The organism is Micromonospora cynarisoli (assembly GCF_030518815.1).
GTDB classification, from domain to species: Bacteria; Actinomycetota; Actinomycetes; order Mycobacteriales; family Micromonosporaceae; genus Micromonospora; species Micromonospora wenchangensis.
Genome location: NZ_CP130426.1, coordinates 3831541 through 4057809, shown reverse-complemented (window position 1 = coordinate 4057809; position 226269 = coordinate 3831541). Strand labels below are relative to the sequence as shown.

The 226269-nt window shown below is 72.8% G+C and carries 218 protein-coding genes, 4 tRNA genes and 4 pseudogenes (1 of these 226 only partly in view); 152 read left to right on the top strand and 74 right to left on the bottom strand.

Annotated elements, in window-relative coordinates:
- Positions 1–1054 carry the 3' portion of a phenylacetic acid degradation protein PaaN gene (gene paaN / locus Q2K16_RS17350; RefSeq protein WP_302738642.1) on the top strand. The gene continues 620 nt to the left of window position 1, outside the view, so 1054 of the gene's 1674 nt are visible here — the last part of the coding sequence; the start codon falls outside the window, past its left edge; it ends in the stop codon at positions 1052–1054.
- Positions 1055–1234: 180 nt separating this feature from the next.
- Here paaN and Q2K16_RS17345 read toward each other — a convergent pair whose 3' ends face one another.
- Entirely contained in the window at positions 1235–1765 is a 531-nt protein-coding gene (locus tag Q2K16_RS17345; RefSeq protein ID WP_302738641.1) for a GNAT family N-acetyltransferase, read from the bottom strand.
- Between the two features lie 223 nt (positions 1766–1988).
- On the opposite strand from Q2K16_RS17345, the gene Q2K16_RS17340 reads away from it, so the two are divergent.
- The 3 genes from Q2K16_RS17340 (at position 1989) to groL (ending at position 5372) form a co-directional block, all read left to right on the top strand.
- The gene (locus Q2K16_RS17340; RefSeq protein ID WP_067305333.1) at positions 1989–2192 is read left to right on the top strand and encodes a cold-shock protein; all 204 of its coding nucleotides are present in this window, start codon (positions 1989–1991) and stop codon (positions 2190–2192) included.
- A gap of 465 nt (positions 2193–2657) precedes the next feature.
- Positions 2658–3470 (top strand): hypothetical protein, encoded by an 813-nt coding sequence (locus Q2K16_RS17335; protein ID WP_302738640.1) that lies wholly within the window; start codon positions 2658–2660, stop codon positions 3468–3470.
- Positions 3471–3749: 279 nt separating this feature from the next.
- Positions 3750–5372, top strand: coding sequence for a chaperonin GroEL (groL, locus tag Q2K16_RS17330; RefSeq protein WP_088643186.1), 1623 nt, complete (start codon positions 3750–3752; stop codon positions 5370–5372).
- Between the two features lie 132 nt (positions 5373–5504).
- Here groL and Q2K16_RS17325 read toward each other — a convergent pair whose 3' ends face one another.
- Positions 5505–8021 carry a S8 family serine peptidase gene (locus tag Q2K16_RS17325; protein WP_302738639.1) on the bottom strand — a complete coding sequence of 839 codons (2517 nt, stop codon included), beginning with the start codon at positions 8019–8021 and terminating at the stop codon, positions 5505–5507.
- A gap of 149 nt (positions 8022–8170) precedes the next feature.
- Between Q2K16_RS17325 and Q2K16_RS17320 the strand changes: the two genes are divergently transcribed.
- Complete coding sequence (locus tag Q2K16_RS17320; protein ID WP_489671776.1) at positions 8171–10012, top strand: glycerol-3-phosphate dehydrogenase/oxidase; 1842 nt, start codon at positions 8171–8173, stop codon at positions 10010–10012.
- Positions 10013–10140: 128 nt separating this feature from the next.
- Positions 10141–10590: a hypothetical protein gene (locus tag Q2K16_RS17315; RefSeq protein ID WP_302738638.1), complete on the top strand. Its 450-nt coding sequence runs from the start codon at positions 10141–10143 to the stop codon at positions 10588–10590.
- Between the two features lie 15 nt (positions 10591–10605).
- Here the strand turns inward: Q2K16_RS17315 and Q2K16_RS17310 are convergent, their stop codons facing one another.
- The gene (locus Q2K16_RS17310) at positions 10606–12006 is read right to left on the bottom strand and encodes an FAD-binding oxidoreductase (protein WP_302738637.1); all 1401 of its coding nucleotides are present in this window, start codon (positions 12004–12006) and stop codon (positions 10606–10608) included.
- 35 nt (positions 12007–12041) lie between these two features.
- Between Q2K16_RS17310 and Q2K16_RS17305 the strand changes: the two genes are divergently transcribed.
- Entirely contained in the window at positions 12042–12413 is a 372-nt protein-coding gene (locus tag Q2K16_RS17305) for a DUF4031 domain-containing protein (protein ID WP_302738636.1), read from the top strand.
- Positions 12414–12461: 48 nt separating this feature from the next.
- Here Q2K16_RS17305 and Q2K16_RS17300 read toward each other — a convergent pair whose 3' ends face one another.
- On the bottom strand, positions 12462–13097 hold the full coding sequence (locus Q2K16_RS17300; protein WP_302738635.1) for an HD domain-containing protein: 636 nt from the start codon (positions 13095–13097) through the stop codon (positions 12462–12464).
- A gap of 58 nt (positions 13098–13155) precedes the next feature.
- On the opposite strand from Q2K16_RS17300, the gene Q2K16_RS17295 reads away from it, so the two are divergent.
- Both Q2K16_RS17295 and Q2K16_RS17290 read left to right on the top strand, forming a co-directional pair.
- Complete coding sequence (locus Q2K16_RS17295; RefSeq protein ID WP_302746513.1) at positions 13156–14415, top strand: FUSC family protein; 1260 nt, start codon at positions 13156–13158, stop codon at positions 14413–14415.
- Positions 14416–14438: 23 nt separating this feature from the next.
- Positions 14439–15936, top strand: a pseudogene (locus Q2K16_RS17290) (PrsW family intramembrane metalloprotease).
- A gap of 38 nt (positions 15937–15974) precedes the next feature.
- Here Q2K16_RS17290 and Q2K16_RS17285 read toward each other — a convergent pair.
- On the bottom strand, positions 15975–16142 hold the full coding sequence (locus Q2K16_RS17285) for a hypothetical protein (protein ID WP_168222570.1): 168 nt from the start codon (positions 16140–16142) through the stop codon (positions 15975–15977).
- Positions 16143–16247: 105 nt separating this feature from the next.
- The gene (locus Q2K16_RS17280; RefSeq protein ID WP_088643178.1) at positions 16248–16595 is read right to left on the bottom strand and encodes a GroES family chaperonin; all 348 of its coding nucleotides are present in this window, start codon (positions 16593–16595) and stop codon (positions 16248–16250) included.
- Between the two features lie 126 nt (positions 16596–16721).
- Here Q2K16_RS17280 and Q2K16_RS17275 point away from each other — a divergent pair, with 126 nt between their 5' ends.
- The gene (locus Q2K16_RS17275) at positions 16722–18056 is read left to right on the top strand and encodes an AI-2E family transporter (protein ID WP_368052571.1); all 1335 of its coding nucleotides are present in this window, start codon (positions 16722–16724) and stop codon (positions 18054–18056) included.
- A gap of 67 nt (positions 18057–18123) precedes the next feature.
- On the opposite strand, the gene Q2K16_RS17270 is transcribed toward Q2K16_RS17275, so the two are convergent.
- The gene (locus Q2K16_RS17270; RefSeq protein WP_302738633.1) at positions 18124–20316 is read right to left on the bottom strand and encodes an ATP-dependent DNA helicase; all 2193 of its coding nucleotides are present in this window, start codon (positions 20314–20316) and stop codon (positions 18124–18126) included.
- Positions 20317–20457: 141 nt separating this feature from the next.
- Here Q2K16_RS17270 and Q2K16_RS17265 point away from each other — a divergent pair, with 141 nt between their 5' ends.
- Entirely contained in the window at positions 20458–20964 is a 507-nt protein-coding gene (locus Q2K16_RS17265) for a DUF402 domain-containing protein (RefSeq protein ID WP_302738632.1), read from the top strand.
- Between the two features lie 30 nt (positions 20965–20994).
- Here Q2K16_RS17265 and sigJ read toward each other — a convergent pair whose 3' ends face one another.
- The gene (gene sigJ / locus Q2K16_RS17260) at positions 20995–21951 is read right to left on the bottom strand and encodes an RNA polymerase sigma factor SigJ (RefSeq protein ID WP_302738631.1); all 957 of its coding nucleotides are present in this window, start codon (positions 21949–21951) and stop codon (positions 20995–20997) included.
- A 169-nt stretch (positions 21952–22120) separates the two neighbouring features.
- Between sigJ and Q2K16_RS17255 the strand changes: the two genes are divergently transcribed.
- The 3 genes from Q2K16_RS17255 to Q2K16_RS17245 all read left to right on the top strand — a co-directional run bounded on the left by Q2K16_RS17255 (position 22121) and on the right by Q2K16_RS17245 (position 24877).
- Positions 22121–23122 carry a PPK2 family polyphosphate kinase gene (locus Q2K16_RS17255; protein ID WP_302738630.1) on the top strand — a complete coding sequence of 334 codons (1002 nt, stop codon included), beginning with the start codon at positions 22121–22123 and terminating at the stop codon, positions 23120–23122.
- A 119-nt stretch (positions 23123–23241) separates the two neighbouring features.
- Entirely contained in the window at positions 23242–23868 is a 627-nt protein-coding gene (locus Q2K16_RS17250; protein ID WP_067311399.1) for a DUF47 domain-containing protein, read from the top strand.
- Between the two features lie 4 nt (positions 23869–23872).
- Complete coding sequence (locus Q2K16_RS17245; protein ID WP_302738629.1) at positions 23873–24877, top strand: inorganic phosphate transporter; 1005 nt, start codon at positions 23873–23875, stop codon at positions 24875–24877.
- Between the two features lie 50 nt (positions 24878–24927).
- On the opposite strand, the gene Q2K16_RS17240 is transcribed toward Q2K16_RS17245, so the two are convergent.
- On the bottom strand, positions 24928–25896 hold the full coding sequence (locus Q2K16_RS17240; RefSeq protein ID WP_302738628.1) for a Gfo/Idh/MocA family protein: 969 nt from the start codon (positions 25894–25896) through the stop codon (positions 24928–24930).
- Between the two features lie 122 nt (positions 25897–26018).
- Here Q2K16_RS17240 and Q2K16_RS17235 point away from each other — a divergent pair, with 122 nt between their 5' ends.
- Positions 26019–26882: an NUDIX hydrolase gene (locus Q2K16_RS17235; protein WP_302738627.1), complete on the top strand. Its 864-nt coding sequence runs from the start codon at positions 26019–26021 to the stop codon at positions 26880–26882.
- A gap of 34 nt (positions 26883–26916) precedes the next feature.
- Here Q2K16_RS17235 and pstB read toward each other — a convergent pair whose 3' ends face one another.
- From pstB to Q2K16_RS17200, 7 genes are all read right to left on the bottom strand, one after another.
- Positions 26917–27693, bottom strand: coding sequence for a phosphate ABC transporter ATP-binding protein PstB (gene pstB, locus Q2K16_RS17230; RefSeq protein WP_145921987.1), 777 nt, complete (start codon positions 27691–27693; stop codon positions 26917–26919).
- Positions 27694–27710: 17 nt separating this feature from the next.
- Entirely contained in the window at positions 27711–28799 is a 1089-nt protein-coding gene (pstA, locus tag Q2K16_RS17225) for a phosphate ABC transporter permease PstA (RefSeq protein ID WP_302738626.1), read from the bottom strand.
- On the bottom strand, positions 28796–29887 hold the full coding sequence (gene pstC / locus Q2K16_RS17220) for a phosphate ABC transporter permease subunit PstC (protein ID WP_302738625.1): 1092 nt from the start codon (positions 29885–29887) through the stop codon (positions 28796–28798). The genes pstA and pstC overlap by 4 nt, the downstream gene beginning before the upstream one ends.
- Before the next feature lie 42 nt (positions 29888–29929).
- The gene (gene pstS / locus Q2K16_RS17215) at positions 29930–31033 is read right to left on the bottom strand and encodes a phosphate ABC transporter substrate-binding protein PstS (protein ID WP_302738624.1); all 1104 of its coding nucleotides are present in this window, start codon (positions 31031–31033) and stop codon (positions 29930–29932) included.
- A gap of 305 nt (positions 31034–31338) precedes the next feature.
- Positions 31339–32262 carry a mycothiol synthase gene (gene mshD / locus Q2K16_RS17210; protein WP_302738623.1) on the bottom strand — a complete coding sequence of 308 codons (924 nt, stop codon included), beginning with the start codon at positions 32260–32262 and terminating at the stop codon, positions 31339–31341.
- 27 nt (positions 32263–32289) lie between these two features.
- A complete protein-coding gene (locus Q2K16_RS17205; protein ID WP_302738622.1) occupies positions 32290–33171 on the bottom strand; it encodes a polysaccharide deacetylase family protein in 882 nt (293 codons plus the stop codon).
- A 176-nt stretch (positions 33172–33347) separates the two neighbouring features.
- A complete protein-coding gene (locus tag Q2K16_RS17200; protein WP_088643167.1) occupies positions 33348–34064 on the bottom strand; it encodes a winged helix-turn-helix transcriptional regulator in 717 nt (238 codons plus the stop codon).
- A 273-nt stretch (positions 34065–34337) separates the two neighbouring features.
- Between Q2K16_RS17200 and Q2K16_RS17195 the strand changes: the two genes are divergently transcribed.
- The 5 genes from Q2K16_RS17195 (at position 34338) to Q2K16_RS17180 (ending at position 37870) form a co-directional block, all read left to right on the top strand.
- Positions 34338–35384 carry a hypothetical protein gene (locus tag Q2K16_RS17195; protein WP_302738621.1) on the top strand — a complete coding sequence of 349 codons (1047 nt, stop codon included), beginning with the start codon at positions 34338–34340 and terminating at the stop codon, positions 35382–35384.
- Between the two features lie 136 nt (positions 35385–35520).
- Positions 35521–36300, top strand: coding sequence for an LmeA family phospholipid-binding protein (locus tag Q2K16_RS17190; protein ID WP_302738620.1), 780 nt, complete (start codon positions 35521–35523; stop codon positions 36298–36300).
- Positions 36301–36365: 65 nt separating this feature from the next.
- Complete coding sequence (locus Q2K16_RS33040; RefSeq protein WP_368052481.1) at positions 36366–36494, top strand: Ms5788A family Cys-rich leader peptide; 129 nt, start codon at positions 36366–36368, stop codon at positions 36492–36494.
- 203 nt (positions 36495–36697) lie between these two features.
- On the top strand, positions 36698–37546 hold the full coding sequence (locus Q2K16_RS17185) for a sulfurtransferase (protein WP_302738619.1): 849 nt from the start codon (positions 36698–36700) through the stop codon (positions 37544–37546).
- Positions 37547–37549: 3 nt separating this feature from the next.
- Positions 37550–37870 (top strand): DUF1416 domain-containing protein, encoded by a 321-nt coding sequence (locus tag Q2K16_RS17180; protein ID WP_088643163.1) that lies wholly within the window; start codon positions 37550–37552, stop codon positions 37868–37870.
- A gap of 261 nt (positions 37871–38131) precedes the next feature.
- Here the strand turns inward: Q2K16_RS17180 and Q2K16_RS17175 are convergent, their stop codons facing one another.
- Positions 38132–42514 carry a S8 family serine peptidase gene (locus Q2K16_RS17175; protein ID WP_302738618.1) on the bottom strand — a complete coding sequence of 1461 codons (4383 nt, stop codon included), beginning with the start codon at positions 42512–42514 and terminating at the stop codon, positions 38132–38134.
- A gap of 300 nt (positions 42515–42814) precedes the next feature.
- Between Q2K16_RS17175 and Q2K16_RS17170 the strand changes: the two genes are divergently transcribed.
- A complete protein-coding gene (locus Q2K16_RS17170; protein WP_302738617.1) occupies positions 42815–43300 on the top strand; it encodes a winged helix-turn-helix domain-containing protein in 486 nt (161 codons plus the stop codon).
- A 53-nt stretch (positions 43301–43353) separates the two neighbouring features.
- Positions 43354–44193, top strand: a complete 840-nt coding sequence (locus Q2K16_RS17165; RefSeq protein WP_302738616.1) for a hypothetical protein — start codon at positions 43354–43356, stop codon at positions 44191–44193.
- Positions 44194–44206: 13 nt separating this feature from the next.
- Here the strand turns inward: Q2K16_RS17165 and Q2K16_RS17160 are convergent, their stop codons facing one another.
- The 3 genes from Q2K16_RS17160 to Q2K16_RS17150 form a co-directional block, all read right to left on the bottom strand.
- Positions 44207–46261, bottom strand: a complete 2055-nt coding sequence (locus Q2K16_RS17160; RefSeq protein ID WP_302746512.1) for an amylo-alpha-1,6-glucosidase — start codon at positions 46259–46261, stop codon at positions 44207–44209.
- Positions 46261–46638, bottom strand: coding sequence for an SCP2 sterol-binding domain-containing protein (locus tag Q2K16_RS17155; protein ID WP_302738615.1), 378 nt, complete (start codon positions 46636–46638; stop codon positions 46261–46263). Before Q2K16_RS17155 ends, Q2K16_RS17160 begins: the two co-directional genes overlap by 1 nt.
- A gap of 78 nt (positions 46639–46716) precedes the next feature.
- Positions 46717–47091, bottom strand: coding sequence for a DsrE family protein (locus tag Q2K16_RS17150; RefSeq protein WP_302738614.1), 375 nt, complete (start codon positions 47089–47091; stop codon positions 46717–46719).
- Between the two features lie 12 nt (positions 47092–47103).
- Here Q2K16_RS17150 and mtfM point away from each other — a divergent pair, with 12 nt between their 5' ends.
- Together mtfM and Q2K16_RS17140 are read left to right on the top strand one after the other, a co-directional pair.
- Positions 47104–47208, top strand: coding sequence for a small membrane protein MtfM (gene mtfM / locus Q2K16_RS17145; protein WP_067315095.1), 105 nt, complete (start codon positions 47104–47106; stop codon positions 47206–47208).
- 63 nt (positions 47209–47271) lie between these two features.
- Positions 47272–47862, top strand: coding sequence for a heme-binding beta-barrel domain-containing protein (locus tag Q2K16_RS17140; protein WP_302738613.1), 591 nt, complete (start codon positions 47272–47274; stop codon positions 47860–47862).
- Positions 47863–47873: 11 nt separating this feature from the next.
- On the opposite strand, the gene Q2K16_RS17135 is transcribed toward Q2K16_RS17140, so the two are convergent.
- Complete coding sequence (locus Q2K16_RS17135; RefSeq protein ID WP_302738612.1) at positions 47874–48716, bottom strand: aminotransferase class IV; 843 nt, start codon at positions 48714–48716, stop codon at positions 47874–47876.
- Between the two features lie 91 nt (positions 48717–48807).
- Between Q2K16_RS17135 and Q2K16_RS17130 the strand changes: the two genes are divergently transcribed.
- From Q2K16_RS17130 to Q2K16_RS17115, 4 genes are all read left to right on the top strand, one after another.
- Positions 48808–49212 (top strand): Fur family transcriptional regulator, encoded by a 405-nt coding sequence (locus Q2K16_RS17130; protein ID WP_145923066.1) that lies wholly within the window; start codon positions 48808–48810, stop codon positions 49210–49212.
- Positions 49209–50321: a CAF17-like 4Fe-4S cluster assembly/insertion protein YgfZ gene (ygfZ, locus tag Q2K16_RS17125; protein ID WP_302738611.1), complete on the top strand. Its 1113-nt coding sequence runs from the start codon at positions 49209–49211 to the stop codon at positions 50319–50321. Before Q2K16_RS17130 ends, ygfZ begins: the two co-directional genes overlap by 4 nt.
- 145 nt (positions 50322–50466) lie before the next feature.
- Entirely contained in the window at positions 50467–51294 is an 828-nt protein-coding gene (locus Q2K16_RS17120) for a beta-keto acid cleavage family enzyme (protein ID WP_302738610.1), read from the top strand.
- Positions 51295–51387: 93 nt separating this feature from the next.
- The gene (locus Q2K16_RS17115; RefSeq protein ID WP_302738609.1) at positions 51388–52347 is read left to right on the top strand and encodes an asparaginase; all 960 of its coding nucleotides are present in this window, start codon (positions 51388–51390) and stop codon (positions 52345–52347) included.
- 69 nt (positions 52348–52416) lie between these two features.
- Here the strand turns inward: Q2K16_RS17115 and Q2K16_RS17110 are convergent, their stop codons facing one another.
- On the bottom strand, positions 52417–53217 hold the full coding sequence (locus Q2K16_RS17110) for an alpha/beta fold hydrolase (protein WP_302738608.1): 801 nt from the start codon (positions 53215–53217) through the stop codon (positions 52417–52419).
- Between the two features lie 111 nt (positions 53218–53328).
- On the opposite strand from Q2K16_RS17110, the pseudogene Q2K16_RS17105 reads away from it, so the two are divergent.
- From Q2K16_RS17105 to Q2K16_RS17085, 5 genes and pseudogenes are all read left to right on the top strand, one after another.
- Positions 53329–54021 (top strand): annotated as a pseudogene (locus tag Q2K16_RS17105) (helix-turn-helix domain-containing protein); the annotation flags it as partial.
- A gap of 191 nt (positions 54022–54212) precedes the next feature.
- Positions 54213–54968 carry a hypothetical protein gene (locus Q2K16_RS17100; RefSeq protein WP_302738607.1) on the top strand — a complete coding sequence of 252 codons (756 nt, stop codon included), beginning with the start codon at positions 54213–54215 and terminating at the stop codon, positions 54966–54968.
- A gap of 69 nt (positions 54969–55037) precedes the next feature.
- Positions 55038–55352: a DUF2516 family protein gene (locus Q2K16_RS17095; protein ID WP_091242743.1), complete on the top strand. Its 315-nt coding sequence runs from the start codon at positions 55038–55040 to the stop codon at positions 55350–55352.
- Complete coding sequence (locus Q2K16_RS17090) at positions 55349–56236, top strand: alpha/beta fold hydrolase (RefSeq protein WP_302738606.1); 888 nt, start codon at positions 55349–55351, stop codon at positions 56234–56236. The genes Q2K16_RS17095 and Q2K16_RS17090 overlap by 4 nt, the downstream gene beginning before the upstream one ends.
- A gap of 170 nt (positions 56237–56406) precedes the next feature.
- Positions 56407–57324 (top strand): SDR family oxidoreductase, encoded by a 918-nt coding sequence (locus tag Q2K16_RS17085; protein ID WP_302738605.1) that lies wholly within the window; start codon positions 56407–56409, stop codon positions 57322–57324.
- Here the strand turns inward: Q2K16_RS17085 and Q2K16_RS17080 are convergent.
- Positions 57315–58310 carry a helix-turn-helix transcriptional regulator gene (locus tag Q2K16_RS17080; protein ID WP_302738604.1) on the bottom strand — a complete coding sequence of 332 codons (996 nt, stop codon included), beginning with the start codon at positions 58308–58310 and terminating at the stop codon, positions 57315–57317. The two genes, Q2K16_RS17085 and Q2K16_RS17080, sit on opposite strands and share 10 nt — an antisense overlap.
- Positions 58311–58394: 84 nt before the next feature.
- Between Q2K16_RS17080 and Q2K16_RS17075 the strand changes: the two genes are divergently transcribed.
- Positions 58395–59189: an EI24 domain-containing protein gene (locus Q2K16_RS17075; protein ID WP_302738603.1), complete on the top strand. Its 795-nt coding sequence runs from the start codon at positions 58395–58397 to the stop codon at positions 59187–59189.
- A gap of 35 nt (positions 59190–59224) precedes the next feature.
- On the opposite strand, the gene Q2K16_RS17070 is transcribed toward Q2K16_RS17075, so the two are convergent.
- From Q2K16_RS17070 to Q2K16_RS17040, 7 genes are all read right to left on the bottom strand, one after another.
- Positions 59225–60256 carry a GNAT family N-acetyltransferase gene (locus Q2K16_RS17070; protein ID WP_302738602.1) on the bottom strand — a complete coding sequence of 344 codons (1032 nt, stop codon included), beginning with the start codon at positions 60254–60256 and terminating at the stop codon, positions 59225–59227.
- Positions 60257–60445: 189 nt separating this feature from the next.
- Complete coding sequence (locus Q2K16_RS17065) at positions 60446–61453, bottom strand: LacI family DNA-binding transcriptional regulator (RefSeq protein WP_302738601.1); 1008 nt, start codon at positions 61451–61453, stop codon at positions 60446–60448.
- A 19-nt stretch (positions 61454–61472) separates the two neighbouring features.
- A complete protein-coding gene (locus Q2K16_RS17060) occupies positions 61473–62852 on the bottom strand; it encodes a GH1 family beta-glucosidase (protein WP_302738600.1) in 1380 nt (459 codons plus the stop codon).
- Positions 62849–63682 (bottom strand): carbohydrate ABC transporter permease, encoded by an 834-nt coding sequence (locus tag Q2K16_RS17055; RefSeq protein ID WP_088646087.1) that lies wholly within the window; start codon positions 63680–63682, stop codon positions 62849–62851. Before Q2K16_RS17055 ends, Q2K16_RS17060 begins: the two co-directional genes overlap by 4 nt.
- Positions 63679–64665: a carbohydrate ABC transporter permease gene (locus Q2K16_RS17050; protein ID WP_302738599.1), complete on the bottom strand. Its 987-nt coding sequence runs from the start codon at positions 64663–64665 to the stop codon at positions 63679–63681. The genes Q2K16_RS17055 and Q2K16_RS17050 overlap by 4 nt, the downstream gene beginning before the upstream one ends.
- A gap of 95 nt (positions 64666–64760) precedes the next feature.
- A complete protein-coding gene (locus Q2K16_RS17045; RefSeq protein ID WP_302738598.1) occupies positions 64761–66068 on the bottom strand; it encodes an ABC transporter substrate-binding protein in 1308 nt (435 codons plus the stop codon).
- 239 nt (positions 66069–66307) lie between these two features.
- Positions 66308–67036 (bottom strand): maleylpyruvate isomerase family mycothiol-dependent enzyme, encoded by a 729-nt coding sequence (locus Q2K16_RS17040; RefSeq protein ID WP_489671922.1) that lies wholly within the window; start codon positions 67034–67036, stop codon positions 66308–66310.
- A 103-nt stretch (positions 67037–67139) separates the two neighbouring features.
- On the opposite strand from Q2K16_RS17040, the gene Q2K16_RS17035 reads away from it, so the two are divergent.
- Positions 67140–68231: a UDP-N-acetylmuramate dehydrogenase gene (locus Q2K16_RS17035; protein WP_302738596.1), complete on the top strand. Its 1092-nt coding sequence runs from the start codon at positions 67140–67142 to the stop codon at positions 68229–68231.
- Between the two features lie 27 nt (positions 68232–68258).
- Here the strand turns inward: Q2K16_RS17035 and Q2K16_RS17030 are convergent, their stop codons facing one another.
- Together Q2K16_RS17030 and Q2K16_RS17025 are read right to left on the bottom strand one after the other, a co-directional pair.
- Positions 68259–69056, bottom strand: a complete 798-nt coding sequence (locus tag Q2K16_RS17030; RefSeq protein WP_302738595.1) for a class I SAM-dependent methyltransferase — start codon at positions 69054–69056, stop codon at positions 68259–68261.
- 6 nt (positions 69057–69062) lie between these two features.
- Positions 69063–69830 carry an SDR family oxidoreductase gene (locus Q2K16_RS17025; protein WP_302738594.1) on the bottom strand — a complete coding sequence of 256 codons (768 nt, stop codon included), beginning with the start codon at positions 69828–69830 and terminating at the stop codon, positions 69063–69065.
- A 182-nt stretch (positions 69831–70012) separates the two neighbouring features.
- Between Q2K16_RS17025 and mshA the strand changes: the two genes are divergently transcribed.
- The 3 genes from mshA (at position 70013) to Q2K16_RS17010 (ending at position 72764) form a co-directional block, all read left to right on the top strand.
- On the top strand, positions 70013–71377 hold the full coding sequence (gene mshA, locus Q2K16_RS17020; protein ID WP_302738593.1) for a D-inositol-3-phosphate glycosyltransferase: 1365 nt from the start codon (positions 70013–70015) through the stop codon (positions 71375–71377).
- A gap of 60 nt (positions 71378–71437) precedes the next feature.
- A complete protein-coding gene (locus Q2K16_RS17015) occupies positions 71438–71953 on the top strand; it encodes a type III secretion system chaperone family protein (RefSeq protein WP_302738592.1) in 516 nt (171 codons plus the stop codon).
- Between the two features lie 76 nt (positions 71954–72029).
- Complete coding sequence (locus tag Q2K16_RS17010; RefSeq protein WP_302738591.1) at positions 72030–72764, top strand: hypothetical protein; 735 nt, start codon at positions 72030–72032, stop codon at positions 72762–72764.
- 490 nt (positions 72765–73254) lie between these two features.
- Here Q2K16_RS17010 and Q2K16_RS17005 read toward each other — a convergent pair whose 3' ends face one another.
- Positions 73255–74598 (bottom strand): MDR family MFS transporter, encoded by a 1344-nt coding sequence (locus Q2K16_RS17005; RefSeq protein ID WP_302738590.1) that lies wholly within the window; start codon positions 74596–74598, stop codon positions 73255–73257.
- 151 nt (positions 74599–74749) lie between these two features.
- Here Q2K16_RS17005 and Q2K16_RS17000 point away from each other — a divergent pair, with 151 nt between their 5' ends.
- Positions 74750–75517 carry a phosphoglyceromutase gene (locus Q2K16_RS17000; RefSeq protein WP_302738589.1) on the top strand — a complete coding sequence of 256 codons (768 nt, stop codon included), beginning with the start codon at positions 74750–74752 and terminating at the stop codon, positions 75515–75517.
- 71 nt (positions 75518–75588) lie between these two features.
- On the opposite strand, the gene phoU is transcribed toward Q2K16_RS17000, so the two are convergent.
- Positions 75589–76242: a phosphate signaling complex protein PhoU gene (gene phoU / locus Q2K16_RS16995; RefSeq protein WP_302738588.1), complete on the bottom strand. Its 654-nt coding sequence runs from the start codon at positions 76240–76242 to the stop codon at positions 75589–75591.
- Positions 76243–76453: 211 nt separating this feature from the next.
- On the opposite strand from phoU, the gene Q2K16_RS16990 reads away from it, so the two are divergent.
- Entirely contained in the window at positions 76454–77764 is a 1311-nt protein-coding gene (locus Q2K16_RS16990; protein WP_302738587.1) for a sensor histidine kinase, read from the top strand.
- Positions 77761–78444 carry a response regulator transcription factor gene (locus Q2K16_RS16985; RefSeq protein ID WP_067314784.1) on the top strand — a complete coding sequence of 228 codons (684 nt, stop codon included), beginning with the start codon at positions 77761–77763 and terminating at the stop codon, positions 78442–78444. The genes Q2K16_RS16990 and Q2K16_RS16985 overlap by 4 nt, the downstream gene beginning before the upstream one ends.
- A 13-nt stretch (positions 78445–78457) precedes the next feature.
- Here the strand turns inward: Q2K16_RS16985 and Q2K16_RS16980 are convergent, their stop codons facing one another.
- Positions 78458–79270, bottom strand: a complete 813-nt coding sequence (locus Q2K16_RS16980) for a DUF3109 family protein (protein ID WP_302738586.1) — start codon at positions 79268–79270, stop codon at positions 78458–78460.
- A 73-nt stretch (positions 79271–79343) separates the two neighbouring features.
- Between Q2K16_RS16980 and Q2K16_RS16975 the strand changes: the two genes are divergently transcribed.
- Positions 79344–80288, top strand: a complete 945-nt coding sequence (locus Q2K16_RS16975; protein ID WP_302738585.1) for a Ppx/GppA phosphatase family protein — start codon at positions 79344–79346, stop codon at positions 80286–80288.
- A 76-nt stretch (positions 80289–80364) separates the two neighbouring features.
- Positions 80365–81171, top strand: coding sequence for a sugar phosphate isomerase/epimerase family protein (locus Q2K16_RS16970; protein ID WP_302738584.1), 807 nt, complete (start codon positions 80365–80367; stop codon positions 81169–81171).
- Between the two features lie 39 nt (positions 81172–81210).
- Here Q2K16_RS16970 and Q2K16_RS16965 read toward each other — a convergent pair whose 3' ends face one another.
- The 3 genes from Q2K16_RS16965 to Q2K16_RS16955 are packed head-to-tail and all read right to left on the bottom strand — an operon-like array spanning position 81211 to position 83229.
- Positions 81211–81759: a CGNR zinc finger domain-containing protein gene (locus Q2K16_RS16965; protein WP_088646103.1), complete on the bottom strand. Its 549-nt coding sequence runs from the start codon at positions 81757–81759 to the stop codon at positions 81211–81213.
- A gap of 19 nt (positions 81760–81778) precedes the next feature.
- Positions 81779–82945 carry a glutathionylspermidine synthase family protein gene (locus Q2K16_RS16960; protein ID WP_302738583.1) on the bottom strand — a complete coding sequence of 389 codons (1167 nt, stop codon included), beginning with the start codon at positions 82943–82945 and terminating at the stop codon, positions 81779–81781.
- 2 nt (positions 82946–82947) lie between these two features.
- Positions 82948–83229, bottom strand: a complete 282-nt coding sequence (locus Q2K16_RS16955; protein ID WP_232377627.1) for a hypothetical protein — start codon at positions 83227–83229, stop codon at positions 82948–82950.
- A 114-nt stretch (positions 83230–83343) separates the two neighbouring features.
- Here Q2K16_RS16955 and Q2K16_RS16950 point away from each other — a divergent pair, with 114 nt between their 5' ends.
- The 5 genes from Q2K16_RS16950 to Q2K16_RS16930 all read left to right on the top strand — a co-directional run bounded on the left by Q2K16_RS16950 (position 83344) and on the right by Q2K16_RS16930 (position 87164).
- Entirely contained in the window at positions 83344–84264 is a 921-nt protein-coding gene (locus tag Q2K16_RS16950; protein WP_302738582.1) for a proline dehydrogenase family protein, read from the top strand.
- A 190-nt stretch (positions 84265–84454) separates the two neighbouring features.
- Positions 84455–84667 (top strand): helix-turn-helix domain-containing protein, encoded by a 213-nt coding sequence (locus tag Q2K16_RS16945; protein ID WP_088646105.1) that lies wholly within the window; start codon positions 84455–84457, stop codon positions 84665–84667.
- Positions 84668–84874: 207 nt separating this feature from the next.
- Complete coding sequence (locus Q2K16_RS16940) at positions 84875–84976, top strand: 30S ribosomal protein bS22 (RefSeq protein WP_007465623.1); 102 nt, start codon at positions 84875–84877, stop codon at positions 84974–84976.
- A 119-nt stretch (positions 84977–85095) separates the two neighbouring features.
- A complete protein-coding gene (locus Q2K16_RS16935) occupies positions 85096–86169 on the top strand; it encodes an NAD-dependent epimerase/dehydratase family protein (protein WP_302738581.1) in 1074 nt (357 codons plus the stop codon).
- A 140-nt stretch (positions 86170–86309) separates the two neighbouring features.
- Positions 86310–87164: a lysophospholipid acyltransferase family protein gene (locus Q2K16_RS16930; protein ID WP_302746511.1), complete on the top strand. Its 855-nt coding sequence runs from the start codon at positions 86310–86312 to the stop codon at positions 87162–87164.
- Between the two features lie 36 nt (positions 87165–87200).
- Here Q2K16_RS16930 and Q2K16_RS16925 read toward each other — a convergent pair whose 3' ends face one another.
- The 3 genes from Q2K16_RS16925 to Q2K16_RS16915 all read right to left on the bottom strand — a co-directional run bounded on the left by Q2K16_RS16925 (position 87201) and on the right by Q2K16_RS16915 (position 90300).
- Positions 87201–88070 carry an HAD family hydrolase gene (locus Q2K16_RS16925; protein ID WP_302738580.1) on the bottom strand — a complete coding sequence of 290 codons (870 nt, stop codon included), beginning with the start codon at positions 88068–88070 and terminating at the stop codon, positions 87201–87203.
- Positions 88071–88175: 105 nt separating this feature from the next.
- A complete protein-coding gene (locus Q2K16_RS16920; RefSeq protein WP_302738579.1) occupies positions 88176–89039 on the bottom strand; it encodes a DUF5667 domain-containing protein in 864 nt (287 codons plus the stop codon).
- 229 nt (positions 89040–89268) lie between these two features.
- Positions 89269–90300 (bottom strand): ECF subfamily RNA polymerase sigma factor, BldN family, encoded by a 1032-nt coding sequence (locus Q2K16_RS16915; protein ID WP_302738578.1) that lies wholly within the window; start codon positions 90298–90300, stop codon positions 89269–89271.
- A 708-nt stretch (positions 90301–91008) separates the two neighbouring features.
- Here Q2K16_RS16915 and Q2K16_RS16910 point away from each other — a divergent pair.
- The 7 genes from Q2K16_RS16910 to Q2K16_RS16880 all read left to right on the top strand — a co-directional run bounded on the left by Q2K16_RS16910 (position 91009) and on the right by Q2K16_RS16880 (position 98537).
- Positions 91009–91263 carry a glutaredoxin family protein gene (locus Q2K16_RS16910; RefSeq protein WP_302738577.1) on the top strand — a complete coding sequence of 85 codons (255 nt, stop codon included), beginning with the start codon at positions 91009–91011 and terminating at the stop codon, positions 91261–91263.
- 293 nt (positions 91264–91556) lie between these two features.
- Positions 91557–92327 (top strand): redox-sensing transcriptional repressor Rex, encoded by a 771-nt coding sequence (locus tag Q2K16_RS16905; RefSeq protein ID WP_145921832.1) that lies wholly within the window; start codon positions 91557–91559, stop codon positions 92325–92327.
- Complete coding sequence (locus Q2K16_RS16900; protein WP_302738576.1) at positions 92324–93715, top strand: glutamyl-tRNA reductase; 1392 nt, start codon at positions 92324–92326, stop codon at positions 93713–93715. The genes Q2K16_RS16905 and Q2K16_RS16900 overlap by 4 nt, the downstream gene beginning before the upstream one ends.
- Entirely contained in the window at positions 93712–94707 is a 996-nt protein-coding gene (gene hemC, locus Q2K16_RS16895; protein WP_302738575.1) for a hydroxymethylbilane synthase, read from the top strand. Before Q2K16_RS16900 ends, hemC begins: the two co-directional genes overlap by 4 nt.
- Positions 94704–96284 (top strand): bifunctional uroporphyrinogen-III C-methyltransferase/uroporphyrinogen-III synthase, encoded by a 1581-nt coding sequence (locus Q2K16_RS16890; RefSeq protein ID WP_302738574.1) that lies wholly within the window; start codon positions 94704–94706, stop codon positions 96282–96284. Before hemC ends, Q2K16_RS16890 begins: the two co-directional genes overlap by 4 nt.
- 19 nt (positions 96285–96303) lie before the next feature.
- Positions 96304–97287: a porphobilinogen synthase gene (gene hemB, locus Q2K16_RS16885; protein WP_302738573.1), complete on the top strand. Its 984-nt coding sequence runs from the start codon at positions 96304–96306 to the stop codon at positions 97285–97287.
- Between the two features lie 590 nt (positions 97288–97877).
- Positions 97878–98537 (top strand): helix-turn-helix transcriptional regulator, encoded by a 660-nt coding sequence (locus Q2K16_RS16880; RefSeq protein ID WP_302738572.1) that lies wholly within the window; start codon positions 97878–97880, stop codon positions 98535–98537.
- 61 nt (positions 98538–98598) lie between these two features.
- Here the strand turns inward: Q2K16_RS16880 and Q2K16_RS16875 are convergent, their stop codons facing one another.
- From Q2K16_RS16875 to Q2K16_RS16865, 3 genes are all read right to left on the bottom strand, one after another.
- A complete protein-coding gene (locus Q2K16_RS16875; protein ID WP_302738571.1) occupies positions 98599–101871 on the bottom strand; it encodes a lamin tail domain-containing protein in 3273 nt (1090 codons plus the stop codon).
- Positions 101872–101984: 113 nt separating this feature from the next.
- On the bottom strand, positions 101985–103001 hold the full coding sequence (locus Q2K16_RS16870; RefSeq protein ID WP_302746510.1) for a GNAT family N-acetyltransferase: 1017 nt from the start codon (positions 102999–103001) through the stop codon (positions 101985–101987).
- 72 nt (positions 103002–103073) lie between these two features.
- Positions 103074–104348 carry a lytic transglycosylase domain-containing protein gene (locus tag Q2K16_RS16865; RefSeq protein WP_302738570.1) on the bottom strand — a complete coding sequence of 425 codons (1275 nt, stop codon included), beginning with the start codon at positions 104346–104348 and terminating at the stop codon, positions 103074–103076.
- 56 nt (positions 104349–104404) lie between these two features.
- On the opposite strand from Q2K16_RS16865, the gene Q2K16_RS16860 reads away from it, so the two are divergent.
- Positions 104405–104635 carry an FmdB family zinc ribbon protein gene (locus Q2K16_RS16860; protein WP_302738569.1) on the top strand — a complete coding sequence of 77 codons (231 nt, stop codon included), beginning with the start codon at positions 104405–104407 and terminating at the stop codon, positions 104633–104635.
- Between the two features lie 174 nt (positions 104636–104809).
- Complete coding sequence (locus Q2K16_RS16855) at positions 104810–107638, top strand: ATP-binding protein (RefSeq protein ID WP_302738568.1); 2829 nt, start codon at positions 104810–104812, stop codon at positions 107636–107638.
- Positions 107639–107653: 15 nt separating this feature from the next.
- On the opposite strand, the gene Q2K16_RS16850 is transcribed toward Q2K16_RS16855, so the two are convergent.
- Both Q2K16_RS16850 and Q2K16_RS16845 read right to left on the bottom strand, forming a co-directional pair.
- On the bottom strand, positions 107654–107791 hold the full coding sequence (locus Q2K16_RS16850) for a hypothetical protein (protein ID WP_302738567.1): 138 nt from the start codon (positions 107789–107791) through the stop codon (positions 107654–107656).
- Between the two features lie 19 nt (positions 107792–107810).
- Positions 107811–109472 (bottom strand): glycoside hydrolase family 10-like protein, encoded by a 1662-nt coding sequence (locus Q2K16_RS16845; protein WP_302746509.1) that lies wholly within the window; start codon positions 109470–109472, stop codon positions 107811–107813.
- Positions 109473–109886: 414 nt separating this feature from the next.
- On the opposite strand from Q2K16_RS16845, the gene Q2K16_RS16840 reads away from it, so the two are divergent.
- Positions 109887–111389 (top strand): amino acid permease, encoded by a 1503-nt coding sequence (locus Q2K16_RS16840; protein WP_302738566.1) that lies wholly within the window; start codon positions 109887–109889, stop codon positions 111387–111389.
- Between the two features lie 129 nt (positions 111390–111518).
- Here Q2K16_RS16840 and arfA read toward each other — a convergent pair whose 3' ends face one another.
- Complete coding sequence (gene arfA, locus Q2K16_RS16835; protein WP_302738565.1) at positions 111519–113030, bottom strand: arabinosylfuranosidase ArfA; 1512 nt, start codon at positions 113028–113030, stop codon at positions 111519–111521.
- Between the two features lie 140 nt (positions 113031–113170).
- On the opposite strand from arfA, the gene Q2K16_RS16830 reads away from it, so the two are divergent.
- A complete protein-coding gene (locus tag Q2K16_RS16830; protein WP_302738564.1) occupies positions 113171–114169 on the top strand; it encodes a LacI family DNA-binding transcriptional regulator in 999 nt (332 codons plus the stop codon).
- A gap of 39 nt (positions 114170–114208) precedes the next feature.
- Here the strand turns inward: Q2K16_RS16830 and Q2K16_RS16825 are convergent, their stop codons facing one another.
- The 3 genes from Q2K16_RS16825 to Q2K16_RS16815 all read right to left on the bottom strand — a co-directional run bounded on the left by Q2K16_RS16825 (position 114209) and on the right by Q2K16_RS16815 (position 116999).
- Entirely contained in the window at positions 114209–114934 is a 726-nt protein-coding gene (locus tag Q2K16_RS16825; RefSeq protein ID WP_302738563.1) for a methyltransferase domain-containing protein, read from the bottom strand.
- Between the two features lie 75 nt (positions 114935–115009).
- Complete coding sequence (locus Q2K16_RS16820; protein ID WP_302738562.1) at positions 115010–115324, bottom strand: hypothetical protein; 315 nt, start codon at positions 115322–115324, stop codon at positions 115010–115012.
- A gap of 37 nt (positions 115325–115361) precedes the next feature.
- Positions 115362–116999: an ABC-F family ATP-binding cassette domain-containing protein gene (locus tag Q2K16_RS16815; protein ID WP_302738561.1), complete on the bottom strand. Its 1638-nt coding sequence runs from the start codon at positions 116997–116999 to the stop codon at positions 115362–115364.
- Between the two features lie 159 nt (positions 117000–117158).
- On the opposite strand from Q2K16_RS16815, the gene Q2K16_RS16810 reads away from it, so the two are divergent.
- From Q2K16_RS16810 to Q2K16_RS16800, 3 genes are all read left to right on the top strand, one after another.
- A complete protein-coding gene (locus Q2K16_RS16810; protein WP_302738560.1) occupies positions 117159–117929 on the top strand; it encodes an ROK family protein in 771 nt (256 codons plus the stop codon).
- A gap of 92 nt (positions 117930–118021) precedes the next feature.
- Positions 118022–118390: a tetratricopeptide repeat protein gene (locus Q2K16_RS16805; protein ID WP_088644718.1), complete on the top strand. Its 369-nt coding sequence runs from the start codon at positions 118022–118024 to the stop codon at positions 118388–118390.
- 212 nt (positions 118391–118602) lie between these two features.
- Positions 118603–118857, top strand: a complete 255-nt coding sequence (locus Q2K16_RS16800; protein WP_067315484.1) for a Smr/MutS family protein — start codon at positions 118603–118605, stop codon at positions 118855–118857.
- A gap of 19 nt (positions 118858–118876) precedes the next feature.
- On the opposite strand, the gene Q2K16_RS16795 is transcribed toward Q2K16_RS16800, so the two are convergent.
- The 3 genes from Q2K16_RS16795 to Q2K16_RS16785 all read right to left on the bottom strand — a co-directional run bounded on the left by Q2K16_RS16795 (position 118877) and on the right by Q2K16_RS16785 (position 122022).
- On the bottom strand, positions 118877–119326 hold the full coding sequence (locus Q2K16_RS16795; RefSeq protein WP_302738559.1) for a GNAT family N-acetyltransferase: 450 nt from the start codon (positions 119324–119326) through the stop codon (positions 118877–118879).
- Positions 119327–119388: 62 nt separating this feature from the next.
- Positions 119389–119568: a type II toxin-antitoxin system HicB family antitoxin gene (locus Q2K16_RS16790; protein ID WP_302738558.1), complete on the bottom strand. Its 180-nt coding sequence runs from the start codon at positions 119566–119568 to the stop codon at positions 119389–119391.
- A gap of 60 nt (positions 119569–119628) precedes the next feature.
- Positions 119629–122022 (bottom strand): M28 family peptidase, encoded by a 2394-nt coding sequence (locus tag Q2K16_RS16785; protein ID WP_302738557.1) that lies wholly within the window; start codon positions 122020–122022, stop codon positions 119629–119631.
- Between the two features lie 241 nt (positions 122023–122263).
- Here Q2K16_RS16785 and Q2K16_RS16780 point away from each other — a divergent pair, with 241 nt between their 5' ends.
- The 7 genes from Q2K16_RS16780 (at position 122264) to Q2K16_RS16750 (ending at position 131149) form a co-directional block, all read left to right on the top strand.
- Entirely contained in the window at positions 122264–123508 is a 1245-nt protein-coding gene (locus Q2K16_RS16780; RefSeq protein WP_302738556.1) for a PP2C family protein-serine/threonine phosphatase, read from the top strand.
- The gene (locus Q2K16_RS16775) at positions 123505–125301 is read left to right on the top strand and encodes a sensor histidine kinase (protein ID WP_302738555.1); all 1797 of its coding nucleotides are present in this window, start codon (positions 123505–123507) and stop codon (positions 125299–125301) included. The genes Q2K16_RS16780 and Q2K16_RS16775 overlap by 4 nt, the downstream gene beginning before the upstream one ends.
- Entirely contained in the window at positions 125298–125750 is a 453-nt protein-coding gene (locus Q2K16_RS16770; protein ID WP_088644726.1) for a response regulator, read from the top strand. Before Q2K16_RS16775 ends, Q2K16_RS16770 begins: the two co-directional genes overlap by 4 nt.
- Positions 125743–126549, top strand: a complete 807-nt coding sequence (locus tag Q2K16_RS16765; RefSeq protein WP_302738554.1) for an inositol monophosphatase family protein — start codon at positions 125743–125745, stop codon at positions 126547–126549. The genes Q2K16_RS16770 and Q2K16_RS16765 overlap by 8 nt, the downstream gene beginning before the upstream one ends.
- A 275-nt stretch (positions 126550–126824) precedes the next feature.
- Positions 126825–127838: a coiled-coil domain-containing protein gene (locus tag Q2K16_RS16760; protein WP_302738553.1), complete on the top strand. Its 1014-nt coding sequence runs from the start codon at positions 126825–126827 to the stop codon at positions 127836–127838.
- A gap of 36 nt (positions 127839–127874) precedes the next feature.
- Positions 127875–129428: a fused MFS/spermidine synthase gene (locus Q2K16_RS16755; protein ID WP_302738552.1), complete on the top strand. Its 1554-nt coding sequence runs from the start codon at positions 127875–127877 to the stop codon at positions 129426–129428.
- Positions 129429–129499: 71 nt separating this feature from the next.
- On the top strand, positions 129500–131149 hold the full coding sequence (locus Q2K16_RS16750; RefSeq protein ID WP_302738551.1) for a serine/threonine-protein kinase: 1650 nt from the start codon (positions 129500–129502) through the stop codon (positions 131147–131149).
- Positions 131150–131300: 151 nt separating this feature from the next.
- Here the strand turns inward: Q2K16_RS16750 and Q2K16_RS16745 are convergent, their stop codons facing one another.
- Complete coding sequence (locus Q2K16_RS16745) at positions 131301–131969, bottom strand: potassium channel family protein (protein WP_302738550.1); 669 nt, start codon at positions 131967–131969, stop codon at positions 131301–131303.
- Positions 131959–133293, bottom strand: a complete 1335-nt coding sequence (locus Q2K16_RS16740) for a TrkH family potassium uptake protein (protein WP_302738549.1) — start codon at positions 133291–133293, stop codon at positions 131959–131961. The genes Q2K16_RS16745 and Q2K16_RS16740 overlap by 11 nt, the downstream gene beginning before the upstream one ends.
- A gap of 264 nt (positions 133294–133557) precedes the next feature.
- On the opposite strand from Q2K16_RS16740, the gene Q2K16_RS16735 reads away from it, so the two are divergent.
- Positions 133558–135798, top strand: a complete 2241-nt coding sequence (locus tag Q2K16_RS16735; RefSeq protein ID WP_302738548.1) for a RecQ family ATP-dependent DNA helicase — start codon at positions 133558–133560, stop codon at positions 135796–135798.
- A 346-nt stretch (positions 135799–136144) separates the two neighbouring features.
- The gene (locus tag Q2K16_RS16730) at positions 136145–137296 is read left to right on the top strand and encodes a DUF8832 domain-containing protein (protein ID WP_302738547.1); all 1152 of its coding nucleotides are present in this window, start codon (positions 136145–136147) and stop codon (positions 137294–137296) included.
- Positions 137297–137407: 111 nt separating this feature from the next.
- Here the strand turns inward: Q2K16_RS16730 and Q2K16_RS16725 are convergent, their stop codons facing one another.
- Complete coding sequence (locus Q2K16_RS16725) at positions 137408–137824, bottom strand: helix-turn-helix domain-containing protein (protein WP_302738546.1); 417 nt, start codon at positions 137822–137824, stop codon at positions 137408–137410.
- Positions 137825–138065: 241 nt separating this feature from the next.
- Between Q2K16_RS16725 and Q2K16_RS16720 the strand changes: the two genes are divergently transcribed.
- On the top strand, positions 138066–138503 hold the full coding sequence (locus Q2K16_RS16720; protein ID WP_302738545.1) for a hypothetical protein: 438 nt from the start codon (positions 138066–138068) through the stop codon (positions 138501–138503).
- 7 nt (positions 138504–138510) lie between these two features.
- On the opposite strand, the gene Q2K16_RS16715 is transcribed toward Q2K16_RS16720, so the two are convergent.
- The 4 genes from Q2K16_RS16715 to Q2K16_RS16700 form a co-directional block, all read right to left on the bottom strand.
- A complete protein-coding gene (locus tag Q2K16_RS16715; RefSeq protein ID WP_302738544.1) occupies positions 138511–139710 on the bottom strand; it encodes a class I SAM-dependent methyltransferase in 1200 nt (399 codons plus the stop codon).
- Between the two features lie 222 nt (positions 139711–139932).
- Positions 139933–141654: a DEAD/DEAH box helicase gene (locus tag Q2K16_RS16710; protein WP_302738543.1), complete on the bottom strand. Its 1722-nt coding sequence runs from the start codon at positions 141652–141654 to the stop codon at positions 139933–139935.
- Positions 141655–141948: 294 nt separating this feature from the next.
- On the bottom strand, positions 141949–142176 hold the full coding sequence (locus Q2K16_RS16705) for a DUF3107 domain-containing protein (RefSeq protein WP_088644741.1): 228 nt from the start codon (positions 142174–142176) through the stop codon (positions 141949–141951).
- 65 nt (positions 142177–142241) lie between these two features.
- Positions 142242–142880, bottom strand: coding sequence for a TetR/AcrR family transcriptional regulator (locus Q2K16_RS16700; RefSeq protein ID WP_091242199.1), 639 nt, complete (start codon positions 142878–142880; stop codon positions 142242–142244).
- A gap of 149 nt (positions 142881–143029) precedes the next feature.
- Here Q2K16_RS16700 and Q2K16_RS16695 point away from each other — a divergent pair, with 149 nt between their 5' ends.
- The 6 genes and pseudogenes from Q2K16_RS16695 to Q2K16_RS16670 form a co-directional block, all read left to right on the top strand.
- Positions 143030–146146, top strand: a complete 3117-nt coding sequence (locus Q2K16_RS16695; RefSeq protein ID WP_302738542.1) for a hypothetical protein — start codon at positions 143030–143032, stop codon at positions 146144–146146.
- Between the two features lie 46 nt (positions 146147–146192).
- On the top strand, positions 146193–147230 hold the full coding sequence (locus tag Q2K16_RS16690) for an alpha/beta fold hydrolase (RefSeq protein WP_302738541.1): 1038 nt from the start codon (positions 146193–146195) through the stop codon (positions 147228–147230).
- A 5-nt stretch (positions 147231–147235) separates the two neighbouring features.
- Entirely contained in the window at positions 147236–148234 is a 999-nt protein-coding gene (locus tag Q2K16_RS16685; protein WP_302738540.1) for a DUF3152 domain-containing protein, read from the top strand.
- Between the two features lie 128 nt (positions 148235–148362).
- Complete coding sequence (locus tag Q2K16_RS16680; protein WP_302738539.1) at positions 148363–149298, top strand: DUF3152 domain-containing protein; 936 nt, start codon at positions 148363–148365, stop codon at positions 149296–149298.
- A 111-nt stretch (positions 149299–149409) separates the two neighbouring features.
- Complete coding sequence (moeZ, locus tag Q2K16_RS16675; RefSeq protein WP_302738538.1) at positions 149410–150591, top strand: adenylyltransferase/sulfurtransferase MoeZ; 1182 nt, start codon at positions 149410–149412, stop codon at positions 150589–150591.
- 93 nt (positions 150592–150684) lie between these two features.
- A pseudogene (locus Q2K16_RS16670) lies at positions 150685–151503 on the top strand (hypothetical protein); the annotation flags it as partial.
- Positions 151504–151678: 175 nt separating this feature from the next.
- Here the strand turns inward: Q2K16_RS16670 and Q2K16_RS16665 are convergent.
- Together Q2K16_RS16665 and proB are read right to left on the bottom strand one after the other, a co-directional pair.
- Positions 151679–152920 carry a glutamate-5-semialdehyde dehydrogenase gene (locus Q2K16_RS16665; RefSeq protein WP_302738536.1) on the bottom strand — a complete coding sequence of 414 codons (1242 nt, stop codon included), beginning with the start codon at positions 152918–152920 and terminating at the stop codon, positions 151679–151681.
- 50 nt (positions 152921–152970) lie between these two features.
- Positions 152971–154128: a glutamate 5-kinase gene (gene proB, locus Q2K16_RS16660; RefSeq protein WP_302738535.1), complete on the bottom strand. Its 1158-nt coding sequence runs from the start codon at positions 154126–154128 to the stop codon at positions 152971–152973.
- 13 nt (positions 154129–154141) lie between these two features.
- Between proB and Q2K16_RS16655 the strand changes: the two genes are divergently transcribed.
- The 5 genes from Q2K16_RS16655 (at position 154142) to Q2K16_RS16635 (ending at position 159769) form a co-directional block, all read left to right on the top strand.
- Positions 154142–154456: an MGMT family protein gene (locus tag Q2K16_RS16655; RefSeq protein ID WP_302738534.1), complete on the top strand. Its 315-nt coding sequence runs from the start codon at positions 154142–154144 to the stop codon at positions 154454–154456.
- A 31-nt stretch (positions 154457–154487) separates the two neighbouring features.
- Positions 154488–155987 carry an MFS transporter gene (locus Q2K16_RS16650; RefSeq protein ID WP_368052480.1) on the top strand — a complete coding sequence of 500 codons (1500 nt, stop codon included), beginning with the start codon at positions 154488–154490 and terminating at the stop codon, positions 155985–155987.
- Positions 155984–157432 (top strand): pyridoxal phosphate-dependent decarboxylase family protein, encoded by a 1449-nt coding sequence (locus tag Q2K16_RS16645; RefSeq protein WP_302738533.1) that lies wholly within the window; start codon positions 155984–155986, stop codon positions 157430–157432. The genes Q2K16_RS16650 and Q2K16_RS16645 overlap by 4 nt, the downstream gene beginning before the upstream one ends.
- A 199-nt stretch (positions 157433–157631) precedes the next feature.
- Positions 157632–158195 carry an NADH-quinone oxidoreductase subunit B gene (locus tag Q2K16_RS16640; protein WP_302738532.1) on the top strand — a complete coding sequence of 188 codons (564 nt, stop codon included), beginning with the start codon at positions 157632–157634 and terminating at the stop codon, positions 158193–158195.
- A 257-nt stretch (positions 158196–158452) separates the two neighbouring features.
- On the top strand, positions 158453–159769 hold the full coding sequence (locus Q2K16_RS16635) for a DUF2252 domain-containing protein (RefSeq protein WP_302738531.1): 1317 nt from the start codon (positions 158453–158455) through the stop codon (positions 159767–159769).
- A 16-nt stretch (positions 159770–159785) separates the two neighbouring features.
- Here Q2K16_RS16635 and Q2K16_RS16630 read toward each other — a convergent pair whose 3' ends face one another.
- Positions 159786–160832 carry a glucose 1-dehydrogenase gene (locus tag Q2K16_RS16630; RefSeq protein WP_302738530.1) on the bottom strand — a complete coding sequence of 349 codons (1047 nt, stop codon included), beginning with the start codon at positions 160830–160832 and terminating at the stop codon, positions 159786–159788.
- A 209-nt stretch (positions 160833–161041) separates the two neighbouring features.
- Between Q2K16_RS16630 and Q2K16_RS16625 the strand changes: the two are divergent.
- Positions 161042–161632: pseudogene (locus tag Q2K16_RS16625) on the top strand (NADH-quinone oxidoreductase subunit C); the annotation flags it as partial.
- 155 nt (positions 161633–161787) lie between these two features.
- Positions 161788–162753, top strand: a complete 966-nt coding sequence (locus Q2K16_RS16620) for a complex I subunit 1/NuoH family protein (RefSeq protein ID WP_088644755.1) — start codon at positions 161788–161790, stop codon at positions 162751–162753.
- A gap of 51 nt (positions 162754–162804) precedes the next feature.
- On the opposite strand, the gene Q2K16_RS16615 is transcribed toward Q2K16_RS16620, so the two are convergent.
- Positions 162805–164121, bottom strand: coding sequence for a S8 family peptidase (locus tag Q2K16_RS16615; protein WP_302738528.1), 1317 nt, complete (start codon positions 164119–164121; stop codon positions 162805–162807).
- 257 nt (positions 164122–164378) lie between these two features.
- A complete protein-coding gene (locus tag Q2K16_RS16610) occupies positions 164379–165425 on the bottom strand; it encodes a glutathione S-transferase family protein (RefSeq protein WP_302738527.1) in 1047 nt (348 codons plus the stop codon).
- Positions 165426–165588: 163 nt separating this feature from the next.
- On the opposite strand from Q2K16_RS16610, the gene Q2K16_RS16605 reads away from it, so the two are divergent.
- Positions 165589–166011: an ester cyclase gene (locus tag Q2K16_RS16605; RefSeq protein ID WP_302738526.1), complete on the top strand. Its 423-nt coding sequence runs from the start codon at positions 165589–165591 to the stop codon at positions 166009–166011.
- Here Q2K16_RS16605 and Q2K16_RS16600 read toward each other — a convergent pair.
- On the bottom strand, positions 165992–166144 hold the full coding sequence (locus Q2K16_RS16600; RefSeq protein ID WP_302738525.1) for a hypothetical protein: 153 nt from the start codon (positions 166142–166144) through the stop codon (positions 165992–165994). The two genes, Q2K16_RS16605 and Q2K16_RS16600, sit on opposite strands and share 20 nt — an antisense overlap.
- A gap of 267 nt (positions 166145–166411) precedes the next feature.
- Between Q2K16_RS16600 and Q2K16_RS16595 the strand changes: the two genes are divergently transcribed.
- From Q2K16_RS16595 to htpX, 7 genes are all read left to right on the top strand, one after another.
- On the top strand, positions 166412–167095 hold the full coding sequence (locus Q2K16_RS16595; protein WP_302738524.1) for a NuoI/complex I 23 kDa subunit family protein: 684 nt from the start codon (positions 166412–166414) through the stop codon (positions 167093–167095).
- The gene (locus tag Q2K16_RS16590; protein ID WP_302738523.1) at positions 167092–167658 is read left to right on the top strand and encodes an NADH-quinone oxidoreductase subunit J family protein; all 567 of its coding nucleotides are present in this window, start codon (positions 167092–167094) and stop codon (positions 167656–167658) included. Before Q2K16_RS16595 ends, Q2K16_RS16590 begins: the two co-directional genes overlap by 4 nt.
- A complete protein-coding gene (gene nuoK / locus Q2K16_RS16585; protein WP_302738522.1) occupies positions 167655–168035 on the top strand; it encodes an NADH-quinone oxidoreductase subunit NuoK in 381 nt (126 codons plus the stop codon). The genes Q2K16_RS16590 and nuoK overlap by 4 nt, the downstream gene beginning before the upstream one ends.
- Positions 168032–169951: an NADH-quinone oxidoreductase subunit 5 family protein gene (locus Q2K16_RS16580; protein WP_302738521.1), complete on the top strand. Its 1920-nt coding sequence runs from the start codon at positions 168032–168034 to the stop codon at positions 169949–169951. Before nuoK ends, Q2K16_RS16580 begins: the two co-directional genes overlap by 4 nt.
- Positions 169952–170009: 58 nt before the next feature.
- On the top strand, positions 170010–171536 hold the full coding sequence (locus Q2K16_RS16575; protein WP_302746508.1) for a complex I subunit 4 family protein: 1527 nt from the start codon (positions 170010–170012) through the stop codon (positions 171534–171536).
- 190 nt (positions 171537–171726) lie between these two features.
- Entirely contained in the window at positions 171727–173238 is a 1512-nt protein-coding gene (locus Q2K16_RS16570) for an NADH-quinone oxidoreductase subunit N (protein ID WP_302738520.1), read from the top strand.
- A gap of 201 nt (positions 173239–173439) precedes the next feature.
- The gene (gene htpX / locus Q2K16_RS16565; protein ID WP_302738519.1) at positions 173440–174318 is read left to right on the top strand and encodes a zinc metalloprotease HtpX; all 879 of its coding nucleotides are present in this window, start codon (positions 173440–173442) and stop codon (positions 174316–174318) included.
- A 59-nt stretch (positions 174319–174377) separates the two neighbouring features.
- Here the strand turns inward: htpX and Q2K16_RS16560 are convergent, their stop codons facing one another.
- A complete protein-coding gene (locus Q2K16_RS16560) occupies positions 174378–175598 on the bottom strand; it encodes an MFS transporter (RefSeq protein WP_302738518.1) in 1221 nt (406 codons plus the stop codon).
- Entirely contained in the window at positions 175598–175735 is a 138-nt protein-coding gene (locus tag Q2K16_RS16555) for a hypothetical protein (RefSeq protein WP_302738517.1), read from the bottom strand. Before Q2K16_RS16555 ends, Q2K16_RS16560 begins: the two co-directional genes overlap by 1 nt.
- Before the next feature lie 186 nt (positions 175736–175921).
- On the opposite strand from Q2K16_RS16555, the gene Q2K16_RS16550 reads away from it, so the two are divergent.
- A complete protein-coding gene (locus tag Q2K16_RS16550; protein WP_302738516.1) occupies positions 175922–177181 on the top strand; it encodes an MFS transporter in 1260 nt (419 codons plus the stop codon).
- 72 nt (positions 177182–177253) lie between these two features.
- Here the strand turns inward: Q2K16_RS16550 and Q2K16_RS16545 are convergent, their stop codons facing one another.
- Positions 177254–177748 (bottom strand): YajQ family cyclic di-GMP-binding protein, encoded by a 495-nt coding sequence (locus Q2K16_RS16545; protein WP_302738515.1) that lies wholly within the window; start codon positions 177746–177748, stop codon positions 177254–177256.
- Positions 177749–177896: 148 nt separating this feature from the next.
- Between Q2K16_RS16545 and Q2K16_RS16540 the strand changes: the two genes are divergently transcribed.
- A tRNA-Tyr gene (locus tag Q2K16_RS16540) sits at positions 177897–177980 on the top strand.
- A gap of 163 nt (positions 177981–178143) precedes the next feature.
- Here the strand turns inward: Q2K16_RS16540 and Q2K16_RS16535 are convergent.
- Both Q2K16_RS16535 and Q2K16_RS16530 read right to left on the bottom strand, forming a co-directional pair.
- Complete coding sequence (locus Q2K16_RS16535) at positions 178144–179097, bottom strand: hypothetical protein (protein WP_302738514.1); 954 nt, start codon at positions 179095–179097, stop codon at positions 178144–178146.
- Between the two features lie 105 nt (positions 179098–179202).
- Positions 179203–180156, bottom strand: a complete 954-nt coding sequence (locus Q2K16_RS16530) for a DMT family transporter (RefSeq protein ID WP_302738513.1) — start codon at positions 180154–180156, stop codon at positions 179203–179205.
- Between the two features lie 304 nt (positions 180157–180460).
- Here Q2K16_RS16530 and Q2K16_RS16525 point away from each other — a divergent pair, with 304 nt between their 5' ends.
- The gene (locus Q2K16_RS16525) at positions 180461–181003 is read left to right on the top strand and encodes a DapH/DapD/GlmU-related protein (RefSeq protein WP_302738512.1); all 543 of its coding nucleotides are present in this window, start codon (positions 180461–180463) and stop codon (positions 181001–181003) included.
- A 123-nt stretch (positions 181004–181126) separates the two neighbouring features.
- Here the strand turns inward: Q2K16_RS16525 and Q2K16_RS16520 are convergent, their stop codons facing one another.
- Both Q2K16_RS16520 and Q2K16_RS16515 read right to left on the bottom strand, forming a co-directional pair.
- Positions 181127–181594: a hypothetical protein gene (locus Q2K16_RS16520; protein WP_302738511.1), complete on the bottom strand. Its 468-nt coding sequence runs from the start codon at positions 181592–181594 to the stop codon at positions 181127–181129.
- Complete coding sequence (locus Q2K16_RS16515; protein WP_302738510.1) at positions 181507–181920, bottom strand: GyrI-like domain-containing protein; 414 nt, start codon at positions 181918–181920, stop codon at positions 181507–181509. Before Q2K16_RS16515 ends, Q2K16_RS16520 begins: the two co-directional genes overlap by 88 nt.
- 480 nt (positions 181921–182400) lie before the next feature.
- Between Q2K16_RS16515 and Q2K16_RS16510 the strand changes: the two genes are divergently transcribed.
- The 56 genes from Q2K16_RS16510 (at position 182401) to truA (ending at position 225436) form a co-directional block, all read left to right on the top strand.
- Positions 182401–182547, top strand: coding sequence for a hypothetical protein (locus tag Q2K16_RS16510; protein WP_169733070.1), 147 nt, complete (start codon positions 182401–182403; stop codon positions 182545–182547).
- Positions 182548–182609: 62 nt separating this feature from the next.
- On the top strand, positions 182610–185129 hold the full coding sequence (locus Q2K16_RS16505; protein ID WP_302738509.1) for a putative bifunctional diguanylate cyclase/phosphodiesterase: 2520 nt from the start codon (positions 182610–182612) through the stop codon (positions 185127–185129).
- Between the two features lie 96 nt (positions 185130–185225).
- Positions 185226–185298, top strand: a tRNA-Thr gene (locus Q2K16_RS16500).
- Positions 185299–185324: 26 nt separating this feature from the next.
- Positions 185325–185397, top strand: a tRNA-Met gene (locus tag Q2K16_RS16495).
- A gap of 132 nt (positions 185398–185529) precedes the next feature.
- On the top strand, positions 185530–185697 hold the full coding sequence (rpmG, locus tag Q2K16_RS16490; RefSeq protein WP_013288652.1) for a 50S ribosomal protein L33: 168 nt from the start codon (positions 185530–185532) through the stop codon (positions 185695–185697).
- A gap of 132 nt (positions 185698–185829) precedes the next feature.
- Positions 185830–186276, top strand: coding sequence for a MaoC family dehydratase N-terminal domain-containing protein (locus tag Q2K16_RS16485; protein ID WP_088644785.1), 447 nt, complete (start codon positions 185830–185832; stop codon positions 186274–186276).
- A 1-nt stretch (position 186277) separates the two neighbouring features.
- Positions 186278–186670, top strand: coding sequence for a MaoC family dehydratase (locus Q2K16_RS16480; protein WP_302738508.1), 393 nt, complete (start codon positions 186278–186280; stop codon positions 186668–186670).
- Positions 186671–186797: 127 nt separating this feature from the next.
- Positions 186798–186870 (top strand) — tRNA-Trp (locus Q2K16_RS16475).
- A gap of 213 nt (positions 186871–187083) precedes the next feature.
- Complete coding sequence (secE, locus tag Q2K16_RS16470) at positions 187084–187503, top strand: preprotein translocase subunit SecE (protein WP_145921760.1); 420 nt, start codon at positions 187084–187086, stop codon at positions 187501–187503.
- Between the two features lie 38 nt (positions 187504–187541).
- A complete protein-coding gene (gene nusG / locus Q2K16_RS16465; RefSeq protein ID WP_088644788.1) occupies positions 187542–188264 on the top strand; it encodes a transcription termination/antitermination protein NusG in 723 nt (240 codons plus the stop codon).
- A 186-nt stretch (positions 188265–188450) separates the two neighbouring features.
- Positions 188451–188882, top strand: coding sequence for a 50S ribosomal protein L11 (gene rplK, locus Q2K16_RS16460; protein ID WP_067301374.1), 432 nt, complete (start codon positions 188451–188453; stop codon positions 188880–188882).
- Positions 188883–188962: 80 nt separating this feature from the next.
- A complete protein-coding gene (gene rplA, locus Q2K16_RS16455) occupies positions 188963–189679 on the top strand; it encodes a 50S ribosomal protein L1 (RefSeq protein ID WP_302738507.1) in 717 nt (238 codons plus the stop codon).
- 130 nt (positions 189680–189809) lie between these two features.
- On the top strand, positions 189810–190601 hold the full coding sequence (locus Q2K16_RS16450; RefSeq protein ID WP_302738506.1) for an ATP-binding cassette domain-containing protein: 792 nt from the start codon (positions 189810–189812) through the stop codon (positions 190599–190601).
- Entirely contained in the window at positions 190598–191284 is a 687-nt protein-coding gene (locus tag Q2K16_RS16445; protein ID WP_302738505.1) for a hypothetical protein, read from the top strand. Before Q2K16_RS16450 ends, Q2K16_RS16445 begins: the two co-directional genes overlap by 4 nt.
- Positions 191285–191590: 306 nt before the next feature.
- Positions 191591–192139 carry a 50S ribosomal protein L10 gene (gene rplJ / locus Q2K16_RS16440; protein ID WP_088644793.1) on the top strand — a complete coding sequence of 183 codons (549 nt, stop codon included), beginning with the start codon at positions 191591–191593 and terminating at the stop codon, positions 192137–192139.
- Between the two features lie 54 nt (positions 192140–192193).
- The gene (rplL, locus tag Q2K16_RS16435; protein WP_088644794.1) at positions 192194–192583 is read left to right on the top strand and encodes a 50S ribosomal protein L7/L12; all 390 of its coding nucleotides are present in this window, start codon (positions 192194–192196) and stop codon (positions 192581–192583) included.
- A gap of 592 nt (positions 192584–193175) precedes the next feature.
- Positions 193176–196607 carry a DNA-directed RNA polymerase subunit beta gene (gene rpoB / locus Q2K16_RS16430; RefSeq protein WP_088644795.1) on the top strand — a complete coding sequence of 1144 codons (3432 nt, stop codon included), beginning with the start codon at positions 193176–193178 and terminating at the stop codon, positions 196605–196607.
- A gap of 81 nt (positions 196608–196688) precedes the next feature.
- Positions 196689–200579: a DNA-directed RNA polymerase subunit beta' gene (locus Q2K16_RS16425; RefSeq protein WP_145921755.1), complete on the top strand. Its 3891-nt coding sequence runs from the start codon at positions 196689–196691 to the stop codon at positions 200577–200579.
- Between the two features lie 111 nt (positions 200580–200690).
- Complete coding sequence (locus Q2K16_RS16420; RefSeq protein WP_088644803.1) at positions 200691–201059, top strand: hypothetical protein; 369 nt, start codon at positions 200691–200693, stop codon at positions 201057–201059.
- A gap of 638 nt (positions 201060–201697) precedes the next feature.
- Entirely contained in the window at positions 201698–202069 is a 372-nt protein-coding gene (locus Q2K16_RS16415) for a DUF4190 domain-containing protein (protein WP_302746507.1), read from the top strand.
- A 475-nt stretch (positions 202070–202544) separates the two neighbouring features.
- Positions 202545–202919, top strand: coding sequence for a 30S ribosomal protein S12 (rpsL, locus tag Q2K16_RS16410; protein ID WP_007465318.1), 375 nt, complete (start codon positions 202545–202547; stop codon positions 202917–202919).
- A gap of 1 nt (position 202920) precedes the next feature.
- On the top strand, positions 202921–203391 hold the full coding sequence (gene rpsG / locus Q2K16_RS16405) for a 30S ribosomal protein S7 (protein WP_088647009.1): 471 nt from the start codon (positions 202921–202923) through the stop codon (positions 203389–203391).
- 75 nt (positions 203392–203466) lie between these two features.
- Positions 203467–205563 carry an elongation factor G gene (fusA, locus tag Q2K16_RS16400; protein WP_204924854.1) on the top strand — a complete coding sequence of 699 codons (2097 nt, stop codon included), beginning with the start codon at positions 203467–203469 and terminating at the stop codon, positions 205561–205563.
- A gap of 219 nt (positions 205564–205782) precedes the next feature.
- Complete coding sequence (gene tuf / locus Q2K16_RS16395) at positions 205783–206976, top strand: elongation factor Tu (RefSeq protein WP_088647007.1); 1194 nt, start codon at positions 205783–205785, stop codon at positions 206974–206976.
- Between the two features lie 354 nt (positions 206977–207330).
- Entirely contained in the window at positions 207331–207639 is a 309-nt protein-coding gene (rpsJ, locus tag Q2K16_RS16390) for a 30S ribosomal protein S10 (RefSeq protein WP_007073037.1), read from the top strand.
- A gap of 11 nt (positions 207640–207650) precedes the next feature.
- Positions 207651–208316: a 50S ribosomal protein L3 gene (gene rplC, locus Q2K16_RS16385; protein WP_088647006.1), complete on the top strand. Its 666-nt coding sequence runs from the start codon at positions 207651–207653 to the stop codon at positions 208314–208316.
- Complete coding sequence (gene rplD / locus Q2K16_RS16380; RefSeq protein ID WP_302738504.1) at positions 208313–208963, top strand: 50S ribosomal protein L4; 651 nt, start codon at positions 208313–208315, stop codon at positions 208961–208963. Before rplC ends, rplD begins: the two co-directional genes overlap by 4 nt.
- The gene (gene rplW / locus Q2K16_RS16375) at positions 208960–209262 is read left to right on the top strand and encodes a 50S ribosomal protein L23 (protein WP_067301418.1); all 303 of its coding nucleotides are present in this window, start codon (positions 208960–208962) and stop codon (positions 209260–209262) included. Before rplD ends, rplW begins: the two co-directional genes overlap by 4 nt.
- Before the next feature lie 12 nt (positions 209263–209274).
- Positions 209275–210114, top strand: coding sequence for a 50S ribosomal protein L2 (rplB, locus tag Q2K16_RS16370; RefSeq protein WP_088647004.1), 840 nt, complete (start codon positions 209275–209277; stop codon positions 210112–210114).
- 12 nt (positions 210115–210126) lie between these two features.
- Positions 210127–210408 carry a 30S ribosomal protein S19 gene (gene rpsS, locus Q2K16_RS16365; RefSeq protein ID WP_007073032.1) on the top strand — a complete coding sequence of 94 codons (282 nt, stop codon included), beginning with the start codon at positions 210127–210129 and terminating at the stop codon, positions 210406–210408.
- Between the two features lie 40 nt (positions 210409–210448).
- Positions 210449–210907, top strand: coding sequence for a 50S ribosomal protein L22 (gene rplV, locus Q2K16_RS16360; RefSeq protein ID WP_088647002.1), 459 nt, complete (start codon positions 210449–210451; stop codon positions 210905–210907).
- Positions 210907–211776, top strand: coding sequence for a 30S ribosomal protein S3 (gene rpsC / locus Q2K16_RS16355; protein WP_302738503.1), 870 nt, complete (start codon positions 210907–210909; stop codon positions 211774–211776). The genes rplV and rpsC overlap by 1 nt, the downstream gene beginning before the upstream one ends.
- Before the next feature lie 3 nt (positions 211777–211779).
- On the top strand, positions 211780–212205 hold the full coding sequence (rplP, locus tag Q2K16_RS16350) for a 50S ribosomal protein L16 (RefSeq protein WP_088647000.1): 426 nt from the start codon (positions 211780–211782) through the stop codon (positions 212203–212205).
- Positions 212205–212441, top strand: a complete 237-nt coding sequence (gene rpmC, locus Q2K16_RS16345; RefSeq protein ID WP_067301431.1) for a 50S ribosomal protein L29 — start codon at positions 212205–212207, stop codon at positions 212439–212441. The genes rplP and rpmC overlap by 1 nt, the downstream gene beginning before the upstream one ends.
- The gene (rpsQ, locus tag Q2K16_RS16340) at positions 212438–212719 is read left to right on the top strand and encodes a 30S ribosomal protein S17 (RefSeq protein WP_088646999.1); all 282 of its coding nucleotides are present in this window, start codon (positions 212438–212440) and stop codon (positions 212717–212719) included. The genes rpmC and rpsQ overlap by 4 nt, the downstream gene beginning before the upstream one ends.
- A 100-nt stretch (positions 212720–212819) precedes the next feature.
- Entirely contained in the window at positions 212820–213188 is a 369-nt protein-coding gene (gene rplN / locus Q2K16_RS16335; RefSeq protein ID WP_007073026.1) for a 50S ribosomal protein L14, read from the top strand.
- Positions 213185–213505 (top strand): 50S ribosomal protein L24, encoded by a 321-nt coding sequence (gene rplX, locus Q2K16_RS16330; RefSeq protein WP_194821781.1) that lies wholly within the window; start codon positions 213185–213187, stop codon positions 213503–213505. Before rplN ends, rplX begins: the two co-directional genes overlap by 4 nt.
- A complete protein-coding gene (gene rplE / locus Q2K16_RS16325; protein ID WP_067301437.1) occupies positions 213505–214074 on the top strand; it encodes a 50S ribosomal protein L5 in 570 nt (189 codons plus the stop codon). The genes rplX and rplE overlap by 1 nt, the downstream gene beginning before the upstream one ends.
- Before the next feature lies 1 nt (position 214075).
- Positions 214076–214261 (top strand): type Z 30S ribosomal protein S14, encoded by a 186-nt coding sequence (locus Q2K16_RS16320; RefSeq protein ID WP_007073023.1) that lies wholly within the window; start codon positions 214076–214078, stop codon positions 214259–214261.
- A 96-nt stretch (positions 214262–214357) separates the two neighbouring features.
- Positions 214358–214765 carry a 30S ribosomal protein S8 gene (gene rpsH / locus Q2K16_RS16315; RefSeq protein ID WP_067301438.1) on the top strand — a complete coding sequence of 136 codons (408 nt, stop codon included), beginning with the start codon at positions 214358–214360 and terminating at the stop codon, positions 214763–214765.
- A 16-nt stretch (positions 214766–214781) separates the two neighbouring features.
- Entirely contained in the window at positions 214782–215324 is a 543-nt protein-coding gene (rplF, locus tag Q2K16_RS16310; RefSeq protein WP_302738502.1) for a 50S ribosomal protein L6, read from the top strand.
- Positions 215321–215710, top strand: coding sequence for a 50S ribosomal protein L18 (rplR, locus tag Q2K16_RS16305; protein WP_088646997.1), 390 nt, complete (start codon positions 215321–215323; stop codon positions 215708–215710). Before rplF ends, rplR begins: the two co-directional genes overlap by 4 nt.
- A gap of 33 nt (positions 215711–215743) precedes the next feature.
- Positions 215744–216358 carry a 30S ribosomal protein S5 gene (gene rpsE, locus Q2K16_RS16300; RefSeq protein ID WP_088646996.1) on the top strand — a complete coding sequence of 205 codons (615 nt, stop codon included), beginning with the start codon at positions 215744–215746 and terminating at the stop codon, positions 216356–216358.
- Positions 216358–216540 carry a 50S ribosomal protein L30 gene (gene rpmD / locus Q2K16_RS16295; protein ID WP_088646995.1) on the top strand — a complete coding sequence of 61 codons (183 nt, stop codon included), beginning with the start codon at positions 216358–216360 and terminating at the stop codon, positions 216538–216540. Before rpsE ends, rpmD begins: the two co-directional genes overlap by 1 nt.
- A complete protein-coding gene (rplO, locus tag Q2K16_RS16290; protein ID WP_088646994.1) occupies positions 216540–216983 on the top strand; it encodes a 50S ribosomal protein L15 in 444 nt (147 codons plus the stop codon). Before rpmD ends, rplO begins: the two co-directional genes overlap by 1 nt.
- Positions 216984–217217: 234 nt before the next feature.
- Positions 217218–218546 carry a preprotein translocase subunit SecY gene (gene secY, locus Q2K16_RS16285; protein ID WP_088646993.1) on the top strand — a complete coding sequence of 443 codons (1329 nt, stop codon included), beginning with the start codon at positions 217218–217220 and terminating at the stop codon, positions 218544–218546.
- Positions 218547–219200, top strand: coding sequence for an adenylate kinase (locus Q2K16_RS16280; protein ID WP_088646992.1), 654 nt, complete (start codon positions 218547–218549; stop codon positions 219198–219200).
- 95 nt (positions 219201–219295) lie between these two features.
- The gene (map, locus tag Q2K16_RS16275) at positions 219296–220147 is read left to right on the top strand and encodes a type I methionyl aminopeptidase (RefSeq protein WP_145921748.1); all 852 of its coding nucleotides are present in this window, start codon (positions 219296–219298) and stop codon (positions 220145–220147) included.
- A 476-nt stretch (positions 220148–220623) separates the two neighbouring features.
- Positions 220624–220845 (top strand): translation initiation factor IF-1, encoded by a 222-nt coding sequence (gene infA, locus Q2K16_RS16270; RefSeq protein WP_007073013.1) that lies wholly within the window; start codon positions 220624–220626, stop codon positions 220843–220845.
- A 93-nt stretch (positions 220846–220938) separates the two neighbouring features.
- On the top strand, positions 220939–221052 hold the full coding sequence (rpmJ, locus tag Q2K16_RS16265; RefSeq protein WP_012184307.1) for a 50S ribosomal protein L36: 114 nt from the start codon (positions 220939–220941) through the stop codon (positions 221050–221052).
- Between the two features lie 263 nt (positions 221053–221315).
- Positions 221316–221696: a 30S ribosomal protein S13 gene (rpsM, locus tag Q2K16_RS16260; RefSeq protein ID WP_088646990.1), complete on the top strand. Its 381-nt coding sequence runs from the start codon at positions 221316–221318 to the stop codon at positions 221694–221696.
- 69 nt (positions 221697–221765) lie between these two features.
- Positions 221766–222173 carry a 30S ribosomal protein S11 gene (gene rpsK, locus Q2K16_RS16255; RefSeq protein ID WP_030329919.1) on the top strand — a complete coding sequence of 136 codons (408 nt, stop codon included), beginning with the start codon at positions 221766–221768 and terminating at the stop codon, positions 222171–222173.
- Positions 222174–222187: 14 nt separating this feature from the next.
- A complete protein-coding gene (gene rpsD / locus Q2K16_RS16250; RefSeq protein WP_067301470.1) occupies positions 222188–222814 on the top strand; it encodes a 30S ribosomal protein S4 in 627 nt (208 codons plus the stop codon).
- A 96-nt stretch (positions 222815–222910) separates the two neighbouring features.
- Positions 222911–223933: a DNA-directed RNA polymerase subunit alpha gene (locus tag Q2K16_RS16245; RefSeq protein ID WP_007073009.1), complete on the top strand. Its 1023-nt coding sequence runs from the start codon at positions 222911–222913 to the stop codon at positions 223931–223933.
- A 34-nt stretch (positions 223934–223967) separates the two neighbouring features.
- Positions 223968–224531 carry a 50S ribosomal protein L17 gene (gene rplQ / locus Q2K16_RS16240; RefSeq protein WP_302738391.1) on the top strand — a complete coding sequence of 188 codons (564 nt, stop codon included), beginning with the start codon at positions 223968–223970 and terminating at the stop codon, positions 224529–224531.
- A 74-nt stretch (positions 224532–224605) separates the two neighbouring features.
- Positions 224606–225436, top strand: coding sequence for a tRNA pseudouridine(38-40) synthase TruA (gene truA / locus Q2K16_RS16235; RefSeq protein WP_302738390.1), 831 nt, complete (start codon positions 224606–224608; stop codon positions 225434–225436).
- On the opposite strand, the gene Q2K16_RS16230 is transcribed toward truA, so the two are convergent.
- The gene (locus tag Q2K16_RS16230; protein WP_302738389.1) at positions 225433–226263 is read right to left on the bottom strand and encodes a TrmH family RNA methyltransferase; all 831 of its coding nucleotides are present in this window, start codon (positions 226261–226263) and stop codon (positions 225433–225435) included. The genes truA and Q2K16_RS16230 overlap by 4 nt on opposite strands.
- Positions 226264–226269 lie beyond the last annotated feature (6 nt).

Genomic DNA, 226269 nt, shown 5'->3' with positions numbered 1-226269 from the left:
CTGCAACACCTTCCCGACCTGGAACTCGTACCCCGGGCTGTTCGCCTCGCTGGTGACAGGCAACCCGGTGGTGGTCAAGCCGCACCCCCGCGCGGTGCTGCCCCTGGCGATCACCGTGAAGTACGCCCGGGAGGTGCTCGCCGAGGCCGGCTTCGACCCCGACCTGGTGCTGCTCGCCCCCGAGGCCCCCGGCGAGAAGCTGGCCTCCACCCTGGCCCTGCACCCCGCCGTGAAGATCGTCGACTTCACCGGTTCCACCGGGTACGGCGACTGGCTGGAGGCCAACGCCCGGCAGGCGACCGTCTACACCGAGAAGGCCGGCCTGAACACCGTCGTGATCGACTCCACCGACGACTTCGCCGGGATGTGCCGCAACCTCGGTTTCACGCTGACCCTCTACAGCGGGCAGATGTGCACCACCTCGCAGAACATCCTGATCCCCGCCGCCGGCATCGACACCGACCAGGGGCACAAGAGCTTCGACGAGGTGGCCGCCGGTATCGCCGCCGCCGTCGGCAAGCTCACCGCCGACCCGGCCCGGGGGGTGGAACTCACCGGGGCGATCGTCAACGACGGGGTGCTGGAACGTCTCGACGAGGTCACCAAGGTCGGCGAGGCGGTGCTGGAGTCGCGTACCGTCACGCACCCGGCGCTGCCCGACGCGGTGGTCCGGACGCCGACCATCGTCAAGCTCGCCGCCACCGACACCGAGGTCTACGGCCGGGAGTGGTTCGGGCCGATCTCGTTCGTCATCGCCACCGACTCGACCGCGCACGGGCTGGAGATCCTCCGCTCCACCGTGGGGGAGTGCGGCGCGCTGACCGCCGCCGTCTACTCCACCGACGAGGCGGTGCTGGACGCCGCCGAGGCCGCCGCGATCGACGCCGGGGTGCACCTGTCGGCCAACCTGACCGGCGGGGTCTTCGTGAACCAGTCCGCCGCCTTCTCGGACTTCCACGGCAGCGGCGCGAACCCGGCCGCCAACGCCGCCCTGACCGACGGCGCCTACGTGGCCAACCGCTTCCGCATCGTCCAGTCCCGCCGCCCCGCCTGACTCCCGCCCCCGCCCCTCGCCTCCTCTCGCCTCGCCGGCTCTCGCCTCGGTGATCAAGAGGTTCGCGTCAGCTCCGGACCTCCGGGTGACCTGAACCTCTTGATCACCGGGGCTGGGCGGGCACCGGTCGGGCGGGCGGCGGGGTGTGGGTGGGGAAGGGGAGCGGTGGGAGGGAGGGGGTCAGGCGGGGCGGCGCATCTGGAGTTCGTTGAGGGCGGGGAGCTTGGGGTGCGGGACGCGTACCCCGGTGTCGGTGAAGCCCAGGCGGTGGTAGGCCCGGCGGGCCCGGTCGTTGCCGACCACCACCTCCAGCATGAGCTGCGGCCGGCCGCAGGCGCGCGACCAGGCGGCAACCTCGTCGATCAGCGCGCCGAGCAGCCCGCTGCCCCGCCACGAGGGGGTCACGTAGACCGCGTAGACAACCGTCAGATCCGGCTCGTCGGGGGAGACGGTGCCGCCCGCGTGCCCGACCAGCCGACCGCCGGGGTCGGCCACGAACTGGGCGGTGTGGCACCCCTGGGACACGTACGCGATCCGGGCCGCGTAGTCGGCGTGCGGCCGGGCGGCGGCCTCGGCGACGGTCTCCAGGAAGGCCAGCGGCGCGTCCGCGAGCATCTCCAGCCGCAGCGCCCGCATCCGGGCCGCGTCCTGCGGACGCACCCGGTGCACGGGGGCCGTGCGGGTCGCCGGTGGGGCCGGGGCAGAGGTCATGGGGGCATGCATACCGCAGCGATGTTCACCGATGGGTGACCGGGTCGATACCCGTCTGATTTGACCATATTTGTGGTCGTGCGCTGTCGTCACTCCTCGTGTAGCGTGCGATTTCGGTCACCGATTCAGCGGTCCTCACCGACCGCCGTAACGGTGGCTCTCCGCTGTCGGCCCGCCGGCAATCCGGAGTTGGGGAACGCCGCGCAGAGTGAGGAAGTGCACCGTGGCACAGGGCACCGTCAAGTGGTTCAACTCCGAAAAGGGCTACGGCTTCATCGCCGTCGACGGCGGGCAGGACGTCTTCGTCCACTTCTCCGCCATCGAAATGGACGGCTACAAGGCGCTCGACGACGGTCAGCGGGTGGAGTTCGAGATCGCCCAGGGCCAGAAGGGCCCGCAGGCCGAACGGGTCCGCGTCATCGCCTGACCTCCTCGCCGGTCCCGCCCCGTCCCCCGGTGACGGGGCGCGCCGGGTCCCCACCGCCGGGCCGCCCCGGTGGCCGGATCGGGTTCCCACCCGCCGGATGCGTCCGGGTGACGGTTGGCGGCGGAGGCCGGCGCCGGGAAAGATCGTGAACCGTCCAGGCGTCCCCGCTGAGGAGGGTTCATGTCCGACCAGTCGCCTTCGGGTCCGCCCGACCCCGCTGCCGGGTCCCCGGGCGGCCCGTGGGGGCAACCGCCCGGGGGCATGCCCGCCGGTCAGCAGCCATGGGGCACCCCGCCCGGGCAGCCCGGCTGGGGTCAGCCCGGGGCCTGGCCGCCGGGCTGGAGCTATCCGGCTCCCGGTGGCCCGTACCCGGGCTACCCGCTGGGTGCCGGTGGCGGCTTCCCGCCGGGCGGGGGTCATCCGCCGTTCGCCGGGCCTGGTCCCTGGGGTCCGGAGGACCCGCTGGTGAACCCCCCGCACGCCGGTCTGGAGGGGTGGTTCGGCAGGTGCACCGGCGCGGTACGGCGTAGCTGGCGGCCCCTGCTGCCGCTGATGCTGCTCACCCAGGTCGTGCCGGCGGTGGCGGTGTCCCTGCTCTCGCTCGGCATGGGGCCCGACGCCACCGTGCTGCCCGCCGACGGTTCGCTGCCTGCGGACTACCTCAGCGACCTGGTGATCTACGGCGTCTCGGTGCTCCTGGTCGCGCTGGCGCTCGGGGTGGTGCAGGGCATCGGCTGGGCCGGCGGGACCTGGGTGGTCGCCCGGCAGGCCGCCGGTCAGCCCGCCGACCTGCCCGGCGCGCTGCGCTACGGCGCGCGCCGCTGCCTCGGCCTGTGGGGATGGATGCTGGTGCTGGGCGTGCTCATCGGTGTCGGGTTCTGCCTCTGCCTGCTGCCCGGCATCTACCTGGCCTTCGCCCTCGCCCTGGCCGGCCCGGTCTACCTGTTCGAGGGGCAGAACCCGGTCGGCCGCTCGTTCCGCATGTTCCACGACCGGCTGGGCATGGTGCTCGGCCGGGTGGCGCTCGTCGCCCTGGCGGTGCTCCTCGGCAGCGCGCTCGGCAGCGTGGTGGAGTCGGTGGGCACCGTGCCGTTCGGCACCGACCCGTTCACCGCGCCGGGCACCGCCGTCGGCGCGGTGGCGGTGATCCTGGTCAGCGCGGTGCTGGTCCTCCCGGTCTACCTGGTGCAGTTGGTCGGGCTCGTCGTGACGTACGCCGAGCAGCGGGCGCAGGAGGGGCCGGTGAACGTCACGCGACTGGTGGCGGAACTCGGCTGACCGGCCCCGTCGTGCTTGCACTCGGCAGGGGAGAGTGCTAAACAAGTCATTGGCACTCGCATACGATGAGTGCCAATGGTCGGGGCGGTAGGGCCACGGTCACGCAGGCGTCTCGATGGCGTCGGGGTGGCACATGGCCGGTCGTCGCGGGCTGTCCGGCCCGACCGAGGAGGACGTCGTCGTCGCCAGGTGGCGACGTCCCCAAGGTGCGTACACCAGGCGGCCCGTCCGGGGCACAACACCCGGGTGGCCCGTGAGTGTCCAGGAGGACAACGCCGTATGGCCAAGATGATCGCGTTCGACGAAGAGGCTCGCCGCGGCCTCGAGCGGGGCATGAACCAGCTCGCCGACGCCGTGAAGGTGACCCTCGGCCCCAAGGGCCGCAACGTGGTGCTCGAGAAGAAGTGGGGCGCCCCCACCATCACCAACGATGGTGTGAGCATCGCCAAGGAGATCGAGCTCGAGGACCCGTACGAGAAGATCGGCGCCGAGCTGGTCAAGGAGGTCGCCAAGAAGACCGACGACGTCGCCGGTGACGGCACGACGACGGCGACCGTCCTGGCCCAGGCCCTGGTACGTGAGGGTCTGCGCAACGTGGCCGCCGGTGCCAACCCGATGGCCCTGAAGCGGGGCATCGAGGCCGCCGTGGCCAGCGTCTCGGAGGAGCTGTCCAAGCTCGCCAAGGACGTCGAGACCAAGGAGCAGATCGCCTCCACCGCCTCCATCTCCGCCGGTGACAGCACCGTCGGTGAGATCATCGCCGAGGCGATGGACAAGGTCGGCAAGGAAGGCGTCATCACCGTCGAGGAGAGCAACACCTTCGGGCTGGAGCTGGAGCTCACCGAGGGTATGCGCTTCGACAAGGGCTACATCTCCGCGTACTTCATGACCGACCCGGAGCGTATGGAGGCCGTCTTCGACGACCCGTACCTCCTGATCGTCAACAGCAAGATCTCCTCGGTGAAGGACCTGCTCCCGATCCTGGAGAAGGTCATGCAGTCGGGCAAGCCGCTGCTGATCATCGCCGAGGACATCGAGGGCGAGGCCCTGGCGACCCTGGTCGTCAACAAGGTCCGGGGCACCTTCAAGTCGGTCGCCGTCAAGGCGCCGGGCTTCGGTGACCGCCGCAAGGCCATGCTCGCCGACATCGCCATCCTCACCGGTGGTCAGGTCATCAGCGAGGAGGTCGGCCTCAAGCTCGACGCCGTCGGCCTCGACATGCTGGGCCGCGCCCGCAAGGTCGTGGTGACCAAGGACGAGACCACCATCGTCGACGGCGCCGGCGACGCCGACCAGATCCAGGGCCGGGTCAACCAGATCCGGGCCGAGATCGACAAGAGCGACTCCGACTACGACCGCGAGAAGCTGCAGGAGCGGCTGGCCAAGCTGGCCGGCGGCGTCGCGGTGATCAAGGTCGGCGCGGCCACCGAGGTCGAGCTGAAGGAGCGCAAGCACCGCATCGAGGACGCCGTCCGCAACGCGAAGGCCGCCGTCGAGGAGGGCATCGTCCCGGGTGGTGGCGTCGCGCTGGTGCAGGCCGGCAAGACCGCCTTCGACAAGCTGGACCTGACCGGCGACGAGGCCACCGGCGCGCAGATCGTCAAGATCGCGCTGGACGCCCCGCTGCGGCAGATCGCCGTCAACGCCGGGCTGGAGGGTGGTGTGGTCGTCGAGCGCGTCCGCAACCTGGACGCCGGGCACGGCCTCAACGCCGCCAGCGGTGAGTACGTCGACCTGCTGGCCGCGGGCATCATCGACCCGGCCAAGGTGACCCGGTCGGCGCTGCAGAACGCCTCGTCGATCGCGGCGCTCTTCCTCACCACCGAGGCCGTCGTGGCGGACAAGCCGGAGAAGACCCCGGCCGCCCCGGCTGGCCCGGGTGGCGGGGACATGGACTTCTGAGTCCAGCTCCAACCCCGAACGGGGCGGGCCGCGCGAGCGGTCCGCCCCGTTCCGTGTCCGTGGCCCGTACCCACCCCGGCCAGGCCGGTTCGTCCCGGCGACGGGCCGACCCACCCCGGGGGCGGGGACCGGTCAGCGGCGGGCCGCCCGCACCGCCGCGTACGCGTCGACCAGCCCGGCCCCGCTCGACGCCGTCACCGGCCCGCAACTGAGGTCGGCGGGCCCGGCCGGTTGCGCGGTGTCCCGCAGGATGCTCCGGGTCCGCGCCAGATCGCCGACCAGCGCCGGATTCGCCGACCACATCAGCGCCACCACGCCCGCCACCTGCGGGGTGGCCATCGAGGTGCCATCAAGCGTGGCGTAGCCGCCGCCGGGCATCGCGGACCTGATCCCCGCCCCGGGCGCGACCAGATCCGGCTTGACCACCCCGCCCGCGACGGGGCCCCGGCTGGAGAACTCGGCGACCACCCGGTCCCGGTTCACCGCCCCCACCGTCAGCACGTCCGGGTACGGGGCCGGCGGGTCGACGATCGACCCGCAGTCCGGGCCGGTGTTCCCGGCGGCGGCCACCACCAGGATGCCCGCCGCCTCCAGGGCGGCGGTCGCCGGACGCAGCGCCCCCGGATCACAGCCCTCCACCGGCGGGCACCCCCACGAGTTGGTCAGCACGTCCGGGGCACGCGCCGGCCGTCCGTCGGTGAACGGGTCACCGCCGGCCGGGAACGGGGCCAGCATGAACTGGAGACAGTCCAGGTAGTGCGCCGGACTGCCCAGGTTGCGATCGAGGTTGACGCAGCCCACCCACTGCGCGCCGGGAGCCACCCCGATGCCGTCCCGCCCCACGGCGCTGCCCGCGGTGTGGGTGCCGTGGCCGCCGGAGTCGGCGGGGGAGCGGGTGTGGTTCCACGGGTCGTACCAGGAGTCGTCGCCGCCCCGGAAACCGGCGGCCAGCGCCGGGTGTGTGCCGTCGACCCCGGAGTCCGAGCTGCCGACCACCACCCCGGAGCCGGTGACGGACAGCTCCGACCAGACCCGGTCGGCCCCGATCATCCGCAGGTTCCACTCCGGCCCGGTCGGTGCCGGTTGGTCGCCCCGGCTGACCGGCGCCGGTACGGGCAGCGGGCGGAGCCGCTGGCTGACCAGCACCCGGGCCACCTCGGGGCGGCCGGAGAGCCAGGCCCGCACCGCCGGCCCGCCGTCGGTCTCGATCGCGTTGACCAGGTAGTACGGCGTCGGGTCGAGGCCCAGCCGGCTCAGGTCCCGGCGCAGCCCGCCCTGGGTGCGTTCGGCGGTCGCCACCAGCCGGCGGTAGACCTCGGCGGTCCGCGCCTCCCGGCCCGCCCGACCGGGAGTACCGGCGGGGATGCCGGAGAGGTCGGCCTGCTCGCGGAGCACCACCAGCAGCCGCTCCCCGTACAGGCCGGGCTGGCCGGCGGCCACGTCGACCACCCCGACGGTGAGCAGCAGGACGGCCGCGCCCGACGCGGCGACCAGCCGGCGCGGCGCGCGCCCGCGTGGCCGGGCGAGCAGTACCCCGTACCCGACGGCCAGCAGGACCGCGACGGCGAACCCGACGCCCGAGGCGACCGCGACCCAGTAGGGGACGTCGCGGGTGGTGGCCAGCAGGATCGAGATCTCCTCCGGGTCGGTGAGCGCCAACGGGCCGAACACCGCCAGGCCGACCAGCCAGCGCACCGGCGCGGCACCGGCGGGCCGGCCGGCCCGCCGGGCCGCCACCTGGCACGCGCCCAGCGCGAACCCGACGGGCGGGACGACGAGCAGCGCGGGGAGTTGGACGCCGGAGTGGCCGGTGCCCGCGACGACCAGCAGCAGGACCACCCCGGCGACCAGGCCGCCGACCAGCACGGCACGGGCCGACCGGGGTGGCCGGTCACCGGTGAAGGGGGCCCAGAACCGGTCGTCGAGCAGCGCCCCGGCCAGCAGGCCGACCGCCGTCGCGGCGAGCGCGGCGAGCACCGTCTCCAGCAGGCCGCCCAGCGCGCCGAACCGGACCCACGGCAGCAGCAGCGCCAGGCCGGCGGCGATCGCCAGCAGGGTGACCGCCTGCGGCCGGCCGGCCCCGCCATCCGGCCCGCGACCGTGCTCGGTCTGCTCGCTGCTCCGCCCCCGGTCGGCGGAACCTGGTGCCCCGTGCGCGGGGTCGGTGCCCCGGGGCGGGGCGGCCGGGGGATGCGTGCCGGCAGTCGGGTGGGCCGGGGCGGGCAGCCGGGTGGCCAGCAGCGCGAGCAGCGTCGCCGTCGCGGCCAGCGCGGCCAGGTACGCCTCGTGGTGCACCTGCGGCAGCGCCCGCAGCGACCCGAGGGCGACCAGGGCCAGCGCGCCGGCCAGCCAGGCCCGGCCGGTGGCCCGCACCCGGGGCGAGCGGGGGAGCAGGGCCAGCAGCAGCGCGGGCAGGCCGACCAGCAGGGCGGTGGCCAGGCTGAGCGCCGGCCACAGCCACGCCTGCCGGTCCCATCCCGCCGCCACCTGCAACTGCTCGACCGACCAGCCGACCGCCTGGAGCAGCACCACGAGGGTGACCGTCCAGCCACCGGCGAGCGCGGCGGCCACCACCGGCCACGGACTCGACGGACGGGCGGCGCTCGGCGGGAAGCCGTAGCCCGGCGGAGGGGGTGTGTCGGCCAGCATCCGGAAACAGTACGACGCGTCCCTGCTGCGACGACCCGGCCCGGGAGGCACTGCCGTGCGGCGCGTCGCACGGTCACCGTGCGGGCGGTGGGGAACCTGGCCGGTTGCGGGCCTGCTGCGGGCGGGACCGGGCGGGTTACGGTGGACGGGTGCGTGACCCCAATGTGACCCGATCCGCCGCCGGTCAACTCTCCCCGCAGCGCCGCGCCGCGGATCTGCGCCGGCTCCGGGCCGAGCGGTTCGACGTGCTGGTCATCGGAGGCGGGGCGACCGGGGCCGGTGCCGCGCTCGACGCCGCCTCGCGGGGGCTCAAGGTCGCCCTGGTCGAGGCCCGCGACTTCGCCGCCGGCACCTCCAGCCGGTCCAGCAAGCTGATCCACGGCGGGCTGCGCTACCTGGAACAGCTGGAGTTCCACCTGGTCCACGAGGCGCTGACCGAGCGGGGTCTGCTCGCCACCCGGCTCGCCCCGCACCTGGTCCGGCCGGTCCCGTTCCTGATCCCGCTCCCCGCCGGGCGGGGGCTGCGCGACCTGCCGGCCCGGCTGGTCCGCCGCTCCTACTACGGGGCCGGTGTGGCCGCCTACGACGCCTTCGCCGGGCTGTTCGGCACCGGCCGGGGGATGCCGCTGCACCGGCACCTGACCCGTGAGGGTGCCCGCCGGGTCTTCCCCAGCCTGCGGGCCGACGCGCTGGCCGGGGCCATCCGCTACTACGACGGGCAGGTCGACGACGCCCGGCTGGTGGTGACCCTGGCCCGCACCGCCGCCAGCCTCGGCGCGACGGTGGTGAGCAGCGCCCGCGCCGTCGGGCTGGTGCGGCAGGCCCGGGAGGTCACCGGGGTCCGGGTCCGTGACCTGGAGGCGCCCCCCGGCTCCCCGGACGCCGAGTTCGAGGTACGCGCCCGTACCGTCATCGCCGCCACCGGCGTGTGGAGCGACGACATGTCCCGGATGCTCAACGACGTCGGGTTGCGTCCCGGGGTTCGGGTCCGGGCCTCCAAGGGGGTGCACCTGGTGGTGCCCCGCTCGGCGATCACCGGCGAGACCGGGCTGATCGTGCGCACCGCCACCAGCGTGCTCTTCGTCATCCCGTGGGGCGGGCACTGGATCATCGGGACCACCGACACCGACTGGCGGCTCGACCGCTCCCACCCGGCCGCCTCCGCCCGCGACATCCAGTACCTGCTCGACCAGGTCAACCTGGTGCTGGACCGGCCGCTGTCCAGCGCCGACATCGAGGGCGTCTACGCCGGGCTGCGCCCGCTGCTCGCCGGTGAGGCCGACTCGACCTCCAAGCTCTCCCGGGAACACGCCGTCTTCGAGCCGATGCTCGGGCTGCTGCTGGTGGCCGGTGGCAAGTACACGACCTACCGGGTGATGGCCGCCGACGTGGTCGACCGGGCCGCCCACCGGCTCGGCGGCGTACGCCCCTCGCGCACCGCCGACCTGCCGCTGCTCGGCGCCGACGGGTACGCCGCGATGTGGCGGGACCGGGCCGACCTGGCCCGCCGGCACGGGGTGCCCGTCGGGGTGGTCGAACACCTGCTGGAGCGGTACGGCACGCTCACCCTGGAGGTGCTGGCGCTGATCGCCGCCGACCCGCTGCTCGCCTCACCGCTGGCCGGCGCACCCGAGTATCTGGCCGCCGAGGTGACCTACGCCACCCGCTCCGAGGGGGCGCTGCACCTGGAGGACGTGCTGACCCGGCGTACCCGGATCTCCTTCGAGACGACCCACCGGGGCGTCGACTCGGCCGGGCACACGGCGGAGCTGATGGGGGCGGTGCTCGGCTGGGACGCGGCCACCCGGGAACGGGAGATCGCGCACTACCGGGCCCGGGTCGAGGCCGAGCGGGAGTCGCAGCTCATGCCGGACGACGCGACCGCCGACGCGGCCCGCCTCGGTGCCCCCGACGTCCGGGGGTTCGCCGCCGACCGGGGTGTCGACGGCGTCGAGGACGACCCGCTGCACCTGCCGACGTCCTCCCGCTGACCAGCCCGGGGCCGGTTCCACCAGGCGGGGCGGGGCCGGTCGGCCGGTTCCGGACGGCAACGGGGTGGGATAGGTTCCGGCGCGTGGTTCCCCCTCAGTGGTCACGTGCGCTCCTCGTCCCCGCCGTCATGACGGTCACCCTGACCGGCTGCGCGATGGCCGACCGGGAGGGCAGGTCCACAGCGGAGGGCCGGGGCGGGACGACGGCACCGGGGGCGACCCGGGTCAGCCTGGTGCAGAAGCTCGGCGAGGACGGTCCACTGCGCTCGCTGACCGTCGAGCCGGACGGCCGGTGGGAGTGCGACGACTGTGCCGGCGACGGGGTCACCTCGGCCGGTTCCCTGGACCCGGAGCAGGTGCAGCGGTTGCACCGGCTGCTGGCCGACCCGCGGCTGGCCCAGGAGACCGACCAGGCCCGCGAGTACCGGGCGAGCTGCATCGACGCGTTGACGTCCAGCCTGCTCACCACGGCCGGCCTGATCACCTCGCAGGACTGCCCGGGTGAGGAACGACCGGCGGTGGCCGGTGAGATCCTGCTCCTGCTCACCCAGGCCACCCCGGCCGAACCGACCCGCTGAGCCGACCCGGCCCGCTCAGAGCACCTTGCCCGGGTTGAACAGCCCGGCCGGGTCGAGCGCCGCCTTGATCGCCTGGTGCACCCGGACGCCGACCGGGCCGATCTCCCGGGCCAGCCAGTCCCGCTTGAGCAGCCCGACGCCGTGCTCGCCGGTGCAGGTGCCACCGAGTTCCAGACCGAGCCGGATGATCTCGTCGAAGGCCCGCCGGCCCCGCTCCAGGCTGGCCGGGTCGGCCCGGTCCACCACGATGTTCGGGTGCAGGTTGCCGTCACCGGCGTGACCGACCACCCCGATCGGCACCCCGCACTCGGTGGCGATCCGGGCCACCCCGTCCAGCAGCGTCGCGAGCGCCCCCCGGGGCACCGCCACGTCGTCGATGATCAGGCCGCCGTTGCCGTCCGGATAGGTGTCGACGGCGAACCTCTCCATCGCCGGGTGGGCCAGCCGGCGGGCCTGGAGCAGCGCCGCCGCCTCCACCGCGTCGGTCGCCGCGTAGACCTCCTGCGCGCCGGCCGCCGTGCAGACCTCGGCGATCCGGGCCAGGTCGTCCGCCGCCCGGGGGCCGGTGTCGGCGGCGGCGAGCAGCAGCGCCTGCGCGTCGGTCCGCAACCCCATCGGCCGGTACGCCTCGATCGCCCGCAGGTGCGTCCGGTCCAGCAGCTCCAGCAGGCTCGGGGTGAGCCCCTGCGCGGCGATCCCGGCCACCGCCGTACCCGCCCCGGCGGTCGAGCCGAAGACCGCCACCATGGTCAGCGACTCCTCCGGCGCGGGCCGCAGCGCCACGGTGACCTCGGTGATCACACCGAGGGTGCCCTCCGCGCCGACGAAGAGCCGGGTGAGGTCGTACCCGGCCACACCCTTGGCGGTACGCCGGCCGGTGCGCAGCACCTCACCGGAGGCGAGCACCACCTCCAGCCCGAGGACGTACTCGGTGGTCACCCCGTACTTGACGCAGCACATCCCACCGGCGTTGGTGGAGACGTTGCCGCCGATCGTGGAGGACTCCCAGGAACCCGGGTCGGGCGGGTAGTACAGGCCCTGCTCCCGGACGGCGCGGGCCAGCGTGGCGTTCACCACGCCCGGCTGCACCACGGCGATCCGGGCCACCGGGTCGATCTCCCGGATCGCGGTCATCGCGACGGTGCTCACCACCACCGCGCCGTCCACCGCGTTCGCCGCGCCGGCCAGGCCGGTCCGTGCCCCCTGCGGCACCACGGGTACGCCGTGCCGGGCCGCCGCCCGGACCACCGCCACCACCTGTGCCGTGTCCCGGGGGCGGACGACCACCAGCGGCGTGCCGGCGGCGCACAGGTCCGCCTCGTCGCGCCGGTGCAGCCGGAGCAGGTCCGGATCGGTGAGGACGGCCTCGTCGCCGAGGGCCGCCCGCAGGTCGTCGAGGAGGGGGGAGCCAGCCATGCGGCCGAGGCTAGCCGGCGGCTAGATTGGCCGCCATGCTGTACCTGGACCGGCCCGCCTGGCCGTGGCGCGGTCGGCTCTGGTCACACCTGATCAGCGACGTGTCCGCGGCCGAGCTGCACGTGTTCGCCGAGACGCTGGGGGTGCCCCGGCGCGGCTTCGACCGGGACCACTACGACATCCCCGCCGACCGGTTCGCCGTGGCGGTGTGGCTCGGCGCCCGCGTGGTGCCCAGCCGGGAGATCGTCCGCCTGTTGTACGCCTCCGGCCTGCGCCGCCCCAAACACCTCAACCGCCCCGCCGGCCCGGCCCGGCCCGCACCGCCCGCCGGACCCGGCCACCCCGCAGGCGGCGGCCTCGCCGGCCCCGGACACCTCAGCCTGCCCGGCAACCCCGCCCGCCGCTGACGCCGACCGGTCCACACCCGGGCCGCCGGCGACGGGCGGGCGGCCTGGTCAGCGCAGGGACGCCAGCTCGCGGCGGAGGTTGGCGCGGGCGGGTGCCTCCCACCGGGCGGCCAGCGGAGGCAGCCGGAACAGGGCGGGCAGGGCGAGCAGCCCGTCGAGGACCCTCGCCCGGCCGGTACGGAAGTCCGCCTCGGGCACGTGCGCGTACTCGGCGCGGATGGCGGCGGCGTACCCGTCGTACACCTCGGGGGGTGTGGCCAGGACGGCCAGGTCGGCGTCGCAGAGCAGCGCGCCGTCGCGGTCGCCGGGCGCGGTGCGGTGCCCGGCGGTGACCAGCACCAGCCGACGGACCTCGGCCACCGTGGCGGCCGGCACCCCCAGCCCGGTGAGCAGGGTGCCGGCCAGCTCCGCGCTGGCCCGTTCGTTGGCGTCGGCGGCGGCACGCGGGTCGTAGACGGCGTCGTGCGTCCAGGCGGCGAGCGCGACCCGTTCCGGCCGGTCGGCCAGGTCGGCGTGCCGGTCGACCACGTCCAGCACCGCCCGCAGGTGGTGCGCCGTGTGGTAGCGCCGGTGCGGCTCCCGCCAGCGGGCCAGCAGGTCGGCCCCGGTGGCGGTGAGCACCGGCAAGTCGGCGGCCCCGGCGGCGAGCGCCGCCGCCACCCACCTGTCGATCAGCTCGGTCACCCGGACGATTCTGCCGCAGGGATGAACCGGTGTGGCGTGGGTAGTCCCCGCCATGGTGCTGGCCCGGGACCGACGACCGTCGCTGCTGCGTCGGGCGGGGCTGCGTGACGGCGGGAACGACGTGGACACCGCGCGGATCGCCGAGGCGGTGGCCTACCTGCGCCACCGGGGCCGGTCCACCCTGCGCGACCGGCTGCACCAGGTGCACCTGGCCTCGGGTCTGGCCGTGCAGGCGGGGCTGGCCGCCGCGCTGGCCTGGACCGTGTCGCACCACCTGCTGGGCAACCCGCAACCGGTCTTCGCGCCGATCTCGGCGGTCGGCACCCTCGCCGCCTCGGTCGGCCAGCGGCTGCGCCGGACCGTGGAACTGATCGTCGGGGTGGCGGTCGGGGTGTTCCTCGGCGACGTGCTGATCTACTTCCTGGGCACCGGGGGCTGGCAGCTCGGGTTGGTGGTCACCGCGGCCATCCTGCTCACCACCTTCTTCGGGGCCAGCGTCGCGGTGGTGATCCAGGCCGCCGCGACCGCCGTGCTGATCGTCACGCTGAGCCCGTCCACCGAGGATCTGGAGCTGCCCCGGTTCGTCGACGCCTTCGTCGGCGGCGGCATCGCCCTGCTGGTCACGGCGATCCTGCTCCCGCTCAACCCGCTCCGGGTGATCAACCGGGCCGCCCGGCCGGCGTTGGACCTGCTCGCCGACCAGCTCGACGTCTGCGCCCAGGCGTTGCGCGACCGGGACCGGGGCGCCGCCCAGCGGGCACTGGACCGGCTCCGCGAGAACAAGGAGGAGTTGGCCACCTTCACCGAGGCCATCGAGGGGGCGAAGGAGACCAGCACCCTCTCCCCGGCCCGCTGGCACCGGCGCAACGAGCTGACCCACTACGCCGAGGCGGCCGACCCGATCGACCGGGCGATGCGCAACAGCGGCACCCTGATCCGACGCTCGGTCACCATGATCGAGGACGACGAGCCGGTGCCGGAGCCGATGCCCGACGCGGTGGTCCACCTGGCCGAGTCGGTCCGCCTGCTGCGGCACGAGTTCGCCGCCGGGGACGAGCCGGAGCGGGCCCGGGAACGGTCGCTGCGCGCGGTCAGCGAGGCGGGCCGGGCGTACGACCAGGGGGTCGGGTTCTCCGGCAGTGTGGTGATCGCCCAGGTGCGTACCACCGCCAGTGACCTGCTGGTCGCCTCGGGCATCGAGCAGGAGGACGCCAACCGGCTGATCCGGCAGGCGTTCGGCGACAAGGACAAACCGGGCGGCGGTCCGGTCGAGCGGCACGCGACTCCGAAACCACCTACCGCGCCGCCCCTGGGCTGACCCGGCCGTGGACCGTGCCGCCCGTGCACCGGGAGAGCCCGGCCGAACGGGCCGGGGATGACTACGCTGATCCACATGGCCGACACCCCGCCCGGCGGGCCCCCGCCGCCGCCCGCGCCCGCCGTACCGTCGCCGGACGCCGCCGCGCCCCGGATGCCGCTGCGCCGGCTCGGCTGGCGGCGGGTCCTGGTGCTGGCCGGGGTGGTGCTGCTGATCGCGGCCTGCGCGGTCTACATGCTCTACACGCTCGGCTCCAACCTGGGTCTGGACGCGCTGCTGGTCGGGGTGACCGCGGCGATCCTGCCGGTACCCGTCCTGGTGGCCTGCTTCCTCTGGCTCGACCGGTACGAACCCGAACCGCTGAAGTACCTGATCTTCTGCTTCGCCTGGGGCGCGTTCGTCTCGACAGCCGCGTCGCTGACCGTCAACAACACCTTCGCCGCCCTGTTCAAGGACTGGGGGGTGTCGTCGTCGCTGACCGGAGTGCTGGTGGCCCCGTTCATCGAGGAGCTGACCAAGGCGCTCGGCCCGATCCTGCTGCTGATCTTCCGCCGCAGGGAGTGGTCCGGGATCACCGACGGCCTGGTCTACTGCGGGCTGTCCGCCGTCGGGTTCGCCATGGTGGAGAACATCCTCTACCTGGGCGGTCTCGGGTATGCCTCGGGCGTCGACCAGTGGGGTCCGGCGACCGGGGTGCGTAACGTCATCGTCATCTTCATCTCGCGGATCCTCTTCTTCGGCTTCGCCCACCCGCTGTTCACCTCGATGACCGGGGTGGGGCTGGGCATCGCCGCCCGCACCGCCGACCGGCGGGTACGGGTGCTCGCCCCGGTCGCCGGCCTGCTGCTGGCGATGATGCTGCACGGCACCTGGAACCTGATCCCGACGCTGGTCCAGGCCACCGGCCAGGCGGTGATCTTCTTCTACGGGATGGTCGCGGTGATGGTGCCGATCTTCTTCGGCATGGTCGGCTTCGCGGTCTGGCTGCGCGCCTGGGAGGGGCGGCTCACCGAGCGGACCCTGCCCGACTACGTGCGGGCGGGCTGGTTGAGCCCGCCCGAGGTGGCCGCCCTGGGCAGCCTGGGCCGCCGGCACGCCGCCCGGACCTGGGCACGGCGGGTCGGCGGGGACGCCGGGCTGCGCGCGATGCGCGGTTACCAGTTCGCCGCGACCCGGCTGGCGCTGCTGCGCGACGGGATGCGGCGTGGCCTGGACCGCAAGCCGGCGGAGCGGGAGAACACCCTGCGGGAGGAACGGCAGCTGCTGGAGACGATCGCGGCGTACCGGTCGTTCTTCGTCGGCCGGGACCCGCAGACTCCGGTGGGGGTCTGGGACGGGCAGCGCTACCACCTGCGGTTCCCCGACGGCACGCAGCGGGTCGTCGACGCCCCGGACTCGCCTGTGGTGCCGATCCCGGTGGTGCTGGCCCCGCCGCCGCCCCCGGCGTACCCGGCCGGCTACGGCCCGCCCGGCTGGTACGGCCCCCGCCCGGCCGCCCCCTGGCCGCCCGGCGGGCGCTGACCGGCCCGGCTCCGGGCGCTGGCCGGCCCCGGGCGGGGTCAGGTCATCAGGCTGGTGAGGAAGTCGCCGAGGCCCTGGGCCATCGCCATCAGGGCGGCCCCGATCCCCTTGAACATCTGGGCCGCCCCGTCCGGGCGGAACGCCATGAAGTAGATCAGGAAGGCGACGCTGCCCCAGAGCAGCACCTTCTTCACGAGAACCGGCATCGTCCCTCCCCAGGGCACCTGGACGTGCCTGGCTTCCCGCCGGGAAGCGGGACAAACCGGTAGGCCGCCCGGGACGACTCCCGAGGGCCCTGGGAGAAACCGGACCTACAGGTAGAGGCCGGTGCTGCCGGTGGACTCGCTCTCCACCCGTTCGGCGGCGACGGCGTGCACGTCCCGCTCGCGCAGCAGCACGTACCCCCGGCCGTGCAGTTCGACCTCGGAGCGGTCGTCCGGGTCGAAGAGCACCCGGTCGCCGGCCACGACGGCGCGTACGTGCGGACCCACCCCCACGGCGGTGGCCCAGGCCAACCGCTTGCCGACGGCGGCGGTGGCCGGGATGACGATGCCTGCGGTGGAGCGGCGTTCGCCCTCGCTGCCGTCCTGTCTGACCAGCACCCGGTCGTGCAGCAGGCGGATCGGCAGGCCGGTGTCGAGGTTCGGGTCGGCGGTCACGCCAAGACGCTACCGTGTGGGCCGGTGGGGTCCGTCCGGTGGTTGAGCCGATGCGGCGTGGGGCAATGAGTGGCGGAACTGCCCTACGGTGGCGGCGTACGGACGTACCCTGTCCGGGCCGTCGCCGTGGGGCGTCCCGGTGTCGTTTATCAGGAGGTGCGCTTGAGCCGCTTCGAGCGGGTACGCGGCCGACTCCGCCGCGCGTACGAGTCCGGACGGGAGTCGGTCCGCGCGGGACGCGCCGATCCGGCCGACGCGCCCGAGGGGGCCGGCGTGGCCACACCCGCGTCCCCCGGTCCGCCGGCCGCCCCGTCGGCGACGGTGGTCGGGGCCGAGCCACCGGCGGCCATGCACAACTCCACCTCCAGCCGCGACGACGCCGACGTGCCGCACGCGCTGCGGATCGCCGCCGCCTGGTCGTGGCGGTTGATCGTGATCGGTGTGGTCACCTGGGCGCTGCTGAAGATCGTCGGGACGATCAGCATCGTGATCATCCCGCTGGCGGTGGCGCTGCTGCTCTCCGCGCTGCTCGCCCCGGCGGTGGGCTGGCTGCTGCGGGCCCGGTTCCCCCGGTCGCTGGCCACCGCCGTGGTGATGGTCGGCGGGCTGGCCGCGGTGGTGGGCACGCTGACCCTGGTGGTCAACGAGTTCATCCAGGGCGTGCCGGAGCTGAGCGAGAAGTCGTCGCAGGGCGTACGGCAGATCCAGGACTGGCTCAAGACCGGCCCGCTGCACCTGTCGGACAGCCAGCTCAACCGCTACATCGAAGAGGCGCAGGGCTGGATCAACGGCAACACCGAGAAGTTCACCAGCGGGGCGCTGGCCACCGCCGCCACCCTGGCCGAGGTGCTCACCGGAGCGATCCTGGTGCTCTTCGCCACCTTCTTCTTCCTGCGTGACGGCAGCCGGATCTGGCGTTTCCTGGTCCGCCTGCTGCCGGTCGCCGCCCGGTGGAAGGTCGACGACGCCGGCCGGGCCTCCTGGGCCACGCTCGGCGCCTACGTGCGGGCGACCGTGCTGGTGGCGTTCATCGACGCGGTGGGCATCGGCATCTTCCTGGTCGTCTTCGACATCCCGTTCGCCTTCCCGCTGGCCGCGCTGGTCTTCCTCGGCGCTTTCATCCCGATCGTCGGGGCCACCCTCTCCGGTGGGGTGGCGGTGCTGGTGGCGCTCGTCGACAGCGGCCCGGTGACCGCCCTGATCATCCTGGGCGTGGTGATCGGCGTGCAGCAGGTCGAGGGACACCTGCTGCAACCGTTGATCATGGGTCGGGCGGTGGCCATCCACCCGCTCGCCGTGATCATCGGGATCGCCGCCGGGGTGGTGCTCGCCGGCATCACCGGCGCGTTGGTCGCGGTGCCGCTGATCGCGGTGCTCAACACCGCCGTACGCCGGCTCGCCGCCCGCAGCGTGCCCGACACCCCGCCGGACGCCGTGGTGGTCGCCTCCCAGGCACCCTGACCGGCATCCGACCGGCACCGTGAGCCGCCCGTTCCCCCGCCGGGAGCGGGCGGCTCGGCGTTGCGGGTCAGAGCTTCGCCAGCCGCTCCAGCGCGCCCCGGGCCACCTCTGGCCGGGTGGTGTACCAGAACGGGGGCAGCGAACGGCGCAGGAACGGCCCGTAGCCGCGCGCCGTCTCCAGCCGCGAGTCGAGGACCGCGACCACCCCCCGGTCACCGGTGGCCCGGATCAGCCGGCCCACCCCCTGCGCCAGCCGGACCGCCGCGATCGGCACGCTGACCGCCGAGAAGCCGGAACCACCCCCCGCGTCCACCGCCGCCGCGCGGGCCGCCGCCAGCGGCTCGTCGGGACGCGGGAACGGCAGCCGGTCGATCACCACGAGCTGGCACGAGTCGCCCGGCACGTCCACCCCCTGCCAGAGCGACATCACCCCGAACAGGCAGCTCGACCGGTCGTCGCGGAACCGCCGTACCAGCAGCGGCAGCGCCTCCTCGCCCTGGAGCAGCACGGGCAGGTCGGTGCGCGCCCGCAGCAGCTCCGCCGCCTGCTGCGCGGCCCGCCGGGAGGAGAACAACCCGAGGGTACGACCACCGAGCGCGCCGACCAGCCGCAGCAACTCCTCACCGGCCGCCTCGGGCAGCCCGGAGACGCTGGGCCGGGGCAGGTGCGCGGCGACGTACAGGATGCCCTGCCGGGCGTAGTCGAACGGTGAGCCGACGTCGAGCGACGACCAGCCCGGCCCCGACGTGGCCGGTACGACGCCGGTGGCGGCCCGGCTGCCCGGGGCGCTCGCCACCCCGCCGGCATCCGTCCCGGTGGCCCCGACCGCAGTGACGCCGACGCCTGTCGACCGGCCGGCGGTGGCGGTGGCCAGCGCAGCGGCGGCCGGGGACGGCGGGGCGGGCGGCGGCGCCTCCAGGCCGAGCGCCCGCGCCACCGTGTCGAACCGGCCGCCCAGCGCCAGGGTCGCCGAGGTGGCGACCACCGTGCGTTCGTCGTACAGGTGGGTGGCGAGGGTGCCGGCGACGGACAGCGGCGCGACCACCAGTGCCCGACGGCTGCCGTTGTCCGGTTTCTCCACCCAGGCGACGTCGTGGTCGGCCTCCTCCAGCAGCCGCTGCGCGGTGGTCGACAGCTCGTCGAGCACCGCTTTGGCCTGCTGCTTGCGGACCGGGTCCGGATCGTCGGCCTTGATGTCGCCTATCGCGTCGAGGGCGGCCCGGGTGGCCGCGTCCAGCAGCGTGCACGCCTCGCGCAGCGGGCCGGGCAGGCCGCCGGTGAGCCGGCCGGCCGGGGCCTCGGCCAGCCCGACGGCGAGCGCGTCGCCGGCCTCGGTGAGCCGGTCGGCGACGTCCGGCCGCAGCAGCGGGCGGGCCCGTCGGGCGGACCTGTCGATCTGCTCCGGCACCAGCTCGGCCTGGGCGGCCGAGGAGACCCGGTCGGCCAGCTCGTGCGCCTCGTCGACGATCAGCAGCTTGTGCGGCGGCACGATGTGCCGGCCGGCCAGCATGTCCACCGCGAGCAGGCTGTGGTTGGTGACCACCACGTCGGCCTCGCGGGCGCGGGCCCGGGACGCCTCGGCGAAACACTCCTGGCCGAACGGGCAGCGCGACGCCCCCACGCACTCGCGGGCCGGCATCGAGACCAGCCGCCACGCCTGGTCGTCGACGCCCGGGTCCAGCTCGTCCCGGTCGCCGGTGTCGGTCTTCTCGGCCCAGTCGCGCAGCCGTTGGATCTGCTTGCCCATCCGGCCGGCCTCACCGAGCCACTTCGTCCCGCCGCCGGGCCGCTCGGCGGGGGCGTCGAAGAGGGTGTCCTCCGGCTCGTCCTCGGTGGAGTTGTCCAGCCGGGCCAGGCAGAGGTAGTGGTGCCGCCCCTTGAGCACGGCGAAGGTCGGGCGGCGGCCGAGCAGCGGCTCGACCGCGTCGGCGAGCCGGGGCAGGTCGTGCTCGACCAGTTGGGACTGCAACGCCAGGGTGGCGGTGGAAACCACCACCGGCCCGTCCACGGTCAGCGCGGGGGCGAGGTAGCCCAGCGACTTGCCGGTGCCGGTGCCCGCCTGCACCAGCAGGTGCTCGCGGGCGGCGACGCTGCGTTCGATCGCCTCGGTCATCTGCTGCTGGCCCGGCCGGGTCGCGCCGCCGGGCACCGCGCCGACCGCCGCCGCCAGCAGCTCGGTGCCGCTCGGCCGGCCACCACGCCGTCGGCCGGAGCGGGCCGAGGGGGTGCTGGGGCCGGCGGCGGTACGGGGCGGAGTCACCGTGCGACGGTACCCGCCGCCGCCGACAGTGGACGCGCCCCCGCCTCCCCGCGTGGCGCGGTCACCGTCCGGATTGTCGTGACCTCGGACGGGTCAACTCGCTGCGGCGGGGAGGGGTCGGAATCGGCTAGGGTGCGACTCATGCCGAGCGACGTGGTCCGCGTGATCTACCGCAAGTACGACGGCAGCGCCCACCGCGACTACCCGGCCCGCCGGCTGGCCGAGGACGATCTCGGCGTGTGGCTGGGGGTGACCGAGGGCACCGTGTCGGTCTACCACGGCCGGCCCTCGGTGGAGCAGATCCCCTTCGTCCTGCTGGTGCCGCACCACGCCTGGTGGACGGGCATGTTCAACCCGCCGCCCCGGACCAGCGAGGTCTACTGCGACATCGCCACCCCGGCCCGCTGGGAGGGCGACGACACCGTCCACCTGGTCGACCTCGACCTGGACGTGGTGCGCCGCCGGACCACCGGCCTGGTGGAGCTGCGCGACGAGGACGAGTTCGCCGAGCACCGGGGCCGGTTCGGCTACCCGGACGAGGTGGTGGCGCAGGCGCAGGCGGCGGCGGCGAAGCTGCTCACCGCCCTCGGCGACGGCACCGAGCCGTTCGCCTCGGCGTACCGGAAGTGGCTGGCCCTGGTGGTCTGACCGGGCGTGGCCCGGCCGGCGCGGTGGGGGTCACCAGCGGGGCGGCCAGGTGGCGTCCGGGCCCAGCGGCGGCAGTCGGCGCAGCTTGTCCGGGTTGAGCTGGTGGAACAGTCCGGTGATCCGGCCGTCGTGCACGGTGAACCCGGTGACCATCCGCAGCAGCCGGCCGTCGGGTTGGACCGTCTCCAGGTGCAGGCCGAGCACCCCGTCCACCAGCACCGGCGTGGCCCGTAGGCGCTGGCCGTACCGGCCGGCCCGGGCGAAGAGGCCGAGCAGGAAGCGGGCCACCGGGTCGACGCCGACGACCGGTCGGCGGGCGGTCGGGAAGTGCCCCCCGCTGTCGCCGATCAGCACCACGTCCGGGGCGAGGACCCGGACCAGCGCGTCGAGGTCGCCGGACTCGGTCGCGGCGGCGAACGCGGCGAGCACCCGGCGCTGCTCGGCGGGGTCGGCGGTGTGCCGGGGCACGTCGGAGGCGGTGACCGCCCGGCGGGCCCGGGAGGCGTGCTGGCGGGCCGCCTCGGGCGTGCTCGCCAGCACCTCGGCGATCCGGGCGAACGGCACCGCGAAGACGTCGTGCAGGACGAAGGCGACCCGCTGTTCGGGGCTGAGCCGTTCCAGGACGACCAGCAGGGCGGTGCCGAGTTGGTCGCGCCGGACCGCCCGGTCGGCCGGGTCGGGGGCGAAACCGTCAGGCCCCGGCGCGTTGCCGCCCAGCGGGGTGACGACCGGCTCCGGCAACCACTGCCCCGGGTACGTCTCACGGCGGACCCGGGCGGAGCGCAGCACGTCGAGGCAGATCCGGGCGCAGGTGGTGGTGAGCCAGCCGCCCAGGTGCCGGATCTCGGCCCGGCGGGCCGGGTCGGCGAGCGCCCCGGCGTACCGCAGCCAGGTCTCCTGGACGGCGTCCTCCGCCTCGCTGCGGCTGCCCAGCATCCGGTACGCCACCGCGACGAGCCGCCCGCGTTCGGCCTCGAACTCCGTCACCAGGTCCACCGTCACCACTACCTCCCGGGTCCGAGCGGATTCTCTCCCACCCACCGGACGGGCCGACGTCGGAGAACGTGACACCGCACCCGCCGCCGGTGCCGCCGGTGCCGCCGGTGTCGCCGGTGCCCGGGAGGCGGTCGGTGCGGTGGTGGGCGAGGATCGGGGGATGCGCGCTGACGAGGAGACGGAGATCGTCGTACCCGAGGGGGCGACGATGCGGCAGTTGTTGCGGGTGCCCGGTGGTGGCGGCCCGGTCGATCTGGGGGCGGTCGATCCCCGGGCCACCCCCGGGCTGCCCGCCGTGGCGGGCCGGGGCGGGGACCGCAAGCCGTGGGCCCGCCGGCAGGTGGAGCTGATCGGTGCCGGACTGGCCCGGCAGCAGGAGATGCTCTTTGCCACCGCGCGGGCGGCCGGCGAACCGGGCCCGTCGGTGTCGGCTCCCGCCAGGGACGGGGCGCGGCTGGGTCGTGGCCGGCCGGGCCGGCTGCTGCTCGTGCTCCAGGCGATGGACTGCGGGGGCAAGGACGGCACGGTGAAGCGGGTGGCCGGCGCGATGAACCCGCTCGGCCTGCACATCCGCTCGTTCGGTCCGCCGACCCGGCAGGAGTTGCGGCACGACTTCCTGTGGCGGGTCCGTCGGGCGTTGCCGCCGCCCGGGTACGTCGGGGTGTTCAACCGCTCGCACTACGAGGACGTGCTGGTGGCCCGGGTGGACGCCCTGGTGCCGGAGCAGACCTGGCGGGCCCGCTACGACCAGATCAACGCCTTCGAGCGGGAGCTGACCGAGGGTGGGGTGACCCTGGTCAAGGTGATGCTGCACATCTCGCCGGACGAGCAGGCGCGGCGGTTGGCGCAGCGGCTGACCGACCCGACGAAGTACTGGAAGTACCAGCCGAGCGACCTCGACTCCCGGGCCCGCTGGGACGACTACCGGGCCGCGTACGCGGACGCGTTGGGGCGGTGCGACACGGACGCCGCGCCCTGGTTCGTGGTCCCGGCGGACCGCAAGTGGTACCGGGACTGGGCGGTGGCGCACCTGCTGCGGGAGACGTTCGAGGGTCTTGATCTGGGGTATCCGGCTGCCGGTTTCGACGTGGAACGGGAGCGCCAGCGGTTGGCCAGTGGCGGCGGTGGCGGCCGAGGTGAACAGCAGATGAACGAGCGGTGAATCGGGCCTGACCAGGGGTAGGCCGGCGGAGACCCGCTCCGGTGGGGTACCTAGCATGCATCAGCGGACGCCCCCTGGGGCGGCGGCCACCCTTCCACCGACACGACGAGGTCCGTGCTGTGAAGTTTTCCTTCCGTCCCACCGAGGGCGCCTTCTACGAGCTCTTCACCAGGGCCGCGCAGAACCTGGTGAAGGGCACCGAGCTGCTCAACGAGCTGGCCCTGCCCGGCGTCGACGTGCAGTCGGTCAGCGAGCGGTTGACCGAGGTCGAGCACGACAGCGACCAGATCACCCACGATCTCTACAAGAAGATCAACTCGACCTTCATCACCCCGTTCGACCGGGAGGACATCTACCGGCTGGGCTCGCTGCTCGACGATGTGATGGACCACCTGGAGGCGGTGGGCAACCTGCTCTACCTCTACGGGCTCACCAAGCTCCCGTCGCTGCCGCGCGAGCTGCACGAGCTGGTCAACGTGCTCGACCTCCAGGCCAAGCTGACCGCCGAGGCGATGCCCCGGCTGAAGTCGATGAAGGATCTTGAGGACTACTGGATCGAGTGCAACCGGCTGGAGAACGACGGCGACCAGGCGTACCGGATGCTGCTGGTCCGGCTCTTCTCCGGCGAGTACGACGCGCTGACCGTGCTGAAGATGAAGGAGGTCGCCGACGAGCTGGAGGCCGCCTGCGACGCCTTCGAGCACGTGGCGAACACAGTCGAGACCATCGCGGTCAAGGAGTCCTGATCCTGTGAGTCCCGAACTCATCGCCGTGCTGGCGGTGATCGCGGTGGCCCTGGCGTTCGACTACACCAACGGCTTCCACGACGCTGCCAACGCGATCGCCACCAGCGTCTCCACCCGGGCGCTGACCCCCCGGATCGCCCTGCTCCTGGCGGCGGTAGGCAACTTCGTCGGCGCGCACTTCGGCGCGGGGGTCGCCAAGACCGTCGGCGACGGCCTGGTCACCCTCCCCACCGGGGTGAGCAGTCTCGGGGTGGTCTTCGCCGGGGTGCTCGGCGCGATCGCCTGGAACCTGATCACCTGGTACTTCGGCCTGCCGTCGTCGTCCTCGCACGCGCTGTTCGGCGGGCTGGTCGGGGCGACCCTGCTCTCCACCGGCGGCGTGGTGCAGTGGATCACCATCGGCCAGAAGGTCATCCTGCCGATGGTGCTCTCCCCGATCATCGGGCTCACCCTCGGTTACCTGCTGATGCTGGCCATCCTCTGGGCGTTCCGCAAGGGGCAGCCGGGCAAGCTCAACCGGGGCTTCCGCTGGGCGCAGACCGCCTCGGCGGCGGCCATGTCGGTCGGCCACGGTATGCAGGACGCGGCCAAGACCATGGGCATCGTGGTGCTGGCCCTCTACACCGGCGGTTTCCAGGACGACAAGACGCACATCCCGGGCTGGGTCTTCTGGACCTCGGCGACCATGCTGGCGCTCGGCACGTACGCCGGCGGGTGGCGGATCATCCGGACCCTCGGCCGCAAGATCATCGACCTGGGTCCGCCGGAGGGCTTCGCGGCCGAGACGGTGGCCAGCGCGGTGCTCTACTTCAACGCCCTGGTGCTCAAGGCCCCGATCTCCACCACCCACACGATCACCTCGGCGATCATGGGGGTGGGCGCGACCAAGCGGCTCTCCGCCGTCCGCTGGAACGTGGCAGGCAACATCGTGCTCGCCTGGATCATCACGTTCCCGGCCGCCGCGCTGATCGCCTGCCTCACCTACCTGCTGGTCCGTCCGCTGTTCTGACAGTCGTCGGGAGGGCACCCCGGTCAGGGGGTGCCCTCCCGACGTCGTGCTCAGGCGTAGTCGACGCCGATCCGGGCCCGGATGTCGTCCAGCAGGCCCATCACCTCCAGGGTGACCGCATGCGGCACCAGCGGGCTCTCGGTCAGCCCGGCAGCCAGGCACCGCTGCACCTCGGCGGCCTCGTACTGGTAGCCGCCGCCGACCGGGTCGTCGGTGAGCGTCTCCGGCTCGGCACCGGCCCGGTGCAGCACCGCCGAACCGGGCCGGAAGAACGGCTCGGGCAGCTCGATCCGGCCGGCGGTGCCGGTGATCGCGGCGGTCAGCGGGGTCGCCCCCACCATGCCGCAGCCGAGCGTGGCGACCGCGCCCGAGTCGTACCCGAAGACGATGCCGGTGTTCTCGTCCACCCCCTCCGGGCTGAGCTTCGCCCAGGCCTGCACGTGCTGCGGCACACCGAGCAGCAGGTGGGCCAGGCTCACCGGGTAGACGCCCAGGTCCAGCAGGGCGCCGCCGCCCAGCGCCGGGTTGCGCATCCGGTGCTCCGGCGGGAACGGCCCGGCCACCCCGAAGTCGGCCCGCACACCCGTCACCTCACCGATCGCCCCGGCCCGGACCAGCTCGACCAGACGCAGGATCAGCGGGTTGCAGCGCATCCACATGGCCTCCATCAGGAAGACCCCCCGGGCCCGCGCCAGCTCGACCAGCTCGGTGCTGGTGGCCAGGTCCAGGGTGAACGGCTTCTCCAACAGCACCGCCCGGCCGGCCTCCAGGCAGACCCGGGCCGCCTCGTGATGAGCGGCGTGCGGGGTGGCCACGTAGATCGCGTCCAGCCCGTCGTCGGCCGCCAGTTCCGCCCACGAGCCGTACGCCCGGTCGGCCCCGTGCCGGCCGGCGAACTCCTCGGCGCTCCCGACGGTCCGCGACCCGACCGCAACCAGTTCGGCCCCCGGCACCAGCCGGAGATCCTCGGCGAACCGGCCGGCGATGTGGCCGGTGGACAGAATCCCCCAACGTGTCATGCGCCCACGCTAACCCGCCGCTCGTGGCCCGCCGGTGGCCCGTGGTCGTCGTCCCGTCCGTCGGTGCTCGCCGACCGTGGTCGTCGGCCCGGGGGTGATCCGGGCGGGACTAGGCTCGGCGCATGACGATCGACGGCACCGGTTTCCCCGCCCCGCCGGCCCTGGTCGAGCACGCCCGTCGGTTCCACGCCGGGGGCGGCACCCCGGCGACGCCCCGGGTCGCGGCCACCGTGCTGCTGCTCCGCCCGGCCGGCACCGGCTTCGAGGTGTACGTCATCCGCCGGGTCGCCGCGATGGCCTTCGGCGGCGTGTACGCCTTCCCCGGCGGCGGTGTCGACCCGTCGGACTCCGAGGCGCACCTGGACTGGGCCGGGCCGGACCCGGCAACCTGGGCGGGGCGGCTGGGCGTTACGCCGGACGCCGCCCAGGCGGTGGTGTGCGCCGCCGCGCGGGAGGTCTTCGAGGAGGCCGGGGTGCTGCTGGCCGGCCCCGACCCGGACACCGTGGTGGGTGACGTCAGCGGTGACGACTGGGAGGCCGCGCGGCAGGATCTGGAGGCACGTCGTCGGGGCTTCGCCGGGCTGCTCGCCGAGCGGCAGCTCACCCTGCGGTCCGACCTGCTGCTGCCGTGGAGCCGGTGGATCACCCCGGAGTTCGAGCCGCGCCGCTTCGACACGTACTTCTTCGTCGCTCTGCTGCCCGAGGGGCAGCGGACCCGGGACGTCTCCGGCGAGGCCGACCACACCATGTGGGTCCGCCCGGGGGACGCCCTGACCCGCGCGCGGGCCGGTGACCTGACCATGCTCCCGCCCACCCTGGTCACCCTGGCCGAGGTGGCCGCCGCCGGTGACGGTGACGGCGGCGTGGCTGCTGGCGGTGGTGTGGCTGCGGTGGCGCGTGCCTCGGCGGCCCGGGACGCGGCCACCCCGGTGACCCCCCGCCTCCACGTCCCCGAGGACGGCACCCCGCACTTCACCCTCGCCTGACAGCCGTGTCCCGCGTCGGGTGGGCGGACGAGCGTCAGCCGAAGCGGCCGGTGATGTAGTCCTCGGTCTTCTTCTGGCCCGGGTTGCTGAAGATCTTCTGGGTGTTGTCGTACTCGATGAGCCGGCCCGGGTCGCCGGTCTTCTCGATCGAGAAGAAGGCGGTACGGTCGGAGACCCGGGCCGCCTGCTGCATGTTGTGGGTGACGATGATGATGGTGAACTTGTCCTTGAGCTGGAACATCAGATCCTCGATGGCCAGCGTCGAGATGGGGTCCAGCGCCGAGCAGGGCTCGTCCATCAGCACCACCTGCGGCTCGACCGCGATGGTCCGGGCGATGCACAGCCGCTGCTGCTGACCGCCGGACAGGCCCGCGCCTGGCTTGCCGAGACGGTCCTTGACCTCGTCCCACAGGTTCGCCGCGCGCAGCGCCTTCTCGGCGGCCTCGTCCAGGATGGACTTCCGGCGGACCCCGTTGAGCCGCAGCCCGGCCACCACGTTCTCGAAGATGCTCATCGTGGGGAACGGGTTCGGGCGCTGGAACACCATGCCGATCATGCGGCGGACGGCGGTCACGTCGACGTCGCGGTGGTAGACGTCCTGGCCGTCGATGGTCAGGCTGCCCTCGACCCGGGCGCCCGGCAGCACCTCGTGCATCCGGTTGATCGACCGCAGGAAGGTCGACTTGCCGCAGCCGGACGGCCCGATCAGGGCGGTGACCGTCTTCGGCTCGACCGTCAGGTTGATGTTCTCGATCGCCTTGAAACCGCCGTAGTAGGCGGTCACGTCGGTGGCGTCGATGCGCTTGGCCATGGTGGTACCTCCGGGGTTCATCGGCCGAGCCGGTTGCGGCGGGCCAGCAGCTTCGCGGCGACGGTCAGGACGAGCACGAGGACGACCAGGGTCAACGCCGCGGTCCAGGCCCGTGCCGGGGAGTACCTCGACGCCTCGCCGGCCTGCTGGTAGACGAAGAGGGCCAGTGACGACTGGTTGTTCTCGAACGGGTTGAAGTTGATGGCCGCGCCACCACCGGCGACGAGCAGCACCGGGGCGGTCTCACCGGCGGCCCGCGCGATGGAGAGCATGATGCCGGTGACGATGCCGGGCAGCGCGGTCGGCAGCACCACCCGCAGGATGGTCTTCCACTTCGGCACGCCGAGGGCGTACGCGCCCTCCCGCAGCGGCGCGGGGACCAGCCGCAGCATCTCCTCGGTGGAACGGACCACCGTGGGCAGCATGAGCACGCTCAACGCGAGCGCGGCGGCGAAGCCGGAGAAGCCGGGCTGGCCGTCGTTGAACCACGGCGACACGATCAGCACCCAGAAGGCCAGCACGAACAGGCCGGTGACGATGGACGGGATGCCCGTCATCACGTCGACGAAGAACCGGATGGTGAAGGCGAACCGGCCCCGGCCGTACTCGACGATGTAGATCGCGCAGAGCACGCCGAGCGGGACGGTGATCGCGGTGGCGATGCCGACCTGCTCCAGCGTGCCGACGATGGCGTGGTACGCGCCGCCGTTGGCGTCCCGGGCCCCGATGTTGTTCATCGAGCTGCCGAAGAAGTCACCGTCGAGCCGGGCGGTGCCCTTGCTGACCAGCGTCCACACCACCGAGGCCAGCGGCAGCACGGCCAGCACCAGGGCGGAGTGGATCAGCGCGCTCCAGAACCGGTTGCGGGCCGAGCGCCGGCCCTCCACCGCGTTCGCGGCGACGAAGAGACCGGCCAGGTAGAGCACCGCGCCGAGCACCACGACCAGGACCGGGCCGCCGAGGTCGACGCCGTAGACGATGCCGGCGGCGACGAGCAGGGCCAGCGCCGCCAGGGCGGGGGCGGCGTACCCGGGCAGGCGGCGGGCCCGCAGGCTGTCCGGCTGGGCCGGCGGGCGGGAACGGCGGGGGGTGAGGGTGGTGGTCATGCGGCCGACTCCGTGAACTCGCGGCGGCGGTAGATGATCGCGCGCGCGGTGATGTTGACGACCAGCGTGATCGCGAAGAGCACCAGGCCGGAGGCGATGAGCGCGCCACGGCCGGTCTCGTTCGCCTCCGCGAACCGGTTGGCGATGTTCGCGGCGATGCTGTTGCCGCCGTTGGCGAGGATGTTGAACGAGATGGCGTACGTCGAGCCGAGGGTCAGCGCGAGCGCGATGGTCTCGCCGAGCGCCCGACCGAGGCCGAGCATGACGGCGGCGATGATGCCCGGCCGGCCGTACGGCAGCACCGCCGTGCGCAGCATCTCCCAGCGGGTGGCGCCCAGCGCGAGGGCGGCCTCCTCGTTGGCCCTCGGGGTCTGGAGGAACACCTCGCGGGAGAGCGAGGTGATGATCGGCAGCACCATGATCGCCAGGACCAGCGACCCGAGCAGGATCGAGTTGCCGTACGGGCCGTCGCCAAAGATCGGAATCCAGCCGAAGTACCTGTTCAGCCAGGCCGACAGGTCGGCGACCGGGCCGACCAGGTAGTCCCGCCCCCACAGGCCGAACACCACGCTCGGCACGGCGGCCAGCAGGTCGATCACGAAGCCCAGCGCGGTGCCGAGCCGACGCGGCGCGTAGTGCGACAGGTAGAGGGCGATGCCCAGCGCCACCGGCACCGCGACCAGCAGCGCCAGCAGGGCGGTGAGCACGGTGCCGAAGGCGAGCGCGCCGATGCCGAACGTGGGTGGATCGTCGTTGGGGAACCAGCCCTCGAAGGTCCAGAAGTTCGCGCTGTTGGCCCGCAACGCCGGCACGGCCCTGGCGATCAGGAAGACCGCGATGGCCGCGATGATGACCAGCACGGCGACGCCGGCGGTCAGGGTCACGCCACGGAACGCCCGTTCCGCGCCGAACGCGCGGGCCCGGGGCAGCCCGCCGCCTCCGCCGAGGCCACGGTCGTCATCGGGGGTACGGGGGCTGACTGGTGCCTCGGCCACACGCGCCGAGGCACCGGCGGACCGCTCGTGACCCAGGGTCACGGGGTGTCCGCCGGTGCCGGCGTGTGCCGAGCGGTGAGGGGCTTCACCCATCTGCTCGCTCGCTTCGACTTGAGGTGATGTCGCTCGGGATGCTCAGGCCAGGTTCTTGACCGCGGCCTCGACCTTGGTCCGGACCGAGTCGGGCAGCGGGGCGTAGCCCAGCTCGACCAGCTCGGCCTGGCCCTCGGTGCTGGCGGCGTGCCCCAGCAGGCCCTTGACCAGCGGCAGCTTGTCGGCTGCGATGCCCTTGCTGCACACGATCTCGTAGGTCACCAGGACGATCGGGTAGGCCCCGGCCTCCTTGGTGGCGTAGTCGATCGACATCTTGAGGTCGTCGCCCTGGCCCTCGATCTTGGCTCCAGCGATGGTCTTGCCGGCCGACTCGGCGGTCAGCTCGGTGTACTCGCCGGCCCCGTTCTGCACCTTGGCCTTCGTCAGGCCGGAGTTCTCGGCGTACGACCACTCGACGTAGCTGATCGTGCCCTCGGTGCTCTTGACCTTGGAGGCGACACCGTCGGACTTGGCGGCGCCGAGGCCACCGGGGGCCTTCCACGCCTTGTTGTTGCCGAAGGTCCAGTCCGTCGGCGCGGTCTTCGACAGGTACTTGGTGAAGTTGTCGGTGGTGCCCGACTCGTCGGAGCGGTGCACCGTCTGGATCGGGGCGGCCGGGAGGGTGGCGTTCGGGTTGTCGGCCTTGATCGCCGGGTCGTCCCACTTGGTGACCTTGCCGGCGAAGATCTGCGCCAGGGTGGTCGGCTTGAGCTGGAGGTCGTCCACGTCGCCGACGTTGTAGACGACCGCGACCGGGCCGATCACCATCGGCAGGTTGAGCGCCGCGCCGCCGGTGCACTTGGCGTCGGCCTGCGGCTGCTCCTCAGGCTTGAGGGCGGAGTCGGAACCGGCGAAGTCGGCGGTGCCGGCGATGAACGCCTGGATGCCCGCGCCCGAACCGGTCGACTCGTAGTTGATCGTGGTGCCGCCGCACTTCTGCTGGTACGCCTTGATCCACTCAGCCATGGCGTTCTTCTGCGCGGAGGAGCCCTGCGCGTTCAGGGTGCCCTTGCCGCAGTCGGCCGCGCTGGCCGAGCCGGAGGCGGAGGCGCCGGCCGGCTCGTTGTTGTCCGAGCCGCAGGCGCTGAGGCCGAGGACCGCGGTAAGAGCGAGGCAGGCAATGGCGCCGTGCCGCTGGAGCTTCACCTGAGGGGTTTCCCTTCACGTCTTTGGTCAGGTCGCCCGGATGGGGCCCGGGTGCCGGCGCTGACCGGCTGACACGAAAGCTAGAAGTGCCAGGTAGACGGTTCGCCGGTCGGAAGTGAACGGGGCATGAACAGCCCCGGCCGGGAAGGTGACCGCTGCCTGAGGGAGGGTTGTCCGTTAGGTGAACTGCCGTCCCGGTATCCGCATTGATGCGACATATCCGGGCAGCCGTTATCCGTGCGTGGCTCTGCCGTTACCGGGCGGAGACCACGCCGGTCCGGGCCCGGCCGGGGTGGCGGGGACAGTCAGCCCAGGTGGTAGTTGACGTGCCCGCACCAGCGGGCGAACCCGAGCCGTTCGTAGAGCGAGACGGCTGCGGTGTTCGACTCGTCGACGTAGAGCATCACCCGGTCCAGCCCGCGCCGGTCCCGCAGGTAGGCCAGGCCGGCCGTGGTGAGCGCCCGGCCCAGGCCGCCGCCGTGGGCGTCCGGGTCCACCCCCACCACGTACACCTCACCGGTACGGGCCGAGCCGGGCCGCTCGTGCACCTTGGTCCAGTGGAAGCCGAGCAGCCGCCCGGCGGCGTCGACGGCGAGCAGGAAGCCCTCCGGGTCGAACCACGGCTCGGCCAGCCGGGCCCGCAGGTCGTCGGTGGTCCACCGGCCCTGCTCGGGGTGCGTGGCGAAGGCGCGGGCGTTGAGCGCGAGCCAGGCGTCGTCGTCTGCACCGGGGCGGAAGGAACGCAGCGTCACCCCGTCCGGCAGGCGGGGCGGTGGCACCGCCCCGGTCAACGGCCGGCGCAACTGCCAGAGCACCCGGGCCCGGGTGAAGCCGAGGTCCACGGCGAGCGCCGCAGCGGACGGGTGGTCGCCGTGCGCCCAGGCCCGCAACGGGCCGGTGGCCGCCGCGAGGACGCCCCGGACCAGCGCCCGTCCGGTGCCCCGCCGCCGGAAGGCCGGATGCACCACCAACTCCACCCCGATCCCGGATTCCGGCTCGGTGGTGTCCAGGTGGGCGTACCCGGTCAGGGTGCCCTCGGGGGTACGGGCGGTCAGGTGCCCGGCCGCCGCCTGCGGGTCACGCAGCCGCAGCAGGGTGTGCTCGTCGAACGGGTCGGCCCCGTCGGCGTCGCCGCCGAGGCGGGCCAGGGCCAGCACCTCGGTCACCTCGGCCGGGGTGAGGTGGTCGGTGCGGGTCACCCGGTCGACTGTCGGTTCGACGCTGCTCATCCCGCCACCGTAGTCGGCGTCGCCGGCTCAGTTGGCCCCGCTTGTCGGTAGCGCCTCCAGCCGGAATCGGGCGGTGAGGTCGGGCAGCAGCCGACGCAGCGCGTCCACGGTGCCCTGCCGGTCGCCGCCGGCGTCGTGCATGAGCACGATCGCGCCCGGCCCGGTGTCATGGGAGACCGTCGCGGTGATCTTCGCGGCCCCGGGGACCTGCCAGTCGTTGGGGTCGACGGTCCAGTGCAGCGGGGTCATCCCCAACCCCTCGGCGACCGACACCACGGGGTACGTCCAGGCCCCTCCGGGCTGCCGGAAGTAGCTGACCGGGGCGTCCGGCACGGCGGCGTGGATGGCGTCGTTGGTGCGCAGCAGGTCGGCCCGGATCAGGGCCGGGGAACGGTTGCCGAGCAGCACGTCGTGCTGCCACGAGTGGTTGCACAGGGTGTGCCCGTCGGCCACGATCGCCCGGATCAGGTCCGGATGGTCCTGGGCGTTCTCGCCCACCACGCAGAACGTCGCCTTGACCCCGTACGTGCGCAGCAACTCCAGCACCTGCGGCGTGTACGTCGGGTCGGGGCCGTCGTCGAAGGTCAGCGCGACCTCACCGGTGCCGGTGCTGGCGTGGCTGCCGAACGGGCCGTCACCGCCGCTGGCGGGCTGCGGCGCGTCCGGGTCGGCTCCGGCGGTGGGGGTGTCGGCCGGGGCGGACGCGTCGGGGCGGGTGCCGTCAGTGGTGGCGGACGGGGCGGCGGGTTGCTCGCCGTACTCGGCACCGTCGACCTGCGCCGCCGCGCCGAGGGGCTGGCGGGGCGGGTCGGGGGTCATGCTGCGGCCGAGCGCGTACGCGGACCCGAGCAGGGCGGCCAGCACCAGCGTGACGACGCCGATGGTTCCGCCGGTCGACCGGGTACGCATCAGCGCCACCGCCGGTCCGGATCGCGGGACGGCCCTCTCGTCGCCCCCGTGGTCAGTGCACGCACCGTAGCCCCTCTCACCCCTGCTGATTACGGCACCAAGAATAGAGCCGACAACAGGAGCAAAAGGGGCGTATCGGAAATAGTCCTACCGGGGTGCGGTGCCACCGCCCCCGATCAGACCGGCAGCGGTGCGGGCTCGGACTCGGGCAGCGACCGGGACGACGGCGGGACCACGAACTTGTAGCCCACCTGGCGGACGGTGCCGATCATCGACTCGTACTCCGAGCCGAGCTTGGCCCGCAGCCGGCGGACGTGCACGTCCACCGTCCGGGTGCCGCCGAAGTAGTCGTAGCCCCAGACCTCGCGGAGCAACTGGTCCCGGGTGAACACCCGGCCCGGGTGCTGGGCGAGGAACTTGAGCAGCTCGAACTCCTTGTAGGTGAGGTCGAGCGGGCGGCCCTTCAGCTTCGCCGCGTAGGTGTCCGGGTCGATGTTCAGCTCGCCGGCGCGGATCGAACCACCGGCGCCGGAGGTGGCGTTGCTCAGCCGGCCCACGGCGAGCCGCAGCCGGGCCTCCACCTCGGCCGGGCCCGCGCCGGCCAGGATCACGTCGTCGACGCCCCAGTCGGCGTTCAGGGCGATCAGGCCGGCCTCCGTCACCACCGCGACCAGCGGCACGCCCAGGCCGGTGGCGTGCAGCATGCGGCAGGTGGCACGGGCCTCGCTCAACTCCGACCGGGCGTCGACCAGCACCGCGTCCGGGCTGGGCCCGGAAACCAGGGTGCGGACGTCACGCGGTGCGGTACGGACCGAATGCGGCAACAGGTCGAGTGCCGGCAGTACCGCCGAGGGCTCACCTGCGCGCGCGGTCACCAGCAGCAGGAGCTCCACACGATCACCTCCGTCCCGGCGGCCCTTCGGCCGCACGCGACCAGCTGCCCCACGGGTGGGTAGGGCGCTGAGAACTTGCGTGGGTCCCGGCGTCGCTGACGGGCGGGTAACAGCCTGAGCGTAACCGATTGCTCCGCTGTCACCCCGGCGTCCTTTCCTGTTTGTCGGATCTGCCCGTGATCACCGGTCAGGTTTTAACGTCGCCGAAACCGTGATCCCCGTCCGACGCCCCGTGATCCCCGCCGATCCCGGTCGGTCTGGCACGATCGGGGCGTGTTTCCCTCCACCTCGCCCGAGACCGGCCGTGACCCGTGGGCCGACGAAGCCCCCGACGGGCCCGCCGGCCCGGCCGGAGGGCCCGCACCCGGTCCCCGTCCCGCCCCCGACGACGACGCCGGGAGCCGGCGCGAGCGCGGCCCACGCCGGTTCCGCAAGGGCGGCCAGCCGCGCCGCACCGAGGACGACGAGGTCGAGCCGGACGAGGAGCCGATCGAGCCGGTCGAGGTACGCCGCCCGCTCTCGCTGACCGTCGCCGGTTTCGCCGCGCTGCTCGGCGTCGGCCTGGTGCTCGGCGCGCAGACCGCCGGCCCCGGGCACCGGCTGCCGTTCGCGATCATCGTGTTCGGCGTGCAACTGCTCTTCGTGCTGGCCTGGACGATGGCCATGCGCCCGCCCGCGCTGCTGCTGGTCGCGCTGACCAGCGGCGTGGTCGCCGCCGCGGCCGACGTCGCCGCCGTGCAGACCGACGTCGCCGGGCTGGCCCCGCTGGGGTACGTGGCGCTGGGCGGGTTCCTGGTCGGGGTGCTCGGTCAGCTCGTCCGCCGGGTCGACCGGGTCCGGGTGACCGACTCGCTCGGCACCACCCTGCTCATCGTGGTCGGCGTGGTGGCGTTCGCCACCCTGATCACGCTCAGCCGGATTCCCGCCGGCACCCAGGCGATCACCGTCTGCCTGGCCGCCACCGGCGTCGCCCTCACCGTGGCCCGGCTCACCGACGCCGTCCTGGCCTGGCCCCGGCTCGCGCCGCAGGTGCCCCGGGGGGCCGCCGGGGTGGTCGTCGGCGCGATGGTCGGCACCCTCACCAGCGCCCTGCTCGGCAGCTACCTGGTCGGCTTCACCCCGACCAGCGCCGCGGTGATCGGGCTGGTCACCGCAGCCACCGCCGTGCTCGCCGACCTCGCCGTCGGCTACGCCGAGGCGGGCCGGTTGATGGCCGGCGAGCCGCCCACCATGTGGATCGCCCGGCACATGCAGGGCCCGCTGGGCGGGTTCGCGCTCGCCGCTCCGGCGGCGTACGCCATGTGTGTGCTCTTTCTCTGACCGCCGGCTGACGGCGGCGGGGCGCGCGGCGCGATTGGGCGCGGCGGCGCTCGGGTAGTAGCGGTGCGCCGCGGGCGGCGGCACCGATGACTGGCACGTCGCGCGACCGCGGCGGTGACGACGGACGGAGACGGGCGTGGCGCAGACGTACGAGGAGCGGCCCCGGCGGCGCGGGCGCAGGTGGCTCGTCGTACTTGTCGTCCTGGTGCTGATCCTGGGCGGGTTGCTGGTGGTGGCCGACCGGGTGGCGGCCGGGCTGGCCGAGCGCGCCATCGCCGACCAGGTGCAGCAGGAGGTCGCCAAGCAGGACGCCAGCTCCGCGCCGCCCCAGGTCGACGTGGGCGGCTTCCCGTTCCTCACCCAGGTCGTCGACGGCCGGTACGAGCGGATCTCCATCGTGCTGACCGACGTGCAGGGGTCGGTGGAGGGCAACGCGGTCAGCCTGCCCCGCCTCGACGTGGACGCCCGCAACGTGCGCGCCCCGCTGGACACCATCCGCTCCGGGCAGGGCGAGGTGGTGGCCGAGACGGTGTCCGGCACCGGCACGGTCACCTACGACAGCCTGGCCAAGCTGCTGGACCGGCCGGGGCTCAAGCTCGGTGAGCAGAACGGCAAGCTCGCCGTCACCGCGCCTGTCGACATCCTCGGCCAGAAGCTCACCGTCACCGGCACCGCCGACGTGACCGTGGCCGACGACGGCAAGGTGTCGCTGAAGTTCAGCGACCTGAACGCCCAAGGGCTGCCGGCGGTGCCGCTGGCCCGGACCCTGCTGAACAACTACGCCCGGGGCATCTCGGTCGACGTGCCCCTGCCGTCGCTGCCGTTCCAGCTCAACGTGCGCAAGGTCGAGCCGCGCCCGGAGGGGCTCACGGTGACCGCCGACGCGAAGGACGTCCCGATCAACTCGCCGAGCTGAGTCACCGCTCAGTCCTGGACGCGGGGCCCGCCCGGCGCTGCCCGCCTGGTGGGCCCGCGTCCCGCATGTTGGTCGTGAGCTGGCACTCTCCGGGACGGCTGGTAGGCTCCGAGCCCATGGGGACGCACCTCACCAAACGGCGCGCGGTCGACCTGTGCCGCGTGGCCACCTGCCTGTGTCGCTCCGCCATCTGACGGCGGGGCTGTCTCCGGCCGCCCAGCGGCCACCGCGCCCAGGGTCCTCCCGACCTTCGGTGCCAACCCTCCGAAACGTCCGGCAGCGGCGCCGTCGCACGAACCCGTGATCCGTTCCTCTATGGGTCCCGCGCATGGTGCGACATCACCGATCTCCACCACCCGCGCTGGCTCACCACCCATCCTCACCAGGGAGTGATCTGATGAGTCGCGACACCGCACTCGTCTCGGCCGAATGGGCCGAGAAGAACCTCGACGCCCCGGGCGTCGTCTTCGTCGAGGTCGACGAGGACACCTCGGCCTACGACACCGGCCACATCGCCGGTGCCATCAAGCTCGACTGGAAGACCGACCTCCAGGACCCGATCCGCCGGGACTTCGTCAACAAGGCCCAGTTCGAGGCGCTGCTCTCCGAGCGGGGCATCGGCAACGACGACGTCGTGGTCCTCTACGGCGGCAACAACAACTGGTTCGCCGCGTACGCGTACTGGTACTTCAAGCTCTACGGCCACCGCGACGTCAAGCTGCTCGACGGCGGTCGCAAGAAGTGGGAGCTGGACGCCCGCCCGCTGGTCACCGACGCGGTGGAGCGGCCGAAGACGCAGTACGTCGCGAGCGAGCCGGACACCTCGATCCGGGCCTTCCGCGACGAGGTCGTCGACGCGATCGGCACCAAGAACCTGGTCGACGTGCGCAGCCCCGACGAGTTCGCCGGCCGGCTGCTGGCCCCCGCCCACCTGCCGCAGGAGCAGGCGCAGCGGGCCGGGCACATCCCCACCGCGATCAGCGTGCCGTGGTCCAAGGCGGCCAACGAGGACGGCACCTTCAAGTCCGACGACGAGCTGCGCAAGATCTACGCCGACGCGGGGCTGGACGACGGCAAGGAGACCATCGCGTACTGCCGGATCGGCGAGCGCTCCTCGCACACCTGGTTCGTCCTCCAGGAGCTGCTCGGCCACACCAACGTCAAGAACTACGACGGTTCCTGGACCGAGTACGGCTCGCTGGTCGGCGTGCCGGTGGCCCTCGGCGACGAGCCCGGGGAGGCCTGAGCCATGACCGCTCCCACCGCCGCCGGCTGCGCCGCGCCGGACCAGTCCGCGCCCCTGCCGGCCAGCCTGGACCTGGAGAAGGAAACCGTCATCACCGGCCAGGTGCTGGCCGAGTCGGGCGACGTCGTGCCCGGCGCGTACGTCCGGCTGCTCGACTCGACGGGTGAGTTCACCGCCGAGGTCGTCACCTCCCCGGCCGGGCAGTTCCGGTTCTTCGCCGCGCCGGGCAACTGGACCCTGCGGGCGCTGTCCCGGCACGGCAACGGCGACACCGCCGTGACCGCCAACCGGGGCGTCAACGAGGTCACCGTCACGGTCGCCTGACCCACGCTCACGATCGGCGCGGGGCCGGTCACCCCACCCGGGGTGACCGGCCCCGCGCCGCTGGCCGGTCCCCGGCGACCGAAGCGCGTCAGGTCGCCGTGGTCAACACGTTGTCAGTGAGGTAGCGGTATCGGAGCGGGCGGATACCGCTGCCTCGGCCCAATAGCGTCGATTCACGACGGACGCCGCCCCAAGGGCGGGGGGAGAGATGGCGGTGGCCGCCGACCCCGGGCGGGGTCGACGGCCACCACGTGGAGCCGGTCAGAGGCCGGATGCCCGGACTCCCGCGCAGGTCGACGTCGGGGTCAGCCCGAAGTTGAGCGTCCCCACGATGCCCGCTTCCACGACGGTGCGCTGGACCTGGGGCACCCAACCGTCCTTGGCCACGATCGCCTCGTACCTGCCCTTCGGCAGCCACCAGGCGTAGCGACCCTGGGCGTCGGCGGTGAGCGTGGTGCCGGTGGTCGAGCCGACCAGGTTCAGCCGGATCGTGGCCGGGACGCCGACGGTCTGGCCGCCGCAGGTCACCCCGGTCACCGTGCCCTGGATCTTGCCCCAGTTGTTCGGCGGCGAGACGTTCATCTCGACCCCGACCGACGACACCGGGTACGGCGTGTCCGAGGTGATCCCCAGCTCACCCGAGTACGCCCCGGGCTGGAGCACCCCGGCTGCCGCCGTGGCGGTCAGCGTGACGGTGACCGTCTGGGACGCCCCCGGGGCGAGCGTGAAGCTGGTCGGCGCGGTGGACAGCCACGGCAGGTCACTGGCGTCCGAGCAGCCCTCCAGCCCGCCGAGCCGTTCGCTGTCCGGCGAGCCGACGAACGAGCTGGGCGACCCACCGATCTTGTACGCCCCGCAGGCGGCGGCACCCCGATACCTGCTGAACTGGGCGTTCGGCAGGTTCCGCCAGGCCCCGGCGACCGGGTCGAAGCCGAGCGTCCGGTTGGTGACCGACGTCGAGCCGCCCGTTACCCCGCCGGCCAGCACCAGCAGGCCGCCGGCCGACGCGTACTGGGAGCCCCAGAGGTCGACCGGGAGGTTCGGCAACGCGCTCCAGGTGTCCGACGCCGGCTCGTACCGCCAGGTGTCGGTGTACTCGTCGGCGGCGACCCCGCCCGCGCAGTACACCTGGCTGCCGATCCCGCCGCAGGACACCCAGGAGACCGGGTGCGGGTAGACCGCGCCGGTGCGGAACGTGCCGGTACGCGGGTCGAACACCACCAGCTTGTTGCTCTCCGTGCAGGTGGTGTCGACGCAGCCGCCGACCAGGTACACCTTGCCCCCGGCCACGGCGGTGCCGGCCGCGGCGGCGGGTGCCGGGTTGACCGCCCCGGCCAGGGTGCTCCACGCCCCGGTGGCCGGGTCGAAGACGTCCACCGACGGCTCCATGCCGTCGCCGTCGCCCCAACCGCCGATCACGTACAGCTTGCCGCTGATCCCCACGGCGGACGGCTTGGACCGGGCGTGCGGCAGGTCGGGCAGCGCCGTCCAGACGCCGGTGGCCGGATCGAACACCCAGGCCTTGCGCTCGTTGCCGGTGTCCCCACCGCCGCCGACCGAGTAGACCTTGCCGTCCAGGTTGGCCGCCGCGTTGTCGTAGATCGCCGCGGGCAGGTTGGTGATCCGGGCCCAGGCGTCGTCGGCCTGCGGCGCGGCGTCGACCGACCCGCCGCCGTAGCGGGCACCCGTACGGCCGGTGCTGATCCCCTTGACCACCTGCTCCCGCAGCGGTGCGCCGACGGTGGACAGCACCTCGAACCCGCCACCGCGTTCCAGCAGCTCCACGGTCGCCGGGGCGGTGCCGGTGTTGCGTACCGTCACCTTGGCGTTGCGGGTGCTGCCGTACGGCTGGTGGGCCTCGATCGTGGTGGTGCTGACGGTGAGCCGCCCCGCGGCCAGGGCCAGGTCGGCCCGGCGGGTGCTGTCGGCCACCACGGTCACCTGCTGGGTGACCGCCGTGTACGGCGGCCGGGAGGCGGTGAACGGGTGGGTGCCGGTCAGCCCCGAGAAGAGGTGGTAGAAGCCGTCCGGCAGGTTCGGGTCGTCCGGGGTGGCCGCCGAGACGGCCGTGTCGGTGGGCCGGTCGACGCTGGTCACCGTCACCCCGTTGACCGCCGCGCCGGTGTTGCGGTCGGTGGTGTTGCCGACCACCAGGCCCCCCGGAACGGGGGTGCAGTCCCGGTTCACCAGCTGGACGTCGTCCACCTGCCACCACCAGGCATAGGTGCCCTTGAACCGGAAGCGCACCAGCGCACCGGCCGCGCCGGCCGCCGGGGTCAGCGGCACCTCCTCGACCCGGGGGCCGCGTCGGCTCGCCGTCTGGTGCCAGACGTTCGTCCAGCTCGCCCCGGCGTCGGTGGAGACGTCCACGTCGGCGGTGTCGCTGATCCCGACGGCCCGCCAGTCACTGCGGAAGCGCAGCAGCGGCGCGGCCGAGGCGGACAGGTCGACCGGCGGGGTGACCAGGTCGGTGTCCTGGGTGTTGCCGGTGCCGAGCTTGTCGCTGTCGACGATCGCGAACCCGCCGGTGCCGCCGGTCAGGTTGCCCCGCGCACCCGGGTCGTTGAAGACCCAGCCGCCCTTGTCGGTGCGGTTGCGCACCGTCCAGCCCTCGGGCGCGGTGGTGCCGTCGAAGCTCTGCGACAGCAGTGGCGCGCTGAGGCTGCCGGTGTAGCCGGCGGCGGCACAGGCCGCCTCGACGGGGACCGGGATGTCGGCCGTGGTGCCCGTCGACCCGACGGTCAGGTCCTTGGTCACCGTGCGGTAGCCCGGGTAGTTCGCGGTGACGGTGAGCCGGTAGTCGGTGTTGCCGGCCACGGTGAACGAGTACCGGCCGGTCACCGGGTCGGTGAAGACGGGCGCGCCGGGGCGGCCGGCGACCTCGATCCTGGCGTACAGCGGCCAGCCGTGCCCGGAGCCGTCGGTGACCCGACCGGAGACGGTGACCGTCGGCGTGGCCGTCAGGGCGAAGTCCCGGGTGGCCGTGCCGTCCTCCGGGACGGTCACGGTGCCGGTCGCGGTCCGGAAGCCGTACGCGGACACGGTCAGCGTGGTCTCGCCGGCCGGGACGGTCAGCGAGTACCTGCCGTCGGTGCCGGTGGTGACGCTGCGCGCGCCCGTGGCGACGGTGGCACCCGCCACCGGGTCGCCGGTCGCCGCGTCGGTGACCCGGCCGCCGACCTGCCCCACCGGACCACGCGGGGCCTGCAGGACCGCCTCGTACGCGTTGAGCCGCCCCTCGCCGAAGACGTTGTTGTCGGCGGCGGTGCCCCCGCAGGTGGTCGCGTCGACGTCGGTCGCGGTGCGGTCGAGCAGCGCCTCGGTGCCGGCGATGTCCCCGCGCAGGCTGGGCGCGGCCGACCAGATCAGGGCGACCGTGCCGGCGACGTGCGGGGCGGCCATCGAGGTGCCGCTGAACGACGCGTACCCGTTACCGGGGACGCTGGAGCGCACGTTGCTCCCCGGCGCGGCGATGTTCGGCTTCAGCCCGGCCGGGTCGGTGGCGTCACCCCGGCCGGAGAAGCCGGAGATGGCGTTGTTCACGTCGTACGAGCCGACCGCGTACGCGTTGGGGTTGTCGCCTGGGGAGCCGGCGCTGCCGCAGGCCGGGCCGTCGTTGCCGGCGGAGAAGACCGGGAACATCCCGGCGGCCCGCCAGGCGGCCACGGTCTGCTGGTACCACGGGTCGCCGCCGTCGCCGCCCCACGAGTTGTTGACGATGTCGGGGCGCAGGTCGGGGCGGGGGTTCTGGCCGTTGAGGTCGGTCGGGGCGAGCACCCACTGACCGGCGGCCAGCAGCGAGGCGTCCGAGCAGCTGTTGGACTCGCAGCCCTTGGCGGCGATCCACTTCGCGCCGGGGGCGACCCCCACCTGGTTGGCGGAGCCGTCGGTGCCGACCATGGTGCCCATGGTGTGGGTGCCGTGGTCGTTGTTGTCGCAGGGGGCGTCCTGCGGGCAGATGCCGGCCGGGTCGTACCAGTCGTAGTTGTGGTCGAACGTGCCGCCACCCAGGTTGCCCCGGTAGGAGCCGACGAGCGCGGGGTGGTCGAACTGCACGCCGCTGTCGATGTTGGCGACGACCAGGCCCTCGCCCCGGTCGCCGAACTCGTCCCAGACGCGGGGTGCGCCGATGTTGGTCAGCCCCCACTCGACGGCGTCGGTGCCGGCGCGGGCGGCGGTGCTGCGCACCGGACGGATCAGCGGGTAGCTGCGGGTCGGTGCGATCCGCTCGACCTCGGGCCGGGCGGCGATGGTGTCCAGTAGCGCCCGGTCCCCGGTCACCCGCAGCGCGTTGGCGATCCAGTAGGCGGTGTAGGTGGCCTTCCGGTCGTCGAGCACGGCCCGCAGGTCGCGCTGGGTCCGCTCGGCGGTGGTGGTGAGCAGCCGGTGCACCTCGTCGGCGCGGGCGTCCGGGCTGCGCAGCCGGGCCGCCTGCGCGAGCGGGGCCTGTTCGCGCAGGTACACCAGGAAGGTCTCGGTACCGTCGGCGAGCCCGTCGAGGACCTGCCGGTCCACGGTGGCCCGGGGCGCGGCCGGCGCGGCCCCGGCGGGTAGTGCGGGCTGGGCGGTGAGGCCCAGGAGTCCGGCCGCGAGCGCGGCCACCAATCGCCACCGGGACGGTCGTCCGGTCGGTCGTCTGAGCACGCTGTTCCTCCCCACGTCGTCGGGCCCGATCGGTTCGGGCCCGGCCGCGTGTGCCGGGGTCGCGGCCACGCGGAGCGGCTGAGGAGGTGGCCGGTGGTGGGTGCTGCGTGGGCCCCCACGGCCGCTGTGCATCATGCTCAGCCGGATAACCAAGCTGATCAATGGATCGGGTCGGTCAGTATTCGGTCAGTAACCGGGCGCCACGCTGACCGCTAGGCTGACGGCAGGCCGCGCCGGCCCCCGTCGTGGGCAGACGGGCCGCCGGGCAGCGGGCGGCGGGTGCGGTCCTGGGGAGGACGGGTGACCGGTGTCGACATCCCTTTCGTGGTCTGTGTCAGCGCTGACGTCTCGGTCCGGGAGCGGGTGGTCCGCCGGCTCGACGACCTCGGCCCGGTGGTGATCTGCGCCGACCTGGCCGAGCTGCGCGCCATGCTCTTCCCGGGCCCGCCGGTGCCGGCTCCCGCGTCCCCGCCGGAGCAGCTCCCGGTGCGCTGCGGCGACCTCGTCGTCGACCCGGCCCGCCACCTCGTCACCTGGCGGGGGGAGCCGCTGGCGCTGACCCGGCTGGAACGGGAACTGCTGGCCCGGCTGGCCGGCGACCCGGGGGCGGTCTGGAGCTACGAACGGATCTTCGGCTCGGTCTGGGGCGGCGCCTGGCTGGGCGACGCGGCCATCCTGCACTCGGCGGTCAAGCGGCTGCGCCGCAAACTGCGCGAGGTGGCCGGCGGCCCGCAGGTGCAGACCGTACGCGGCGTCGGCTACCGGCTCGCCGTACCGCGCGCCTGACACCCGGACCACCGGCGGGTGGGCCGGCGGCGGGGGCGTGACACGATGGCCCGGTGAACGGTGCCGTCCAGCAGGGCTACGCCCCACCGACCGGTCCGTCCGCGCCGCGCCGCCGGCTAGCCTGGCTGCTGGCCGTGACGGTGGCCTGGGCGGTGGTGGTGGGCGGGCTCACCTGGTGGTCGGCCCGGCACGACCCGCCGACGGTCAAGGAGCAGCGCACCCTCGCCGAGGCCGGCCCGGTGGTCGACCGGGCGCTCGGTGAACTGGTCGCGGCGGTCGGCGACGGCGCCTGGGCGCTGACCGGTCCGCAGGTCGAGCGCGGCTGCCGGATCACCCCGATGGCCGACGGCGCGACCCTGAGCCGGGGGCTGGACGTGCTGGTCGCCGAGGGTGGCGAGCGGGCCCTGCTGGACCGGGTCGCCGACCGGCTGCCGGCCGACTGGCGGGCCGGGGTGCGGGCCGGCGCGTCGGGTCCCCGGCTGCGCGCCGACGCCGGGAAGTTCGTCGTCGTGCAGGGCCGGGTCACCAGCGGTGGCCGGGTCCGGTTCACCGCCGACACCGGGTGCCGCCCGGTCGGTGCCGGCTATCCGCAGCCGTCGGCGGCCCCCGCCGACCCGACGCTGGACGCCGCGCTGCGGGCGTTGGGCCGCCCGGCGCGGTCCGCCCCGGAACAGGTCACCGCCCCGTGCCCGGGAGGTGGCACCGCGCGTACCGTCGCCGTCTCGGCAGGCGACGCGCCGGTCGTGCTGACCGGCCTGCGTCCGCTGGCCGCCGGCTCCCCGGTGGCCGACCTCCCCGAGGTGTACGCCTACCGCAGCGGCCCGGCCACCGTGCTGGCCGACGGCACCGGCACGCAGGTACGGCTCGCCGCCTCCACCGGCTGCCCCGGCTGACCCGCCCGACCGGTCAGCGCCGGGGTCCGTGCTCACGTGGGGTACGGCTGCGGCCCAGGGCGTCGACCCGCCCCCACCGGCCCGGGATGTCCAGCAGTTCGACCCGGCCCATCCCCTCCGGCACCAACGGATCGATGATCAGGTGCTCGCCCTGCGGTTCCAGACCGAGGATCACCCGCAACAGCAGCAGCGGGGTGCCCGCCGACCAGGCCTGCGGGCTGCACGCCGTCGGATACTGCACCGGGTAGTCGGTGAGGGTGCGCTCGTAGCCGGCGAACGCCTCCGGTAGCCGTCCGTCGAAGAACCGGGAGGCGTCGAGCATCGCCTCGCAGATCCGCCCGGCCTCGTCCCGGAAGCCGTACCGGCTCAGGCCCCAGGCGATGAACGCGTTGTCGAACGGCCACACCGTGCCGACGTGGTAGCCGATCGGGTTGTAGCGGCCCTCGTCGGTGGCCAGCGTGCGTACCCCCCAGCCGGAGTAGAGCCGGGGGCCGAGCAGGTGCTCGGCGATCCGGGCCGCCCGGGGCTCGTCGACGATGCCGCTCCACAGCAGGTGGCCGATGTTGGAGGTGAGCGAGTCGACGTGCCGGCCGTCCGGGTCCAGGGCGACGGCGAAGTACTCCTTCTCCGGAATCCAGAAGTCCCTGTTGAAGCGTTCCTTGAGCGCCGCCGCCTCCCGTTCCAGCCGGTCGGCGTACTCCGGGTCGTTCCAGAACAGCCGGGCCATCCGGGCGCCGCGCCGCTTGGCGTCGTAGGCGTACCCCTGGATCTCGCAGGTGGCCCGGGGGAAACCGGGCAGCCGGCCGTCGGCGTAGGAGATGGCGTCCCAGGAGTCCTTCCAGCACTGGTTCTCCAGGCCGGTCTCCGGGTTGCGGCTGCGGTACCAGACGTACCCGGTGCCGAGCAGGTCGCCGTAGCTGTCGATCCAGTCCAGCGCCGCGCGGGCGGCGAACTCCAGCCGTTTGACCAGCGCGGCGTCCCCGGTCCACCGCTCGTACTCGTCGAGCAGGATGAGGAACAGCGGCGTCGAGTCGGCCGCCCCGTAGTAAGGGGAGTGCGGCTGCTCCTCGAAGCCTGCGGTCTCCCCGTACCGCAGCTCGTGCAGGATCTTGCCGGGTTCCTCGTCGCGGAAGTCGTCGAGCCGGTGACCCTGGAGCCCGGCCAGCATCAGGATCGTCGGCGGCACCAGCTCCGGCAGGAACGGCAGCACCTGCAAGGAGGTGAGCATGCTGTCCCGCCCGAACAGGGTCATGAACCACGGCAGGCCGGCCGCGAGCAGCCGTACGCCCAACGTGATCGACTCGTACCGGAGGGCGGCCAGGTCGTGCAGGCTCTGCCGGTACGCCCCGGCGAGCGGCTCGCAGTCGCAGCCGAGTTGGGGCGCCCGGGCGATCAGTTCCTCCTGTTCGTCGCGGATGACCGACGGCCCGCGTGCCGCCCCGAGCGCGGTGGTCGCCCGGACGTCCTCGCCGCGAGCGCCGTGGATGATCGGCGTCACGGTCAGCCGGGTGCTCCACTCGGAGTGCGGGGCGACGGTGATCGACCAGGTCATCCCGGCCTGGTCGACGCGGGCGTCGGCGCTGCTGGTGATCGCCGCCTCGCGGTGGAACGCCTCCCGCCGGTAGGTCAGCCGGAGCGCGTTGTCCTCGGCGACGGCGCTGGTGCGGCCCTTCTTCGGCCGCTGGTGCTTGATCTCGAAGAGGTCGGCGAAGTCGGAGCCCATCTCCAGCCGCAGGTCGAAGCGCGTCTCCCGGCCCGAGTGGTTGAGCACGGTGAGTTCCTCGGTGAAGTTGCCGCCGATCGACCGGGTTCGGATCATCGACACCTTGGCGTCGAGGTAGTGCGTCGGCTCACCCGGGACGAGGAAGAACCGGGTCTGGTAGGAGTGGGCGTCGTCGATCGAGAGGGCGTGCAGCCGCTCCCCGTCGAGGGTGAGCAGCCAGGTGGACAGGAACCGGGTGTCGAACGAGAACAACCCGGTCGGGAAGTCGAACGACGGTTCGACGTCCCCGCGTCCGTCGCAGACCAGGAAGGTGTTGCCGTCGAGGATGCTGACCCGCTGCTGCATCACGCCCGTCCGGTCTGCTCGCGGGCGGTTTCCCGGGGGTCGCGTACCCCGGGCGGGGCGGGGAAGAACCGCCGGAACACCAGGAACAGCATCACGTTGCCGCTGAACGTCGACTCGTTGCGCAGCACCGCCGAGACGCCCTGGGCACGCCCGGTGACCAGCCGTTCGAAGAGGTCCGCGCTGCTGTTCCAGACCGCGTCCGCCGGGCCGCTGGCCCGTTCCACCACCGCCCGGCCGGGGCTGATCCGTACCAGCCAGTGGTCGGTGTGGTCGTCGGTGAGCAGGTCGATCTGGAGCGTCCCGGTGACCGGGGCACGCAGCACCGCCGGGGCACGTGCCGGCAGTGCCGCGAAGAACTCCTCCGTCGCCCGACTCACCTCCGCATGGTAGGCAAAATGCCTACAGACAGGGGCATTATCAGCACCGCCCGGTGGGGCCGGTGGTGGGCGGCCGGGTCAGTAGACCAGCGCCTGCGCGCCCTCGGCCATCGCCTCCTCGACGAAGACGGCCGCGCCGGCGATCCGGACGCCGGGCAGCACGTCGTCCGGGCCGATCTCCCGGCGGGCGGCGCACTGCGTGCAGGCGGTGACCTGGCCGGTGGCGAGGATGACGTCCAGCAGGTCGTCGAGCGGTGCCGAGTGCGGCAGGGTGAACTGCCCGGCCCGACCGGGCACGGCGAACCAGGTGGATTCGCCGGTCAGCCAGAGCGACACGGTCACCCCGGCGGCGGCGGCCGTGGCGGCCACCGTGAACGCCTGCGCGCACCGCTCCGGGGCGTCCGCTCCGGCGGTGGCCTTGACGACGAGAGTGCGGCCCATGGAGCCCAGCATAGGATGACCATGATGGTTACCGAGATCGGGTTCGTCAGCCTGCTGGTCGCAGGCCTGGGCGCGCTCGCCGGTGGCCTGGTCTACCTGGCCGTACGCCTGTCGAGAGGTAAGTGGTGATCCGGTGAGCGCGAGGAGTGAGCCGGGGTTGCGAGCCCCGCAGTCGCGAACGAAGGAGACCCGGTGAGCGACGAGAATCCCCTTCAGCCGCCGTGGTTGAACGCGCCGCCGGTCGAGGAGTACCCGTACCAGGAGAGTCACGACCTGCGGGTCGGTCCGAAGTTGCACCCGTCGCTGGACGGCCTGCTGCCGTACGTCGGGGTGTGGCGCGGACGGGGGCGGGGCGGGTTCCCCACCATCGAGGACTTCGACTACGCCCAGGAGATCCGGATCAGCCACGACGGCCGGCCGTTCCTGTTCTACGAGTCCCGGGCCTGGCTGCTCGACGAGGAGAGCCGTCCGGTCCGGCCGGCCGGGCGTGAGGTGGGCTGGTGGCGTCCGGTGCTGGACGGCGAGCGGGTCACCGACGAGCTGGAGGCGCTGATGACCACGCCGACGGGGATCATGGAGCTGCACATCGGCCGGCGCACGGGTACGCAGATCGAGTTCGCCACCGATGCGGTGGTGCGTACGGCCACCGCCAAGGAGGTGACGGCGGGTGCCCGGCTCTTCGGCATCGTGGAGGGGGCGCTGCTCTACGCCCAGGAGATGGCGGGCATGGGTCACAGCCTCTCGCCGCACCTGTCCGCCCGGCTGATCCGGGTGGCCGGCTGACCCGACCACCCTCACGGAAACCCGAGCAGCCCCCGGAGGCGGGGGGTGTGCGGGGCGGCCGGGCGGGGCGTGCCGTCGAGGGTCCTGACCTCGACCAGGCCGCGTACCGAGGAGGTCAGCCAGATTCCGGCGGCGGCGTGCAGCCCGGCCGGGGTGACCATCCGCTCGGCGGGGGTGAGGCCCAGCTCGGTGGCGTGGTCGAGCAGCCAGCCGCAGGTGGTGCCGGGCAGGATGCCGGTGCGCGCGGCCGGGACGGTGCACAGGGTGTCGCCGTCCAGCCAGACGACGTTCGCGGCCGGAGCTTCCAGCACGTAGCCGTCGGTCGAGACCCAGACCACGTCGTCCACGCCGCTGCGGGCGGCCCAGCGGCGGGCGGCGCTGCTGGTCGCGTACGAGATGGACTTGATGCCCGTCGGCAGCCAGGACAGTTCGGGGCGGGCCGTGGCCGGCACCCCGAGGGGCAGGGTGGCGACGGCGACCCCGGTGTGGCGCAGCCGCTTCGCGGCGGCCGGCACTTCGGCCAGGGTGGCGTAGACGGTGGGCAGCCCGCCGCCCTCCGGCCCCCGGGTGCAGACCAGGCGCAACGCGCCCTCGACCCCGCCGGGCCAGCCCTCGGCGAGGGCGTCCAGCAGGTCCACCAGCACCGTGTCGGGTGGCAGCGGGAGTTCCAGGGCAGCGGCTCCGGCGCGCAGCCGGGCCAGGTGTTCGGCCCGCAGCCAGGGGCGTCCGCCGCGCAGGTGCATGGTCTCGAACAGTCCGTCGCCGCGCAGCACACCCAGGTCGTCCCCGCGCAGCACCGGCTCCGTCGCGGGGACGACGCCCCGGCCGAGCACGGCGATCCTCGATGCCACCACGACCGCCGAGCCTAGCGGCGGCACGACGCGGCCGGGCGCGGCCCGGCGGCCGAACTATGATCGGACGGTGTCCGAATCCTCGCTGGCGGAAATGCTCCGCTCCCGCGGGTTGCGGCTGACGGCGCAGCGGCAACTGGTCCTCCAAGCCGTGCTCGACCTGGGGCACGCCACACCGGAGCAGGTGCACACCGCGGTCCGGGAGGTGGCCGCCGGGGTCAACATCACCACCATCTACCGAACACTGGAGCTGCTGGAACGGCTCGGTCTGGTGACCCACACCCACCTGTCGCACGGCTCGCCGACCTACCACGCGGCGGGTGAGCACCAGCACATCCACCTGGTCTGCCGGGAGTGCGGCGCGGTCGACGAGATCGACCCGGAGCTGATGCGTCCGCTTGCCGACCAGCTCGCCACCGAGCGGGGCTTCCGGGTGGACATCGGGCACGTGGCGCTCTTCGGCGTCTGCGACAACTGCGAGGACGGGGAACCGACATGATCGACATCGGGGGGGCGGTCGCCGTCGAGGCGATCGACGAGGCCAGCCGGGACCAGCCGGACGCCGAGCACCGGGCGGCCGGGGTACGCGGCGTCGCCGCCCACTACGGCGACCCGCTGCGGGAGCAGCGCACCCTGGCCACCGGGGTCGGTCTGGTGGACCGCTCGCACCGGGGGGTCGTCGCCGTCTCCGGCCCGGAACGGATCGGCTGGCTGCACACCCTGACCAGCCAGCACCTCGCCGCGCTCGGCCCGTGGCAGGGCACCGAGCTGCTGGTGCTCAGCCCGCACGGGCACGTCGAGCAGCACGCCATGGTCACCGAGGACGGCGAGACCACCTGGCTGGACACCGAGCCGGGGATGACCGCCGGCCTGCTGACGTACCTGGAGAAGATGCGGTTCTTCAGCCAGGTCGAGCCGCGTGACACCACCGCCGACCACGCGCTGCTGTCGCTGGTCGGGCCACAGGCCACCGACGCCGCCGCCACGCTCGGCGTGACCGGCCTGGCCGCACCCGAGGTGCTCACGGTGCCCGGTCCGAAGTTCCGCTCCGGCGAGCTGCCCCCGCGCCCCACCGTCCGGTACGATGTGCAGCCGCTGACCGGTGGCGGGTGGGCCCGCCGGGTCCCGCTCGGGGTGGACCTGCTGGTGCCCCGGCCCGCCCTGGACGGGGTCGTCGCCGGGCTGCGTGCCGGCGGGGTGCCGGCGGCCGGGCTGTGGGCGTACGAGGCGGTGCGGGTGGCCGCCCGACGGCCCCGGGTCGGGGTGGACACCGACCACCGGACGATCCCCGCCGAGGTGGGCCTGATCGCCCCGGCGGTGCACCTGGACAAGGGCTGCTACCGGGGGCAGGAGACGGTCGCCCGGGTGCACAACCTGGGCAAGCCGCCGCGTCGGCTCGTCCTGCTGCACCTGGACGGGGTGACCACCGACCAGCTTCCGGCGGCGGGCACCCCGGTCACCCTGGACGGCCGGACGGTCGGCTTCGTCGGCACCGCCGTGCACCACTTCGAGCTGGGTCAGGTCGCGCTGGCCGTGGTCAAGCGCAACCTCGCCGACGACGCCCGGCTGTCGGTGGGCGACACCGCCGCCGCCGTCGACCCGGAGTAGCCGACCCGGCCGACGCTAAGGATGCCCACCCGCTGCCACGGCGACGGGAATTTCTTCGCGCATTCCTCTTCGAGCGTGCGGTTCTTCCTGTGTCGGCCCGGCCGTGCCGTCGACCCGGGCGGCCGGGGCGGTTACCATCGCCGGCATGACGACAGGGACGTTGATCACGGTTGCCCCGACCGGCGCGGAGTCTGCCAAGGCGGAGGTGCCGGCGCTGCCGGTGACCCTCGACGAGTTGCTGCTCACCGCCAAGGAGTGCGAGGCGCTCGGCGCTTCCGTGATCCACGTCCACATCCGGGACGACGAGGCCCGTCCCACCCTCGACCGGGGGCGGCTGCGGGAGACGGTGGCGGCGCTGCGTGAGGGCACCGACCTGATCGTGCAACTCTCCTCCGGCGGCGCGGTGACCGACCCGGAGGCCGACCGGCTGGCCGTGCTGGACGCCGCCCCGGACATGGCCTCCTGCACCATGGGCACCGTCAACTTCGGCGACGACGTCTTCCTCAACCGGTGGGAGTTCATCGTCGACCTGCACACCGGGATGCAGGAACGCGGCATCCTCCCCGAGTACGAGATCTTCGACCTCGGCCAGCTCGCCGCCCTGCCCCGCCTGCTCGACCGGTACGGCCTGCCGCACGGCGGGCACGTGCACGTCGACTTCGTGATGGGGGTGCCGGGCGGGATGCCGGGCACCACGGCCACCCTGGTCGCCGCCCAGCAGATGCTGCGTGACCTGCCGGCGGGCACCACCTTCTCGGCCACCGGCATCGGCCGCAGCACGATCCCGGTGATGCTGGCTTCGCTGTCCACCGGCGGTCATCTCCGGGTCGGCATGGAGGACACCGTGACGTACGCCAAGGGCCGCCCGGTGGAGTCCAACATGCAGCTCGTCGCCCGCGCGGTCGGGTTCGCGCAGCTCGCCCAGCGCCCGCCGCTGACCACCACCGAGGCCCGCCGGCTACTCGGCCGGTAAGCCACGCCCGGCCCACCGCTCCCTACCCCGACGGCTGACGTCGCAGGTCACCCGGGTGTCGGCCGCATCGGCCCGCGTCGGTACCTTCCCAGGGTGACCAAGACGTACGAGGGTGGCGAGCCGCTCGCCGAGGTGGTCCGGTCGGGGTTCGTGGAGGGTGTGCACCGGGGTTCGGTGGTGGTGCTCGACGCCGACGGCGCACCGGTGGCCGGTGCCGGGGACGGTGCCTCGCCGATCTTTCCCCGGTCGGCCAGCAAGCCGTTGCAGACGCTCGGCATGCTCCGGGCCGGCCTGGCGGTGACCGACCCGGCCGACGTCGCGCTCGTCTCGGCGAGCCACGCCGGTGAGGAGTTCCACCTGGCCCGGGTGGCGGCGCTGCTGCGCTCCGCCGGCCTCGACCCGGACGCCCTGCACTGCCCGCCCGACCTGCCGTTCGGCGAGGCCGCCCGGGAGTCCGTGCTCCGGGCCGGCGGTGGCCCGAGCCGGCTGGCGATGAACTGCTCCGGCAAGCACGCCGGGATGCTGCTGACCTGCCTGGCCGCCGGCTGGCCGCTGGACGGCTACTGGCGACCGGAGCACCCGTTGCAGCGGCAACTGACCGCCACCGTCGAGGAGTTCACCGGTGAACGGGTGGCGGCGGTGGGCGTGGACGGCTGCGGCGCGCCGGTGCTGGCCGTCTCGCTGACCGGGCTGGCCCGGGCGTTCCTGCGGTTGGTGACCGCCGAGGCCGGCTCCCCGGAGCGCACCGTCGCGGACGCGATGCGGGCGTACCCGGAACTGGTCGGCGGCACCGGGGCGGACGACACCCGGCTGATGCGGGGCGTGCCGGGGATGCTGGCGAAGATCGGCGCGGAGGGGGTGATCGCCGCCGCGCTGCCCGGCGTCGGCGCGGTCGTCCTCAAGATCGACGACGGGGCGCCCCGGGCCCGGATGCCGGTGCTGGTCTCCGGGCTGCGCCGGCTCGGCGTGCAGGCCCCCGTCCTGACCGAGTACGCCGAACTGCCTCTGCTGGGTGGCGGCCTCCCCGTCGGCGCGGTCCGCCCCGTCTGGTGACGGGGCGGCCGGGCGCCTGTGGGTGGGTGGTCCGTCGTCGCGTGCGGGCGGGTCGGGTCGCCCGCATGGTCAGGGCAGGAAGGAGCGGAGGGCGTCGGCGACCGGGACCGGGCGTTCCAGCGGGACCAGGTGGGCCGCGTCGGGCACGTCGGGGAGGCGGCAAGCGTCCGGGGCCTCGGCGGCGATCCGGTCGGCCAGCCGGATGATGTCCGGGATGTCGACGGCGCCGGCGGTGACCAGCACCGGCATCCGCAACTCGCCGAGCCGGCCGATGGCGGGCGGGTCGAGTTCGGCGACGTCCACCGCGCTCAGCGCCTGCTCGGCGGCGAGGGCCCGGCGGTCCGACTCCTCGGCGGCGGCGATGAACGCCGGGTCCAGGTCCTCCGGGCGGCGGTGCGGCCCGACCACCCAGAACCGCACCTCACCTGCCGCGCTCGCCGCGAGATCGTCCTGGTCGACCTCGCCGACCAGGGTGTCCCACAACTCCTCGGTCTGCTCCGACCACTCGTGCCCGGACACGGCGGTGCCGAACAGCGCCAGCGCCGACACCCGCTGCGGGTACGCCAACGCGGTGTCGATCGCCACCGCCCCGCCGAACGAGCAGCCGACCAGGGCTGCCTGGGCGATGCCGAGCGCGTCCAGCACCGCCCGGACGTCGTCGTGGTGGGCGAAGGACTCCGGCGGCAGCGCGGAATCCCCGTAGCCGCGCAGGTCCAGGCAGATCACCCGGTGCCGGTCGGCGAGGGCGTCCCGTACGCCGTGCCACATGCGCCGGTCGGCGATCCCCGCGTGCAGCAGGAGCGCCGGGCTCCCGCTGCCCGCCTCGTCGTACCCCAGGGTGGTGCCGTTGACGGCGATGTTCGTGGTCACGCCGTGCAAGGTACGGACCGGGCATCAGGTGCCGCAACGGCGTTTGTTACCTCGCTAACTATGGCAAGCATTTTGCTTGCTGGAGCTAGCAGTGCGGACTACGGTTGGGGTATGGCCGCACCCAAGGATCTACCCGACGTCGGCGGATTCATCCGTGACCTGCGGCGGAACGCCAAGATCTCGCTCCGCCAACTCGCCGAGCAGGCGGGGGTGAGCAACCCCTACCTCAGCCAGATCGAGCGGGGCCTGCGCAAGCCCAGCGCCGAGGTGCTCCAGCAACTCGCCAGCGCGCTGCGGGTCTCCACCCCGGCGATGTACCTGCGGGCCGGGCTGCTCGACGACAAGGAGGGGCAGGGGGTGCTCGCCGCCATCGCGGTCGATCCCGACCTCACGATGGCCCAGAAACAGTCCCTCAGCCAGATCTACGAGACCTTCCGTCGGGAGAACACCCGCCTGGCCGAGGCCGAAGCCGCCGCCAACCCGTCCGCCGAGGACGAGCCGGTGGCCACGGCCGGGCCCACCGGCGCACCCGACGGACCGGCCACCGCCACCGCAGCGGACCCGTCCGCTGTGGGCCCGGCCGTCACCGACGTGACGGCCGCGCCGGCCGTCACGGACGGGGCCGCCGTCACGGATCAGCCGGTCGTCACCGACCGGACCGCCGCCATGGCGGACCGGCCGGCCACCCCGGCCCCGGCGACGGCCGGCCCGTCCGCGCCGACCGTGCCGACCGAGGCGGCAGCGGGTATCACCCAGGCGGCCACCGGCCCGGTCACCCGGGAGGGCACCCCGACCGAGGCCGTCCTCGAATCCGTCGCCCGCACCGAGGCGGGCACCGCCCCGGCCCCGGGCACGGCCGACGCCGCGACGGCACCGCGGTCCCCGGCCACCGGGGCGGACCCCGCGCCCACCACCGGCACCCGCGCCGACCGGGCGGATGCCGCACCCACGACCAGCACCAGCAGGGCCGCCGGAGCGGCCGAGGAGGAGTTGTCATGACCCAGCCGAAGACCAACCGCATCCCTGCCCCGCTCTACGCCGCCGCCGGTGCCGGAGAGCTGGCCTACCAGCAGCTGCGCAAGCTGCCCACCGTCGCGACCGAGCTGGGCAACCGGGTCGTCGCCGACGGCACCAAGGTCGTCGCCGAGCTGGGCGGCCGGGCCGTCGTCACCGGGGTCGAGCTGCGGCAGAAGGCCACCGAGACCTTCCGTACCGCCAACCTGACCGCCACCGGCCTGCGTGAGCGGGTCGCCCCGACCGAGCTGAACCTGGACAAGCTGCGCGCCGAGCTGGACCTGGACAAGCTCCGGGCCGAACTGGACCTCGACCGGCTGCGCGGGGCCGCCACCCGCAACGCCGCCGTCGTGGTCGCCGGGGCGCAGGCGGCCCAGGAGCGTGCGTTGGCCGCGTACGGTGCGTTGATCGCCCGGGGCGAGCGGGTGGTCGGTGCCGGGGTCCTGGAGGCCGCCGACACCGTCAACGCCGACATCGAGACGACCGAGGCCACCGTGCGCACCGGCACCACGCAGGACACCACGACCGGCCCGGCGGACGTGGCCACCGCCGACCACACCCCGACCCCGGCGGACGTGGCCGAGGTCGTCGAGGCCAAGCCGGCCGCCGCCAAGACCACCCGGACCCGGGTGACCAAGGCCGCCAAGGCCACCAAGCCGGCGGCGACCGGGTCGACCGCGACCGGCACGACGGCGAAGCCGAAGACCACGAAGCGGACCCGCCCGGCCGCCGAGTGACCGTCGTCGAACCGGCCCCGGGGGCGTCCTGACGGACGTTTCCGGGGCCGGCGGCATATGCTGGCCGACATGGCCATCGCCGCGCCGATCTTCGTGTTCCACCTCGTCTACGTGATCGACCTGATCCTGCTCGTGTTCGCACTGGCGGTGCAGGGCATCTCGCTGGTGCACGCGTTCACCCAGCGCTCGGACGCGTTTCCGGCGATCGGGACCCTCCCCAAGGGCGGCTGGATCGCGATCCTCGCCGTCTGCATGCTGCTCACCCTGCTCGGTTTCGGCGCGCTGAGCATCTTCGGGCTGATCGGCATCGCGGCCGGCCTGATCTACCTGCTCGACGTCCGGGTGGGGCTGCGCGACCTGCACGACGGCAAAGGGTTCTGGTGAGGGGTTTCCGCTGGCCGCCACCACCGGACGGCGGACCCCGCACCTGGGGCCCGGGGCCCGGGGCGCCGCGTACCGGGCGACCCGCCCTGCCGGAGCCGGAGACCGAGCTGGTCGCCACCCCGCACGACGTGCAGTTGGAACGGCTGGTCACCGGCGTCGGTGACCCGATCACCGTGTTCGCGCACGGGTTCGGCAACGGCATCGCCACCACCCGTCCGTTCGGCAGCGCGGTCGCCGGTCGCCGGGTCTTCTTTCAGTTCCGGGGGCACGGCCGCTCCGACGCGCCGCCCGGCCCGTGGAGCTACCTCGACCTGGCCCGCGACCTGCGGGCCGTGGCGGATCTCAGCGGCGCCACCCGGGCGTTCGGGGCCAGCCTCGGCGCGGGCGCGCTGTGCCGGCTGCTCGCCGAGAGCCCGGACCGGTTCGAGAAGCTGGTCTTCCTGCTCCCCGCTGTCCTCGACCGGCCGCGCGGCCCGATCGCCCAGCAGCGGCTGGCCGACCTGCTGGAGGCGGTGTCCGGCGGGGACGCCTCGGCCGTGGCGGACGTGGTCGCCCTGGAGCTGCCGCCGTCGGTCCGCAACACCCCGGCCGGTTGGGCCTACCTGCGCCAGCGGCTCGACCAGCTGCTCCGCGACGGGCTCGCCACCGGCCTGGCCGACCTGCCGGAGCAGTCCCCGCTGACCGACCTCGCCACCCTGGCGGGGGTGACCGCGCCGGCCCTGGTGATCGGCTGCGTCGGCGACGACCTGCACCCGACCCACATCGCCGCCGAGCTGGCCGACGCGCTACCGCAGGCGACGCTGCACGTCTACGACCGTCCCGGGTTCGCCTGGACCGACCGGGCCGACCTGCGGGACCGGATCTCCACCTTCCTCAACGACTAGCGTCGGCGTCCGCCGTGGGCAGGTGGCCGGCGCGGACGGCACGCAGCCAGCGTTCCACACCTGCCTCGTCCGGCCGGATGGCGATCAGGTGCCCGCCGGGAGCATGCCGGATCGGACCGTCATACGAAACCAGACTTCGGTTGTCAGGTATCACTGCCACCCTCGACGGTATGACGACGACACCGTTGGACGGAAAGGTCGCGCTGGTGGCCGGCGCGACCCGGGGCGCTGGCCGGCAGATCGCCATCCAGCTCGGCGCGGCCGGGGCGACGGTCTACACCACCGGCCGCAGCACCCGGGCCGGCCGCTCCGAGCTGGACCGTCCCGAAACGATCGAGGAGACCGCCGAGCTGGTCACGGCCGCCGGTGGCACCGGAGTCGCGGTCCGGGTCGACCACCTCGTGCCCGAGCAGGTACGCGACCTGGTGGCCCAGATCGACGCCGAACAGGGCCGGCTCGACGTGCTGGTCAACGACGTGTGGGGGGCGGACCCGCTGATCACCTGGGACAAGCCGGTCTGGGAGCAGCCGCTGGACGCCGGGTTCCACACCCTGCGGCTGGCGGTGGACACCCACATCATCACCAGCCACTTCGCGCTGCCGCTGCTGATCCGCCGCCCCGGCGGGCTGGTCGTCGAGATCGGCGACGGCACCCGGGCGTACAACGACACGCACTACCGGCTGTCGGTCTTCTACGACCTGGCGAAGGTGTCGGTGACCCGGCTCGCGTACAGCTGGGGGCACGAGCTGGCACCGCACGGGTGCACCGCCGTGGCGCTCACCCCCGGCTGGATCCGGTCCGAGGCGATGCTGGAGCACTTCGGGGTGACCGAGGAGACCTGGCGCAACGGCGCGGCGAAGGACCCGCACTTCGTCATCTCGGAGACGCCTGCCTTCGTCGGGCGCGCGGTCGTCGCCCTGGCCGCCGACGACGACCGGGGCCGCTGGAACCAGGCGTCCGTCTCGGCCGGCGAACTGGCCCGGGTGTACGGCTTCACCGACCTCGACGGCAGCCGCCCGGACGCCTTCCGCTACCTCAGCGAGGTGGTTGAGGCGGACCGGCCCGCCGACCCCACCGGCTACCGCTGATCCGGGGGTACGGTGGCGACGCCGTAGAGCGCGGCTGAGCGGGCCGCCGCGTCGACCAGGCGGGCCCGCAGCTCCGGTGGGTCGAGCACCTCGGCCTCCGGGCCGAAGCCGAGCAGCTGGGCGTACGCCACCTCGACGGACTCGACGGGCAGCCGGGTCACCACCCACCCCTGCCCGTCGGGTGCGCCGGCGGCGGCCAGCGCCTCCTCGTACGCGAAGGGGGTGTCGGCGAGGAAACGCAGCAGGCGCAGGCCGACGGGGCTGACCCGGACGGTGACCCGCTCGGCGAGCATGCCCCGCAGGAACGCCTCGGCCTGCTCCCGCCAGTAGCCGCCCAGGTCGAAGCCGTCGTCCCGGACGAACGTCGCCGGGTCGGGCACGACGTCGACCACCCGGTCCACCCGGTAGGTGCGCATCGCGTCACCGACCCGGCCGACGAGATACCAGGTGCCGCTCTTGAGCACCAGCCCGTACGGCTCGACCCGGCGGGTCACCTCCCGTTCGCCGCGCCGGTACCGCAGCACCACCACCCCGTCCCGCCACACCGCGCGGGCCAGCTCGGTCAGCCAGCGGGGCGGGGTGGAGTCCCGGAACCAGCCGGGCACGTCCAGATGGAACCGTTGCCCGGTGCGGGCCGGGGCGTCGCGCAGGCTCGGCGGCAACGCGGCGAGCACCTTCAGTTCGGCGGACGCCACCGCGTCGGCCAGTCCGAGGTCACCGGCCGGGCCGGGGAGCCCGGCGAGGAAGAGCGCCTCCGCCTCGTCGCGGGTCAGCCCGGTCAACCGGGTCCGGTACCCGCCGAGCAGCCGGTACCCGCCGGTCCGTCCCCGGTCGGCGTAGACCGGCACCCCGGCGGCGGACAACGCCAGCACGTCCCGGTAGACGGTCCGCTCGGACACCTCCAGTTCCCTGGCGAGTTCGGCGGCGGTCATCGTCTCCCGGGACTGCAACAGCAGCACCAGGGAGATCAACCGGGACGCCCGCATCCCTGCATCCTGCCGGCCCGACCCGTCTGCCGGTGCCACCGGGTGTCCGGTGGCGATGGTGCGCGGCCGATAGGCTCTGCGGTCGTGAACGGACCCCGTACGATCGCCGCGCCGGTGACCGGCGCCACCCGTCGCTTCTTCGGCGGCGTGGGCCTGCTCCTGCGTGGCCTCGGCCTGTACGTCCGCAGCCCGGGACTGATGCTGCTGGGCGTGGTGCCGGCGCTGCTGTCCGCCGCGCTCTTCGTCGCCGCGTTCGCCACCCTGGTCTATTTCGTGGACGAGCTGGCGGCGTGGGTGACGCCGTTCGCCGACGACTGGTCGGACACCCCGCGCAGCCTGGTCCGGGTGATCGCCGGGCTGGCCTTCCTCGGGCTCGGCGGGCTGCTCACCGTGGTCGGGTTCACCGCAGTCACCCTGGTCATCGGCGACCCGTTCTACGAGAAGATCTCCGAGCGGGTGGAGGACCGCCTCGGCGGCACCCCGGACGCGGTGGAGGTGCCGATCGGGGCGTCGTTGCGGCGCAGCATCGTCGACTCGCTGCGGCTGGTCGGGCTCTCGGTGCTGTTCGGCATCCCGCTGTTCCTGGCCGGGTTCATTCCGGTGGTCGGGCAGACGGTGGTGCCGGTGGTCGGGGCGGCGGTGGGCGGCTGGCTGCTCGCCGTGGAGTTGGTCGGTGCGCCGTTCTCCCGGCGGGGGCTGCGGTTGCCGGACCGTCGGGCCCGGCTGAAGGCGGACCGGGCCACCTCGCTCGGCTTCGGGGTGGCGGTCTTCCTGTGCTTCCTGATCCCGCTCGGTGCGGTGCTGGTGATGCCGGCCGCCGTGGCCGGGGCGGCGCTGCTCGCCCGCCGGTCGCTGGGCCAGCACATCGAGGAGAGCTGACCCGTCGCCGCCCGAGGGCCCGGCGGGACCTGGCGTCAGGGCAGGTCGCGCAGGCAGGACCAGGCGGAGGCCACCGGCCGGTAGCCGAGGCGGGTGTTGACCGCCAGCATCGGCGCGTTGGCCTCATCGTTGGAGGTGTAGGCCGTGCGTACCCCGCGACCGGCGGCCCGGTGCAGCGCGGCCTGTTTGGTCAGCCGGGCCAGCCCCCGGCCCCGGTACTCCGGCCGGGTCGCGGTGAAGTCGGACCACATCCGGTCGCCGTCCCGCTTGACCAGGCTCAGCGTGACCAGCGTGCCGTCGATCTCGGCGACCGTGCCGGCTTCCCGGTCCAGTCCCGGGTTGTCCCAGCACTCCGAGCGCCACAGGGAGTAGCTGGTCGCGTCCACCGGCACGTCGCCCGGCTCGCCCACCGCGGCGGCGGCGTCCAGGAGGTGGACCCGGTACGGGTCGAGCCCGGCGAGCGGGAGCAGGCGTACCCCGGCGGGCGGCTCGGGCATCGGCGGGGCCGGGCGCAGGTCGAGCGCCGAGTAGCGCAGCTCCCGGCTGGGGGTGAACCCGTGCCGACGGGCGTACGGTAGTGAGCCGGTCTGCACCCAGGTGCGCACCCGGCGGACCCGCAGCGAGGCCAGGTGGTCCAGCGCGGCGGTGAGCAGCGCGGTGCCGACGCCCCGGCCCCGGTGCTCCGGGTGCACGTGCAGGGTGGAGACGTCCCCGAAGTCCGGCACCGAGGTGTGCGTGTTCCGGTAGGCCGAGGCCCAGCCGACGATCCGGCCGTCCGCCTCGGCCACCCATGCGGTCCACTCCTCCTCGGGCGGCGGTTGGGCGATCATCTGCCGGGTCGACGCGACGCCCCGCACCAGGTACGGATGAACCAGCGACCGCAGCGCCACCACCTCCGGCGCGTCGTCCGGCCGGGCGGTGCGGATGAGCCACCCCGCCCCCGGCTGCCCGGTGGACCGCGCGGAGGGGTCGGGGGTGGGCGGCGACGGGGGCCGGCGCTGCTCGGCGGTGCCGGTCGGCTCGGCGGTGCCGGTCGGCGCGGCTGGCGGTGCGGCAGCGTCAGGCATGCCCGCGAGCGTAGGCACGGGCCGGTACCGCCGGCCACGGCTTTTCCGCACCTGCCCTGCCGTTGCTCTGAGTGTCACTGCCCTGGCTCGACGGTTCTTTACCCTCCGTGTCGACGTCGGGTGCGGCGCTCGGAACGGCGGGGCGGCAGCGCGGCGGGCAGGGAGCGCGGCGGACGGGAACGGGGCGGGTCAGGCGGACTGCCTGATCACCAGCTCCGTCGGCAGCACCACCGCCCGCTCCACCTCCGCGCCGTCGGCCAGGGCCAGCAGCAGGCGGGTCATCTGCCGGCCCAGCTCGACGATCGGCTGGCGCACGGTGGTCAGCGGCGGCTCGGTGTAGGCGGCCGTCTCGATGTCGTCGAAGCCGATCACCGCGACGTCGTCCGGCACCCGCCGGCCCGCCTCGTGCAGCGCCCGCAGGGCGGCGTGCGCCATCAGGTCGGAGGCGGCGAAGACCGCGTCCAGATCGGGGTACGCGGCGAGCAGCCGACGCATCGCCGTGGTTCCCGACTCACGGGTGAAGTCGCCGTACTCGATCAGCTCCGGCAGGCCGGCGGCGACCACGGTGTCCCGGTAGCCGGCGAGGCGTTCGATGCCGGCGACCATGTCCTGCGGGCCGGCGATGGTGGCGATCCGGCGGCGACCGTTGTCGATCAGGTAACGGGTCGCCCTGGCGACCCCGCCGATGTGATCAACGTCGATGTAGGGCACGTCGGCGTCGTCCAGCGGCCGGCCGCTGCACACCACCGGGATGCCCAGCCGGGCGAGCCGGCCGGGCAGCGGGTCCTCACCGTGCAGCGAGGCGAACAGCACCCCGTCGACGTGTCGGCCGGTGGTGTAGCGGGCGACCCGGTCGTGCCCGGCGGGCGAGCCGGCCAGCATCAGCACCAACTGCTTGTCGGCCGCCTCCAGCTCCTGGGCCGCGCCCCGGATGAGCCCGGGGAAGACCTGGTCGTCGGAGAAGACCCGGGTGGCCGCCTCCGGCAGCACCAGGGCGACCGAGTCGGTCCGCTGGGTGACCAGGCTGCGGGCGGCCAAGTTCGGCACGTACCCCAGCTCGGCCACCGCCCGGCGGACCGCCTCCTGGATCGGTTCGGCGACCGTGGTGGAGCCGTTCACCACCCGGGAGACCGTCGCCCGGGACACACCGGCCTGCCGGGCGACCGCCTCCAGAGTGGGCCGTTGTGCCGCCGTCATACCCGCTCCCACCACTTCGTCACAGCCCGTTCCGGGAGATCACCTCCTGGTACCACCGGGCGCTCGCCTTCGGGGTGCGCCGCTGGTTCAGATAGTCGACGTGGACGATCCCGAACCGCTTCCGATAGCCCTCGGCCCACTCGAAGTTGTCCAGCAACGACCATACGAGATAGCCGCGCAGGTCGACTCCGCGGGAGATGGCCTCGTGCGCGGCCCGCAGGTGCCCGTCCAGGTAGGCGATCCGGTCGGCGTCGTCGATCCGGCCCGCCGCGCCCCCGTCGGAGGTGCCGCTGTCGTCCGGGAACGCACCACCGTTCTCGGTGATCATCAGCGGGAGCCCCGGGTAGTCGGTGGCGAGCCGCACCAGCAGCCGGGACAGCCCGGCCGGCTCGATCTGCCAGCCCATGTCGGACACCGGCCCGGTGGCGGGCAAGAACTCCACCGCTCCCTCGGTGCCCGGGTAGGCGCTGCTGCCCGCCCCGTCCGGGCGGCCCGCGACGTAGGTGGGTGAGTAGTAGTTGATGCCGAGCAGGTCCAGCGGAGCGGCGATGATCTTCTCGTCGCCGTCCCGGACGAACGTGGGCTCCACCATCCGGGCGACGTGTTCGAGCACGTCGGCCGGGTATCCGGCACCGGTCAGCGGGTCCAGGAAGATCCGGTTCTGGAGGCCGTCGACGAGACGTACCGCGGCGGCGTCGGCGGCGCTTGCCGGGTCGGCCGGCGCGACGTCCGCCGGGTTGAGGGTGATCCCGACCGTCCGCGCGCCGGCCGCCCGCAGCGCCCGCGCCGCCAGCCCGTGCCCCAGCAGCAGATGGTGTACGGCCCGGAAGGCCGCCCCGGCGTCCCGCTCGCCGGGAGCGTGCACCCCGTTGCCGTAACCGAGGTACGCCGAGCACCACGGCTCGTTGAGCGTCGTCCAGGTGCGGATGCGGTCACCGAGCCGGGCGTGCACCGCCAGGGCGTAGTCGGCGAAGTGTTCGGCGGTCTCCCGGCTGGCCCAGCCGCCCCGGTCCTGCAACGTCTGCGGCAGGTCCCAGTGGTAGAGCGTGACGATCGGGTCGATGCTCCGGTCGAGCAGCGCGTCGGTCAACCGGTCGTAGAAGTCCAGGCCGCGCGGGTTGACCGGGCCGGTGCCGTCCGGCCTGATCCGGGGCCAGGCCACCGAGAACCGGTACGCGGCCAGCCCCAGCTCGGCCATCAGCGCCACGTCGTCGGCGTACCTGTGGTAGTGGTCGCAGGCGACGTCGCCGGTGTGCCCGGCGAACACCCTGCCCGGCGTACGGCTGAAGGTGTCCCAGATGGACTCGCCGCGACCGTCGTCCCGGGCCGCCCCCTCGATCTGGTACGCGGCGGTCGCCGCGCCCCACACGAAGCCCTCCGGAAATCGAACCTCATTCACGCCTTGACCGCACCTTCCATGATGCCGCCGATGATCTGGCGGCCGAACACGACGAACACCAGCAGCAATGGCAGCGTCGCGATCGCCGTGCCGGTGAACACCTGCGACATGTCCTGGTAGTAACCGTCGGAGAGGGCCCGCAGCGACAACTGCACGGTCGGGTTCTCCGGGTCGTTGAGCACAGCGTACGGCCAGAGGAAGTCGTTCCAGGTCGTCATGAACGTGAGCAGGCCGAGGACGGCGGCGGCCGGGCGCAGCGCGGGCAGCACCACGTTCCAGTAGATCCGCAGCGTGTGGCAGCCGTCGACCCGGGCCGCCTCGATCAGCTCGGTGCTGACCGCCTGGGCCGCGTACTGACGCATCATGAACACACCGAATCCGGTGACCAGGGCGGGGACGATCACCGCCGGCAGCCGGTCGTTCCAGTTCAGCTTGGTCATCAGCAGGTACAGCGGGATGACCCCGAGCTGGGTGGGCACCATCATGGTGGCGACGATGACCATGAGCAGGGCGTTGCGGCCCCGGAACCGCAGCTTGGCGAACGCGAATCCGGCGAGGGTGGAGAAGAGCACCACCGAGAAGGTGACACTGACCGCGACGATCGTCGAGTTGACCAGGCCGGTGAGGAAGTGCGCGTCGGGGTTGGCGAACAGCCGGGTGATGTTCGCGCCGAGGTTGCCACCGGGGGTGAGCGGTGGCGGCACCTGGCCCATCGCGTCGCTGCTGCGGCTGGCGACCACGAACATCCAGTAGATCGGGAAGATCGACAGCAGGGCGGTGAGCGTCAGCGCCGGGTAGGTGAGCCGGCCGGCCGACCAGATGCGGGTCATCGGTCCCCCTTGCGGGCGCCGCCGCCGAGCCGGCGCAGGATCAGTACGTTGATCGCCGCGACCACCGCGATCAGGGCGAAGAGCAGCCAGGCGACGGCCGAGCCGTAGCCGAAGTTGTAGTGCGGGGCGAAGGCGTTCTCGAACATGTACATGGTCATCGTCTGGGATTCGCGCAGCGGCCCGCCCCGGATCGCGTTGGTGCCGGAGTTGAACAGCCGGGGCTCGGTGAACAGTTGCAGTCCGCCGATGGTGGAGATGATCACTGCGAAGATGATCGTGGGTTTGAGCAGCGGCACGGTGATCGACCAGAACTGCCGCGCCCGGCCGGCCCCGTCGATCGAGGCGGACTCGTACAGGTCGCGGGGGATGGCCTGCATCGCGGCCAGGAAGATCAGCGCGTTGTAGCCGGTCCACCGCCAGTCGACCATGGCGGAGATGGCGGTCCAGGCGGCGAACCGGTTCGCCTTCCAGTCGATCGCGTCGACGCCGACCAGGTCGAGCAGCCAGTTGATCATGCCGAACTCGCGGCCGAACAGCACCGCGAAGACGATCGCCACCGCCGCCGTCGAGGTGACGTTGGGCACCAGCACCGCCATCCGCCAGGTGGTCCGCGCCCGCAGCCGGCGGTTGAGCAGGTTGGCCAGCCAGAGGGCGGCGAGCAGTTGCGGCACCGTGGAGAGGACGAAGATGCCGAGGGTGTTCACCACCGAGTTCCAGAAGTCGGCGTCGGCCATCAGCTGGGTGTAGTTCTGCGCGCCCACGAAGGCCGGGTCCACTCCCAGCAGGTCCCAGTCGTGCAGCGACACCCAGAACGTGTACGCCAGCGGATAGAGCCCGAAGATCGCGAAGAGCAGGAAGAACGGCGTCACGTACAGGTAGGGCGAGTACCTGACGTCGAGCCGGGCCAACCGGTGCTTCTGCTCCGGCCGTCTGCTCCGGGTCCGTACCGCCCCCGGCGGCGTACCGTCGACCTGAACAACCATCTCCCGTGCGTTTCCTCTCTGTCCCGGCCTGCACCCGCCCGCCCGTCGGGGGCGGGGTCGCGCTGTGGGCCCGCGACCCCGCCCCCCGGACCGGGTTACTTGGCGGCGGCCTTGCGGGCGTTGGTGGTGGCGTCGGTCCAGCCCTGGGCGGGGTTGCGCTGACCCAGTTCGACGGTGCGCACGGCGTTCTCCACCTCGGTGCGGACGGCCTGGTTCTTGGGGCCCATGTAGACCGGCTTGAGGCTCTTCGCGCCGGCGGCGAAGATCTTGCCGACCGGGGCGTCGGAGAAGTACGCGTTGGTCGAGTTGACGATCGCCGGGTCGTCCAGCGCCTGCGGGGACGACGGCAGCGGCCCCTTCTCCTGGAACGCGCCGATCTGACCCTTGGCGCTGGTCAGGAACTTGGCCAGTTCGATCGCCTCGGCCTGGTGCCGGCTCTGCTTCGGCACCGCCAGGTAGGAGCCGCCCCAGTTGCCGCCGCTGCCGGGCACCTGGGCGATGTCCCACTTGCCCTTGGCGTCCGGGCCGGCGTTGCCCTCGATCACCCCGGTCATCCAGGCCGGGCAGGCGATGGTGGCGAACTTGGCCTGCTTGAAGGCCGACACCCACTCCTCCGACCAGGCCCCGTACCGGCCGGAGAGGCCGGAGTCGATGATGTCGACGGTGGTGTCGTACGCCTGGCGTACCGCCGGGTTGCTGTCGACCACCAGCTTGTCGGCGGTGTCGTAGTAGCTGTAGCCGGTGGTGTTGCCGGCGGTCTGGAGCAGGATGGTGTTGAAGGTGTTGGTGGCGGCGTCCAGGAATGCCGCGCCGGTGTTCTTCGCCTTGAACTGCTCGCCGACCCGCACGTAGTCCTGCCAGGTGGGCCAGAGCTTGGACACGGCGTCCCGGTCGGTGGGCAGGCCGGCGGCGGCGAAGAGGTCCTTGCGGTAGCAGATCGCCATTCCGCCGACGTCGGTGCCGAGGCCGATGAGCTGCTTGCCGTCGGCGGTCAGCCCGCCGTTCCACTTCCACTCCAGGAAGTTGCCCTTGAGGTCGGCGGCCCCGTGGTCGAGCAGGTTGACGAAGTTCTGCGGGTTGGCCTTGTACTCGACCAGCAGGCCCTCCTCGATGGCGACCACGTCACCCGCGCCCTTGCCGGCGGCGAGCCACTGGGTGAGCTTGGGGGAGTACTCGTCGAGGTTGCCGCCGGTGCCCCGCTCGACGATCTTGATGCCGGGGTGGGCGGCTTCGTACTCCCGGTAGAGCTTCTCGTAGCCGAACTGGCCGAACACGTCGACGGTCAGCGTGACCGGGCCGCCGTCGGCGGCCTCGTCGTCGCCGCCGCAGGCGGTGGTGCCGAGCAACGCGGTGATGGTGACCAGGGCGATCGCCGTGAGGCGGCGGCGGGAAAAGACACCCATCTGGGTCGGACCCCTCTCAGGTCGGTGGTGGGGTGGTACGGCGTATGCGCGGGCCGCGGAGGCGGCGACCCGGACTCGATCGCGATGAGAGAGCGCTCTCACGACAGGGTGGTGGGTCGATCGACTCCTGTCAAGAGAGCGCTCTCTCGCGGATGGGGGCGGAAGCCGCACACGCGAGAGCGGCCGCCGCCGGACGGGGGACGGCCGCTCTCGGAACGCGGTCGCGGCGGCGCGGGAGGTCAGCCCACCCGCAGGCCCGCCAGCAGCGAACGGTCCCCGGCCACGCCGAGGGTGTCGAAGCTGATCCGGCCCCACAACGCCAGCAGCAGATCGCTCGCCGAACCGGTGACCTGCACCCGGGCGTGGTGGTCGTCGTGCCCGAACACCGTCGCGGTGTCCAGCAGGGCCACCCCCTCACCACGCATCCGCAGGTACCAGTCCTGCGCGGCGTCGCTGGCGGTCAGGTGCACCACCCCCTGCCACTGCCCCGAACCGCTGCGCCGGCCCGCCGGCAGCCAGGTGTCCAACACCTCGCTGACCCCGTCGGCGGCGAGCTTCGCCTCGATCGGGTCACCGGCGGCGATGGCGAGCTGGGCGTCCCACCGGTGCACCGCGGTCTCGTGCGCCATCCGCCGCGGCCAGAACCCGGCCCTCTTCGGCTGCGGCGCCCAGTTCCACGCCGGGGCCTCCGGGTCGAGCGCGTCGAAGAGGGTCATCAGCCGGTCGTACTCGTGCTGCCAGAGCTGGAGCGGCGTCAACCCGGCGGGCAGGTCGATGGTGTCGTCGCGACTGGCCGGCTGCGCCGTGTCCCCGCTGCCGGCGACCGAGTGCACCCAGTGGTAGAGGCCGGCGAGGTGCAGGGCGAGATCGGACACCGTCCACCCCGGGCAGGACAGCACGGGTGTCTCCGGCGGGGCCTCGGCGACGGCCGCGGCGAACGCCGGGCCGTCGACCCGGAGCGCTCCCATCCAGAAGTCCTTCGTGGCGTGCAGTCTGCTCATCGCAATCCTCCCCGGGGTGACCCGGCGACCAGTGGGTGCCGCGGCTACCCCTCAGCCTAGGGTGAAAGGCGTGTCAGACGTCTACGCCAAACCGACAACGGACGCCGAACCCGCCGATCCGGCCGCCCTGGCGGAATACACCACCCTGCGGCTCGGTGGTCCCGCCGCCCGCTGCGTGGCCGCCACCAGCACCGACGAGATCGTCCACCGGGTCCGCGAGGCGCACCGGCGCGACGAGCAGGTGCTGGTCCTGGCCGGCGGCAGCAACGTGGTCGTCGGGGACGCCGGCTTCCCCGGCACCGTCGTGCTGATCCGGTCGCGGGGCTACGACGTCGTCGCCGAGGACCCCGACACCGTCACCGTACGGGTCGAAGCCGGCGAACCCTGGGACGACCTCGTCGCCGCCACCGTCGGTAACGGCTGGTCCGGCCTGGAGTGCCTCTCCGGCATCCCCGGCTCGGCCGGCGCCACCCCCATCCAGAACGTCGGCGCGTACGGCCAGGAGGTCGCCGAACGGATCACCGGCGTCCAGGTGTACGACCGTGCCGAGGACCGGCTCGCCACCGTCGCCGCCGCCGACTGCGGCTTCGCGTACCGGGGGAGCATCTTCAAGTACAGCGACCGCTGGGTGGTGCTCTCGGTCGACTTCCGGCTGGACCGCTCACCACTGTCCGGGCCGGTCCGCTACGCCGAACTGGCCCGCTCGCTCGGCGTCGAGGTCGGTGACCGGGTGCCACTGGCCGCCGCCCGGGACACGGTGCTGAGCCTGCGCGCCGGCAAGGGCATGGTGCTCGACCCCGCCGACCCGGACACCTGGTCGGTCGGCTCGTTCTTCACCAACCCGGTGCTCGACCGGGCGGCGTACGACCTGCTGCGCGAGCGCGCCGCCGACATCGGCGAACCCCCCTCCTGGCCCTGCCCCGGTGACCTGGTGAAGGTCAGCGCCGCCTGGCTGATCGACAAGGCGGGCTTCGCCAAGGGGCACCCCGGGCCCGGGGGCACCGCCATCTCCGGCAAGCACACCCTGGCCCTGACCAACCACAGCGGCACCGCCCGTACCGCCGACCTGATCGCCCTCGCCCGGGAGATCCGCGACGGCGTCCACACCCGCTTCGCCGTCCCCCTCCACCCCGAACCCGTCCTCATCAACTGCACCCTCTAACCCGCCCCGCCCCCGCCCGGGTCGGGGTCAGGTGGGGGAGACGGCGGGCCAGGGGAGGGTGAGTTCGCCGTGACGCCAGCGGTGGGGGCGGTCGAGGACGGGCCAGCCGGTGGACCGGAGGGTGCCGACGGCGGTCAGCCATCGTTGGCGGGGGCCGAACGGGGCCAGCCCGGCGGCGGCGTGCCAGGCGTCGTCCAGGGCGCTGAGCAGGGCGTGGATGCGTTCGCCTGGCACGTTGCGGTGGATCAGCGCTTTCGGCAGGCGTTCGGCCAACCGGGCCGGGCTCTCCAGCGTGTTCAGTTTGGCGGCCAGGGTCAGCGTCCGGGGGCCGGTGGAGTCGATCAGCAGCCAGCCGGCGAGTCGGCCCAGCTCGTCGCAGGTGCCCTCGACCAGCACCCCGTCCGGGGCGAGCCGGTCGGTGACCGTCCGCCAGGCGTCGGTGACCTCACCCTCGTCGTACTGGCGGAGCACGTTGAACGCCCGGACCAGGGTGGGCCGCAACCCGGCCAGTTCGAAGCCGCCCCGGGCGAACGTCAATCCCGGCGGGTCGGCGGCCGGCGCGGCGGCGGCCACCCGTACCGGATCGATCTCCAGCCCGACCACCCGGACGTCGGCGCGGACCCGGGCGGCCAGCCGGTCCCGCAGTTCGACGGCGGTGACCGGGGTGGCGCCGTAACCGAGGTCCACCACCAGCGGGTCGGCGGCAGCCCGTAACCGGTCGCCGCAGCTTTCGACGATCCAGTTGTCGACCCGGCGGAGCCGGTTCGGGTTCGTCGTCCCCCGGGTCACCACGCCCACCGGCCGTTGCCGGCCCCGGTCAGCCATCCCGGGTCACTGCCCGACCCGGTGCACCTTGTGCTGGGCGGCCTGGGCCAGCGGGCGGACCACCAGACGGTCCACGTTGACGTGGTGCGGGAGGGTGGCGCACCAGGCGACGCACTCGGCGACGTCGGCGGCCACCAGGGGCTGCGCCACCCCGGCGTAGGTGGCGTCGGCCTTCGCCGCGTCCCCGCCGAAGCGGTTCAGGCTGAACTCCTCCGTCCGGACCATCCCGGGGTCGATCTCGACCACCCGGACGGGCCGGCCGCACAGCTCCAACCGCAGGGTGCCCGCCACGGCGGTCTGCGCGTGCTTGGCGGCGGTGTACCCGCCGCCGCCCTCGTACACGGTGAGACCGGCGGTGGACGAGACCACCACGATGGTCCCGGCGCCGGAGCGCTCCAGAGCCGGCAGCAGGGCCTGGGTGACCCGCAGCGTGCCGAGCACGTTCACGTCGTACATCCACTGCCAGTCGGCGACCGCGCCGGTCTCCACCGGGTCCAGTCCGCGCGCCCCGCCGGCGTTGTTGACCAGGACGGTGACCGGGCCGGGAGCGTCGTCGGCGGCGCGGGCCAGCCCGGTCACCGACTCGTCCGAGGTGACGTCGCAGGCCACGGCGGTGGCGCTGCCGCCGGCCGCCGCGATCTCGGCGACCAGACCGGCGAGCCGGTCGGTGCGGCGGGCGGCGGCGAGCACGTGGAAACCCTCGGCGGCGAGCCGGCGGGCGGTGGCCGCGCCGATCCCGCTGGACGCCCCGGTGACGATCGCGACAGAGGTCATCGGGCCATTCTCACCCTGGCGGCGTGGCCGGCCGCCCCGGGCCCCGTGATGAGGTCCGTCACGCCCGAGGCCCGGGGCGAGGCATTTCCGAAGCCCGATGGGGAAGATTGCATCCGGCGTGCAGGTTGTCCGAGGAGCGCCGGTCGTGCGTGACGGCATCAACCGTGACAGAGGGAGCGGACGTGGCGGATCAGCACACCGGTGTCGGTCGTCAGCGAGGTGCCCTGCCGTGGCCCCGGCCCCGCCGGATCGCCACCCTGTCGGTGCACACCTCGCCGTTGCACCAACCGGGCACCGGCGACGCGGGCGGCATGAACGTCTACATCCTGGAGGTCGCCCGTCGGCTCGCCGAGGCGAACGTCGAGGTGGAGATCTTCACCCGGGCCACCTCCGGTGACCTGCCCCCGGTGGTGGAGATGGCCCCCGGGGTGCACGTCCGGCACGTCACCTCAGGCCCGCTGGAGGGGCTGACCAAGGAGGAACTGCCCGGTCAGCTCTGTGCCTTCACCGCCGGGGTGCTGCGCGCCGAGGCGGCCCGCCCGCCCGGCCACTACGACCTGATCCACTCGCACTACTGGCTCTCCGGGCAGGTCGGCTGGCTGGCCAAGGAGCGCTGGGGGGTGCCGCTGGTGCACACCGCGCACACCCTGGCGAAGGTGAAGAACGCCCAGCTCGCCGCCGGTGACCGGCCGGAGCCGAAGGCCCGGGTGATCGGCGAGGAACAGGTGGTCGCCGAGGCCGACCGGCTGGTCGCGAACACCCGGGCGGAGGCCACCGACCTGATCGACAGGTACGCCGCCGACCCGGCCCGGGTGGTGGTCGTCGAGCCGGGGGTGGACCTGGCGCGGTTCCGGCCCGCCGTCGGGGACCGGGAGGTCGCCACCCGCGCCGCCCGCCGCCGGCTGGGCCTGCCCACCGACGGGTACGTCGTCGCGTTCGTCGGCCGGATCCAGCCGTTGAAGGCCCCCGACGTGCTGGTCCGCGCGGTCGCTGCGTTGCGGGAACGTGACCCGGCCCTCGCCGACCAGGTGACAGTGGTGATCTGCGGCGGCCCGAGCGGCAGCGGTCTGGACCGGCCCACCTCGCTGATCGAGCTGGCTGCTTCGTTGGGGGTCGCCGACCGGGTGCGTTTCCTGCCGCCGCGCACCGGTGACGACCTGCCCGCCCTCTACCGGGCGGCCGACCTGGTGGCGGTGCCGTCGCACAACGAGTCGTTCGGGCTGGTGGCCCTGGAGGCGCAGGCCTGCGGCACGCCGGTGGTCGCCGCCGCCGTGGGTGGCCTGGTCACCGCCGTCCGGGACCAGGTCAGCGGCGTGCTCGTGCACGGCCACGACCCGACCGACTGGGCCCGTACGCTGGCCCGGCTGCTGCCCGACCGGGCCGGTCGGGAGGCGCTGGGTCGGGGAGCCGCCCGGCACGCCCGGAGCTTCTCCTGGGAACGCACCGTCTCCGGGCTGCTCGCCGTCTACGGCGAGGCGGTCACCGGGCACCGGGAGCGGTTGGCGGCCCGGCTGGCCGACGGTCCGGCGCTCACCGGCTCCTGGTGACCCGTTGCCCCGCCCGGCGTCGTCGGGTGGGGCGGCCACGGCGGCCGTAGAGTGGGGCCGATGAGCGCGAAGAGCGAGCTGGCGGCCCTGATCGAGGCGGTCTGCACCGAGCGGGAGCTGGACTGGGAAGCCACCGGCGAGGGTTCGTACGCGGTCACCCTGCCCGGCACCCACAAGCTGAAGACGATCTGCAACCTGATCGTCGGCGAGCATGCGCTGCGGGTCGAGGCGTTCGTGATGCGCCAGCCCGACGAGCGGCGCGAGGAGCTGTGGGCGTGGCTGCTGCAACGCAACGCCGGGATGTACGGCGTGGCGTTCTCGATCGACGCGGTCGGGGACGTCTACCTCACCGGGCGGGTCAATCCGTCGGCCGTCGACGCCGACGAGCTGGACCGGTTGCTCGGCGCGGTGCTCAGCTACGCCGACGAGTCCTTCGACACGATGTTGGAGATCGGTTTCGGCAGTTCCATCCGCCGGGAGTGGGAGTGGCGGGTCAAGCGGGGCGAGTCGACCGCGAACCTGGCCGCCTTCGCCCACCTGTTCACCCCCTCGTCCGGAGGTTCGGACCGGTCCTGACGGGTATGCCGCACCGCTGCGGCGCGGCAGTGTGGGACCCGCCGCAGGCCGAGGACGGACTGTCGAGGAGCGTGTCATGGCTCAGCGGAACAGCTCAGGTCGCGGCGCGACGGCGACCAGGACCACGCGTCAGGCCGGCAACCGGACCCCGAACACGCCGGGCATCTCCGAGTCGGAGATCTCCCGGATGAGGGTCGACGAGATCCGGGGTCAGTTGCGCCGCCGGGGGGTCTCCGGGATCTCCGCGCTGCGTAAGCCGGAACTGGTGAAGGCGCTCGCGCGGACGTTGCGTGCGGAGGGTCGGGCCGGCGGCGCCGCCCGACGCAGCACCGGCCCGGCGGGCCGGGCGCCGGCCCGTAAGAACGCCGCCGGGGCCGCGAAGGCCACCCCGTCGCGTACGCGGGCGAAGGCGTCACCGGCGAAGGCCACCCGCGCCACGGGCGTGCGCACCGGGCGTTCCACCTCCCGTTCCGTACGCTCAGCGCAGCTCATCACGTCTCCGGCGGACCGTCCGGAACGTCCCGGACGCAGCCTGGTGACCACCAACCACCAGGTGATCCGGAACTGGGCCGCAGCCCGGGGGGCCAAGCCGGCGACCATCGCCGGCACCGAGCGCAACGGCCGGCCGGGGGTGCTCACCTTCGACATCCCGGGTTACCGGGAGAGTCGTCGGCTGCGGGTGGTGAGCTGGGACGACTGGTTCCGGACGTTCGACTCCCGCAAACTGAACCTGATCTTCCAGGAGCAGTTGCGGGACGGCCGGCCGAGCAACTTCTTCCGCACCGAGTCACCCGATCGGGAAGACGGCTGAGACGTTTGGCGGAATGGCTGCCGGGTAGCCGCGTGTTGGCAGTCACGGGGCCCGGAACAGCGGCACCGAGCGGGGACGGTCGGTGTTGTGACCGGCGAGACAGTGTTCGAAGGTTGAATCCGGAATCCGGGCGAACTAACTTTATTGCACCGCGTCACGCTCGGAAACGTTCGGGGGAGCGGCGGATCGATCAGATCCGTGCACCGAGCGAGACGCAATCGGGTGGGTCACGCCGTTGGGGGACGGTGCCACCCGGGAACCGGCGGCGCGAGCGGGCGACGCTTACGGGGGTGAGGGTCGCCCGCCGCCGCCGGGCAGGCGGTACGAGCGCCCACCGTGACCATCGGTCGCCGGTGGGCGCTCTGCCGTTCACCGGCCTCTTGCGCACTTTCGGCCTCTTCGGCCGATCCGGAAAGCTCGCCCCGGAACGTCACGGTGTCGCGGCACGTGGTGGAGGTAGGGCAACCTACGGCGCGCTTTCAGGTCGTACTCAGGCGGGGGTGCGGGCCCCGACCGGCTCGGCGGGTGCGGTCGCGGCGGCCTCGGCGGACTGCGGGGCCGGCGGCTGGACGGCGGTGACCGGCACGACGGGAACCTCGGGGCGGCGCAGGCGGGCCGCCCGGCGTTCCCGGGCCGGCCCGGAGAGCAGGTGGGCCAGCGCGGTCGCCGCGCCGATCGCGGCGCAGCCCAGCCAGAGCGTGGCGTTGCCGGCGTGTTCGCGCACCAGCCCGCCGAGCAGCGGGGCGACCGCCCCGGCCACCTGCCAGGACAGCGAGAAGACGCCCTGGTAGCGGCCGCGCAGTTCGGCGGGGGAGAGCTCGGCGATCAGGGTGGCGTTGGACGGCGAGTTGAGCATCTCGCCGAGCGTCCAGATCAGCACGGTCAACCCGAAGAACCAGGCGGCGTCGGCGAACGCGGTCAGCCCGAAGCCGACCCCCATCACCACCGAGGCGAGGGCGAGCACGTGTGACCGGCTCCGTCCCCGGATCAGCCGGGGCACGAAGAGTTGCCCCACCACGATCAGCACCCCGTTGAGCGCGATCACCGAGCCGTAGGTGGCGGGGGAGAGCCCGGCGTCGCCCATCGCGATCGGCAGCATCGAGATGTGCTGGAGGAAGACCAGCGCGCCGAACAGGTTGAGCACGACGAAGCCCAGGAACACCCGGTCGGCGGCGATGGTGCGCAGCGCGCCCGCCCGGGGCGGCCCACCGGCGCGGCCGGCGGTGCCCTCGGCGACGGCCGTCGGGCGGCGGGTCTCGCCGACCTTGACGAAGATGATCAACGCGGTGACCAGGGTGGTGGCCGCGTCGACCACGAACAACAGCAGGTAGCCGGCCTCGGCGGCGAGGCCGGCGAGCACGGCGGCGCAGGCGAAGCCCAGGTTGATCGCCCAGTAGTTGAGGGAGAACGCGCGCAGCCGGTCCCGCTCCGGCACCACGTCGATCATCATGGCACCGAAGGCCGGCCGGGCGGCCTCGGCGAACGTGCCGAGCAGCAGCGCGCCCACCGCGACCGCCCAGAGCGGCCGGGCGAAGCCGAGCGTCAGCATCATGGTGGCCGCGCCCAGGTGGGCGGTGAGCAGGGTGGGCCGTCGCCCCCACCTGTCGACCAGGGTGCCGCCCACGGTGGTGCCGACCGCGCCGCCGACCCCCCACAGGCCCATCACCAGGCCGGCCTGGGCGGCCGAGAAGTGGCGGGCCTGGGTGAGGTAGATGGCGAGGAAGACCAGCACGAACGAGCCGAGCCGGTTGATCAGGGTGCCCGTCCAGAGGTACCAGAAGGTCCTCGGTAGCCCACCTGTGGTCTCCCGGAACCAACCCCGTACCGTCCGCACGCCCGCGCCCCCGCTCAGGTAATGACCGCTGTCCTCAAAGCGCCTTACAACCTAGTTCCGGGGGCGGACACCGGTCATCCGTTTTTCCACGTGGTGGTCGTCACCACCACCGCCCGCGTGTCCCCGCGTGCCGTGCGGCAGGATGATCGGCATGACTGCGAGCGAGGGGCCCACCGTCGGGACGCTGGTCCTGCTGCGGCACGGCGAGAGCGACTGGAACGCGAAGAACCTCTTCACCGGCTGGGTCGACGTCGACCTGACGGCCAAGGGTGAGGCGGAGGCGCGTCGCGGCGGCGAGCTGCTGCGCGAGCACGGCCTGCTGCCGGACGTGGTGCACACCAGCGTGATGCGCCGGGCGATCCGCACCGCCGAACTGGCGCTGAACGCCGCCGACCGGCACTGGATCGCGGTGCGCCGGTCGTGGCGGCTCAACGAGCGGCACTACGGCGCCCTACAGGGCAAGAACAAGAAGCAGACCCTGGACGAGTACGGCGAGGAGCAGTTCATGCTCTGGCGTCGCTCGTACGACACGCCGCCGCCGCCGATCGCCGACGACGACGAGTTCTCCCAGGTCGGTGACCCGCGGTACGCGCTGCTGCCGACCGAGCTGATGCCGCGCACCGAGTGCCTCAAGGACGTGGTGGCGCGGATGCTCCCGTACTGGTACGACTCGATCGTGCCGGACATCCTCGCCGGGCGCACGGTCCTGGTGGCGGCGCACGGCAACTCGCTGCGCGCCCTGGTCAAGCACCTCGACCAGATCTCCGACGAGGCGATCGCCAAGCTGAACATCCCCACCGGCATCCCGCTGCGCTACGACCTCGACCCGCAGCTGCGCCCGCTCACCCTGGGCGGGAGCTACCTCGACCCGACCGCCGCCAAGGAGGCCGCCGCCGCGGTCGCCAATCAGGGCCGCTGAGCTGGCGAGCGGGCTCCCGGCCCGGCGGAGGTCGCCGGGCCGGGAGCCCTTCCGGTCGTCGGGGCGGTGCGTCAGCCCGCGGCGGGGGTGGTCTCCCCGGTGATCAGGTAGACCACCCGCTCGCCGGCGTTGACCGCGTGGTCGGCGAACCGCTCGTAGAACCGGCCGAGCAGGGTGGCGTCGATGGCCGTCTCCACCCCGTACGGCCACTCGTCGCCGAGCAGGATGCCGAACAGGCTCTTGTGCAGGTCGTCCATGACGTCGTCGTCGCGGTCCAGCTCGGCGGCGATGTCGGCGTCGGGGGTGGCCAGCACCTTGCCGATCTTCTCGGCCATCCGGTCGGCGACCGAGGCCATGTCGGTGAAGACGGGCCGCAACTCGGCCGGCACCGCAGGCGAGGGGTGCCGGCGCAGCGCGGTCTTCGCCACGTGGTCGGCCAGGTCGCCCATCCGCTCCAGATCGGCCGCGACGTGCAGGGCGGTGATCATCGCGCGCAGGTCGGAGGCGACCGGTGCCTGCCGGGCGAGCAGGTCGCAGACCCGCTCCTCGACGTGCTGGTAGAGGTCGTCGATCTCGGCGTCCCGCGCGATCACGGCCTCGGACGCCTCGCGGTCGGCGGTCAGCAGGCCGCGGGTGGCCTGGCGCATCGCGGCGCGTACGCCGTCGGCCATGTCCACCAGCAGTTGGCTGACGATCTGCAGGTCGGCCCGGAACTCGTCGCGCATCGTCACTTCCTGGGGTCGGTGCCGCCGGTGGTCGCAAGGACCGCTGGCGTACGGGTTGAGCAGGTGCGGGACCCACCGTAGGCGGGGGCGACGGACCCGAGATGAACCCGGATGAACGACGCGGGGACCGGGAGTGAATTTCTGCCAAAGCGAGTGTGGTTCGTCCTGTTATGGGCGATAGCCAGGTTAACAATGACCCTACGATCGCCGGGTGGAATGGGCGGTGGCGATCGTGGTGGCCCTGGTGACCGGACTGGTCGCCGGGCTGCTGCTGGCGCGTCCCGTCCAGACCTGGCGACGCCGCGCGGCGTCGTCCGGGGGCGAGGGCCCCCACGGGGACCTGGGGAGGCGTGCGATTCCCGACGACCAGTCCGGCGGGCTGACCGGCCTCGGCCGCAAGACCATCGACTCGCTGCGCGCCGGTGTCGTGGTGCTCGGCCCGGACGACGTTCCGGTGCTGGTGAACCCGGCCGCACGGGCGATGGGACTGCTCCGTACCGGCGCCACCCCCGGCTCCATCGCGGCCCATCCGCTGATCCGTACCCTCGCCGGGCAGGTCCGGCGGACCGGGGTGCGACGCGAGATCGAGCTGGACCTGCCCCGTGGCCGCGACAACGCCGGGGAGAACCCGCTCGGCGTGCACCTGCGGGCGATGGGCATCGGCGGCGGGTACATCGCCGTCGAAGCCGCCGACGTCACCGAGTCGCACCGGCTGGCCCGGGTCCGGCGGGACTTCGTGGCCAACGTCAGCCACGAGCTGAAGACCCCGATCGGGGCGCTGCAACTGCTCGCCGAGGCGCTCGTCGACGCCACCGAGCCGGCCGACGGGGCACCGGACCTCTCCGAGGACATGCTGGCCGCCCGCCGGTTCGCCGAGCGCATCCAGCACGAGTCGACCCGGCTCGGCCGGCTGGTGCAGGAGCTGCTGGAGCTGACCCGGCTCCAGGGCGCCGAGCCGCAACCCGCTCCGGAACCCGTCGCGGTCGACTGGGTGATCGCCGAGGTGCTCGACCGGACCCGCACCTCGGCCGCCGCCCGCCGGGTCCAGGTGATCACCGAGGGGCAGCGGGGACTGACCGCGTACGGCAGCGACAGCCAGCTCGCCACCGCCGTGTCCAACCTGGTGGAGAACGCGATCACCTACTCCGGCGAGGACACCACCGTGCGGGTCGTCACCCGGGCCGACGACGACCACGTCACGGTCTCCGTCACCGACCAGGGCATCGGCATCGCCCCGACCGACGTCGACCGGATCTTCGAGCGGTTCTACCGGGCCGACCAGGCCCGGTCCCGCGCCACCGGTGGCACCGGCCTCGGCCTGGCCATCGTCAAACACATCGCCAGCAACCATGGCGGCCGGGTGGAGGTGGCGAGCACCCTGGGTGGGGGGTCGACGTTCACCCTCCGGCTACCCGCCAGCCCACCGGACGCCCTGGAGTCGCTACTGCCGTCCGCTGGTATCGAGCCCGGCCCGACCGACCCTGCGCCGGGCCTGACCGTAGGAAAGGAAACGCCCCGTTGAGCCGCGTACTGGTGGTCGAGGACGAGGAGTCGTTCTCCGACGCCCTGTCGTACATGCTCCGCAAGGAGGGTTTCGAGGTCTCCGTCGCCGCGACGGGCACCTCCGCCCTCACCGAGTTCGACCGGACCGGCGCGGACATCGTGCTGCTCGACCTGATGCTCCCGGAGATGTCCGGGACGGAGGTCTGCCGGCAGCTGCGGCAGCGCTCGCACGTGCCGATCATCATGGTGACCGCCCGGGACAGTGAGATCGACAAGGTGGTCGGGCTGGAGATCGGCGCCGACGACTACGTCACCAAGCCGTACTCACCCCGGGAGCTGGTGGCCCGGATCCGGGCGGTGCTGCGCCGGCAGAGCCCCGAGGTGACCGAGTCGGGGGCACCGACGCTGGCCGCCGGCCCGGTCCGGATGGACATCGAACGGCACGTGGTGACCGTCGACGGGGCTGCCGTGCAGCTCCCGCTCAAGGAGTTCGAGCTGCTGGAACTGCTGCTGCGCAACGCCGGCCGGGTGCTCACCCGGGGTCAGCTCATCGACCGGGTCTGGGGAGCCGACTACGTCGGTGACACCAAGACCCTCGACGTGCACGTCAAGCGGCTGCGGTCCAAGATCGAGCCGGAGCCGTCCGCGCCCCGGTTCATCGTCACCGTGCGCGGGCTGGGCTACAAGTTCGAGCCGTAGGCCGGCACACCGTTCACCCCTGCGGGCTGGCCGGGTGCGGGGCGATCTGTCCCTGGCCCAGCCGGGCCGCGCACAGCTCGGCCAGCCGCGCGTACGCGGGCGCGCCGACCAGCGCGGTCAGCTCCGGGCCGTACGACAGGTACATCGGCTCGGTGCCGACGTGCGCGTCGGTCGACGAGGTGCACCACCAGTCCAGGTCGTGCCCGCCGGAGCCCCAGCCCCGCCTGTCGAACTCGGCGAGCGTCGACACCAGCACCTTCGTGTCGTCGGGCCGGGTGGTCCACTCCTGGTCCCGGCGGATCGGCAACTGCCAGCAGACGTCCGGCTTGTACTCCAGCGGGTGCACGCCGTCGCGCAGCGCCTGTCCGTGCAGCGCGCAGCCGCCCCCGCCGGGGAAGTCGGCGTCGTTGAGGAACACGCACGGCGCGTCCTCGCCCCGGGTGGCCGTCCGCCGGGCCGGGTTCCTGCCGTCGATCGTGTCGGTCGCGGTCCAGTTCTTCGTACCCTTGCGGAAGTGCTGCCAGGTCTGCGGGGTGAGCCGCTTGACGGCCGCGCGGACCCGCTTCTCGTCGTCGCCGTCGGTGAAGAACGCGCCGTGCGAGCAGCAGCCGTCGGCGGCCCGCCCAGCCACGATGCCGTGGCAGCCCCGGCCGAAGACGCACGTCCAGCGGGACAGCAACCAGGTGAGGTCGGCGCGCACCAGGTGCCGCTCGTCGGCCGGGTCGACGAACTCGATCCACTCCCGGGGGAAGTCCAGCCCGACCTCCCGGCTGCGGGGGTCGTCGGGGCCGTCCACCAGCACGTGCAGCTCCACCTGGCTCGTCACCCGGCCCAGCGTACGCGTGAGTGAACCCGCCGGCCGGCATGCCGTCGAAACGTGGTGGCCCTAGATTCTTCTCATGCGGCTGGGTGTGCTCGACGTCGGTTCCAACACGGTGCATCTGCTTCTGGTCGACGCGCACCACGGCGCGCACCCGTGGGCCGCGCACTCCGAGAAGGTGGTGCTGCGGCTGGCCGAGCAGATCGGCCCCGACGGCGCGCTCACCCAGGCCGGCGCGGACGGGCTGGTCGAGGCGGTCGGGGCGGCCCGTGCGGCGGCCACCGCGCTGGCCGCCGACGACCTGCTGGCCTTCGCGACCAGCGCGGTGCGCGACGCCACCAACGCGGCCGAGGTGCTGACCCGGGTCCGCGAGGAGACCGGGGTACGGCTGGAGGTGCTCTCCGGGGCGGACGAGGCGCGGGCGACGTTCCTCGCCGTCCGGCGGTGGTTCGGCTGGTCGGCGGGGCGGCTGCTGGCGATGGACATCGGCGGTGGCTCGCTGGAGCTGGCCGCCGGCATCGACGAGGATCCGGAGGTGGCGGTGTCGCTGCCGCTGGGCGCCGGCCGGTTGAGCCGGGAACGGCTGCACGTCGACCCGGCCGGGCCGACCCCGCCGACCGCCGAGGCCGTGGAGGAACTGCGCGAGTACGTCGACGCGCAGCTCGACCCGGTGGTGGAGAAGCTGGCCGGGGTGGGCTGGGAGCGGCCGGTCGCCACCTCGAAGACCTTCCGGACGCTGGCCCGGCTGACCGGGGCGGCCCCTTCCTCGGCGGGGCTGTGGGCGCGGCGCAGCCTCACCCGCACGGGGCTGCGGCAGGTGCTGGGGTTCGTCAGGCACATCCCGCCGGCCCAGCTGCCCGGGCTGGAGGGGGTGAGCGCCGGCCGGGCGCACCAACTGCTGGCCGGGGCGGTGGTGGCCGAGGCGGTGCTGCGCCGGCTCGACGTGCCGGCGGTGGACATCTGCCCGTGGGCGCTGCGTGAGGGCGTCATCCTCAGACGGTTGGATCAGCTCGAACCGATGTGACGTGCGCCGGTCGTCGCGCGGCTTTTGCCGCTGCTCGTCCGGAACTGCGGTGGCGGGCCGGGCTACCCTCGGGGATGTGACTTCCCGCGTCCCGGTGCTCCTGTCCAGTTCCTCGGTCTTTCCTGAGCGGACCGCGGCGGCGTTCCAGCTCGCCGCGGCACTCGGCTACGACGGGGTCGAGGTGATGGTCTGGACCGACGCCGTCAGCCAGGACGCCGGGGCGCTGCGCGGTCTCGCCGCGCACTACGGCGTCCCGGTGCTGTCGGTGCACGCCCCCTGCCTGCTGGTCACCCAGCGGGTGTGGAGCCCCGACCCGTGGGAGCGGCTGCGCCGGGCCGCCGAGCTGGCCGACACGCTGGAGGCACCCACGGTGGTGGTGCACCCGCCGTTCACCTGGCAGCGCGACTACGCCCGCAACTTCGCCGACGGGCTGCGCACCGTCGCCGACCGGTTCACCGGGCTGCACTTCGCGGTGGAGAACATGTACCCGGTGCGGATGGCCGGCCGGCAGTTCGTGCCGTACGTGCCCGGCTGGGACCCGACCGACGTCGGCTATCCCGCGTACACCCTCGACCTGTCGCACTGCGCCGCGTCGCACAGCGACCCGCTCGCGATGGCCGACCGGATGGGCGCCGGCCTGGCCCACGTCCACCTCGGCGACGGCACCGGCGAGGGCCGCGACGAGCACCTGGTGCCCGGCCGGGGCACCCAGCCCTGCGCCGAACTGCTCCGCTCCCTGGCCGGCCGCGGCTTCACCGGCTCGGTCGCGGTGGAGGTCACCACCCGGGGCGCGAGGAGCCGCGCCGTCCGCGAGGCCGACCTCCGCGAGTCCCTCGCCTTCGCCCGCGCCCACCTGACCGCCCCCACCCCCCTCAACGCCTGACCCCCACCCGCCCCCGCCCCGGAAGGGGGTGGGGAGAGGTCAGGGAACCGGGGTGAGGGTGGGTTGTTCGGCGGCGCGTTTGCGGGCGCGGTGGGCGGCCACGTGGGAGCGGGTGGCGCAGCGCTCCGAACAGAACCGGCGGCAGCAGTTCGACGAGGTGTCCAGGTAGACGTTGCCGCAGCGTTCGTCGGCGCAGACCCCGAACCGGGCGCTGCCGTACTCGCAGAGCCACACCGACAGGCCCCACGCCGCGCCGGCCAGGTATTCGGCGCTGACCGACGCACCCCGGCTGGTCACGTGCATGTGCCAGTCGCTGGAGTCGTGCCCGGAGATGCGCGGCTGCACCGGGAACGCCTCCAGCAGGGCGTTCAACTCGGCCACCGCCTGGGCGTCGCGCCCCGAGGTGCCGTACTCGAAGACGTCGCGCAACCGCTTCTGCGCCCGTCGGAAGACCGCCAGGTCCCGGTCGGCCACCTCGTCGCGCATCCACGCGTTCTCGTCCGGAATGAGGGCCCGCAGGTCGTCGAGGTCGTCCAGGTGGGCGTTGACGAGGTCAACCCCGGTCCTGGCGTACGCGTCGAAGTTCACCCGACCAACGGTAGACGACTCACGCGGCACGCGGCGCGTCGATGTAGTGCGGCAGGAAGCGCGCGTAACCGTCGGTGATCAGACTTTCGCTCTCCCGGATGCCGACGCCGGCGGACCCGCCGTCGACGATCCAGCTCCCCAGCACCATCCGACCCCCGTCGAACTGCGGCAGCGGCCGGAACTCCTGATAGCAGAAGCCCTCGTCACCGTAGATCCCGGGATTGCTGATCTCCGTGTCACCGGTCACGATTCGTACCGAACCGCCCTCCCGGCCGAGCAGCGGCTTCGCCACGTACTCCGGCATCCCGCGCGGTGAGTCCAGGTACGCCGGCAGCAGGTACTCGTGCCCGGGGAACAGCTCCCAGAGCACGGCCAGCAGCGCCTTGTTCGACAGCAGCAGCTTCCAGGCCGGTTCGATCCAGGTGGTCGGGGTGCCCGGGTCCAGCGCCGGCCGGCCGTACGGCTCGGCCAGCATCCACTCCCACGGGTAGAGCTTGAAGCAGGTGGTGACCGGCCGGTCGACGGCGTCGACGAAGCGCCGGCCGTCCCAGCCGAGGTGCTGGATCGGCAGCAGCGTCACGTCCAGCCCGGCCTGCCGGGCCGTCTCGGCCAGGTAGCCGGCGGTGATCTGGTCCTCGCCGGACTCCTCCTCGTTGGACCAGCACACGTGCACCCGCCGGTCGTGCAGCCCCGCCCCGATCTTGGCCCACGCCCCGACCAGCCGCTCGTGCAGGCTGTTCCACTGGTCGGCGTCGGGCCGGGTGTCCTCCAGCCAGTACCACTGCACGATGCTCGCCTCGACCAGGGCGGTCGGGGTGTCGGCGTTGTACTCCAGCAGCTTCGGCGGCCACGTGCCGTCGTAGGCGAGGTCGAACCGGCCGTACAGGGTGGGTGGGTGCTCGTGCAACGACCGGGCGACCGCCTGCGCCGCCCAGGCGGGGATGCCGAACTCGGCGTACCGGTTGCGGGCCACCACGTGCTCGGCGGCGGCCACCGACATCCGGTGCAGCTCCTCGGTCGCCTCCTCCAGCCGCAGCACCTCGTCGAGATCGAAGGCGTACGCGGCTGACTCGTCCCAGTACGACATGATCTCGCCGTCGGGCAGCTCGGTGTCGACGTACACCAGGCCCTGGGTGCGGATCACGGCGTCGGAGTCCGGGCGGGGGGTGACCCGCTCCCGGCGCACCGTCAGCCGCCGCAGGAGGCGAGATGGGTGCCGAAACCGCCGCGCTCCGGCAGCGCGCCGGCAACCGGGTCGGGCGCGGCGGCCCGGGGGTCGATGCCGACGGTCGGCACCTGCATGGCGAGTGCCACGGTGTCCCCGCCGCCGACCGGCCCGAGGGCGCAGTCGTCATCGTCGTCGTCGGAGGTGAGGTTGCAGCCGGAGAGGGCGAGTGCCAGCGCGGTGAGCGCGCCGAGCTGCACGGAGGCCGACCGCAGCCGGCGGCGGGGGTGTCGTTCCACGTTCATGGTTGTAACTGATCCACGCCAACGGCGCGTCCCCTGACCGGCCCGCCGCCGTGGCCGGAACCGGTCCGCCCCGCCGCCGGGCGCGACCGTACGGTCGGGCGTTACGCTCGGCGCATGCTCCGTTCCGTCATCCTCGCCGCCTCCCGGTCATCCCAGGTCGAGCGGCTCGTCGCGACGGCCCCGTTCACCCGGGACGTCGTCCGCCGGTTCGTCGCCGGCACCGGCACCGACGACGCGTTGCGCGCCACCCGCGAACTCGTCGCCGACGGCCTCCGGGTCACCCTCGACAACCTCGGCGAGGACACCGTCACCGCCGAACAGGCCACCGCCACCCGGGACGAGTACCTCGCCCTGCTGCGGGCGCTCGCCGCCGCCGGGCTCGCCCCGGCCGCCGAGGTGAGCGTGAAGCTCTCCGCCCTCGGCCAGCGTTTCGACGAGCGGTTGGCGTACGACAACGCGCGGGCGATCTGCGTGGCGGCCGACGAGGCGGGCACCACGGTCACCCTGGACATGGAGGACCACACCACCACCGACTCGACCCTGGACACGCTGGTCAAGCTGCGCAAGGACCATCCGTCGACAGGCGCGGTGCTCCAGGCGTACCTGCGGCGGACCGAGTCGGACTGCCGGGAACTGGCCGGTGCCGGGTCGCGGGTCCGGTTGTGCAAGGGCGCGTACGCCGAGCCGGAGTCGGTGGCTTACCAGTCGGCCCGCGAGGTGGACAAGTCGTACGTGCGCTGCCTCAACGTGCTGATGTCCGGGGCGGGCTACCCGATGCTCGCCACCCACGACCCGCGCCTGATCGCCATCGGCGAGGACCGGGCCCGCTGGTTCGACCGGGGGCCCGGCGAGTTCGAGTTCCAGATGCTGTACGGCATCCGCCCCGACGAGCAGGCCCGGCTGGCCGGCGAGGGCTACACGGTGCGCACCTACCTGCCGTACGGGGAGGACTGGTACGGCTACCTGATGCGCCGCCTCGCCGAGCGTCCCGCGAACCTGGTCTTCTTCGGCCGGGCCCTGGCCTCGAAGAAGTAGGCCGCCGGGGCCGGCCCGGCAGACACCAGGTCACGACCGGGTGAACGACGCCTGGAGCGCGATCAGTTGTGGGAAGGGATCGCGCAGGTCACAGCCGTCCCGCTACCGTACTGGTAACACGCGCGTTGCCGGCCCGTACGGGAGCTCCGTCGGGTGGCGCGCGCCGGGCATGGGATGGGTCGGGTGAGCCATGGCCGGGTCGCAGTCCTCCGACGGTCGGCTGTCGGACGTCAGGTTCCTCACGGTCGCCGAGGTCGCCTCGGTGATGCGGGTCTCCAAGATGACGGTCTACCGCCTGGTGCACAGCGGTGAGCTCACCGCCGTACGGGTGGGCCGGTCGTTCCGGGTGCCCGAGCACGCGGTGCACGACTATCTGCGGGGGGCGTTCCAGGAGACCGCCTGACCCCGCCGATCGCGACGTAACGGGCATCGACGGGGGCGCGTTGGTCCTGCTGACGCTCTCCGGCTACCCTGGAGCCCGATCTGACCGTGCGCCGGTGTGCCCCGACGCCACCAGGCTGGTCCAGGTCCGTTGTCCGTAAAGCGGCCACCGGCGTCACCATCTCGACGCCGAGGGTCCGTCCCGAACGTTGCATTGAAAGGCTGTCGTATGGGCTCGGTGGTCAAGAAGCGCCGCAAGCGCATGGCTAAGAAGAAGCACCGCAAGCTGCTGCGCAAGACCCGCGTCCAGCGTCGCCGTCTCGGCAAGTGACCGACGCCGGGTCACCCCCGGCGTCCGGCACCACTTGCCATCTGTCGACCCCCGGAGGCTCAGGTGATCAGGCCGCGGACATCCCGGCTCGATCTCGCCTGCCGGTCAGGGCGTGCGCGATGACCCCCGGTGGCACCCCAGGTGCTCCGGGGGTCGTCGTCGTGACCGGGGTCGGTCGCTACCTCGGCGCGCACGTCGCCGCCCGGCTCGCCGCCGACCCCCGGATCGAACGGGTCATCGGCATCGACCCGGCCACCCCCGGCCCCGAGTTCGCCGGCCTGCTCGACCGGGTGGAACGCATCCGGCTGGACCTCGACTCGCTCGGCGGCCTGCTGGCCGACCTCGACGTCGCCGCCGTGGTCCACCTCGCCCTGGTCACCGCCCCCGACCCGCAGCACGGCGGTCGGGCGGCGATGAAGGAACAGAACGTCATCGGCACCATGCAGCTGCTCGCCGCCTGCCAGCGGGCACCCCGGCTGCGCAAGCTGGTGGTCCGGTCGTCGACCGCCGCCTACGGCGCGTCCTTCCGCGACCCGGCGGTCTTCACCGAGGAGACCGAGCCCCGCGAGGTGCCGCGCGGCGGGTTCGGCCGCGACATCCTCGACATCGAGGGGTACGTGCGCGGCTTCCGCCGCCGTCGGCCCGACGTGACCGCGACGGTGCTGCGGTTCGCCCCGTTCATCGGCTCCACCGCCGACACCACGCTCACCCGCTACTTCTCCCAGCCGGTGGTGCCCACCGTCTTCGGCCGTGATCCCCGGCTCCAGTTCGTGCACTTCGACGACGCCCTCGAAGTGCTGCACCGGTCCGTCGCCGAGGACCACCCGGGGACGTACAACGTGGCCGGGCCGGGGGTGCTCTCGCTGTCCCAGGCGATCCGCCGGGCCGGCCGGGTGGCCGTACCGGTGTGGGAGCCGGGGCTGTCCGGGGCCGCCGCGATCGCCCGTAACCTCGGCTTCGGCCGCTACGGCCTCGACCAGGTCGACCTGATCGTGCACGGCCGGGTGGTCGACACCCGCCGGCTGACCCGGGAGTACGGCTTCACCCCGCGCACCACGGCGGCGGCGTTCGACGACTTCATCCGGGCCCACCACGGCGGTGTCGTGGTCACCCAGGACCGGCTCGCCGCCGCCGAGCAGGTGGTGCTGGAGAGCATCAGGCAGGTCCGCTCCGCCGTCCGGGACCGCACGTGACCGCGCAGAACGGCCACCGGCGGCTCACCACGTCACCCGCCCCCGCCTCGCGCAACGGGTCGGGCCCCCACCCGGGTGTCCCCGCCCCGGCACGGTCCACCCCGGTCGCCGCCGGTCCGGCCGGTGCGGACGCCCCGGGGGTGGCGCGGCCCGGTGACCCGTGGGACCGCCGGGTAGCCTCCGGGCTGGCGTTCCTGCGCCGCCGCCTGTCCGGCCAGTACGAGGTGGACGAGTTCGGCTTCGACCCGGAGCTGACCGGGGCGGTCTTCCACCCGCTGCTGCGGCTGCTCTACCGCGACTGGTTCCGTACCGAGGTCACCGGCCTGGAGCACGTGCCCGCCGACGGTGCCGGCCTGGTGGTCGGCAACCACTCCGGCACGGTGGCCCTGGACGCGCTGATCCTCTCCGCGGCCCTGCACGACAAGCATCCCGCCCACCGCTACCTGCGGTTGCTCGGCGCGGACCTGGTCTTCCGGATGCCTGTGGTCTCCGAACTGGCCCGCAAGACCGGCGGCACGGTCGCCTGCAACCCGGACGCCGAGCGGCTGCTCGGCAACGGTGAGCTGGTGGGCGTCTTCCCCGAGGGGTTCAAGGGCGTCGGCAAGCTCTACTCCGACCGCTACAAGCTGCAACGCTTCGGTCGTGGCGGTTTCGTCTCGGCGGCGTTGCGCACCGGCACCCCGATCGTCCCGGTCGCCATCGTCGGCGGCGAGGAGATCTACCCGATGCTCGCCGACATCAAGCCGCTGGCCCGGCTGCTCAAGCTGCCCTACTTCCCGGTCACCCCGACGTTCCCGTGGCTGGGGCCGCTGGGCATGGTGCCGCTGCCGAGCAAGTGGTTGATCGAGTTCTGCCCGCCGATCCCGACCGCGCACCTGACCGACTCGGCCGACGACCCGCTGGTCGTGTTCAACCTCGCCGACCAGGTCCGGGAGACCATCCAGCAGACCCTGCACCAACTGCTGGAACGCCGCCCGGACCCGTTCGGCCCCTGACCGCTCCCAGCTCCCTGGTGCCTTGGGTGGCCCGGGTCAGGCCGGGCGGCGGCGTCGGTGCAGCGCCCGACCGGCGGAGACCGCGCCGGCCAGCAACCCGAGCGCGGCCGTCGACGGTACGGCGATCCGCGCGGCCCGACGGCCGGTACGGAAGTCCCGCACCTCCCAGCCCCGTTCCCGGGCCACCCGCAGCAACGCGCCGTCCGGGTTGACCGCCACCGCGCACCCCACCGCGGTGAGCATCGGCAGGTCGTTGCTGGAGTCGCTGTAGGCGGTGCAGCGGGGAAGGTCGAGCCCCTCGACCGTGGCGAGTTGGGTGACCGCCTCGGCCTTGGCCGGCCCGTGCATCAGCTCGCCCACCAGCCGACCGGTGTAGGCCCCGTCGACCACCTCGGCGACGGTGCCGATCGCGCCGGTCAGGCCGAGCCGGGCGGCGATCACCCGGCCGATCTCCACGGGCGCGGCGCTGACCAGCCAGACCCGCTGCCCGGCGTCGAGGTGCCGCTGGGCGAGCCGGTGGGTGCCGGCCCAGATCCGGGGCGCCATCAACTCGTCGAAGATCTCCTCGGCGAGCCGTTCGACGTCATCGACCCGCCAGCCCTCGACGAAGGCGAGGGCGGCCTCGCGGGCCTGCGACATGTCGCCGGCGTGCTCGGTGGCCAGCACCCGGTACCGGGCCTGCCGCCAGGCGAACCGGGCCAGGTCGCCGGTGGTGAAGTAGCGGCGGGCGGCGAGCCCCCGGGCGAACCAGTAGATCGACGCGCCGCGCATCATCGTGTTGTCGACGTCGAAGAACGCGGCGGCGCGGGAGTGGGCCGGCGCGGGCCCGGTGGCCGTCGCGTCCGCCCAGCCGGTGGTGTGTCCGTGGGCGTCGGTGCTGACCGTGACCCTGCGGTTGCCGGCCATGGCACCTCCCCTCCGACGAGCAGCCTGCCATGATCGAGCCTAGTCCGGCGCGGACCGTGGCCGACCGGCCGGCACGGGAACTGTGGCGTGCGGCTCCGTCGCCGGTCAGCGGTCGGTCGGGCAGGTGGCGGGCACCGGGCCGAGGGCGTCGCTGCCGACCGGAGCGGGCAGCGCGCAGGCGAGCGCGGTCCGTAGCGCGTCGGAGCGCCTGCGGATGGCGTCGAGCAGGGCGAGGGACTGCCTGGTGCGTTCCCGTTCGGCGGCACCGGCCCCGTCGAGCAGGCCACCGACCGCCCGGCGCTGCCCGCTGACGAAGGTGTTCACCGCGTCCAGCGCCGTCGGATCGCCGTGCTGCACGGCACCGCCGGTGAGCAGACGTACGCCCTGGCGGGTGTCGGCGTCCATGTCGTCGAGGACCGCGCCGAAGCCGGTCGCGTCGTCGCGGAGCGTGGCCGCCTCGTCGAGCCGGGTCCGGGCGAAGTCGAGGAAGAGTTGCCCCCGGCTGACGTCCGAGCTGGCCAGGGCGAGCTGGGCGCGTTCGGTGGAGCGCTTCATGCCGTACAGGGCGTCACCCGGCACCGCGTTCTCGCTGGCGGCCGAGATGCCGGAGACGGCGACCGCCCCGGCCGCGATGCCGACCAGGATGGCACCCCGGGCCCGGGCCCGTCGGGCGGTCGCCCCGGCCAGCAGGGAGCCCCGGCCGGTGGCCTGCGACGTGCCGTCGGTGACCGGCTCGCCGGCGTGCCCGCGTTCGGCGGCGGCCACCAGCATGGCCCGCAGGCCGGCGCGGAACTCGACGTCCACCTGGACGTCGGGTCGTTCGGCGACGAGTCGCTGCCCGACCGCCACGAGCCTGGTGAGCTGGTCGTCGGCACGGGATCGGACGTGGTGGCGTAGGCCGCCGTTGGCCTCGTCGAGAAGCTGGGCGAAGCGTACGGCCCGACGACGGGAGAAAAGGTCGCTGTCCACCGCAGGCACCCCCTCTCGCTGGTCACGGCCGGTCGGCCGCGGTGGTTCCACGCGACCGGCGGCGGCGTGCACCGTCGTACCAGGGTCGTGGTCGGCGGCGCTGCTCCGGACCGGGACGGGTCCGGGGGCGCCGGACAACCACCGGCCGCACCCGGAGAAACGCTCCGTGCCGGGCCCCGGTTACGGGGCGGTCGGGAGCGAAATCACGAAGAGTGATCGTCGTGGCAGGTCAGGGCTGGAAACCGTCCGGGAGCAGACGGGCCAGCGCGCGGACCGCGCGGTACTGCAACGCCTTGATCGCTCCCTCGTTCTTGCCCATCGCGCGGGCGGTCTCGGCCACCGAGAGGCCCTGGAGGAAACGGAGCACGATGCACTCCTGCTGCTCCGGGTTGAGCCGGGTGACGGCGGTGAGCAGCGCGACGTTGGTGATGTGCTCGACCACTGCCGCCTCGGGGCTGCCCTCCGGCCCGCGGTCCTCCCGGTCGGCGTCGAGCACGTCGCCGGTGGTCACCTCCAGCCGGTAACGGCCGGACTTGAAGTGGTCGGCGACCAGGTTGCGGGCGATGGTGACCAGCCAGGCGCCGAGGTCGCGGCCCTGCCAGGTGAAGCTGCCGATCCGTTTGAGGGCGCGCAGGAAGGTGTCCGAGGTGAGGTCCTCGGCCAGTTGCCGGTTGCCGACCCGGAAGTAGACGAACCGGAAGACGGTGTCGACGTACCGGTCGTAGATCAGGCCGAACGCCTCGGCCTCACCGGCCTGGGCCCGCTCCACCAGCGTCCAGACCTCGGTGGCCGGGTCGGACGGGTCGGGGCGGCTCGGGAAGCCGGTGGGGGAGGGGCCGGCGGGCGTCGCCGTGGTGACGGGCGGTCCGGCGGCCGGAGCCGTCGGCGGCCCGCCGGGTACGGCCGGGATCAGGGCGGTGTCGTCGGCGGGTACGGCCGGGATGACGGCGGTATCGTCGGCCGGCACCACCGGGATCACGGCGGTCTCCCCGCCGGCCGGATCGGCGACGGCGGGCGGTTCACCGACCCGTCGGGTCTGCGTCGGCATGGGGGGCCGGGACTGCGAGGTCACCCGGCCAGCCGGTGTGGCGTTGCCGCCGGGGGCGGCGGGCCGGGGGGCCGCCTCGTTGGGGTGCGGGCGCTGGTGCACCCGGCGGGGCGTCGCCTCCGGGCGGGTCGGGTCGAGCCGTTCGTTGACCGTCGCCCGCGGCGTCGGCCCGGTCAGTCCGGTGGAACGGTCCGGGTAGCCGAAGGCGGTCACCGGGCCTCCCCGCGACGGGTCACGACCGTGGCCGGACAGCGGCGGGCAGCCGCCGTGCCGGCCCTGCCCCGGACGGGCAGGGCCGTGTGGGGGGGCGCCGACGCGCGGCAGATCCCCTTGAGGTGCTGGTCCAATGCGCGCACAGGCACGGGGGCCTCCTCGGGCTGAGGGGTGTCGACTCACGGCAAATGGGGTGAGCCAACCCGAGTGATGATAGGGCCAACGTCACCCGCGTGTGCCAAGTCCGTTACACAGGGCCAAAGTATTTGCCCGGCCCGCCGACCCCTGCCGGACCGGTTGTCCGTCGTGGTCGGTTGACTTTCACATCGCGACTTGTTCCCTGATGGAAATTGCAGCCCAGGGGGGTGATGGAGGGTCGCCGGCACCCCGCGCCGCCGGCCCGTCGACAGCTGTCCGCAGGTCCCCCGGCGCGCCCCCGCAGGCGGTCGGGCCGGCCCCGTTCGGGTGGTCCGGTTGACGCTGCGTAACCGTTCGGTGTGTGGGCCTGGCCGGGCGGCCGACGGCGTGTCAGACTCAGCCACCGCGCGACCGGCTCGGGCGTCCCGGGTGTGCCGCACCCGGCGACGGGCCAGACTGGGCGGGCGTGCCCGGCCCACCGCCGGGCATCCGGCACCGGCGCGTGGCGGTCCGTCCACCGCGCGCATCCCCGTCGCGGCCGAGTCCGGCCGCCCTCACCCGGAGGTCCCGATGTCCACTGCCGCCCGGCTCGCACTGATCACCCGGCCCGGTTGCCACCTGTGCGAGGACGCCAAGGCCGCGCTGGACCGGGTGGTGGCGGTCACCGGGGACCGGTGGGTGGAGAAGGACGTCACCGGCGACGTCGAGCTGGAGCGCGAGTACGGCGACCGGCTGCCGGTGGTGCTGCTCGACGGCAGGGAGCACGGCTACTGGCGGGTGGAGGAGGAGCGGTTGCTGCGTGACCTCACCACACCCCAGCTCTAGGGTGGCGCAGATCACGGTGGGTCATCGAGCGAGCGCGATTGGTGAGGGAAGTCGGGATTGCGCAATAATCGCGCGGCGGCACCGCTGGCGTGCCCGATCGATCTTGTGGGATGGGGGAGCAGGTGCAGGGCGGCCGCGATTCAGCAAGATCGCGATTTGTGCACGTCTTCACAAGCGCCTACTCTGTAGTTTCGACGCGCCCTGCTAGCACGGCCGGCTCGCCCGGCCACCGGCGGGGGTCCCCCAACGGGCGGGCACCGGAGCCGGCCGAGGATCGCACCGCACGGAGTCTCATGAGTCAGCACCGTCACCCTGGCGCGCCCGGCCGCGCCGGTGCCGTACCGGCGCTCCCGGACCTCCCGGAGGCGACCGTCGCGCGGCTCCCCGAGTATCTCCGCGCCCTGCACAACCTCGCCGACGCCGGCCACGAGACGGTCTCCAGCGAGGGGCTGGCCGGGGCGGCCGGGGTCAACTCGGCCAAGCTCCGCAAGGACCTGTCCCACCTCGGCTCGTACGGCACCCGGGGGGTCGGCTACGACGTCGCCCTGCTGATCGACCAGATCGAGTTCGTGCTCGGGCTCACCCAGCGCCGGGCGGTCGCCCTGGTCGGGGTGGGTAATCTCGGTCACGCCCTGGCCGGCTACGACGGTTTCGCCAGCCGGGGTTTCCGGATCGCGGCCCTGTTCGACGCCGACGCGTCGCGGGTCGGCGAGATGATCAACGGGCTGGTCGTCCGGCACGTCGACGAGCTGCCCCGGGTCGCCGCCGAGGAGGCGATCTCGATAGGCGTGATCGCCACCCCCGCGCCGGCCGCCCAGGCGGTGGCCGAGCAGCTGGTCGCCGTCGGCGTCACGAGCATCCTCAACTTCGCGCCGTGCGTACTCTCGGTGCCGGACGGGGTCGACGTGCGCAAGGTCGATCTCGCCATCGAGCTTCAGATCCTGTCCTTCCACGAGCACCGCAAGGCGTCGTTGACCGCGCTGCCCGCCGCCGGCGGCTCCGCCCTCACCGCCCTGCCCGGCGGGCTCGCGACCCCCGACACCCAGGAGGCGATCGGCACGTGAAGCTGCTCGTCGTCGGCGCGTCCTACCGCACCGCTCCCGTGGCCACGCTGGAGCGGTTGGCGGTCGCCCCCGCCGACCTCACCCGCACCCTGGACCGCCTGGTCGCCCAGCCGTACGTCGCCGAGGCGGTGCTCGTCTCCACCTGCAACCGGGTGGAGGTGTACGCCGCCGTGTCCGGTTTCCACGGTGGTCTCGGCGACGTCTGCGCCGTCCTCGCCGAGCAGGCCGGCGCTTCGCCCGCCGCCTTCGCCAGCCACCTCTACGTGCACTACGACTCGGCCGCCGTCGACCACGTGTTCCGGGTCGCCGCCGGGCTGGACTCGATGGTGGTCGGCGAGGCGCAGATCCTCGGCCAGCTCCGCGACGCCTACCACTGGGCCTCCGGCGCGGACACCGCGGGGCGGCTGCTGCACGAGCTGATGCAGCAGGCGCTGCGGGTCGGCAAGCGGGCCCACGCCGAGACCGGCATCGACCGGGCCGGCCAGAGCGTCGTCACCGCCGCCCTTGACCTCACCGCCGAACTGCTCGACGGCGACCTCGCCGGCCGGCCGGCCCTGGTGGTCGGGGCGGGCGCGATGGGCGCGCTGAGCGTGGCGACGCTGTCCCGCCGGGCCGCCGGGCCGCTCACCGTCACCAACCGGGGGGCCGACCGGGCCGTCCGGCTGGCCGAGTCGTACGGGGCGAACGCCGTCCCGATCGCCGGACTCGTCCCCGCGCTCTCCACAGTGGACATCGTAGTGGCCGCCACCGCGGCCACCGAACCGGTCCTCACCGTCGACGTGGTGACCCGGGCGCTCGACCGCCGCGACCCCGCCCGGGGGCCCCTGGTCCTGCTCGACCTCGCCGTGCCCCGCGACGTCGCACCCGAGGTGGCCGGCCTGCCCGGCGTCGAGGTGATCGACATCGACCGGATGGCCACCCTGCTCGCCGACGGGCCGGCCGCCGCCGACGCCGCCGAGGTCGGCCGGATCGTGACCGCCGAGGTCGAGGCGTTCCTGAGCTGGCTGCGCGGGGCCGACGTGGCGCCCACCGTGGCCGCCCTGCGCGGACGCGCCGACGACGTGGTCACCGCCGAACTGCGCCGGCTCGCCCAGCGTCGCCCGGACTTCAGCGACGACCAGCGCGCCGAGGTGGCCCGGACGGTGCACCGGGTGGTGCAACGGCTGCTGCACCAGCCCACCGTCAAGGTCCGCCAGCTCGCCGCCGAACCGGGCGGCGACCAGTACGCCGCGCTGCTGCGGGAACTGTTCGACCTGGAGGTGCCGCAGACCTCCGGGGTCGACTCGGTGCCCGACGTGGTCGAGACCGTCGACGGCCGTGGTTCGTTCGGGGTCGCCGACGTGCCGGCGACCGACACCGACCAGCCGCCCACCGGAGGTGAGCGATGAGTACCCCCCTGCGCCTCGGCACCCGGGGCAGCGCCCTGGCGATGGCCCAGTCCGGCCACGTCGCCGAGGCGATCACCGCGGCGACCGGCCGCGCCGTCGAGCTGGTCGAGGTGGTCACCGCCGGGGACCGGTCGTCCGCGCCGGTGCAGCGCCTCGGCGTCGGCGTCTTCGTCTCGGCGCTGCGTGACGCGTTGACCGCCGGCACCATCGACCTGGCCGTGCACTCCTACAAGGACCTGCCCACCGCCGGGGCGAGCGGGCTGCACGTCGCGGCCGTGCCACCCCGGCAGGACCCGCGCGACGCGCTGGTCGCCACCGGTGGCCGTACCCTCGCCGAGCTGCCGCCGGGGGCCGTGGTCGGCACCGGCGCGCTGCGCCGCATCGCCCAGTTGCACGCCCTCGGCCTGCACCTGGAGGTCACCCCGATCCGGGGCAACGTCGACAGCCGGCTCGCCCGGGTGCTCGGCCCCGACGCCGACCTCGACGCCGTCGTCGTGGCGCGGGCCGGGCTGGCCCGGCTCGGCCGCACCGACGTGATCACCGAAACGCTCGACCCGATGCTGATGCTGCCCGCGCCCGCCCAGGGCGCGCTGGCCGTGGAGTGCCGGGCCGACGACTCCGACCTGGTCGAGCTGCTCACCGTGCTCGACCACGCACCGTCGCGGGCCGCGGTCGTCGCGGAACGCGCGTTGCTGGCCACCCTGGAGGCCGGGTGCTCCGCCCCGGTCGCCGCCTACGCCGTCGTCGCCGAAGGCGAGTCAACCGGCTCGGGTGCCGAAGGCGATGTTGTCCATGAGATCTACCTGCGCGGGGCGGTGATCAGCCCGGACGGTTCGCGAGACCTCCGGCTGTCCCGCACCGGAACGCCCGCCGACGCGGCGGAGATCGGCAAGGCACTCGCCGCCGAACTCCTCGAACTCGGCGCCGACTCGATCCTCGGCCACGAAGGAAGCACCGGCCCGGGGACCCAGCAATTTGGGAGCACAGAATGACCCGCACCCGTAAGCCCGTCGGCCGCATCGCGTTCGTCGGCGCCGGACCCGGTGACCCGGGCCTGCTGACCCGCCGGGCCCACGACGCCCTGGTCGACGCCGACCAGGTGGTGTACGACCGGGGAGTCCCCGAGACGCTGCTCGACGTGGTCCGGGCCCAGGCCCGGTCCGACGCCCAGTTCAGCCCCGCCGAGGGCGTGCCGGGCGACGTGGCGAAGCTGCTCATCAGCGCGGCCCGCTCCGGGCTCAACGCGGTGCACCTGGTCGCCGGTGACCCGTTCGGCCACGACTCGGTGGTCAAGGAGGTGCAGGCGGTCGCCCGTACCGCCGCGCACTTCGAGGTGGTGCCGGGCGTCGGCCAGGCCGAGGGCGTCGCCACCTACGCCGGGGTGCCGCTGCCCGGGGTACGCACCGCCGCCGACGTCGAGGACGTCGGCGCGCTGGACTTCGACGCGCTCGCCGCCGCCGTCGCCCGGGGCTCGCTGGCCCTGGCGGTCGACGCCGGTGACCTGGCCGCCGTGCGGGACGGTCTGCTGGCCGCCGGGGTGGACGGCGCGACCGGGGTCGGGGTGACCGGCGACGGCACCGGCGAGACGCAGTACACCACCACGTCGAGCGTGGACTCGTTCGTCGCGGCGGCGCTCGGCTTCACCGGCCGGGTGGTGCTCACCGTCGGCGAGGGGGTCGGTCAGCGGGACAGGCTGAGCTGGTGGGAGAACCGCCCGCTGTACGGCTGGAAGGTGCTCGTCCCCCGGACCAAGGAGCAGGCCGGCGCGATGAGCGCCCGGCTGCGCGCGTACGGGGCGATCCCGTGCGAGGTGCCGACCATCGCGGTCGAGCCGCCGCGTACCCCGGCCCAGATGGAGCGGGCGGTCAAGGGGCTGGTCGACGGCCGGTACGCCTGGGTGATCTTCACCTCGGTCAACGCCGTCCGGGCGGTCTGGGAGAAGTTCGCCGAGCACGGCCTGGACGCCAGGCACTTCGGCGGCGTCAAGATCGCCTGCATCGGTGAGGCCACGGCCGACGCCGTGCGCGCCTTCGGCATCCAGCCGGAGCTGGTGCCCGCCGGGGAGCAGTCCTCCGAGGGGCTGCTGGCGGAGTTCTCCCCGCACGACGAGATCCTCGACCCGGTCGGCCGGGTGCTGCTGCCCCGCGCCGACATCGCCACCGAGACGCTCGCCGCCGGGCTCACCGAGCGCGGCTGGGAGGTCGACGACGTGACCGCGTACCGGACGGTCCGGGCCGCCCCGCCGCCCGCCGAGATCCGCGACGCGATCAAGTCGGGCGGGTTCGACGCGGTGCTCTTCACGTCCTCCTCGACAGTGCGTAACCTCGTCGGTATCGCCGGGAAGCCGCACGCGCGTACGGTGGTTGCCGTCATCGGGCCCAAGACGGCGGAGACCGCGACGGAGTTCGGCCTGCGGGTCGACGTGCAGCCGCCGCACGCCTCGGTGCCCGACCTGGTCGAGGCGCTCGCCGCCTACGCCGTCGAACTGCGGGAGAAGCTCGCCGCCATGCCGGCGAAGCAGCGTCGGGGTTCGAAGGTGCAGGGGCCGACCGCGCTCAGGTTCCGCTAGCCGTACTGGGAGGCCCCTCATGCCGTACCCCGAGATCCGGCCCCGCCGGCTGCGTCGCAACGCGGCCGTGCGGCGGCTGGTCTCCGAGACCCGCGTCGACCCGGCCGAGCTCGTCGTGCCGATGTTCGTCAAGGAGGGGCTGACCGAGCCACGGGCCATCGCGTCGCTCCCGGGGGTGCTCCAGCACTGCCGGGACTCGCTGCGCAAGGCGGCCGTGGAGGCGGTCCAGGCCGGGGTCGGCGGGATCATGCTGTTCGGGGTGCCCGAGCGGCGGGACCCGACCGGCTCCGGCGGCACCGACCCGGCCGGCATCCTCAACGTCGCCATCCGCGACGTGGTGGCCGAGGTCGGCGACGCCACCGTGGTGATGAGTGACCTGTGTCTCGACGAGTTCACCTCGCACGGGCACTGCGGGCTGCTCACCCCCGACGGCGGGGTGGACAACGACGCGACCCTGGCCGCGTACGCCGAGATGGCGGTGGCGCAGGCGGACGCCGGGGTCAGCATGGTCGGCCCGTCCGGGATGATGGACGGCCAGGTGGGCGTCGTCCGCCGGGCCCTCGACGCCGCCGGGCACGCCGACGTGGCGGTGCTGGCGTACGCGGCGAAGTACGCCTCCGCCTTCTACGGCCCGTTCCGCGACGCCGTCGAGTCGGCGCTCGACGGTGACCGGCGCACCTACCAGCAGGACCCGGCGAACCTGCGGGAGTCGCTGCGCGAGGTCGCGCTGGACGTGGCCGAGGGTGCCGACCTGGTGATGGTGAAGCCCGCCCTGCCCTACCTCGACGTGGTGGCGGCGGTCCGGGCCGCCGTGGACGTCCCGGTCGCCGCCTACCAGGTCTCCGGCGAGTACGCGATGGTCGAGGCGGCTGCCGCCAACGGCTGGATCGACCGCGAGCGGGTGATGTTGGAGACGCTCACCTCGATCCGGCGGGCCGGCGCGCAGATCATCCTCACCTACTGGGCGGTCGAGGCCGCTGCTCTGTTGCGCCAGCGCTACTGACCCGACGGCCGGGGCGCTGCCGGCCCTCGATCCGGCAGCGCCGCCGCATCCTGAGCGCGCCGGCCGCCGCCCGACTCCGGCTCGGCTGACCACGCGCCCCACCGCCCGGTTCCGGCGCCGGGTGCCTGACCTCCACTGCGCTGTCCGCCTGTCGGCTCGGCGCACAGGGCCGACCCTCGTCGGCGTCGTCTGCCCCGGGGTTCGGCATCGGGATGGTTGCTCTCCGTATTCCTTCGCCCGTCCTTACCTACCCTCCCGCGCAGACTTTGCTCTGCTGCCTTCCGCGCGACGCTTGCTGTGGGTGTCCGTCGCGGATAGGGCAGCAGAGCAAAGCGTCGGTATGGGGGTGGGTAGTGGGCGGGGATCGAATTGCGTTTCCACAGTTCAGACGGATGTTGCAGATCTTGGCGGTGGTGACGACGCTGATTCCAGCCTTACTCCCTGTAACTGAGAAGATTCGAGCAGCGGGGTTACTCCCTGTGATCGGGGAGGGTAATGGTTGACGCGGGGTCATCCACAGGCGGCACCGTTGTCCACAGGTGGCGAGGGCGGGGTTGCGACGGTGCTCGGCGGGGCGCGACGGTGGCGGCATGACCTACTGCACTCCGCCGCCCGGACCGGCCGCCCATTCCGCCCCGGGCTCCGGTCCGGCTTCTCCGGCCTGCGCCTCCGGTCCGGTACCGGGTGGCGATCCGGTCGCCGGGCCGGAGCCGTCCGGGGGCGTGCAGGGCGCTGGCGGGGAGGAGGAACGGCGGGAGGACGAGCCGCCGACCTTCCTCAGCACACCGTACGACCTGCCCTGGCCCGCCGCCGGGATCGTACGGGCGGTCCGGCGGCGTGCCGACGCGAGTCAACGGGAACTGGCGCGCTGGGCGGGGGTGCACCACGGCACGGTGGGGCGGATCGAGGCGGGTGCGCTCACCCCGAGCATCGCCCTGTTGCGCCGGATCATCGCGGCGGCCGGTTTCCGGCTGGCCGTGGTCGACGAGTTCGGTCGGGTGCTCACCCCGATGCGGGACCGCGACGACATCCGCGACGGTGCCGACCGCCGCTACCCGTCGCACCTGGACACCATCCTCGACCCGGAACCGGGTGAGTGGTGGGCGGACGTCTACGGGCTCGCCAGGCCACCGGAGACGTTCTACCGCAACCGGGCCTTCCGGGACGCGATGCGCCGCCGGAGCCAGTGGGAGGTGCGGGTGGCGAAGTACCGCAACGTGCCGCCGCCGCCCCGGGCGGTGCGCAGGTGACGGTGACGGCCCGCCGATCCGGCGGGAAGCCGGACCGACGGGCCGTCGGAGGTGCGGACGCTCAGTCGTCGTCGGTGATGGTGCCGGTCGCCAGCAGGTCGGCGAACCGCAGGTTCAGCGGTCCGGCCACCGCGAACGCGATCTTCTCGTCCGCCTCCCGCTTGCGGTCACCGCGGACGGTCACCGGGAACGCCAGCGAGGTCTGCCCGGCGGGCAGGGTCCGGCAGCCGACGTACGGCTCGAAGTCCAGCACGACCGTCGCGGTGAGCCCCACCGTGGCGGCGCAGAGCGTGGTCGGCTGCGACAGCGGACGGGACACGGTGACCTGGAACGTCATCGTGCCGGTGCCCCGGTCGCCCTCCACCACGGTGGCGTCGGCCACCCGCAGCGACGGCTGGCTGCGGAACCGGGCCACCTGCGGGTCGTGGTCGCTGGCCCCCCGGGTGCCGTCCCCGGTGAACTCCGCCGGCCAGTCCGCGTTGACGTGCGCGGCCCGGACCTGCACCAGGTCGGCGTGCAGCGCGTCGTTGACGAACAGGTTGTCCAACGTCTGCGCCGACCCCTGGAAGCTGTACGAGTACGCCGCCGACGGCACGTCGGCCACCAGGTCGTCCCAGAGGTTGCGCAGGCCGGCCCGGTAGAGCGGGCCGAGCTGGTCCGACGGGGTCGGGTTCGCCGCGGTCGCGATCGGGTCGTCCGGGCGGGGGAAGACGTTCAGGTCCCCGCCGTACACCACCCGGGCGTCCGGGTCGGCCGCCTCGATCGCGGTGACGATCGCGGCACCGTACGCGGCCTGCTCGGTGCGCTGCCCGACCCGGCTGTCCGGCCCCGACGAGTAGTGGTTGCTCAGCGCGTACAGCAGGTAGGACTCCGACCCGCCGGGCGTCGCCCGCACCACGAACTTGCCGAGCTGCGGCGCTCGGGTGAAGACGTTGTTGCCGTCCTTGCCGGTCGAGGTGTCGGTGTCGGCCGGCAGCACCGCGTTGAGCGCCTTCGGGTTCTGCACGTCCGCGTTGGACGCCAGCCCCGCCGACCGGTACTGCACGGTGGGCGCGGAACCGAGCAGCGGATCGGTGGCGCTCGCCCCGGCCAGCGACAACCGGTCCGTGCGGTAGAGGAACGCCGAGGTGATGCCCCGGGCGTCCGCGCCGGTGCGGTCGTACGCCGCCGTGTAGGCGGGACCACCGGCGGCCCGGATCGCCAGCGCCAGATCCTGGAGGGTGTCCGGCGCGCCGTCGGCGTCGTCAGTGGTGCCGCAGACCAGGCTGCCGCCGGAGATCGAGCAGATGTCCTGGTCCTCGGCCTCCTGCACCAGGATCAGATCCGGGGCGTGCAGGTCGGTACGGATCTGCGCGGCCAGCTCGGACAGGTGCTCCCGGTAGTCGGCCTCGCTCGCCGGCACGTAGTCGAACGGCGGGGACACCCCCGGGCAGCCCGCGTTGCCGGTGAAGTCGCAGCCGTCGAACGGGTCGTCGCGGAAGTCGTACAGGTTCTCCACGTTGTAGGTCGCCACCGCGACCTCCCGAGCCCGGTCCGCCGGGCGCGGCGGGTTGTTCGCCGCCGGGTCCACCCCGGCGGTCAGGGCCAGCGACTCCGGCTGCACGCTGAACTTGCTGAAGCCGTACGACACCGCGCCGAACGCGTCGGCGGTGAGGGTGTCGAAGGTACGCGCCGGCGGGAGCAGCGCCGTCGAGTCACCGGCGGTGGCCTTCACGCCGCCGCCGCCGAGCAGGATGCGCTGCCCGTTGCCGTTGTCGAACAGCTGCCCCGGCACGTCGTCGAGGGGGTGGGTGTCCCGGAAGACCCGGCGGGCGTACGGGTCGGTCCGCGTCAGCAGCGGGTCCGCCCGGTCCACCACCCACACCTCGGAGTCGGCGGTGGAGCCGAACACGTCCCGGGGGCCGGTGACGCCGGAGCCGCTGCGGACCCGCAGCCGGGCCCCCTCGTGCCGCTCCCAGAACCGGTCGGCCGCCGCCGCGTCGGCCGGTGGGACCGCGTCGTGCACGGTCACGGCCGTGTTCACGTCGAGCCCGGTGTCGAGCCGGCGGACCAGCGAGGCACCGGAGAGCTGGGTCTGGTCGAAGTACTCCGACACCCGCCCGCGCAGCACCACCTCGTCGCCGACGGTCGGCGCGTAGCCGCCGATCAGCGTGGTGAACGCGCCCATGAAGACGAAGATGCCGTCCGAGCTGAGCGGGTCGCCGTCCTCGGTACCGGTGCGGCTCTGCAGGTAGAAGCCGTACTGGTCGGCACCGGCCGAGGTGCGGGTCAGCGACCTCTGGGTGATCACGCCCCGGACGTCGTACAGCAGCGGGCTGGTGCCGGTGCCGGTGGGCGGGGCGAGCGGCGACCGGTCGGTGCGCGGGTTCTCGTCGTCCCGGGTCTGGCCCTGCACCTGGCCCACCGACAGCACCGCGTTGGCCTGCACGGTGAGCGGACAGGTGGCGGTGCCGCCGTCGGCGTCCGTCGCGGTCACGGTGACCGTGTACGTGCCGCCGGGCAGGCCGGTGGCGGTGACCGTCGCGGTCGCCGTGCCACCCGGCGCGGGCGCCGGGGCGAACGCGGTACGGCTGATCGAACCGCTGGCCGGGGCCGGGCTGACCGCGGTGACCGCCAGGTCGACGACGGTGTCGTCCGGGTCGGTGCCGGTGACCTGCCGGGTGCCCGTCGCGCCGGCCTCGATGGTCAACGTCCCGCCGCAGGTCAGCACGGCCGGCTGGTCGACCGGGCCGCCGCCGTCGAGGGTGTGCGCGCCCAACCCGTCGAAGGTGTCGGTGGGGTAGCCGGCCCACTGGGTGGCCGGGTCGAACGCGTCGGACGGGTCGGTGTCCCCGCTGGACACCGACGGCAGCCGGCGTAGCGTGTTGTCGGCGGTGCTGGTCAGCCCGCTGCCCCACTCGGTGCCCGGGTCGACGCCGACCTGCCCGATCGCGTCGAGCACGGTGCCGCCCCGACGCAGCACGATCGCGTCGTCGCCGTTGAACAGGCTGGCGCCTGTGGTCTGGTCGGCCTGGGCGAGGATCGCCGGGCCGGCCGACGCGGCGGCGAAGACGAAGACGTCCCCGGCGGCGACGGTCCCGGCGAGGGCGATCGTGGTGGCCGTGGTGGACCCGTTGAAGTAGAGCTGGAGCTGGTAGCCGCCGGCGGTCAGGTCGATCGCCGCGCCGGTGCCGTTGAACAGCTCGATCGCCTTGTTGTTGGACGAGCCTTCGACGTACTCGGAGATGAACAGGTCGGTGGGCGCGGCGGTGGCCGCGGTGGGAGCGACGCCGAGCACCGGTACGGCGACGACGGCGACGGTGGCGAGCGCGGCGAATCTGCGGCGCAGGCGCATGGGGCCTCCACGATGGGTGGACGGGAACCAACGCACGTTAAGGTGCGTCGCTGTCCGCCGTCCATCCCCCGGGCGGCGATGTGGTGAATTCGCGACAGTGCCGGTCGCCCTGCTCAGCGGTGGGCGTCGAGCCGGTGCACCAGCTCGGCGACATCCACGCTGTACTCGCACCAGTCCCGGTCGGCCTGGTAGCCCAACTCGGCGTTGACCTTGAGCATCGCCTCGTTGGCCTGGGCGTTCCAGGTCTGCACCTCGGTCAGCTCCGGCTCGGCGGACCGCAGCTCCAGCAGCATCCGCGCCTTGATCGCCCGGTCGATGCCGTAGCCCTGGTGGTCACGCACCACGATCGTGTCGTACTGGTCGGCGCGGGTGGGGTGCTGGACCGGCACCACCACCTCGGTCAGGCCGGCCACCGCGCCGGTGCCCTCGTGCAGGGCGAGCACGATGTACGGCTTCATGCCCCGCCGGTGCAGCGTGTCGAGGCTGTCCCGCAGCCGCTGCGGATCGTACGAACTGGGGCGCAGTTCGCCGTCCTCGACGTCGCGGACCTCGGCCTTCGCCCGCGCGTACGCCTCGATCAGGTCGTCGGACGGTCCGCCCGGGTGGAACTCCAGGTGGTAGCCCGGGTCGACGGCGACGGCCATCTCGGTCAGCGCCGTCCAGTCGACCGTGCCGAGGTCGAGCACGCTGCGGGTCTCGACGTACTCCCGGGTGAAGCCCAGCGACGAGTAGAAACCGATCGCCGGGGTGTCGCCGACCACCTCCACGCCGATCGACCGGAAACCCTCCTGGTAGACCCGGCGGGCGGCGGTCAGCACCAGCTCACGGCCCAGCCCGCTGCGGCGTACCGACGGGTGCACCAGCACCTCCAGCACACCGATGTCACCGAGCAGCAGCACCTGCACGTGCCCGAGGATCGGGGCGGGACCCCCGCCGGGCGGCGGATCGGCGTGGGCCACCCAGGAGATGCGTCGTTCGCCGGGCATCACCTCGGAGAGGTACTCCCGCAGCGAATCCTCCCGCCACGGCGGGTCCTGCGGGAGGTCGGCCGCGAGAACCGCGTTCAGCGTGTCCAGCACGGAGCCGATCTCGGCGGACGACGCGGTTCGGGGGTCCCATTCGCGCACCATCACGCGTCTAGCTTGCCGTCAACGGCTCTTCGGGGGAAGTGTCCGGTCCGCCAATGTATGCGAACGATCACCTCACGTACGGCTTGCGCGCCCGTACTCCTGGGCCTTGTCGAAGACGTCCTGCGCGTAGCGGCGTACGTCGTTGTAGGAGAGGATGGCGCCCCACCAGTCGCCGGGGATGGTCATGTTCCGGCCGCCCTGGCACAGGTAGTTCCCGGCGGCGAGGGCCGCGTCGTCCAGGTCGTGCGGGTCCTTGCGGCCGTCGTTGTCGGCGTCCGCGCCGACCTGCTGCCAGGTGGTCGGGATGAACTGCATCGGCCCGATTGCCCGGTCGTAGACGGTGTCCCGGTCGAACAGCCCGCCGTCGGTGTCCCGGATCAGGGACCGCCCGCCCTTGCCGTCGAGCGGATCACCGATGATCTCCGGTACGGCCCGGCCGTCCGCCCCGAGGGTCGCGCCGTTGGCCTGCCCGTGCCGGGACTCCACGTAGCCGATCGCGGCGAGCGTGGTCCAGCTCAGCTGGCAGCTCCGGTTCGTCTGGGCGAGCACCAGCTCGGCGTAGCCGTACGCCTGCATGGCGATCGGGGAGACGCCCACCTTGCTGCCGGTGACCCGGGCCCAGTCGCCGAGCGCGTCGGCGGGCCGGCCGGCGGGCGGTGCGGCCGGCCCGCTCGGCACCACGCCCGCCGACGGGAGGCCGCCCAGCGGCACGGTGGGGGTGATGACGCCCGGGAACACCGGCACGCCGGTGGTCGCCCCGGCCGACGGAATCTCGGGGACGGCGGCGGCGCTGTCGTCCACGGCGACCGGCCGGGGGGCCCGGACCGCGCTCGGCACCACCACCGCGCCGACCGCGGCGGTCGCCGCGACCAGCGCGAACAGGAACAGGCCGGGGAGGGTCAACCGGCCGCTGGGGCGGCGCGACCAGGCCCGGGTGGCCCGGGTCGCGGCCCCCACCGCCTGCCGGGGCGGCGGCAGCCGGACGGCGTGTGCGAACGGCACCCGCCGCCGCCGACCGATCTTCGCCCCGGTCGCGGCCCCGTCGCCCGTGCCGGTCTTTTCGGTCCCGTCGGCGTCCGTGTTCCCACCGGTGCCGGTCGGCTCGGCGGGTCCGGTCCCTCCGCCCGTGGCGGCCTGCACGTCGGGCTCGGGGCGGACGTCCGTGCCGGCGGCCGGGGGAGGATCTGCGGCGGGTCCGTCGGCGGTCGGGGCGGCCGGCGGGGTGAGGGTGTCGTGGCGGGGGCGACGGGGGCGGGAGAGCCAGCCGCGACGCGGAGCGGGGGGCACGTCCTCGGGCGGGGTCGCCGCGCGCAGGGGCCGTTCCGTCGAATCTTCGCCGCTCACCACCGTTTGAGTATCACCCATGTCGGCCAGGGAGTCAGGTCCGGCCGTAGGGTGGGTCCATGCCCCGGTACGAGTTCCGCTGCCGCGCGTGCGGCGACACCTTCGAGGTCAACCGACCGATGGCCGAGGCCGGTGCGCCGGCCGACTGCCCCCAGGGTCACGCAGACACGGTCAAGCTGCTGTCCACCGTGGCGGTCACCGGCCGTGGGGGCGGCTCCGCCACCGGTGGCGTCCCGGCGGGTCCCGCCTCCGGCGGCGGTGGTTGTTGCGGCGGCGGCTGCGGCTGTTGACCTGACCGGGCCGGCTGCCGGCCGCGCCGGAAGCGGCCCAATGTAACGGATCGGCGTACCGGTACGCCGGGATCAGTGACACCTCGGGTCCGATATCGCCCGACCGTTCTTACGATGCGTGACCGGTCGACCATAGGGCAGCATGAACCCGACGTCAGGGGCGGAGGTCCACGCATGTCGCCACGGATGCACCTCCCGAGCGGTTGGGTGACCTTCGTCTTCACCGACATCGAAGGTTCCACCCGGCTGGCCCAACTGCTCGGGTCCGACTACCGCCCGGTGCTCTGGGAGCACCGCCGGCTGCTGCGTGACACCCTGGCCGCGACCGACGGCGCGGAGCTGCTGACCGAGGGGGACTCCTTCTTCCTCGCCTTCCCGGACGCGTCGGCGGCGCTGACCGCCTGCCTGACCGCGCAGCGGGCGCTGTCCACCCACGACTGGCCCAACCCGGAGGCCGCGCCGAGGGTACGGATGGGACTGCACACCGGCTTCGCCGAGCCCCGCGACGGCGAGTACGCCAGCCCCGAGGTGCACCGGGCCGCCCGGGTGGCCGCCGCCGCGCACGGCGGGCAGGTGCTCTGCTCGGCGTCGACCGCGCGGCTGGCCGACCCGCTGCCCGCCGGGGCCACCCTGATCGACCTGGGCCTGCACCGGCTGCGGGGCTTCGACGACCGGGAACGGCTGTTCCAGCTCGTCGCGCCGGGGCTGGAACGGCAGTTCCCCCGCCCGAACACGGCCGAGGCGCTGGCGCACAACCTGCCCACCCAGGTCACCTCGTTCGTCGGCCGCGAGACCGAGCGGGTGGAGCTGGATCTGCTGATCCGCCGCCAGCGGCTGGTCACGGTGGTCGGTGCGGGCGGAGCGGGTAAGACCCGGCTCGCCGTCGAGGTGGCCGCCGGCCAGGTGGAGGCGTACCCGGACGGGGTGTGGTTCGTCGACATCGCCACGGTCACCGACCCGGGGCTGGTGGCGTTCGCGATCGCCGCCGCGCTCGGGGCCCGGCCGGAACCGGGCCGTCCGATCCTGGACACCCTGGTCGAGTACGCGGCCGTCCGGCGGATGCTGGTGGTGCTCGACACCTGCGACGCGCAGCCGGCGGCCTGTGCGGAGGTGATCTCGCGGCTGCTCGCCGGGGGCAGCGGGCTGCGGGTACTGGCCACCAGCCGGGAGGCGTTCGGCCTGCCCGGCGAGGTGGTGTGGCGGATTCCGCCGCTGGCGGTCGACCCGCAGCCGGGGCGTACCGAGAGCGACGCGGTGGCGCTGCTGCTGGACCGTACGGCGGCGGCCCGGGGCGGCCGGCCGCCGGAGTGGACGGAGGCCGCCGACCTGCGCCGGGTGGTGCAGCGGCTGGACGGGTTGCCGTTGGCGATCGAGCTGGCCGCGGCCCGGTTGCGGGTGCTCTCCGCCGGCCAGTTGGCGGCCCGGCTGGACGACATGCTGGGCACCCTCGACGCCGGCCGGGGCGTGCCGGAGCGGCCCGTCGGGCGGGGCTGGGCGGGTAACCAGCAGGACACCGTGGACCTGGTCGCCGCAGCCTCGGGCCAGACGCCGCCGAGTCCCGCGCACCGGGCGGTGCAGCGGTCGGCGACGGAGCGGCACCTCACCATGCAGGCCACGGTCACCTGGTCGTACCGGACGTTGGGGCCCCGCGCGGCCCGGCTGCTGCACTGGTTGGCGGTCTTCACCGGGCCGGTGGACCTGGCGACGGTGGAGTGGCTGATCGGTGACGACCCGCTCGACCCGCTGTCGGTGCTGGTGGACAAGTCGATGGTGCTCGCCGAGCCGCACGCCTCGGGCAGCACCTACCGGATGCTCGACCCGATCCGGGCCTACGCGGCGCGCCGGCTGGTCGAGACCGGTGAGGAGCAGGCCGCCCGGGACCGGCACGTGGCCTGGGCGCAGCACGCGCTGCACCGGGCCCACCTGGGGGAGGACGGCCGCCCGGTCACCCTGTCGCTGTACGCGGTCGACCCGCTCGCCGGTGAGCTGCGCTCGGCGCTGCGCTGGTCGGCCACCGGGGGCAGCGCCCGGGCCGGCCTGCGGCTGGCCGGTGGGCTGGACCAGTGGTGGCAGGAGCGCGGGCTGTCCCGGGAGGCTCGGCTGTGGCTGTTCCGGCTGTACGGGCGGATCGCCGAGACCGGCGAGGCGATCCCCGAGGCGGAGCTGGCGGCGGCGTACCACCTGCACTCGCTGCACGCCGGCGCGGACGGTGAGTTCGCCGAGGAGCTGCGGTTCTCGCAGCGCGCGGAGGCGGCGGCCCGGCAGGCCGGCGACGCGGGGCTGCTGGCCCGGGTGCTCGCCGGGCGAGCCGTGCCGCTTGTCGACATGGGGCAGTTCACCGAGGCGGAGCGGGTCTGCCGGGAGGTCATCGACTGGGCGAACGAACAGGAGGTCGGTGGGGACGCGTTGCTCGCCGTCTACCACCTGGCCGAGCTGCTGTGGCGGCGGGGCGCGCTGGCCGAGGCGGCGGAGCTGCTCGGTCGGGCCCGGCCGGTGGAGGCGGCCCGGCCGGTGGAGCGCGGGTGCCGCTCGGTGGACATGCTGCTGGGCATGGTGGCGCTGGCCCGGCGTGACCTGGTGGCCGCGCACGAGCACCTGCTGGTGGCGTTGCGGGCCCGGATGGGGCACGGCTACCACGGGCGGGCCTGCGACACGGTGAACGCGGTGGCGGTGCGCTGCGCGTTGGGCGGGGAGCCGTTGACGGCGGCCCGGCTGTTCGGTGCGGCCCAGGCCACCCGGGCCCGGCTGCGCGGCACCCCGGGCATCTACGGCACGTACTGGCTCCAGCAGCAGGCCGAGCTGCGGCGCATCCTCGGCGACGCGGCCTTCGACGCGGCGTACGGCGAGGGCGGTGAGCTGGGCCTGGAGGAGGCGGCGGCGTTGGCGTTCGCGGTGGAGCACCCGGACCTGGCGGCCGACTCGATCCGGTTCCGGGCGACCGGTCCGGTGACGCCCCGGCCGGTGCGCCGCCGCGAGGCGGACCGCCGGGAGGAGTGGGCCTGACCGGTCGGGCGGCGGTCAGCCGTGTCGGGCGGCGGCCCGCTCGGCGTCGGCCTTCATCCGGGCGGCCCGGTCGAGGTCGGCCGGCGAGACGGCGGCGACCGGACCGACGATGACATACGTCGAAACAGACGAATGCCCCGGGTGTCGGAACACCCGGGGCGTCCGTGGTCGATCAGCGCACCACCCGGGCTGGCGAGGCGGCGCTCTCGTTCCACGACCGGTCCAGCGCGGTCACCTGGTAGGTGTACGCCCGGCCGGGCTCGGCGGTGCCGTCCACCCAGGACTGCGGCTGCCCCGGGGTGGCCCGGACGGTGTCGACCAGGTGCGCGGCGTCGGCCCGGTCGCATCCGTCGACCGGGCCGGACCCGTCGAAGCGGTAGACCGCGTACGAGGTGACGGCACCGAGCGGACCCTTCCCGTCGGCCGGCTGCCGCCAGCGCAGCCGTACCCCGTCGGCGGTGCGTTCGGCGCGGGTGAGCACCGGGCGCAGCAGCGGCTTCGCCGGCAGGTGCGCCATGGTCGGCACCAGTGCCGGGCGGGAGTAGTGCGCGGCGGCGTAGCGGCTCGTCGCGCCCAGCCGGTCGGCCCGCACCTGCACGGCCGAGAAGTGCACGTTGCCGAGCACCTCCGGGTACGCCCGGTTCAGCGTCAGGTGGTCCGACAGCTCCTGCGGGTTCATCCAGTACGTGCCGTAGGCCGGGTCGCCGCTCTTGTAGTCCGCCTGGCCGATGTAGAGCTGCACCCGGGTGCCGCGTACCGTCTGCGCCCACCACGGCACCAGTCGGGCGTAGTCGGCGGCCGGATACTGGCCGATGTACCAGTAGAGCTGCGGCACGACGTAGTCGATCCACTCCTGCCTGACCCACCTGCGGGTGTCGGCCGAGATGATGTCGTACGACTGGCTGCCTGTGGTGTCCGAGCCGTCCGGGTCGGCACTGGCGTTGCGCCAGATGCCGAACGGGCTCACCCCGAACTTCACCCACGGCTTGACCGCCTTGATCCGGCCGCCCATCTCCTGGATCAACAGGTCGATGTTGTCCCGCCGCCAGGCGGCCCGGTCGGTGAACCCCCGGTGGTACGCGGCGAACGTGGCGTCGTCGGGCACCTGGTAGCTGCCGCTGGGGTACGGGTAGAAGTAGTCGTCGAAGTGCACGCCGTCGAGGTCGTACCGGCGTACCGCGTCGAGCATCGCGGTCTGGACGAACTCGCGGACCTGCGGGACGCCGGGGTCGTAGTAGAGCCGGCTGCCCGCGACGCCGGCCGGCGGGTAGGCGAAGGTCCACTCCGGGTGCTGCCGGGCCGGATGCCCCGGGGCGAGCTGCCCCGGGTCCGCGCCCGCGCCCCCGGGTGCCGGCATGGAGATCCGGTACGGGTTGAACCAGGCGTGGAACTCCAGGTTCCGCAGGTGCGACTCGGCGACCAGGAAGGCCAGCGGGTCCCAGCCCGGGTCCTGCCCCCGCACCCCGGTCAGGTACTCCGACCACGGCTCGTACGGCGACGGCCAGAACGCGTCGGCGGTCGGGCGGACCTGGACCACCACCGCGTTGTGGTGCAGCCGCTGCGCCAGGTCGAGCCAGCCCCGGTACTCCGCCTGCTGGGCGGCGACCCGGTCGGGGGCGGTGCGGGAGCCCGCGCTCGGCCAGTCGATGTTCACCACCGACGAGATCCACATGGCCCGGAACTGCCGCTTCGGCACCGCCGGATCGACCTCGCAGACGCCTGCCGTCGGGGCGCTGCCGGCGGACGGTCCGGCCGTCGCGGCACCACCGTCCCCGCCGGTGGCTGCCGCCGCCGACCCGGTCCCCCCGAGCCCGCCGACCACCACCAGCACCATCCCGACCACACCGATCCCGAGCCTTCTCACCACACGCTCCTCCTCCGGTCCCGCCCCCACCCACCCGCCTACCTCCGTCGCCCCTCCCGCCCCTCCGCCTCTGGCCCGCCCCGCCGCTCCCGCCGCTCGCCCGCTGCCCCTGGCCGCTCGTCCCGCGGGTGAAGGGGTGGGGGGAGGGAGGGGTGGCGGGAAGTGGCGGGGTGGGTTGGGGATCGGTAGGAAATTTTCATACGTGGGGGTGTTGGCGCAAGGGGTGGGGGTGGGTGGGTGGGTGGAACGCGGGGTGGGGGTGGTGACCGAAAGTGGTCGGTGGGGGACCGGGTGTGGATGTGGGTGGGGTGATTGGGGTGGGGGCGGGGTGGGTAGCAACGCCCGGCACCGGCCGTCAGCAGGACGGTCGCGGTGGTGGGAGGGGTGAGCGCAGTGTCCGTGCTGCGAACCAAACCGATCAGGGACGTGGTTGCCCAGGGCAACGCCGACGGCAGTGACGGCACCCCCGGTCTGAAACGACGACTCGGGGCCCGCGACCTCACCGGCTTCGGCATCGGCATCGTGATCGGCACCGGCATCTTCACCCTCACCGGCATCGAGGCACGCGACAGCGCCGGCCCGGGTGTGGTGATCTCGTTCGCCATCGCCGGGACGGTCGCCCTGCTCGCCGCCCTCTGCTACGCCGAACTGGCGTCCAGCGTGCCGACCGCCGGCAGCGCCTACACCTACGCGTACGCCACGATGGGCGAGATCGTCGCGTGGATCATCGGGTGGGACCTGCTGCTGGAGTTCGCGCTCGGCGCGGCGGTGGTGGCCCGGGGCTGGTCCGGTTACCTCGCCGAACTGTTCGGCCTGCCGAGCACCTGGTTCGCCGAGGAGGGCAGCGTGGTCAACCTCGGTGCGATCGGCATCGTGCTGCTGCTCGGCGTGGTCGCCGTCGTCGGCATCCGCGAGTCGGCCCGGGTCACCAACCTGCTGGTCTTGGTGAAGGTCGGCATCTGCGTCTTCGTCGTGGTCGCCGGGCTGTTCTTCGTCAAGGCGGCCAACCTCACCCCGTTCATCCCACCGGCCGAGCCGGCAGGTGCCGGCGACGACGGGATCAAACAGCCGGTCACCCAGGCGCTGTTCGGGCTGGAACCCTCCGTCTTCGGTTTCGTCGGGGTGCTCACCGCCGCCGCCGTGGTCTTCTTCGCGTACACCGGCTTCGAGGCGGTGGCGAACCTGGGCGAGGAGACCCGGCGGCCCAAGCGGGACCTGACCCTGGGTCTGTTCGGCACCCTGCTGATCTCCACCACGCTCTACATCGCCGTCTCGCTGGTCGTGGTCGGCATGGTGCCGTACGCGGAGATCGATAGGGGTGCCCCGATCGCGGCGGCCTTCAACGCGGTCGGCGCGGGTTGGGCCGGGGTGCTCGTCTCCATCGCCGCCGTCGCCGGCCTGACCAGCGTGATCCTGGTCGACCTGGTGGCCATGGGCCGGATCGGCTTCGCCATCTCCCGGGACGGCCTGCTCCCGCCCGCCGTGGCGAAGATCCACCCCCGCTGGGGGACCCCGTACCGGATCTCGGCGGTGATGACGGTCGCGGTGGCGGTGCTCGCCGGGTTCCTGCCGCTGTCGGCCCTGGCCGACCTGGTCAGCATCGGCGCGCTCTGCGCCTTCATGATCGTCTCGATCGCGGTGCCGATCCTGCGCCGTAAGCGTCCCGACCTGGAGCGGCCGTTCCGGGTCCCGTTCTCTCCGGTGCTGCCGATCTTCACGGCGCTGGCCTGCCTCTACCTGACGCTCAACCTGTCGGTCGAGACCTGGATCAGGTTCCTGGTCTGGATGGCGCTCGGCGGCGTCGTCTACTTCTGCTACGGCTACCGGCGCAACCGCCTCGCCGTGCGGGAGGCCGAGGAGCGCGCCGAGGAACCCGCCTCCGCCTGACCCGTCCGGAGGGTGCCGGCCGGTCACCCCGGCCGGCCCCCGGGCCGCCGGCCGCCCGGGGCCGGCCCGCTTGCGGCCCGACCCGGCGCCCGGCCCGATCGGCGGGCGGGCGCGCCGGGGCACGCCGGGTCAGGGGTGCGGCGCGAAGCGCAGCAGGTTCCAGGAGATCCCCGGCAGGCGTACGGCGCAACGGTCGCCGTCGACGGTGCCGGTGGGCAGCTCCCGGGGGGTCACCCGGTCCGGCTCGGTCTCGGTGTTGACCCCGTCCGGGTCGTCCCCGGCGACGACGGCGAGGTGCTGCACCGGGCGCAGCCCCGACAGGCCCCGCAGGTCGAGATCCAACGGGAGGTCGTCGGTGCCCCGGTTGACCGCGAAGACGGTCAGCGCGCCGGACTCCTCGTCGTGCAGCGCGACGGTGTCCAGCACCGGCACGTCGCCGTACCGCTTCGTGGCGTAGTACGGCGAGACCGGCTCGGTGCGCAGCACGGTGCCCGTGGCGTACCGGGCGGTCAGGGCGAACGGGTGGAAGATGCTCTGCCGCCAGGCCGGCCCGCCGGTGCGGGTACGGATCGGGGCGATCACGTTGACGAGCTGCGCCTGGCAGGCCACGCCGACCCGGTCGGCGTGCCGGAGCAGGGTGATCAGCAGGTCGCCGACGACCACCGCGTCGACGGCCGTGTAGTCGTCTTCGAGCAGTTCCGGCGCCTCGACCCAGCCGCGCCGGTCCAGGTCGGCCTGGACGCGGGACTGGTACCAGACGTTCCACTCGTCGAAGGAGATCTTCAGCTTGCGGGTCTGCCGCAGCCGGGCGGCCACGTGGTCGGCGGTGGCGACGACCTCGTTGATGAACTGGTCCATGTCGACGGCCGAGGCGAGCAGGCTGGCCCGGTCGCCGTCGGTGGGGTCGTAGTAGGTGTGCGCCGAGACGTAGGCGACCTGCTCGTAGGTGTGTTCCAGCACGGTCGCCTCCCAGGAGGCGAAGGTGGGCATGCCCCGGCCGGAACTGCCGCAGGCGACCAGGCTGATCGAGGGGTCGATCAGCTTCATCGCCCGCGCGGTCTCGGCGGCGAGCCGGCCGTACTCCTCGGCGGTCTTGTGGCCGACCTGCCAGGGGCCGTCCAGCTCGTTGCCGAGGCACCACAGCCGCACCCCGTACGGCTGCTGCGCGCCGTGTGCGCGGCGCAGGTCGGACAGCCGGGTGCCGCCCGGATGGTTGGCGTACTCCAGCAGGTCGCACGCCTCCTGCACGCCCCGGGTGCCGAGGTTGACCGCCATCATCGGCTCGACCTGCGCGGCGGTGGCCCAGGTCATGTACTCGTCGAGGCCGAACGCGTTGGTCTCGATGGTCTTCCAGGCCAGGTCCAGCCGGCGGGGGCGGTCGTCGGCGGGGCCGACGCCGTCCTCCCAGCGGTAGCCGGAGACGAAGTTGCCGCCTGGGTAGCGGACCACGGAGACGCCCAGTTCCCGGGTCAGCTCCAGCACGTCGCGGCGCAGGCCGAGCGGGTCGGCCCCGGGGTGTCCCGGCTCGTGGATGCCGCCGTACACGCAGCGGCCCAGGTGTTCCACGAAGGAACCGAAGAGCCGGCGGTCCACCGGGCCGATCGTGAAGGCCGGGTCGATCGTCATCCGCGCTGCACGCACGGGCCCACCTCATTCCCCTGAGCTGCTTGGAACGACTACGGTCAATGCGCTGCCCCGCGTTTGTATACCGTTGTCGCCAACGTTGTAAAGGATCTGTCGCGTGCCACCGTCGGCCGGTGGACGCGGGAGGGAGCGGGGACGTGCGCCACCGCCTCAAGGACGTCGCCGAGCGGGCCGGGGTGTCGGTCAAGACCGTGTCGAACGTGGTCAACGGCTACCAGCACGTCCGCCCGGACACCCGGGCCCGGGTCGAGGCGGCCATCGCAGAACTCCGCTACCGACCCAACCTGTCGGCCCGCAACCTGCGCAAGGGGCGTACCGGCGTGATCGCCCTCGCCGTGCCGGAGCTGGACGTGCCGTACTTCGCCGAGCTGGCCCGGCACGTGGTCGCCGCCGCCGCCGACCACGGCTGGACCGTGCTCATCGACCAGACCGGCGGTGGTCGGGAACGGGAACGGGTGGCCGCCGCCGGCATCGGCGACCACATGATCGACGGGTTGATCTTCAGCCCGCTGTCGCTGCCCGCCGACGACCTGGTCGGCCTGGAACTGCCGATGGTGCTGCTCGGCGAGCGGACGGACCACGGCCCGGCCGACCACGTGATGATCGACAACGTGACCGCCGCCCGGGAGATGACCGCCCACCTGATCGGTCTCGGCCGCCGCCGGATCGCCGCCGTCGGCGCGCAACACACCCCCGAAGGGGCCGGTGCCCGCCTCCGGCTGGCCGGCTACACCACCGCCCTGGCCGCCGCCGGCATCGGGTACGACGAACGCCTCGTCGCCGCCACCCCGGCCTGGCACCGCGCCGACGGGGCCGCCGCCATGCGTCACCTGCTCGCCTGCGGTGCCCGCCCGGACGCCGTCTTCTGCTTCAACGACACCCTCGCCCTCGGCGCGCTGCGCGCCCTGCACGAGGCCGGCCTGCGGGTCCCCGCCGACGTCGCCGTCGCCGGCTTCGACGACATCGAGGACGGCCGGTTCAGCGTCCCCACCCTGACCACGGTCAGCCCGGACAAGGAACGGATCGCCCGGCTCGCCGTCGACCTGCTCGCCGGGCGGCTGGCCGGCGGGCGGGACGGGCCCGCCCGGGAGGTCACCGCCCCGCACCGCCTGGCCCTCCGGGAGAGCACCACCTGAGCCGGCCGGGCGGTCCTGGTCGGGCGGCGTCACCTCTGGTCAGTCGAAGAAGCGGGCCAGGTGGGCCGGGGACACCTGTGGCGCGTCGGCGGGCAGCGGGGTCAGGTCGGCGAAGATGGACGCGCCGTCGCAGCCGGCGTGCAGCGGATACCAGCGCGGGGTCCCCGGCGGGCGCTGACCGCACACCCCCTTGATCGTCTGTACGTCCAGCAGCCGGACGTGGGTCGGGTCGGCCACCGCGTTCACATGCCCCCACCAGGGGCTCATCACGTGCAGCACACCACCCGGGCGGAGGACCCGGTGACACTCGTCCACCAGCGGCAGGAAGTCGATCAGGTGCTCCAGGATGTGCACCGTGAAGATCACGTCGACGGAGTCGTCGGCCAGCGGCAGCGACCCGGACAGGTCCGCCACCGCGTCCACCCCGGGGGCCGGGAAGATGTCCAACCCCAGGTTCGTCGGGTACTGCTTCTGACCGCCGCAACCCAGGTCCACCACCACCGGGGCCCGGCCGTCGACCCGCACTCGCCCCCACACGCCGTACACCCCGGCCAGCCGGCCGACCAGCTCGCGGACCAGCCGCAACTGCTCCGGTCCGGGCACCTCCCCGCTCAGGTGGGCGACGCCCCGGTCGAACCGTACCTGGACGGCGAGCCCACGTAACCGCTCGTCGTGGCGGGCCTGCTCGGCCCAGGCCGCTTCGAGGAACCCGTCGAGCGCCCGCAGCCGTTCGGCCGAGGGCGGTGCCTGCGCCAGCGCGACCATGGCCACCTCCCGCCGCCCGTTACCCGCTTCCCGGCCCGGCACACCACCCGATCCGGTCCGCCGCCACCGACCGGTTCAGCCGCCGGCCCGGCGGGTGGGCCGGCCGACGGCCCGGATACGCTGCCGGGGCGTACCCGCCGCCTTCGGGCGCTTGAGGTGGTAGCGGTGCAGCTCGTTGTGGCCCTCCAGGGACGGGTCCTCGGTCATCCCGACGAGTTCCCAGCCCTGGTCACCGGCCCGGTTCAGGTGCGCCAGCGCGGTGTCGCCGTAGGCGGTCACGTCGGTCATCGACCCGTCCGGGCCGTACCAGACGAAGACGACCTCCCGGCTGAGGTCGGAGGCGGTCGGCTGGCGACGGCGCACCAGCAGCGCGTACTCCCATCTGAGCATGACCCATTGTCACCCGGCGGTCGGCGGGTGACGCCGATCAGTCCTCGGCGATCCGCCCGTCGGCGACCCGCAGCCGCCTGTCGACACTGACCGCCTCCAGCATCCGCCGGTCGTGGGTGACCAGCAGCAGCGTCCCCGGGTAGCCGGCCAGCGCCGACTCCAACTGCTCGATGGCCGGCAGGTCGAGGTGGTTGGTCGGCTCGTCCAGCACCAGCAGGTTGACCCCACGCCCCTGGAGCAGCGCCAGCGCCGCCCGGGTCCGCTCGCCCGGCGACAGCGTCGCCGCCGGCCGCAGCACGTGCGCGGCGCGCAGGCCGAACTTGGCCAGCAGCGTCCGCACGTCCGCCGGTGCCATCTGCGGTACGGCGGCCCCGAACGCCTCCAGCAGCGGCTGGTCGCCGAGGAACAGCCCCCGGGCCTGGTCCACCTCGCCGACCACCACGCCCGGGCCGAGCGCGGCGTGCCCGGCGTCGAGCGGTAGCCGGCCCAGCAGCGCGCCGAGCAGGGTCGACTTGCCGGAGCCGTTCGCCCCGGTGATCGCCACCCGGTCCGCCCAGTCGACCTGGAGGTTCACCGGCCCGAGGGTGAAGTCGCCCCGACGGACCACCGCGTCGCGCAGCGAGGCCACCACCGCACCGGCCCGGGGCGCGGCGGCGATCTCCATCCGCAGTTCCCACTCCTTGCGGGGCTCCTCGACCACGTCGAGCCGTTCGATCAGCCGCTCGGTCTGCTTCGCCTTCGCCGCCTGCTTCTCCGTCGCCTCGGCCCGGAACTTCCGGCCGATCTTGTCGTTGTCGGTGGCCTTGCGGCGGGCGTTCTTCACACCCTTCTCCATCCAGGCCCGCTGGGTGCGGGCCCGGGCCTCCAACGCGGCCCGGGTGTCGGCGTACTCCTCGAAGTCGGCGCGGGCGTGCCGGCGGGCCACCTCCCGCTCCTCCAGGTAGGCGCGGTAGCCGCCGCCGTAGTGCCGGACCTGCTGCTGCGCCAGGTCGAGTTCGAGCACCCGGGTCACCGTCCGGGTGAGGAACTCCCGGTCGTGGCTGACCAGCACCGTGCCGGCGCGCAGCCCGGTGACGAACCGTTCCAGCCGGTCCAGGCCGGCCAGGTCCAGGTCGTTGGTGGGCTCGTCGAGCAGGAAGACGTCGTACCGGCTGAGCAGCAGGGAGGCCAGCCCGGCGCGGGCGGCCTGACCGCCGGAGAGGCCGGTCATCGGGTGGTCCAGGTCGACGGTGAGCCCCAACTCGGCGGCGACCTGCTCGGCGCGTTCCTCCAGGTCCGCCCCGCCGAGGTCGAGCCACCGCTCCAACGCCCCGGCGTACGCGTCGTCGGCACCGGCCGTGCCCGCGGTGAGTGCCCCGGTGGCCGCGTCCAGGGCCGCCTGCGCCCCGGTGACCCCGGTCCGCCGGGCCAGGAAGTCGCGGACCGTCTCGCCCGCCCGCCGTTCCGTCTCCTGCGGCAGGTAGCCCACCGAGGCCCCCGGCGGGCTCAGCGTGACGCTGCCCTCCTCCACCGGCTGCACGCCTGCCAGCGTGCGCAGCAGCGTCGACTTGCCGGCCCCGTTGACCCCGACCAGCCCCACCACGTCGCCGGGGGCGACGACCAGGTCGAGGTCGCTGAAGAGCACCCGCTCCCCGTGCCCGGCGGCGAGTCCCTTGGCGATCATCGTGGCGCTCATGAGGCCCCGAGCCTAGCGCCCGCCGACCCGGGGTGCGGACGCCGCGCGGCCCGCCCCCGCTGCCGCCCGGCCCCCGGCCGGTGGCCGGGCTGGCGGCCTCGTCGGCGGAAGGTGGGGGAGGGGCGGGAGGAACGGGGGCGGGTGGGGCAAGGTGGGGGTGTGGGATTGACGTTGGCGGTCGACTGCGGGGGCGGCGGCATCAAGGGCTCGGTGCTGGACGGGGACGGCACCCTGCGGGCGCCGGTGATCCGGGTGGACACCCCGTACCCGTTGCCGCCCGAACTGTTCGTCAAGACGCTGCTGGAGCTGGCCGGCCGGCTGCCCCCGGCGGACCGGGTCACGGTGGGGATGCCGGGCATGATCCGGCACGGGGTGGTGGTGGCCACGCCGCACTACGTGACCCGGTCCGGGCCGCGCAGCCGGGTCGACCCGGACCTGCTGGCCGAGTGGTCCGGGTACGACGCGCGGCGGGCGGTCACCGAGGCGTTCGGGATGCCGGCGCTGGTGCTCAACGACGCCGAGGTGCACGCGGCCGGGGTGGTCGCCGGCACCGGCTGCGAGCTGGTGCTGACCCTCGGCACCGGGCTGGGCAGCGCGCTCTTCGACGGTGGGCGGCTCGCCCCGCACCTGGAGCTGTCGCACGCCCCGGTCCGCTGGGGCACCACCTACGACACGTACGTCGGGGAGCCGGAGCGACGGCGGCTCGGTGACGCCTTCTGGTCCCGACGCATCAGGCAGGTGGTGGACGGGCTGCGCCCGGTGTTCCGCTGGGACCGGCTCTATCTCGGCGGCGGCAACTCGCGGCTGATCCGGCCCGAACAGGTGGCCCGGATGGGCGACGACGTGGTGATCGTGCCCAACACGGCCGGCATCGTCGGCGGTGTCCGGGCCTGGCAGTTGACAGGCGAACGGGACGACCCGACCTCCTGAGCCACAAGTCGACCCCCAGGAACACTCGCGGTACGCCCGGTGTTGTGCCAGCGTCGGAGCAATGGCGACGTGACGCGAGGGGGTGGGTCGGGATGGATCTTCTGGCGGAGTACCGACGGGCGACCATGTACTTCGAGATGGGTGACCCGAGCGGAGCGGTCCGGCTGCTGGAGCCGATCGTGGCGGCCGAGCCCGGCAACTCCTCCGTACGTCAGCTGCTGGCCCGGGCGTACTTCCAGACCGCCCAGCTCGGCCGTGCCGAGGAGCAGTTGCGGGAGCTGGTCGACCGGGACCCCAGCGACCACTACGCCCACCACGTGCTGGGCCGGACGCTGGAGCGGCTGAACCGCTACCCGGACGCGCTGCGCCACCTGCGCATCGCGGCGGCCATGCACTCGACCAACGACGACTACGTGACCGCGCTGCGCCGAGTGGAGAGCCGGGTCGGCAACGGTCGCTGAGTCGGAAGACCGCACCGGGCCGGAGGAAGGGTTCCTACCCTTCCTCCGGCCCGGTTCCGCGTCTGGTCCAGACCAGGAACCTCTCGGACAGCTCGTCCGGGTCGGCCGGTGCCGGTGCCGGCTGAACCTGCCCGACGAAGCCTCGGCCCCGCCCCGGAAGCCACGGGCCTACGATGGGCCTGCCATGAGGGCTGCGCAGGTGGGGAGGCGGGATGAAGCTCAAGCTGGACCTGCACGACATCTTCAACAAGGGTCACGACATCGACCGTGCCCTGCGCGGGATCATGGACGAGGCGGTGGCGAAGAAGGCCACCCTGGTCGAGATCATCCCCGGTAAGGGGTCCGGCCAGCTCAAGAAGAAGGTGCTGCGCTTCCTCGACCAGAAGGACGTCAAGCAGCTCTACCACCGGGTCGAGAAGGACTCGAAGAACTTCGGTCGCCTCTTCGTCCACTTCCGCTGGAAGTGATGCGGGCGTCAAGACGCTGTCAGAGGTCCAGGACGGCGACCGTCTCCCCTTCGCTCTGCTCGCCCGTCGGCCGGAAGCCCAGCTTCAGATAGAAGTCCTCCGGCCCACCCTCGCGGGGCACCCAGGTGACGTACGCCCGGTTGCCGCCCCGGGCGCGGATCTCCGCGCACACCGCCTCGACGGCGAACCGCCCGTAACCCTTCCCCTGGGCGTCGGCCGCGATGTTGAGTTTCCAGAGGCCGGACCGGACGTCATCGGGGTTGTCGCCCCACGCGTAGTCGAGGAAGGCCATCAGGAAGCCGACCATCCGGTCGCCGTCGAAGATCAGCCTCGGCCAGGCGATGTTCGGGAAGACGTACGCCTCGGCCAGTGACTTGACCACCGGTCCGACCAGATCCTCCTGATCGGGGCGCACCGACAGCTTGAGCGCCGCCTCGTAGTTCTCCGGGGTGACCTTCTCCAGCCGCATCCTGCGGACCGTAGTCCGCCCCGCCGACCCCGGCGACCGGTTATCCGGACCGTCAACCCTGTTCAGGCTGCCGACAGTTTCCGTACGACGTACTGGTTGAGGCTCATCCCGTCTTCTGCGGCGTGGATGGCCAACTCACGGTGCAGGCTTTCGCCGACACGCACGTTGAACCTGCCCGAGTAGCTCCGATCGGCAAACGGCTCCGGTACTTCCTCGCCCTGCTGTTCCAGGTCCGCGACCACTTCACACGGTAGGTCCCGGAGCCCTTGCAGGGCTTCGATCTGAGAGGGGGCCAGTGGTCCTCAGAACGGGTAGGTGCGGGCGACCGCCAGCATCTCCGAGGTGTGCGACCCGACCACCCCCACCCCCGCCGGCCGCTTCCGGAACCCCGGCAGCTCCGCCAGCCCGTCACTGGCGTCCATCGCCCGCAGCGCCACCTGCCCCGCCCGGGGCCGCACGGTGAGGGTGATCTCGATCCCCTCCGGCGGTGGGGCGTGGAAGACGATCCCGAAGCCCCACCCCAGCGACGCCTCCTCGACGGTCAGTTGCCGTCCGACCGGCACCTCCCGGCCAGCGACCTCGGCCCGGGTCACCTCGGCGGTGGTGGCGTCCACGTGCAGGGTGGCCAGCCGGACGGTGCGCTGGGGGAGCAGCCGCAGCCGCAGGGTGCGCAGCCCACCGGCGGTGGTGTCCGCCAGCACCTGCACCGTCGGCGCGGGCAGGTTCGCCGCCGGTGCCGGACCGCCGCGCAGGTCCGGGTCGCCCAGGCCGGGGAAGCCGTCGACGGCGGCGGGACCGTCGACGTACCCGCCGGTCCACGGCTGCGGGTCGGCCTCCCGGGTGAGCCACTGCGCCTCGTTGGTGTCGGCGTCCAGGGCGTACATCAGGTGGGTGGGCACGGGGTGGTCGGCGTCGAACCGGTCGACCGCCAGGCCGACCCCGGCGAACAGGGTGGCGGCGAGCGCGGCGGCGACGGTCGGCAACGCGCCGAGCCGGCGGGCACGCGCGGCGACCAGGCCCCGCTGGCCGCCGGCCGCCGGATGCAGCAGGTCGAGCACCGGCAGCGCGGCCAGCCCGAGCAGCACCGCGAACAGCGCCGCGACCCCGCCCATCGCCATCCCCAGCGCGGGGAACAGCAGCACCACCGTGGGCAGCAGGATCACCACGGCGACCGCGCCGGCCAGGGTCACCGCGACCACCGGCCACGGGCCGTCGATCCGGGTCCGCAGCGCCACCAGGCCGGCGAGCGCGCCGGCCAGCGCCGGCAGGGTGGCCAGGTACGCCCCGCCGGGCACCAGCGCCGCCAGCACCACCCCGAGCAGGGCCAGCCAGCCCAACCCACCGACAGCCAGTGCCGCCGGGCCGACCCGGCGGCGGGTCAACGCGTACCAGGCGAGCAGGATCGCGGCGGCGAGCGCCACCACCGCCAGCCGGTACCAGACCGGCCGGTACGGGTCGAGTAGCTCGGCGTAGCCGGGGCGCAGCGCGGTGATCCCCGCCCAGAGCAGTTGGGCGGCGACCGGGGCGGCCACGATCGGCACCAGCGCCAGCCCGAACCCGGCGGCCAGCCGCCCGGCCCCGGCGCGCCCGGTGCGCCGGACCTGCCAGCCCAGCGCCAGCACCGCGAGCAGCGCCAGGGCGGCCAGCGGCCAGGTCAGCCAGCCGGGGTAGCGGACCAGCCCGCCCGGCACCGGGAAGTAGGTGGCGTCGTGGCCGGCGCGCAGCGCCGTCAGGTCGGCGCGGCCGAACTCCCGGGCCAGGCCGAGCGCGTTGTCGCCGTGCATCTGGAGGCTGCCCCGGTCCATCGCCGCCGGGGTGTCCAGCGGGGTGTGGTAGATCGCGCCCCCGTCGATGTACGCCGCGTTCAACCCGACGAAGTCGTGGTCGAGGAAGGCGGTGAAGTCGGTGTCGTTGGGCAGCGCCCGGTAGATCTCCACCGCGAACGAGGTGCCCACGGGATGAGGTGCGCCCCGGCCGAAGGCGGCCACCAGTTCGGCGTTGTTCCGGGACGTCTCGAACATGATCACGGGGCCGGTGGAGCCCCGCGCCTCCAGGTTGAGCACCACCCCGCCGTCGGCGGCCAGCGGGTGGCCCGCCGCGAACGCCGCCGCCCCGCACAGGCACGCCTCCTCGGCGTCGGTCAGCACGAACACGACGTCGTTGCGGGGGCGGGGGCCGGCGGCCAGCGCGCGGGCCACCTCCAGCACGGTGGAGGTGCCGGCCGCGTCGTCGTTGCCACCCGGGCCGGTCTGCACCGAGTCGTAGTGCGCCACCAGGAAGACCCGGCCGGTGGAGGCGGTCCCGGGCAGCCGGGCCACCACGTTGCGGACCCGGGCGAAGGTGGCCCCGCCGGCCGCCCCGCTGAGCTGGCCGGCCTCCGGGGCGACGGTGTCCTGCACCTCGGTTTCCAGGCCCAGCCCGCGCAGCGCCCCGACCAGGTGCTCACGGACCTGGTCGTTGGCGGCGCTGCCGGCCGGGTGCGGGCGTTGCGCCACCGTCTGCACCGTCCGGTACGCCCGCCCGGCGCTGAACTCGTCGGCCGGGGCGTCGACCGGCCGGGGCGTCGGGGTGGCCAGGCTGACCAGCACGACCGCGCCCACCGCGACCAGCGCCAGCAGGGCGGCCAGGGCGGCGGGCGGACGACGCCGGGGCCGGGTCAGCGCCCGGTCGGCGGCGGAGGCGGGGGGTGCGCCCACGGGAACTCCTCGGAGGTGGTGCGAAGGTGGTGCACCATCCTGCCCCGACGGGGCGTGGCCGGGGCGTACCGGAACCGAACCGTGACGCGCGGCGCTGACCGGACGCTCACCTGGTGACGGCCTTGCCCGGGAACGCCCGGACCGGGCGGACCGTGTTGTGTGCGACCGTTGTCTAATACAGGATCAGCAGGGCACTCGGAAGGAGCCCGACATCACCAGCGAACTCCCGCGTCTCGCGGCGGTGACCCGGTCGCACCGGGGGCCGGGCGCAGCCGGGCCCTCCGTCGCGCCGTACCCGCACGGCGGGCTCGGGCCCCACCCCAACCTGCCGCCGGGCGAACGGCTGCGGGTGCTGCTGGTCGAGGACGACGAGGGCGACGCCTTCCTGGTCGGCGAGCTGCTCGCCGAGACCAACTCGATGATCGACCTGCTGGTCGCCACCAGCCTCAGCGAGGCCCGGCAGCGCATCGCCGGGGTCGACTGCGTCCTGCTCGACCTGGGTCTGCCCGACGCTCAGGGCCTCGACGGGCTGCGCCGGGTGCTGGAGATGTCCAGCGGCGCGGCGGTCTGCGTGCTGACCGGCCGCTCCGACGAGCACCTCGGCATCGTCGCGGTCGCCGAGGGTGCCCAGGACTACCTGGTCAAGGGGCAGGTCGACGGGGTGCTGCTGACCCGCGCCCTGCGGTACGCGGTGGAACGCAAGCGGGCCGACGAGAACGCCCGCCGGCTGCGCGAGGTCGAGCTGCGTCAGGCCGAGTCGGCCCGACTGGAACGGGGCCTGCTGCCCCAGCCGCTGATGACCACCGACCAGGTGGCGGTGCACACCTTCTACCGGCCGGGCCGGCACGCGGCGCTGATCGGCGGGGACTTCTTCGACGTGGTGCAGACCCGCCCGGACCGGGTCGACCTGATCGTCGGCGACGTCTGCGGGCACGGGGTGGACGAGGCCGCGCTCGGTGTCGAACTGCGGGTGGCCTGGCGGGCGTTGATCCTGGCCGGGGTGCCCGACGACGAGGTGCTGCCCGCTCTCGAACAGGTGCTGATGAGCGAGCGCCGGCTCCAGGAGATCTTCGCCACCGTCGCCACCGCCCGGCTCGACCTGGCCGCCAACCGGGCCACCGTCCGGCTGGCCGGCCATCCGCCGCCGCTGCTGCTGTCCGGCGGCAAGGTCGCGCCGGTCCCGGCCCGGGGCGGCCTGCTGCTCGGCGTACGACCCCGCCGTCCCGTCGCGTTCGATCTGGAGTTCGACACCGATGACTGGTCCCTGTTGATGTACACCGACGGCCTGATCGAGGGGCGGGTGGGCGAGGGCGACGACCGGTTGGACGTCGACGGGCTGACCGGCCTGCTCCAGGAGCGTGCCAACCACGCCGTGCCGCTGTCCGAGCTGCCCGCCTGGCTGGTCGGTCGGGCCGAGCAGATCAACGGGGGGCCGCTCGCCGACGACGTCGCCATGCTGCTTGTCACCCGGGGCGGTGGCAGGTGAACACGTACCACCGGGGGTGGACCCTGCGTCGCCGGGTGCTGGCGCTGCTCACCGTGGTCGGCGTGCTGCTGATCGGGCTGGCCGTGGCCGAGGCGGTGGTGGCGGCGAAGAACCGTGCCTACACCGACGCGCTGCTCACCCGCACCGGCCCGCTGCGGGTGCAGGGCCAGGAGATGCTCAACGCGCTGCTCGACCAGGAGACCGGCATCCGGGGGTACGCCGTCAGCGGCAACCGCGCCGACCTGGCCCCGTACGAGCAGGGGGTGCAGCAGGAGCGCGACGTGGCCGCCACGATCGCCGACCTGAGCCGTGACTACCCGGCGGTCGTGGGTGCGCTGCGCACGACGCAGCAGCAGGCGGCGGACTGGCGGCGGACGGTGGCCGAGCCGGTGATCGCCACCACCGGGAGCAGCGGCACCGCCGCCGGCCAGGCGTTGATCACCACCCAGGCCCGGCAGCAGTTCGACGAGATCCGGGCGGCGGTGGGTGACCTCCAGACGGCGATCCTGACCGAGCGGGAGAAGGGTGCCCGGGACATCGAGCGCACCGGCAACATGCTGGTGGTGCTGCTGATCGTCGCGGCGGTGGTGGTCGTGCTCGCCGGCACCCTGATGCTGCTCTCGCTGGAGCGGATGGTGATCCGGCCGCTGACCGGCCTGGCGCAGCAGGTGCGGGAGGTCGCCGCGGGTGACTACCAGCACCACATCGCCGGGTCGGGGCCGCCGGAGTTCCGCCGGCTCGCCGACGACGTCGACGTGATGCGGCAGAAGATCGCCAAGGACCTGGCCGAGGTGCGGGCCGCCCGGGAGAACATCGAGTGGGTCAACAGCCAGTTGCAGAAGCAGGCTGAGGAGCTGACCCGGTCCAACCGTGACCTGGAGCAGTTCGCCTACGTCGCCTCGCACGACCTGCAGGAGCCGCTGCGCAAGGTGGCGAGCTTCTGCCAGTTGTTGCAACGCCGGTACGCGGGGCAGCTCGACGAGCGGGCCGACCAGTACATCGCGTTCGCGGTCGACGGCGCGCAGCGGATGCAGCGCCTGATCAACGACCTGCTGGCGTTCTCCCGGATCGGCCGGCTCACCACCGGCTTCGTCGACGTCGACCTGAACAAGGTGATGGGCGACGTGGCCAGCCAGACCGAGCCGGGCCGACAGTACGCCGACGCCGAACTGACCTGGGGCGAGCTGCCGGTGATCCGGGGCGAGGAGCCGCTGCTCACCAACCTGCTGGTCAACCTCGTCAGCAACTCGGTGAAGTTCCGCCGGCCGGACGTCGCGCCGAAGGTGCGGGTCTCGGCCCGGCTGGTCGGTGACGAGTGGGAGATCACCTGCCAGGACAACGGCATCGGCATCGAGGCCGAGTTCGCCGACAAGATCTTCGTGATCTTCCAGCGGCTGCATGCCAAGGACGCCTACCCTGGCACGGGCATCGGCCTGGCCATCGTCAAAAAGATCGTCGAGTACCACGGCGGTCGGGTCTGGGTCGACACCGACCAGGCCGAGGGGACGGCGATCCGGTTCACCCTCCCGGCCCGGCCGGAGGACGTCGAGGCGGCGAAGGCGGCGGCCGAGGCGGACGCGGCGGCGACCGACGGGGACACCGACGCGGAGAGCCCGGCCGCGACGGCCGACGACGTCGCCCCCGACCCGGTCGGGGAGACCGCCGACGAGACCGGCCCGGCGGCCCGACCGACGCCTGTCGGCCGGCAACCGGACGGCACGCAGGACGAGGACCCACCCGGCGGGCCGCCGGGGAACGGCACGACGGGTGGCACGAAGGAGAGGGTGGGATGACCGCGCCGGCGGACGGCAAGAGCCCGATCGAGGTCCTGCTGGTCGAGGACGATCCGGGTGACGTGCTGATGACCCAGGAGGCGTTCGAGGAGCACAAGCTCCGTAACCGGCTGACGGTCGTCTCCGACGGTGCCGAGGCGCTGGCCTACCTGCGGCGCGAGGGCCGGTACGCGGACGCGGTGACCCCCGACCTGATTCTGCTCGACCTGAACCTGCCCCGCCGGGACGGCCGGGAGGTGCTGGAGGAGATCAAGAACGACGAGGAACTGCGGCGCATCCCGGTCGTAGTGCTGACCACCTCCCAGGCCGACGAGGACATCCTGCGCAGCTACCAGCTGCACGCCAACGCCTACGTGACCAAGCCGGTGGACTTCGAGCGTTTCATCTCGGTGGTCCGCCAGATCGACGAGTTCTTCGTCAGCGTGGTCAAGCTGCCGCCGCGTGGCTGACCATCTGCTCGACGACGTCGACACGCTGCTGCGGGAGACCGCGGCGAGCGTGGTGTTGCCGTTGTTCCGCAAGCTTGACGACGCCGACGTCACCGAGAAGGCACCGGGTGACCTGGTCACCGTCGCCGACCAGCGGGCCGAGGAGCGGATCTCGGCGGAGCTGCGCCGGCTGCTGCCGGGTTCCCTGGTCGTCGGCGAGGAGGCGGTGGCCGAGGACGGGTCGCTGCTGCGTCACCTGCGCGGCGACGGCGACGTGTGGGTGGTCGACCCGATCGACGGGACGGGGAACTTCGCCGCCGGACGGCGACCGTTCGCGCTGATGGTGGCCCTGCTCTCCGGCGGTGAGCCGGCCGCGTCCTGGGTGTTCGACCCGCTGGCCGGGACGATGGCCGTGGCCCGCGCCGGGGCCGGCACCCGCCTGGACGGCCGGCCGGTCCGCGAGACCCCCGTCCTGCCGCCTGACCGGCTGCGTGGCACCGCGATGGTCCAGTACCTGCCCCGGGCCACCCGGGACCGGGTGGCGGCCGGCGAGGGCCGGATCGGGGAGCTGCTGCCCGGCCAGCACTGCGCCGGGCGGGAGTACCTCGACCTGCTCACCGGCGACCAGCAGTTCGTCCTGTTCTGGCGGACCCTGCCCTGGGACCATGCCCCCGGCACGCTGCTGGTACGCGAGGCGGGCGGGGTGGCCCGGCACTTCGACGGCACCGAGTACCATCCGGCCGACGACGGTCCGGGCCTGCTGGTCGCCTCCGACGAGCAGACCTGGCACGAGGTCCGCGCCGCCCTGCTCGGCGACTGAACCGCCGGTCCGGCTCCGGGGCCCCGGCGGACCGCGCCACCCGGCGTGGTCCGGCTGCCGCGCCGCCCGACGGATCGACGAGGTGGACCCTCGGCGACCGGTTCGACACGCCCGGTCGAGGGCCGCTGTCCGGTGTCGTCACGGGCCTGGTGACCGGGCGTGGTTGCGGTAATGTGACCGGCGGTCTCCGCCCCCAGGCCGCCAACCGGGGCCGGCGGGACCGCCGCCGCACCGGCCCGCGGCCGGGCGTCGACGGCAGAGGGAAGGACACCTCCGTGCCCACGACCAGCCTGACCCGGCCGCGTCTGACCCGGCCGTTGACCGTGCTGTTCGCCGCGGTGGCGCTGCTGCTCGGTGTCGGCGCGGTGCCCGCCTCGGCGGAGCCCGGCGAGGGTGGCACCAAGGAGCTGCGGGACGCGTTGACGGCGGCGGCCAAGGGGCACATCGAGGCCAAGGCCAAGCTGGACACCTCCAAGCGGCGGCAGAGCGCGCTGGCCGCCCAGCTCAAGGAGGTCGAGGGGCGGCTGGGCGCGTTGACCGCCCAGGTGGGCGAGGTGGCCGCACAGTCCTACCGGGTGGGCCGGTTGACGCCGACGTCGATGCTGCTCAACACGGCCAGCCCGGAGGCGTTCCTGAAGCGGGCCGCCGACCTGGACATGATGGCCCAGCGGGACGGCAAGCAGCTCCGCGCCCTGGCCGAGGCCCGGCAGACCGCGGCCGAGGCCACGATCGCGATCGACGCCGAGGTCCGCGAGCAGCAGAAGCAGCTCGCCACGCTGGCCAAGAAGAAGCGGGACGCGGAGCGCGCCCTGGCCACGGTCAGCTCGGGCAGCAGCGCCGGTTTCAGCGGCGGGTCGAGTTCGGCGAAACCGGCCCCGCGCAACTCCGACGGGTCGTGGCCGAGCGAGTCGTGTTCGGTGAACGACCCGACCACCTCCGGCTGCATCACCCCGCGCACCCTGCACGCCATGCAGCAGGCCAAGGCCGCCGGCTACAAGCGGTACGTGTCCTGCCACCGCAGCGGCGGGGGCGGCGAGCACCCCAAGGGCCGGGCCTGCGACTTCTCCGCCGCCACCAGCGGCTTCAAGGACGAGACGGCCACCGGCGGGGACAAGGCGTACGGCGACAGCCTGGCCAACTACTTCAAGAACAACGCCAACCGGCTCGGTGTGCTCTACGTGATCTGGTACCGGCAGATCTGGATGCCGAACACCGGCTGGCGGGCGTACAGCGGGTCGGGCAGCCCGGCCGCCGACCACACGAACCATGTTCATCTTTCGATGTACTGACCTTCCGGCCCGGGAACGGGACGTAGCATCGCGACGGTGAGCAGCTCATCGTCCGACGTCGTGACCGTTCCGACTCCTACCGCGCCGACCCCCTCCCGGGCCCTGCCCAACGGGCTCGCCGCGTTCCTGGTCTTCTTTTCCAGTGGCGCGGTGCTGGTGCTGGAGACGGTCTCGTTGCGCCTGGTCGGCCCGTACGTCGGGGTGACCCTCCAGGTGACCAGTTCGGTGATCGGCATCGCGCTGGCCGCCATCGCGTACGGGGCGTGGACGGGCGGGTGGCTGGCCGACCGGCGGGACCCGCGCGGGCTGCTCGCCCCGGCGCTGATCCTGGCCGGCATCGCCGCCGCGGTCACCCTGCCGGTGGTCCGGTACGCCGGTGAGCTGCTGCGCGGCGGTGCGGTCAGCGGCATTCTGCTGCTCACCGCGTTGGCCGTGTTCGTACCGGCGGCGTTGCTGTCGGCGGTCACCCCGCTGGTGGTGAAGCTGCAACTGTCCGACCTGCGGCGTACCGGGCAGGTGGTCGGCCGGTTGTCAGGCATCGGCACCCTCGGCGGCATCACCGCCACCCTGGTCACCGGATTCGTGCTGGTGGCGGCGCTGCCCAGCACGGTCATCCTGATCGGGCTGGCGGTGGCGCTCGGGGTGGCCGGGCTGGCGCTCGGGGTCTACCTGCGCCGGCAGGAGGCCGCCGGGTTGCCCGGCGCGACCCGGGCGAAGGCCGCCCTGGCGGTGCTCGGGCTGGTCGCGGCGGGGCTGAGCGCGGTCGCGCCGAACCCGTGCGACGTGGAGACCGCCTACCACTGCGCCCGGGTGGAGCGTGATCCGGACCGGGCCGGCGGGCGCACCCTCTACCTCAACTCGGCCCAGCACTCGTACGTCGACCTGAACGACCCGACGCACCTGGAGTACGAGTACACCCAGTGGATCGGGGCGGTCGCCGACGTGCTCGCCCCGAAGGGGCAGCGGCTGGACGCGCTGCACCTGGGCGGGGGCGGGTTCACCATGCCCCGCTACCTGAGCGCCACCCGGCCGGGCACCGACAACGTGGTCTTCGAGATCGACGGCGAGCTGGTCGACCTGGACCGGCGGGAGTTGGGCGTCCGGACCGGGCCGGGACTGCGGGCCGAGGTGGGCGACGCCCGGATGCTGGTCGGCGGCGAGCCGGCGGACAGCCGGGACCTCGTCGTCGGGGACGCCTTCGGGCACCTGGTGGTGCCGTGGCACCTGGCCACCCGGGAGATGGCGGCGGAGGTCGACCGGGTGCTGCGTCCCGGCGGCATCTACGTGCAGAACGTCATCGACTATCCGCCGGGCCGGTTCATCCGCTCGGAGCTGGCGACCGTGGCCGCCGAGTTCGAGCACCTGGCGCTGGTCGCGCCGCCGGAGGCGATCGCCGGACGGCAGGGCAGCAACTTCCTCATCGTCGCCTCGGACGCCCCGCTGCCGCTGGAGGCGCTGCGCACCCGGCTCGGCACGGTGGCGAAGATCCCCGACCTGCTCGCCGGCAGCGAGGTGACCCGGTTCGTCGACGGCGCGCTGGTGTTGACCGACGACTACGCCCCGGTGGACCAACTCCTCGCGACCGCCTGATCGGGTGACTTTCCTGACCGATTACGACCATCGAGGTGTAGCCGGGGCCGAGTCGGGCAACACGGTCGACCATGGGTGCAGGAGTCCGGAACGCCGCCCAGCTCCTCGGTGAGCGGTACCGGCTGATCGAGCAGCTCGGCGCAGGCGGCATGTCCGTGGTGTGGCGCGGCTACGACCAGGTGCTCGGCCGTCAGGTCGCGGTGAAGGTGCTCGCCTCGCGGCTGGCCAGCGACCGGGCCTTCCGGCACCGGATCAGGATCGAGGCGCAGGCCGCCGCCCGGCTCTGCCATCCCAACATCACCAACGTGTACGACTACGGCGAGTCCGAGCAGGTCGGGCTGACCGTGCCGTACGTGGTGATGGAACTGGTGGACGGCGGTCCGCTCACCGCGCGGCTCGGCCGGGACGGGCAGCTGCCCTGGCGGGAGGCGGTGACCATCGGTGCCGAGGTGACCTCGGCGTTGGCCACCGCGCACGCCCGGGGGGTGGTGCACCGCGACGTGACCCCGGGCAACGTCATGCTCACCACCACCGGGGTGAAGGTCGTCGACTTCGGCATCTCGGCGCTGGTCGGGGAGAGCGAGAAGGGGCCGGACGGCGCGCTGCTCGGCACCCCCGCCTACCTCGCCCCGGAGCGCCTCGACAACGGCCAGGTCTCCCCGGCCACCGACGTGTACGCCGTCGGGCTGCTGCTCTACCGGATGCTCACCGGACGGTTGCCCTGGCAGGCCAGCACCACCACGCAGATGCTGCGGGCGCACATGTACCACGACCCGGAGCCGATGCCCCCGGTACGCGGGCTCCCCGACGAGGTGGTCGAGCTGGTCGGCCGCTGCCTGGCCAAGCGGCCCGAGGACCGGCCGGCGACGGACGAGGTGGCCCGTACCCTCGCGGGAGCGGCCGGGATGGTCGCGGCGGTGCCCGTCTCGCCGGCACCCGGGCGGGGTGACCCGGCCCTGCTCGCCAACGCCGGCACCACGATCCTGCCCTGGTCGGCCGACACCGACGCGTTGCCCTTCTCGGGCCGTACGCGCACCCGCCGGGCCGCTGCCCGCCGGCGGCGGATCGAGGCCGGGGTGGCGGCCGTGAGCCTCGTCGCCGTCACCGCGGCCATCTGGGGGGTGACCTCGCGCAGCCCGGCCAGCGGCGGCGTCGACCCGCCCACCGAGGCCCGGATGGGGCTGCCCGAGACCATCCCGTGCGAGGTCGAGTACGCGCTGCACAGCGACTCCGGTAAGGACTTCACCGCCCAGCTCACGCTGACCAACACCGGTCCACGGGAACTGCGGGACTGGACGATGAGCTTCGCGTTCCCCGGCCAGCAGACCGTCACCACGACCACCCCCGGGATACGCCAGGAGGGACGTCTGGTGCGGGTCACCCCGGCGGCCGGGCGGGCCGCGCTGGCCCCCGGCGCGTCGGAGAAGGTCGCGCTGACCGGCCGGTACAGCGGGGGCAACCCGCTGCCCCTGGAGTTCACCGTCGGCGAGTCGAGCTGCGGGGTACGGGTTTCCGGGGTGGCCGGGAGCGCGCCCGTGGTGAAGCCCCCGCCGGCGAAGAAACCGGCGGCCAAGAAACCGGCGAAGACGTCCGGCACGACGTCCGGCAAGGGCGGCTCCGGCCCGGCGAAGCCCAAGCCGAAGGCCGAGAAGCCCGCCAAGGGGCCCGGCCCGGCGGCGGGCAAGGGGCCCGGTGCTAACCCGGGAAAAGCGGGAAAGTGACGGGGAAGGGAGGCAGGGGCACAGCTGGCGGCGGCCCCGTCGGGGGTCCGGGTGGTGGACCCGGCAAGGGCCCCCGGGGCTGAGGCCGGCGGGGCTGAGGCCGGGGCTGCGATCGGGCGGCTGCCCCCGGTCGCGGCGGGGGAAGGCACGGTCAGCGTAGGGCCGCGAACTGCTGCACCTGGGCGATCCCGCCCTCCACGATCAGGATGCTGCCCGGCCCGAGCATGGTGTCCGGGTCGGCGTAGCGGAAGCGTTCCCCGGCCGGTTTCGCGCCGACCACCATCACCCCGTAGCGTTCCTGCACCGCCAGGTCCCGCAGCCGGTGACCGACCAGCGGCGGAGGGACCGGCACCTTGGCGATGGCGAAGTCGTCGCCGAACTCCATGAAGTCGAGCATCCGGCTGACGATCAGGTGGGCCACCCGTTCCCCGGTCTCCGCCTCGGGGAAGACCACGTGGTGGGCGCCGACCGAGGCCAGGATCTTGGCATGCTTGCGGGACGTCGCCCGCGCCCAGATCTGCGGTACGCCCACCTCGGTCAGCGCCAGCACGGTGAGCACGCTGGCCTCCACCGAGGCGCCGATGGCGACCACCACCCGGCTGAAGTCGCCGATGCCGAGCTGCCGCAGCGCCTGCTCCTCGGTGGCGTCGGCCTGCACCACCCGGTCCAGCGACACCGACCAACGCTGTACCCGGGCGGGGTCGCGGTCCACGGCGAGCACCTGGTGGCCGAGCCGGGTCAACGCCCCGGCAAGGTGACAGCCGAACCGGCCCAACCCGATCACGGCGATGTCGCCGTCGCCCTCGTCCCTAGCCGACAACGGGTTGCTCCTTCGGATAGCGGTACAGCCGGCGTCGGGTGTTCAACGCGATCGCCGAGCCGAGGGTGAGCGGGCCGATCCGGCCGATGTACATCAGCACGGTCAGCACCAGTTGCCCGGACGCGGGCAGGTGCGGGGTGAGCCCGACGGTGAGCCCGGCGGTGCTGAACGCCGAGGTCACCTCGAACATCGTCTCGTTGAACCGGACGTCGGTGGTGAGCACGGTCAGGCCGAGCGTGCCGGCGGTCACCAGCGCGACGCTGAGCAGCGCCACCGTCAGCGCCTGGCGTTGGCTGGACACCGCGATCCGGCGGCGGCCCACGGTGACGTCCGGCTCGCCGCGCAGCTCCGCCCAGATGACGAAGCCGAGCAGGAAGAACGTGGAGACCTTGATCCCACCGGCGGTGCTGGCGCTGCCGCCGCCGACGAACATCAGGGCGATGAGCAGCGGGTAGCTCTCCTCGCGGAGCGCCGCCACGCCGATCACGTCGAATCCGCCGGTACGGCTGAGCGCGATCTGGGTGAACGTGGCGAGCAGCTTGTCCGGGGTGTCGTAGGCACCGATGGTGAACGGGTTGTCCCACTCGGTGGCGAGCAGCCCGACGAAGCCCACCGCCACCAGCACCACACTGCCCCAGATGGTCAGCTTGGTGGCCACCGCCCAGCGGCCCGGCCGGCGACGCTGGCGGAACGCCTCGAACAGCGCGGGGAACCCCAGCCCGCCGACGATCGCGCCGAACGCCAGCGGCAGCGACACCCACGGGTCACGGGAGAACCCGACCAGCCCGTCGGTGTAGAGGGTGAAACCGCCGTTGTTGAACGCCTGGATCGAGTGGAACGTCCCCGACCACAGCGCCCGGCCCGGGGAGTAGTCGTAGCTGAGCCGGAGCCGGGCGGTGATCACCGCGGTCATCACCAGCTCGCAGCCGAACACCGTGCCGGCGATGCGCAGCAGCAGGCGGCGCAGGTCGGCCGGGCCGTACTCGGCGGTCTCGGCCTGCACCAGCAGCCGGTTGCGCAGCCCGAGCTGCCGGGTGACCGCCAGGCTGACCAGGGCCGCGCCGGTGAGGATGCCGAGCCCGCCGACCTGGGTCAGCACGGTGATCATCACCAGCCCGAACCCGTTCCAGTAGTTCGGGGTGTCGGTGACCGCCATGCCGGTGACCGACACCGCCGAGGTGGCGGTGAACAGCGCCGTGACCAGCGGGGTGAACCGGTGCGTGCTGGTGGCCCAGGGCAGCATCAGCAGGCCGGTGCCGATCGCGATCGTCACCAGGAAACCGAACGGCACCAGCCGGACGGGGTGACGAAGGAACCGGCGCACCAGACAATCCTGTCGATTCCAGCGGGATCGGGTCGGTGAATCGCTTATCCCGGGCCGGTCCCGGTTTCCCCGCAGGGTTCACCTGGCGGTCGATCCGCCGCAATGTCGCCGACGTGGCGGTGTCCTGCCGGCCGGACGCCGCTACATCGGCTCACAAGAGTGGTTGTGACCCCGGAGCCTGGGACGGGCGAGGGCACGGCCACCGGGGTCGGGACGTGGATCGGGCGCGACGTAGGTGTCCGGCCGGGCTGGTAGACATGTCGGGTGAGTGGGGATCGGGTGGCCGTGCGGGAGCGGGCCGAGGAGGTGCTGCGGCGGCTGGCCGGCGCACACGCCCGGCTGCGGGAGGACCAGTGGCGGGCCATCGAGGCGCTGGTGGTGGACCGGCGGCGGGTGCTCTGCGTACAGCGCACCGGGTGGGGCAAGTCGGCTGTCTACTTCGTCGCCACCGCCCTGCTGCGCGAACGCGGCGAGCACGGGCCTACTGTCATCGTCTCGCCGCTGCTGGCCCTGATGCGTAACCAGGTGGAGGCGGCGGCCCGCGCCGGCATCCGGGCCCGCACGATCAACTCGGCCAACCTCGACGAGTGGGACGAGATCACCGCCGAGATCCACGCCGGCACGGTTGACGTGCTGCTGATCAGCCCCGAGCGGCTCAACAACCCCGACTTCCGGGACACCGTCCTGCCGAGGCTGGCCGCCACCACCGGGCTGCTGGTGGTCGACGAGGCGCACTGCGTCTCCGACTGGGGGCACGACTTCCGGCCCGACTACCGCCGGCTGCGTACCTTTCTGGGCAACCTGCCGGAGCGGACCCCGGTGCTCGCCACCACCGCCACCGCCAACGAGCGGGTGACCCGGGACGTCGCCGAACAACTCGGCACCGAGCCGGCCCCGCCCCCCGCCGACCGCGCCGTGTCGTCCGCCGGGCCTCGCGCCGACGGCAGCGCACCGACCGCCGATCCTGGGGCGTCGACCGCCGACGCCGGCGGACGACGCGCCGACGTGCTGGTGCTGCGGGGCACCCTGGACCGGGAGTCGTTGCGGCTGGGCGTGCTCGACCTGCCCAGCCCGGCGCACCGGCTGGCCTGGCTCGCCGACCACCTGGACGCGCTGCCGGGCTCCGGGATCATCTACACGCTCACCGTGGCGGCGGCCACCGAGACCGCCGAGTTCCTGCGCGGGCGCGGCTGGTCGGTGGCCTCGTACACCGGCCAGGCCGAGGACGCCGACCGCCGCGCCGCCGAACAGGACCTGCTCGACAACAAGATCAAGGCGCTGGTGGCGACCAGCGCGCTCGGGATGGGGTTCGACAAGCCCGACCTCGGTTTCGTGGTGCACCTCGGTGCGCCGCCCTCGCCGATCGCCTACTACCAGCAGGTAGGCCGTGCCGGTCGGGCCGTCGAACACGCCGAGGCGCTGCTGTTGCCCGGGGTCGAGGACGCCGCGATCTGGCGCTATTTCGCCTCGCTCGCCTTTCCTCCGGAGGAACAGGTGCGCGCCGTGCTGGCCGCCCTGCACACCGACCGGCCGCTCTCCACCCAGGCCCTCGAACCCCTCGTCGACCTGCGCCGGACCCGCCTTGAACTGATGCTCAAGGTACTCGACGTCGACGGCGCGGTCCGCCGGGTGCGCGGGGGCTGGCTCGCCACCGGCGAACCCTGGACCTACGACGAGGCCCGGTTGCGCCGCGTCGCCGAGGCCCGCACCGCCGAGCAGCAGGCCATGCGCGAGTACGCCACGACCCCCGGCTGCCGGATGCGGTACCTGCGGGACTGCCTGGACGACAGCGGGGCGGACGACTGCGGCCGGTGCGACCGCTGCGCCGTGCCCCTGTTCACCGCCGAGGTGTCCGGCCCCGCGCTGACCGCCGCGCAGACCTTCCTCGGCCGCCCCGGGGTGCAGATCGCTCCCAAGAAGCTCTGGCCGACAGGCCTCGACGCGGTCGGCGTACCGCTGAAGGGGCGGATTCCGTCGACGGAGCAGGCGCTGGCCGGCCGGGCCGTGGGACGGCTGTCCGACCTGGGCTGGGGTGGCCGGCTGCGTGGCCTGGTCGGCCCCGGTACGGCCGACGGCCCGGTGCCCGACGACGTGGCGGCGGCCGTGGTGGAGGTGCTGAAAGCCTGGGCCCACGGCGACGATCCGTGGCCGCGCCGCCCGGCCGGGGTGGCCGCAATCGGCTCCCGCAGCCACCCCACCCTGGTCGCGTCGCTCGCCGAGCGGATCGCCACCGTCGGTCGGCTGCCGCTGCTCGGCCTGGTCGCCCCCACCGGCCCGGCCGGTGGCGGCGGGCCGCGCGGCAACAGCGCCCAGCGGGTACGCGCCCTGCACGACGCCCTCACCGTCACCGACGAGCTGGCCGGTGCGCTGGCCGGGCTGGACGGACCGGTGCTCCTCGTCGACGACCTGGTCGACTCCGGATGGACGATGACGATGGCGTCCCGCCTGCTGCGCCGGGCCGGCGCCCCCGAGGTCCTCCCCCTCGCCCTCGCCGTCGCCGGCTGACCCGACCCGCGGCGATCGGGCGGTGAGCGGCCCCGGCGGCGGTCGGTCACCGGCCGACCCCCGGCGCGGTTCGATGGTGGCGGTGAGCGGCCGGCCGGCGCGACCACCGGCCGACCCGGGTACGGCCCCGGCGGGCGGTCGACCACCGGCTGGCCGGGCCGGGTCGACCGTGGCGGCGGGCGGCCACCGCGCGGCACCGACAGCCGATGGGTCGACCCGGGTCGGGGGCCTGCCGTGGTGGTCGACGGGGCACCCGGAAAAGTTCCCCGGCCGGCCGTGATGCGACCGCCGCCACGGTGTCCGGCCGTCGCCCCGGTGCCGCCGGGGTCGACGGTACGGTGGGCGGATGGCCGACCAGCGATCCGTCACCCGGCCCGCCGGCCCGGCAAGCGGCGGCGGACCGGCCACCGACCAGGACACCCCGGTGGACCGGCCGGGCCGGAGTGCCGACGCAGGCAGCGGGCGACCGCTGGACCAGCAGGAACCGGGCGGCGACGCAGGCAGCGCGGAGCCCGGCGGGTGGGCGCTGTCCGCCGGGGGGACGTCGGCAAGGGAGGGCTCAGCCGGGGACGGGGCGTCAACGGTCGGACCGGACCGGGCCACGCTGCGGCTGGCGCTGGTGGTGGGCGGTCTGGTGCTGGCCGTCCTGCTCGGGTTCGGGCTCGGCCGGGCCAACGGACGGCCGACCGACCGTACGGCGGTGACCGCGGCGACCGCCGCCGGCGACCACACCCGCGCTCCGGGCACCGGGGCGCACCAGCACGACGGCACCGGCGGGGACTCCTCCGGCGACGCGGCCACCGGCCTGTCCGTCAGCTCCGGCGGCTACACGCTCGTCCCGTCGGGCGGGGAGTTCGTCGCCGGGCGGGCCGGTGAACTGCGGTTCCAGATCCGCGACGCGCAGCGCCGCCCGGTCACCCGGTTCGCGATCGTGCACGACAAGCCGATGCACCTGGTGGTGGTACGCCGCGACCTCACCGGATTCCAGCACCTGCACCCGACGATGGCCGCCGACGGCACGTGGTCGATCCCGCTGACCCTGCCGCAGCCGGGCGTCTGGCGGGCGTACACGGATTTCACGGCGGTCGCCGACGACGGCCGGCAGACCCCGGCGACACTGGGCGTGGACCTGGTCGCCCCGGGGGAGTACGCGCCCCGTCCGCTGCCCGCCCCGGCCGCCCGGGCCACCGTCGACGGGTTCGCCGTCGACTACGAGGGCACCCCGCAGGTGGGCGCGGCGGTACCGTTCCGGTTCACGGTCCGGGGCCCGGCGGGACGACCCGTCGCCCTGGAGCGCTACCTCGGCGCGTACGGACACCTGGTCGCCCTCCGCGAGGGGGACCTGGGCTACCTGCACGTGCATCCCGGCCCCGGGCCGGCCACCGACACGGTGACGTTCTGGCTGACCGCGCCCGGCCCCGGCAACTACCGGATGTACCTGGACTTCCAGGTGGCGGGAGTGGTGCGCACCGCCGAGTTCACGCTGACCGTCCGCTGACCGACCCGACCCGACCGGGCGGGTGTGCTACCCACGCCCACCGGACAGCGGTGTGGCCGGTCGACCCCGGCCGGGGTTCATGAGCCGGCGTGGTGCGGGCCGACGGAATGGTCAGCCGGCGCGGCGGACCGGGCGGCGGGCCAGGTAGCGCAGCAGGTCGCGGATGTGGTGCTTCTCCTCGGCGGGCACCGTCGGATCGGCCAGCCGGTCGAGGATCACCCGGACGTCCGCCTCCACCGGCCCGTCGTCGGCGCGGCGGCGGGGGGTGGGCCCCGAGTCGGGCAGGCCGAGCGCCCGGAAGGCCGCCGCGACCGGCAGGTCGAGGGCGGAGCAGAAGCCGCGTACCTTGGCCAGCTCGGGATAGTCCTGCCAGTCACCGGCGAGCCAGCGGAAGACGGTGGACCTACCGACACCGGTGTGGGCAGCGAGGTCGCTCACCGTCCAACCCCGCTCGTCACGGGCGTCGTCGATGGCCCGCCGCACGAAGCGGGCGAACGCCATCTGGGGTGAAACCTCTGTCGAACCCATGCCTGTGAGATCGTCCTCTTCGGGTGGAGCCGGGGTGTCCGGTGCGCCCTCCGAGGGTAGTACGACGACGGTCCGGTGCAATTCCCCGTACCGGTCGTCCGGGTCCCCGTACGGTGTCCACGCGAAGCGACGGCGCAGGTCGTGGCCGGTTCCGGTGCCGGTCGTGACACAGCGTCAGTTGCCATAGGTCAATTGAAATCGGCGGGTCCGTCCACCCGTCGCGCGTCCGGTGAGGAGCAGCATGGCCGAGTCCGACCGTCCGGTGCCGCACCGCCCGGGTGCGGTAAGCCTCTTCTTCGTCGTCAAGGCGGCCGTGTTCGCCCTGGGTTTCTGGGGCTGGCTGCTGGTGCTGGTGTTCACCGGTGACGCGGTGACCGGGGCGCACGTGCTGGCCGCCGCCGGTGCCGTCACCACCACCCTGGTGGGGGTGCTGCTCGGCGTCCGGCTGGCCCTGCAACGCAGTGCCGCCGTCCGGCACGCCGAACTCAGACGACTCCTGGTCGACATCTCCTGGAACGCGTTCGCCGCCGCCGGCAACGCCGAGCTGTCCGGCACCGTGGTGCCGTTCCCCACCGCGCCCGGCGACGAGGAGCGGGGGCCGCGTGAGCGGATCTCCTCGATCTTCGACCGGGGGCCGGGGGAGCGCCCCGGCGGTCGCAGCGGCGACCGGCGGCGCTGAGCCCGGCTCAGTGCGGCGCGGTGGCCGCCCCGTCGGTGCCGTCGCCCCGCACGGCGTCCCCGGTCGGGCCGGCCAGCAGGGTGGCCAGGCGGGGGGTCACCTGCCACTGGTCGACCAGTTGCCGGTACTCGGCCGCCTGCGGGTCGCCGCCGCCGGTGCCGGTCCGGCGGGCCCGGATCAACAGGTTCCGGGGGGTGTGCCGGGAGTCGACGAACTCGACCACCTCGGCCCGGTAGCCGTGCGACCGCAGCAGGCCGGCCCGCAGCGCGTCGGTGAGCACGTCGGCGAAGCGTTCCCGCAGGATGCCCTGCCGGGTCAGCAGCTCGTACGGTGCCGGGGCCGGCCGGGCGCGCAGCTGCGCCGCGAGGTCGTGGTGGCAGCACGGTGCGGCCAGCACCCACCGCGCGTCCCAGCGCACCGCGCGGGCCAGCGCCTCGTCGGTGGCGGTGTCGCAGGCGTGCAGGGCGAGCACCAGGTCGGGGGCGGGCTCCACCACCGCGTCGGCGATGGTGCCGGCGACGAAGGAGACCCGGTCGGCCCAGCCGAGGCGTTCGGCCAGTTCGCTGTTGCGCTGCCGTTGGTCCTCCCGCACGTCCACCCCGACCAGTTCCACGTCGAGCCCGCGGGCGGTCAGGTAGCGGTAGGCGGCGAAGGTCAGGTAGGCGTTGCCGCAGCCCAGGTCGACCACCCGCAGCCGCCCGGTGAGATCGTCGGGCAGGGTGGCGGCGAGCGCCCGCAGGAAGGCGTCCACCTGCCGGCGTTTGGCGGCGTTGCCGCCGATCTCGGCGAAGATCGGGTCCCCCGGGTCGAGCAGGTACTCCTTGGCCCGGTCGTGGCCGTCCGCCGGGGCCGCCGGCCGGCTCGCCGCCGCCCGGTGCACCTGCGCCTCGCCGGACTTGGTCACCCGGAGCTGGAGGGTCGCCCCGGCGGTCTCCACGTGCCAGTTGCCGAAGGGCTCGGCGAGCAGCGCGTCGACCGCCGCGCCGGCCTCCGCGCCCGGCGACACGTTCCGGGTGTACGGCCGCGCGCCGTCGGACGTGGAGATCTGCAACCGGGGGCCGGCCTTGAGGGCGACCGGGCGGAGTTCGGCCCGTACCACCGAGGGGCGCTGGCCCCGGCGTCGGCCGGCGGCGACGGCACGGGTCAGGGCGGGGTCGAGCAGTAACGCCCGGACCTCGGTCAGGGCGGCGTCCAACGGTTCCGGCATCGTTCCATCATCCTTTCCACCCCGGCGGTTGCCGCTCCCGGCCCGCCCCGGCAGGGACGTCGGCCACCGGTGTAGGGAACCTCCAGGCGCGAGCTGGCAGGGGCGCAGGGCCCGGCGACTCACGCCGCGCCGGTAGGGCCGGCGGGCCGAGGCGGCCACCGGCGCAGACGGGACATCCCCCGGGCCGTCGGACGGTCGGGGGATGTCGTCGGTGCTGTCGGGTCAGTCGGCGGCGGCCTCGGCCGGCGCGTCCGCGCCGGAGCCGCCACCACCGCGCCGGCGACGTCGGCGACGCGGCCGGCCCGGCTCCCCCTCGGCGGCCGGCCCCGCAGCGGCCACGGTGGGCTCGCCGGTCGTGCCTGCGGCGGTGTCGGTGGACCCGCCCGTGGTCACGGTGCCCGGCTCGCCCCCGACCACCTCGCCGGCCCGGCGACGACGCCGGCTGCGGGGGGTACGGGTGCCTTCCTCGGCGGCGTCCACGCCCGTTGCGGTGCCGTCCGGCGCGTCGGAGTCGGGGCGACCCCGACGCCGCTCACCGCGTCCGCTGCCCCGACCGCTGCTCTCGCCGCGTCCCCGGCCCTCGCCGCGCCGACCGCCCCGGCCACCGCTCTCGCCCCGGCGGGACCGCCCGCCCAGGTCCTCCTCGACCTCGGCGGAGAGCCCGGCGCGGGTCCGCTCGGCGGTCGGCAGGGTGCCTGTCATCTCGGGCGAGATGTCCAGGTCGGTGTAGAGGTGCGGGGAGGTGTGGTAGGTCTCCGGCGGCTCCGGCATGTCGAGCCCGAGCGTCTTGTCGATGATCCGCCACCTGGGCATGTCGTCCCAGTCGACGAAGGTGACCGCGACCCCGGTCGCCCCGGCCCGGCCGGTACGACCGATCCGGTGGGTGTAGGTGTCCTGGTCTTCGGGGCAGTCGTAGTTGATGACGTGGGTGACGCCGCTGACGTCGATGCCCCGGGCGGCCACGTCGGTGGCGACCAGGGTGTCGATCTTGCCGGCCCGGAACGCGCGCAGCGCCCGTTCCCGCGCGCCCTGGCCCAGGTCGCCGTGCACCGCCGCCACCGCGAAGCCCCGGAAGTCGAGGTCCTCGGCGACCCGGTCGGCGGCCCGCTTGGTACGGGTGAAGATCATGGTCAGCCCGCGCCCCTCGGCCTGGAGGATCCGCGCCACGATCTCGATCTTGTTCATCGAGTGGGTGCGGTACGCCAGCTGCTGGGTCTGCGGGGACGGGCCGGTCTCGGCGGTGTGCCCGGCGTGGATCGTCACCGGCCGGCGCAGGAACCGCCGGGAGAGGGTGACGATCGGGTCCGGCATGGTCGCCGAGAAGAGCATGGTCTGCCGGTCCTCCGGCAGCATCGCCAGGATCTTCTCGACGTCGTCGAGGAAGCCCAGGTCGAGCATCCGGTCGGCCTCGTCGAGCACGAGCGCGCGGACCCGGTCCAGCCGCAGGTGCTTCTGCTTCTGCAGGTCCATCAGCCGGCCCGGGGTACCGACCAGGATCTCCACGCCCTTGCGCAGCGCGTCGATCTGCGGCTCGTACGCCACGCCACCGTAGATCGGCAGCACCCGGACGCCCCGGGTGCGGCCGGCGGCGGCGAGATCCTTGGCGACCTGGATGCCCAGCTCGCGGGTGGGTACGACGACCAGGGCCTGCGGCACGCCGTCGCTGCCCTCGGCCGGGGCGAAGACCCGCTCCAGCAGCGGGACGCCGAAACCGAGGGTCTTGCCGGTGCCGGTGGGGGCCTGACCGATCAGGTCGGTGCCGCGCATGGCGATCGGCAGCGCGTACTCCTGGATCGCGAAGGCGCGGGTGATGCCCGCCGCAGCCAGGGCCTCGACGGTCTCGGGCCGCGCGCCGAGCGCGGCGAACGTGGGGGCCTCCGGGCGGACCGGGGCGGTGGGGGCCAGTTCCTGGCCCTCCAGTTGGTCGAGAATCTGTTCGCTCATCTGGATCTGGGGGTGCCCTCTCGTGGTGCGCCCCGTGGTGTCCTCAGGGCGCGGTCGGTATGGCGCGGGCCACGCGATCGGCGGCGGAGAATCGCCGTGTCAGACCGGGCCGCACGCGCGCCGTGGGCAGGACTTCGATCAGATCGGCGCCCACGGCAACTACCTCATCCTACCCGAGCGGGTGGGTACACGCCCCTGACCTGGATGGCCGGCTTTTCGGCAGGGGTGAAAAATGTGACCCGCGTCACCGGGCGGCCCTGCGGCAGGCAGCGCCCGCCACAGGGCCGGACCGGTTCAGCGAACGGTGAAACCGACCGCGCGGGCGGACGCCTCGGCGATCTCGACGTAGGCGACCTTGGTGACCGGCACGATGACCCGTCGACCCTTCTCGTCGGTCAGGGAGAGCGTCCCCTCCGCCTTGGCGAAGGCGTCGGTCACGATCTGCTCGATCTCGGCCGGCGACTGCGCGCTCTCCAGAACCAGCTCGCGCGGCGCGTACTGCACGCCGATCTTGACCTCCACTGTGCCTCCTCAGGTGGGCGAGATAGCCGCCGATCGGAAGGCTATCCGATCTCGGGGCCGGATGTTCAGGCCGACTCACCCTGGAGCGGGAAGCTCGCGATGCCCCGCCAGGACAGCGCCGCGACCAGCGCCTCCGCCTCGGCCTTCGGCACCTGCCGGCCGCCGGCCAGCCAGAACTGGGCGGCGGTCTCGGCCGCGCCGACCAGGCCGGAGGCGAGCAGTTCGGCGTGCGCCCGGCTGACCCCGGTGTCCGAGATGATGGTGTCGGTGATCGCCGCGATGCAGCCCTGTTCCACCCGCTCGACCCGCTGCCGGACGGCCGGGTCGTTGCGCAGGTCGGATTCGAAGACGAGCCGGAACGCCTCGCTCTCGTGGTCGACGAAGTCGAAGTACGCGCGCACCGACGCGCCCACCCGCTCCTTGTTGTCGTTGGTGCCGCGCATCGCGTCGTGCACCTTGGCGACGATGGCGTCACAGTGCGTGTCGAGCAGCGCCAGATACAGATCCATCTTTCCCGGGAAGTGCTGGTACAGCACCGGCTTGGAAACCCCGGCCCGCTCGGCGATGTCGTCCATCGCGGCGGCGTGGTACCCCTGCGCCACGAACACCTCCTGAGCCGCCGCGAGTAGCTGCTTACGGCGTGCCGAACGGGGCAGCCGGGTGGGCCGGCCGGCAGTCTGCGCACCGTTCCCCACAGCGGTCATGGGAACCTCCGAGTTTCGTCATTCCAGCCGGCACTTCTACCCCGTACCGGTCAGGGCACTCACCCCGGTCCCGGAATTGGCCCGCCGCTGTAACTTATCGCCACTGTCACCACACGGTAGCCTCAGCGGGGGCGACCAAGGAGCGCGCGGTGAGTGAATCAGGGCAACCCGGTGCCGCCACCCCGGGAGAGCACGGCGACGGGACGGGTCAGCAGGACGACCTGGCCCGCTCCGCCAGTGGGTGGGCACCAGCGACCGGGTGGTCCGGCGGCGTCGAAACCACGGGTTACCGGGAGGCCGGGGCACCGTGGAACCGGCCCGACCCCGCCGGCGGTTGGGGTGGCCAGCCGTCACGGCACGGTGATCTACCTGCGCCGTTCGCCACCCCGTCGACCGACGAGGAGGCCCCCCGCAACGGTCGGGCCCACCGCAATGGTCACGACTCGGCACCGGATTTCCCGGCCCCGCTGCGTCGCCCGGTGAGCGCCCCGCCCGGCGGGCCGGGTCACCCCGTCGCCGACCCCCGGGTCACCGACGGTGACCGACTGGTCGTGCCGGCCCCCCGGCCGGCGTCCCCGACCGGTCCGCCGCACGACCCGGAGGCAGCCCGGCACTCCTCGGACGACCCCGCCGCGCCCCGGTCGGCCCACTGGCCCGCAGGTGACCCGCCCACCTCGGCCCCGCCCGCGGTGCAGGTCCCTCCGGTGGGCACCGCCGCCTCCGGCTTCGAGGTGCCCCCCGGCTTCCACGCCCCCGAGCGGGGCGGGTCCGGTTCCTCCCCGGACGACCCCCGCGACCGTTTCTCCGGGCCGGACGGGCCACGCGGGACCGACCGCGCCGAGCCCACCGCCGACACCGGGCCGCCCGGGACGGCGGACCCCCGGGGCACCGGTGCGCGCGGTGCCGGGGAGCCGTCGCCCGGCGAGCGTCGGACGACCGCCGGGCCGGACGAGCCGGACTGGTCCGGCCCGAGCTGGAACCGCCCGAGCTGGGGCGGGACCTGGGCACCCTCCTGGTCACGGGACGAGGAGCCACCGGTCGGCCGACGGGCCCGTGCCGAACGCGCGGCGGAGTGGTCGGCCGAGGCCGCCCGCCCGTACGAGCCGGTGCGTGCCGAGCCGGCCCGGCCGTACCAGCCGGTGCGTGCCGAGCCCGCCCGCCCGTACGAGCCGGTGCGCTCCGAGGTGCCCCGCCCGTACGAGCTGACCCGGACCGAACCGGCCACCCCGCCGGCCCTGCCGGAGCCCACCGTCGAGCGGTCCGGGCGGGAACGGTCGGCCGCCGAGCGGGTCGCCCCGGGTCGTCCCGGTGTCGACCACCCCGAACGCGCCTGGTCCGGGCACACCGGGGAACACCCCGTACCGGACTGGGACGGGCACGCCGACCGGCCGGAGCGGCACGAGCCCACCGACCGCTCCGAGCGGGACCGGCCCGGTCCGGACTGGTCCGAGCGGGATGCCCGACCGGAGCGGGACTGGGCCGACCCCGCCGGGCGGGACCGGGCCGACGGGTCCGAGTGGGACTGGTCCGACCCGGCCGGGCGGAACTGGTCCGGTCCCGGCGAGCGGGACCGGTCGCCGGTCGAGCCGCAACGGCTACACCCGGCCGACCGGCCCGGCTGGTCGACGGGGGGACCCGCCGAGGTGCCCCCCGCCCCCCGGGACGTGCCGGCCGGCCCGCCGCCCCTGCCCCGGGACGAGCCCGTCGCCGTGCCGCCCCCGACCCGCGACGAGCCCGCCGGCCCGGGGGACGAGCGGGCCGCCACGCTGCCGGCCGCCGTCCGCGCCGACCAGCCGTTCCGGCTCCCGCGCGACGAACCGTCGCCCCGACCGGCGACCTCCCCGGCCGGCCGCATCGACCAGCCGTTCCGACTCCGGTCGGTGCCGACCGAGCCGGCCACCCCCACCGACCTGCCCGGCCACCCGCCGGAGCCCCCCTTGACCGCCGGTGCTCCCGCCACGAACGGGCCACGCCGCCTGGACCAGGTTCCCTCAGCGCCCGCCCCGACGAGCGCACCCCCCTACGCGGCCCGCCGATCCGCGCCCGACCCGCTGACCACGACCGAGCCGGTGGTGGACGGACGGAGACCGGACCGGGGCACGGCGGTGCTGCCGCAGCGCGTCCCCGCCGAACCGGACGTGCCCGTCGTGCCGGAGCCGCCAGCCGTGGAGCCCCCCGCCGAGACCCCGGAACTCGCCCGGATCGCCACCCACCTGCGCCGCGACGACGAGCCCGCGCCGCTGCGGGAACGCCCCGAGGGCTTCGACGTCAACGCGATCCTGGACGCCGTACGCGAAGTGGCCGGGGTCCGCGACGCGGCGCTGCGGCGTACCCCGGCCGGGGCGCACAGCCTGCGGCTCGACCTGTCCGACGGGGCCGACCCGGCGGAGGTGAGCCGGCTGGTGGCCCGCCTGCTCCAGGAGCGGATGGGTCTCGCCGCCGCACCGCGGAGCCTGTCCGGTGAGCCGAGCGCCGCGGTGCCGCCGCCGATGCGTCGCCGTACCGGTGAACCCCGTGTCGTCGAGCCGACCGCCGGGGTGCCGACCCCGACGGCGGAGCCACCTGCCGCCCGGCCCGGTGCGGAGCGACCGGCCGCCGGGGTACGCGTCGACGCGGCGACCGGTGGCCCGGCGCGCGACGCCGAGGACCCGCCGGCCGAGCAGTCACCGACGGCGTCCGGGGTGCCCCGGCGACGCCGGCAGTCGACCCCGCACCGGGGTCGGGCCAGCGTGGAGGAGGCCCTCCCGGGTGCGCTGCCGCCCACCGGCAGCCCGGCGACGCTCAACGCGTCGTACTCGGGCGGGCAGATGACCACGACGGAGACGGCGCCCTCGCGACCGCTGGACACCGGCGGCGTGCCGGGGCCCCGGGTGGTCATCGACCACGTCCAGGTGAGCACCTTCGGCCTGGACGCCAACGTGGAGGTACGCCTGCTCACCGCCGGTGAGCCGGCCGCCGGGCACGCCACCGGGCCGGCCGTGGACGGGTACGTCCTGCGGTTGTGCGCGGTGGCTGCCGCCGCTGCGGTGGACGAGTTGCTGCGGCACGCCGAGCGCACCGCCGAACGGGGGCGGTGCTTCGTCGAGCACGCCGCCGTGGTGCCGTTCGGCAACTGCGAGGTGGCGACGGTGGTGGTGCTGCTGGTCTGCGACGGCTGGGTGGAGCAGTTGGCCGGGTCGGCGCTGGTCTCCGGGGACCCGCGCCAGGCGGTGGTGCGGGCGACCCTGGCGGCTGTCAACCGGCGGCTGGAAGCGTTGCTCGCCTGACGGTGGGCATTGTCGGCGCGGGGCCGGAACGGGAACACTTGCCGGTATGAAGCGCGCCGCCCTCTGGCCCGAGGAGCACCTGCCCCCGCACCGGCTGCCCCCGCCCTGGCCCGGCCGGCCGGTACGCCTCGACGGCACGGTCACCTACGTCCGGGACACCCCGGCCACCGGCCCGGACGCGGAACCGGCGCTGTACGTGCACGGGCTGGGTGGTTCGTCGCAGAACTGGACGGACCTCGCCGGCCTGCTCGCCGACCGGCTCGACGGGCAGGCGATCGACCTGCCCGGCTTCGGACGCAGCGAGCCGGGGCTGCGGTACACGATCCCGGCCTTCGCCGACCGGGTGGTGCGCTGGATCGAGCACTCCGGCCGGGGCCCGGTGCACCTGTTCGGCAACTCGCTGGGCGGCGCCGTCTCGGTGTACGTCGCCGGTCGCCGGCCGGACCTGGTACGTACCCTGACGCTGATCTCCCCGGCGCTGCCGTTCCTGAACTTCGGCCGCTCGTTGCAGGGGCGGATGCTGCCGCTGCTGGCCATTCCGCGCGGGGAGCGGCTGGCCGCCTGGCGGCTCGCCCAACTCGCCCCGGAGGTGATGGCCCGGCAGGCGATGGAGGCGTGCGTGGCCGACCTGAGCCGGATCAGCGAGCAGCGCCGGCAGGAGGCGTTGGAGGAGATCCGGGTCCGCTACGAGGCGCCCCACTACGCCGCCGCGTACGTCCGCACGTTCCGGGGGCTGGTCGCCAGTTTCCTGCGGTCGTACCTGCCGGGGCCGGAGTCGCTGTGGCGGATCGCCGCCGGCATCGCAGCGCCCACGCTGGTGGTCGGGGGGATGAAGGACCGGCTGGTGGACGTCCGGGTGGCCCCGCAGACGGCCCGGGTCATCCCGGACAGCCGGCTGATGATGCTGGCCGACGTCGGGCATGTGGCCCAGTTGGAGGTGCCGCGTACGGTGGCCCGCGCGGTACTGCACCTGCTCGCCGAGTCGACGCCGGGTCCGTCGCCGCAGCGCCCCGGGGCCCTGCCGGGTGATGACGCGCCGGGGTTCGGTGGTGACGGAAGGTCGCCGTCCGGCATGGCATCCTGACCCGGATGTCTGCGCTCCCCTCCCGTGGCCCTCGTCCGATCCGGCTCCTGCGGCCCGCGTCCGGCACCGCCAGGTGGCGTCCGACGGCGCTGGTGGCCCTGCTCCTGGTGGTGACCTCCGGCGGGCTGGCCGTCGTCACCCCGCCGCCGGCTGCCGGCCGGCTGGTCGCCCGCCCGGCGCCGCCGGCCGCCGCGACCCAGCCGGTGGGAGCCGGGCGCATGCTGGGCCCGGCCGGTCCGCCGGGTGTCGTGACGTCAGCCGGTGGCACGGGTGCGTTCGGCGACACCGGGTCGTCGGGCGGGTCGGTCGACGTGGCAGGTGCGTCCGGCGGGGTCGGGTCGGTCCTGCCGGTGCCCGCGCCGGCCGGTGCTGCGGTCCCGGCGGCGACCGTGCCGCCGTCGGCGCTGTCCGGCCCGGTGCCGGCGACGGGCCGGGGCACCTTCCGCTACGACGACCGGGCCGGGGCGACGCTCGGCCGCTCCGGCGGCCTGCGGCGCTACCGGGTGGCCGTGGAGGACGGCTCCGGCGAGGACGTGCGCGCCTTCTCCGACCAGGTGCAGGCGGCCCTGGCCGGGCCGGGGAGTTGGGTGGACGGCGGCCGGTTGCGGCTGCGCCGGGTGCCGGGGAACGCGCCGTCCGACTTCACCGTGCAGTTGGCGACCCGCAGCACGGCGGGGCGGCTGTGCCGGGCCGGAGGTGTGGACATCCGGGTCGGTGGCGTGCCGTACACGTCGTGCCGCGCGCCCGGGAAGGTGATCATCAACCTGGACCGGTGGCGGACGTCGGTGCCGCACTTCGTCCGGGCCGGGGTGCCGCTGCCTGTCTACCGGACGTACGTGGTGAACCACGAGGTGGGCCACCAGTTGGGGCACCGTCACGAGGGGTGTCCGGGGGTGGGCCGGCCGGCGCCGGTGATGCAGCAGCAGTCGCTGTTCCTGCGGGGCTGTACGGCGAACCCGTGGCCCTACCTGGCCGGTCGCCGGTACGCCGGCCCGGCGCTCTGAACCCCTCGCCGCCCGTGGGGTGTCCGGGCGCGTCGCCGGTTGTCGGCGGTTACCGAAGAAGTGAAACATGTTCTTGTAATTTGCGGCAATAGCAGGCTTATGCCCGATTAGTCTGCCATGCTGGCCGGGTGAGCACCGAGTCCGCCGAGCGCCCGGAGCCGCCGGACGCTGGCCGGCCCGACCCGCGCCACACCGACCCGTACGCCGCCGACCCGTACCGGGCCGGCCCGCGTCACGCCGACCCGCGCTCCGCGTGGTGGCACGGCGAGCCGGGCGTCGGGCCGCGCCGCAACCGCCGGATGCGCCGTCGTCGTCGGCGGGCCGTCCTGCTCGGCCTGGCCCTGCTCGGCGCGGGCGTTGGCGGGTTCGTCACCCTCCGCCCGGAGCCCGCACCGAGCGGCCCCAAGCAGGTCGCCGGGCGGGTGGCCGACGGGGTCGGTGGTGGCCGGCTGCCCGACGGGGTACGCGCGGAGCGGACCGCCGTCGCCTATCCGCGCAGCGGACCCGGCCGCTTCACCGCCGCCGACGGCCGCTCCGACGTGTACGGCTTCGACGGCCCGCTGCACCGCTACCGGATCGAGGTGGAGCAGGGCACCGGGCAGGACGTGGACGCGTTCGCCGCCGCCGTCGACGAGACGCTGGGCGACCCGAACAGCTGGATCCGCTCCGGCGAGCTACGGTTGCAGCGGGTGCCGGAGATCGCCGCCGCCGACTTCACCATCTATCTCGCCACCCCGGCCACCTCGGAGCGGATGTGCGCCGAGGGCGGGCTGGACACCGAGGGCTACACCTCCTGCCGGCTGCCCGGACGGGTGGTCATCAACCTGGCCCGCTGGATGGAGGCGGTGCCGGACTACGGGGCGCCGCTGTCGGTCTACCGGACGTACGTGGTCAACCACGAGGTGGGGCACGAACTCGGCGAGGAACACCAGGCCTGCCCCGGCCCCGGCGAGCCGGCCCCGGTGATGCAACAGCAGACGTACGGGCTGGACGGCTGCGTGGCGAACGCCTGGCCGTACGTCGACGGCTCGCTCTACTCCGGCGATCTCGTGCCAGGCAGTTGAGTTATTCCCGCTCCCGTATGTCGGACGGGGTGTCACTGCTCATGGCCGAGGGATGGTCGCCCGAGCAACAATGGCTCGGTTCGCCATCAGCCGATCACCGGGGAGTCCACCGTGTCGTTGCCCCCGCTCGTCGAACCCGCCGCCGAGCTGACCGTTGACGAGATCCGTCGCTACTCCCGTCACCTGATCATCCCCGATGTGGGGGTCGAGGGGCAGAAGCGGTTGAAGAACGCCCGGGTGCTCTGTGTGGGTGCCGGTGGCCTCGGTTCGCCCGCCCTGATGTACCTGGCCGCCGCCGGGGTCGGGACGCTCGGCATCATCGACTTCGACACCGTCGACGAGTCCAACCTCCAGCGCCAGATCATCCACGGCGTCTCCGACATCGGCCGGTCCAAGGCCGAGTCCGCCGCCGCGTCGATCCGGGAGATCAACCCGCTGGTCCAGGTGGAGATCCACAACACCGCCCTGGACCGGGAGAACGTCCGGGACATCTTCGCCCAGTACGACCTGATCGTCGACGGCACCGACAACTTCGCCACCCGCTACATGGTCAACGACGCGGCGGTGCTGCTCGGCAAGCCGTACGTCTGGGGTTCGATCTACCGGTTCGACGGCCAGGCGTCGGTGTTCTGGGCCGAGCACGGCCCCTGCTACCGCTGCCTCTACCCGGAGCCCCCGCCGCCCGGCATGGTGCCGTCCTGCGCCGAGGGTGGCGTGCTCGGCGTGCTCTGCGCGTCGATCGGGTCGATCCAGGTCAACGAGGCGATCAAGCTGCTCGCCGGGATCGGTGAGCCGCTGGTCGGCCGGCTGATGGTCTACGACGCCCTGGAGATGAGCTACCGCAAGATCAAGGTCCGGAAGGACCCGAACTGCGTGCTCTGCGGGGAGAACCCCACGGTCACCGACCTGCTGGAGGACTACGAGGACTTCTGCGGCGCGGTCTCCGAGGCGGCCCAGGAGGCGATCGTCGACGCGACCATCACCGCCACCGAGCTCAAGGAGTGGCAGGACGCCGGCAAGGACATCTTCCTGGTCGACGTCCGGGAGCCCGCCGAGTACGAGATCGTCCGGATCCCCGGCTCCACCCTGATCCCCAAGGGCGAGATCATCTCGGGTGAGGCGCTGGCCAAGCTCCCGCAGGACAAGCAGGTCGTGTTGCACTGCAAGTCCGGGGTCCGCTCCGCCGAGGCGCTCGCCGCGCTCAAGGCGGCCGGGTTCCGCGACGCGGTGCACGTCCAGGGCGGGGTGCTCTCCTGGATCAAGCAGATCGATCCCTCGCTGCCCGCATACTGACCCGGGACCGGGGCCGGGGGTGGTGACGAACCGCCCCCGGCCCCGACCGATTCCCCGAGGCGGGATTGCGTCCGCGCCGGTAGCGTCAGCGCCGTGGTGGACTTGGATGCCGCGATCGGCTTCGTCGTGGCGCACGGCGACGCGGTGGACCGCGCCCGGCTGTCCTGGTTGCGCACCGGCGCGCCCGTGCCCCCCGACCTGCTCGACGCGGCCGAGGTCGGGCAGACCCCCGACGGCGGCTGGCCGGCCTTGCTCGGCGGTGACGTGCCGTCCGTCGACGCCACCTGCTTCCGCCTCGCCGAACTGGACGACCTCGGTGCGCTCGGCCGGCCGGCGGCCCGGCACGCCCTGGACTGGCTGGCCGCCCGGCAACTGCCCGACGGCGGCTGGGACGAGGACCCGAGGCTGGCCGGCAGCGCCCCCGAGTGGGCCACCCCGGGTGACCCGGAGGCCCGGCTCTACCTCTCCGCCAACGCCGCGTTCTGGCTCAGCGTCGCCGGTCGGGACGCCCGCGCCGCCGGCCCGCTGGACCACCGCGTCGGCGGCGCGTACGCCGGGGTGGTGCAGGCGGCGGCGCAGGCCCTGGCCGGGCAGCTCGCCCCGGACGGCAGCTGGCCGTCGTTCCTGGCCGCCGGCTGGTTGAGCGCGGCCGTGCTGCACCGGCAGCAGCTCTACTACGAGTCGGCCCGGATCCAGGCGGTGCTGGCCGAGCGGATGCCGAAACTCTCCCCGGCCGACGTGGCCGCGCTGGCCGCCACGCTGCGCCGGGTCGAGGTGGGCGAGGAGCAGTGGGTGCTGGTGTCGGCCCGCAGACGGCTCGCCGAGACCCAGCGCAGCGACGGCGGCTGGGACAGCGACGACGGCCACCAGTTCGACGTGCACACCACGCTCACCGCGATCCGCGCCTGCCGGCCGATCGGCCCGGCCCTGCCGCCCGGCTCCCCGGTCGCCCCGGTCGCCCCGATCGGCTCGCCGGTGACGCCACCCGGCTCACCTGTCGTCCGCCGGGCCCGGCCGGTCCCGCCCGCCGACGACGAGCCCGGCACCCGGTGAACCCCGGGTCCGGCAGCGCCCGGGGCCGGGCGGCTCAGCGCAGGTGACCGTCGCCGGTCACCACGTACTTGGTGGAGGTCAGCTCCGGCAGCCCCATCGGGCCCCGGGCGTGCAGCTTCTGGGTGGAGATGCCGATCTCCGCGCCGAAGCCGAACTCGCCGCCGTCGGTGAACCGGGTGGAGGCGTTGACCATCACCGCCGCCGCGTCCACCCGGGCCACGAACTCCCGGGCGGCGGCCTGCGAGTCGGTGACGATCGCCTCGGTGTGTCCGGTGCCGTAGCGGCGGATGTGCGCGACCGCCGCGTCGAGCGAGTCGACCACGGCGACGGAGATGTCGGCCGAGAGGTACTCGGTGGCGAAGTCCTCGTCGGTGGCGGCCACCACGTCGGGGGAGTACGCGGCGACCTCGGGCGAGCCGTGCACGGTCACCCCTGCCTCGGCGAACGCGGCCAGCACCGCCGGCAGGAACGCGTCGGCGACGTCGGCGTGCACCAGCAGCGACTCGGCCGTGTTGCAGGTGGACAGGCGTTGGGTCTTGGCGTTCAGGGCGATCGCCACCGCCTTGGCCTGGTCGGCGGCGGCATCCACGTAGACGTGGCAGTTGCCCACCCCGGTCTCGATCACCGGCACCGTCGACTCCTCGACCACGGTGCGGATCAGCGACGCGCCGCCGCGCGGGATCAGCACGTCGACCAGGCCACGGGCCCGCATCAGCTCCTTGACGGAGTCGCGGGAGCCGGCGTCGAGCAACTGCACCGCGTCGGCCGGCAGGCCCGCCCCGGCGACCGCGTCGCGCAGCACCGCCACCAGCGCCGCGTTGGAGTGCGCCGCCGACGACGACCCGCGCAGCAGCGCCGCGTTGCCGGATTTCAGGCAGATGCCGGCCGCGTCCACCGTCACGTTCGGCCGGGCCTCGTAGATGATGCCGACCACCCCGAACGGCACCCGCACCTGCCGCAGCTCCAGCCCGTTGGGCAGGGTCGAACCCCGGACCACCTCGCCCACCGGGTCGGGCAGCGCGGCCATCTGGCGCAGCGCGTCGGCGATGCCTGCCACCCGCGGCGCGTCGAGGGCGAGCCGGTCCAGCACGGCCGCACTCAGCCCGGCCTCCCGCCCGGCCGCCAGGTCCGCCGCGTTCGCGGTGAGGATCTCCGGCGTACGCGTCACCAGCGCGTCGGCCATCGCGTGCAGCGCAGCATCCTTGACCGTACGGGTGGCCACGGCGAGGGCCTCCGCCGCGTCCCGGGCCCGCCGGGCCTGCTCGACGACGCTCATTGCGTACTCCTTCGGATCTTCCAGAAGCGCCCGTGTGGGGACGCCTGACGTCACAGCAGCACCAGGTCGTCGCGGTGGACGACCTCACGTTCGTACGCCGGGCCGAGGGCTGCGGCGAGTTCTCCGGTGGAGCGGCCGAGCAGGCCGGGCAGTTCCACCGCGTCGTAGTTGACCAGGCCCCGGGCCACCGACGCCCCGTCGACGTCGACCAGGTCCACCGGGTCCCCGGCGGTGAAGGTGCCGTCCACGGCGGTGATCCCGGCCGGCAGCAGCGACTTGCGCCGGCCCACCACGGCCTGCACCGCGCCCGGGTCCAGGTGCAGCCGGCCCCGGGGCGCGGTGGCGTGCGCCAGCCAGAACAGCCGGGCCGCCGGGCGTCGCCGGGCCGGGTGGAAGAACGTGCCCACCGGTTCCCCGGCCAGCGCGTCGCCGGCCAGCGGGGCGGCGGTCAGCACCACCGGGATGCCGAATCCGGTGGCGATCCGGGCCGCCTCGACCTTGGTGACCATGCCGCCGGTGCCGACGCCGGCCCGGCCGGCCCCGCCGATGTCCACGCCGGCCAGGTCCGCCTCGCCGCGTACCTCGGTGATCCGGGTGCTGCCGGGGCGGGTCGGGTTGCCGGTCCAGAGCGCGTCGACGTCGGAGAGCAGCACCAGCAGGTCGGCGTCGACCAGAGCGGCGACCAGGGCGGCCAGCCGGTCGTTGTCGCCGAACCGGATCTCCTCGGTGGCGACCGTGTCGTTCTCGTTGACGATCGGGACCGCCCGCAGGTCGAGCAGCTTGCGCAGGGTCCGGTACGCGTTGCGGTAGTGCGCCCGCCGGGTCACGTCGTCGACGGTGAGCAGGACCTGCCCGACGGTGAGCCGGTGCCTGGCGAAGCCCGCCGCGTACCGGCCGATCAGCAGGCCCTGGCCGACGCTGGCGGCGGCCTGCTGGGTGGCCAGGTCGCGCGGGCGGCGGGGGAGCCCGAGCGGGGCGAGCCCGGCGGCGATCGCGCCGGAGGAGACCAGCACCACCTCGCGGCCGGCGGCGACGAGCGCGCCGAGGGCGTCGACCAGGGTGTCGACCCGGGCGTCGTCCAGACCGCCGGTCGCGGTGGTCAGCGAGGACGAACCGATCTTGACGACGATCCGTCGGGCCTGGGTGACTGCTTCGCGCACCCGCCCATTCTGCGCGGTCGGTCCCGGCGGACCCCGTCGCGTTCCCATATCCTGGCCGGTCGTGACGCCTGAGGAGTACGTGGAGGCGGTGCTCGCGCTGGTCGAGCGGATTCCGCCGGGCCGGGTGATGTCCTACGGGGCGATCGCCGACGCGTTGGCCGAGCGCTCCGGGCGGGCCTCGGCCCGGCTGGTCGGCGCGATCATGGCCCGGCACGGTGGCGGGGTGCCCTGGCACCGGGTGGTGAACGCGGCGGGCCGGCTGCCACCCGGGCACGAGGCGCGGGCGCGGGCCCTGCTGCGGGCCGAGGGTTGCCCGCTGCGCGGTGCCGGGGTGGATCTGGATGCCGCCAAATGGTGGCCGGATGAGGGGCGGTGACCCGGCAATAACGTGAGTAACATTCGGCCGCATGGACGCGCCGCCGGCCGGGCCCGGCTCCCCACCCGCCGGCCCGCCCACGTCGGCTGCCGGCCCGGCCCGGTCGACCGGTGCCGAGGCGGCTGGACTACCGCGTCGGGTGCACGCCGGTTACGCGCTCGGCTCGTTGGCCACCGGCGCGTTCGGCACCGTGCCCGGGTTGCTGCTGCTGCCCTACCTGACCGACACGCTCGGGGTGGCCGCCGGGCTGGCCGCCCTGCTGGTGCTGCTGCCCAAGGCATGGGACGTGCTGGTCAACCCGGTCGCCGGGCGGATCTCCGACCGCACCCGCTCCCGCTGGGGGCCGCGCCGGCCGTGGCTGCTCGGCGCCGGGCTGGCCCTGGCGGTGCTCTTCGCCGCCATCTTCGCCGCGCCCTTCGGTGCCGGGCCGGCCGCCGGGGCGTACGTGGCCGTCGCGTTCCTCGCCACCGCCACCGCGTTCGCCTTCTTCCAGGTCCCGTACGTGGCGATGCCCGCCGAACTGACCGACGACGCGGCGGAGCGTACCCGGCTGATGGGCTGGCGGGTCGCGGTGCTGGCGCTGGCCATCCTGATCTCCGGCGCGGTGGCCCCGGTGGTGGTGACCGTCGGCGGCGAGGGGGTGAGCGGGCACCGCTGGATGGGGGTGTTCGTCGCCGTGCTGATCGCGCTCGGCGCGCTCGGCGCGTTCCTCGGCACCCGGTCGGCGGCGACCGGCACGGTGACCGCCACCGAGCCGACGCTGCGCGCCCAACTCGCGGTGGTCGCCGCCGACCGGCCGTTCCGGGCGCTGCTGCTCTGCTTCGTCGTCCAGTCCGCCGGGGTGGCGACCATCCTGGCCGGGGTCAGCTACTTCGCCGCCCAGATCCTGCGCGACCCGACCACCGGGCCGACCGTGCTGTTCGCCTGCTTCGTCGGGCCGGCACTGCTGGTGATGCCGCTGTGGACCCGGCTCGGCGCGCGACTGGGCAAGAAGACCGCGCTGGTCGCCGCCTCGCTGCTGCTGGCGGCCGGTGCGGCGGCGCTGGTGGCCGCGCCGGTGCTGCCCGCCGCCGCCGTCTACGCGGTGGTCGCGCTCCTCGGCGTCGGGTACGCCGGCCAGCAGGTCTTCGCGCTGGCCCTGCTGCCCGACTGCGTGGCCGCCTCGACCGCGCGCACCGGTCGCCGCCAGGCGGGCGTCTTCACCGGCCTCTGGACCGCCGGGGAGACCTTCGGCCTGGCCCTCGGCCCCGGCATCTACGGCCTGGTCCTGGCCCTGTCCGGCTACGTCTCCTCGGCCACCGGCACCGCCGCCCCCCAGACCCCCACCGCCCGCCTCGGCGTCCTCCTCGGCTTCACGGTCGTCCCGGCCCTCCTGATCGCCCCCGCCACCCTCCTCCTCCGCCCCCACCCCTACCTCCCCCCACCCCTACCTCCCCCCACCCCCACAACCCCCACCCACCTCGTCGATCATGGAGTTGCGGTGGGGACGAAAGCCGCGAAAATCCACGGAAAGGCCACCACAAGTCCATGATCGACGAGAACGGGGTGCCTGCCGAGCGGGTGCTGGACGAGATCAGGCAGCTCCGGGCGGGGGATCGGCCGGTGCACGGGGGGCGGTTGTTCGCCTACGTGTACGACCCGGCGGTGCCCGGGTTGGACGACCTCGCCGGGGCCGCCCATGCCGCGAGCGCCCACGTCAACGGGCTCGACCCGACCGCCTTCCCGTCCCTGCTGGCGATGGAGAACTGGCTCGTCGGGGCGGCCGGCAGGCTGCTCGGCGGCGGGCCGGGCAGCGCCGCGCCGGACGTGGTCGGCAGCGTCACCAGCGGCGGGACCGAGTCGCTGATCCTGGCCGTCAAGGCCGCCCGGGACGCCCGCCCGGAGCTGACCGCACCCCGGATCGTGGTGCCGGCCAGCGGACACGCCGCCTTCGCCAAGGCCGCCCACCTGCTGCGGGTCACCCTCGACACGGTTCCCGTCGACCCGGTCACCCTGCGCCCGTCGGTAACGGACATGGCCGCCGCGATCGGCCCGGAGACGGTGCTGGTGGCCTGCTCCGCCCCGTCGTACGCGCACGGGGTGGTCGACCCGGTGGCCGGGATCGCGCAGGTCGCGGCTGCCGCCGGGGTGCGCTGCCACGTGGACGCCTGCTTCGGCGGCTGGACCCTGCCCTACCTGCGTCGCCTCGGCGTGCCGGTGCCGCCGTTCGACTTCACCGTCGACGGGGTCACCTCGATCTCCGTCGACCTGCACAAGTACGCGTACGCCCCGAAGGGGGTGTCGGTGCTGCTGCACCGGGACGCGACGCTGCGCTCCCCGCAGTACTTCGCGTACGCCGACTGGCCCGGCTACACCATGGTCAACCCGGTGCTCGCCTCGACCCGGTCGGGTGGCCCGATCGCCGCCGCCTACGCCACCCTGCGGCACCTCGGCGACGACGGCTACCTGCGGTTGGCCGCCACCACCCGGGACGCCGTCGGTTGCCTGGCCGCCGCCGTCCGGGACGTCGACGGGCTGCGGCTGATGGCCGAACCGGAAGCCACAGTGGTCTGCTTCACCGGCACCGACCCGGCGCTCGACCTGTTCGTCCTGGTCGACGAGCTGACCACCCGGGGCTGGCACACCCAACCCCAACTCCGGTACGCCGACCTGCCCGCCAGCGTGCACCTCACGGTGACCGCCTCGGTGGCCCCCCGGGTGGCCGAGTTCGGCCCGGACCTGGCCGCCGCGGTGGCCGCCGCCCGCCGGGCCGGGCCGGTCGAGCTGCCTGCCGACCTGGTCGCCCTGGCCGGGGCGTTGACCCCGGAGGCGCTCACCCCCGAGCTGATCGGTGGACTCGCCGCCGGCCTGGGGCTCGGCGCCGGGCCGCCGGACCGGATGGCGGTGGTGAACACCCTGCTCGACGCCGCCCCCGCCGCGCTGCGGGAACGACTGCTGGTGGAGTTCGTCGGCCTGCTGCAACACCCCACCTGGTGACCCCCGCGTCCCGTTCGTCGCGGCAGGTGGTCGCGGGGGCGTTGCGGCCTCGCCGGGAGGTCAGGCTGGTCGCTCCCGGCCCGGCCGGGTTCGCACCGCCGGGACGCGGGCCGGGCCCGGCCGGTCCGGGTGTCACGCCGGGCGGCTGTGGTTGACTGTCCCTGGGCGGACAACGGGTCGGCGGGGACAGGAGGCGGTCGTGCAGTTGCCGGGAGTGCTCGGCGAGCCGATCCGGTTCGTTCTCAACTGGGGTCGCCGCTACTCGCTCTGGGTGTTCAACTTCGGCCTGGCCTGCTGCGCGATCGAGTTCATCGCCACCAGCATGGGTCGGCACGACTTCATCCGGCTCGGCGTCATCCCGTTCGCTCACGGGCCCCGGCAGGCCGACCTGATGGTGGTCTCCGGCACGGTGACCGACAAGATGGCCCCGGCGATCAAGCGGCTCTACGACCAGATGCCCGAGCCGAAGTACGTCATCTCCTTCGGGTCCTGTGCCAACTGTGGCGGCCCGTACTGGGACTCGTACTCGGTGACCAAGGGCGTCGACCAGCTCATCCCGGTCGACGTCTACGTGCCCGGCTGCCCGCCCCGCCCGGAGGCGCTCCTGCACGGCATCCTCCGCCTCCAGGAGAAGATCGCCGCCGAACAGTCAGGCATCGGCGGCGTCGACCGCACCGACCCCCTCGCCCCGGCCGCCGACACCGCCCCCCGCCCGGTCGAGTCGCTGACCGCCCCCCCGGTCCGCCCTCCCACCCCCTCCTGACCCACCCTCCGGGCCTTCCCGGCTGCACCCGCGCTGCGCCCCGCTCTGCCTCGCGTACCCCCGCTGTGTGCCCGCCTTACACCCGCTTGCCCACTGCGCCCCGGTGATCAAGAGGTTCACGTCACCATCCCGCGTGAATCTGACGCAAACCTCTTGATCACCGGCGCGGGGCGGGGTGGGCGGGCTGTGCGGGGTGGGGCGCGGGGTGGGCGGGAGGCCCGGGGGAGAGGTGGCGGGTGGGGGTTAGCGTGCGGGGCATGACCGACTCCGTGGACCGACGGTCCGCTTTCATCGTCGACGTGTTGACCGAGGAGTTCGGCGCGTCGATGGCGCTCGACCCGGCGGCGTTCCGCCGGAAGTTCCGCAAGATGGCCGCCTCCCCGTTCGCCTTCTACCGGGGCAGCGCCTCGCTGTTCTACGCCGACCAGCGCGGCGACTTCGCCGACGACGCGTTCCTCGACGAGCAGACCAGCCGGGTGTGGATCCACGGCGACCTGCACGCCGAGAACTTCGGCACCTACATGAACGCCTCCGGGCACCTGGTGTTCAACGTCAACGACTTCGACGAGGCGTACGTCGGGCCGTTCTCCTGGGACCTGAAGCGGCTCGCCGCCAGCGTGGCCCTGATCGGCTACGCCAAGGCCCTGTCCGACCGGGTGATCGGCGAGCTGGTCACCGGCTTCGCCCGGTCGTACCTGACCGAGCTGCGGGCCATCGCCGCCGGTGGGGACGACGCGATCGGCTCGATCACGCTGGACAACGCCGACGGGGTGCTGCGCCGGGTGCTCCAGGAGGCCCGGCTGAACACCCGGGTCGACCTGCTGGCCGCGCAGACCACCGTCGACAACTACGAGCGGCGGTTCTCCCTCGGCGACGGGGTGTTCGAGATCGACCCGGAGACCCGTAAGAAGGTCTGCGCCGCGTTCACCGCGTACCTGGACACCCTGCCCCCCTCGACGGCCCGGCTGCGGCCGGTCGCCACCCAGATCAAGGACGTGGTGCTGCGCAAGGGGGTGGGCATCGGCTCGGCCGGGTTGCCGTCGTACAACCTGCTGCTGGAGGGGCACACCGAGGCGTTGGAGAACGACGTCGTCATCTACATGAAGCAGGCGCAGGTGCCGGCGGTGGCCCGGCACATCGACGACGAGCGGGTCCGGGGCTACTTCCGGCACCAGGGGCACCGCACGGCCGAGTCGCAGCGGGCGTTGCAGGCTCACGCCGACCCGTGGCTGGGCTTCACCGAGCTGGACGGGGCCGGTCAGCTCGTCGCCGAGGTCTCCCCGTACGCCGCCGACCTGGACTGGTCGGACGTCAACGAGCCGGACGAGTTGGCCGGGGTGCTCGCCGACCTGGGTCGGGCGGTGGCCCGGATGCACTCGGTCGCCGACGACGAGTCCAGCCACGACCTGGTCGACTACTCCACCGAGGAGGCGATCGTCGCCGCGATCGGCGACGACACCGACGGCTTCGTCGGGCACCTGGTCGAGTTCGCCCACGCGTACGGCGTCCGGGCCCGCACCGACCACCAGCTCTTCGTCGACCTGTTCCGCAACGGCCGGCTCCCCGGCATCTGAGCCGGCCCGTCGGGCGTCACGCCCCGAACTCCAGCACCACCTTGATGTCCTCGTCGGTGTGGGCGTACGCCTGTGCGTACGCCGACACCGGCACCCGGCGGGTGATCAGCGCGTTCAGCCACGACTGGTCGGCCTGGGCGAGCGCCCGGGCGGCCAGGTCCCAGTGCCGCCGGTTGGCGTTGACCGAGCCGAACACGACGTTGTTCTCCAGCACCAGCGCCCGGTTGAGCGCCCCGGCGTCGAAGTCGATGGTCCGGCCCCCGCTGGACACCCCGGTCAGGCAGACGATCCCGGCCGGGCCGACCTTGCACATGGTGTCCAGCACCACGGTCGGCGCCCCGGTGCACTCGACCACCACGTCCGGCTCGAAGTCCAACTCGTCGACCGGCACCGTGTGGTATGTCGCCCCGAGCGCCCGGACCAGGTCCGGCTTGGGGCCTGTGGTGTTGCGGTCCAGCACGTGCACCGACAGGCCACGTTGGACGGCCAGCAGGGCCGCCAGCAGCCCGATCGGCCCGGCCCCGGTGACCAGGACGGTCTGCGGCTTCCACTCCGCCCGGGTGCCGATCTGCGCGATGTGGTCCCACGCCTTCGCCACCACGCTCGCCGGTTCCAGCAGCATGCCGACCGGGGCGAGGACCGGGTCCAGCCCGACGGCGAACTTCGGCTGCACCCGCCACCGTTCCCGGGCGAAGCCGGGCAGCCCCTTGATCCCGTGCTCGGTGTACCGGCCGTTGCGGCACATGTCCCACTCGTCGACGGCGCAGTTCGGGCAGGGCACCGGGTCGGGGTGGCGGACGACGCCGGCCACCAGGTCGCCGGGTTGCAGGGTGCCGGACGGGTCCTCCAGCACCCGGCCGAGGGACTCGTGGCCGAGCACCAGTTCCCGCTGGCCGGGCGGGGCCTCCCCGTAGTCCCCGGCGATGATCTCCTGGTCGGTGCCGCAGATGCCGACGGCGAGCGCCTCGACCAGGATGGCGCCCTCCTCGGCCGGCGGCTCCGGCCAGTCCTGCACCAGCCGCAGCGAGTCGCGGACCCCGGGAGTCACCGTCACAGCGCGCACGGCCCCATCTTTCCCCGCACCACCGCGCCCCGCCTGCCAAAGCGTCAGATGCCCGTCCGGCCATGCCCGGCGACGCGCCGGACGACCCCGCCGCAACCGTGGTACGACGCGGCGCGGGGCCGTCCGTTCACCTCATCCAGGTGTCCGCCGGGCGCGTTCGACCGGGCGGGCGGGCCCGGCGTCGGGGCGGCGGCCATAGGATCAACCGCATGACTCCGGAAGAGGTCGGTCGGCGGGTGGTCGCGCTGCTCGCGCCGGTCGAGGCGACCGCGTCGGTGTCCGGCGGGCAGGCGCACGCCCGGGCCACCGTCGACGTACCCCCGGCGGCCTGGGCGGACACCCTCCGCGCGGTACGCGACGACGCCGAGCTGGCCTGCGACTTCTTCGACTGGCTCTCCGCCGTCGACGAGTTGGCCACCGGTTTCGACATCGTGGTCCACCTGTGGTCGACCCGGCACCGGCACGGTGTGCTGCTGCGGACCCGGGTGCCGAGGCAGACGCCGACGGTGGCGTCGGTGGTCGACATCTTCCCGGGCGCGGCCTGGCACGAGCGGGAGACCCACGAGATGTTCGGCGTCGACTTCGCCGGCCACCGGGAGCTGGCCCCGCTGCTGCTGCCGCCCGAGTTCGAGGGGCATCCGCTGCGCAAGGAGTTCGTGCTGGCCTCCCGGGTGGCGAAGCCGTGGCCGGGGGCGAAGGAGCCGGGCGAGTCGGAGGCCGGTGGCGGTCGCCGGGCGGTCCGCCCGCCCGGGGTGCCCGCCCCGGGGGAGTGGGGTGTGGTGCCGGCCCCGGCCGGTCCGGTGACGGTGGGCGACGGGGCCCCCGCCCGCGCGCCCCGGGAGCGACCGGCCCGGCCGCCGCGTACGCCCCGCCCCGGCGCGGCCGGCGACGGCCCGGCGGTCGCCGACGGCCAGGCACGCGGTGACCAGGGTGGCGACGAGGGGGGTACGGCCTGATGCCGACCTGGTTGGAGCTGGTGATCCGGATCGGCGGGGTGCTGGTCGCGTTCCTGACCCTGCCGCTGATCGTCGGCCAGGCCGAGCACAAGGTGATGGCGCACATGCAGGGCCGGCTCGGTCCGATGTACGCAGGTGGCTTCCACGGCTGGGCGCAGCTCGTCGCCGACGGGATCAAGTTCGTCCAGAAGGAGGACATCACCCCGCGCGAGGCGGACCGGGCGGTGTTCCGGCTGGCGCCGGTGGTGGCCCTGGTGCCCTACCTGCTGGTGCTGCTGGTGATCCCGCTCGGCCCGGACGACCTGGTCGGGCAGCCGCTGGACATCGGCCTGTTCTTCGTCCTGGCGGTGGTCGGGGTCGGCGTGGTGGCGGTGCTGATGTCGGCGTGGGCCTCGGCCAACAAGTACAGCCTGCTCGGCGGGCTGCGCGGGGCGGCCCAACTGCTCGGGTACGAGCTGCCGCTGGTGCTGGCCGCCGCCTCGGTGGCGGTGGCGGCCGGGACGTTGAGCCTCGGCGGGATCGTCGAGGCGTGGCAGCCGTGGTGGCTGCTCTGGCAGGCCCCCGCCATGATCGTGTTTTTCGTGGCCGGGCTGGCGGAGATCCGGCGGCCCCCGTTCGACATGCCGGTCGCCGACTCGGAGCTGGTGTTCGGCTACATGACCGAGTACACCGGGCTGCGGTTCGCGTTCTTCCTGCTCGCCGAGTACGTCGGGATCGTGGTCATCGCCGCGTTGACCACCGTGCTCTTCCTCGGCGGCTGGCAGGGCCCGTTCGCCGACGCCCAACTCGGGTGGCTGTGGACCCTGCTGAAGGTCTTCGCCGTCTCGTTCGTGATCATCTGGCTGCGGGTGTCGTTCCCCCGGCTGCGGGAGGACCAGCTCCAGCGGTTGTGCTGGCTGGTCCTGGTGCCGGCAGCGCTGGCCCAGCTCGTCCTCACCACCGCCGTGCGCCTCACCCTGAACTGAACGCCGGCCCGGAGGGGCCCCGGGAGACTCCCCGGGGCCCCTCCGGCACGCTCACGGCGCGGCGTAGAGCAGGCGGTTCGGGGAGCCGGTCCCCGGGTTGACGACCTTGCCGGTAGTGGCGGCGGTGATCAGCGCGCTCTTGGCGGTGGCGAGGGTCGCCGTCGGGTTGGTCTGCCGGTAGCGGGCCAGCCAGCCGGTGACGTGCGGGGCCGCCATCGAGGTGCCGGACCAGCCGCTGGCCACGGCGGTGTCCGAGGCGATGCCGGCGGAGGTGATGTCCACCCCCGGGGCGAAGATGTCGACGCAGGTCCCGTAGCTGGAGAACGAGGCCCGGTTGTCGTTGATGTCGGTCGCCGCGACGGTGATGCCCCGGCTGGACCTGGGGCCGTTGGTGCAGGCGTCGGTGTTGAAGTTGTTGGCGATGAAGACCGGGTACACGCCGTGGTCGATCAGGTTCTCGATCGAGGTGTTCGCCGAGGTGCCGTAGCCCTGGAGGCTGAAGTTCGCCACCGAGACGGTCGCGTGGTTGGTGGCCAGCCAGTCGACACCCTCGATCAGGTCGGTGCTCCACCCGGAGTTGTCGCACTGGAGGACCCGGACCGCGCGCAGCGTCACCGACTTGGCGACCCCGTAGGTGGTCCCGCCGATGGTGCCGGCGACGTGCGTGCCGTGGCCGTGGCAGTCGTTGGTGCCGTTGCCGTCGCCGACCGCGTCGTAGACCCCGGCGGCGCGGGTGCCGAAGTCGACGTGGGTGGCCCGGATGCCGGAGTCGACGATGTAGGCGGTCACCCCGGAACCGGTCGAGGTGTAGCCGAAGCTGTTGCTCAGCGGCAGGTTGCGCTGGTCGATGCGGTCCAGCCCCCACGACGGCGGGTTGCTCTGCACGGCCTGGATGGACACGCCGCCGGCCTGGGCCCGCTCGGCCCGGGCCGTCGTCGGTCCGGTCCGGTCCGGGGCGGTGCTGGTCAGGCCGCCCTCGATCCGGGTGTCCCGCTCGACGTACTGCACGGCCGGGTCGTTGCGGACGGCGGCGAGGGCGGCCGGCGGCAGCACGGCGGCGTACCCGTCGAGGACCTGGGTGTAGCGGTTCAGCACGGTGCCGCCGGCCCGTTCGGCGACGGCGGTCGACTGGGCGGTCCGGGCGAGGCGGGCGGTGCGCTCGCTGCTCACCGGCTTGTCGGAGAGGACGACGATGTACCGGTCCGGCGCGGCCTGCGCGCTGCCGGCCAGCAGCGGCGCGGGCGCGGCCCGTCCGGGGGCGGGGGTGCCCGGTGCCGCGACGGCGGCGTTGGTGGTGGTGGCGAGCGCGCCGGCGAGAACACCGGCGAGTACGCCCAGACGTGCGGTCCTGCTACCCAGCTTGCGCAAGGCTCGATCCTCCTCGAAGGGGAGTCCGTAGTGGACTGTCAGCCCGCCGACGGGAATCGCGGCGACGGACGCCCCCTAGTCGAACAGGTCATATTGACCATCGTGTTAACTCTTGAACGCTGAGGGTGAATGTGTGACAGCTCTCGGTGTCCGCAGTCGACCGTGGCTTTCCGCACGTGCGGGGGCGGCACGGTGCCGGGGGCACGGCAGTGCGCCCCCACCCGGTGGGCCGGGCGGGGGCGCGTGGTCGGGGCGGCTCAGCCGACCGGGGTGTGCTCCGGCGGCACCTGCTCGCCGGGCGGCGGGGGCGGCGGGGGCGTGCCGTCGCCGAACGGCCGGCCGCCGAGCGACTCCCGCCCGTGCGGGCTGAGCCAGTTGACCAGGTCCGGGCCGAGCGGTACCACCCCTGTCGGGTTGATGTCCCGGTGCACCTCGTAGTAGTGCCGCTTGATGTGGTCGAAGTCGATGGTGTCGCCGAACCCGGGGGTGGTGAACAGGTCCCGCGCGTACGCCCACAGCACCGGCATCTCGCTCAGCTTCTGCCGGTTGCACTTGAAGTGGCCGTGGTAGACCGGGTCGAAACGGACCAGCGTGGTGAACAGCCGCACGTCGGCCTCGGTGATGGTGTCGCCGACCAGGTAACGCTGGTCGGCGAGCCGGTCGCTGAGCCAGTCCAGCCGGTCGAACAGCCGCCGGTACGCCTTCTCGTACGCCTCCTGCGAACCGGCGAAGCCGCACCGGTACACCCCGTTGTTGACGTCGGCGAACACCACCGCGTTCACCTCGTCGATCTCGGCGCGCAACGCCTCGGGGTAGAGCTGCGGGGCGCCCTCGCGGTGGTACGCCGTCCACTGGGTGGACAGGTCCAGGGTCATCTGCGCGTAGTCGTTGGTGACCACCTGCCCGGTCGGCACGTCGACGATCGCCGGCACGGTGATCCCCCGGTCGTAGTCGGGGTAGCGGGCGAAGAACGCCTCGGCCAGCCGTTCGATGCCGAGCACCGGGTCGCGCCCGTCCGGGTCGAGGTCGAACGTCCAGCTCCGGGCGTCGTGGGTGGGCCCGGCCACCGCCATCGGCAGCGCCTCCTCCAGCCCGAGCAACCGTCGTACGATCATCATGCGGTTGGCCCACGGGCAGGCCCGGCTGACGACCAGCCGGTAGCGGCCCGGCTCGACCGGGTAGCCGTCCCGCCCGTCGACGGTGATCCGGGTGGCGATGTAGCGCTGGTCCCGGGTGAACTCACCGCCCGGCTCGACGTACTTGCCGCCGGTCCGGGTCGCGGTCGTGCCGTTACTCTCCGCCATCGTGTCGCCTTTCGTCCGCTTCGGCCCCCATCATGGCGGGTCCGGCTTCCGGTGGCACGCTAACGCCGTCCGGTGCGCAGGGAAATCGACCCCTCGGACCCGTGTCGGGATCGCCACCCACCTCGACCGGTCGGCCCCGGACCGGCGGGCCTAGGCTGCCCGCATGATCGACGTGGAGGCGGTGGCCCGGCGGTTCGTGGCCGACGTGTGGAACGCCGGCCGCGAGGAGTCGGCCGACGAACTGGTCGCCGAGGAGTGCCCGGGGCTCGGCGGCACCGGCCCGGCGGCGGTGCTGGCCTGGCACCGGGACCGCCGGGCCGCCTTCCCCGACCTGCGCTACAAGCTGGTGGACGTGGTGGCGGCCGGTGACCGGGTGGCGCTGCGCTGGCGGGCCGCCGGCACCCAGGCGGGACAGTTCGGCCCGGTGCCGCCGACCGGGCAGGTGGTCAGCTACTCCGGGGCGACGTTCCTGCGCTTCGACGCCGCCGGGCGGATCGTCGACGTGTGGAGCGTCAACGAGCTTTTCCAACTGCTGCAACAGTTGGGTGTGGAGATGCTGCCGCCGCTCACCGACGCCGGGGCGTGATCCGGGCGACCGACAGGTTCACCGGGAACGGCTCCCCGGTGTCGACGAACTTCGTCCACCGCCCGGTCTCCACGTAGACCTCGTTCACCGCGTCGATCTTGTAGGTGTGCACGACCGGGCCGTCGTCCTCCACCTTGACCCGCCAGCACCACCTCGTGCGGCTCGTACCGGGACGGCCCGCGGGCCGCGGCCGTCCGCGGGCAGCGCGTCCGGATCGTCGGTCGTCCAGCCGCCCTCCGGCGGATGGTCGTCCTGCAACGCGGCGGCCGTCGGCCGGTCCTTCCCGGTGCGTCGTTCTCCCCGCCCGTCGGGGTAACGCCGGCAAACGCCGGGTGGTGGTCGCGCACGCCGTGGCCACAGGGCAGGATGACCCTATGAGCGAGCGAATCGGGGCGACACGGTGAGCGAGCACGGCGGAGGCACCGGCGGCGGGCTGGTGAAGGGGCTGGCGGTCACGTTGAAGACGATGACCCGCCGGTCGCACACCCAGCAGTACCCCGACGTCGCCCCCGAACTGCCGCCCCGCTCCCGGGGCGTGATCGCGCTGCTGACCGAGAACTGCACGGTCTGCATGCTCTGCGCCCGCGAGTGCCCCGACTGGTGCATCTACATCGACTCGCACAAGGAGGAGGTGGCGGTGGCCGGCGCGGCCCGTCCCCGCCAGCGCAACGTCCTCGACAAGTTCGACATCGACTTCTCGCTCTGCATGTACTGCGGGATCTGCATCGAGGTCTGCCCGTTCGACGCCCTCTACTGGTCGCCCGAGTTCGAGTACGCCGAGTACGACATCAAGGACCTGCTGCACGACAAGGACCACCTCGGCCAGTGGATGGCCACCGTGCCGCCGCCGCCCGCGCACGACCCGCACGGCGAGCCGGCCAAGGAGGAGACCACCGCCGCGCGCAGGGCCGCCGCCCCGACCAGCTCCGCCGCCCGCCCCACCGTGGTACGCCCCGAGCCCGGCCCCACCACCCCCCGCGACTCCGGCCCGGCCGCACCGCGCGCTGCCGGCCCGGCCGCTCCCGGCGTCGAACCGGCCGCGCCCGAGCCTGGCCCCGCCGACGACGGAGGTGCTCCCCGGTGACCGGTGCGGACGTCCTCCTGCTCGCCCTGGGGGCGGTGGCGGTCGGGTCGGGGGTGCTGGTGGTCGCCACGAAGCACCTGGTCCGGGCCGGCCTCTACCTGGTGCTCTGCCTGGGCGCGCTGGCCGGCGACTACCTGGTGCTCACCGCCGAACTGGTCGCCTGGGTGCAGGTGCTGATCTACGTGGGTGCGGTGGTGGTGCTGCTGTTGTTCGCGGTGATGCTGACCCGGGCCCCGATCGGGGCGTCCGCCGACCTGGACCGGCCGGGCTGGCCGGCCGCACTGATCGGTGCGGGCACCGGGCTGGGCCTGACGGCGCTGCTGGTCGACGCGTTCCGCTGGTCGACGGTGGAGCTGCCGGCGGCGGGCACCGCCGAGGGCATCGGCGAGCAGGTGTTCCGCTCGTGGGTGCTGCCGTTCGAGGTGCTGTCGGTGCTGCTGCTGGCCGCCCTGGTCGGCGCGGTCATCCTGTCCCGCCCCGACATCGGAGCCGGTGGTCCCGTGAGTGTGAGGAGTGAGCCGGGTTTGCGAGCCCCGCAGTCGCGAACTGAGGTGATCCCGTGAGGCCGGTCATCCCGTACGTCACGGCCGCGCTGCTGTTCGGTCTCGGCGTCTACGGCGTGCTGCGGCGACGTAACGCGGTGCTGGTGCTGATGGCGGTGGAGCTGATGCTCAACGCGGTCAACCTGATCCTGGTCACCGCCGACACCACCGTGCGGGCGGTGCTGCCGCACTCCGGGCAGGTCTTCGCGCTGTTCGTGATCGTGTTGGCCGCCGCCGAGATCGGCGTCGGGCTGGCCATCGTGCTCCAGCTCTACCGGCTGCGGGCCAGCGTCACCGTCGACGACGTGCCCCTGACCGGGTCGGCCGACGACCGGGCCGGTCCGACCGGTGACGTCGCGACCGGGTCGGCCGGCGCACGGGCGGAGGCCGGGCGGTGACCGGGCTGCTCGGGGCGGCCCTGCCGGTCGTACCCCTGGTCGCCGGGTTGCTGGGGTTGCTGCTACCGCCGGCACCGCGGGGGGAGGGCGCGGCCCGGCGGGCGGCGATCGGCCTCGGGGTGGCCGGCGCGGCCGGCGCGCTGCTGGTCGCGGTGCTGCTGCTGGCGCGGGTCGGCGACCCGGTGGAGACCAGCACCACCTGGATCGACCTCGGCGGGCTGCGGGTCACCCTCGGGGTACGGCTGGACGGCGTCGCCGCGTTGGTCGCGGTCGCCGTCGCGGCGGTGGCGCTGGCGGTGCAGGTCTACTCGGTGGCCTACCTGCGGCGCGGCCCGCACGACGACGTCGAGGTGGACCACCGCTACCCGCCCTACGCCGCGCAGATCAGCCTGTTCACCGCCGCGATGCTGGTGGTGGTGGTCAGCGGCGACCTGATCCTGCTGCTGGTCGGCTGGGAGGTGATGGGCCTCTGCTCGTACCTGCTGATCGCCCACGACCGCCGACTGCCCGAGGCACCCGCCGCCGCGACGAAGGCGTTCCTGGTCACCCGGGTGGGTGACGTCGGGTTCCTGCTCGGCATCGCGTTGCTCGGCGTCTCCGCCGGCAGTTTCCGGATCGCCGACGTGCTCGCCCACGACCACTCCACCGGCACCCTGACCGCCGCCTGCCTGCTGCTGCTCGCCGGGGTGGCCGGCAAGAGCGCGCAGTTCCCGCTGCACACCTGGCTGCCCGACGCGATGGCCGGCCCGACACCGATCTCCGCGCTGATCCACGCCGCGACCATGGTCGCCGCCGGGGTGTACGCGGTGACCCGGCTCTACCCGCTGTTCACCCGGGCCCCGGTGGCGCTGGCGGTGCTCGGCGTGCTGGCCTCGATCACCCTGCTGCTCGGCGCGTTCGCCGCCACCGCCCAGGACGACCTGAAGCGGGTTCTCGCCTGGTCGACGGTCTCCCAGATCGGCTACATGACCGGCGCGCTCGCCGTCGGTGCCCCGGCCGCCGCGCTGTTCCACCTGCTCACCCACGCCGCGTTCAAGGCGCTGCTGTTCCTCGCCGCCGGTGCGGTGATCCATGCGGTCGGCACCACCCTGCTCTCCCGGATGGGTGGGTTGCGGCGCAGCATGCCTGTCACCTTCTGGTGCACCCTGATCGGCCTCGGCGCGTTGGCCGGCGTGCCGCCGCTGTCCGGTTTCTGGAGCAAGGACGGGGTGCTCGCCGCCGCCGAGGCCGCCGCGCTCGACGGCACCGGCCCGGCCCCGGCCTGGGTCGGCTGGCTGGTCTGGCTGGCCGGGCTGCTCGGGGTGCTGCTGACCGCCGCGTACGCCACCCGGCTGCTGCTGCGCGCCTTCTTCGGCGAGCCCCGGCTGCCGCTGCTGCACCCGCACGACCCGCCGGCCCTGATGCGCTGGCCGGTGCTGCTGCTGGCCGTCCCGGCCGCGCTGCTCGGCCTGGCGGGCTTCACCCAGTGGTTCTGGCACCGCCTTTTCTTCCCGACGGTCCCCACCTTCCCGCCCGGTGGGCAGGTGCTCGTCCATCTCACCCCGGCGGTGCTGCTGCCGATCGTGCTGGTGTTGGTCGGGGCGGGGCTGGCCTGGGCCGGCTGGCGGCGGGACCCGGCCGCCGATCCGGCCCGCGCGCTGGGCCCGCTGCGGCCGGTGTTCGCCCGCGCCTTCCGCCTCGACGACCTGCAACACACCCTCGTGGTACGCCCCACGACGGCACTCGCCCGGGTGGCGCGTACCGGTGACGAGGTCGGGGTGGACGGCCTGGTGGAGGGGGTCGGCCGGGGAACCTCGGCGCTCGGTGCCGGGCTTGCCACGCTGCACCGGGCGGCGCTGCCCCGCGCGACGGCGGCGGTGCTGGCCGGTGCCCTGCTGATCGGTCTCGCCGCCGCCCTGATCGGAGTCTCCGCATGAGCGCGAGGAGTGCAGCGCAGCGGAGCCCCGCAGTCGCGAACGGAAGGCGGACCCGGTGATGGTGGGGCAGGTGTTGCTGGTCGCGGTGCTGGTGCTGCCGGCGGTGGGGGCGGCGCTGGTGGCCGTGCTCCCCGGGGAGCGGGCGGCCCGGCTGCTGGGTACGGCGGTCGCCGCTCTGACCCTGGTCGGGGCGGCTCTGCTGGTGCTCGGCGACCACGGCTGGTTCGGGTACGGCCCGGCTCCCGCCGTGCAGCCCTGGCACGAGGTCGACCTGCCCTGGGTGCCCGGCCTCGACCTGCGCTTCCACCTCGGGGTGGACGGCATCTCCTGGCCGCTGGTGGTGCTGACCGCCCTGCTCACCCTGCTCTGCTGCGGCTACACCGTGCGCCGGGTGCCCGAGGGGCGGGGGAGCGGCCGGGCGTTGGTGGCGTTGCTGCTGGTGGTCGAGGTGGGCATCCTGGGCACCTTCCTCGCCCTCGACCTGGTGCTCTTCTTCGTCTTCTTCGAGGTCGTCCTGCTGCCGATGTACGCGATCATCGCCGGTTGGGGCGGCACGGGCGTCGACCTGCCGGCGCGCGACGCGGCGCGGGCGGCGGCCCGCAAGTTCGCCCTCTACACGCTCTTTGGCTCGGTGCTGCTGCTGGTCGGCGTGTTCGTGGTGGTGGCCGCTGCCGGCACCGCCGACATCGTCGCGTTGACCGGCGGGGCGGGGCTGTCCCGGGGTACCCAGTTGGCCGCGTTCGCCCTGCTCGGGCTGGCGTTCGCGGTGAAGGCCCCGCTCTGGCCGCTGCACACCTGGCTGCCCGACGCGCACACCCAGGCACCCACCGTCGGCAGCGTCATCCTCGCCGGGGTCCTGCTCAAGATGGGCACGTACGGCCTGATCCGGGTCGCCGTCGGGGTGGCACCGGAGGGTGCCCGCTGGGCCGCGCCGGTCCTCGGGGTGCTGGCCGTCGCGGCGATCCTGGTCGGCTCCCTGGTCTGCCTGGCCCAGGACGACCTGAAGCGGCTGATCGCCTACTCCAGCGTCGGGCACATGGGGTTCGTGCTGCTCGGGGTGGCGACGCTGACCGCCACCGGCATCCAGGCGGCGCTGATCGGCAACGTGGCGCACGGGGTGATCACCGGGCTGTTGTTCTTCCTCGCCGGGGCGGTCAAGGACCGGGCCCACACCGGGGCGCTGGCCGAGCTGTCCGGGCTGCGGGAGACCGCGCCCCGGCTGGCCGGTCTGCTCGGTTTCGCGGCGGTCGCCTCGCTCGGCCTGCCCGGCCTGGCCGGGTTCTGGGGTGAGGCGTTCGCGGTGGTCGCCGCCGTCGAGCGGGGCGGGCCGCTGTGGACCACGCTGGCGGTGCTGGCGGCGGTCGGCGGGGCGCTCACCGCCGCGTACTTCCTGCGGTTGCTGCGCCGGGTCACCCACGGTCGACCCAGCCCGGCGGTGGGCCGGTTCACCCCCGCCCTGGCCGGGGTGGAGCTGACCGCCTGGATCCCGCTGGTCCTGCTCGCCCTCGCCGTCGGCCTGGCACCCACCCTGGTGCTCGGCTACGCCACCGGCCCGGTGGACGCCCTGGTGGGGATTGTTCGGTGAACGGGGTGCTTCGGTGAGCGCGAGGAGTGCAGCGCAGCGGAGCCCCGCAGTCGCGAGCGACAGGCGGATGCGGTGAGCGCGAGGAGTGCAGCGCAGCGGAGCCCCGCAGTCGCGAGCGACAGGTGGATGTGGTGAGCGCGAGGAGTGCAGCGCAGCGGAGCCCCGCAGTCGCGAACGGAGGTGAGCACCGATGAGTGTGGTGCAGAGCGTCGACAACGTGGCGTTGCTGCCGGCGTACCTGGCGGCCGGTACCGCCGTACTCGTGCTGCTGGCGGATCTGCAGGTCGGCCGGGCCGGCGCGACGGTGGCGGTGGCCTGCGCGGGCGTCGTCGCCACCGGGGTCGGCGCGGTGGTGGTGGGCGCGGCCGGCAGCCGGCGGACGTTCTGTGTGGGTGCCGACTGCTCGTGGGTTTTCGACGGCCGGGCGGCCCTGGTCGCGGGGGTCTTCTCCCTGCTCACCCTGGGTGTGCTCGGGCTCTCCGGGCCGCTGCTGCGCGGTGGCCCGACGCCCATCGGTGAGTACTGCTTCCTGCTGGCCTGCTCGATGACGGGTGGCGTGGTGCTCGGCGCGGCCGGTGACCTGATCACCCTGATCGTCGCCCTGGAGACGCTGACCCTGCCGCTGTACGTCCTGGTGGGCCTGCGTCGGGGCAGCCTGGCCAGCGCCGAGGCGGCGGTCACCTTCTTCGTGGTGAGCGTGGTGGCCACGACGGTCACCCTGCTCGGCGCGGCCCTGCTCTACGCGGCGACCGGTGGCCTGCACCTGGGTCGGCTCGGCGGGTTGCTGGCCGACGCGCCCGACGTGCCGCTGGTCCCGGCGGCGGTGGCGCTGGTGGTGCTCGGGCTGGCCTTCAAGGTAGCGGCGGTGCCGTTCCACGCCTGGGCGCCGGCGACCTACGACGGGGCGCCGCTGCCGGTGGCGGCCTACCTGTCCACCGCGTCGAAGCTGGGCGGGGTGGTGGCCCTGCTGGCGGTGGTGCAGCGGGCGCTGCCGGCCGAGGTGACCGGCCCGGTGCTGGCCCTGCTGGCGGTGCTCACCCTGACCGTGGGCAACCTGGTGGCGCTGCGCCAGCGGCGTACCGTCCGGCTGCTCGCCTGGTCGTCGGTCGCCCAGGCCGGCTACATCCTGGCCCCGTTGGGGGTGCTGGCGTCGACCGCCGGCCGGGCCGACGACGTCCGGGTCGGGGCGTACGCCGCCGCGGTGGCGTACGCGGTCTTCTTCGTGGTGGTGGAGCTGGCGGCGTTCGCGGCGCTGGTGGCGCTGCGCCCGGCCGGTGCGGACGGCGGCGCGGTGGCGGACCTGCGGGGGACGGCCCGGCGGCGGCCCTGGGCCGGGGCGGCGTTCGCCCTGGCCCTGGTCGGGCTGGCCGGCCTGCCACCCGGGCTGGCGGGGCTGTTCGCCAAGGTGACCGTGGTGCGGGCGGTGCTGGACGGTGGGGCCGGCTGGCTGGCCCTGGTGGTGGCCCTGAACGCGGTCGTCGGGCTGGCCTACTACCTGCGCCTCGCCGCCACCCTGTACGCCGACCCGCCCCCGCTCCCGACCGCCCCCGCCGGGGAGCCGGCCGTGCCGACCGGGGAGCCCGCCGGGGTCGTGCCGGCCAGGACGGCCTGGCCGGTCACCATGGCGCTGGCCGGGGCGACCGCGTTGGGCGTGGTGATCGGCTTCGCCCCGCAACTGGTGTTGGCTCTCGCCGCCCGTTGACCGGCCCGCCGGAGTTTCCGCCCCGGCGGTCGGGAGGACCCCTGACCTGGGTGTCCCGGGCCGTCCTCGGTGTCCGGTCCGTTCAGCGGGTTCACAGCATCCTTCAGTCAACTGCCAGTCATGAGCTGGATGGTTGACGGGTACCGGTGACGTTGTACCGGTCAGCGGGTCCCGCGCGACCCGCGCACCGAAGGAGCGATCGTGCATCACAACCGTCTGAAGACCGCAGCGCTGCTGGGCCTGCTGACCTCGCTGATCCTCGCGGTCGGCTACTGGTTCGGTGGGAGCGGCGGCCTCGTCATCGCCGTCGTCGTCTCGTTGCTGATGAACGGCGTGACCTACTTCTTCTCCGACAAGCTCGCGTTGCGCTCGATGCGGGCGCAACCGGTCAGCGAGGCCCAGTTCCCCGAGCTGTACCGGATGGTCCGTGAGCTGGCCGCCGAGGCCCGGCAGCCGATGCCCCGGCTGTACGTGAGCCCCACCTCGCAGCCCAACGCGTTCGCGACCGGTCGTAACCCGGCCAACGCGGCGGTCTGCGTCACCCAGGGGATCACCGAGATCCTCGACTACCGCGAGCTGCGCGGGGTGATCGGCCACGAGCTGTCCCACGTCTACAACCGGGACATCCTGATCTCCAGCGTGGCGGCCGGTCTGGCCGGCATCATCACCATGCTGGCGAACCTGGCGTTCTTCATCCCGCTTGGCGGCAACAACGACGAGGACGGCCCGAACCCGGCCGTGCTGCTGCTCACCATCATCCTCGGCCCGATCGCGGCCACCGTGATCCAGTTGGCGATCAGCCGGAGCCGGGAGTTCCAGGCCGACGCCTCGGGTGCGCAGCTCACCCGGGACCCGTTGGCCCTGGCCAGCGCCCTCCGCAAGATCCACCTGGGCACCCAGGCCCGGCCGTTGCCCGCCCAGGGCCAGCTCACCAGTACCGCCCACCTGATGATCGACAACCCGTTCAAGCGGGGTGGCGGCATCGCCGCGCTCTTCTCCACCCACCCCCGGATGGAGGAGCGGGTGGCCCGGCTGGAGCAGATGGCCCGCAACACCGGCCCGGTGCAGTTCCAGCGCTGATCCCGACCGACACCCGCGCCCGCGTCCAGCCTGGACGCGGGCGCGGCAGTGTCCACGGGTCAGGGGGTCGGGCCGGTCGGCTGCGGGCCCACGTCGGCGGGCAGCCGGTCGGGGCGGGTCAGCAGCACCACGACCAGCAGCAGCACCCCGGCCAGCAGGTAGGCCAGGGCCGGCCCGAACAACGCGGCGGTCGACCCGAGCAGGAAGATCCCGCAGCCGGCGACGACGATGTTGGCGGCCACGATGGTCGCCTCCACCTGCCCCATCCGTTCCACCGGGGCCAGCCGGGCAAAGGTGGCCTGCGCGCCGATCAGCCACCCACCGCCCGCGCCGATCAGCGCGTTGGCGCAGGCCAGGGCCCACACCGGGGCATGCACGGCGACCAGCAGGGCGGCCAGCAGCAGCGCCCCGGCCAGGGCGGCGGCCACGGTGACCTGCCCGGTCAACCGGCCCAGCCAGGTGCCCCGCCCCAACACCAGCACGAAGACCGCGCCGCCCAGCGCCGACGAGGCCAGCACCACCGGCCGCCAGGCCCCGGCGGCGAGGTTCGGAGCGAGGGTCTCCGGCAGCGCGCCGGAGAGCACCGTGGCGAGGGTGAGCAGGGCCACACCGCGCAGCACCGGGTGCCCGGCGATGGTCCGCAGGCCGGCGGTGGCCGGCGGGCGCGGACCGCGCCGCCGCTGCTGCCCGGTCGGCAGGCCGGCCAGCACCGCCGCCGCGACGAGGAACGAGACCAGGTCGATCAGGAGCGCCACCCGGGGCCCGAGGGCCACGGTGATGCTCGCCCCGGTCAGCAGCCCCACCACTTGGCCGACCTGGTTGGCGAAGGCGGACAGCCCGAACAGCGGCAGCCGCAGCGGGGCGTCCACCGACTCGGCGGCGACCGCCACGTTGACGCTGGAGTAGGCGGCCCGGACCGCGCCGAGCAGGCCGGCCGCGACGATCGCCGGCACCGGCCGGGGTGCCGCGAGGGGGACCGCGATCAGCACCGCGCCGGCCACCGAGAGCCAGACCAGCAGGGTACGGCGGGCCGGCACGTCCAGCCAGCCGCTGAACACCGTGGCGACCAGCAGGGCGGGCAGGGCGCGGGCGGCGTACACGGCGGCCGGCCCGAGGACCGACTGCGTCTGGTCGTACGCGAGCAGCAGCAGCGCGGCCAGCCCCACGAAGTCGCCCAACTCGGAGATCCCCCGGGCGGTGACCAGGCGGGAGGCGACCGGATGCCGGAACAGGGCCAGGTAACCGGGGGGCGGTGAGAGCCGCTCGTCGGCGTCGGTCATCAGGTCGTCGGGTCCGCTTCCTCGACCCCGTTCTGCTGGTGGCGGGTGCTCTCCCGGAGCACGGGGGCAGCTGCCCGGCGGCTGCTGCCCCGGGCCGCCGGGCCGGGCCGGCGGCGTTCGGTCGTCGTGCCGACCATTGGACCTCCTACGACATCGGGGGCGATCCAGCGGTGTATGTATCTGGGTCGATCAGCAAGCTACCCTCTCGCCGCCACCCGGTCAGCGGTCCCGGATGTGAGTGAATCGACCATTCCCGGAGGGACCTGCGGCGTTAGGGTCTACAGGGTTCTGAGTCGTTACCTGATCGTCTCCTGGAGGTGGCCGTGTCCGCACTGCGCCAGTACCTGGGCGTCTGGCGGATTCCCGGCGCCCCGCTGCTGCTGCTCCTCGGCGTCGTCGGCCGGCTCGGCATCGGCATGACACCGTTGGCGTTGCTGCTGGTCGTGGAGCAGGTCACCGGCCGGTACTCCCTCGCCGCCGTGGCCGGCGGCATCTACGCCCTGTCCGGTGCCGCGCTCAGCCCGGTCGCCGGCCGGATCGCCGACCGGGTCGGACCCACCCCGGTGCTGCTGGTCACCGCCGTGGCGCACCCGCTGGCCCTGTTCGCGCTGCTCGGGGCCAGTCGCGCCGAGAACGCCGACCTGCGTCTGATCTACCTGGCGGCCGGGCTCGCCGGGGCGACCTACCCGCCGCTGACCGCCGCCATCCGGGGTGCCTGGAACGACCTGACCGCCCCGACGACCGGCCGCTACCAGCTGCGCAACACCGCGCTGGCCGCCGAGACGTCGCTGTTCGAGGTCGTCTTCGTGCTCGGCCCGCTGCTGGTGGCCGGCTTCGTGCTCCTGGCGGATGCCGCCGCCGCACTGGTCGGCGCGGCCGTGGTGACCCTGGTCGGCACCGGCGGGGTGGCGTTGGGCCGGGTGATGCGCGCCTGGCGTCCGCACGCCCGCGAGCACCACGCCCGGGGCCTCGGCCCGCTGCGGGTGGGCGGGTTCCCGGCGCTGCTGGTCTGCGTGGCGAGCCTCGGCATCGCGTTCGGCGCGGCCGGCGTGATCGTGCCGGCGTTCGCCGGCAACCAGCCCACCGGCGACCCGGAGAGCCTGGCCGGCCTGCTGCTCGCCGTCTGGGGGGTGGGCAGCGCCGTGGGCGGTTTCTGGTTCGGGGTACGCCGTCCGGCGGCGAACATGACCCGCCAGTTCGCCTGGCTGCTCGCGGCGGTGGCCGGCACCCTGGCGATCTTCGCGGTGATGCCGGGCCCGGTGTCCCTCGGCATCGCCCTGGTGATCGGCGGGGCCACCATCGCCCCCGCGTTGACCCTGGAGAACACCCTGGTCGGGCGGATCACCCCGACCGGCATGCTCAACGAGGCGTACACCTGGGTGGTGACCATGTCGGTGGCGGCGAGCGCGGCCGGCGGGGCGGTCGCCGGCCTGATCGTCGACCACGCCGGCGGGGTGCCCTGGGCGTTCCTCTTCGCCGCCGGGGCGGTCGGCGTCGGGGCCGGGGTCGCGGCGCTGCCCGGCGGCCCGATCGCCCGCGCCGAGGCCGCCGCCACCCGTGCCGAACACCCAGTCCCCGTCTGACGGGGGTACGCGTGTCGCGGGCGGTCGTCCCCGTCGGGACGACCGCCCGCGCGTGCGATGCCGGCTACCGGGTCAGCGGTAGTTGGTGAACTGGAGGGCCACCCCGAAGTCCTCGCCCTTGAGCAGGGAGATGACGGCCTGGAGGTCGTCCTTCTTCTTGCCGGTCACCCGGAGCTGGTCACCCTGGATCTGCGCCTGGACACCCTTCGGGCCCTCGTCGCGGATCTTCTTGCTGATCGCCTTGGCCTTGTCCGACTCGATGCCCTGGATCACCTTGGCGTCGATCTTGTAGACCTTGCCCGAGGCGCGGGGGTCACCGGCGTCCAGGGACTTCAACGAGATGTTCCGCTTGACCAGCTTCTCCTTGAACACGTCCAGGGCGGCGCTGACCCGCTCCTCGGTCTCGGCCTGGAGGCTGATCGCCTCCTCACCCGACCAGGAGATCTCGGCGCCGGTGCCACGGAAGTCGAACCGCTGGGCAAGCTCCTTCTCCGTCTGGCGAAGGGCGTTGTCGACCTCCTGCCGGTCGACCTTGCTCACGATGTCGAACGACGGGTTCGCTGCCATGCTGATGCTCCTGCTTGTCCGGCGGTCTGTCAGGGTCGTCGCGGCGCTGACCAGCCCCACGACCCTCTGACGGTACCCGGTTGCCACGCCCCCGGGGGCGACCGCTATCCTTGCTCCGCTGCCGCGTTACGACGCGGCGGTGTGCCCTGGCGGGTTGCCCGAGCGGCCAATGGGAGCGGACTGTAAATCCGTCGCGAAAGCTACAGAGGTTCGAATCCTCTACCCGCCACCAGGTGCACAAAGAAGCCCCTGACCAGCTACTGGTCAGGGGCTCTTCAATATGCCTCATCCGGTCCTGCTTCCGCCCTTCCGGAGGTGCGCCGATGTCGGGCGGTCGAGCCGGAGACCGGAAAGTTGTCGAGGTCTGCGCCGGTCGGGTAGCCATGGCCCACACATCAGCGTGGGCGGTAGACGACCGCGCGGGCGATACCCCAGACCGGACGGATCGTCGCGGCGATGCCACCGCGGTCATCGAGGTCGACGACCGAGCCTTCCGTGCTGACCCCGGCGAGGCTGAGGTCGTGCATTACGCCGCGTCGCCACAGCGCCGGGCGGGCGTGTTGGTCGGTGGTCGCGGAGATGGCCAGGATCTCCCCGCGGTTGTTGATAGCCCGCGGCTCGGTGAAGCTGCCGCCGAGGGTGCCGATGTCCAGGGTGCGGCCGTGCCGCCACAGGATGCCGCGCGGGGACTGGTCTGCCGAGAACTGCCAGCCGATCACCCAGCCACTGTCGTTGAGGCCGTAGGTGTTGCTGCGATTGAAGGGGCCGGCACCTAGGTCGGTGGTCCGGCCACCGTGCCAGAGAGTGGCGTGGAAGCCGTCCGGCGGCAGGCTGATACCGCCGGAGACGTGGCCGCGATCGTTGACGTCGGACACGTCATTGAGGGGTAGGAGTTGGGTGCGGCCGTCTGTCCACAGGACGGGGCCTGCGGCGGCATAGCCGAGAACCTGACTGCGGTCGTTGATTGCCACGGGCCGGATGTACCGGCCACCCAGCGGCCGGAAGATGCCGCGGTGCCAGATGTACGCGCCGGAGCCGTCGTCGCGGGCACCGACGACCTCGCCGCGGTCGTTGACGTCGATGGGGTTGAACGCGCCGAGGTTGATCATCCGACCGCGCTGCCAGAGGAAACCCTGGTAGACGCCGCTGGTGTCCTGGGCGCGGCCGATCACGTCACCGCGGTCGTTCATGGCGTTGGCGTAGCTGCTGTCGCCGCCGAAGGTACCGAGGTCCACCATGCGATAGCTGGTCAGGGCGCCAGGTGCAGCGGACGCGGACGCAGGAGGGGTGAGTGTGGGTGCGGCCATCAGGGCCACGGAGAGGAGCACGGTGGCAAGCTTGGATGACATGGGACGGCACCCTCCGAAGCGTCGCCGGGCGAGAGGCGAACTGAGCTTAGGCCCGCCCTGCTGGCCCGGCGGCACGTCGTCGTATGACCGACAGTCTTTCTTCCGCTACTCCATGCGGTCGCCGGGAAGTGTGGCGGCGGCGTCTCGGCCAGCGGTCGAGGGCGAGGATGTGGGCCGCTGCCTGGTCAGGATGACCCCGGCGAGCACCAGGGCGATGCCGGCCACGATCGCGGTCGTGACGGCCTCGCGGAGGATCACCCATCCGAGGAGCACGGCGACGACGGGCAACAGGTAGGTGACCACCGACGCGGCGGTCGGCCCCTCGTCGTCGATGATGCGGTAGTTCAGGACGTAGGCGGCCCCGGTGCCGAGCACCCCGAGGACGAGCAGGCTCGCCACCGCGTCGGGCCGCCACACCGGCGACTCCAGGCCGGCGAACGGCAGCGCCGGGACCAGCAGAACGGTGGCCGCGCCGAGCTGGGCCGCCGACAGCACGAGCGGCGGGATTCCGCGTCCGGACAGGAACCGGCCCATGTAGACGTAGCCGAGCCCGTAGCTGGCGGCTGCGGCGAGGCAGGCGAGGCCGCCCCAACTGGCGATCTCACTCGCGGACTCCCACGGTGAGAAGATGACCACGACGCCGAGGAAACCGAGGGCGAACCCGGCGGCCTTTCGCACGGTGACGGCCCGGTCGACGCCGACGAGGAACGCCAGCAGCAGCGTCCACAGCGGCGTGGTCGCGTTCAGCACCCCCGCCACGTTCGACCCGATCGTCTCCTCAGCGATGCTGAACAACAGGTACGGCACGGCGTTGGCGACCAGGGCGGCCACGAACAGGTGACCCCACAGCCGCCCTTGCCCTGGAAAACGGAGCCCCCGCGACAGCGCGATCGGGGTCAGGACCAGGAAGCCGAGCAGGAGCCGGGCGAACACGATCTGCACCGGGTTGAAGCCCCGCAACGCGAGCTTGACCCAGAGAAAGCCGGAACCCCACAGCAACGCGAGACCGGCCACCCGGGCGATACCTGCCCTGGTGACGCGCTGACGGTCAGTCTTCAACGGGAATCCGGTCATGCAGCTTGTTCGCATCGGCGTGGGTCACGTGGATGGCTTACCCGATCGGGATGCCGGTGGGAAGTGCAGGAGCCGCGTTCGTGGCGGTGACGGGCAGGTGGTCCACCGGATTTCCGCGTCATCGGATGGCGCTCGTAGAGGAACCGCGGCCGGTCTCCGTGAGCAGGTCGACGGGGGTTCGACCCGGGCACATCGGCTGATCCGGGGACCGGCGGGCCGGTCTGGGGTGGAGCGGTGAGCGGCGGCGGCCCACGCGGCGCGTCCCCGGGGCGTCGGCGAGGATCGCGGGATGTCCGACGACCGCTTCATGCGTATCCACAGCCCCGAGTTCCAGGCGATGGCGGCGAGGGTCCTGCGGGCCACCGAGTTGACCTCCCGGCTGAACGTGCTGCCCTTCGACGACGAGGCCGGCCGGGCGGAACTGCTGGCGCAGCTTCTCGGCCGGCCGCTGCCGGCGCGGGTGACGATCTATCCGCCGTTCTACACCGACCACGGCCTCAATCTGGAGATCGCGGAGCGGGTGTTCATCAACCAGAACTGCACGTTCCTCGACTATGCCGGCATCCGGCTCGGCGAGGGCGTCATGATCGGCCCGAAGGCCACCTTCATCACCCTCGGCCACCCGGTCGACCCCGTGCAGCGGCGCGAGTGGCTGACCGGAGCGCCCATCCACGTGGGGGAGAACGCCTGGATCGGCGCTGGCGCGACGATCCTCCCCGGCGTCCGTATCGGCCGCGACGCCGTGGTGGCGGCCGGCGCGGTGGTCGCCGACGACGTCCCGCCCGCCACCCTGGTCACCGGCCCCAAAGCGACGGTACGCCGCCAGTGGTGACCCCACTCGCCTCGCCCGTGGGCCGATGTAGCGGTATCCAGGCTGGCCGGATACCGCTACATTGCTTCCCTTGAGTCGATCATGCCCCCGCCCCCGCCCTCCGCGCCTGTCACGTCGGGTCGGTCAGGGGCCGTCGCGGTCGGGTCGTGCCGACTCCGGTGTGGCCTCGTGGCCGGGCATGCCGTGGGTACGCCGCCGCTGCTTCATCTCCGCCTCGTAGAGGTGCCGCCGGCCGTCGGCCAGCTTCTCCCGGGCGTACCGTTCGATCTCCTGGAACGTGGCGTAGTAGCCGTCGTCGAACTCCTCCACGATCTGGAACGTCCACCTGCCGGGGAGCAGGTTGCGCCCCAGCAGCTCGTGTTCGACCCGGTCGGCCACCTCGTCGTGCCCGGCCCCGCGCAGCAGCTCCACCACCTGGTCGAGGGTGAGGTCCGCGCCGCCGACGAGCTGGTGCGCGGAGTAGAGGTGCCCGCGCACGCGGTGAACCGTCTCCAACGCCTCACTCAGCTTGCCCAGCGCCGCGACCGTCGCGTCATCGACTCCCGCCGGCCGTGCGTGCTCCTCGTCGACCGCACCATACTGACCTGCCATAACCCCCGACATACCCCCAAACCGCCCCGGCTATCCCGGTAGCGACCGGCCGGCAGCACGCCGGTGCCCGGGGGCGCCTCGACCGTGAGCTGCGTGCCGGCCGGGACTGGCACGCCCGCCTCCACCTCCAGTTCCCGCGCCATGTCGATCACGTGGTAGCGCAGGAAGTCCGGGCCGGCCGGGGTGATCCCCCGCGCGGTCACCCAGGCGGTCAGGTCGGCCAGGGCGGCTGCGGCGTCGCCGATGGTCTCCATCGTCACCGTCCGTCTGATCCCCAGGTACGGCTGGGTCGCCAGCTGTTCGATCACCGGTGTCGGCGATGTCATGGATTCACGACAGCATCGGGGTACGACATCGCGGGGTCCGACCGCCTCTGGCGGGTGTTTCGCCTGCTCGCGCCGGCTCGCCACCGTACGCGCGTTTTGTCGTTGATCTGGTGCGGAGTCCGTCGACTCCCGACAGGCCGCTTCCGTACCTGACGAAATGAGCTATGGTGATCGATGTGACGGTTCCGGGAGCAGTCGTCGCAGCCCTCGCATGCGACGGTCGCCCTGCCGCCCGGAGGACGGCCCCGCGCCGTTGAGATCGGGTTTGCGTCGATAGTGACATTGGGCGATTCGTGGAGGCTGTTACCCGTCCTGGTGCCGCTGATCTGGCACGGGGAGGTGACGGTGGTGGGCCGAACGGCGGAACCTCTCCGCTGCTCGGACCAGCGCCGCTCTCCCCGCTTTTCTGGGTACCCGAGGTGTGGCACGATCGTGGAACCTCCACCATCCCCCGTGAACACTCTCTCGACAGGAGCAATCATGTCTGGTCGAAGGCTGGGCCGGCTGTTTGGCTCGCTCCTCGTGCTCGCCACCATCCTGGGTGGACTCGCCGTCGCCGGCGTCCAGTCCATCGACGGCAGCGCGCAAATGGCGGACGTCGTCTGGACGATGGGCGGCGCGCGCTAAGCCCCGCGTCGTCCCCGCTCCCGGTGTCCTGGGGGTGATGTCTCTCAGGGAGAGGGTGGCGCATGGCCAGCCGAGATCAGCGGCGTAAGTCCACCGAACGCGCCTGGTTCATCACCGCCCCCCTGGCCCTGCTGGCCATCGTCTTCAGCACCGCGATCGGCGTCCTGCGGCCCGAGTTCGGGAAGTGGGGCCTGGCGTTCGTTCTCTTCGTGGCGATGACGGGGATCAGCATCCCGGTCCTCAACGTCATAGTCCGGCGGCAGTCGGTCGGGGTGACGTTGACCGAGGTGCCCCTCGTCGTCGCGCTCTTCTTCCTGCCACCGCTGACGGTGGTGCTGATCTACACGCTCTCCGTGCTGATCTGGAGCGCGTCACACCGGTTCGCCCCGGCCAAGCTGTGGTTCAACGTCGCGAAGGCGGCGGCGGCCACCTCGTTGGCCGGGCTGCTCCTGCTGGCCCTGCCCCCGCTGGAGGGGGTGGGGCCGGGCACCTGGGGCATCCTGTTCCTGGCGGTCAACACCATCACCCTGGTCAGCCTGCTCTCGGTGGCCGGGGTGCACGTGCTGCTCCAGGGCTGGCAGGCCGGCCGGGAGGCGCTGCGTACCGCACCCTCGGTGTTCCTCACCACCTCGATCAACGCCTCGGTGGGCCTGCTCGTCCTGATCGCGTTGAAGACCACCTGGTGGTCGGTGCTGCTGCTGGCCGCGTTGTTCGCGGCGTTGTTCCAGGTCTACCGCTCCTACTCGCAGTTCTTCCGGCAGCACCGCACCCTGACCGGCATGTACGACCTGACCCGGTTGCTCACCAACAGCGCCGAGGGGGCGCTCGCCGACATCCTCCTCGACCGGGTGCGGGCCCTGATGCAGGCCGAGTACGCCACCCTGTGGCTGCCCGCCCAGCGCCGGCACCCCGAGGTGCTGCTGACCGCCCGGGTCGACACCCCCGGCCTGCTCGACGTCGCGCCCACCCCGACGGTCTTCCGGGAACAGGCCCGTGAGCTGGGCAAGACGCTGTCCATCGGGCGGCTGCTCGGCGACGACACGGCGTTGCGCCGCGAGGTCGGCGCGCAGCAGGTCAAGGACGCCATCGTGGTGCCGCTGCGGTCCGGCCAGGCGGTGATCGGCACCCTGGAGGTCACCAACCGGCTCAGCGACATCGGCCACTTCACCACGAGCGACATCCCCGTCTTCGAGACCGTGGCCGCGCACGCCGCCGTCGCCCTGGAGAATTCCCGGCTGGTCGACCGGCTGCGCCACGACGCCTACCACGACGCGCTGACCACGCTGCCCAACCGGCGGCGGATCACCGCCGCGCTGGCCGAGGCGGTCAAGATCCGTGCTCCCGGCGAGGTGGTCGCCGTCCTCCTCTTCGACGTCGACGGTCTGCGCCAGGTCAACGAGTCGCTGGGCCACGCGGCGGGGGACAAGGTCCTCGTCGAGGTGGCCGAGCGGCTGCGCGCCTGCGCCCCCTCGTCCGCCCTGGTGGGTCGGGCCGGCGGGGACGAGTTCCTGGTGACGCTGCGGCTGGAGAACGCCGAGGCGGCCCTGGAACTGGCCGCCCAGCTCCGTGAGCAGATCCGCGACGAGATGGTCTTCGACGCGCTCACCCTCGACGTGGACACCGCGGTCGGGGTGGCCGTGCACCCGGATCACGGCAGCGACGCCGCCGTACTCCTGCAACGGGTCGACCTGGCGGCCACCGCGGCCAAGGCGGTGCCGGGCAGCGTGCAGTTGTTCAACCCGGCGCTGGAGTCGCGGTCGCTGCGCCGGCTCGGGCTCGCCGGTGACCTGCGCCGCGCCCTCGACGAGGGGGAACTGGAGGTCTACTTCCAGCCGAAGGTGACCCTGCGGGACCGCCGTCTGCTCGGGGTGGAGTGCCTGGCCCGCTGGGAGCACCCGGCGCACGGCACGGTCTCCCCGGAGGACTTCGTGGCGGTCGCCGAGCACACCGGGCAGTTGGGGCGGCTCACCGAGTTCGTCCTCCGCGAGGGGCTGCGCCGCAGTCGGGACTGGAGCCGTACCGGCCAGCCGTTGGCGGTGGCGGTCAACATCGCCGCCCGTTCGCTGACCGACAGGCACTTCCCGGACCGGGTCGGTGAGCTGCTGGCCGAGTACGACGTCCCGCCGCAGCTGCTGACCGTCGAGATCCCGGAGGCGGCGGTCCTGGACGGCACCGAGCGGCCGATCCCCACCCTGCGCCGGCTGCGGGACCTCGGCGTCCGGCTGGCGGTGGACGACTTCGGCACGGGCAACTCGTCGCTGGCCCAGCTGCGCCGGCTGCCGGTGCACGAGGTGAAGGTGGACCGGTCGTTCGTGCAGGGGATGGCGACCGACCCGGGGGACCTGGCGATCGTGAACGCGGTGGTCTCGCTGTCCCAGCAGTTCGGCCTGGCGGTGGTGGCCGAGGGGGTGGAGAGCGAGCTGACCCTCGAACTGCTCCAGGACATCGGCTGCGAGATCGGGCAGGGTTTCCTGTTCAGCCGGCCGCTGCCGTACGAGCGGCTGGAGGCTTGGTTCGGGGCCCAGACCGACCAGGAGGCGATCGACCCGGACGCGCTGCCGAGGCTCCGCGTCGTGCCCTGAGCTGCGGCGATACGGGACAGGGGGATCCCATTTCACCCCCGGCGCGGTGCCGTGTAATGTATCCCCTGCGCGACGCCCTTCGGGGTGATCGGGTAGGCCCCCTTAGCTCAGTCGGCAGAGCGTCTCCATGGTAAGGAGAAGGTCTACGGTTCGATTCCGTAAGGGGGCTCAGAGGGTCCGGCTGGACCCGCCTGCGGCGGTGTAGCTCAGATGGCAGAGCAAGCGGCTCATAATCGCTGTGTCGCCGGTTCAAGTCCGGCCACCGCTACTCTCGTCCTTCGGGCTCATCCCCGATGGTCGGCGGGACGGGCGCCATTGGCGCCCGCTTTGCATGTCCAGGCGTTGTCCGCGTAGGCTGATGCGCTGTAGTTGATATCCGTAGCGAGGAAGGCACTCCGCCGTGGCGAAGGCGACCGATGTCCGGCCGAAGATCACTTTGGCGTGTGTGGAGTGCAAGGAGCGCAACTACATCACGCGCAAGAACCGCCGCAACGACCCGGACCGCATCGAGCTGAAGAAGTTCTGCCCCCGGGACGGCAAGCACACGGTCCACCGCGAGACCCGCTGACCTGCGCCGGCAGTAGGCCGGCCCGGTCCGCAGCGCTTCATCGGACGCCGATCCGCACGGCTGACGCGGCCCTTTTCAGGGCCGCCCGCCCGTACGGGTCGGCGTTCGTGCGTCCCGTGTAGGTTCGGCGGCATGTCCCTGGACCCGTCCTTCGTCGGCCGGACGTACCCGCCGACCGCCCCCTACCAGGTGGGCCGAGAAAAGATCCGCGAGTTCGCCACCGCCATCGGCGCCACCGACCCGGCCCACCACGACCCGGCGGCGGCCCGTGCGCTCGGCCACCCGGACGTGGTCGCCCCGCCCACCTTCCCGGTCCTCATCACCATGGCCGCCAGCCAGCAGATCGTCGACGATCCGGCGCTCGGGGTCGACTACAGCCGGGTGGTGCACGGCGACCAGCGGTTCGCCTACACCCGGCCGGTGGTGGCCGGGGACGAGCTGGTCTGTGTGAACACGATCGAGGAGATCAGCTCCCGCAGCGGGCACGGCTTCCTCACCACCCGCACCGACGTGACCACCGTGGCCGGTGAGCCGGTGGTCGCCGTCTGGTCCAAGCTCGTCGTCCGTGGGGAGTCCTGACGTGGAACTGTCGACCCGTACGTTCCGGGTGACCCGGGCGGACCTGGTCCGCTACGCGGGTGCCTCGGGGGACTTCAACCCGATCCACTGGAGCGACCGGACCGCCACGAAGGTGGGGCTGCCCGGGGTGATCGCCCACGGCATGTTCACCATGGCGCTGGTCGGTCGGGCGGTCACCGAGTGGGCCGGCACGCCCGACGCGGTGGTCGAGTTCGGGGTGCGGTTCACCCGGCCGGTGGTCGTCCCGGACGACGACGAGGGTACCGAGATCACCGTCGACGCGGTGGTCAAGGAGGTCACCGAAACCGGTCTGACCAGGCTCGATGTGACCGCCCGGTGCGGCGGCGAGAAGGTCCTGTCGCAGGCGCGGGCGACCGTGCGGACGGCCGGCTGACAGGTCGCCGGAACGGACCGGGCGGGACCGGTTGGGAAAGTCGGGGCGCTACCCGTACACTGGTCCGCCGTGGGGCAAGTGACCCCTGCTCGGCCGTGCAGGCCGGGTGGGGCGAGCGTTGCCGCACAGGGGTGTAGCTCAATTGGCAGAGCAGCGGTCTCCAAAACCGCAGGCTGCAGGTTCAAGTCCTGTCACCCCTGCGCCTCAGGCCTGACCGTTCCCGTGGGTCGCGCCGCCGCAAGGCGGCGTCCGGCCCGTGGTGGTGGCATCGGCGGGGTGGCTTCGAGGCGACTCGGGGCCCTTCGTCCGGTCCGCCGGCCGCGGCCCGTCGCGGGACGGTTGGTCCGGCCGGCGTGACCAGCGCCGCGTACGCCTCCCGGCGTACGAACCGACATCCCGCGACGGAGGGCGAAGTGGCCGAGAGCAAGCGGCGCGGCGAGGACGCCGGCGACGACGGTCTGCGCGACGAGCGTGACGAGGTCGTCGACGAGGTGACCGCCGACAGCGACGCCACCGACGACGACGCCACCGACGCGGACGAGCCGGTATCCCGGGGCGGCACCGCGACCCGGTCGCGGACCCGCGCGGGTGCCGCCGACAGCAAGTCGAAGACCCGCTCCGAGACCGACCGGGTGGGGCCGTTCGCCCGCATCGCGCGTTTCTTCCGCGAGGTCGTCGCCGAACTGCGTAAGGTCATCTGGCCGACCCGCAAGGAGCTGCTGACCTACACGGCCGTGGTGGTCACGTTCGTCGCGGTGATGCTGACCATCGTGGGCCTGCTCGACTTCGCCTTCGCGAAGGGCGTGCTGTGGGTCTTCGGCAGCCCCAGCTGACCGGCCGACTGAGCCGATAGTGACGGAAGTGAGCAAGCGTGCCTGAGTACGACGAGACCGCCGAGACCACGGACGACCAGTCCACGGTCGCGACGGCGGCGAGTGACGAGTCGGTCGAGGCCGCCAGCGAGCCGGAATTCCCGACCACGGAGCCGGAGCCGGACGAGGACTACGACCCGGTCGCCGAGCTGCGTCAGAAGCTGCGCTACGCGCCCGGCGACTGGTACGTGGTGCACTCGTACGCCGGTTACGAGAACAAGGTCAAGACCAACCTCGAAACCCGGATCACCTCCCTCGACATGGAGGAGTTCATCTACCAGGTCGAGGTGCCGACCCGGGAAGAGGTCGAGGTCAAGAACGGCAAGCGTTCCCAGATCCAGGCCAAGGTCTTCCCCGGCTACATCCTGGTCCGGATGGAGCTGACCGCCGAGTCCTACTCCTGCGTGCGCAACACGCCGGGGGTCACCGGCTTCGTGGGGGCCACCGACCGGGCCGACCGGCCGGCGCCGCTGAGCCTCGACGAGGTGCTCAAGTGGCTGGCTCCGGCGGTGGAGACCGAGCAGAAGAAGGCCAAGCCCGAGATCAAGGTCCTCGACTTCGAGGTGGGTGACTCGGTCACCGTCACCGACGGGGCGTTCGCCTCGCTGCCGGCGACGATCAGCGAGATCAACGCCGACCAGCAGAAGCTCAAGGTGCTGGTGTCGATCTTCGGTCGGGAGACCCCGGTCGAGCTGAACTTCAACCAGGTCGCCAAGATCTGACGTCGTTCCCGTCGCCGGCGGTGGGCCTCGGCCCGCTGCCGGCGACGTCGTTCCGCCCCGGCGCGGACCTCGGCGCAGAGGGTCGCCGGGCGCTGCGCTACCCTTGAATGTCGTCGCTGTGGCACCGCGCTGACCGTGCGCGCCCGTGGCCGGCACCTTTCCCAGTTCCAAGCCCCAGGAAGTGACATGCCTCCGAAGAAGAAGCTCGTCAAGACGTTCACGCTTCAGCTGAAGGCGGGCCAGGCTACCCCGGCGCCGCCGGTGGGCCCCGCGCTCGGTCAGCACGGCGTGAACATCATGGAGTTCTGCAAGTCCTACAACGCGCAGACCGAGTCCCAGCGGGGCGACATCGTCCCCGCCGAGATCAGCGTCTACGAGGACCGCTCCTTCACCTTCGTCCTGAAGACCCCGCCCGCCGCCCGGCTGCTGCTCAAGGCCGCCGGTGTGGAGAAGGGCTCCGGCGTGCCGCAGAGCCAGAAGGTCGGCTCGGTGAGCCAGGCCCAGGTGCGCGAGATCGCCGAGAAGAAGATGGTCGACCTCAACGCCAACGACATCGACCAGGCTGCGAAGATCATCGCCGGTACCGCCCGGTCGATGGGCATCGTCGTCAACGACTGACGACCGTCAGTCCCCCAGACCAGTTCGTGGGAGGGCGCGCGTCGACCGCGGCCCGCCAGAGACCACAGGAGTAACCCGAGATGCAGCGCAGCAAGACGTACCGCAAGGCCGCCGAGGCGATCGACAAGTCGAAGCTCTACACCCCGGCCGAGGCGGTCAAGCTCGCCAAGGACACCACCAGCGCCAAGTTCGACGCCACGGTCGAGGTCGCCATGCGCCTCGGCGTCGACCCCCGCAAGGCGGACCAGATGGTCCGCGGCACGGTCAACCTGCCGCACGGCACCGGTAAGACCGCCCGCGTGATCGTCTTCGCCGCCGGCGCGAAGGCCGAGGAGGCCGTCGCCGCCGGTGCCGACGAGGTGGGCACTGACGAGCTGGTCGCCCGGATCCAGGGCGGCTGGCTGGACTTCGACGCGGCGATCGCCACGCCGGACCAGATGGCCAAGATCGGCCGGATCGCGCGGATCCTGGGCCCGCGCGGCCTGATGCCGAACCCGAAGACCGGCACCGTGACCATGGACGTCACCAAGGCCGTCTCGGACATCAAGGGCGGCAAGATCACCTTCCGGGTGGACAAGCACTCCAACCTCCACCTGATCATCGGCAAGGCCTCGTTCTCCGAGACCCAGCTGATCGACAACTACGCCGCGGTGCTGGACGAGGTGCTCCGTGCCAAGCCGTCCGCGGCCAAGGGCAAGTACCTCAAGAAGGTCACCCTGGCCACCACGATGGGTCCGGGCGTCCCGGTCGACCCGAACGTGGTGAAGAACCTCCAGGAGACCGCCGTCGAGGGCTGATCCCGACCGCTCCCGAGCAGGGGCCCCGCCACGCACCGTGGTGGGGCCCCTGCCGTGTGTCGGGCTGTGGCAGGCTCACCCCATGCGACTGGAGGACGTCCGGCTCCGGTACCGCCGGGGTGGCCCCTGAGTGCTGCGCGGCGTCACGGCCCGCCTCGATCCGGGCGAGGTGGCGGTGGTGCTCGGCCGCAACGGGGCCGGCAAGTCGACCCTGCTGCAACTCTGCGCCGGGGTGCTGCGTCCGGTCCGGGGCCGGGTGGTCGACCGTCCCCGCCGGGTCGGCTGGGTGCCCGAGCGGTTCCCCGCCGACCAGCCGTTCACCGTGACCCGCTACCTCACCGCCATGGGCCGGGCCGCCGGCCTGGGCCGGGCCGAGGCCGACCGGGCCGTCGACAGGTGGACCGACCGGCTTGGCCTGGCCCCGTTCCGTACGGTCCGGATGCCCGACCTGTCCAAGGGCACCGCGCAGAAGGTCGGCCTGGCCCAGGCGATGCTGCGGACCCCCGGCCTGCTGGTCCTCGACGAGCCCTGGGAGGGGCTGGACGCCGCCGCCCGGGGCCTGGTCCCGGAACTGGTCGACGAGGTGCTGGCGGCCGGGGGAGCGGTCCTGGTCAGCGACCATCGGGGCGAGACGGTCCGACTCCCCGGGGCGCGGCACTGGACGGTCGCCGACGGCCTGCTCACCGATGAGCCGGGCACCCGTGACGCGGCCGTCGCCGTGGTCGAGGTCGCGGTGCCGGCCGCGCGGGTGGCCGGCACCGTCGCCCGGTTGCGCGCCGACGGCCACCAGATCCTGCGGGTACGCGAACCCGCCGGCCCGCCCCCACGGGCGGCTGCGCCGCAGGCACCCGTCCCGGCCGCCGGGGCGGGGTCGACTGGTGATCCGGCGCGGGACGGCCCGGCGGGGGAGGTGGCCCGGTGAGCGCGCTGGTCCGGATGCGGCTGGCCGGCTTCCTGCGTACCGGACGGGCGCTGGCGCCGCTGCTGGCCGGACTGCTGGCGCTCGGCATCCTGTACGGCGGCGGCCGGGCCCACCCGGCGGAGGCGTACGGCGTCAGCGCGGTGGTGCTCTTCCCGGTGCTGGCCTGGCAGACCAGGATCCTGTTGGACGTCGAGCCGGACGTGCAGCGCCGGCTGGCGCATGTGCTGGTCGGCCCGGCCCGGGAACGGCTCGCCGGGCTGCTCGCGGCCGTGTTCGCCGGGGCGGGCACGGTGCTGGTCGCGCTCGTCTTCCCGTGGCTGGTCGGCGGGGTGGCCGCGCCCGGTCCGGGTGATCCGTCGGTGGTGGCGGCGCTGGCCCTCGGCCTGTGGGCGCACCTGCTCGCCCTGCTGCCCGCGGTGGCCCTGGGCGCCCTGGCCAGCCGGGCGCTCACCCGCAGCGCCGGGTACGGCGTCGCCGTGCTCGCCGTGGGTGCGGTCGGCACCCTCGTGCTGGGCCTGCGCGGCTCGGTGGCGCCCTGGCTGGTGCCGCCGGTGCTGGCCACCGCGCGGGCGCTCGCCGACAGTGTGCCGGCCGGCACCGTGCTGCTCCTGTCGGTGTGGGCCCTGGCCTGGGCGGGGGTGGCGCTGGCCGGCTACGCCGGGTGGCGGCGGGCCCGCCCGTGAGCGGTGCCGGCGGGCGATTTGGTGATGGCCGGGCCGTCGCGTAACCTGGTGCGGTAGTTCCACCCAGAGACCGCTGGTCACCGTGCCCCGGCACGGTCGAAGGTTCCGCGATGACGGGCGACCCGCGCAGGGCGGTAAGCGTAGTACGGTTCCTCCCCGTGGTCCGCCGACCATGGTGATCGGCCCCGCCCTCGCCCCGCGCGCCCTGCGCCGGGGCTTTTTCGTTGTCGTGACGCCTCCGGCGCCGTCACCCGAGCCCCGTGCTCCCCGACGGCGACCAGCTCCGAGTAACGAGAGAGGAGGGACATGGCGGACAAGCCGATCCGGGCCGACAAGGCCACGGCCGTCGCTGAGCTGACCGAGAGCTTCCGTACCTCGGGCGCTGCGGTGCTCACCGAGTACCGTGGTCTGACGGTTTCCCAGCTCACCCAGCTGCGGCGCTCGCTCGGCAAGGAGACCACCTACACGGTCGCGAAGAACACGCTGGCCAAGCGTGCCGCGACCGAGGCGGGCATCTCCGGCCTCGACGAGCTGTTCACCGGTCCTACCGCGCTGACTTTCGTTTCGGGCGACGTCGTCGAGGCGGCGAAGGGTCTTCGCGACTTCGCGAAGGCCAACCCGAAGCTCGTCATCAAGGGCGGTGTGTTCGAGGGCAAGGCCATTTCCGCGGCCGAGGTCACGAAGCTCGCCGACCTGGAGTCCCGTGAGGTGCTGCTGGCCAAGCTGGCCGGCGCGATGAAGGGCAACCTGAGCAAGGCCGCGGCCCTGTTCCAGGCGCCGCTCTCCAAGGCCGCCCGCGCGGCGGCCGCCCTGGCGGACAAGAAGCGCGAGCAGGAGGGTGCCGAGGCGGCCTGAGGCCTCCCGGCGCACCACGTTCTTTAATTTTCATTGCGAGAAAGGACGCCAGACATGGCGAAGCTCAGCACCGACGAGCTGCTCGACGCGTTCAAGGAGATGACGCTGATCGAGCTCTCCGAGTTCGTGAAGCAGTTCGAGGAGACCTTCGAGGTCACCGCCGCCGCGCCGGTCGCGGTCGCCGCCGCGGGTGGTGCCGGTGGCGCCGCCGCCGCGCCGGTCGAGGAGGAGAAGGACGAGTTCGACGTCGTCCTGGAGGCCGACGGTGGCAAGAAGATCCAGGTCATCAAGGTCGTGCGTGAGCTGACCGGCCTGGGCCTCAAGGAGGCCAAGGACGCGGTCGAGTCCGCGCCGAAGGCGATCCTGGAGAAGGTCAACAAGGAGACCGCCGAGAAGGCGAAGGCCAAGCTCGAGGGTGAGGGCGCCAAGGTCACCCTCAAGTGACCCGGGGTCGACCCTCGCGGTCGACCGTGGCGCGTGTCCGGCTCGGGTGAGCCGCGGCACACCGCAAACTGAACGGGCGGTGATCCGGCTGACGGATCACCGCCCGTCATGCTTGGTGACTCCGGGTATCAGTGGTGTGAGCAGGGTGTTCGCACTCGTGGTGCGACATGGCGGTGACGCCGTGGGTAGCCCGTCCGTGGGAAACCCGGCGAGCAGGCGCTTGGAGCCTCTTGACGCGGCCCCGGCCTGCCAGGCACGCTGACACCAGCAAGACCTTCCGCGCTTGCGACGGCCCCCTCTTGGGTAATGGCTGCGGCAGCACCAGCAGCCGCTCCACCCGAGCGGTCCGACAGGAACGTCGTGTTCCGAGCGGCCCGGCACGACCCCGTTCTCCGGGGTCCCCGAGGCGCGTTCCACGACGACCTGCGGGATGGGCTGGACAGCGGTTAGCCTCTCGGCTACACTGCTAGTTTGCGCTGCCTTCCGACTTGACCCCTGCTCGGAAATGTCCGGTTACGGATATTTCTGGTGGGGTCATTGGAGTGCACGCGTACCAGCCGTTCTGCAGCACCGGTCCTCGGAAGGACGCATCTTGGCAGCTTCCCGCCCTGCGAAGACCAGTCGTACGTCGAGCGCTTTCGCGCCCCGCCGAGTTTCTTTCGGCAGGATCACCGAACACCTCGAGGTCCCCAACCTCCTCGCCATCCAGAACGAGTCCTTCGACTGGCTCGTCGGCAACGAGGCTTGGCAGGGCCGGTCGGCGGACGACCCGCACGCACGCTCGGGTCTCGCGGAAATCCTCGACGAGATCAGTCCCATTGAGGACTTTTCCGGCACCATGTCGCTGTCCTTCTCGGCACCGCGCTTCGACGAGGTCAAGGCCTCGATCGAGGAGTGCAAGGAGAAGGACCTGACCTACTGCGCCCCGCTGTTCGTGACGGCGGAGTTCACCAACAACACCACCGGCGAGATCAAGAGCCAGACGGTGTTCATGGGTGACTTCCCGATGATGACGCCCAAGGGCACCTTCATCATCAACGGCACCGAGCGCGTCGTGGTCAGCCAGCTCGTCCGGTCCCCGGGCGTCTACTTCGACAAGCAGCCGGACAAGACCTCCGACCGCGACCTCTCCAGCGTCAAGGTCATCCCCAGCCGGGGTGCCTGGCTGGAGTTCGACATCGACAAGCGCGACACGGTCGGCGTCCGCATCGACCGCAAGCGCCGGCAGGCCGTCACGGTCCTGCTCAAGGCCATCGGTTGGTCCGCCGAGCAGATCCGCGAGAAGTTCGGCTGGTCCGAGCTGATGATGACCACGCTCGAGAAGGACCACATCGCCGGCCAGGACGAGGCCCTGCTCGACATCTACCGCAAGCTCCGCCCTGGCGAGCCGCCGACCCGCGAGAACGCCCAGACCCTGCTCGACAACCTCTTCTTCAACCCGAAGCGGTACGACGTCGCCAAGGTCGGTCGGTACAAGTTCAACAAGAAGCTCGAACTCGACGTGCCGATCACCACCGGCACGCTCACCGAGGACGACGTCGTCGCCACCGTGGAGTACCTCTGCCGGCTGCACGCCGGTGAGGAGGGCTACGAGGCCGACGACATCGACCACTTCGGCAACCGTCGCCTGCGTACGGTGGGCGAGCTGATCCAGAACCAGGTCCGGGTGGGTCTCTCCCGGATGGAGCGGGTCGTCCGCGAGCGGATGACCACCCAGGACGTCGAGGCGATCACGCCGCAGACCCTGATCAACATCCGCCCGGTGGTGGCGGCGATCAAGGAGTTCTTCGGTACGTCGCAGCTGTCCCAGTTCATGGACCAGACCAACCCGCTGGCGGGTCTGACCCACCGGCGGCGGCTGAGCGCGCTCGGCCCGGGTGGTCTGTCCCGGGAGCGGGCCGGCTTCGAGGTCCGCGACGTGCACCCGTCCCACTACGGCCGGATGTGCCCGATCGAGACGCCGGAAGGCCCGAACATCGGCCTGATCGGCGCGCTGTCCACCTTCGCCCGGGTCAACCCGTTCGGCTTCATCGAGACGCCGTACCGGAAGGTCGTCGAGGGTCGGGTCACCGACCAGATCGACTACCTGACCGCGGACGAGGAGGACCGGTTCGTCAAGGCCCAGGCCAACGCGCCGCTCAAGGCCGACGGCACGTTCGCCGAGGACCGGGTCCTGGTCCGCCGTAAGGGCGGCGAGACCGAGGACGTCGCGCCCGGCGCGGTCGACTACATGGACGTCTCGCCGCGGCAGATGACCTCGGTCGCGACCGCGATGATCCCGTTCCTGGAGCACGACGACGCCAACCGCGCGCTGATGGGCGCGAACATGCAGCGTCAGGCGGTGCCGCTGGTCAAGGCGGAGTCGCCGCTGGTCGGCACCGGCATGGAGTACCGTGCCGCGGTCGACGCCGGTGACGTGGTGGTGGCCGAGGTCGGCGGCGTGATCGAGGATCTCTGCGCCGACTACATCACCATCCACCAGGACGACGGCCACCGCCGGACGTACCTGCTGCACAAGTTCCGCCGCTCCAACGCCGGCTCCTGCGTCAACCAGAAGCCCGTCGTCTTCGAGGGCGACCGCGTCGAGGCCGGCCAGGTCATCGCCGACGGTCCGTGCACCGACGAGGGCGAGATGGCGCTCGGACGCAACCTGCTGGTCGCGTTCATGTGCTGGGAGGGTCACAACTACGAGGACGCGATCATCCTGTCGCAGCGCCTCGTGCAGCAGGACGTGCTCACCTCGATCCACATCGAGGAGCACGAGGTCGACGCCCGGGACACCAAGCTCGGCCCGGAGGAGATCACCCGGGACATCCCGAACGTCAGCGAGGAGATGCTCGCCGACCTCGACGAGCGCGGCATCATCCGGATCGGCGCCGAGGTCGTCCCCGGCGACATCCTGGTCGGCAAGGTGACGCCGAAGGGCGAGACCGAGCTGACCCCGGAGGAGCGGCTGCTGCGCGCGATCTTCGGCGAGAAGGCCCGGGAGGTCCGGGACACCTCGCTGAAGGTGCCGCACGGCGAGACCGGCACGGTCATCGGGGTGCGGACCTTCTCCCGCGAGGACGGCGACGAGCTGCCGCCGGGCGTCAACGAGCTGGTCCGGGTGTACGTCGCCCAGAAGCGCAAGATCCAGGACGGCGACAAGCTCGCCGGCCGGCACGGCAACAAGGGTGTCATCTCGAAGATCCTGCCGATCGAGGACATGCCGTTCCTGGAGGACGGCACCCCGGTCGACATCGTGCTGAACCCGCTGGGTGTGCCGTCCCGGATGAACATCGGCCAGGTCCTGGAGACCCACCTCGGGTGGGTGGCCAAGACCGGCTGGAGCGTGGACGGCGACGACACCGAGTGGAAGCGTCAGCTCCGCTCGATCGAGGCGCACGAGTCCGAGCCGGACACCAACGTGGCCACGCCGGTCTTCGACGGTGCCCGCGAGGAGGAGATCTCCGGTCTGCTCGCGTCGACCCTGCCCAACCGGGACGGCAAGCAGCTGATCGGTTCCTCCGGCAAGGCGCAGCTGTTCGACGGTCGTTCCGGCGAGCCGCTGCCCGACCCGATCGCGGTCGGCTACATCTACATCCTGAAGCTCAACCACCTGGTCGACGACAAGATCCACGCCCGGTCGACCGGACCGTACTCGATGATCACGCAGCAGCCGCTTGGTGGTAAGGCGCAGTTCGGTGGCCAGCGCTTCGGTGAGATGGAGTGCTGGGCCATGCAGGCGTACGGCGCCGCCTACGCCCTGCAGGAACTGCTGACCATCAAGTCCGACGACGTCCTGGGCCGGGTCAAGGTCTACGAGGCGATCGTCAAGGGCGAGAACATCCCGGAGCCGGGCATCCCGGAGTCGTTCAAGGTGTTGCTCAAGGAACTCCAGTCGCTGTGCCTGAACGTCGAGGTGCTCAGCAGCGACGGGGTGGCCCTGGAGATGCGCGAGACCGACGACGAGGTGTTCCGGGCCGCGGAGGAGCTGGGCATCGACCTGTCCCGGCGCGAGCCGAGCTCGGTCGAAGAGGTGTAAGTGGTGCGGGTCGGGGGCCGGCTGTCCGGCTCCCGACCCCGCCCGTGATCTAGCTGTAAAGACGACGACATAGGGGACATAGTGCTCGACGTCAACTTCTTCGACGAGCTGCGCATCGGCCTCGCGACCGCGGACGACATCCGTCAGTGGTCGCACGGTGAGGTCAAGAAGCCCGAGACGATCAACTACCGCACCCTCAAGCCGGAGAAGGACGGGCTCTTCTGCGAGAAGATCTTCGGTCCTCAGCGGGACTGGGAGTGCTACTGCGGCAAGTACAAGCGGGTCCGGTTCAAGGGCATCATCTGTGAGCGCTGCGGCGTCGAGGTGACCCGCTCCAAGGTCCGTCGTGAGCGGATGGGGCACATCGAGCTGGCCGCTCCGGTGACCCACATCTGGTACTTCAAGGGCGTGCCGAGCCGGCTGGGCTACCTGCTGGACCTCGCCCCCAAGGACCTCGAAAAGATTATTTACTTCGCCTCGTACGTCGTGACGAGCGTGGACGCCGAGGCGCGTCACCGTGACCTCTCGACGATCGAGAACGAGATCCTCGCCGAGAAGCGGCAGTCCGAGAACAGCCGTGACTCGGAGATCGAGAAGCGGGCCGCCAAGCTGGAGGCCGACCTGGCCGAGCTGGAGGCCGAGGGCGCGAAGGCGGACGTCCGGCGCAAGGTCAAGGAGGGCGGAGAGCGCGAGATGCGCCAGATCCGCGACCGGGCCCAGCGCGAGATCGACCGCCTCGACGAGGTTCTCGACACCTTCCGCAAGCTCGACTCCAAGCAGCTGGTCACCGACGAGCTGCTCTACCGCGAGCTGCGTGACCGGTTCGGCGAGTACTTCACCGGTGGCATGGGCGCCGAGGCGATCAAGGCGCTGGTCCAGAACATGGACCTCGACGCCGAGGCCGAGAGCCTGCGCGAGACCATCCGCTCCGGCAAGGGCCAGCGGAAGATCCGCGCGCTCAAGCGGCTGAAGGTCGTCGCGGCGTTCCTGAACACCCGCAACTCGCCGCTGGGCATGGTGCTGGACTGCGTCCCGGTCATCCCGCCGGACCTGCGCCCGATGGTGCAGCTCGACGGTGGCCGCTTCGCGACCTCCGACCTGAACGACCTGTACCGCCGTGTGATCAACCGGAACAACCGGCTCAAGCGGCTGATCGACCTCGGCGCGCCCGAGATCATCGTCAACAACGAGAAGCGGATGCTCCAGGAGGCCGTCGACGCGCTGTTCGACAACGGCCGTCGCGGCCGGCCGGTCACCGGTCCGGGCAACCGCCCGCTCAAGTCGCTGTCCGACATGCTCAAGGGCAAGCAGGGCCGGTTCCGGCAGAACCTGCTCGGCAAGCGCGTCGACTACTCCGGCCGTTCGGTCATCGTGGTCGGCCCGAAGCTGAAGCTGCACCAGTGCGGCCTGCCCAAGCAGATGGCGCTGGAGCTGTTCAAGCCGTTCGTGATGAAGCGGCTGGTCGACCTCAACCACGCGCAGAACATCAAGTCCGCCAAGCGGATGGTCGAGCGTCAGCGCCCGGTCGTGTGGGACGTGCTGGAAGAGGTCATCGGCGAGCACCCGGTGCTGCTCAACCGCGCGCCGACCCTGCACCGTCTGGGTATCCAGGCATTCGAGCCGCAGCTGGTCGAGGGCAAGGCGATCCAGATCCACCCGCTGGTCTGCACCGCGTTCAACGCCGACTTCGACGGTGACCAGATGGCGGTGCACGTGCCGCTGTCGGCCGAGGCCCAGGCCGAGGCGCGGATCCTGATGCTGTCGTCGAACAACATCCTCAAGCCGGCCGACGGCAAGCCCGTCACCATGCCCACCCAGGACATGGTCATCGGCCTCTACCACCTCACCCACCTGACCCCTGGCGGGGTCGGCGAGGGCCGGGCGTTCAGCTCGGACGCCGAGGCGCGGATGGCCTTCGACGCGGGCGAGCTGCACCTGCAGACCCCGGTCAAGATCCGGCTGCGGGACGTGATCGGTGTCGACAACGGCAACGGCGCGGAGCCCTGGGTCGCCCCGGAGGGCTGGGTCGAGGGTGAGCCGCTGACCGTGGAGACCACGCTCGGCCGGGTCCTGTTCAACGAGACGCTGCCGCAGGGCTACCGCTTCGTGAACTACGAGATCCGCAAGGGCCAGCTCTCCGCGATCGTCAACGACCTCGCCGAGCGCTTCCCGAAGGTGGCGCTGGCCGCCACCCTGGACGGCCTCAAGGAGGCCGGCTTCCACTGGGCCACCTGGTCCGGCGTCACCATCGGCATGGAGGACGTCATCGCTCCGCCGCGCAAGCGGGAGATCCTGGAGCGGTACGAGAAGGAAGCCGACCGGATCGACAAGCAGTACCAGCGTGGTCTGATGACCGCCGAGGAGCGTCGCGGCGAACTCATCGAGATCTGGACCAAGGCGACCAACGAGGTCGCCAAGGAGATGGACACCGCGCTGCCGCAGGAGAACCCGCTGTGGAAGATGATCAACTCGGGTGCCCGCGGTAACCTGCTCCAGCTCCGGCAGATCGCGGCGATCCGTGGTCTGGTGGCCAACCCGAAGGGCGAGATCATCCCGCGACCCATCAAGGCGTCGTACCGGGAGGGTCTGTCCGTGCTGGAGTACTTCATCTCCACGCACGGTGCCCGTAAGGGTCTGGCGGACACCGCGCTGCGTACCGCCGACTCGGGTTACCTGACGCGTCGTCTGGTGGACGTTTCGCAGGACGTCATCATCCGCGAGGAGGACTGCGGCACCGACCGGGCGATCCCGATGCAGATCGGCGAGCGTCTGGAGGGTGGCCGGCTGGTCGTCCACGAGCACGCCGAGACCAGCGTGCACGCCCGGACCCTGGCCGACGACATCAAGGGGCCGGACGGCACCGTGGTGGCCCACCGGGGTCAGGACATCAACTCCATCGGGGTCGACAAGATCGTCGCCGCCGGGGTGGAGACGGTCCGGGTGCGCAGCGTGCTCACCTGCGAGTCGAAGCTGGGCGTCTGCGGTGCTTGCTACGGCCGTTCGCTGCCGACCGGTAAGACCGTGGACGTCGGCGAGGCGGTCGGCATCATCGCCGCCCAGTCGATCGGTGAGCCGGGCACCCAGCTGACGATGCGTACCTTCCACACCGGTGGTGTCGCGGGTGAGGACATCACCCAGGGTCTGCCGCGTGTCCAGGAGATCTTCGAGGCCCGTATCCCGAAGGGCAAGGCGCCCATCGCCGACACCCCGGGCCGGATCCGGATCGAGGACGGTGAGCGGTCCCGGAAGATCATCGTGGTGCCGGACGACGGCAGCGACGAGATCGTCTACGACAAGATCTCCAAGCGGGTCCGGCTGCGGACCCACGACGGGGACCACGTCGAGGTCGGCGAGAAGCTCACCGAGGGCACCATCGACCCGCACGAGCTGCTGCGCATCCTCGGCCCGCGCGCGGTCCAGGTCCACCTGACCCAGGAGGTCCAGGAGGTCTACCGCTCGCAGGGTGTGCTCATCCACGACAAGCACATCGAGATCATCATCCGCCAGATGCTCAAGCGGGTGACGGTCATCGACTCCGGCTCGACCGAGTTCCTGCCGGGTGTGCTCGTCGACCGGGCGCTGTTCGAGTCGGAGAACCGCCGGCTCGTCGGCGAGGGTGGCGAGCCCGCCGCCGGTCGTCCGGTGTTGATGGGTATCACCAAGGCCTCGCTGGCCACCGACTCCTGGCTCTCGGCGGCCTCCTTCCAGGAGACCACCCGGGTGCTGACCGACGCGGCGATCAACTCGCGCAGCGACTCGCTGGTCGGCCTCAAGGAGAACGTGATCATCGGTAAGCTCATCCCGGCTGGTACCGGCATCAGCAAGTACCGCAACGTCCGGGTCGAGCCGACCGAGGAGGCGAAGGCCAAGGTCTACTCGATGACCGGTTACCCGGAGACCGACTACGGCTTCGGGCCGGCAAGTGGGCAGGCGGTTCCGCTGGACGACTTCGACTTCGGGTCGTACCGCTGAGCACCAGTTGACGAGGAAGGCCCCCGGCGTCGCGCCGGGGGCCTTCCTCGTTTCGGGGCGGTGCCCGTCGGCACGTGTCCGCTACGGCCGGACGCCGGGCATGATGGTGGCATGACGACCGCTGCGGGGCAGGTGCCGTTGGCGCACCAGCCACCACGTCATCCGCTCGACCCCGACCCGGTACGCGCCACCAAGGCACGGGCCGTCTTCGCGCTCGGGTTGATCGGGGCGTTGACCGGGATCTTCGTCGGCGGGGTGGTGCCCGCCACGATCGCCCTCCAGCTGGCGCGGCAGGCCCGCCGGGAGGCGTACGCCTCGGGTGGGTTCCTCACCGGCGCGGCCTGGCTGCGGCGGGGGGAGCGGCTGGCCCGGGTGGGCCTGGTGCTGGTCGCGGTCGCGGTGGTGACGCTGGTGGTGATCGGGGTGGTCCGGCTCGCCGGCTCCCCGTACGGGCAGGATTTCGCCCCGAACGTCGACTGACCCGTCGGGGTGATGATCCGGCAGGGGGCACCCACGGTGCGTGGCGGCGGTAGCCTGGCCGGTGTCCGTCGCGTGACGGTGGACCCACATCGCGACAGGAGGACCCCGTGACGGAACCGGCGCCGCCGTCGGGAGGCGACCCGGGCGGACCGCCCGCCGGCTCCCCGGAGCCGGCCGCGCCCGGCACCGACGCCGGAGCGAACCGCCCGCCCGACCCGTGGGCCGTCGGCCCGTGGGGCGCGCCGTCCGAGCCCGGTCCGGTGCACGGCGCCGGCATCCCGCCGGAGGCCGCCCCCCTCGGGTACGCCCCACCGCCGACGTCCGGGGCCGGCGTCACGCCGTCAGGTGGCGGGCCGGCCGGCGCTGTTCCGTTCGGTGGTGGGCCGTTCAGTAGTGGGTCACCGTCCGGTGGTGGGCCGTTCCCCGGGGCCGGGGGAGCGCCCGCCGGGCCGTCGTCGTATCCGGGGTCGTCGTCCTACCCCGGGCCGGGCGGGGCGTACCACCCGACGGTGGCGGCCGGGTCCTACCCGGGACAGCCGGCGGCCGGGGCGGGCTGGCCGGCGTCGTCGGGGCACGGGGCCGGGCCGCTGCCCCCACCGCCACCGGAGGCCCCGCGCGCCCCCAAGCGGGTCGACGCCGTGCCCGGCACCCCCTTCGGGGTGGTGCACCTGGACGTACCAGCGGTCACCTCGGGGCCGGCGGTGGGTTCGTTGATCGCCGGAACCGGGTCGATCCTGGTGTCGTTCCTGGTGATCTGCTTCGGCGTCGGGGGAGCGCAGCTCGGCGGGGCCTGGGCGGCAGGCGCGTTCACCGTGCCGGGGGTGCTGGCCGGTACGGCGGCGATCGTCGCCGGGCTGCTGGCCCGCCGGCAGATCCGCCGGGCCGCGCCGCCACCGGCGGTGCGGTTCACCGGTCGGGGCCTGGCGACGGCCGGGATCAGCTGCGGCGGGGTGGGGTTGGTGCTCAGCCTGCTGGGCCTGGGGCTGGCGTTGCTGGTGCAGTTGGCGTGACCCCCGTCGCCCGGGGGTGACGGGCTGCGGTGCAGGGCAGCCGGTACACTGGACAGCCTAGGGGCCCGTCACGGGCGAGCAGGCAGGACGCACGGCGCGACCGACGGAGTTCTGAGACCCGGCGGACCAGCCCGTTTTGACCTGCGAGGCTGTGGTAGGTACTCTTTCCCCTTGCGCCCGGGCATGCCCGGGCAACTCGTGCGTGCGCGGGATCCGGATTGATCCGGAGATCGAGCGGCCGTGCGACACAGTCCACAGGACCCGGCGGGCGGACGACCACGCGCCGGTGACAGAAACCGGTGCCACCCGCGCGAGCGACGGCACCGGGACCGCGAACCGGGCGACACACCCGACCGCGGGTACCGGGACCGCCGCGAGGTGGACCCGGTCGGAATGTAGGAGAGTCGGCCATCAGGTCGGCTAACGAGCAGACGGCGCGGTCGCGTGACGCGGCCGAAGGGAGCGGAGAAACCCGGTGCCCACCATTCAGCAGCTGGTCCGAAAGGGCCGCCAGGCCAAGACGACCAAGACCAAGACCCCGGCGCTGAAGGGATCCCCTCAGCGGCGCGGTGTGTGCACCCGCGTGTACACCACCACCCCCAAGAAGCCGAACTCGGCGCTCCGCAAGGTCGCGCGTGTCAAGCTCAGCAGCCAGATCGAGGTGACCGCCTACATCCCGGGCGTGGGTCACAACCTTCAGGAGCACTCGATCGTGCTCGTTCGCGGCGGCCGGGTGAAGGACCTCCCCGGCGTGCGTTACAAGATCGTCCGCGGCTCGCTGGACACCCAGGGTGTCCGCAACCGCAAGCAGGCGCGCAGCCGGTACGGCGCGAAGAAGGAGAAGAGCTGACATGCCGCGTAAGGGACCCGCTCCGCGGAAGCCGCTGGTCGCTGACCCGGTGTACAACTCGCCGCTGGTCACCCAGCTGGTCAACAAGATCCTGATGCGCGGTAAGCGTCAGCTCGCCGAGCGCATCGTGTACGCCGCCCTGGAGGGCTGCCGCGAGAAGAGCGGCACCGACCCGGTCGTCACCCTCAAGCGCGCGATGGACAACGTCAAGCCGACCCTGGAGGTGCGCAGCCGCCGGGTCGGTGGCGCCACCTACCAGGTGCCGGTCGAGGTCCGTCCGGCCCGGGCGACCACCCTCGGTCTGCGCTGGCTGGTCACGTACTCCAAGGCCCGTCGCGAGAAGACCATGGTCGAGCGGCTGATGAACGAGCTGCTCGACGCGAGCAACGGTCTGGGTGCCGCCGTCAAGCGGCGCGAGGACACCCACAAGATGGCGGAGTCCAACAAGGCCTTCGCGCACTACCGCTGGTAACAGCCTGGTTCCGGCGCCGGACCGGCGCCGGAACCGCCACCGGTCGAGTCGAGACGACGATAAGTAGGGATTGAAGTGGCCGCCGCAGACGCGCTCGCCAACGTACGCAACATCGGCATCATGGCGCACATCGATGCCGGTAAGACCACGACCACCGAGCGGATCCTGTTCTACACCGGTATCACCTACAAGATCGGTGAGGTCCACGAGGGCGCTGCCGTCATGGACTGGATGGAGCAGGAGCAGGAGCGTGGTATCACCATCACCTCCGCTGCCACCAAGTGTGAGTGGAAGGGCCACACGATCCAGATCATCGACACGCCCGGTCACGTCGACTTCACGGTCGAGGTCGAGCGGTCGCTGCGGGTGCTGGATGGTGCGGTCGCGGTCTACGACGGCGTGGCCGGCGTGGAGCCGCAGACGGAGAACGTCTGGCGGCAGGCCGACAAGTACCACGTCCCGCGGATGTGCTTCGTCAACAAGCTCGACCGCACGGGCGCGGACTTCTTCCGCTGCGTGCAGATGATGATCGACCGGCTCAACGCCACCCCGCTGGTGCTCCAGATCCCGATCGGCCTCGAGGGCGACCACATCGGCGTCGTCGACCTGATCGGCATGCGCGCCCTCACCTGGCGCGGGGAGACCCAGAAGGGTGAGGACTACGCCATCGAGGAGATCCCGGCCGACCTGGCCGACTCCGCGGCGGAGTGGCGCGAGAAGCTGATGGAGACCCTGGCCGACGTCGACGACGCAGTGATGGAGAAGTACCTGGAGGGCGAGGAGATCTCCGTCGAGGAGATCAAGGCCGCCATCCGGCGGGCCACCATCGCCAGCAAGGCCAACCCGGTGCTGTGCGGCTCGGCGTTCAAGAACAAGGGCGTGCAGCCCATGCTCGACGCCGTGGTCGACTTCCTGCCGTCGCCGCTGGACGTGCCGGCCATCGAGGGCACCGCGACCGACGGCGAGACGCCGTTGCAGCGTAAGCCGTCGAAGGCGGAGCCGTTCTCCGGTCTGGCCTTCAAGATCCAGACCGACAAGCACCTCGGCAAGCTCACCTACGTCCGGGTCTACTCGGGCGTGGTCGAGACCGGCAACCAGGTGGTGAACTCCACCAAGGACCGCAAGGAGCGGATCGGCAAGATCTACCAGATGCACGCCAACAAGCGGGAAGAGCGCGGCTCGGCCCAGGCTGGCGACATCATCGCGGTGCAGGGTCTCAAGCAGACCACCACCGGTGACACCCTCTGCGACCCGGCGAACCCGGTCATCCTGGAGTCGATGACCTTCCCCGAGCCGGTCATCGAGGTCGCGATCGAGCCGAAGACCAAGGCCGACCAGGAGAAGCTCAGCACTGCCATCCAGCGGCTGGCCGAGGAGGACCCGACCTTCCGCGTCAAGCTGGACGAGGAGACCGGTCAGACGGTCATCGCCGGCATGGGCGAGCTGCACCTGGACATCCTGGTCGACCGGATGCGCCGCGAGTTCAACGTCGAGGCGAACATCGGCAAGCCGCAGGTGGCGTACCGTGAGACGATCCGCCGCAAGGTGGACAAGATCGAGTACACCCACAAGAAGCAGACCGGTGGCTCCGGCCAGTACGCCCGCGTCATCGTGAGCATCGAGCCGCTGCCGCTGGACAACGAGTCGCCGACCTACGAGTTCGCCAACGCCGTCACCGGTGGCCGCATCCCCCGCGAGTTCATCCCGTCGGTGGACGCCGGTGCGCAGGACGCCATGCAGTACGGCATCCTGGCGGGCTTCCCGCTGGTCGGTGTCAAGCTGACCCTGCTGGACGGCCAGTACCACGAGGTCGACTCGTCCGAAATGGCATTCAAGATCGCCGGCTCGATGGTGATGAAGGAGGCGGCCCGCAAGGCCGACCCCGCGCTCCTCGAACCGATGATGGCCGTTGAGGTCACCACTCCCGAGGAGAACATGGGTGACGTCATCGGCGACCTCAACTCCCGCCGTGGCATCATCCAGGCGATGGAGGAGCGCAGCGGCGCCCGCATCGTGAGGGCCCTGGTGCCGTTGTCGGAGATGTTCGGCTACGTCGGCGACCTGCGGTCGAAGACCCAGGGCCGGGCAAGCTACAGCATGCAGTTCGACTCCTACGCCGAGGTGCCGCAGAGCGTGGCGAAGGAGATCATCGCCAAGGCGACGGGTGAGTGACGCTCACCTGCTGCTGATCCGGTGAGCCGGGGCCGGTCGCGGACGGGAGTCCGCCCGCGACCACCTCGGTCGGGTTGTGTGAATCCGGGCCTGTAGGCTTCATCGCCGCAGAACCCACCAAGCTCTCCGGCCGTTGGCCGGAAAGGCTGTCGACAGAGTCCTAAGCGCCGTCCGGCGCGCCGGGGCGAGAAGAACCAAGAAGTCCACAGGAGGACACCAGTGGCGAAGGCGAAGTTCGAGCGGACTAAGCCGCACGTCAACATCGGCACCATTGGTCACATCGACCACGGTAAGACGACGCTGACGGCGGCCATCACGAAGGTCCTGCACGACCAGTACCCGGACCTCAACCCGTACACGCCGTTCGACGAGATCGACAAGGCGCCGGAGGAGAAGGCCCGCGGTATCACGATCTCGATCGCGCACGTCGAGTACCAGACCGAGGCGCGGCATTACGCGCACGTCGACTGCCCCGGGCACGCCGACTACATCAAGAACATGATCACCGGTGCCGCCCAGATGGACGGCGCGATCCTGGTGGTCGCGGCGACCGACGGCCCGATGCCGCAGACCCGCGAGCACGTGCTGCTGGCCCGTCAGGTCGGTGTGCCGTACATCGTCGTGGCGCTCAACAAGAGCGACATGGTCGACGACGAGGAGCTCCTGGAGCTCGTCGAGCTCGAGGTCCGCGAGCTGCTGTCGGCGCAGGAGTACCCGGGTGACGACCTGCCGGTCGTCCGGGTCTCGGCGCTGAAGGCCCTCGAGGGTGACCCCGAGTGGACCGGCCGCCTGCTGGAGCTGATGAACGCGGTCGACACCGCGATCCCGCAGCCCGAGCGGGAGACCGAGAAGCCGTTCCTCATGCCGATCGAGGACGTCTTCACGATCACCGGTCGTGGCACGGTCGTCACCGGTCGCGCCGAGCGTGGCGTGCTCAAGCCGAACGAGGAGGTGGAGATCGTCGGTATCCGCGAGAAGTCGCAGAAGACGGTCTGCACCGGCATCGAGATGTTCCGCAAGCTGCTCGACGAGGCCCGCGCGGGCGAGAACGTCGGTCTGCTGCTGCGTGGCATCAAGCGCGAGGACGTCGAGCGCGGCATGGTGGTCGTCAAGCCGGGCACCAGCACCCCGCACACGGAGTTCGAGGCGACGGTCTACATCCTCTCCAAGGAGGAGGGTGGCCGGCACACCCCGTTCTTCCAGAACTACCGCCCGCAGTTCTACTTCCGCACCACCGACGTCACCGGTGTCGTCACCCTCCCCGAGGGCACCGAGATGGTCATGCCGGGCGACAACACCACGATGGCCGTCAAGCTCATCCAGCCCATCGCGATGGAGGACAACCTCAAGTTCGCGATCCGCGAGGGTGGTCGTACGGTCGGCGCGGGTCGCGTCACCAAGATCATCAAGTGACCCAGGTAACCCCGATTAGCGTCGCCGCCGGTCGTGCGGCATACTAGTCAGGTTGCGTAACGACGGTTAGTCGCCCGTGTCCGGCGAAAGCTGGACCTCCGGGAAGGCCAACAGTCGCGCGTAGGGTGGTTGATCGCCCCTGGCGGTCAACCACCCTCGCACGGCGTCCAGATCGCTGTGATGCGATCGGCGCCTTGACCCACCGCGTGGTCAGAGAGCCGCTCCGGAGTCCCGGGGCGGAGCCTGGTCCGAGGGCGCGACACGCCCGACCGCGGGGGTCGGCGAAGTGGGCCTGTGCCAGCCGGTACAGGTGCCCGCAACACAGCGGCATCGAGAGAAGGAACAGAAGCCACCATGGCGGGACAGAAGATCCGCATCCGGCTCAAGGCCTATGACCACGAGGTCGTCGACTCCTCGGCGCGGAAGATCGTCGAGACGGTGACGCGCACCGGGGCGCAGGTCGCGGGCCCGGTGCCGCTGCCCACGGAGATCAACCGTTTCTGCGTCATCCGCTCGCCGCACAAGTACAAGGACTCGCGCGAGCACTTCGAGATGCGTACGCACAAGCGGCTGATCGACATCATCGACCCGACCCCGAAGACGGTCGACTCGCTCATGCGCCTCGACCTGCCGGCTGGCGTCGACATCGAGATCAAGCTGTAGGGACCGGACAAATGGACAGGCAAGTCAAGGGGATCCTGGGCGCAAAGCTCGGCATGACCCAGGTCTGGGACAACAACAAGGTTGTCCCCGTGACCGTGGTTCAGGCCGGCCCCTGCGTCGTCAGCCAGGTTCGTAGCGCCGAGAAGGACGGTTACTCCGCGGTCCAGCTCGCCTACGGCACGATCGACCCGCGCAAGGCCAAGAAGCCGCTCGCCGGGCACTACGCCAAGGCGGACGTGGCGCCGCGCCGGCACATCGTCGAGCTGCGCACCACCGACGCCGCGGACTACTCGCTCGGCCAGGAGGTCACGGTCGAGGAGTTCCCGGTCGGCGTGGTCATCGACGTCACCGGCAAGACCAAGGGCAAGGGCTACGCCGGCCCGATGAAGCGGCACGGCTTCCACGGTCTGCGCGCCAGCCACGGTGTCGAGCGCAAGCACCGCTCGCCGGGCTCCATCGGCGCCTGCGCGACCCCGGGTCGCGTCTTCAAGGGCACCCGGATGGCGGGTCGGATGGGTGGCGTGCGCTACACCGTCCAGAACCTGACCGTCCAGGCGGTCGACACCGAGAACAACCTCCTGCTCGTCCGTGGTGCCATCCCCGGTCCCAAGGGCGCGCTGGTCCTGGTCCGCACCGCGGCCAAGACGAAGGCGAAGAAGGGCGGTGTGGCCAAGTGACCACCGTTGACGTCCTCGACGTCGAAGGCGCCAAGAGCGGCTCGGTCGAGCTGCCGGCCGACATCTTCGACGTCCAGGCCAACATCGCGCTGATGCACCAGGTCGTGGTGGCTCAGCTCGCGGCGGCCCGGCAGGGCACCCACAAGGCCAAGACCCGTGGCGAGGTCTCCGGCGGCGGCAAGAAGCCGTACAAGCAGAAGGGCACCGGTCGCGCCCGGCAGGGCTCGATCCGCGCGCCGCAGTTCGCCGGCGGTGGCGTGGTCCACGGCCCGGTGCCGCGCGACTACAGCCAGCGGACCCCGAAGAAGATGAAGGCCGCCGCCCTGCGTGGCGCCCTCTCCGACCGGGCCCGCGCCGGCCAGGTGCACGTCGTCGAGACCTTCGTCTCGGGCGAGAAGCCGTCGACCAAGGCGGCCCTGGCCACCCTGGCCAAGCTGACCGGGGCCCGGCGGGTGCTGGTCGTGCTGAGCAGCACCGACGAGCTGAACTGGGTGTCGCTGCGCAACGAGCCGCGGGTGCACCTGATCGAGTCCGGCCAGCTCAACACGTACGACGTGCTGGTGGCCGACGACGTGGTCTTCACCAAGGACGCCCTGGACGAGTTCCTGGGCGTGCCCGCCGAGACCACCGAGGAGGGTGGCAAGTGAGCACGATCGCCGACCCGCGGGACGTCATCGTCGCGCCGGTCGTCTCGGAGAAGAGCTACAGCGAGCTGAACCGGAACTGGTACACCTTCCTGGTGCACCCGGACGCGAACAAGACCGAGATCAAGATCGCTATCCAGCAGATCTTCAACGTCCGCGTCCTGACGGTCAACACGCTCAACCGCCAGGGCAAGCGCAAGCGCACCAAGACCGGCTTCGGTCAGCGCAAGGCGACCAAGCGGGCGATCGTGAAGCTGGCTGACGGTGACCGTATCGAGGCCTTCGGCGGCCCGGTCAGCTGAGGGGTGTAGACAATGGCTATCCGTAAGTACAAGCCGACGACGCCGGGCCGACGGGGCTCCAGCGTCGCCGACTTCGCCGAGATCACCCGGTCCACGCCGGAGAAGTCCCTGCTGGCCCCGCTGCCGAAGAAGGGCGGGCGCAACGCCCACGGCCGGATCACCGCCCGGCACCACGGCGGCGGCCACAAGCGGCAGTACCGGCTGATCGACTTCAAGCGGGTCGACAAGGACGGCGTGCCGGCGAAGGTCGCGCACATCGAGTACGACCCGAACCGCACCGCGCGCATCGCGCTGCTGCACTACGCCGACGGCGAGAAGCGCTACATCCTCGCGCCGAAGGACCTGAAGCAGGGCGACCGGGTCGAGTCCGGGCCGGGTGCCGACATCAAGCCGGGCAACAACCTGCCGTTGCGCAACATCCCGGTCGGTACCACCATCCACAACGTGGAGCTGCGTCCGGGCGGCGGCGCCAAGCTGGCCCGTTCGGCAGGCGTCGGCATCCAGCTGCTCGGCCGGGAAGGTGCCTACGCGACCCTGCGTATGCCGTCCGGCGAGATCCGGCGGGTCGACGTGCGCTGCCGCGCCAGCGTCGGCGAGATCGGCAACGCCGACCAGTCGAACATCAACTGGGGCAAGGCCGGCCGGATGCGGTGGAAGGGCAAGCGCCCGACCGTCCGTGGTGTCGCGATGAACCCGGTCGACCACCCGCACGGTGGTGGTGAGGGTAAGACCTCCGGTGGTCGCCACCCGGTGAACCCGCAGGGTAAGCCCGAGGGCCGCACCCGTCGTAAGGGCCAGCCGAGCGACCGGCTGATCGTCCGCCGCCGCTACGCCACGCGTAAGCGCGGCTGAGGGAGATAGAGCATGCCTCGCAGCCTGAAGAAGGGCCCGTTCGTCGACGACCACCTGCTCAAGAAGGTGGAGACGCAGAACGACAAGGGCTCGAAGAACGTCATCAAGACCTGGTCGCGCCGCTCGACGATCATCCCCGAGATGCTCGGGCACACGATCGCCGTGCACGACGGACGCAAGCACGTCCCGGTGTTCGTGACCGAGGCCATGGTCGGGCACAAGCTCGGCGAGTTCGCGCTGACCCGCACGTTCAAGGGTCACGAGAAGGACGACCGGAAGAGCCGCCGGCGCTGACGCCGCGGGCATACGGATAGAGGAACAAGGGGTTACAGCGATGCCAGGAAAGGGCGACGCTCCGGTGCTTCCGGGCGCGCGGGCGGTTGCGCGGCACGTGCGCATCTCGCCGATGAAGGCGCGCCGGGTGGTCAACCTCGTCCGCGGCCTGCCCGCGAAGGAGGCGCTCACGGTGCTGCAGTTCGCGCCGCAGGCGGCGAGCGAGCAGGTGTACAAGGTGCTCGCGAGCGCGATCGCCAACGCGGAGAACAACGAGCGGCTGGACCCCGACGCGCTGCTCGTCAGCGAGGCGTTCGTCGACGAGGGCCCGACCATGAAGCGGTTCCGGCCGCGGGCGCAGGGCCGGGCGTACCGGATCCGCAAGCGCACCTGCCACATCACCGTGGCGGTCGAGGCGGTCGCGCCGGCCGCGCCGAAGAAGTCCGCGGCGAAGAAGGCGGCGCCGGCGCAGCAGGCCGAGCCCGCGGCGACCGAGAGCAAGACGGAGGGTGCCGAGTAATGGGTCAGAAGGTTCACCCCACTGGGTTCCGGCTCGGCATCTCGACCGACTGGAAGTCCCGCTGGTTCGCCGACAAGCTCTACAAGGACTACATCGGCGAGGACGTCAAGATCCGCCGGATGATGTCCAAGGGCCTCGAGCGCGCCGGCATCTCCAAGGTCGACATCGAGCGGACCCGGGACCGGGTCCGGGTCGACATCCACACCGCCCGGCCGGGCATCGTCATCGGCCGTAAGGGTGCGGAGGCCGACCGGATCCGCGGCGAGCTGGAGAAGCTCACCGGCAAGCAGGTGCAGCTGAACATCATCGAGGTCAAGAACCCCGAGTCGGACGCGCAGCTGGTCGCCCAGGGTGTCGCCGAGCAGCTCTCCAGCCGGGTCAGCTTCCGTCGGGCCATGCGCAAGTCGATGCAGTCGGCGATGAAGAACCCCGTGTGCAAGGGCATCCGGGTGCAGGTCTCCGGCCGCCTCGGCGGTGCCGAGATGAGCCGGACGGAGTTCTACCGCGAGGGCCGGGTTCCGCTGCACACGCTGCGGGCCAACATCGAGTACGGCTTCTTCGAGGCCCGTACCACCTTCGGCCGGATCGGTGTGAAGGTCTGGATCTACAAGGGCGACGCCGTGCCGGGCCGGGAGGCTCCGGCCGAGGCCGGTCCGTCCCGCCCGCGTCGTGGTGAGCGTGGCGACCGGCCCGAGCGGCCGCGTCGTGGCCGGTCGGGTTCGTCGGGTACGACCGCCGGCGGTACCGAGGCCGGCCGGGCTGCCGCGACCACCATCGCGCAGCAGGCCGAGACGCCGAGTGGCGAGCCGGTCGACAGTTCCGCTGTCGCCGCCGCCACCCAGCCGGCAGAAACGCAGCAGGAGGGCTGACAGATGCTGATGCCGCGCAAGCCCCCGAAGGGCTTCCGCAAGCCGCACCACCCGGACCGCCACGGCGCGTCCAAGGGCGGTAACCGGGTGGTGTTCGGCGAGTTCGGAATCCAGGCTCTCGAGCCGGCGTACGTGACCAACCGGCAGATCGAGTCGGCACGTATCGCCATGACCCGGCACATCAAGCGTGGCGGCAAGGTGTGGATCACGGTCTTCCCGGACCAGGCCCTCACCAAGAAGCCGGCCGAGACCCGGATGGGTTCCGGCAAGGGCTCGCCCGAGTGGTGGGTCGCGAACGTCAAGCCGGGGCGGGTTCTCTTCGAGATGTCCTTCCCCAACGAGCAGATCGCGCGAGAGGCGATGCGTCGCGCGATCCACAAGCTCCCGATGAAGTGCCGCATTGTTACGCGCGAAGTGGGTGAATCCTGATGGCAGCGGGCGTCAAGCCTTCCGAGCTGCGTGAACTCTCCGAGGAGGAGCTGGTCGCGAAGCTGCGCGAGGCCAAGGCGGAGCTGTTCAACCTCCGCGTGCAGGCCGCGACCGGTCAGCTGGACAACAACCGGCGGCTGCAGGTCATCCGTCGGGAGATCGCCCGGATCTACACGATCATGCGTGAGCGCGAGCTGGGTCTCTCGGCCGCGCCGACTGAGGTGACTGCATCATGAGCGAGACCGAGAACACCGCCACCACCGTGCGGGCCCGCCGTAAGGTCCGTGAGGGCCTGGTGGTCAGCGACAAGATGGACAAGACCGTCGTGGTCGAGGTCGAGGACCGGGTCAAGCACGCGCTGTACGGCAAGATCATGCGCCGTACCAGCAAGCTGAAGGTCCACGACGAGCAGAACGCTGCCGGCATCGGTGACCGGGTCCTGATCATGGAGACCCGGCCGCTGTCCGCCACCAAGCGTTGGCGGATCGTGGAGATCCTCGAGAAGGCCAAGTAGCGAAGGCTCGAGCTCGGCCGGTTTCGGTCGGGCGCAGGTTCCGCCAGGCTCCGGCCGTCCGCGAGGGCGGCCGGAGAACCGGCAGACATAGGAGATAGACGTGATTCAGCAGGAGTCGCGACTGCGCGTCGCCGACAACACGGGTGCCCGGGAGATCCTGTGCATCCGGGTTCTCGGTGGCTCCGGTCGGCGCTACGCGAGCATCGGCGACGTCATCGTGGCCACCGTCAAGGACGCGATCCCGGGCGCCGGTGTCAAGAAGGGCGACGTCGTCAAGGCCGTCGTCGTCCGCACCGCCAAGGAGAAGCGGCGGCCGGACGGCTCGTACATCCGTTTCGACGAGAACGCCGCCGTCATCATCAAGGACGGCGGGGACCCGCGCGGCACCCGTATCTTCGGCCCGGTGGGCCGCGAGCTGCGGGACAAGCGGTTCATGAAGATCATTTCCCTCGCGCCGGAGGTGTTGTGACCGTGAAGGTCAAGAAGGGCGACACGGTCATCGTCATCGCCGGCAAGGACAAGGGCGCCAAGGGCAAGGTCATCGCGGCCTACCCGCGGCAGGACAAGGTCCTCGTCGAAGGCGTGAACCGGGTCAAGAAGCACACCCGAGTCAGCACCACCCAGCGCGGCGCCAAGACCGGTGGCATCGTCACCCAGGAAGCCCCGATCCACGTCTCGAACGTGCAGGTCCTGGACTCCGACGGGAACCCGACCCGGGTCGGCTACCGGTTCGACGACAACGGCCAGAAGGTCCGCATCGCGCGTAGCACCGGTAAGGACCTGTGATGACCACGGCTACCGAAACCAAGACCCTGCCGCGCCTCAAGGAGCGGTACCGCAACGAGATCGTGGCCAAGCTGCAGGAGCAGCACAGCTACGGCAACCCCATGCAGGTGCCGCGGCTGGTCAAGATCGTCGTCAACATGGGCGTGGGCGAGGCCGCCCGCGACGCCAAGCTGATCGACGGCGCCGTCCGCGACCTGGCCACGATCACCGGCCAGAAGCCGCAGGTGCGCCGGGCCACCAAGTCGATCGCGCAGTTCAAGCTGCGTGAGGGCATGCCGATCGGCGCGAAGGTGACCCTGCGCGGCGACCGGATGTGGGAGTTCCTGGACCGGCTGCTGTCGATCGCGCTGCCGCGTATCCGTGACTTCCGCGGCCTGGACGGACGCAAGCTCGACGGGCACGGCAACTACACGTTCGGCCTGACCGAGCAGTCGGTGTTCCACGAGATCGACCAGGACAGGATCGATCGCCAGCGGGGCATGGACATCACGGTGGTCACGACCGCCACGACCGACGACGAGGGCCGGGCGCTGCTCAAGCTCCTGGGCTTCCCGTTCAAGGAGAACTGAGATGGCCAAGAAGGCGCTGATCCTCAAGGCCGCCGCGAAGCCGAAGTTCTCGGTTCGCGCGTACACCCGCTGCCAGCGGTGCGGGCGTCCGAAGGCGGTCTACCGCAAGTTCGGCCTCTGCCGGGTGTGCATCCGGGAGATGGCCCACCGCGGTGAGCTGCCCGGCGTGTCCAAGGCTTCCTGGTAATAGCCCGGCGCGCTCCGCGCGTCAGCTGAACTGTCTCTTCGCCGTAGGCCCCGGGCCGTGCCCGGGGAACCCCGGCGAGAAAGGTTGACGAATTTCATGACGATGACCGACCCGATCGCAGACATGCTCACGCGTCTGCGGAACGCCAACCAGGCGTACCACGACCGGGTGACGATGCCCTACTCGAAGATCAAGGCGAACATCGCCGAGGTCCTCAAGGCCGAGGGTTACATCGCCACCTGGTTGGTCGAGGAGCCCGAGGAGGGCGCCGTCGGCAAGCGACTGGTCGTCGAGCTGAAGTACGGCCAGAACCGGGAGCGGAGCCTGGCCGGCATCAAGCGCGTGTCCAAGCCCGGTCTCCGGGTGTACGCCAAGTCGGACGGGCTCCCGCGGGTGCTCGGCGGGCTGGGCGTGGCGATCATTTCGACGTCCCAGGGGCTGCTCACCGACCGGCAGGCCCGCAAGCGGAGCGTTGGCGGGGAAGTCCTCGCCTTCGTCTGGTAACGGGAGACAGGTAGAAATGTCGCGTATTGGACGTAAGTCGATCCCGGTGCCTTCCGGCGTCGACATCACGATCGAGGGCCAGACCGTCAAGGTCAAGGGCCCCAAGGGCGAGCTGACCCACACGCTCGCCGAGCCGATCTCCGCGGAGCGGGGCGAGGACGGCCAGCTGCACGTCAACCGGCCGAACGACGAGCGCAAGGCCAAGGAGCTGCACGGCCTGAGCCGTACCCTGGTCGCCAACATGATCGTCGGGGTGACCGAGGGCTACCGCAAGAGCCTGGAGATCGCCGGCACCGGTTACCGGGTCACCGCCAAGGGCAAGGACCTGGAGTTCGCGCTCGGGTTCTCGCACCCGGTCCTGGTGCAGGCGCCGGACGGCATCACCTTCACGGTGGAGCGGCCGACGCTGTTCCACGTGGCCGGCATCGACAAGCAGCAGGTCGGTGAGGTCGCCGCCAACATCCGGAAGATCCGCCCGCCGGAGCCCTACAAGGGCAAGGGCGTCAAGTACCAGGGCGAGGTCATCCGCCGCAAGGCCGGAAAGGCAGGTAAGAAGTGAGCGCCACGCTGCTCAAGCGCCGCCGCGGCGTCGCCGCCAAGCGCGCCGTCGGCCGTGCGCGTCGACACTTCCGGGTCCGCAAGAACGTCAGCGGCACCGCCGAGCGTCCCCGCCTGGTGGTCACCCGCTCGCTGCGGCACATCGTCGCCCAGATCGTCGACGACACCAAGGGTCACACCCTGGCGTCGGCCTCGACCCTGGACGCGTCGCTGCGCGGTGCGGAGGGCGACAAGAGCGCCCTGGCCGGCAAGGTCGGCAGCCTGCTCGCCGAGCGGGCCAAGGCCGCCGGTGTGTCCAAGGTCGTCTTCGACCGTGGCGGCAACCGGTACGCGGGGCGGGTCGCCGCGCTTGCCGACGCCGCCCGCGAAGCCGGGCTCGAGTTCTAGAAACCCCGTCACGAGAGATAAGGAAGGCTGCTGATGCCAGGTCAACAGCGCCGTGGCGGCGGGTCCGGTGGCAACGAGGGTGGTCGCCGCGACAACCGCCGTGAGGGCGGCCGCGGAAACGCGCCCGTCGAGAAGACCCCGCACCTCGAGCGGGTCGTCGCGATCAACCGCGTCGCCAAGGTCGTGAAGGGTGGTCGTCGCTTCAGCTTCACCGCCCTGGTGATCGTGGGCGACGGCGACGGCACGGTCGGCGTGGGCTACGGAAAGGCCAAGGAGGTGCCCGCGGCGATCGCCAAGGGCGTCGAGGAGGCCAAGAAGCACTTCTTCAAGGTGCCGCGGATCGGCCAGTCGATCCCGCACCCGATCCAGGGTGAGGCCGCGGCCGGTGTGGTGCTGCTCAAGCCGGCGTCCGCCGGTACGGGCGTCATCGCCGGTGGCCCGGTGCGTGCCGTGCTGGAGTGCGCGGGCATCCACGACGTGCTCTCCAAGAGCCTCGGCTCGTCCAACCCGATCAACATCGTGCACGCCACGGTGGCGGCGCTGAAGGGGCTCGAGTCCCCGGAGGCCGTCGCGGCCCGTCGTGGCCTGCCGGTCGAGGACGTCGCGCCGGCCGCCATGCTGGCGTCGCGGGCGGGGGTGGCGTCCTGATGGCACGCCTGAAGGTCACCCAGATCCGGTCCGAGATCGGGAGGAAGCAGAACCAGCGGCACTCGCTGCGTTCGCTCGGCCTGAAGCGGATCAATGACGTGGTGGTCAAGGAGGACCGTCCCGAGATTCGGGGCATGATCTTCACGGTCAGCCACCTCGTGAAGGTCGAGGAGGTCGAGTAATGACGATCAAGGTTCACCATCTCCGTCCGGCCCCGGGCGCCAAGACCGCGAAGACCCGGGTGGGTCGCGGTGAGGGCTCCAAGGGCAAGACCGCCGGTCGCGGCACCAAGGGCTCCAAGGCCCGCAAGAACATCTCGGCGGCGTTCGAGGGTGGGCAGATGCCCATCCACATGCGCCTGCCGAAGATGAAGGGCTTCAAGAACAAGTTCAAGGTCGTCTTCCAGGTGGTCAACCTGGACCGGCTCGCCGAACTGTTCCCCAACGGCGGCCAGGTCGGCCCGCTGGAGCTGGTCGAGGCCGGCGCGGTCCGCAAGGGCCACCCGGTCAAGATCCTCGGCACCGGCGACCTCGGCGGCGTGACCCTCCAGGTGTCGGCGCAGGCGTTCAGCGCGTCGGCCAAGGAGAAGATCACCGCTGCCGGCGGCTCGGTCACCGAGCTGTAGGTCAGGCAGACCATGGCGCCCGCTCAGTTCATCGTGACTGGGCGGGCGCCCTGGTCTACCCGGAGCGTGTGCGCCGGGTAACATCGGATTCGGTTTATGTAGCCGGGCACACCTGCCCGGAGCGGGATCGGGCTGTTAGAGTCCCTTCCCAGCCATGGATATCGGGCACTCGCCCGGCACCCACCCCACCCGCCAGGGACCACCACCGGGCGGCCCGCGCGCAGGAGGAAGAAGTTGCTGTCCGCCTTTCTCAGTGCGTTCCGTACGCCTGACCTGCGCAAGAAGCTGCTGTTCACAGTAGGCATCATCGCGGTCTACCGGCTCGGCGCCACTCTGCCCAGCCCCGGCGTCTCGTACGGCAACGTGCAGAAGTGTCTCGACAGTCTGCAGGGCCAGAACACGGGCGTGCTCAACCTGCTCGACCTGTTCTCCGGCGGCGCGCTGTTGCAGCTCTCGGTCTTCGCGCTGGGCATCATGCCCTACATCACCGCGTCGATCATCCTGCAGCTGCTGACGGTGGTCATCCCCCGGCTGGAGCAGCTCCGCAAGGAGGGCCAGGCCGGCCAGGCGAAGATCACCCAGTACACCCGCTACCTGACCCTCGGGCTGGGCATCCTCCAGTCGTCGGCGTTCGTGGCGCTGGCCCGTTCCGGCCAGCTGTTCCAGAACCGCTGCGACCAGTTCCCGATCGTGCCCGAGGGCACCGGCATCCCGGACTGGCTGACCCTCAGCATCCTGGTCATGACGATGACCGCCGGCACCGGCATGGTGATGTGGCTCGGCGAGCTGATCACCGACCGGGGCGTCGGCAACGGCATGTCCGTCCTGATCTTCACCTCGATCGCGGCCCGGCTCCCCAGCGAAGGCTGGAAGATCAAGACCAACGAGGGCTGGGGCAAGTTCGCCCTGGTGCTCGCGCTGGTCCTGGTGGTCATCACCGCGGTCTGCTTCATCGAGCAGGCGCAGCGCCGCATCCCGGTGCAGTACGCCAAGCGCATGATCGGCCGGCGGATGTACGGCGGCACCTCCACCTACATCCCGCTGAAGGTGAACCAGGCCGGCGTCATCCCGGTCATCTTCGCCTCGTCGCTGCTCTACCTGCCGCAGCTGGCGCTCCAGTTCTTCGACCAGAACGACCCGGGCAAGACCCAGGCCTGGATCCAGAACAACATCGTGCAGGCCGACGCGCCGCTGCACATCGTGATCTACTTCCTGTTGATCATCTTCTTCACGTACTTCTACGTGTCGATCACGTTCAACCCGACCGAGGTCGCGGACAACATGAAGAAGTACGGCGGCTTCGTGCCGGGCATCCGCCCCGGCAAGCCGACCGCCGACTACCTCGACTTCATCCTCAGCCGGATCACCCTGCCGGGCGCGCTCTACCTGGGTATCGTGGCGGTCCTGCCGAACTTCTTCTTCATCTGGCTGAACAGCCAGCAGTTCCAGAACTTCCCGTTCGGCGGCACCGCTGTGCTCATCATGGTCGGCGTCGGTCTGGAGACCGTGAAGCAGATCGAGAGCCAACTCATGCAGCGGAACTACGAAGGGTTCCTGCGGTAGATGCGACTCGTTCTGGTTGGCCCGCCGGGCGCGGGCAAGGGCACACAGGCGGAGTTCATCGCCGCACACCTCTCGGTGCCGAAGATCTCGACCGGTGACATCTTCCGGGCCAACGTCTCCCAGGGGACGCCCCTGGGAGTCGAGGCGAAGCGGTACATGGACGCGGGCAAGCTGGTCCCGGACGAGGTGACCATCAACATGGTCCGGGACCGGCTCGCCGAGCCGGACGCCTCCGAGGGCTTCCTGCTCGACGGCTTCCCGCGCACCACCCCGCAGGCCGCCGCGCTGGACAAGCTCCTCGCCGACCTGGGCACCGCGTTGGATCTGGTGTTGGAGTTGGTCGTCGACGACGACGAGGTGATCCGGCGGCTCTCCGGCCGGCGTACCTGCCGGGGCTGCGGCAAGATCTGGCACGTCGAGTTCGACGCCCCCAGCCGGGAGGGCGTCTGCGACCGGTGCGGCGCCGAGCTGTTCCAGCGCGACGACGACAAGCCGGAGACCATCGCGGCCCGGCTGCGCGAGTACGCCGACAAGACCGCGCCGCTGGTCGACTACTACGGCGCACAGAACAAGCTGGTCGGGATCGACGCCACCGGCCCCGTGGAGGACGTCACCGTCCGCGCGATCGACGCGCTGCGCTCGTACGGCGGCTGACCTCCCGCCGGGGCCCGGCGGATAGAGTGCGAACAGCGGGGTACGCGACGTGCCCCGCTGTTTCGCTGTGCAAGGCAACGAAAGGTGACCGCTCCATGCGCCGTGCCCAGCTGGACATCCAGCTGAAGACCCCTGACCAGATCCAGAAGATGCGGGCCGCCGGCCTGGTGGTCGCCGAGGCCCTGCGCCGGATGAGCGCGGCGGTCGCCCCCGGGGTGAGTACGGCCGACCTCGACGCGATCGCCGAGGCGACCATCCGCGAGGCGGGCGCGATCCCGTCCTTCAAGGGCTACCACGGCTTTCCCGCCTCGATCTGCTCGTCGGTCAACGAGCAGGTGGTGCACGCGATCCCCGCCGCCGACCAGGTGCTCAGGGAAGGCGACCTGATCTCGATCGACTGCGGCGCGGTGCTGGACGGCTGGCACGGCGACGCGGCGGTCACCGTCGGGGTGGGCGAGGTCGACCCGGCGCTGCTGAAGATGGCCTCGGTCGCCGAGGACGCCATGTGGGCCGGGATCGCCGCCGCCGCGCGGGGGGCCGCGAACGGCCGTGGCCGGCTCACCGACATCTCGCACGCCGTCGAGACCGCCGTCCGCCGGGGTGGCCGGTACGGCATCGTCGACGGCTACGGCGGCCACGGCATCGGCACCGAGATGCACCAGGACCCGCACGTGCTCAACCACGGCCGGCCCGGCAAGGGGCCACGCCTGGTGCCGGGCATGGCGCTGGCGATCGAGCCGATGATCACGATGGGTTCCCCGCGTACCGTCGAGCTGTCCGACGGGTGGACCGTGGTCACCCGGGACCGGTCGATGGCGGTGCACGTCGAGCACTCGATGGCGCTGCTGGAGGACGGGGTCTGGGTGCTGACCGCGTTCGACGGCGGGCGGGCGCGGCTCGGCGACCTGGTGACCGCCCGGCAGCCGGCCGACTCCCCGGCCACCTGACCCCGGGCCCGGTGACACTCGGACCACCTCGGCTCCTTCCGAACTGATGACGTCGACGACTCGACCGTCGGCCGGAAGAGGGACGGGAATCGCTGATGTCGTCAGGTCGAAAGGGCCCGACGACAGATGGGGCGGGTGGGGGGCGGTCACCGATGGGCGGCGACGGCCACCCCTCGTGGAATAGCGCCGGGGGACCGTCGGGAACGGCGCCGGCCCGGCCACTGACAGCCGGGCGTTGCGCGGGGTGGTGCCCCGTTTCGTCCGGGTGGGTGACACCACCGGTGGCCGGTTTGGCGACCACCGGTGGGCGGGCGTACACTTTCAGATCGGCGCACAGCGTCCACTCCGGCATGCCCACCACGCGCTTCGGTGGGAGCCCGGAGCCGCGGCTGGCGCGGGTCCCCGACGACCGTCGGAAGGCCCGTGTAAGACGTTGTGGGTCGTCCGGAGCAACCGACGTCAGGACAGCGGAGTACATGCCGAAAAAAGACGGAGCCATCGAGATCGAGGGTCGGGTCATCGAGCCTCTGCCGAACGCCATGTTCCGGGTGGAACTCGCGAACGGCCACAAGGTGCTGGCTCACATCAGCGGCAAGATGCGGCAGCACTACATCCGCATCCTGCCGGAGGACCGGGTCGTCGTCGAACTCTCGCCGTACGACCTGACCCGCGGGCGCATCGTCTACCGCTACAAGTAAAGCCTGACGGCGGCCGGGAAGTCCCCGTGTCCGTCTTCGACGTCCGGAGTCGTGGTCACCGCGTCGCCGGGCCGGATGGGAAGTAAGGCAACCGTGAAGGTCAAGCCGAGCGTCAAGAGGATCTGCAACAAGTGCCGGGTTATCCGCCGGCACGGCCGGGTCATGGTGATCTGCACCGACCCGCGCCACAAGCAGCGCCAGGGCTGATCCGAGCCCGCTCTCCGTGTGACGGGGGGCGGCGGACCGGTCCGGGTCGCGCAGATCCGACGACAACACGTCACCAGCTCGTCCCAGCCGCGGAACGTACGCATGCGTACCTTCTCGTGGCCAACCCCCGGTCGGAGGCCGGGGCTCGCTCGGGCAGCGGCCGTCCGGTCGCCGGCGCACGACGCGCCGGAGCCGGAACAGGTCGGTAGCGGGGTGGGACGGGTCCACACCTCCGCCACACATCACGAGGAGTACGCCCGCACATGGCACGTCTAGTCGGCGTGGATCTCCCCCGCGAGAAGCGGATGGAGATCGCGCTCACCTACATCTTCGGGGTCGGTCGCACCCGCGCCCAGGAGACGCTCGCCGCTACCGGCATCTCGCCGGACAAGCGCGCTCGGGACCTCACGGACGAGGAGCTCGTTCAGCTCCGCGACCACATCGAGGCGAACTACAAGGTTGAAGGCGACCTGCGCCGCGAGGTCGCCGCCGACATCCGCCGCAAGGTCGAGATCGGCTGCTACGCCGGCATCCGGCACCGCCGGGGCCTGCCCGTGCGCGGCCAGCGGACCCGCACCAACGCGCGGACCCGCAAGGGCCCGAAGCGGACCGTGGCCGGCAAGAAGAAGCCCGGCAAGAAGTAACTCCCACGCCGGCGCCCAGGCCAAGAGCCAGCAGCCGATCGAGAACCCATACAGGAGCGCAGAAGACTTATGCCACCGAAGGCTCGTGCCGGAGCCGCAGTCAAGAAGGTCCGGCGCAAGGAACGCAAGAACGTCGCCCACGGGCAGGCGCACATCAAGAGCACGTTCAACAACACCATCGTGTCCATCACGGACCCGACCGGTGCGGTCATCTCCTGGGCCTCCGCCGGCCAGGTGGGCTTCAAGGGCTCCCGCAAGTCGACCCCGTTCGCCGCGCAGCTGGCCGCCGAGGCCGCCGCGCGTCGGGCGATGGAGCACGGCATGCGCAAGGTCGACGTGTTCGTCAAGGGTCCCGGCTCCGGCCGGGAGACCGCCATCCGCTCGCTGCAGGCCGTCGGGCTGGAGGTCGGCCAGATCGCCGACGTCACCCCGCAGCCGCACAACGGGTGCCGTCCGCCGAAGCGTCGCCGGGTCTGAGAGGTTAGAGAGAGATGGCTCGTTACACCGGTGCTGACTGCCGCCGTTGCCGGCGGGAGAAGATGAAGCTGTTCCTCAAGGGCAGCAAGTGCGATGGCCCGAAGTGCCCGTTCGAGTCCCGGCCGTTCCCGCCCGGGCAGCACGGCCGTGGCCGCACGAAGGAGACGGAGTACCTGCTCCAGCTCCGCGAGAAGCAGAAGGCCCGCCGCGTGTACGGCGTGCTGGAGAAGCAGTTCCGCGGGTACTACGAGGAGGCCGTGGCCAAGCAGGCCAAGACCGGTGAGGTCCTCCTGCAGATCCTGGAGTCGCGGCTCGACAACGTGGTCTACCGGGCCGGGTACGCGCACTCCCGGGACATGGCCCGCCAGCTTGTCAAGCACGGTCACTTCACCGTGAACGGCAAGAAGGTCGACATCCCGTCGTACCGCGTCAAGGAGCACGACATCATCGAGGTCCGGGGCAAGAGCAAGGAGCTCACCCCGTTCATCGTGGCGCAGGCCCAGGCCGGCTCGAAGACCGTTCCGGCGTGGCTGGAGGCGATCCCGAGCCAGATGAAGGTCCTGGTGCACTCGCTCCCGGCCCGCCAGGTGATCGACACCCAGGTCCAGGAGCAGCTGATCGTCGAGCTCTACTCCAAGTAAGGGCTCGTTGCGGTGGCCCGTCCTGCGGGGCGGGCCACCGGAACAGTTTGTGTCGTGGGCGTCATATAGCGGGCGTCCCGGAAGAGAAGAGAAGAAATGCTCATCAGCCAGCGACCGTCTCTCTCCGAAGAGTCGATCAACGAGACCCGCTCCCGGTTCACCATCGAGCCGCTGGAGCCCGGCTTCGGCTACACCCTGGGCAACTCGCTGCGGCGTACGCTGCTGTCGTCCATCCCGGGTGCCGCGGTCACCTCGATCAAGATCGACGGTGTGCTGCACGAGTTCACCACGATCCCCGGGGTCAAGGAGGACGTGGTCGAGCTCGTCATGAACATCAAGGAGCTCTGCGTCAGCTCGGAGCACGACGAGCCGGTCAGCATGTACCTGCGCAAGCAGGGGCCGGGCGACGTGACCGCCGGTGACATCCAGCCCCCGGCCGGTGTCTCGGTGCACAACCCCGACCTCAAGCTCGCCACCCTCAACGGCAAGGGCCGGCTCGACATGGAGCTGACCGTCGAGCGGGGTCGCGGCTACGTGACGGCGGCGCAGAACAAGCAGGCCGGCGCCGAGATCGGCCGGATTCCGGTCGACTCGATCTACTCGCCGGTGCTGAAGGTGACGTACCGCGTCGAGGCGACCCGTGTCGAGCAGCGGACCGACTTCGACCGGCTGATCATCGACGTCGAGACCAAGCCGTCGATGGGCCCGCGTACCGCGCTGGCCTCCGCCGGTTCGACGCTGGTGGAGCTGTTCGGGCTGGCCCGGGAGCTGGACGAGACCGCCGAGGGCATCGACATCGGGCCGTCCCCGCAGGACGCCCAGCTGGCGGCCGACCTCGCCCTGCCGATCGAGGAGCTGGACCTCACCGTCCGCTCCTACAACTGCCTCAAGCGCGAGGGCATCAACTCCGTTGGTGAGCTGATCGGGCGTACCGAGGCCGACCTCCTCGACATCCGCAACTTCGGTCAGAAGTCGATCGACGAGGTCAAGATGAAGCTCGCCGGGATGGGTCTGGGGCTGAAGGACTCGGCCCCGAACTTCGACCCGGCGCACGTCGTGGACGCCTTCGGCGAGGCCGACTACGACACCGACGACTATCGCGAGACCGAGCAGCTCTAGTCCGCGCTGCCGCCACACCTGAGGAGCACCAAGCATGCCCACGCCCACCAAGGGCCCCCGCCTCGGCGGCAGCCCCGCGCACGAGCGGCTGATGCTGGCCAACCTGGCCACCGCGCTGTTCCAGCACGGCAAGATCCAGACCACCGAGACGAAGGCCCGGCGGCTGCGTCCGCTGGCCGAGCAGCTCATCACCAAGGCCAAGCGTGGCGACCTCGCCTCGCGGCGGCGGGTGCTGGGCGTCGTCAAGGACAAGGACGTCGTCTACTCCCTGTTCGACCAGATCGCGCCCCGGTACGCCAACCGCAACGGTGGCTACACCCGGATCGTGAAGACCGGCCCGCGCAAGGGTGACGCCGCTCCGATGGCGATCATCGAGCTGGTGGAGGAGCTTCAGGTCGCCGAGCCGAAGGCGAACAAGAAGACCGCCACCCGCAAGGCCGCCCAGCAGGACAAGGTCGAGGCGCTCGCCCCGGCCGAGGAGACCCCGGCGGCCCAGGCCGACCAGGACTCCGAGGCGCCGGTCTCGGCGTCCGGTGACACCGCCGCCGCCCGCGAGGACAGCGACGAGGCCACCGAGGCCACCGAGAACAAGGCCTGAGCAACGGCAGCACCGTCGGGCCCGGCATCCCTTCCTGGGGTGCCGGGCCCGACGTCGTGAACGGGAGGTACGAGGTGGACGAGCGGACCCGGCTGCGGCTGGACGTCGCGTACGACGGGACCGACTTCTCCGGCTGGGCTGCCCAGCCGACCCGGCGCACGGTGGCCGGGGTGCTGGTCGCGACGCTGGACCTGGTGCTCGGGGCGGGCACCGTGACCGGCCTGACCGTGGCCGGGCGGACCGACGCCGGGGTGCACGCCACCGGGCAGGTCTGCCACCTCGACCTGCCCGCCGCCGTCTGGGCGGAGCACCGGGAGCGGCTGCTGCGCCGGTTGGCCCGGCTGCTCCCCGGTGACGTCCGGGTCCGGGCGATGACGGAGGTTCCCGCCGACTTCGACGCCCGTTTCTCGGCGACCTTCCGCCGCTACGAGTACCGGGTGACCGACGCCCCGTGGGGTGCCGAACCGCTGCGGCGGCGCGACACCCTCGCCTGGCCCCGGGCGTTGGACCCGGCCGCCCTGAACGTCGCGGCGGCCGGCCTGGTGGGGGAGCACGACTTCGCCGCGTACTGCCGGCGCAAGGAGAACGCCACGACGGTACGCGAGGTGACCCGGCTGGACTGGCGGCGGGACCCGGACGGCATCCTGGTCGCCACCGTGCAGGCCGACGCGTTCTGCCAGGCGATGGTGCGCAGCCTGGTCGGGGCGATGCTGACCGCCGGGGACGGTCGACGCCCGGTCGACTGGCCGGCCGGGCTGCTCGTCCGGCGGGAACGGTCCAGCGAGGTGACGGTCGCGCCGGCGCACGGGTTGACCCTGGTGGCCGTCGGCTATCCGGCCGACCCGGCCGACTACGCCGACCGCGCCGACCGGACCCGCCGGTTGCGGCTGCCCGTGGAGTCCTAGCCGGTCAGCCGCTGCGCCCGGCGGGCGGCGGCGCTGCGCTGGCGGGCCGACTCGTAGAGCACGACGGTCGCGGCGGCAGCCGCGTTCAGGGAGCTGGCGGCCCCGGACATCGGGACCCGGACGAGCTGGTCGCAGGCGGCACGCCAGCCGACGCTGAGACCGGTGGTCTCGTTGCCGATCAGGGCCAGCGTGGGTTGCGTGAAATCGCACTCGGCGACCGTGAGTACGGCGTGTTCGTCGGCACCCGCGATGCCGATGCGGACACCGCCGGCGCGCACGTCGGCGACCCAGGACAGCACCGCCTGGTGTGCGGGCACCCGGACCACGGGCAGCGCGAACAGCGAGCCGGTGCTCGCCCGCACCGCCTTCGGGTCGTACACGTCGGCGGCATGGCCGGTGACGATGACGCCGGACGCGCCGAAGGCGTCTGCGGACCGGATGAGTGTCCCGATGTTGCCGGGGCTGGTGGGCCTGTCGAACACGACGGCGAGCATGGTCGGCCCGGTCGGGATGCGGCACAGGTCGTCCTCCGGCAGGGCGACCACGGCCAGCAACTCCGGAACCGTGTCGGCCTTGCCGCCCAGCTCGTGCATCAGGTCGGGGGAGACGGCGTACCGCTCGGCCGGGACGGTGTCCAGGGCTCTGCGGGCCCAGCCGGAGAGCTGGGCGTCGGCGTCGTAGAGCAGCTCCCGGACCTGCCAGCCGTGTTCGATGGCCATGGTGATCGGGCGTACGCCCTGCACGAGGAACTCGCCGCGACGCTGCCGCTTGGCGCGGTTGCGGAGCAGCGCCTCCCACTGCTGGAATCGCGCGTTGCGGCCACTCACCCGCCC

What these genes read in the sequence shown, in the direction of transcription:
- rpsG (WP_088647009.1), top strand. Translation starts at nt 202,921, where the DNA reads ATGCCGCGTAAGGGACCCGCTCCGCGGAAGCCGCTGGTCGCTGACCCG.
- Q2K16_RS17180 (WP_088643163.1), top strand. Translation starts at nt 37,550, where the DNA reads ATGACCGCTCCCACCGCCGCCGGCTGCGCCGCGCCGGACCAGTCCGCG.
- Q2K16_RS17070 (WP_302738602.1), bottom strand. Translation starts at nt 60,256, where the DNA reads ATGCCTGACGCTGCCGCACCGCCAGCCGCGCCGACCGGCACCGCCGAG.
- Q2K16_RS17040 (WP_489671922.1), bottom strand. Translation starts at nt 67,036, where the DNA reads ATGGGAGCGCTCCGGGTCGACGGCCCGGCGTTCGCCGCGGCCGTCGCC.
- Q2K16_RS17265 (WP_302738632.1), top strand. Translation starts at nt 20,458, where the DNA reads ATGCCGAGCGACGTGGTCCGCGTGATCTACCGCAAGTACGACGGCAGC.
- Q2K16_RS16730 (WP_302738547.1), top strand. Translation starts at nt 136,145, where the DNA reads ATGGCCGACCAGCGATCCGTCACCCGGCCCGCCGGCCCGGCAAGCGGC.
- Q2K16_RS16975 (WP_302738585.1), top strand. Translation starts at nt 79,344, where the DNA reads ATGCGGCTGGGTGTGCTCGACGTCGGTTCCAACACGGTGCATCTGCTT.
- Q2K16_RS17185 (WP_302738619.1), top strand. Translation starts at nt 36,698, where the DNA reads ATGAGTCGCGACACCGCACTCGTCTCGGCCGAATGGGCCGAGAAGAAC.
- Q2K16_RS16845 (WP_302746509.1), bottom strand. Translation starts at nt 109,472, where the DNA reads ATGGTGCTGGTGGTGGTCGGCGGGCTCGGGGGGACCGGGTCGGCGGCG.
- rplP (WP_088647000.1), top strand. Translation starts at nt 211,780, where the DNA reads ATGCTGATGCCGCGCAAGCCCCCGAAGGGCTTCCGCAAGCCGCACCAC.
- Q2K16_RS16620 (WP_088644755.1), top strand. Translation starts at nt 161,788, where the DNA reads ATGCCGACCTGGTTGGAGCTGGTGATCCGGATCGGCGGGGTGCTGGTC.
- rpsM (WP_088646990.1), top strand. Translation starts at nt 221,316, where the DNA reads ATGGCACGTCTAGTCGGCGTGGATCTCCCCCGCGAGAAGCGGATGGAG.
- rpsQ (WP_088646999.1), top strand. Translation starts at nt 212,438, where the DNA reads ATGAGCGAGACCGAGAACACCGCCACCACCGTGCGGGCCCGCCGTAAG.
- Q2K16_RS16320 (WP_007073023.1), top strand. Translation starts at nt 214,076, where the DNA reads ATGGCCAAGAAGGCGCTGATCCTCAAGGCCGCCGCGAAGCCGAAGTTC.
- Q2K16_RS17345 (WP_302738641.1), bottom strand. Translation starts at nt 1,765, where the DNA reads ATGACCTCTGCCCCGGCCCCACCGGCGACCCGCACGGCCCCCGTGCAC.
- rplE (WP_067301437.1), top strand. Translation starts at nt 213,505, where the DNA reads ATGACCACGGCTACCGAAACCAAGACCCTGCCGCGCCTCAAGGAGCGG.
- rplF (WP_302738502.1), top strand. Translation starts at nt 214,782, where the DNA reads ATGTCGCGTATTGGACGTAAGTCGATCCCGGTGCCTTCCGGCGTCGAC.
- Q2K16_RS16860 (WP_302738569.1), top strand. Translation starts at nt 104,405, where the DNA reads ATGCCCCGGTACGAGTTCCGCTGCCGCGCGTGCGGCGACACCTTCGAG.
- rpsS (WP_007073032.1), top strand. Translation starts at nt 210,127, where the DNA reads ATGCCTCGCAGCCTGAAGAAGGGCCCGTTCGTCGACGACCACCTGCTC.
- Q2K16_RS16870 (WP_302746510.1), bottom strand. Translation starts at nt 103,001, where the DNA reads ATGGTGCGCGAATGGGACCCCCGAACCGCGTCGTCCGCCGAGATCGGC.
- Q2K16_RS16610 (WP_302738527.1), bottom strand. Translation starts at nt 165,425, where the DNA reads ATGGCGGAGAGTAACGGCACGACCGCGACCCGGACCGGCGGCAAGTAC.
- Q2K16_RS16605 (WP_302738526.1), top strand. Translation starts at nt 165,589, where the DNA reads ATGATCGACGTGGAGGCGGTGGCCCGGCGGTTCGTGGCCGACGTGTGG.
- pstC (WP_302738625.1), bottom strand. Translation starts at nt 29,887, where the DNA reads ATGGGTGAAGCCCCTCACCGCTCGGCACACGCCGGCACCGGCGGACAC.
- Q2K16_RS16795 (WP_302738559.1), bottom strand. Translation starts at nt 119,326, where the DNA reads ATGCGGCTGGAGAAGGTCACCCCGGAGAACTACGAGGCGGCGCTCAAG.
- rplK (WP_067301374.1), top strand. Translation starts at nt 188,451, where the DNA reads ATGCCTCCGAAGAAGAAGCTCGTCAAGACGTTCACGCTTCAGCTGAAG.
- mshD (WP_302738623.1), bottom strand. Translation starts at nt 32,262, where the DNA reads ATGAGCAGCGTCGAACCGACAGTCGACCGGGTGACCCGCACCGACCAC.
- rplQ (WP_302738391.1), top strand. Translation starts at nt 223,968, where the DNA reads ATGCCCACGCCCACCAAGGGCCCCCGCCTCGGCGGCAGCCCCGCGCAC.
- Q2K16_RS16805 (WP_088644718.1), top strand. Translation starts at nt 118,022, where the DNA reads ATGGATCTTCTGGCGGAGTACCGACGGGCGACCATGTACTTCGAGATG.
- ygfZ (WP_302738611.1), top strand. Translation starts at nt 49,209, where the DNA reads ATGATCGACATCGGGGGGGCGGTCGCCGTCGAGGCGATCGACGAGGCC.
- phoU (WP_302738588.1), bottom strand. Translation starts at nt 76,242, where the DNA reads ATGCGCGACGAGTTCCGGGCCGACCTGCAGATCGTCAGCCAACTGCTG.
- Q2K16_RS16690 (WP_302738541.1), top strand. Translation starts at nt 146,193, where the DNA reads ATGAAGCGCGCCGCCCTCTGGCCCGAGGAGCACCTGCCCCCGCACCGG.
- Q2K16_RS16650 (WP_368052480.1), top strand. Translation starts at nt 154,488, where the DNA reads ATGGACGCGCCGCCGGCCGGGCCCGGCTCCCCACCCGCCGGCCCGCCC.
- Q2K16_RS16815 (WP_302738561.1), bottom strand. Translation starts at nt 116,999, where the DNA reads ATGAGCGCCACGATGATCGCCAAGGGACTCGCCGCCGGGCACGGGGAG.
- proB (WP_302738535.1), bottom strand. Translation starts at nt 154,128, where the DNA reads ATGGGAACGCGACGGGGTCCGCCGGGACCGACCGCGCAGAATGGGCGG.
- rpsC (WP_302738503.1), top strand. Translation starts at nt 210,907, where the DNA reads ATGGGTCAGAAGGTTCACCCCACTGGGTTCCGGCTCGGCATCTCGACC.
- Q2K16_RS17025 (WP_302738594.1), bottom strand. Translation starts at nt 69,830, where the DNA reads ATGACCTCTGTCGCGATCGTCACCGGGGCGTCCAGCGGGATCGGCGCG.
- Q2K16_RS17030 (WP_302738595.1), bottom strand. Translation starts at nt 69,056, where the DNA reads ATGGCTGACCGGGGCCGGCAACGGCCGGTGGGCGTGGTGACCCGGGGG.
- rplC (WP_088647006.1), top strand. Translation starts at nt 207,651, where the DNA reads ATGGACAGGCAAGTCAAGGGGATCCTGGGCGCAAAGCTCGGCATGACC.
- Q2K16_RS16945 (WP_088646105.1), top strand. Translation starts at nt 84,455, where the DNA reads ATGGCCGGGTCGCAGTCCTCCGACGGTCGGCTGTCGGACGTCAGGTTC.
- Q2K16_RS17120 (WP_302738610.1), top strand. Translation starts at nt 50,467, where the DNA reads ATGACGACAGGGACGTTGATCACGGTTGCCCCGACCGGCGCGGAGTCT.
- Q2K16_RS16575 (WP_302746508.1), top strand. Translation starts at nt 170,010, where the DNA reads ATGGTGGGGCAGGTGTTGCTGGTCGCGGTGCTGGTGCTGCCGGCGGTG.
- Q2K16_RS16725 (WP_302738546.1), bottom strand. Translation starts at nt 137,824, where the DNA reads ATGGGTTCGACAGAGGTTTCACCCCAGATGGCGTTCGCCCGCTTCGTG.
- Q2K16_RS16935 (WP_302738581.1), top strand. Translation starts at nt 85,096, where the DNA reads ATGACCCCCGGTGGCACCCCAGGTGCTCCGGGGGTCGTCGTCGTGACC.
- Q2K16_RS17305 (WP_302738636.1), top strand. Translation starts at nt 12,042, where the DNA reads ATGCTGTACCTGGACCGGCCCGCCTGGCCGTGGCGCGGTCGGCTCTGG.
- Q2K16_RS16505 (WP_302738509.1), top strand. Translation starts at nt 182,610, where the DNA reads ATGGCCAGCCGAGATCAGCGGCGTAAGTCCACCGAACGCGCCTGGTTC.
- Q2K16_RS17235 (WP_302738627.1), top strand. Translation starts at nt 26,019, where the DNA reads ATGACGATCGACGGCACCGGTTTCCCCGCCCCGCCGGCCCTGGTCGAG.
- Q2K16_RS17285 (WP_168222570.1), bottom strand. Translation starts at nt 16,142, where the DNA reads ATGCCGGTTCTCGTGAAGAAGGTGCTGCTCTGGGGCAGCGTCGCCTTC.
- Q2K16_RS33040 (WP_368052481.1), top strand. Translation starts at nt 36,366, where the DNA reads ATGTTGGTCGTGAGCTGGCACTCTCCGGGACGGCTGGTAGGCTCCGAG.
- rplA (WP_302738507.1), top strand. Translation starts at nt 188,963, where the DNA reads ATGCAGCGCAGCAAGACGTACCGCAAGGCCGCCGAGGCGATCGACAAG.
- rpmC (WP_067301431.1), top strand. Translation starts at nt 212,205, where the DNA reads ATGGCAGCGGGCGTCAAGCCTTCCGAGCTGCGTGAACTCTCCGAGGAG.
- hemC (WP_302738575.1), top strand. Translation starts at nt 93,712, where the DNA reads ATGAGTACCCCCCTGCGCCTCGGCACCCGGGGCAGCGCCCTGGCGATG.
- Q2K16_RS16525 (WP_302738512.1), top strand. Translation starts at nt 180,461, where the DNA reads ATGTCCGACGACCGCTTCATGCGTATCCACAGCCCCGAGTTCCAGGCG.
- Q2K16_RS16515 (WP_302738510.1), bottom strand. Translation starts at nt 181,920, where the DNA reads ATGACATCGCCGACACCGGTGATCGAACAGCTGGCGACCCAGCCGTAC.
- Q2K16_RS17000 (WP_302738589.1), top strand. Translation starts at nt 74,750, where the DNA reads ATGACTGCGAGCGAGGGGCCCACCGTCGGGACGCTGGTCCTGCTGCGG.
- pstB (WP_145921987.1), bottom strand. Translation starts at nt 27,693, where the DNA reads ATGGCCAAGCGCATCGACGCCACCGACGTGACCGCCTACTACGGCGGT.
- Q2K16_RS16635 (WP_302738531.1), top strand. Translation starts at nt 158,453, where the DNA reads ATGACCGACTCCGTGGACCGACGGTCCGCTTTCATCGTCGACGTGTTG.
- Q2K16_RS17095 (WP_091242743.1), top strand. Translation starts at nt 55,038, where the DNA reads ATGGCCATCGCCGCGCCGATCTTCGTGTTCCACCTCGTCTACGTGATC.
- Q2K16_RS16520 (WP_302738511.1), bottom strand. Translation starts at nt 181,594, where the DNA reads ATGGCAGGTCAGTATGGTGCGGTCGACGAGGAGCACGCACGGCCGGCG.
- Q2K16_RS16770 (WP_088644726.1), top strand. Translation starts at nt 125,298, where the DNA reads ATGACCGCGCCGGCGGACGGCAAGAGCCCGATCGAGGTCCTGCTGGTC.
- Q2K16_RS16910 (WP_302738577.1), top strand. Translation starts at nt 91,009, where the DNA reads ATGTCCACTGCCGCCCGGCTCGCACTGATCACCCGGCCCGGTTGCCAC.
- Q2K16_RS16560 (WP_302738518.1), bottom strand. Translation starts at nt 175,598, where the DNA reads ATGACCGACGCCGACGAGCGGCTCTCACCGCCCCCCGGTTACCTGGCC.
- Q2K16_RS17010 (WP_302738591.1), top strand. Translation starts at nt 72,030, where the DNA reads ATGGCTCAGCGGAACAGCTCAGGTCGCGGCGCGACGGCGACCAGGACC.
- rplJ (WP_088644793.1), top strand. Translation starts at nt 191,591, where the DNA reads ATGGCGGACAAGCCGATCCGGGCCGACAAGGCCACGGCCGTCGCTGAG.
- rpsK (WP_030329919.1), top strand. Translation starts at nt 221,766, where the DNA reads ATGCCACCGAAGGCTCGTGCCGGAGCCGCAGTCAAGAAGGTCCGGCGC.
- Q2K16_RS16420 (WP_088644803.1), top strand. Translation starts at nt 200,691, where the DNA reads ATGACGACCGCTGCGGGGCAGGTGCCGTTGGCGCACCAGCCACCACGT.
- hemB (WP_302738573.1), top strand. Translation starts at nt 96,304, where the DNA reads ATGCCGTACCCCGAGATCCGGCCCCGCCGGCTGCGTCGCAACGCGGCC.
- Q2K16_RS16940 (WP_007465623.1), top strand. Translation starts at nt 84,875, where the DNA reads ATGGGCTCGGTGGTCAAGAAGCGCCGCAAGCGCATGGCTAAGAAGAAG.
- Q2K16_RS17050 (WP_302738599.1), bottom strand. Translation starts at nt 64,665, where the DNA reads ATGGTTGTTCAGGTCGACGGTACGCCGCCGGGGGCGGTACGGACCCGG.
- Q2K16_RS16820 (WP_302738562.1), bottom strand. Translation starts at nt 115,324, where the DNA reads ATGCTCAGATGGGAGTACGCGCTGCTGGTGCGCCGTCGCCAGCCGACC.
- Q2K16_RS16905 (WP_145921832.1), top strand. Translation starts at nt 91,557, where the DNA reads ATGAGTCAGCACCGTCACCCTGGCGCGCCCGGCCGCGCCGGTGCCGTA.
- Q2K16_RS17240 (WP_302738628.1), bottom strand. Translation starts at nt 25,896, where the DNA reads ATGACACGTTGGGGGATTCTGTCCACCGGCCACATCGCCGGCCGGTTC.
- map (WP_145921748.1), top strand. Translation starts at nt 219,296, where the DNA reads ATGCGCCGTGCCCAGCTGGACATCCAGCTGAAGACCCCTGACCAGATC.
- Q2K16_RS17085 (WP_302738605.1), top strand. Translation starts at nt 56,407, where the DNA reads ATGACGACGACACCGTTGGACGGAAAGGTCGCGCTGGTGGCCGGCGCG.
- Q2K16_RS16535 (WP_302738514.1), bottom strand. Translation starts at nt 179,097, where the DNA reads ATGTCATCCAAGCTTGCCACCGTGCTCCTCTCCGTGGCCCTGATGGCC.
- Q2K16_RS16510 (WP_169733070.1), top strand. Translation starts at nt 182,401, where the DNA reads ATGTCTGGTCGAAGGCTGGGCCGGCTGTTTGGCTCGCTCCTCGTGCTC.
- Q2K16_RS16700 (WP_091242199.1), bottom strand. Translation starts at nt 142,880, where the DNA reads ATGACCGCTGTGGGGAACGGTGCGCAGACTGCCGGCCGGCCCACCCGG.
- Q2K16_RS16750 (WP_302738551.1), top strand. Translation starts at nt 129,500, where the DNA reads ATGGGTGCAGGAGTCCGGAACGCCGCCCAGCTCCTCGGTGAGCGGTAC.
- Q2K16_RS16925 (WP_302738580.1), bottom strand. Translation starts at nt 88,070, where the DNA reads ATGGCCGGCAACCGCAGGGTCACGGTCAGCACCGACGCCCACGGACAC.
- Q2K16_RS17130 (WP_145923066.1), top strand. Translation starts at nt 48,808, where the DNA reads ATGCTCCGCTCCCGCGGGTTGCGGCTGACGGCGCAGCGGCAACTGGTC.
- rplO (WP_088646994.1), top strand. Translation starts at nt 216,540, where the DNA reads ATGACGATCAAGGTTCACCATCTCCGTCCGGCCCCGGGCGCCAAGACC.
- Q2K16_RS17160 (WP_302746512.1), bottom strand. Translation starts at nt 46,261, where the DNA reads ATGCAGCAGCGGGTCAGCATCCTCGACGGCAACACCTTCCTGGTCTGC.
- Q2K16_RS16685 (WP_302738540.1), top strand. Translation starts at nt 147,236, where the DNA reads ATGTCTGCGCTCCCCTCCCGTGGCCCTCGTCCGATCCGGCTCCTGCGG.
- rplL (WP_088644794.1), top strand. Translation starts at nt 192,194, where the DNA reads ATGGCGAAGCTCAGCACCGACGAGCTGCTCGACGCGTTCAAGGAGATG.
- groL (WP_088643186.1), top strand. Translation starts at nt 3,750, where the DNA reads ATGGCCAAGATGATCGCGTTCGACGAAGAGGCTCGCCGCGGCCTCGAG.
- pstA (WP_302738626.1), bottom strand. Translation starts at nt 28,799, where the DNA reads ATGACCACCACCCTCACCCCCCGCCGTTCCCGCCCGCCGGCCCAGCCG.
- Q2K16_RS16950 (WP_302738582.1), top strand. Translation starts at nt 83,344, where the DNA reads ATGCTCCGTTCCGTCATCCTCGCCGCCTCCCGGTCATCCCAGGTCGAG.
- Q2K16_RS17205 (WP_302738622.1), bottom strand. Translation starts at nt 33,171, where the DNA reads ATGCGTACCCGGTCGACCGGCGGAACCATCGGCGTCGTCACGCTGGTG.
- rpsD (WP_067301470.1), top strand. Translation starts at nt 222,188, where the DNA reads ATGGCTCGTTACACCGGTGCTGACTGCCGCCGTTGCCGGCGGGAGAAG.
- Q2K16_RS17325 (WP_302738639.1), bottom strand. Translation starts at nt 8,021, where the DNA reads ATGCTGGCCGACACACCCCCTCCGCCGGGCTACGGCTTCCCGCCGAGC.
- mtfM (WP_067315095.1), top strand. Translation starts at nt 47,104, where the DNA reads ATGGTTACCGAGATCGGGTTCGTCAGCCTGCTGGTCGCAGGCCTGGGC.
- Q2K16_RS17150 (WP_302738614.1), bottom strand. Translation starts at nt 47,091, where the DNA reads ATGCTGGGCTCCATGGGCCGCACTCTCGTCGTCAAGGCCACCGCCGGA.
- Q2K16_RS17055 (WP_088646087.1), bottom strand. Translation starts at nt 63,682, where the DNA reads ATGACCCGCATCTGGTCGGCCGGCCGGCTCACCTACCCGGCGCTGACG.
- Q2K16_RS16715 (WP_302738544.1), bottom strand. Translation starts at nt 139,710, where the DNA reads ATGCCGGAACCGTTGGACGCCGCCCTGACCGAGGTCCGGGCGTTACTG.
- rpsJ (WP_007073037.1), top strand. Translation starts at nt 207,331, where the DNA reads ATGGCGGGACAGAAGATCCGCATCCGGCTCAAGGCCTATGACCACGAG.
- Q2K16_RS16645 (WP_302738533.1), top strand. Translation starts at nt 155,984, where the DNA reads ATGATCGACGAGAACGGGGTGCCTGCCGAGCGGGTGCTGGACGAGATC.
- Q2K16_RS17310 (WP_302738637.1), bottom strand. Translation starts at nt 12,006, where the DNA reads ATGGCTGGCTCCCCCCTCCTCGACGACCTGCGGGCGGCCCTCGGCGAC.
- Q2K16_RS16545 (WP_302738515.1), bottom strand. Translation starts at nt 177,748, where the DNA reads ATGGCAGCGAACCCGTCGTTCGACATCGTGAGCAAGGTCGACCGGCAG.
- rpsH (WP_067301438.1), top strand. Translation starts at nt 214,358, where the DNA reads ATGACGATGACCGACCCGATCGCAGACATGCTCACGCGTCTGCGGAAC.
- Q2K16_RS16855 (WP_302738568.1), top strand. Translation starts at nt 104,810, where the DNA reads ATGTCGCCACGGATGCACCTCCCGAGCGGTTGGGTGACCTTCGTCTTC.
- Q2K16_RS16800 (WP_067315484.1), top strand. Translation starts at nt 118,603, where the DNA reads ATGAAGCTCAAGCTGGACCTGCACGACATCTTCAACAAGGGTCACGAC.
- Q2K16_RS16875 (WP_302738571.1), bottom strand. Translation starts at nt 101,871, where the DNA reads ATGCGCCTGCGCCGCAGATTCGCCGCGCTCGCCACCGTCGCCGTCGTC.
- Q2K16_RS16890 (WP_302738574.1), top strand. Translation starts at nt 94,704, where the DNA reads ATGACCCGCACCCGTAAGCCCGTCGGCCGCATCGCGTTCGTCGGCGCC.
- rplV (WP_088647002.1), top strand. Translation starts at nt 210,449, where the DNA reads ATGCCAGGAAAGGGCGACGCTCCGGTGCTTCCGGGCGCGCGGGCGGTT.
- Q2K16_RS17045 (WP_302738598.1), bottom strand. Translation starts at nt 66,068, where the DNA reads ATGGGTGTCTTTTCCCGCCGCCGCCTCACGGCGATCGCCCTGGTCACC.
- rpmD (WP_088646995.1), top strand. Translation starts at nt 216,358, where the DNA reads ATGGCACGCCTGAAGGTCACCCAGATCCGGTCCGAGATCGGGAGGAAG.
- Q2K16_RS16555 (WP_302738517.1), bottom strand. Translation starts at nt 175,735, where the DNA reads ATGGTCGGCACGACGACCGAACGCCGCCGGCCCGGCCCGGCGGCCCGG.
- Q2K16_RS16485 (WP_088644785.1), top strand. Translation starts at nt 185,830, where the DNA reads ATGTCCCTGGACCCGTCCTTCGTCGGCCGGACGTACCCGCCGACCGCC.
- Q2K16_RS17255 (WP_302738630.1), top strand. Translation starts at nt 22,121, where the DNA reads ATGCGCGCTGACGAGGAGACGGAGATCGTCGTACCCGAGGGGGCGACG.
- Q2K16_RS16280 (WP_088646992.1), top strand. Translation starts at nt 218,547, where the DNA reads ATGCGACTCGTTCTGGTTGGCCCGCCGGGCGCGGGCAAGGGCACACAG.
- Q2K16_RS16880 (WP_302738572.1), top strand. Translation starts at nt 97,878, where the DNA reads ATGACCTACTGCACTCCGCCGCCCGGACCGGCCGCCCATTCCGCCCCG.
- Q2K16_RS17015 (WP_302738592.1), top strand. Translation starts at nt 71,438, where the DNA reads ATGAGCGCGAAGAGCGAGCTGGCGGCCCTGATCGAGGCGGTCTGCACC.
- Q2K16_RS16710 (WP_302738543.1), bottom strand. Translation starts at nt 141,654, where the DNA reads ATGAGCGAACAGATTCTCGACCAACTGGAGGGCCAGGAACTGGCCCCC.
- Q2K16_RS16955 (WP_232377627.1), bottom strand. Translation starts at nt 83,229, where the DNA reads ATGAACGTGGAACGACACCCCCGCCGCCGGCTGCGGTCGGCCTCCGTG.
- Q2K16_RS17065 (WP_302738601.1), bottom strand. Translation starts at nt 61,453, where the DNA reads ATGACGGCGGCACAACGGCCCACTCTGGAGGCGGTCGCCCGGCAGGCC.
- rplB (WP_088647004.1), top strand. Translation starts at nt 209,275, where the DNA reads ATGGCTATCCGTAAGTACAAGCCGACGACGCCGGGCCGACGGGGCTCC.
- Q2K16_RS16570 (WP_302738520.1), top strand. Translation starts at nt 171,727, where the DNA reads ATGAGTGTGGTGCAGAGCGTCGACAACGTGGCGTTGCTGCCGGCGTAC.
- Q2K16_RS16825 (WP_302738563.1), bottom strand. Translation starts at nt 114,934, where the DNA reads ATGGTCGCGCTGGCGCAGGCACCGCCCTCGGCCGAACGGCTGCGGGCG.
- Q2K16_RS16665 (WP_302738536.1), bottom strand. Translation starts at nt 152,920, where the DNA reads ATGAGCGTCGTCGAGCAGGCCCGGCGGGCCCGGGACGCGGCGGAGGCC.
- infA (WP_007073013.1), top strand. Translation starts at nt 220,624, where the DNA reads ATGCCGAAAAAAGACGGAGCCATCGAGATCGAGGGTCGGGTCATCGAG.
- Q2K16_RS16720 (WP_302738545.1), top strand. Translation starts at nt 138,066, where the DNA reads ATGGCCGAGTCCGACCGTCCGGTGCCGCACCGCCCGGGTGCGGTAAGC.
- Q2K16_RS17100 (WP_302738607.1), top strand. Translation starts at nt 54,213, where the DNA reads ATGACCCAGCCGAAGACCAACCGCATCCCTGCCCCGCTCTACGCCGCC.
- Q2K16_RS17080 (WP_302738604.1), bottom strand. Translation starts at nt 58,310, where the DNA reads ATGCGGGCGTCCCGGTTGATCTCCCTGGTGCTGCTGTTGCAGTCCCGG.
- Q2K16_RS16245 (WP_007073009.1), top strand. Translation starts at nt 222,911, where the DNA reads ATGCTCATCAGCCAGCGACCGTCTCTCTCCGAAGAGTCGATCAACGAG.
- rpsE (WP_088646996.1), top strand. Translation starts at nt 215,744, where the DNA reads ATGCCAGGTCAACAGCGCCGTGGCGGCGGGTCCGGTGGCAACGAGGGT.
- Q2K16_RS17315 (WP_302738638.1), top strand. Translation starts at nt 10,141, where the DNA reads ATGACGGTCACCCTGACCGGCTGCGCGATGGCCGACCGGGAGGGCAGG.